General features: G+C 61.0%; 203 protein-coding genes, 9 tRNA genes, 3 rRNA genes and 1 pseudogene (2 of these 216 running past the window's edge). 102 read left to right on the forward strand and 114 right to left on the reverse strand.

The window, feature by feature from the left end; genetic code table 11:
* The 11 genes from purD to C4J84_RS03215 form a co-directional block, all read right to left on the reverse strand.
* Nucleotides 1–413, reverse strand: the beginning of a protein-coding gene (purD, locus tag C4J84_RS03160; protein ID WP_124369434.1) for a phosphoribosylamine--glycine ligase. 880 nt of this gene lie to the left of the window's left edge; 413 of the gene's 1293 nt are visible here — the first part of the coding sequence; it begins with the start codon at nt 411–413; the stop codon falls past the left edge of the window.
* Nucleotides 414–544: 131 nt separating this feature from the next.
* Nucleotides 545–2152 (reverse strand): bifunctional phosphoribosylaminoimidazolecarboxamide formyltransferase/IMP cyclohydrolase, encoded by a 1608-nt coding sequence (gene purH, locus C4J84_RS03165; protein WP_124434894.1) that lies wholly within the window; start codon nt 2150–2152, stop codon nt 545–547.
* Nucleotides 2153–2233: 81 nt separating this feature from the next.
* On the reverse strand, nt 2234–2554 hold the full coding sequence (fis, locus tag C4J84_RS03170) for a DNA-binding transcriptional regulator Fis (RefSeq protein ID WP_003221275.1): 321 nt from the start codon (nt 2552–2554) through the stop codon (nt 2234–2236).
* The gene (gene dusB / locus C4J84_RS03175; protein ID WP_124434895.1) at nt 2551–3564 is read right to left on the reverse strand and encodes a tRNA dihydrouridine synthase DusB; all 1014 of its coding nucleotides are present in this window, start codon (nt 3562–3564) and stop codon (nt 2551–2553) included. The genes fis and dusB overlap by 4 nt, the downstream gene beginning before the upstream one ends.
* Nucleotides 3565–3749: 185 nt before the next feature.
* Entirely contained in the window at nt 3750–4961 is a 1212-nt protein-coding gene (locus tag C4J84_RS03185; protein ID WP_124434896.1) for a DUF3426 domain-containing protein, read from the reverse strand.
* 30 nt (nt 4962–4991) lie between these two features.
* A complete protein-coding gene (gene prmA / locus C4J84_RS03190) occupies nt 4992–5870 on the reverse strand; it encodes a 50S ribosomal protein L11 methyltransferase (protein ID WP_124434897.1) in 879 nt (292 codons plus the stop codon).
* A 277-nt stretch (nt 5871–6147) separates the two neighbouring features.
* Nucleotides 6148–7509 carry an acetyl-CoA carboxylase biotin carboxylase subunit gene (gene accC / locus C4J84_RS03195; protein ID WP_124365687.1) on the reverse strand — a complete coding sequence of 454 codons (1362 nt, stop codon included), beginning with the start codon at nt 7507–7509 and terminating at the stop codon, nt 6148–6150.
* 17 nt (nt 7510–7526) lie between these two features.
* Nucleotides 7527–7988 (reverse strand): acetyl-CoA carboxylase biotin carboxyl carrier protein, encoded by a 462-nt coding sequence (gene accB / locus C4J84_RS03200; RefSeq protein ID WP_124402950.1) that lies wholly within the window; start codon nt 7986–7988, stop codon nt 7527–7529.
* Nucleotides 7989–8012: 24 nt separating this feature from the next.
* Nucleotides 8013–8468 carry a type II 3-dehydroquinate dehydratase gene (aroQ, locus tag C4J84_RS03205; protein ID WP_124434898.1) on the reverse strand — a complete coding sequence of 152 codons (456 nt, stop codon included), beginning with the start codon at nt 8466–8468 and terminating at the stop codon, nt 8013–8015.
* Between the two features lie 297 nt (nt 8469–8765).
* On the reverse strand, nt 8766–10727 hold the full coding sequence (locus C4J84_RS03210) for a methyl-accepting chemotaxis protein (RefSeq protein ID WP_124434899.1): 1962 nt from the start codon (nt 10725–10727) through the stop codon (nt 8766–8768).
* Nucleotides 10728–10780: 53 nt separating this feature from the next.
* A complete protein-coding gene (locus C4J84_RS03215; RefSeq protein WP_124361098.1) occupies nt 10781–12451 on the reverse strand; it encodes a PleD family two-component system response regulator in 1671 nt (556 codons plus the stop codon).
* A 297-nt stretch (nt 12452–12748) separates the two neighbouring features.
* Between C4J84_RS03215 and C4J84_RS03220 the strand changes: the two genes are divergently transcribed.
* The 4 genes from C4J84_RS03220 to speA all read left to right on the forward strand — a co-directional run bounded on the left by C4J84_RS03220 (nt 12749) and on the right by speA (nt 16871).
* Nucleotides 12749–13816, forward strand: coding sequence for a DUF2333 family protein (locus tag C4J84_RS03220; RefSeq protein WP_124402953.1), 1068 nt, complete (start codon nt 12749–12751; stop codon nt 13814–13816).
* Nucleotides 13817–13818: 2 nt separating this feature from the next.
* Nucleotides 13819–14355 (forward strand): NUDIX hydrolase, encoded by a 537-nt coding sequence (locus C4J84_RS03225; RefSeq protein WP_124434900.1) that lies wholly within the window; start codon nt 13819–13821, stop codon nt 14353–14355.
* Nucleotides 14356–14443: 88 nt separating this feature from the next.
* Nucleotides 14444–14815 (forward strand): translation initiation factor Sui1, encoded by a 372-nt coding sequence (locus C4J84_RS03230; protein ID WP_124365690.1) that lies wholly within the window; start codon nt 14444–14446, stop codon nt 14813–14815.
* Nucleotides 14816–14957: 142 nt separating this feature from the next.
* Entirely contained in the window at nt 14958–16871 is a 1914-nt protein-coding gene (gene speA / locus C4J84_RS03235; protein ID WP_124361102.1) for an arginine decarboxylase, read from the forward strand.
* Between the two features lie 129 nt (nt 16872–17000).
* Here the strand turns inward: speA and C4J84_RS03240 are convergent, their stop codons facing one another.
* Nucleotides 17001–18344, reverse strand: coding sequence for an MATE family efflux transporter (locus tag C4J84_RS03240; RefSeq protein ID WP_124434901.1), 1344 nt, complete (start codon nt 18342–18344; stop codon nt 17001–17003).
* A 277-nt stretch (nt 18345–18621) separates the two neighbouring features.
* Here C4J84_RS03240 and C4J84_RS03245 point away from each other — a divergent pair, with 277 nt between their 5' ends.
* Entirely contained in the window at nt 18622–23517 is a 4896-nt protein-coding gene (locus C4J84_RS03245) for an alpha-2-macroglobulin (protein WP_124434902.1), read from the forward strand.
* Between the two features lie 139 nt (nt 23518–23656).
* Here C4J84_RS03245 and C4J84_RS03250 read toward each other — a convergent pair whose 3' ends face one another.
* Complete coding sequence (locus tag C4J84_RS03250) at nt 23657–23950, reverse strand: hypothetical protein (protein WP_124365693.1); 294 nt, start codon at nt 23948–23950, stop codon at nt 23657–23659.
* Between the two features lie 90 nt (nt 23951–24040).
* On the opposite strand from C4J84_RS03250, the gene pbpC reads away from it, so the two are divergent.
* The 6 genes from pbpC to C4J84_RS03280 all read left to right on the forward strand — a co-directional run bounded on the left by pbpC (nt 24041) and on the right by C4J84_RS03280 (nt 30892).
* Nucleotides 24041–26371, forward strand: a complete 2331-nt coding sequence (gene pbpC, locus C4J84_RS03255) for a peptidoglycan glycosyltransferase PbpC (RefSeq protein ID WP_124434903.1) — start codon at nt 24041–24043, stop codon at nt 26369–26371.
* Between the two features lie 159 nt (nt 26372–26530).
* Nucleotides 26531–26839 (forward strand): MazG-like family protein, encoded by a 309-nt coding sequence (locus C4J84_RS03260; protein ID WP_048723087.1) that lies wholly within the window; start codon nt 26531–26533, stop codon nt 26837–26839.
* Nucleotides 26832–27581: a methyltransferase gene (locus C4J84_RS03265; RefSeq protein ID WP_124434904.1), complete on the forward strand. Its 750-nt coding sequence runs from the start codon at nt 26832–26834 to the stop codon at nt 27579–27581. The genes C4J84_RS03260 and C4J84_RS03265 overlap by 8 nt, the downstream gene beginning before the upstream one ends.
* 24 nt (nt 27582–27605) lie before the next feature.
* On the forward strand, nt 27606–28208 hold the full coding sequence (locus C4J84_RS03270; protein ID WP_124434905.1) for a DUF4136 domain-containing protein: 603 nt from the start codon (nt 27606–27608) through the stop codon (nt 28206–28208).
* A gap of 45 nt (nt 28209–28253) precedes the next feature.
* On the forward strand, nt 28254–28811 hold the full coding sequence (locus C4J84_RS03275; protein WP_124434906.1) for a DUF4136 domain-containing protein: 558 nt from the start codon (nt 28254–28256) through the stop codon (nt 28809–28811).
* 98 nt (nt 28812–28909) lie between these two features.
* A complete protein-coding gene (locus C4J84_RS03280; RefSeq protein ID WP_124434907.1) occupies nt 28910–30892 on the forward strand; it encodes a pilus assembly protein TadG-related protein in 1983 nt (660 codons plus the stop codon).
* On the opposite strand, the gene C4J84_RS03285 is transcribed toward C4J84_RS03280, so the two are convergent.
* Both C4J84_RS03285 and C4J84_RS03290 read right to left on the reverse strand, forming a co-directional pair.
* Nucleotides 30889–33621 (reverse strand): ATP-binding protein, encoded by a 2733-nt coding sequence (locus C4J84_RS03285; protein WP_124434908.1) that lies wholly within the window; start codon nt 33619–33621, stop codon nt 30889–30891. The two genes, C4J84_RS03280 and C4J84_RS03285, sit on opposite strands and share 4 nt — an antisense overlap.
* Nucleotides 33618–34058 carry a TadE/TadG family type IV pilus assembly protein gene (locus C4J84_RS03290; RefSeq protein ID WP_124428574.1) on the reverse strand — a complete coding sequence of 147 codons (441 nt, stop codon included), beginning with the start codon at nt 34056–34058 and terminating at the stop codon, nt 33618–33620. Before C4J84_RS03290 ends, C4J84_RS03285 begins: the two co-directional genes overlap by 4 nt.
* A gap of 75 nt (nt 34059–34133) precedes the next feature.
* Between C4J84_RS03290 and C4J84_RS03295 the strand changes: the two genes are divergently transcribed.
* Together C4J84_RS03295 and C4J84_RS03300 are read left to right on the forward strand one after the other, a co-directional pair.
* Nucleotides 34134–34604: a prepilin peptidase gene (locus C4J84_RS03295; RefSeq protein ID WP_177412765.1), complete on the forward strand. Its 471-nt coding sequence runs from the start codon at nt 34134–34136 to the stop codon at nt 34602–34604.
* A gap of 125 nt (nt 34605–34729) precedes the next feature.
* The gene (locus tag C4J84_RS03300; protein WP_124434909.1) at nt 34730–35503 is read left to right on the forward strand and encodes a response regulator transcription factor; all 774 of its coding nucleotides are present in this window, start codon (nt 34730–34732) and stop codon (nt 35501–35503) included.
* A gap of 142 nt (nt 35504–35645) precedes the next feature.
* Here C4J84_RS03300 and C4J84_RS03310 read toward each other — a convergent pair whose 3' ends face one another.
* The 8 genes from C4J84_RS03310 to cpaB are packed head-to-tail and all read right to left on the reverse strand — an operon-like array spanning nt 35646 to nt 43055.
* On the reverse strand, nt 35646–35915 hold the full coding sequence (locus tag C4J84_RS03310) for a DUF3613 domain-containing protein (protein WP_124361115.1): 270 nt from the start codon (nt 35913–35915) through the stop codon (nt 35646–35648).
* 2 nt (nt 35916–35917) lie between these two features.
* The gene (locus C4J84_RS03315) at nt 35918–36640 is read right to left on the reverse strand and encodes a tetratricopeptide repeat protein (RefSeq protein ID WP_124434911.1); all 723 of its coding nucleotides are present in this window, start codon (nt 36638–36640) and stop codon (nt 35918–35920) included.
* Between the two features lie 10 nt (nt 36641–36650).
* A complete protein-coding gene (locus C4J84_RS03320; RefSeq protein WP_124434912.1) occupies nt 36651–37544 on the reverse strand; it encodes a type II secretion system F family protein in 894 nt (297 codons plus the stop codon).
* Nucleotide 37545: 1 nt separating this feature from the next.
* Nucleotides 37546–38427 (reverse strand): type II secretion system F family protein, encoded by an 882-nt coding sequence (locus C4J84_RS03325; RefSeq protein ID WP_124369458.1) that lies wholly within the window; start codon nt 38425–38427, stop codon nt 37546–37548.
* A 19-nt stretch (nt 38428–38446) separates the two neighbouring features.
* On the reverse strand, nt 38447–39709 hold the full coding sequence (locus C4J84_RS03330) for a CpaF family protein (RefSeq protein ID WP_124369459.1): 1263 nt from the start codon (nt 39707–39709) through the stop codon (nt 38447–38449).
* Nucleotides 39706–40902, reverse strand: a complete 1197-nt coding sequence (locus C4J84_RS03335; protein WP_124369460.1) for a pilus assembly protein — start codon at nt 40900–40902, stop codon at nt 39706–39708. Before C4J84_RS03335 ends, C4J84_RS03330 begins: the two co-directional genes overlap by 4 nt.
* On the reverse strand, nt 40899–42119 hold the full coding sequence (locus tag C4J84_RS03340; protein WP_124369461.1) for a type II and III secretion system protein family protein: 1221 nt from the start codon (nt 42117–42119) through the stop codon (nt 40899–40901). The genes C4J84_RS03335 and C4J84_RS03340 overlap by 4 nt, the downstream gene beginning before the upstream one ends.
* A gap of 15 nt (nt 42120–42134) precedes the next feature.
* On the reverse strand, nt 42135–43055 hold the full coding sequence (cpaB, locus tag C4J84_RS03345; protein WP_124369462.1) for a Flp pilus assembly protein CpaB: 921 nt from the start codon (nt 43053–43055) through the stop codon (nt 42135–42137).
* A 325-nt stretch (nt 43056–43380) separates the two neighbouring features.
* Here cpaB and C4J84_RS03350 point away from each other — a divergent pair, with 325 nt between their 5' ends.
* Nucleotides 43381–43572 carry a Flp family type IVb pilin gene (locus C4J84_RS03350; protein WP_124361123.1) on the forward strand — a complete coding sequence of 64 codons (192 nt, stop codon included), beginning with the start codon at nt 43381–43383 and terminating at the stop codon, nt 43570–43572.
* Nucleotides 43573–43603: 31 nt separating this feature from the next.
* Nucleotides 43604–44008 carry a response regulator gene (locus C4J84_RS03355; RefSeq protein WP_124369463.1) on the forward strand — a complete coding sequence of 135 codons (405 nt, stop codon included), beginning with the start codon at nt 43604–43606 and terminating at the stop codon, nt 44006–44008.
* A gap of 106 nt (nt 44009–44114) precedes the next feature.
* Here the strand turns inward: C4J84_RS03355 and C4J84_RS03360 are convergent, their stop codons facing one another.
* The 4 genes from C4J84_RS03360 to C4J84_RS03375 all read right to left on the reverse strand — a co-directional run bounded on the left by C4J84_RS03360 (nt 44115) and on the right by C4J84_RS03375 (nt 50260).
* Entirely contained in the window at nt 44115–45797 is a 1683-nt protein-coding gene (locus C4J84_RS03360) for a ShlB/FhaC/HecB family hemolysin secretion/activation protein (protein ID WP_124434913.1), read from the reverse strand.
* Nucleotides 45798–45984: 187 nt separating this feature from the next.
* Nucleotides 45985–47757, reverse strand: a complete 1773-nt coding sequence (locus C4J84_RS03365) for a collagen-like triple helix repeat-containing protein (protein WP_124434914.1) — start codon at nt 47755–47757, stop codon at nt 45985–45987.
* 299 nt (nt 47758–48056) lie between these two features.
* Nucleotides 48057–48905, reverse strand: coding sequence for a MaoC/PaaZ C-terminal domain-containing protein (locus C4J84_RS03370; RefSeq protein ID WP_124434915.1), 849 nt, complete (start codon nt 48903–48905; stop codon nt 48057–48059).
* 2 nt (nt 48906–48907) lie between these two features.
* Entirely contained in the window at nt 48908–50260 is a 1353-nt protein-coding gene (locus tag C4J84_RS03375; protein ID WP_124434916.1) for a 3-oxoacyl-ACP reductase, read from the reverse strand.
* A 105-nt stretch (nt 50261–50365) separates the two neighbouring features.
* On the opposite strand from C4J84_RS03375, the gene C4J84_RS03380 reads away from it, so the two are divergent.
* Both C4J84_RS03380 and C4J84_RS03385 read left to right on the forward strand, forming a co-directional pair.
* Nucleotides 50366–51643, forward strand: a complete 1278-nt coding sequence (locus C4J84_RS03380; protein WP_124369468.1) for an acetyl-CoA C-acetyltransferase — start codon at nt 50366–50368, stop codon at nt 51641–51643.
* Between the two features lie 135 nt (nt 51644–51778).
* Nucleotides 51779–52675 (forward strand): PA4780 family RIO1-like protein kinase, encoded by an 897-nt coding sequence (locus tag C4J84_RS03385; protein ID WP_124434917.1) that lies wholly within the window; start codon nt 51779–51781, stop codon nt 52673–52675.
* Nucleotides 52676–52820: 145 nt separating this feature from the next.
* Here the strand turns inward: C4J84_RS03385 and cueR are convergent, their stop codons facing one another.
* From cueR to C4J84_RS03400, 3 genes are all read right to left on the reverse strand, one after another.
* Nucleotides 52821–53222 (reverse strand): Cu(I)-responsive transcriptional regulator, encoded by a 402-nt coding sequence (cueR, locus tag C4J84_RS03390; protein WP_124361131.1) that lies wholly within the window; start codon nt 53220–53222, stop codon nt 52821–52823.
* Nucleotides 53219–55411: a cation-translocating P-type ATPase gene (locus C4J84_RS03395; RefSeq protein ID WP_124369469.1), complete on the reverse strand. Its 2193-nt coding sequence runs from the start codon at nt 55409–55411 to the stop codon at nt 53219–53221. Before C4J84_RS03395 ends, cueR begins: the two co-directional genes overlap by 4 nt.
* A gap of 140 nt (nt 55412–55551) precedes the next feature.
* The gene (locus C4J84_RS03400; RefSeq protein ID WP_124369470.1) at nt 55552–55923 is read right to left on the reverse strand and encodes a hypothetical protein; all 372 of its coding nucleotides are present in this window, start codon (nt 55921–55923) and stop codon (nt 55552–55554) included.
* Nucleotides 55924–56070: 147 nt separating this feature from the next.
* On the opposite strand from C4J84_RS03400, the gene C4J84_RS03405 reads away from it, so the two are divergent.
* A complete protein-coding gene (locus tag C4J84_RS03405; RefSeq protein WP_124369471.1) occupies nt 56071–56262 on the forward strand; it encodes a heavy-metal-associated domain-containing protein in 192 nt (63 codons plus the stop codon).
* Nucleotides 56263–56347: 85 nt separating this feature from the next.
* A complete protein-coding gene (locus C4J84_RS03410) occupies nt 56348–57541 on the forward strand; it encodes a multidrug effflux MFS transporter (RefSeq protein WP_124369472.1) in 1194 nt (397 codons plus the stop codon).
* A 13-nt stretch (nt 57542–57554) separates the two neighbouring features.
* Here the strand turns inward: C4J84_RS03410 and C4J84_RS26215 are convergent, their stop codons facing one another.
* From C4J84_RS26215 to C4J84_RS03420, 3 genes are all read right to left on the reverse strand, one after another.
* Nucleotides 57555–57728 (reverse strand): hypothetical protein, encoded by a 174-nt coding sequence (locus C4J84_RS26215; RefSeq protein ID WP_164484509.1) that lies wholly within the window; start codon nt 57726–57728, stop codon nt 57555–57557.
* Nucleotides 57729–57873: 145 nt separating this feature from the next.
* Nucleotides 57874–58887, reverse strand: coding sequence for a zinc-binding alcohol dehydrogenase family protein (locus C4J84_RS03415; RefSeq protein WP_124369473.1), 1014 nt, complete (start codon nt 58885–58887; stop codon nt 57874–57876).
* 26 nt (nt 58888–58913) lie between these two features.
* Nucleotides 58914–59207, reverse strand: a complete 294-nt coding sequence (locus C4J84_RS03420; protein WP_124369474.1) for a putative quinol monooxygenase — start codon at nt 59205–59207, stop codon at nt 58914–58916.
* Between the two features lie 118 nt (nt 59208–59325).
* Here C4J84_RS03420 and C4J84_RS03425 point away from each other — a divergent pair, with 118 nt between their 5' ends.
* The 3 genes from C4J84_RS03425 (at nt 59326) to C4J84_RS03435 (ending at nt 62545) form a co-directional block, all read left to right on the forward strand.
* Nucleotides 59326–60252: a LysR family transcriptional regulator gene (locus C4J84_RS03425; RefSeq protein ID WP_124369475.1), complete on the forward strand. Its 927-nt coding sequence runs from the start codon at nt 59326–59328 to the stop codon at nt 60250–60252.
* A 136-nt stretch (nt 60253–60388) separates the two neighbouring features.
* Complete coding sequence (locus C4J84_RS03430) at nt 60389–61075, forward strand: helix-turn-helix transcriptional regulator (RefSeq protein WP_124369476.1); 687 nt, start codon at nt 60389–60391, stop codon at nt 61073–61075.
* Nucleotides 61076–61174: 99 nt separating this feature from the next.
* A complete protein-coding gene (locus C4J84_RS03435) occupies nt 61175–62545 on the forward strand; it encodes an MFS transporter (RefSeq protein ID WP_124369477.1) in 1371 nt (456 codons plus the stop codon).
* A 672-nt stretch (nt 62546–63217) separates the two neighbouring features.
* On the opposite strand, the gene C4J84_RS03440 is transcribed toward C4J84_RS03435, so the two are convergent.
* A complete protein-coding gene (locus C4J84_RS03440; RefSeq protein WP_043051475.1) occupies nt 63218–64171 on the reverse strand; it encodes an adenosine deaminase in 954 nt (317 codons plus the stop codon).
* 194 nt (nt 64172–64365) lie between these two features.
* Between C4J84_RS03440 and C4J84_RS03445 the strand changes: the two genes are divergently transcribed.
* Nucleotides 64366–65457 (forward strand): calcium:proton antiporter, encoded by a 1092-nt coding sequence (locus C4J84_RS03445; protein ID WP_124361142.1) that lies wholly within the window; start codon nt 64366–64368, stop codon nt 65455–65457.
* 136 nt (nt 65458–65593) lie between these two features.
* Here C4J84_RS03445 and C4J84_RS03450 read toward each other — a convergent pair whose 3' ends face one another.
* The 6 genes from C4J84_RS03450 to C4J84_RS03475 all read right to left on the reverse strand — a co-directional run bounded on the left by C4J84_RS03450 (nt 65594) and on the right by C4J84_RS03475 (nt 71675).
* On the reverse strand, nt 65594–66952 hold the full coding sequence (locus C4J84_RS03450; protein ID WP_124434918.1) for an 8-oxoguanine deaminase: 1359 nt from the start codon (nt 66950–66952) through the stop codon (nt 65594–65596).
* A 238-nt stretch (nt 66953–67190) separates the two neighbouring features.
* Nucleotides 67191–67877 (reverse strand): SDR family oxidoreductase, encoded by a 687-nt coding sequence (locus C4J84_RS03455; protein WP_124365710.1) that lies wholly within the window; start codon nt 67875–67877, stop codon nt 67191–67193.
* Between the two features lie 57 nt (nt 67878–67934).
* Nucleotides 67935–68516 carry a YigZ family protein gene (locus tag C4J84_RS03460; RefSeq protein WP_124434919.1) on the reverse strand — a complete coding sequence of 194 codons (582 nt, stop codon included), beginning with the start codon at nt 68514–68516 and terminating at the stop codon, nt 67935–67937.
* 12 nt (nt 68517–68528) lie between these two features.
* Nucleotides 68529–69188, reverse strand: a complete 660-nt coding sequence (locus tag C4J84_RS03465) for a TetR/AcrR family transcriptional regulator (RefSeq protein ID WP_124361147.1) — start codon at nt 69186–69188, stop codon at nt 68529–68531.
* Between the two features lie 87 nt (nt 69189–69275).
* Complete coding sequence (locus C4J84_RS03470; RefSeq protein ID WP_124434920.1) at nt 69276–70670, reverse strand: uracil-xanthine permease family protein; 1395 nt, start codon at nt 70668–70670, stop codon at nt 69276–69278.
* An 87-nt stretch (nt 70671–70757) separates the two neighbouring features.
* On the reverse strand, nt 70758–71675 hold the full coding sequence (locus C4J84_RS03475; protein ID WP_124369480.1) for a LysR family transcriptional regulator: 918 nt from the start codon (nt 71673–71675) through the stop codon (nt 70758–70760).
* Between the two features lie 126 nt (nt 71676–71801).
* On the opposite strand from C4J84_RS03475, the gene C4J84_RS03480 reads away from it, so the two are divergent.
* From C4J84_RS03480 to C4J84_RS03530, 10 genes are all read left to right on the forward strand, one after another.
* Complete coding sequence (locus C4J84_RS03480) at nt 71802–73151, forward strand: aspartate aminotransferase family protein (protein WP_124369481.1); 1350 nt, start codon at nt 71802–71804, stop codon at nt 73149–73151.
* A 39-nt stretch (nt 73152–73190) separates the two neighbouring features.
* Entirely contained in the window at nt 73191–74684 is a 1494-nt protein-coding gene (locus tag C4J84_RS03485) for a CoA-acylating methylmalonate-semialdehyde dehydrogenase (RefSeq protein ID WP_124369482.1), read from the forward strand.
* A gap of 571 nt (nt 74685–75255) precedes the next feature.
* Nucleotides 75256–76792 (forward strand): 16S ribosomal RNA (locus C4J84_RS03495).
* 82 nt (nt 76793–76874) lie between these two features.
* A tRNA-Ile gene (locus C4J84_RS03500) sits at nt 76875–76951 on the forward strand.
* Nucleotides 76952–76981: 30 nt separating this feature from the next.
* Nucleotides 76982–77057: transfer RNA gene (locus C4J84_RS03505), tRNA-Ala, on the forward strand.
* A gap of 249 nt (nt 77058–77306) precedes the next feature.
* Nucleotides 77307–80198 (forward strand): 23S ribosomal RNA (locus C4J84_RS03510).
* A 165-nt stretch (nt 80199–80363) separates the two neighbouring features.
* Nucleotides 80364–80479: ribosomal RNA gene (rrf, locus tag C4J84_RS03515) — 5S ribosomal RNA — on the forward strand.
* Together the 16S, 23S and 5S rRNA genes with 2 tRNA genes alongside form the textbook arrangement of a ribosomal RNA operon.
* 161 nt (nt 80480–80640) lie before the next feature.
* Nucleotides 80641–81300 (forward strand): paraquat-inducible protein A, encoded by a 660-nt coding sequence (locus tag C4J84_RS03520; RefSeq protein WP_124369483.1) that lies wholly within the window; start codon nt 80641–80643, stop codon nt 81298–81300.
* A complete protein-coding gene (locus tag C4J84_RS03525) occupies nt 81287–81910 on the forward strand; it encodes a paraquat-inducible protein A (RefSeq protein ID WP_124361153.1) in 624 nt (207 codons plus the stop codon). Before C4J84_RS03520 ends, C4J84_RS03525 begins: the two co-directional genes overlap by 14 nt.
* On the forward strand, nt 81903–84206 hold the full coding sequence (locus C4J84_RS03530; protein ID WP_124369484.1) for a PqiB family protein: 2304 nt from the start codon (nt 81903–81905) through the stop codon (nt 84204–84206). The genes C4J84_RS03525 and C4J84_RS03530 overlap by 8 nt, the downstream gene beginning before the upstream one ends.
* Before the next feature lie 169 nt (nt 84207–84375).
* Here the strand turns inward: C4J84_RS03530 and mksF are convergent, their stop codons facing one another.
* Genes mksF through mksB form a run of 3 tightly spaced genes read right to left on the reverse strand, consistent with a single transcriptional unit; the run spans nt 84376 to nt 89187 of the window.
* On the reverse strand, nt 84376–87216 hold the full coding sequence (mksF, locus tag C4J84_RS03535; RefSeq protein WP_124369485.1) for an Mks condensin complex protein MksF: 2841 nt from the start codon (nt 87214–87216) through the stop codon (nt 84376–84378).
* Nucleotides 87213–87920: an Mks condensin complex protein MksE gene (gene mksE / locus C4J84_RS03540; RefSeq protein ID WP_124365719.1), complete on the reverse strand. Its 708-nt coding sequence runs from the start codon at nt 87918–87920 to the stop codon at nt 87213–87215. The genes mksF and mksE overlap by 4 nt, the downstream gene beginning before the upstream one ends.
* The gene (gene mksB / locus C4J84_RS03545) at nt 87910–89187 is read right to left on the reverse strand and encodes an Mks condensin complex protein MksB (protein WP_124369486.1); all 1278 of its coding nucleotides are present in this window, start codon (nt 89185–89187) and stop codon (nt 87910–87912) included. The genes mksE and mksB overlap by 11 nt, the downstream gene beginning before the upstream one ends.
* Before the next feature lie 187 nt (nt 89188–89374).
* Between mksB and C4J84_RS03550 the strand changes: the two genes are divergently transcribed.
* Both C4J84_RS03550 and rimI read left to right on the forward strand, forming a co-directional pair.
* Nucleotides 89375–90118: an energy transducer TonB gene (locus C4J84_RS03550; protein ID WP_124372383.1), complete on the forward strand. Its 744-nt coding sequence runs from the start codon at nt 89375–89377 to the stop codon at nt 90116–90118.
* Entirely contained in the window at nt 90111–90563 is a 453-nt protein-coding gene (rimI, locus tag C4J84_RS03555) for a ribosomal protein S18-alanine N-acetyltransferase (RefSeq protein WP_003188286.1), read from the forward strand. The genes C4J84_RS03550 and rimI overlap by 8 nt, the downstream gene beginning before the upstream one ends.
* Before the next feature lie 120 nt (nt 90564–90683).
* Here rimI and C4J84_RS03560 read toward each other — a convergent pair whose 3' ends face one another.
* Complete coding sequence (locus tag C4J84_RS03560; protein WP_124369487.1) at nt 90684–91088, reverse strand: serine kinase/phosphatase; 405 nt, start codon at nt 91086–91088, stop codon at nt 90684–90686.
* Between the two features lie 139 nt (nt 91089–91227).
* Between C4J84_RS03560 and can the strand changes: the two genes are divergently transcribed.
* Nucleotides 91228–91872, forward strand: coding sequence for a carbonate dehydratase (gene can / locus C4J84_RS03565; protein WP_124361159.1), 645 nt, complete (start codon nt 91228–91230; stop codon nt 91870–91872).
* 98 nt (nt 91873–91970) lie between these two features.
* Here the strand turns inward: can and C4J84_RS03570 are convergent, their stop codons facing one another.
* Nucleotides 91971–93140, reverse strand: a complete 1170-nt coding sequence (locus C4J84_RS03570) for a hypothetical protein (protein WP_124369488.1) — start codon at nt 93138–93140, stop codon at nt 91971–91973.
* A gap of 122 nt (nt 93141–93262) precedes the next feature.
* A complete protein-coding gene (gene acpA, locus C4J84_RS03575) occupies nt 93263–94963 on the reverse strand; it encodes an acid phosphatase (protein ID WP_124369489.1) in 1701 nt (566 codons plus the stop codon).
* A 155-nt stretch (nt 94964–95118) separates the two neighbouring features.
* On the opposite strand from acpA, the gene C4J84_RS03580 reads away from it, so the two are divergent.
* Together C4J84_RS03580 and C4J84_RS03585 are read left to right on the forward strand one after the other, a co-directional pair.
* Nucleotides 95119–95409, forward strand: a complete 291-nt coding sequence (locus C4J84_RS03580; RefSeq protein WP_124361163.1) for a nucleotidyltransferase family protein — start codon at nt 95119–95121, stop codon at nt 95407–95409.
* The gene (locus C4J84_RS03585) at nt 95406–95747 is read left to right on the forward strand and encodes a DUF86 domain-containing protein (RefSeq protein ID WP_124369490.1); all 342 of its coding nucleotides are present in this window, start codon (nt 95406–95408) and stop codon (nt 95745–95747) included. Before C4J84_RS03580 ends, C4J84_RS03585 begins: the two co-directional genes overlap by 4 nt.
* Nucleotides 95748–95785: 38 nt before the next feature.
* On the opposite strand, the gene C4J84_RS03590 is transcribed toward C4J84_RS03585, so the two are convergent.
* Nucleotides 95786–97204, reverse strand: coding sequence for a short-chain fatty acid transporter (locus C4J84_RS03590; RefSeq protein WP_124365724.1), 1419 nt, complete (start codon nt 97202–97204; stop codon nt 95786–95788).
* 185 nt (nt 97205–97389) lie between these two features.
* Between C4J84_RS03590 and C4J84_RS03595 the strand changes: the two genes are divergently transcribed.
* Together C4J84_RS03595 and C4J84_RS03600 are read left to right on the forward strand one after the other, a co-directional pair.
* Complete coding sequence (locus C4J84_RS03595; protein WP_124369491.1) at nt 97390–98679, forward strand: MFS transporter; 1290 nt, start codon at nt 97390–97392, stop codon at nt 98677–98679.
* A gap of 147 nt (nt 98680–98826) precedes the next feature.
* On the forward strand, nt 98827–100143 hold the full coding sequence (locus tag C4J84_RS03600) for a PAS domain-containing methyl-accepting chemotaxis protein (RefSeq protein WP_124369492.1): 1317 nt from the start codon (nt 98827–98829) through the stop codon (nt 100141–100143).
* 175 nt (nt 100144–100318) lie between these two features.
* Here the strand turns inward: C4J84_RS03600 and C4J84_RS03605 are convergent, their stop codons facing one another.
* The 3 genes from C4J84_RS03605 to ggt all read right to left on the reverse strand — a co-directional run bounded on the left by C4J84_RS03605 (nt 100319) and on the right by ggt (nt 103765).
* Entirely contained in the window at nt 100319–100555 is a 237-nt protein-coding gene (locus C4J84_RS03605; protein WP_124365727.1) for a hypothetical protein, read from the reverse strand.
* Nucleotides 100556–101002: 447 nt separating this feature from the next.
* Nucleotides 101003–101812, reverse strand: a complete 810-nt coding sequence (locus tag C4J84_RS03610) for an AraC family transcriptional regulator (RefSeq protein ID WP_124365728.1) — start codon at nt 101810–101812, stop codon at nt 101003–101005.
* Nucleotides 101813–101953: 141 nt separating this feature from the next.
* Nucleotides 101954–103765, reverse strand: coding sequence for a gamma-glutamyltransferase (gene ggt, locus C4J84_RS03615; RefSeq protein ID WP_372238197.1), 1812 nt, complete (start codon nt 103763–103765; stop codon nt 101954–101956).
* 323 nt (nt 103766–104088) lie between these two features.
* Here ggt and C4J84_RS03620 point away from each other — a divergent pair, with 323 nt between their 5' ends.
* Nucleotides 104089–108279: an AvrE-family type 3 secretion system effector gene (locus C4J84_RS03620; protein ID WP_256681380.1), complete on the forward strand. Its 4191-nt coding sequence runs from the start codon at nt 104089–104091 to the stop codon at nt 108277–108279.
* 57 nt (nt 108280–108336) lie between these two features.
* Here the strand turns inward: C4J84_RS03620 and C4J84_RS03625 are convergent.
* Together C4J84_RS03625 and C4J84_RS03630 are read right to left on the reverse strand one after the other, a co-directional pair.
* Nucleotides 108337–108413: transfer RNA gene (locus C4J84_RS03625), tRNA-Met, on the reverse strand.
* 212 nt (nt 108414–108625) lie between these two features.
* Nucleotides 108626–109174 (reverse strand): RNA polymerase sigma factor, encoded by a 549-nt coding sequence (locus tag C4J84_RS03630; protein ID WP_124361172.1) that lies wholly within the window; start codon nt 109172–109174, stop codon nt 108626–108628.
* 264 nt (nt 109175–109438) lie between these two features.
* Here C4J84_RS03630 and C4J84_RS03635 point away from each other — a divergent pair, with 264 nt between their 5' ends.
* Genes C4J84_RS03635 through sctU form a run of 11 tightly spaced genes read left to right on the forward strand, consistent with a single transcriptional unit; the run spans nt 109439 to nt 119579 of the window.
* Nucleotides 109439–110503 (forward strand): HrpJ domain-containing protein, encoded by a 1065-nt coding sequence (locus C4J84_RS03635; protein ID WP_124434923.1) that lies wholly within the window; start codon nt 109439–109441, stop codon nt 110501–110503.
* Nucleotides 110500–112593 (forward strand): type III secretion system export apparatus subunit SctV, encoded by a 2094-nt coding sequence (gene sctV / locus C4J84_RS03640; RefSeq protein WP_124408995.1) that lies wholly within the window; start codon nt 110500–110502, stop codon nt 112591–112593. Before C4J84_RS03635 ends, sctV begins: the two co-directional genes overlap by 4 nt.
* Nucleotides 112594–112630: 37 nt before the next feature.
* Nucleotides 112631–113530, forward strand: coding sequence for an FHA domain-containing protein (locus C4J84_RS03645; protein WP_164487823.1), 900 nt, complete (start codon nt 112631–112633; stop codon nt 113528–113530).
* A complete protein-coding gene (locus C4J84_RS03650) occupies nt 113527–114885 on the forward strand; it encodes a FliI/YscN family ATPase (RefSeq protein ID WP_124434925.1) in 1359 nt (452 codons plus the stop codon). Before C4J84_RS03645 ends, C4J84_RS03650 begins: the two co-directional genes overlap by 4 nt.
* Nucleotides 114872–115300, forward strand: a complete 429-nt coding sequence (locus C4J84_RS03655) for a YscO family type III secretion system apparatus protein (RefSeq protein WP_124413782.1) — start codon at nt 114872–114874, stop codon at nt 115298–115300. Before C4J84_RS03650 ends, C4J84_RS03655 begins: the two co-directional genes overlap by 14 nt.
* Nucleotides 115297–115755: a type III secretion system HrpP C-terminal domain-containing protein gene (locus C4J84_RS03660; RefSeq protein WP_124434926.1), complete on the forward strand. Its 459-nt coding sequence runs from the start codon at nt 115297–115299 to the stop codon at nt 115753–115755. Before C4J84_RS03655 ends, C4J84_RS03660 begins: the two co-directional genes overlap by 4 nt.
* A complete protein-coding gene (locus C4J84_RS03665) occupies nt 115752–116765 on the forward strand; it encodes a FliM/FliN family flagellar motor switch protein (RefSeq protein WP_124434927.1) in 1014 nt (337 codons plus the stop codon). The genes C4J84_RS03660 and C4J84_RS03665 overlap by 4 nt, the downstream gene beginning before the upstream one ends.
* On the forward strand, nt 116762–117415 hold the full coding sequence (gene sctR / locus C4J84_RS03670) for a type III secretion system export apparatus subunit SctR (RefSeq protein ID WP_124365738.1): 654 nt from the start codon (nt 116762–116764) through the stop codon (nt 117413–117415). The genes C4J84_RS03665 and sctR overlap by 4 nt, the downstream gene beginning before the upstream one ends.
* Before the next feature lie 7 nt (nt 117416–117422).
* Complete coding sequence (sctS, locus tag C4J84_RS03675; protein ID WP_124428622.1) at nt 117423–117686, forward strand: type III secretion system export apparatus subunit SctS; 264 nt, start codon at nt 117423–117425, stop codon at nt 117684–117686.
* 10 nt (nt 117687–117696) lie between these two features.
* The gene (gene sctT, locus C4J84_RS03680; RefSeq protein ID WP_124434928.1) at nt 117697–118485 is read left to right on the forward strand and encodes a type III secretion system export apparatus subunit SctT; all 789 of its coding nucleotides are present in this window, start codon (nt 117697–117699) and stop codon (nt 118483–118485) included.
* A complete protein-coding gene (gene sctU, locus C4J84_RS03685) occupies nt 118482–119579 on the forward strand; it encodes a type III secretion system export apparatus subunit SctU (protein ID WP_124434929.1) in 1098 nt (365 codons plus the stop codon). The genes sctT and sctU overlap by 4 nt, the downstream gene beginning before the upstream one ends.
* On the opposite strand, the gene C4J84_RS26595 is transcribed toward sctU, so the two are convergent.
* The 18 genes from C4J84_RS26595 to C4J84_RS03775 all read right to left on the reverse strand — a co-directional run bounded on the left by C4J84_RS26595 (nt 119580) and on the right by C4J84_RS03775 (nt 134097).
* On the reverse strand, nt 119580–119792 hold the full coding sequence (locus tag C4J84_RS26595; RefSeq protein ID WP_305955282.1) for a hypothetical protein: 213 nt from the start codon (nt 119790–119792) through the stop codon (nt 119580–119582). It lies immediately after the preceding gene.
* A 149-nt stretch (nt 119793–119941) separates the two neighbouring features.
* Complete coding sequence (gene hrpT / locus C4J84_RS03695) at nt 119942–120145, reverse strand: HrpT family type III secretion system protein (RefSeq protein WP_124403016.1); 204 nt, start codon at nt 120143–120145, stop codon at nt 119942–119944.
* The gene (gene sctC / locus C4J84_RS03700; protein WP_124434930.1) at nt 120142–122280 is read right to left on the reverse strand and encodes a type III secretion system outer membrane ring subunit SctC; all 2139 of its coding nucleotides are present in this window, start codon (nt 122278–122280) and stop codon (nt 120142–120144) included. The genes hrpT and sctC overlap by 4 nt, the downstream gene beginning before the upstream one ends.
* A 14-nt stretch (nt 122281–122294) precedes the next feature.
* The gene (locus C4J84_RS03705; RefSeq protein WP_124365744.1) at nt 122295–122687 is read right to left on the reverse strand and encodes a type III secretion protein; all 393 of its coding nucleotides are present in this window, start codon (nt 122685–122687) and stop codon (nt 122295–122297) included.
* A 288-nt stretch (nt 122688–122975) separates the two neighbouring features.
* On the reverse strand, nt 122976–123593 hold the full coding sequence (gene sctL, locus C4J84_RS03710) for a type III secretion system stator protein SctL (RefSeq protein ID WP_124434931.1): 618 nt from the start codon (nt 123591–123593) through the stop codon (nt 122976–122978).
* A gap of 2 nt (nt 123594–123595) precedes the next feature.
* Nucleotides 123596–124000, reverse strand: coding sequence for a type III secretion protein (locus C4J84_RS03715; protein WP_256681381.1), 405 nt, complete (start codon nt 123998–124000; stop codon nt 123596–123598).
* 151 nt (nt 124001–124151) lie between these two features.
* Nucleotides 124152–124973: a type III secretion system inner membrane ring lipoprotein SctJ gene (gene sctJ / locus C4J84_RS03720; RefSeq protein ID WP_124369510.1), complete on the reverse strand. Its 822-nt coding sequence runs from the start codon at nt 124971–124973 to the stop codon at nt 124152–124154.
* A 6-nt stretch (nt 124974–124979) separates the two neighbouring features.
* A complete protein-coding gene (locus C4J84_RS03725; RefSeq protein WP_256660136.1) occupies nt 124980–125342 on the reverse strand; it encodes an EscI/YscI/HrpB family type III secretion system inner rod protein in 363 nt (120 codons plus the stop codon).
* A gap of 113 nt (nt 125343–125455) precedes the next feature.
* The gene (locus C4J84_RS03730) at nt 125456–125662 is read right to left on the reverse strand and encodes a hypothetical protein (RefSeq protein WP_124369511.1); all 207 of its coding nucleotides are present in this window, start codon (nt 125660–125662) and stop codon (nt 125456–125458) included.
* A gap of 180 nt (nt 125663–125842) precedes the next feature.
* Complete coding sequence (locus C4J84_RS03735; protein WP_124365749.1) at nt 125843–126769, reverse strand: sigma 54-interacting transcriptional regulator; 927 nt, start codon at nt 126767–126769, stop codon at nt 125843–125845.
* Nucleotides 126770–127178: 409 nt separating this feature from the next.
* Nucleotides 127179–128279: a redox-regulated ATPase YchF gene (ychF, locus tag C4J84_RS03740; protein ID WP_057725888.1), complete on the reverse strand. Its 1101-nt coding sequence runs from the start codon at nt 128277–128279 to the stop codon at nt 127179–127181.
* 21 nt (nt 128280–128300) lie between these two features.
* A complete protein-coding gene (gene pth / locus C4J84_RS03745; protein ID WP_003188350.1) occupies nt 128301–128885 on the reverse strand; it encodes an aminoacyl-tRNA hydrolase in 585 nt (194 codons plus the stop codon).
* A gap of 168 nt (nt 128886–129053) precedes the next feature.
* Nucleotides 129054–129659 carry a 50S ribosomal protein L25/general stress protein Ctc gene (locus tag C4J84_RS03750; protein WP_124361194.1) on the reverse strand — a complete coding sequence of 202 codons (606 nt, stop codon included), beginning with the start codon at nt 129657–129659 and terminating at the stop codon, nt 129054–129056.
* Between the two features lie 138 nt (nt 129660–129797).
* Nucleotides 129798–130739, reverse strand: a complete 942-nt coding sequence (locus C4J84_RS03755) for a ribose-phosphate pyrophosphokinase (protein ID WP_003208392.1) — start codon at nt 130737–130739, stop codon at nt 129798–129800.
* Nucleotides 130740–130785: 46 nt separating this feature from the next.
* Nucleotides 130786–130860, reverse strand: a tRNA-Gln gene (locus C4J84_RS03760).
* 37 nt (nt 130861–130897) lie between these two features.
* Nucleotides 130898–131701, reverse strand: a complete 804-nt coding sequence (gene ispE / locus C4J84_RS03765) for a 4-(cytidine 5'-diphospho)-2-C-methyl-D-erythritol kinase (protein WP_256681412.1) — start codon at nt 131699–131701, stop codon at nt 130898–130900.
* A 49-nt stretch (nt 131702–131750) separates the two neighbouring features.
* Complete coding sequence (gene lolB, locus C4J84_RS03770) at nt 131751–132368, reverse strand: lipoprotein insertase outer membrane protein LolB (protein ID WP_124365751.1); 618 nt, start codon at nt 132366–132368, stop codon at nt 131751–131753.
* Between the two features lie 4 nt (nt 132369–132372).
* Nucleotides 132373–134097 (reverse strand): tetratricopeptide repeat protein, encoded by a 1725-nt coding sequence (locus C4J84_RS03775; protein ID WP_124361197.1) that lies wholly within the window; start codon nt 134095–134097, stop codon nt 132373–132375.
* A gap of 182 nt (nt 134098–134279) precedes the next feature.
* On the opposite strand from C4J84_RS03775, the gene hemA reads away from it, so the two are divergent.
* From hemA to C4J84_RS03805, 6 genes are all read left to right on the forward strand, one after another.
* Nucleotides 134280–135569, forward strand: a complete 1290-nt coding sequence (gene hemA, locus C4J84_RS03780) for a glutamyl-tRNA reductase (protein ID WP_124361198.1) — start codon at nt 134280–134282, stop codon at nt 135567–135569.
* A complete protein-coding gene (gene prfA / locus C4J84_RS03785) occupies nt 135566–136648 on the forward strand; it encodes a peptide chain release factor 1 (RefSeq protein ID WP_124361199.1) in 1083 nt (360 codons plus the stop codon). Before hemA ends, prfA begins: the two co-directional genes overlap by 4 nt.
* A complete protein-coding gene (prmC, locus tag C4J84_RS03790) occupies nt 136649–137479 on the forward strand; it encodes a peptide chain release factor N(5)-glutamine methyltransferase (RefSeq protein WP_124434934.1) in 831 nt (276 codons plus the stop codon).
* Nucleotides 137473–138228: a molybdopterin-synthase adenylyltransferase MoeB gene (locus C4J84_RS03795; RefSeq protein WP_124434935.1), complete on the forward strand. Its 756-nt coding sequence runs from the start codon at nt 137473–137475 to the stop codon at nt 138226–138228. The genes prmC and C4J84_RS03795 overlap by 7 nt, the downstream gene beginning before the upstream one ends.
* A complete protein-coding gene (gene murI, locus C4J84_RS03800; protein WP_124434936.1) occupies nt 138221–139027 on the forward strand; it encodes a glutamate racemase in 807 nt (268 codons plus the stop codon). Before C4J84_RS03795 ends, murI begins: the two co-directional genes overlap by 8 nt.
* A gap of 99 nt (nt 139028–139126) precedes the next feature.
* On the forward strand, nt 139127–139645 hold the full coding sequence (locus tag C4J84_RS03805) for an acyloxyacyl hydrolase (protein WP_065891717.1): 519 nt from the start codon (nt 139127–139129) through the stop codon (nt 139643–139645).
* Nucleotides 139646–139773: 128 nt separating this feature from the next.
* Here the strand turns inward: C4J84_RS03805 and C4J84_RS03810 are convergent, their stop codons facing one another.
* The 11 genes from C4J84_RS03810 to C4J84_RS03860 all read right to left on the reverse strand — a co-directional run bounded on the left by C4J84_RS03810 (nt 139774) and on the right by C4J84_RS03860 (nt 149336).
* Nucleotides 139774–140079, reverse strand: coding sequence for a YkgJ family cysteine cluster protein (locus C4J84_RS03810; protein WP_124361204.1), 306 nt, complete (start codon nt 140077–140079; stop codon nt 139774–139776).
* Nucleotides 140080–140132: 53 nt separating this feature from the next.
* The gene (locus tag C4J84_RS03815) at nt 140133–140612 is read right to left on the reverse strand and encodes a DUF2878 domain-containing protein (protein ID WP_124361205.1); all 480 of its coding nucleotides are present in this window, start codon (nt 140610–140612) and stop codon (nt 140133–140135) included.
* Entirely contained in the window at nt 140605–141876 is a 1272-nt protein-coding gene (locus C4J84_RS03820) for a cyclopropane-fatty-acyl-phospholipid synthase family protein (protein ID WP_124365755.1), read from the reverse strand. Before C4J84_RS03820 ends, C4J84_RS03815 begins: the two co-directional genes overlap by 8 nt.
* Entirely contained in the window at nt 141863–142672 is an 810-nt protein-coding gene (locus C4J84_RS03825) for a DUF1365 domain-containing protein (RefSeq protein ID WP_124369520.1), read from the reverse strand. The genes C4J84_RS03820 and C4J84_RS03825 overlap by 14 nt, the downstream gene beginning before the upstream one ends.
* Nucleotides 142669–143916 (reverse strand): NAD(P)/FAD-dependent oxidoreductase, encoded by a 1248-nt coding sequence (locus C4J84_RS03830; RefSeq protein ID WP_124369521.1) that lies wholly within the window; start codon nt 143914–143916, stop codon nt 142669–142671. Before C4J84_RS03830 ends, C4J84_RS03825 begins: the two co-directional genes overlap by 4 nt.
* A complete protein-coding gene (locus tag C4J84_RS03835; RefSeq protein ID WP_124369522.1) occupies nt 143913–144695 on the reverse strand; it encodes an SDR family oxidoreductase in 783 nt (260 codons plus the stop codon). Before C4J84_RS03835 ends, C4J84_RS03830 begins: the two co-directional genes overlap by 4 nt.
* Nucleotides 144692–146131, reverse strand: coding sequence for a deoxyribodipyrimidine photo-lyase (gene phrB / locus C4J84_RS03840; protein ID WP_124434937.1), 1440 nt, complete (start codon nt 146129–146131; stop codon nt 144692–144694). The genes C4J84_RS03835 and phrB overlap by 4 nt, the downstream gene beginning before the upstream one ends.
* The gene (locus C4J84_RS03845) at nt 146132–147061 is read right to left on the reverse strand and encodes a MerR family transcriptional regulator (RefSeq protein ID WP_124428638.1); all 930 of its coding nucleotides are present in this window, start codon (nt 147059–147061) and stop codon (nt 146132–146134) included.
* A gap of 3 nt (nt 147062–147064) precedes the next feature.
* The gene (locus C4J84_RS03850; RefSeq protein ID WP_124434938.1) at nt 147065–148024 is read right to left on the reverse strand and encodes a DUF523 and DUF1722 domain-containing protein; all 960 of its coding nucleotides are present in this window, start codon (nt 148022–148024) and stop codon (nt 147065–147067) included.
* A gap of 113 nt (nt 148025–148137) precedes the next feature.
* Nucleotides 148138–148353, reverse strand: coding sequence for a TIGR02450 family Trp-rich protein (locus C4J84_RS03855; protein ID WP_124365762.1), 216 nt, complete (start codon nt 148351–148353; stop codon nt 148138–148140).
* Nucleotides 148350–149336 (reverse strand): NAD(P)/FAD-dependent oxidoreductase, encoded by a 987-nt coding sequence (locus C4J84_RS03860; protein WP_124434939.1) that lies wholly within the window; start codon nt 149334–149336, stop codon nt 148350–148352. The genes C4J84_RS03855 and C4J84_RS03860 overlap by 4 nt, the downstream gene beginning before the upstream one ends.
* 212 nt (nt 149337–149548) lie before the next feature.
* Between C4J84_RS03860 and C4J84_RS03865 the strand changes: the two genes are divergently transcribed.
* Nucleotides 149549–150448 (forward strand): TIGR01777 family oxidoreductase, encoded by a 900-nt coding sequence (locus tag C4J84_RS03865; protein ID WP_124434940.1) that lies wholly within the window; start codon nt 149549–149551, stop codon nt 150446–150448.
* Between the two features lie 14 nt (nt 150449–150462).
* Nucleotides 150463–151488, forward strand: a complete 1026-nt coding sequence (gene hemH, locus C4J84_RS03870; RefSeq protein WP_124434941.1) for a ferrochelatase — start codon at nt 150463–150465, stop codon at nt 151486–151488.
* Nucleotides 151489–152138: 650 nt separating this feature from the next.
* Here hemH and C4J84_RS03875 read toward each other — a convergent pair.
* Both C4J84_RS03875 and algW read right to left on the reverse strand, forming a co-directional pair.
* Nucleotides 152139–154235 (reverse strand): TonB-dependent siderophore receptor, encoded by a 2097-nt coding sequence (locus tag C4J84_RS03875; RefSeq protein WP_124369529.1) that lies wholly within the window; start codon nt 154233–154235, stop codon nt 152139–152141.
* A gap of 111 nt (nt 154236–154346) precedes the next feature.
* Nucleotides 154347–155507 (reverse strand): Do family serine endopeptidase AlgW, encoded by a 1161-nt coding sequence (algW, locus tag C4J84_RS03880; protein WP_124361218.1) that lies wholly within the window; start codon nt 155505–155507, stop codon nt 154347–154349.
* A 101-nt stretch (nt 155508–155608) separates the two neighbouring features.
* Here algW and C4J84_RS03885 point away from each other — a divergent pair, with 101 nt between their 5' ends.
* The 3 genes from C4J84_RS03885 to cysN all read left to right on the forward strand — a co-directional run bounded on the left by C4J84_RS03885 (nt 155609) and on the right by cysN (nt 159451).
* The gene (locus C4J84_RS03885) at nt 155609–156367 is read left to right on the forward strand and encodes a Nif3-like dinuclear metal center hexameric protein (protein ID WP_124365767.1); all 759 of its coding nucleotides are present in this window, start codon (nt 155609–155611) and stop codon (nt 156365–156367) included.
* A 258-nt stretch (nt 156368–156625) separates the two neighbouring features.
* Nucleotides 156626–157543 carry a sulfate adenylyltransferase subunit CysD gene (cysD, locus tag C4J84_RS03890; RefSeq protein ID WP_003171640.1) on the forward strand — a complete coding sequence of 306 codons (918 nt, stop codon included), beginning with the start codon at nt 156626–156628 and terminating at the stop codon, nt 157541–157543.
* 9 nt (nt 157544–157552) lie between these two features.
* Nucleotides 157553–159451 carry a sulfate adenylyltransferase subunit CysN gene (gene cysN / locus C4J84_RS03895; RefSeq protein WP_124434942.1) on the forward strand — a complete coding sequence of 633 codons (1899 nt, stop codon included), beginning with the start codon at nt 157553–157555 and terminating at the stop codon, nt 159449–159451.
* 167 nt (nt 159452–159618) lie between these two features.
* Here cysN and C4J84_RS03900 read toward each other — a convergent pair whose 3' ends face one another.
* From C4J84_RS03900 to C4J84_RS03910, 3 genes are all read right to left on the reverse strand, one after another.
* Nucleotides 159619–160518 (reverse strand): acyltransferase, encoded by a 900-nt coding sequence (locus C4J84_RS03900; protein WP_124434943.1) that lies wholly within the window; start codon nt 160516–160518, stop codon nt 159619–159621.
* Entirely contained in the window at nt 160519–162618 is a 2100-nt protein-coding gene (pta, locus tag C4J84_RS03905) for a phosphate acetyltransferase (RefSeq protein WP_124434944.1), read from the reverse strand. It abuts the gene before it with no gap.
* A gap of 79 nt (nt 162619–162697) precedes the next feature.
* Nucleotides 162698–162988 carry a DUF3565 domain-containing protein gene (locus tag C4J84_RS03910; RefSeq protein ID WP_164487559.1) on the reverse strand — a complete coding sequence of 97 codons (291 nt, stop codon included), beginning with the start codon at nt 162986–162988 and terminating at the stop codon, nt 162698–162700.
* On the opposite strand from C4J84_RS03910, the gene C4J84_RS03915 reads away from it, so the two are divergent.
* On the forward strand, nt 162987–163472 hold the full coding sequence (locus C4J84_RS03915; protein WP_124369535.1) for a peptidylprolyl isomerase: 486 nt from the start codon (nt 162987–162989) through the stop codon (nt 163470–163472). The two genes, C4J84_RS03910 and C4J84_RS03915, sit on opposite strands and share 2 nt — an antisense overlap.
* A gap of 278 nt (nt 163473–163750) precedes the next feature.
* Here the strand turns inward: C4J84_RS03915 and rpsT are convergent, their stop codons facing one another.
* Nucleotides 163751–164029: a 30S ribosomal protein S20 gene (gene rpsT / locus C4J84_RS03920; RefSeq protein WP_003188401.1), complete on the reverse strand. Its 279-nt coding sequence runs from the start codon at nt 164027–164029 to the stop codon at nt 163751–163753.
* A gap of 253 nt (nt 164030–164282) precedes the next feature.
* Between rpsT and murJ the strand changes: the two genes are divergently transcribed.
* The 6 genes from murJ to ispH all read left to right on the forward strand — a co-directional run bounded on the left by murJ (nt 164283) and on the right by ispH (nt 171739).
* The gene (murJ, locus tag C4J84_RS03925; RefSeq protein ID WP_124369536.1) at nt 164283–165821 is read left to right on the forward strand and encodes a murein biosynthesis integral membrane protein MurJ; all 1539 of its coding nucleotides are present in this window, start codon (nt 164283–164285) and stop codon (nt 165819–165821) included.
* A 119-nt stretch (nt 165822–165940) separates the two neighbouring features.
* Nucleotides 165941–166879 (forward strand): bifunctional riboflavin kinase/FAD synthetase, encoded by a 939-nt coding sequence (gene ribF / locus C4J84_RS03930; protein ID WP_010213269.1) that lies wholly within the window; start codon nt 165941–165943, stop codon nt 166877–166879.
* A 14-nt stretch (nt 166880–166893) separates the two neighbouring features.
* Nucleotides 166894–169725 (forward strand): isoleucine--tRNA ligase, encoded by a 2832-nt coding sequence (ileS, locus tag C4J84_RS03935; protein ID WP_124365774.1) that lies wholly within the window; start codon nt 166894–166896, stop codon nt 169723–169725.
* 7 nt (nt 169726–169732) lie between these two features.
* A complete protein-coding gene (lspA, locus tag C4J84_RS03940) occupies nt 169733–170242 on the forward strand; it encodes a signal peptidase II (protein ID WP_124365100.1) in 510 nt (169 codons plus the stop codon).
* A gap of 7 nt (nt 170243–170249) precedes the next feature.
* Entirely contained in the window at nt 170250–170690 is a 441-nt protein-coding gene (locus C4J84_RS03945; protein WP_177412767.1) for a peptidylprolyl isomerase, read from the forward strand.
* 101 nt (nt 170691–170791) lie between these two features.
* Entirely contained in the window at nt 170792–171739 is a 948-nt protein-coding gene (gene ispH, locus C4J84_RS03950) for a 4-hydroxy-3-methylbut-2-enyl diphosphate reductase (protein WP_124365777.1), read from the forward strand.
* Between the two features lie 19 nt (nt 171740–171758).
* Here ispH and C4J84_RS03955 read toward each other — a convergent pair.
* Nucleotides 171759–172274: pseudogene (locus C4J84_RS03955) on the reverse strand (GspH/FimT family pseudopilin); the annotation flags it as partial.
* A gap of 203 nt (nt 172275–172477) precedes the next feature.
* Between C4J84_RS03955 and pilV the strand changes: the two are divergent.
* The 5 genes from pilV (at nt 172478) to thiO (ending at nt 175757) form a co-directional block, all read left to right on the forward strand.
* Nucleotides 172478–172933 carry a type IV pilus modification protein PilV gene (gene pilV / locus C4J84_RS03960; protein WP_124436305.1) on the forward strand — a complete coding sequence of 152 codons (456 nt, stop codon included), beginning with the start codon at nt 172478–172480 and terminating at the stop codon, nt 172931–172933.
* Complete coding sequence (locus tag C4J84_RS03965; protein ID WP_124369538.1) at nt 172930–173637, forward strand: prepilin-type N-terminal cleavage/methylation domain-containing protein; 708 nt, start codon at nt 172930–172932, stop codon at nt 173635–173637. Before pilV ends, C4J84_RS03965 begins: the two co-directional genes overlap by 4 nt.
* A 4-nt stretch (nt 173638–173641) precedes the next feature.
* Entirely contained in the window at nt 173642–174172 is a 531-nt protein-coding gene (locus tag C4J84_RS03970; protein WP_256681382.1) for a PilX N-terminal domain-containing pilus assembly protein, read from the forward strand.
* An 11-nt stretch (nt 174173–174183) separates the two neighbouring features.
* The gene (locus C4J84_RS03975) at nt 174184–174585 is read left to right on the forward strand and encodes a type IV pilin protein (RefSeq protein WP_124369539.1); all 402 of its coding nucleotides are present in this window, start codon (nt 174184–174186) and stop codon (nt 174583–174585) included.
* 62 nt (nt 174586–174647) lie between these two features.
* Complete coding sequence (thiO, locus tag C4J84_RS03980; RefSeq protein WP_124369540.1) at nt 174648–175757, forward strand: glycine oxidase ThiO; 1110 nt, start codon at nt 174648–174650, stop codon at nt 175755–175757.
* Here the strand turns inward: thiO and C4J84_RS03985 are convergent.
* A complete protein-coding gene (locus C4J84_RS03985) occupies nt 175744–175977 on the reverse strand; it encodes a PP0621 family protein (protein WP_124369541.1) in 234 nt (77 codons plus the stop codon). The two genes, thiO and C4J84_RS03985, sit on opposite strands and share 14 nt — an antisense overlap.
* A gap of 126 nt (nt 175978–176103) precedes the next feature.
* A complete protein-coding gene (locus C4J84_RS03990) occupies nt 176104–177129 on the reverse strand; it encodes an outer membrane protein assembly factor BamD (RefSeq protein ID WP_124369542.1) in 1026 nt (341 codons plus the stop codon).
* Between the two features lie 149 nt (nt 177130–177278).
* Between C4J84_RS03990 and rluD the strand changes: the two genes are divergently transcribed.
* The 7 genes from rluD (at nt 177279) to C4J84_RS04025 (ending at nt 182376) form a co-directional block, all read left to right on the forward strand.
* On the forward strand, nt 177279–178241 hold the full coding sequence (gene rluD / locus C4J84_RS03995) for a 23S rRNA pseudouridine(1911/1915/1917) synthase RluD (protein ID WP_016976299.1): 963 nt from the start codon (nt 177279–177281) through the stop codon (nt 178239–178241).
* Nucleotides 178238–178963 carry a peptidoglycan editing factor PgeF gene (gene pgeF, locus C4J84_RS04000; RefSeq protein ID WP_124369543.1) on the forward strand — a complete coding sequence of 242 codons (726 nt, stop codon included), beginning with the start codon at nt 178238–178240 and terminating at the stop codon, nt 178961–178963. The genes rluD and pgeF overlap by 4 nt, the downstream gene beginning before the upstream one ends.
* A 131-nt stretch (nt 178964–179094) precedes the next feature.
* Nucleotides 179095–181659 carry an ATP-dependent chaperone ClpB gene (gene clpB, locus C4J84_RS04005; protein ID WP_124361235.1) on the forward strand — a complete coding sequence of 855 codons (2565 nt, stop codon included), beginning with the start codon at nt 179095–179097 and terminating at the stop codon, nt 181657–181659.
* A gap of 303 nt (nt 181660–181962) precedes the next feature.
* Nucleotides 181963–182038: transfer RNA gene (locus C4J84_RS04010), tRNA-Asn, on the forward strand.
* Nucleotides 182039–182047: 9 nt separating this feature from the next.
* Nucleotides 182048–182124, forward strand: a tRNA-Pro gene (locus C4J84_RS04015).
* 5 nt (nt 182125–182129) lie between these two features.
* Nucleotides 182130–182205: transfer RNA gene (locus tag C4J84_RS04020), tRNA-Lys, on the forward strand.
* 94 nt (nt 182206–182299) lie between these two features.
* Nucleotides 182300–182376: transfer RNA gene (locus C4J84_RS04025), tRNA-Pro, on the forward strand.
* 179 nt (nt 182377–182555) lie between these two features.
* Here the strand turns inward: C4J84_RS04025 and C4J84_RS04030 are convergent.
* Genes C4J84_RS04030 through C4J84_RS04040 form a run of 3 tightly spaced genes read right to left on the reverse strand, consistent with a single transcriptional unit; the run spans nt 182556 to nt 184771 of the window.
* A complete protein-coding gene (locus C4J84_RS04030; protein WP_124369614.1) occupies nt 182556–183854 on the reverse strand; it encodes an NAD(P)/FAD-dependent oxidoreductase in 1299 nt (432 codons plus the stop codon).
* 60 nt (nt 183855–183914) lie between these two features.
* On the reverse strand, nt 183915–184088 hold the full coding sequence (locus C4J84_RS04035) for a DUF3094 family protein (RefSeq protein WP_044286631.1): 174 nt from the start codon (nt 184086–184088) through the stop codon (nt 183915–183917).
* A gap of 53 nt (nt 184089–184141) precedes the next feature.
* Nucleotides 184142–184771 carry a DUF1780 domain-containing protein gene (locus C4J84_RS04040; RefSeq protein WP_083360208.1) on the reverse strand — a complete coding sequence of 210 codons (630 nt, stop codon included), beginning with the start codon at nt 184769–184771 and terminating at the stop codon, nt 184142–184144.
* A 200-nt stretch (nt 184772–184971) separates the two neighbouring features.
* Here C4J84_RS04040 and C4J84_RS04045 point away from each other — a divergent pair, with 200 nt between their 5' ends.
* The gene (locus tag C4J84_RS04045; RefSeq protein ID WP_124369616.1) at nt 184972–185661 is read left to right on the forward strand and encodes an energy-coupling factor ABC transporter permease; all 690 of its coding nucleotides are present in this window, start codon (nt 184972–184974) and stop codon (nt 185659–185661) included.
* Nucleotides 185662–185724: 63 nt separating this feature from the next.
* A complete protein-coding gene (locus C4J84_RS04050; protein ID WP_124361242.1) occupies nt 185725–185940 on the forward strand; it encodes a hypothetical protein in 216 nt (71 codons plus the stop codon).
* On the opposite strand, the gene yacG is transcribed toward C4J84_RS04050, so the two are convergent.
* From yacG to C4J84_RS04070, 4 genes are read right to left on the reverse strand one after another with little or no spacing between them, the layout of a single operon-like run.
* Nucleotides 185937–186137, reverse strand: a complete 201-nt coding sequence (yacG, locus tag C4J84_RS04055) for a DNA gyrase inhibitor YacG (RefSeq protein WP_065887991.1) — start codon at nt 186135–186137, stop codon at nt 185937–185939. The two genes, C4J84_RS04050 and yacG, sit on opposite strands and share 4 nt — an antisense overlap.
* Nucleotides 186134–186757, reverse strand: a complete 624-nt coding sequence (coaE, locus tag C4J84_RS04060) for a dephospho-CoA kinase (RefSeq protein ID WP_124403049.1) — start codon at nt 186755–186757, stop codon at nt 186134–186136. Before coaE ends, yacG begins: the two co-directional genes overlap by 4 nt.
* On the reverse strand, nt 186754–187620 hold the full coding sequence (locus tag C4J84_RS04065) for an A24 family peptidase (protein ID WP_124434945.1): 867 nt from the start codon (nt 187618–187620) through the stop codon (nt 186754–186756). The genes coaE and C4J84_RS04065 overlap by 4 nt, the downstream gene beginning before the upstream one ends.
* Nucleotides 187617–188825, reverse strand: a complete 1209-nt coding sequence (locus tag C4J84_RS04070; RefSeq protein ID WP_124434946.1) for a type II secretion system F family protein — start codon at nt 188823–188825, stop codon at nt 187617–187619. Before C4J84_RS04070 ends, C4J84_RS04065 begins: the two co-directional genes overlap by 4 nt.
* A 199-nt stretch (nt 188826–189024) precedes the next feature.
* Here C4J84_RS04070 and C4J84_RS04075 point away from each other — a divergent pair, with 199 nt between their 5' ends.
* From C4J84_RS04075 to C4J84_RS04085, 3 genes are all read left to right on the forward strand, one after another.
* The gene (locus C4J84_RS04075) at nt 189025–189438 is read left to right on the forward strand and encodes a pilin (RefSeq protein WP_124368933.1); all 414 of its coding nucleotides are present in this window, start codon (nt 189025–189027) and stop codon (nt 189436–189438) included.
* A 64-nt stretch (nt 189439–189502) separates the two neighbouring features.
* Nucleotides 189503–189578, forward strand: a tRNA-Thr gene (locus C4J84_RS04080).
* 173 nt (nt 189579–189751) lie between these two features.
* Nucleotides 189752–190057 (forward strand): DUF6388 family protein, encoded by a 306-nt coding sequence (locus C4J84_RS04085; RefSeq protein WP_124361246.1) that lies wholly within the window; start codon nt 189752–189754, stop codon nt 190055–190057.
* 119 nt (nt 190058–190176) lie between these two features.
* Here C4J84_RS04085 and nadC read toward each other — a convergent pair whose 3' ends face one another.
* Nucleotides 190177–191025 (reverse strand): carboxylating nicotinate-nucleotide diphosphorylase, encoded by an 849-nt coding sequence (gene nadC / locus C4J84_RS04090; RefSeq protein WP_124434947.1) that lies wholly within the window; start codon nt 191023–191025, stop codon nt 190177–190179.
* Between the two features lie 246 nt (nt 191026–191271).
* Between nadC and C4J84_RS04095 the strand changes: the two genes are divergently transcribed.
* The 5 genes from C4J84_RS04095 to C4J84_RS04115 all read left to right on the forward strand — a co-directional run bounded on the left by C4J84_RS04095 (nt 191272) and on the right by C4J84_RS04115 (nt 197454).
* Entirely contained in the window at nt 191272–193428 is a 2157-nt protein-coding gene (locus C4J84_RS04095) for a DUF1631 domain-containing protein (RefSeq protein WP_124434948.1), read from the forward strand.
* A 61-nt stretch (nt 193429–193489) separates the two neighbouring features.
* Complete coding sequence (gene ampD / locus C4J84_RS04100) at nt 193490–194053, forward strand: 1,6-anhydro-N-acetylmuramyl-L-alanine amidase AmpD (protein WP_124434949.1); 564 nt, start codon at nt 193490–193492, stop codon at nt 194051–194053.
* Nucleotides 194050–194886 carry a regulatory signaling modulator protein AmpE gene (ampE, locus tag C4J84_RS04105; protein ID WP_124361250.1) on the forward strand — a complete coding sequence of 279 codons (837 nt, stop codon included), beginning with the start codon at nt 194050–194052 and terminating at the stop codon, nt 194884–194886. The genes ampD and ampE overlap by 4 nt, the downstream gene beginning before the upstream one ends.
* Before the next feature lie 145 nt (nt 194887–195031).
* Nucleotides 195032–197062 (forward strand): methyl-accepting chemotaxis protein, encoded by a 2031-nt coding sequence (locus C4J84_RS04110; protein ID WP_124434950.1) that lies wholly within the window; start codon nt 195032–195034, stop codon nt 197060–197062.
* A gap of 35 nt (nt 197063–197097) precedes the next feature.
* Nucleotides 197098–197454 (forward strand): hypothetical protein, encoded by a 357-nt coding sequence (locus C4J84_RS04115; RefSeq protein WP_124434951.1) that lies wholly within the window; start codon nt 197098–197100, stop codon nt 197452–197454.
* On the opposite strand, the gene C4J84_RS04120 is transcribed toward C4J84_RS04115, so the two are convergent.
* A complete protein-coding gene (locus tag C4J84_RS04120; protein WP_124434952.1) occupies nt 197401–198177 on the reverse strand; it encodes a TatD family hydrolase in 777 nt (258 codons plus the stop codon). The genes C4J84_RS04115 and C4J84_RS04120 overlap by 54 nt on opposite strands.
* A 2-nt stretch (nt 198178–198179) precedes the next feature.
* On the reverse strand, nt 198180–199175 hold the full coding sequence (gene cra, locus C4J84_RS04125; protein ID WP_124361254.1) for a catabolite repressor/activator: 996 nt from the start codon (nt 199173–199175) through the stop codon (nt 198180–198182).
* A 294-nt stretch (nt 199176–199469) separates the two neighbouring features.
* Here cra and ptsP point away from each other — a divergent pair, with 294 nt between their 5' ends.
* The 4 genes from ptsP (at nt 199470) to C4J84_RS04145 (ending at nt 206687) form a co-directional block, all read left to right on the forward strand.
* Complete coding sequence (gene ptsP / locus C4J84_RS04130) at nt 199470–202328, forward strand: phosphoenolpyruvate--protein phosphotransferase (protein ID WP_124434953.1); 2859 nt, start codon at nt 199470–199472, stop codon at nt 202326–202328.
* The gene (gene pfkB, locus C4J84_RS04135; protein ID WP_124434954.1) at nt 202329–203249 is read left to right on the forward strand and encodes a 1-phosphofructokinase; all 921 of its coding nucleotides are present in this window, start codon (nt 202329–202331) and stop codon (nt 203247–203249) included. It abuts the gene before it with no gap.
* A gap of 11 nt (nt 203250–203260) precedes the next feature.
* Nucleotides 203261–204961: a PTS fructose-like transporter subunit IIB gene (locus C4J84_RS04140; protein ID WP_124434955.1), complete on the forward strand. Its 1701-nt coding sequence runs from the start codon at nt 203261–203263 to the stop codon at nt 204959–204961.
* 184 nt (nt 204962–205145) lie between these two features.
* The gene (locus C4J84_RS04145) at nt 205146–206687 is read left to right on the forward strand and encodes an alkaline phosphatase (RefSeq protein WP_124434956.1); all 1542 of its coding nucleotides are present in this window, start codon (nt 205146–205148) and stop codon (nt 206685–206687) included.
* A gap of 135 nt (nt 206688–206822) precedes the next feature.
* On the opposite strand, the gene C4J84_RS04150 is transcribed toward C4J84_RS04145, so the two are convergent.
* On the reverse strand, nt 206823–209360 hold the full coding sequence (locus C4J84_RS04150) for a sulfite reductase flavoprotein subunit alpha (RefSeq protein ID WP_124434957.1): 2538 nt from the start codon (nt 209358–209360) through the stop codon (nt 206823–206825).
* A 135-nt stretch (nt 209361–209495) separates the two neighbouring features.
* Nucleotides 209496–211781 (reverse strand): TonB-dependent siderophore receptor, encoded by a 2286-nt coding sequence (locus tag C4J84_RS04155; RefSeq protein ID WP_124434958.1) that lies wholly within the window; start codon nt 211779–211781, stop codon nt 209496–209498.
* Nucleotides 211782–211986: 205 nt separating this feature from the next.
* Here C4J84_RS04155 and C4J84_RS04160 point away from each other — a divergent pair, with 205 nt between their 5' ends.
* The 4 genes from C4J84_RS04160 (at nt 211987) to C4J84_RS04175 (ending at nt 214247) form a co-directional block, all read left to right on the forward strand.
* Nucleotides 211987–212667, forward strand: a complete 681-nt coding sequence (locus C4J84_RS04160) for a Fe2+-dependent dioxygenase (protein WP_124361261.1) — start codon at nt 211987–211989, stop codon at nt 212665–212667.
* Nucleotide 212668: 1 nt separating this feature from the next.
* Entirely contained in the window at nt 212669–213418 is a 750-nt protein-coding gene (locus C4J84_RS04165) for a tetratricopeptide repeat protein (protein ID WP_124369633.1), read from the forward strand.
* A gap of 189 nt (nt 213419–213607) precedes the next feature.
* On the forward strand, nt 213608–213790 hold the full coding sequence (locus tag C4J84_RS04170; protein WP_124369634.1) for a type II toxin-antitoxin system HicA family toxin: 183 nt from the start codon (nt 213608–213610) through the stop codon (nt 213788–213790).
* A gap of 55 nt (nt 213791–213845) precedes the next feature.
* Nucleotides 213846–214247 carry a type II toxin-antitoxin system HicB family antitoxin gene (locus tag C4J84_RS04175; protein ID WP_124369635.1) on the forward strand — a complete coding sequence of 134 codons (402 nt, stop codon included), beginning with the start codon at nt 213846–213848 and terminating at the stop codon, nt 214245–214247.
* A 75-nt stretch (nt 214248–214322) separates the two neighbouring features.
* Here C4J84_RS04175 and C4J84_RS04180 read toward each other — a convergent pair whose 3' ends face one another.
* The 5 genes from C4J84_RS04180 to C4J84_RS04200 all read right to left on the reverse strand — a co-directional run bounded on the left by C4J84_RS04180 (nt 214323) and on the right by C4J84_RS04200 (nt 219407).
* Complete coding sequence (locus C4J84_RS04180; RefSeq protein WP_124361263.1) at nt 214323–215486, reverse strand: type III PLP-dependent enzyme; 1164 nt, start codon at nt 215484–215486, stop codon at nt 214323–214325.
* Between the two features lie 468 nt (nt 215487–215954).
* On the reverse strand, nt 215955–217112 hold the full coding sequence (locus tag C4J84_RS04185) for a betaine/proline/choline family ABC transporter ATP-binding protein (protein WP_124369636.1): 1158 nt from the start codon (nt 217110–217112) through the stop codon (nt 215955–215957).
* On the reverse strand, nt 217109–217762 hold the full coding sequence (locus C4J84_RS04190) for an ABC transporter permease (protein ID WP_124361264.1): 654 nt from the start codon (nt 217760–217762) through the stop codon (nt 217109–217111). The genes C4J84_RS04185 and C4J84_RS04190 overlap by 4 nt, the downstream gene beginning before the upstream one ends.
* An 11-nt stretch (nt 217763–217773) precedes the next feature.
* Entirely contained in the window at nt 217774–218670 is an 897-nt protein-coding gene (locus C4J84_RS04195) for a glycine betaine ABC transporter substrate-binding protein (RefSeq protein WP_124369637.1), read from the reverse strand.
* Between the two features lie 20 nt (nt 218671–218690).
* Nucleotides 218691–219407, reverse strand: coding sequence for an ABC transporter permease (locus tag C4J84_RS04200; protein ID WP_124365807.1), 717 nt, complete (start codon nt 219405–219407; stop codon nt 218691–218693).
* A 332-nt stretch (nt 219408–219739) separates the two neighbouring features.
* Here C4J84_RS04200 and C4J84_RS04205 point away from each other — a divergent pair, with 332 nt between their 5' ends.
* The gene (locus tag C4J84_RS04205) at nt 219740–221323 is read left to right on the forward strand and encodes a peptide chain release factor 3 (RefSeq protein WP_049710031.1); all 1584 of its coding nucleotides are present in this window, start codon (nt 219740–219742) and stop codon (nt 221321–221323) included.
* Between the two features lie 296 nt (nt 221324–221619).
* Nucleotides 221620–221865, forward strand: a complete 246-nt coding sequence (locus C4J84_RS04210) for a hypothetical protein (RefSeq protein WP_124434959.1) — start codon at nt 221620–221622, stop codon at nt 221863–221865.
* A 95-nt stretch (nt 221866–221960) separates the two neighbouring features.
* Here C4J84_RS04210 and C4J84_RS04215 read toward each other — a convergent pair whose 3' ends face one another.
* The 7 genes from C4J84_RS04215 to C4J84_RS04245 form a co-directional block, all read right to left on the reverse strand.
* The gene (locus C4J84_RS04215; protein WP_124369639.1) at nt 221961–222320 is read right to left on the reverse strand and encodes a hypothetical protein; all 360 of its coding nucleotides are present in this window, start codon (nt 222318–222320) and stop codon (nt 221961–221963) included.
* 400 nt (nt 222321–222720) lie between these two features.
* Complete coding sequence (locus C4J84_RS04220; RefSeq protein WP_124361269.1) at nt 222721–223692, reverse strand: peptide ABC transporter ATP-binding protein; 972 nt, start codon at nt 223690–223692, stop codon at nt 222721–222723.
* Nucleotides 223692–224660, reverse strand: a complete 969-nt coding sequence (locus C4J84_RS04225) for an ABC transporter ATP-binding protein (protein WP_124361270.1) — start codon at nt 224658–224660, stop codon at nt 223692–223694. Before C4J84_RS04225 ends, C4J84_RS04220 begins: the two co-directional genes overlap by 1 nt.
* A 10-nt stretch (nt 224661–224670) precedes the next feature.
* Nucleotides 224671–225582, reverse strand: a complete 912-nt coding sequence (locus C4J84_RS04230) for an ABC transporter permease subunit (RefSeq protein ID WP_057724524.1) — start codon at nt 225580–225582, stop codon at nt 224671–224673.
* Nucleotides 225583–225592: 10 nt separating this feature from the next.
* Nucleotides 225593–226603 (reverse strand): ABC transporter permease subunit, encoded by a 1011-nt coding sequence (locus C4J84_RS04235; RefSeq protein WP_124361271.1) that lies wholly within the window; start codon nt 226601–226603, stop codon nt 225593–225595.
* Nucleotides 226604–226679: 76 nt separating this feature from the next.
* Nucleotides 226680–228278: an ABC transporter substrate-binding protein gene (locus C4J84_RS04240; RefSeq protein WP_124403069.1), complete on the reverse strand. Its 1599-nt coding sequence runs from the start codon at nt 228276–228278 to the stop codon at nt 226680–226682.
* 80 nt (nt 228279–228358) lie between these two features.
* On the reverse strand, nt 228359–229464 hold the 3' portion of the coding sequence (locus tag C4J84_RS04245; protein WP_124434960.1) for an OprD family outer membrane porin. The gene runs 289 nt beyond the window's last position; only the last 1106 of its 1395 coding nucleotides appear in the window; the start codon falls outside the window, past its right edge; it ends in the stop codon at nt 228359–228361.

Consider the following 229464-nt stretch of genomic DNA (forward strand, 5'->3'; position numbering starts at 1 on the left):
CCTTTTTCACGCAGGTAAGCCAGGGCCGGCTCGATCTCGGTGAAGTTCTGGTAGTCGGCAGTCGGGATCTTGTGGCGCGCCAGGAAATCCTTGGTGAAAGCTTTCGAACCTTCCAATTGAGCGGCGCCGGCGGTCGGCCCGAAGCAATCCAGGCCACGGCTGCGAAACAGGTCGACAACGCCGGCCACCAGCGGCACTTCCGGGCCGACGATGGTCAGGGAGACGTTTTTCTCGGCGAAATCTGCCAGTTGCTCAAGGGCCAGCACGTCGATAGCGACGTTCTCGCACTTGGCTTCAATGGCGGTACCGGCGTTACCCGGTGCAACGAAAACTTTCTGGACGCGTGGGTCTTGGGCAACTTTCCAGGCGAGGGCGTGTTCACGGCCACCGCTGCCAATGATCAAAACATTCATTTCAAAAAACCTCGTTTAGCATGATCGTTCCCACGCTCTGCGTGGGAATGCAACACGGGACGCTCCGCGTCCCAAAGCGTGACGCAGAGCGCCACAAGAGGCATTCCCACGCAGAGCGTGGGAACGATCGATCAGTGGCGGAAGTGGCGCATGCCGGTGAACACCATCGCAATGCCAGCTTCGTCGGCAGCAGCGATGACTTCAGCATCACGCATCGAACCGCCCGGTTGGATCACGGCGGTCACACCGGCTTTCGCGGCATTGTCCAGACCATCACGGAACGGGAAGAACGCATCGGAAGCCATCACCGAGCCGGCTACCTGCAAACCGGCGTGTTCGGCCTTGATCGCAGCAATACGTGCCGAGTTCACGCGGCTCATCTGGCCGGCGCCGACACCGATGGTCTGGCGGTTCTTGGCGTAGACGATGGCGTTGGACTTAACGTACTTGGCGACTTTCCAGGCGAAGATCAGGTCGTTGATCTCCTGCTCGGTCGGCGCGCGTTTGGTCACGACTTTAAGGTCCTGGCTGCCGATCATGCCGATGTCGCGGCTCTGCACCAGCAAGCCGCCATTGACGCGCTTGTAGTCCCAGGCGGCGGCGCGTTCAGCCGACCATTCACCGCAGGCCAGCAGACGCACGTTGGCCTTGGCGGCGACGATGGCGCGGGCTTCTTCACTGACGCTTGGCGCAATGATCACTTCGACGAACTGACGCTCGACGATGGCCTTGGCCGTCTCGGCATCCAGTTCACGGTTGAAGGCAATGATGCCGCCGAACGCCGATTCGGTGTCGGTGGCGTAGGCCAGTTCGTACGCCTGGCGGATCCCGCCTTCAGCGTCCGGGCTCACGGCCACGCCGCACGGGTTGGCGTGCTTGACGATCACGCAGGCCGGTTTGACGAAGCTTTTCACGCATTCCAGCGCGGCGTCGGTATCGGCCACGTTGTTGTAGGACAGTTCTTTGCCTTGCAACTGGGTGGCGGTGGCGATGCCCACTTCGGCCGGCTTGGCTTCCACGTAGAACGCCGCGCTCTGGTGCGGGTTCTCGCCGTAGCGCATTTCCTGGGCCTTGATGAACTGGCTGTTGAAGGTGCGTGGGAACTGGCTGCGGCCTTCGGTGCTCAGGACGTCGGCGGCCTGGTTCACGGTGCCCATGTAGTTGGCGATCATGCCGTCGTAGGCGGCGGTGTGTTCGAACGCCTTGAGCATCAGGTTGAAACGCTGGGCGTAGGTCAGGCCACCGGCTTTGAGGCTGTCGAGCACTTGGGTGTAGTCGCTGGCGTTGACCACGATGGCCACGTCTTTGTGGTTCTTGGCGGCCGAGCGAACCATGGTCGGGCCGCCGATATCGATGTTTTCGATGGCGGTCGGCAGGTCGCAGCCTGGCTTGTTGATGGTGGCTTCGAACGGGTAGAGGTTAACCGCCACCAGGTCGATCGGCTTGATGCCGTGCTCGTTCATGATGGCGTCGTCGATACCGCGACGGCCAAGGATGCCGCCGTGGATTTTCGGGTGCAGGGTCTTGACCCGACCGTCCATCATTTCCGCGAAACCGGTGTAGTCCGCGACTTCTACTGCGGCCACGCCGTTGTCCTGCAGCAGTTTGAAGGTCCCGCCCGTGGAGAGGATTTCCACGCCAAGGAGCTGCAAGCTCCGGGCAAATTCGAGGATCCCGGTCTTGTCGGAAACACTGATCAAGGCGCGGCGGATCGGCAGGCGGGTAGTCTGGTCGGTCATCTCAATTTCCATCAAAAGCAAAGGAGTCAGCAAAAAAGGCGACCGTTTTTACGCGGGCGCCTTTCTGGTTTGATTGAATGCTTACAGCAAATCGTATTGCTTGAGCTTTTTGCGCAACGTGCCCCGGTTGAGGCCCAGCAGCTCACTGGCTTTGGTCTGGTTGCCCTTGACGTAGTTCATCACGCTTTCGAGCAGGGGCGCCTCGACTTCGGAGAGCACCAGGTTGTACACGTCCGTGACGGAAGCGCCCTCGAGGTGGGCGAAATAATTGTGCAGCGCCTTCTCGACACTCCCGCGAAGGGTCTGGCCTTCTTCGCTCGGCGTGTTGAGGTGCTGTTTCAAATTGACGTTGTCGCTCACGGGTGCTGTTCCACTCACTAAAGTCTCGGTCATCATCGTCATGCGGCCACCCCTTCTCCATCCCCTGTTCCCAGGCTCTTGTCACGTTCGGCGAAGAACTCACGAACGGTGGCGACCTGTGCCTGCGTTTCATCCAAACGGTTGAACTGAGCGCGAAATTCCCTGGCGCCCGGCAAGGTGGCGAGGTACCAGCCGACATGCTTGCGAGCAATGCGTACGCCCATCACATCCCCATAGAAGGTGTGCAGGGCGGCCAGATGCTCTAGCAGAATACGTTCCACCTCGGTCAGTCCCGGTGCCGGCAACACGTCGCCGGTACGCAGGAAATGCTCGATCTCACGGAAAATCCATGGCCGCCCCTGGGCGGCCCGGCCGATCAACACGCCGTCGGCACCGGTTGCGTGCAGCACGCGCCGGGCTTTCTCGGCTGAATCGATATCGCCATTGGCAAACACCGGCATCGACACCGCCTGCTTGATCGCGGCAATGGTGTCGTACTCGGCTTCCCCGGTGTAAAGGTCGGCGCGGGTGCGGCCATGCACCGCCAGCGCTGCAATACCTGCCTGTTCGGCGATCTTCGCCACCGTCAGGCCATTCTTGTTGTCCCGGTCCCAGCCGGTGCGAATCTTCAGGGTCACCGGCACATCGACTGCGGCGACAACGGCCTGCAGGATCTCGGCAACCAACTGCTCATCTTTCAGCAGGGCGGAACCTGCGGCCTTGTTGCAGACCTTCTTGGCCGGGCAGCCCATGTTGATATCAATGATCTGCGCACCCAGCTCCACATTGGCCCGAGCCGCATCCGCCAGCATCTGCGCATCACCCCCGGCGATCTGCACCGAGCGTGGCTCGGGATCACCTTCGTGGATCATGCGCATCCGCGACTTGCGGGTGTTCCACAAACTCATGTCGCTGGTGACCATTTCAGAGACTACTAGACCCGCGCCCAAACGTTTGCAGAGCTGACGAAAGGGCTGGTCCGTGACGCCCGCCATTGGGGCGAGGATCAAGCCGTTGTGCAATGTATATGGGCCGATGCGTACCGCCGACATAGGACTTCCCTGTTGTGGGGCCGGATCATTAGAGTTCGAAAAAGGGTTGGCATGATACCCGCTCTCGATGACTGGATAAAGGCTGAATTGGATAAAATCTGAACAGTTATTTTTTTATCGCCAGCGGTTTGGTTGACGTCGGCGCAGTCAATAAACCGCCGTCAAACCTCGGTGCTGGCGCAGCTTCACTCGGGCGAATGGAAGCTCAGGCTGTAGTTCACCGCTTTGCTGCCGGGGTCAAGGATGTCCAGGGAGATGTGGATCGGTGTCTGCGACGGCATTTCACTGACCCCGGCCAACTCGCCGCTGAGGTACTCGGCGGGCTTGAAGCGCCGACTGGCGATCAGGCCGCCGTTCAAGTCGGCAAAGCGCAGCTCCAGCTGCGGAAAGGGCTGGGAGAAAGTCGCGCGGTTGTAGATGATCGCATCCACCACCAGCGCCCCAGCGAACTCCGGATGGCTGCGCACCACTAGGTTGCTGCTCTTGATGTGGGCGATGTCGACCCGTGATGGCACGGTGCAGCCCAATTTCGGGCACAGTTGCTGGAACCATGGACGGTAGGCGTCCTGACGGGCCAGTTCGTCGAATTGATAGGCGATGTACTGGCCCGCCAGGCCCGCGGCAGCGAGCAGTACCAGCACGATCCAGGTCAGGCGGCGGCCCAGGCCTGACGGACGCTTCTGCGCATACAGGTGCAGCGGGTCGTCCTCCAGGTCCTGGAACACCTCGTCGACATTGGCCTCGGCACGTGCGCGCTTGCGCCGGGCGTGGGGGCGGTCGTCGGTGGCTTGCGCCGCTGGCGTCAGGGGCGTGAAGGGTGGATCGGGATCGTCGTCCGGGGTCGAGCGCAGTGGCGGTTCGTCGTCGAGATCGTCGCGGTGAAACGACAGGGACGGCTCGGTGCGCTCGCTCGGCTCCGGCTCGGCTTCGGCGGGCAGGACGCGCTCTTGCGGCGGCTCGCTGAACAGGCTGGCGGCCCACTTTTCTTCCTCGGCCTTGACTGTATTGCGGCTGGCGCTGAGGGCATCTTCCTTGTGCCGACGCTCGGCACCGGGCTGGCGGCGGTCCGCGCCGACGGGCTGGGTGTGCTGAATTTCACGGCGCTCGAGCTTGGCCAGTTCCTCGTCCAGGTCCAGGTTGTCCAGGTCCAGCTCTTGGGCTGTCCATTGTTTCTGGCTGATTGCGCGCGGCGGCTCAGGCGTGGGTTCATCAGCGCCGGACTGTTCAGGTTGCGCTGCCGGCACCGAGGCTCGCTGCTCCAGCAACTGGCGCGCGGCGTTGAACACCTGCAGGCAGGAGCCGCAGCGCACCACGCCACGGGCCACGCTTAATTGAGCGTGGTTGACGCGAAAGCGTGCTTGGCAATGCGGGCACTGGGTGACGAAACTGTCGCTCATGCGGCCATCCGATTCAGACAAGCGCTCATTCTAGCGCCGACGACCGCTGATGCGTACCCAGCCGTCACGGTTGGCGATGGGGTCCAGCTCGAAATCCCTGGCGTAGGCGGCGGCGACCTTTTCACCTTGCTCGGCGAGAATGCCCGACAGTGCCAGGCGCCCGCCTGGCTTGACCAGGTTCGACAACTGCGGCGCCAGCGACACCAACGGCCCGGCGAGGATGTTGGCGACCAGCACATCGGCCTGTACCTGGGGCAAATCCTCAGGCAAATAGAGTGGGAATTTGCCTTCAGGAATGTGGTTGCGCCCGGCGTTATCGCGGGAAGCTTCCAGGGCCTGCACGTCGATATCGGTGCCCACGGCCTGCTTGGCGCCCAGCAGCAGCGCGGCAATGGCCAGGATCCCCGAGCCGCAGCCGAAGTCGAGCACGTTGCAGTCGCTCAGGTCCTGGCCGTCCAGCCATTCCAGGCACAGCGCGGTGGTGGGGTGAGTGCCGGTGCCGAACGCCAGGCCCGGGTCCAGCAGCAGGTTGACGGCATCCGGCTCGGGGGCGGCGTGCCAGCTGGGTACGATCCACAGGCGCTGGCCGAAACGCATGGGCTGGAAATTGTCCATCCAGCTGCGTTCCCAATCCTGGTCTTCAATCACTTCGCTGTGATGCTCCGGCAGCGGGGTGCCGGTGAGCAATTCCAGATGGGCCAGCACGCTGGCGGCCTCGGTGCCGTCTTCGAACAGGGCCAGCAAGTGGGTATGGGACCACAGCGGGGTGGTGTTGAGTTCCGGTTCGAAGATCGGCTGGTCTTCAGCGTCCATGAAGGTCACCGACACAGCGCCGACTTCGAGGAAAGCGTCTTCGTAGGTTTCGGCTTGTTCTGGGCTGATGGCGAGACGGACTTGCAGCCAAGGCATGGCGGGCACCTTTGAAAAAATGAGTGTGCAGCGGGATGGGGCTGCGAAAGCGCGCAAGTTTACGCGAGCGGCGTGCAGAAGACGACATTACTGACTGAACGCCGACCAAATGTGGGAGGGGGCTTGCCCCCGATAGCGGTGTGTCAGTCTCAACATCTGTAACTGAGCCACCGCCATCGGGAGCAAGCCCCCTCCCACAGTTGAACTGTGTACATTCTGGAAATCGGAGTTCCAGAAACAACAAAGCCGCCCGAAGGCGGCTTTGTTAGTGAAGCACTTACTGGTTTGCCAGCTTGTGTTCCAGGTAGTGAATGTTCACACCACCTTCGCAGAAGCCTTCATCACGCACCAGGTCCCGATGCAGCGGGATGTTGGTCTTGATGCCGTCGACCACGATTTCGTCCAGGGCGTTGCGCATGCGGGCCATGGCCTCATCGCGAGTCGCGCCCCAGGTGATCAGCTTGCCGATCAGCGAGTCGTAGTTGGACGGAACCTTGTAGCCGCTGTACAGGTGCGAATCCACACGTACGCCGTTGCCGCCGGGCGCGTGGAAATGCTTGACCAGGCCTGGGCTCGGCATAAAGGTTTGCGGGTCTTCGGCGTTGATCCGGCATTCCAGCGAGTGGCCATGGATCTTCACGTCGTCCTGGGTGAAGGACAGCACGTTGCCGGCGGCGATGCTGAGCATCTCCTTGACGATGTCGATACCGGTGACCATCTCCGACACCGGGTGCTCTACCTGCACGCGAGTGTTCATCTCGATGAAATAGAAACGGCCGTTCTCGTAGAGGAACTCGAAAGTACCGGCGCCACGGTAGTTGATGTCGATGCACGCCTTGACGCAGCGCGCCAGGACTTCCTGGCGGGCTTTCTCGTCCAGGCCCGGTGCCGGGGCTTCTTCCAATACCTTCTGGTGACGACGCTGCAGCGAGCAATCGCGGTCGCCCAGGTGGATGGCGTGGCCCTGGCCGTCGGACAGTACCTGCACTTCCACGTGACGTGGGTTGGTCAGGTACTTCTCTAGGTAGACCATCGGGTTGCCGAACCAGGCAGCCGCTTCGGAGCGGGTTTGCTTGGCGGCTTCGATCAGTTCTTCTTCCTTGTGCACCACGCGCATGCCGCGACCACCACCGCCACCGGCGGCCTTGATGATCACCGGGTAGCCGACTTCGCGACCAATGCGCAGGGCGGTTTCCTCATCTTCCGGCAGCGGGCCGTCGGAGCCAGGAACGGTAGGCACGCCGGCCGCGATCATGGCGTCCTTGGCCGAGACCTTGTCGCCCATCAGGCGAATGGTTTCGGCTTTCGGGCCGATGAAGGCAAACCCGGATTTTTCCACCTGTTCGGCGAAATCGGCGTTTTCCGCGAGGAAGCCGTAGCCTGGGTGAATGCCATCGGCGCCGGTCACTTCGGCGGCAGCGATGATATTCGAGACTTTCAGGTACGAGTTGGTCGCCAGGGGCGGGCCGATGCAGATGCTCTCGTCCGCCAGTTTCACGTGCATCAATTCGGTATCGGCCGTCGAGTAAACAGCGACGGTCTTGATGCCCTCTTCCTTACAGGCGCGCAGGATACGCAGTGCGATCTCGCCGCGGTTGGCGATCAGGACTTTTTGCAGTTTCTTCGCAGGTTTCAACATCGAAGGCGCTCCGCGGTTCAAACGATGGTGAACAGCGGCTGGTCGTACTCAACCGGCTGACCGTTTTCTACCAGGATGGATTCGATGGTGCCGGCTTTTTCGGCCGTGATGTGGTTCATCATCTTCATCGCTTCAACGATGCAGATGGTGTCGCCCACTTTCACGGTCTTGCCCACTTCAACGAAGGCTGGCGAGGTCGGTGCCGGGGTGCGGTAGAAAGTACCGACCATTGGCGACTTGACCACGAAACCGTTCAGCTCAGGGGCTGCTGGCGCCGCAGGCGCGGCGGCGGCTGGAGCGGCGGCAGGTGCGGCAGCGGCCGGAGCCGGTGCTTGCATCTGTGGCGCGTAGAACTGTTGAGCCGGGGTCTTGCTGTGACGGCTGATCCGTACGGACTCTTCGCCTTCCTTGATTTCCAGCTCGTCGATACCGGATTCTTCCAGCAGTTCGATCAGTTTCTTAACTTTACGGATGTCCATGAATCATCAACTCCCAAGGGTCGGTCAGGGGCGTTTAGCCTGTTCTTCAACGTGTTCCAGGGCGGCCTCCAGGGCCAGTCGGTAACCGCTGGCGCCAAGGCCGCAGATCACTCCTACCGCTACATCGGAGAAGTAAGAGTGATGGCGGAAAGCTTCGCGTTTGTGCACGTTCGATAAATGCACTTCGATGAATGGGATGCTCACCGCCAGCAGCGCGTCACGTAATGCAATGCTTGTGTGCGTAAAAGCGGCGGGATTGATCAGAATGAAATCCACGCCTTCGCCACGCGCGGCATGGATGCGATCAATCAATTCATACTCGGCATTGCTTTGCAGGTAGAGCAAATGGTGGCCGGCGACACGGGCCCGCTGTTCCAGATCGAGGTTGATCTGATCAAGGGTCACTGCCCCGTAGACGCCCGGTTCACGGGTGCCGAGCAGGTTCAGGTTGGGTCCGTGAAGAACCAGTAAGGTCGCCATCGGCTGTTCCTTGTTATTGGTGGGGGACGGCAGAACCCGGCGACTATGCCGCAAAGCCTTTGTGACTGTCCAGTTCTATGCAGTAGCCAGCACGATTAGCGAGGATTGCGCGAAATTTGTGACTGTGGCCTGAGATCTGGTCATGGGTAATACATCCTTGAAGCCTATGGAGATCAAATGTGGGAGGGGGCTTGCTCCCGATTGCGGTGTATCAATCAACACATACAGTGGCTGACACACTGCTATCGGGAGCAAGCCCCCTCCCACATTTTGATCTTCATGGGGCGCAGGATTGGGTCAGACCCGAAAGGCTTTTACAGCCGTATTGAGCTGCCCGCCCAGCACCAGCAGATGCTCGCCCTGGCTGCGTCCCTGGCCGATACGCCGCAGGTTGTCTTCACCCAGTTGGTGAATTCTTTCGCTGTTGTCGCGAATCTCACTCACGGCCCCGCTTTGCTGCGCCGTTACGTCAGCGATGCGTACGGCGGTCGCGGAGATGGTCTGGATCGCCCCGACGATTTCATCCAGCGCGCCATCGGCGGCCTGGGCTTGCTCGGCGGTGGCTTCGGCGTGTTCGACCTGTGCCCGCATGCCTTGTACCGATTGGTGGGCGGCGGTTTGCAGGCCGGCGATCAGGCCCTGGATTTCGGCGGTGGCGCCGGCGGTACGCTGGGCCAGGGAGCGCACTTCATCGGCAACCACGGCAAAACCGCGCCCGGCCTCACCGGCGCGGGCCGCTTCGATCGCTGCGTTGAGCGCCAGCAGGTTGGTCTGCTCGGCGATCGAGCGGATCACCGTGAGTACGCCGCCGATGGTCGCGGACTCTGCGGCGAGTTTCTCGATCATCTGCGCATTTTGCTGCACTTCACCCACCAGGGCATGCAACCCGGCCAGGCTCAGGCCGATCACCCGCTGGCCTTGTTCCACGGCGACGCCGGCACTGCGACTCGCGCCCGCAGCCTGGCTGGCATCACCCGCCACTTGCTGGATTGTCGCCTCCAGTTCGCCCAGGGAGTCACGAATCTGCGCGGTGTCCCCGGCCTGGCGTTCGGCGCCGTCGTGCAAACCGCTGCTCAGTTCGGCCAGGGTGCGGCTGCTGCCGGCGACTTCTTCGGCATTGCCGCGGATCGTGCCGACGAGGTCCACCAGATAAGCGCGCAGGCGGTTCAGCGAGGCTTCGATGTCGCGCAGCTCGCGATTGGTCCTGCCCAAGGCGATCGGCTGGCTGAAGTTGCCTTCGGCCCAGGTGGACAGCGCCGGGGCGAGGTGGGTCAGCACCCGCGCCAGGCGGCGTTGCAGGGTATCGATCAACAGTGCGATCAGCAGGATCAGGCCAATCATCAGCCCCTGCATCAGGCGCACTTCGCCCTGGATGTTGGCGTGCTGTGCGCGCACCACCGGCTCCAGGCTGGCGATGGCTTGTCGCACGCCGGTGATCTTGATGTGTGTGGCGGCGGCGAGGTCGGTGCGTTGCTGGATCTGTTCGCGGGTGCGCTTGAGTTCGGCGGGGTAGCGGGTCAACAGGCTGTTGAGTTCACGCTTGAGGTCGACGCCGGTGTCCTGGGCTTCGGTTTTTTCAGCGTTTTCCAGGCCCATCAACGCGGAAAAATCGTCGCTGCTGGATTCGGCGCTGGCCTTCACCCCGAGCAAAGGCAGCTGGGCCAACAGGTCGGCCTGGGTACGAATGTTGGCGATTTCACGCTCGACATCATCGGCCAATTCGGCGCGACCGCTGCTCACCAGTTTGTCGCGGGCCAGGGACAGCTTGCCCAGGTGTTGCGAGGCGGCCAGCAGTGGTGGCAGATAGCGCGCCGCGTCCGGGGCATTCACGGCGCTGGCGTACTGGCTCAGTTGCTCCAGATTCGCCCCCAGCTCGCGTTCGGCCTGCAGTAATAGCGCTTGCGGGTCGCCGGCCAGTTTACCGGCAGCGAGCAGGTCGGTTTTGCTGAAGGTGTCTAGCTCCATGAGGCTGGGTCGCAGGTTCTGCGCCAACTCGGGCGGCAATGAATCGAGCTGCTGCAGCAGGCTTTCCAGGCTCTGGCCGGCGCTGCGCAAGCGCAGGGCATCGCCGCTGGCCAGGTAGTCGTCGATATTGCGTGCGGCCTGATTCTCGAAAGCCTGGGACAGCCCCAGATAGCGCTCCATCAACAGGTACGGGCGCTCCAGCGCCCGTTGCGACCACCACAGCGTCGCTCCGAGTGCGAGACACACGGCCACCAATAAAAGGGTATTGAGATTGGTCAGCAGCTTCAGGCGCATGCGTGGTTTCAACCGACAGCAAAAGATAAGTGCCTGAAGTTATTGCGTTTACATTACAAAGTTATGACCGAATCAGTGGATTCCGGTGAAAAGATGGCACTTTGCTTTGATGTGCGAGCGGCTTGCACGCGGTTACGTCCGGCATGCTTGGCGCGGTACAGCGCCTCATCGGCCTGGGCGGCCATCGTCAGGCTGTCGGAACCGTCGCACAATTCCACCAGCCCGGCGCTGAAGGTGCACCATAAATCCTGGGGTTGGGCCGGGTAGTGGATTTCCGCAAAACGCCCACGAATCTCGTCCAGCACTTTGCAGGCCGATTCGAGGTCGGTGTCGGGCATTACAATCGCGAATTCCTCACCGCCATAACGGCCGATATAGTCGCTTTTGCGCAAACGCTGCTTGAGAAACAACGCCAGGCTTTTGATCACGCGGTCGCCCATGGGGTGGCCGTGGCTGTCATTGACCCGCTTGAAGTGGTCGATATCGAGCATGGCAAAGCTCAGCGGCTTGTTCTCGCGGCGGGCGCGGAAGCTGCAGTCTTCGAGCAGTTGCAGGATATGCGTGTGGTTGTACAGCCCGGTCAGGCTGTCACGCACCATCCGCGCTTTCAAATTGCGCGCACGCGCCGCGCGGTTGCGCACGGTGGTGATCAGGTGGCGCGGCTTGATCGGCTTGGTCAGGAAGTCGTCACCGCCTTCGCTCATCGCATCCAGCTGTTTGTCCAGGTCGTCTTCGGCCGACAGGTAGATGATCGGTACGCTGACATAGCGGTCGTTGTGACGAATCACCTTGGCCAGCTCGGTGCCGGTGCAGGCGGGCATGTACATGTCGAGGATGATCAGGTCGGGCTGGAAGTCGGCTAGTTCGGCCATGGCCCGGATCGGCTCGATCAACGTGCGGGTGACGATGCCGGCGCTGTTGAGCAGGCGCTCGGTATGCAACGCCTGGGCGCGGGAGTCGTCAATGATCAGCACTTTATACGGCTCATATTGAGCCACGCAGGTCAGCACTTCGATCTTTTCCAGCAGGCTCGAGGCCTCCAGCGTGCCGGTCAGGAATTCTTCGCCGCCGGCGCGCACGGCGGCCAGGCGGGTCGGGGTGTCGGTTTCATGCAGGCTGAAAAACAGCAGCGGCAGCTTTTGCTCCAGGCCTTCCTGGGCTTCGGCAGCCAGTTTCAGGCCCAGGCCGGTGCCGCAGAAATCCACGTCCATCACGATGGCCGACGGCAGGCGCTCGGCCATGGCGGCGCGAAAGGCTGCGACGCTGTCCAGGGACTGGGCGCTCATGCCGAAGAATTCCAACTGCTTGGCCAGGCGCTCGGCGCGGTTGTGGTCGGCCAGCATCACGTAGATCGGCTTGCGCATCGGCGGCAGCAAGGTTTGTTCCAGCTGATCGCCCTGGCGCAGCCCGGTGCGCGACAAGCGCTGCATCAAGCGATTGAGCTCGGTGATCAATTGGCTGCTCAGGCGCCCGCGGTTTTCATCCACCGCCTTGAGGGACTCACCAATGTGCTGGGCCAGTTGGCGGTGTTCGGGCTGTTCGAAACGCTCGGCAAAGCGCTGCAGGCGCAGATTGGCTTCATTGAGCTCGGAGAAATCCGCGTTGGACCATTCGCTACGCTGCAGGCGCTGCCAGATCTCAAGAATTTGACGTGCCTGATGAATTACCCGCTGGGCAAAGTGCTGCTTGAGACGCTCGCGGCTGGGGTCTTCTGACTCGGTCATATCCTGACTACTGTGCGGGTGCATGCTGAGGTCGACTGATGGCTCTATGCTAGCATCTCTTTTCTGACGAATGAGTGTCATACGTCAATTAAGTACGTGTCTGCGGTATTCATTTTTTGACCTCGTGGTCGCGCTGTGTAAAAAGCGTGCATCCTTTATAGTCCAACCTCCGGTATGCGCCAATTTGGTTTAAAAGCCCGCACCGATGGGCACGATGGGGTAGGGTTGTGGTCGGAATGTTTGACCGCACCCGGACAATTGATGTGCATGAACTCAAGTGATTGAAAGGATATCGCCATGCTGGACTGGAAAAACCGCGAAGGCAGTGCCAAAGGCCCCGCCCCTGAGCCCAAGTCGGCCAACCGCAGCTACGTTCGCAACCTGCTGATGAGCCGCGCCTTGCTCAGCGTGATCTGCTTGTACTTGCTGGTCACCGGTGGCCTGGGTTGGTATTGGAGTCAGGAACCCGCGTTGTTCCCGGTCCAGCAGAACGCCCAGCTGGCCGCCGAGAAGGAAGGCAAGCAGATGGTGATCGGCTATACCACCGTCGAGACCCTGAAAAGTGTGGTCGGCACCTTGCTGAACAAGCCAGGTGGCTACATTTCCAACGACCGTTTCCCGCCAGGCCTTTGGATGGACAACATGCCCAGTTGGGAGTACGGCGTGCTGGTGCAGGTGCGTGACCTGACCCGTGCCCTGCGCAAAGACTTCGCCCGTTCCCAGTCGCAGTCGGCTGAAGACGCTGACCTGGCCAAGGCCGAGCCACGTTTCAACTTCGACAACAAGAGCTGGGTGCTGCCGTCCAGCGAGTCGGAATACCAGGAAGGCATCAACTCCCTGAACCGCTACGAAGCACGCCTGTCCGACCCGAACCAGAAGGGCGCGCTGTTCTATTCCCGCGCCGACAACCTGAACAACTGGCTGGGGGATGTCGCCACCCGCCTGGGTTCGCTGTCGCAGCGTCTATCGGCCAGTGTCGGCCGGGTCAAGCTGAACACCGCGCTGAAAACCGAAGCGCTGGCGCCGGGTGAAGTGCCGCAGGTCGATGAGGAAGTGGTGGAAACCCCCTGGATGCAGATCGACAACGTGTTCTACGAGGCCCGTGGCCAGGCGTGGGCACTGTCCCACCTGCTGCGCGCCATCGAAGTCGATTTTGCCGACGTGCTGGCCAAGAAAAACGCCACCGTCAGCGTGCGCCAGATCATTCGTGAGCTGGAGGCCTCGCAGGAACCGGTGTGGAGCCCGATGATTCTCAATGGCAGCGGTTTCGGCGTACTGGCGAACCATTCGCTGGTAATGGCCAACTACATTTCCCGGGCCAACGCTGCAGTGATCGACTTGCGTCAGCTCCTCAACCAGGGTTGATGATGGACGCTACTCATAGGGAGGCTGCCCACCGCGTGGCCTCCGATGCTGAACTGATCTGTTGGGTCGACGAGCAGGACAACCTGCTCGGCCACCTGGTCAGGTCCGACCTTCGCCGGCGCGGCTTGATCGGCCGTTGCACCTTCATATTCCTGTTCAATACCAAGGGTGAGTTGTGCGTGCATCGGCGCACCCTGAGCAAAGCACTGTACCCGGGGTTCTGGGACACGGCTGCGGGCGGGATGGTCGCGGCAGGGGAAACCTATGCCGATTCGGCGGCTCGTGAGCTTGCAGAAGAACTCGGCGTCAGCGGTGTGGAATTGACCGAACATGACCATTTCTATTTCGAAGACGGCGGCAGCAGGCTTTGGTGCACCTCCTACTCTGCGGTATGGGACGGGCCACTGTGCCTGCAGCCCGAAGAAGTCATGGAAGCGCGCTTCCTGCCGATTGAAACGGTGTTGAGCGAGGCGAAACACAAGTCTTACTGCCCGGACGCTCAAGAGGGCCTGCGGCGCTATCTGGCGTTGCGTCGCTAAAGTTGCATGAAATGGCGCCATTTGGCCCTTAGCAACTTGGCTTTTTGCCGTTACACTGCGCCACTTTTCATCCCCTAGAGGATTGCCGGTGGCCAAGAAAGCCGCATCCTTCGCCGCCCTCGGTGGCCTGGTATTTTCCACCGACGCAGGTCGACACTGCCCGGACTGTCGTCAGCCCGTGGATTCGTGCACCTGCAAACACACCCTGATTCCCGAAGGCGACGGCATTGCCCGCGTACGCCGCGAGAGCAAAGGCCGAGGCGGCAAGACGGTGACCACCATCACCGGCGTGCCGCTGGCCGAAGAGGCGCTCAAGGAGCTTGCCACCGCGCTGAAAAAGCGCTGCGGCACCGGTGGCGCGTTGAAAGACGGGGTCATCGAAATCCAGGGCGATCACGTCGAACTGCTGTTGGCCGAGTTGATCAAGCTCGGTTACAAGGCCAAGAAGTCCGGCGGCTGAAAGCCTCTTCCCAACCTGTGTCTAAACTCTGTCCTGCAAGCGAGGTCTACCTCCCTCACAGGCAAATCGTCATTTTCATTCTTTAGACTGCGCCAGCCTCCGCTTGAGGTGGCGCCTTCGCCTTCATTTATAGGGGACTTCGATGTCCGTACGACGCACACGCAAAGACGATGGCAGCCAATGGACAGTTGCGGACAGCCGCAGCGTTTATGGGATTCGCCATTGGGGGGCCGGTTATTTCGCGATCAATGAAGCCGGTCGCGTAGAAGTCCGTCCGAACGGTCCGAACAGCACGCCCGTCGATCTGTACGAGCAAGTCGACGCGCTGCGCAAAAGCGGCCTGTCGTTGCCGCTGCTGGTGCGCTTCCCCGATATCCTGCAAGACCGTGTCCGCCAGCTCACCGGTGCCTTCGATTCGAACATCGAGCGCCTGGAATACCAGAGCCAATACACCGCGCTGTATCCGATCAAGGTGAACCAGCAGGAAGCGGTGATCGAGAACATCATCGCCACCCAGAACGTCTCCATCGGCCTGGAAGCCGGCTCCAAGCCTGAGCTGCTGGCCGTATTGGCCCTGGCGCCGAAGGGCGGCACCATCGTCTGCAACGGTTACAAGGACCGTGAGTTCATCCGCCTGGCGCTGATGGGCCAGAAACTCGGCCACAACGTGTTTATCGTGATCGAGAAAGAATCCGAAGTGGGGCTGGTGATCGAAGAGGCTGCCAGCCTCAAGGTCAAGCCGCAGGTTGGTTTGCGTGTGCGCCTGTCGTCGCTGGCTTCGAGCAAGTGGGCTGACACCGGCGGTGAAAAGTCCAAGTTCGGGTTGTCGGCGGCGCAACTGCTGTCGGTGGTCGAGCGTTTCCGCGCGGCCGGCCTTGACCAGGGCATCCGCCTGCTGCACTTCCACATGGGCTCGCAGATTGCCAACCTGGCCGACTACCAGCACGGGTTCAAGGAAGCCATTCGTTACTACGGCGAGTTGCGCAACCTCGGCCTGCCGGTGGACCACATCGACGTCGGCGGTGGCCTTGGCGTGGACTACGACGGTACCCACTCGCGTAACGCCAGTTCGATCAACTACGACATGGACGACTACGCCGGCGTGGTGGTGGGCATGCTCAAGGAATTCTGCGACGCGCAGAGCCTGCCGCACCCGCACATCTTCTCCGAAAGCGGCCGTTCCCTGACCGCCCACCACGCCATGCTGGTGGTGCAGGTGACCGACGTCGAGAAACACAACGACGAAATCCCGACCATCGAAAACAAGGAAAGCCTGCCCGAAACCGTGCAATGGCTGGTGGACCTGCTCGGCCCGACCGATATCGAGATGGTCACCGAAACCTACTGGCGCGCCACCCACTACATGAGCGACGTGGCCACCCAGTATGCCGACGGCAAACTGACCCTGGCCGAGAAAGCCCTGGCCGAACAGTGCTACTTCGCCGTGTGCCGCCGCCTGCACAATTCGTTGAAAGCCCGCCAGCGCTCGCACCGCCAGGTGCTGGACGAACTCAACGACAAGTTGGCCGACAAGTACATCTGCAACTTCTCGGTGTTCCAGAGCCTGCCGGACACCTGGGCCATCGGCCAGGTACTGCCGATCCTGCCGCTGCATCGCCTGGACGAAGAGCCGCTGCGCCGCGCCGTGCTGCAAGACCTGACCTGCGACTCCGACGGCAAGATCAAGCAATACGTCGACGAGCAGAGCATCGAGACCAGCCTGCCGGTACATGCCCTGAACGAGGGCGAAGACTACCTGCTGGGTATTTTCCTGGTGGGGGCTTACCAGGAAATCCTCGGTGACATGCACAACCTGTTCGGCGACACCGACTCGGTGAACATCTACCAGCGTGAAGATGGTTCGGTGTACAGCGCCGGTATCGAGACCCACGACACCATCGAAGACATGCTGCGCTATGTGCACTTGTCGCCGGAAGAGTTGATGACGCATTACCGTGACAAATGCGCCAGCGCGAAGATCTCCGCGTCGGAGCGCACCCAGTTTCTGGATGCGCTGCGCCTGGGCCTGACCCGTTCTTCGTACCTGTCCTCGTAATAGCAACTGATACAGCTCTAAAAGTGTGGGAGGGGGCTTGCCCCCGATAGCAGTGGATCAGTCAGAACATTAGTGGCTGACACACCGCAATCGGGAGCAAGCCCCCTCCCACATTTGGATCGGGTTTCTTCAGCTGGCGCCCAGCCACAGGCCCTGCCGATTCAACCGCCACGCAATCGCCCACAGGGTTAGACTGCGCACCGCCATGAACACCAGGAAGGTTATCCACAACCCGTGGTTGCCCAACCCCTGCAGTGCCCAGGCGAGCGGCAGCACCAACAGCACCGTCAGCAACATCCCATTGCGCATTTCCCGCGCCCGCGTTGCGCCGATAAACAGCCCATCCAGTAAATAACTCCACACCGCAATCAACGGCAATACCGCAAGGTAGGGCAGGTAGATATCGGCGGTTTCGCGCACGCTGGGAATATCCGTCTGCATGGCGATAAACACATGGCCGCCGAAGGTAAAGAGCAATGCGAAGCCCAGGCTGGCGATCAATGACCAGCCACAGGCCACCACCAATGAACGTCTCAACGCCTGGCGATCATGCGCACCGATGGCGTGGCCGCACAGGGCTTCCACCGCGTGGGCCAGGCCGTCCAAAGCGTGAGCGGTCAGCAGCAGGCCGTTGAGCAACAGCGCATTGGCCGCCACGGTGGCATCGCCCAGGCGCGCGCCTTGTACCGTGATCATGAAAAACACCGACTGCAACGCCAGGCTGCGGATAAAGATGTCGCGGTTCACCGCCAGCAGCGGGCGCCAGCTTTCCCACAGTTTCAATGCGCCCCAGGCGATATGCCCGGGGTAGGCGCGCAGGGCTTTTTGCGTGAGGGCCAGGCCGAGCAGGGCGCCGGTCCACTCGGCGATCACCGAGGCGCGGGCCGAACCGACCACGCCCCAGTCCAGGCCGAGTACGAACCACAGGTTCAGCGCGATATTGACCAGGTTGGTGGTCAGCAGAATCGCCAGCGGCGCACGGGCGTTCTGGGTGCCGAGGAACCAGCCGACCAGCGCATAAGTGGCCAGTGCGGCAGGCAGACCAAACAGGCGCGTATGGAAGAACTCGCGGGTCAGCTGGTTCAGTTCGGCGGAGGGCTGCATCCACTCCAGGGCCAGGTGGCTCAGCGGAATGCCGACGGTTCCCAGCAACATCGCCAACCCCAGCGCCAGCAACAAACCCTGCAGCAGAATCTGGCGCAAGGCCGCGCCGTCATTACGCCCGGCGGCCTGGGCGGCGAAACCGGTGGAGCCCATGCGCAGGAAACCCATGGCCCAGGCGAGGAAGGTATACAGGCTGGCCCCGACGGCCACGGCGCCCAGTTGGTGAGCGTGGGGCAGGTGGCCGATGACCATGCTGTCGACCAGGGCTACCAGCGGCACGGAGATATTCGACAGGATCATCGGCGCGGCCAGGGCCCAGACACGGCGATGGGTGGGGCGGTGGCGCCAGTCGGCGAGCAGGGCTGTCATGAAGGCTCCTTCGAGGGTGGCGCATTGTAACCGTCCACCCACCACACCGCAGAACCAATGTGGGAGGGGGCTTGCTCCCGATGGCGGTGTGTCAGTGGTTGAATCCAGTTCTGACCCACCGCTATCGGGAGCAAGCCCCTCCCACATTTTTTGATCTCCATTGACTGTGGGATTGGGCTTGGCCCACCCTCCGTCGGTCAATGTGACCGGCGCCACAACGGCTTGGCCGGCGCTGATATATAGTTCACCCCCGGTTTCCTCTGACGACGAGTGCCCCATGCTTAACAAAGGATTGTTCCTGGCCTGCGCGCTGGCCCTGCTGAGCGCCTGCGATTCTTCCGATAAACCGTCTGCACCCTCCGCCCCGGCGGCGAGCGTGGCGCCCAAGCCGGCCAAGGCGGCAGTGGATGTGGCGGCGTTGAAGCAGCGCTACGCCGGGCGCGAATTGAGTGTGGTGGACGTGTCCGAGGTGCAGTTGGATGGGGCCAGCACCTTGTCGGTGAGTTTCTCCATTCCCCTGGACCCGGATCAGAAGTTCGCCGACAAAGTCCATCTGGTGGACAGCACCTCGGGCAAGGTCGATGGCGCCTGGGAACTCTCGGACAACCTGATGGAGTTGCGCCTGCGTCACCTGGAGCCGCAGCGCAAGCTGGTGCTCACGGTGGACCCCGGTGTCAGAGCGGTGAATAACAACCTGCTGCCCGCCGAGTACAGCGCCCGCCTGGAAACCCGTGACCTGCAAGCCACCGTCGGCTTCGCCAGCCGCGGCACGTTGCTGCCCACGCGCCTGGCCGAAGGCTTGCCGGTGATCGCGCTGAACGTCGACAAGATTGACGTCGAATTCTTCCGCATCAAGCCCGAGTCCCTGCCGTCGTTCCTGGCGCAGTGGGGGCGCAATACCAGCCTGCAAAGTTACGAGTCCCGCGAATTGCTGCCGATGGCCGATCTGGTCTACGGCGGGCGTTTCGACTTGAACCCGGCGCGCAACACCCGCGAAACCCTGTTGCTGCCGATCGCCGGCCTCAAGCAATTGCAGCAGCCCGGAGTGTACCTGGCGGTGATGCGCGCCTCAGGCACCTACAACTATTCGCAACCGGCCACGTTGTTCACCTTGAGCGATATCGGCCTGTCGGTGCACCGCTACGCCAATCGCCTGGATGTGTTTACCCAGGCGCTGGAAGGTGGCAAGGCGCTGAACGGCGTCGAGCTGGAAATTCTCGATGCCGAAGGCCGTGTGCTCGGCCAGGGCAAGACCGAAGACGGTGGCCACGCCGAGTTGCCGCTGCCGAAAAAAGCCCAGGTGCTGCTGGCCAAACAAGGCGAACAGACCAGCTTATTGCGCCTCGACAGCGCCGCGCTGGACCTGGCCGAGTTCGATATCGCTGGCCAGCCGTCCCATCCGCTGCAGTTTTTTGTGTTCGGCCCGCGTGACTTGTACCGTCCCGGTGAAACCGTGCTGCTCAACGCGCTGTTGCGCGACAAGGACGGCAACGTCGTCAAGCCGCAACCGGTAAGCGTCGAAGTGCGGCGCCCGGATGAGCAGGTCAGCCGAAAATTCGTGTGGGACGCCGACGCCTCCGGCCTCTATCAATACGCGCTGCAACTGGCCGGCGAAGCGCCGACCGGGCGGTGGCAGTTGGTGTTCGACCTGGGCGATGGCAAACCGCAGTTGTATGAATTCCTCGTCGAAGACTTCCTGCCCGAGCGCCTGGCGCTGGAACTCAAGGGCAGCGACACCGCGCTGAGCCCGGCGGATGACCCGGTCATCCAGGTCAACGGCCGTTATCTGTACGGCGCGCCGGCCTCGGGCAATCGGGTCAGCGGGCAGGTTTATGTGCGCCCGCTGCGTGAGGCGGTCAAAGCCCTGCCGGGCTTCCAGTTCGGTTCGGTCACCGAAGAAGAGCTGAGCCAGGATTTCGAACTGGACGAAAGCACGCTCGACGCCAAGGGCCAGGAAGAACTGACCCTGGAAAGCAAATGGGCCGAGGCCAAGTCGCCGCTGCAACTGATCGTGCAAGCCAGCCTGCAAGAGTCGGGCGGGCGGCCGATCACCCGGCGCCTGGTACAGCCGATCTGGCCGGCCGAGCAGTTGCCGGGCCTGCGCGGGCTGTTTGACGGCACTGAAACCAACGGCGACGGCCCGGCGGAATTTGAAGTCGTGGTGGCCAACCAGGACGGGCAGAAACTCGCCGCGCAGAACCTCAAGGTGCGTCTGGTGCGTGAGCGCCGCGACTACTACTGGAACTACTCCGACAACGATGGCTGGAGCTATCACTACAACGAGAAATTCCTCAACCTCGACGAACAGACCCTCGACATCAAGGCTGGAGATACCGCGAAGGTCAGCTTCCAGGTGGAGTGGGGCCCTTACCGCGTGGAGGTCGAAGACCCGCAGACCGGCCTGATCAGCAGCCTGCGCTTCTGGGCCGGCTACCAGGCCCAGGACAACACCGAAGGCGGCGCCGTGCGCCCCGACCAGGTCAAACTGGCGCTGGATAAACCCGCCTATGGCGATGGCGACACCGCCAATGTCACCGTAACCCCGCCGGCTGCCGGCAAAGGCTACCTGCTGGTGGAGTCCGCCGAAGGGCCGCTGTGGTGGCAGGAAATCGACGTGCCGGCCGAAGGTAAAAGCTTCGCCGTGAAGCTCGACCCGAAATGGTCGCGGCATGATTTGTACGTGAGTGCACTGGTAATCCGCCCTGGCGAGCGCAAAGCCAATATCACCCCCAAGCGCGCGGTGGGCCTGCTGCACCTGCCTTTGGATCGTACCCAGCGCAAGCTTGGCCTCACGCTGACCGCGCCGGAAAAAATGCGCCCCAAACAGCCGCTGACGGTGAAGATCGCCGCCAGGAATGCCGACGGCAGTGTGCCCAAGCAGGTGCATGTGCTGGTGGCCGCAGTAGACGTGGGCATTCTCAATATCACCGAATACCCCACACCCGATCCGTACGCCAGCCTGTTTGGCCGCAAGGCCTACGGCGTGGACCAGTTCGACATCTACGGCCAGTTGATCGAAGCCGGGCAGGGCCGCCTGGCCAGCCTGGCGTTCGGTGGCGATGCGGCACTGGCCAAGGGCGGCAAGCGCCCGGACACCAGCGTGACCATCGTCGCCCTGCAAAGCGCGCCGGTCACCCTCAACGAAAAGGGCGAGGGTGAAGTCAGCGTCAATATTCCGGATTTCAACGGCGAACTGCGCCTGATGGCCCAGGGCTGGAGCGATGATCGCTATGGCATGGCGCAAGCCAAGACGGTCATCGCCGCGCCGCTGATTGCCGAGCTGTCGGCGCCGCGCTTCCTGGCCGGGGGTGACCAGACCACCCTGGCGCTGGACCTGTCCAACCTCTCGGGCAAGGCGCAGAAGCTTGACGTGCAACTGAGTGCCGAAGGGCAGTTGGAGTTGGTCAACACTGGCGCGCAAACCGTCGAACTCAAGCAAGGCCAGCGCACCACCCTGCGTATCCCGGTAAAAGCCTGGGGCGGTCTGGGGCAAGGCAAAGTTAAGGTCACGGTCAATGGCCTGGACCTGCCCGGTGAAACCCTGCCGCCGTTCAGCCGTGAATGGACCCTGGGCGTGCGCCCTGCTTACCCGGCGTTGCTCAAGCATTACCGCGCCGTGCTCAAGGACCAGCCGTGGAGCTTGCCGGCAGGCACCCTGGAGCAGTTCGACAGCTCGGGACGCGAGGCGTTGTTGAGCCTGTCCAGCCGGCCGCCGTTGAACCTCGGCGCGCAGATCAGTGCGCTCAAGGCTTACCCCTACGGCTGCCTGGAACAAACCGCCAGCGGTCTGTACCCCTCGCTCTATGCCGACGACGCGCTGCTCAAACGCCTGAGTATCAAGGGCGAGCCGGATGCCGAGCGTAAACGCAAGATCGAGCTGGGCATCGAACGCCTGTTGGGCATGCAGCGCTACAACGGCAGCTTCGGTTTGTGGGGCGCTGACGGCGAGGAAGAATATTGGCTGACCGCCTACGTCACCGACTTCCTGCTGCGCGCCCGCGACCAGGGCTTTGCCGTACCGGCCGAGGCGCTGAAGAAAGCCAGCGAGCGTCTGCTGCGCTACGTGCAGGAGCGCAACCTGATCGAAGTCGACTACAGCGACAACGCCGACCACACCCGTTTCGCCGTGCAGGCCTACGCCGGCATGGTCCTGGCGCGCAGTCAGCAGGCGCCGCTGGGGGCCTTGCGCAGCATCTTCGAACGCCGCAGCGATGCGCGTTCCGGCTTGCCGCTGGTGCAGCTGGCCATCGCCCTGCAGAAAATGGGCGACCAGCCGCGTGCGGACCAGGCGTTGCTCGCGGGCCTGGCGGCGCAGCGCAGCGCCAAGGAATGGTTGGCCGACTACGGCAGCCCATTGCGCGACCAGGCGATGATCCTGGCCTTGCTGGAAGAAAATGACCTGGCCAAGGGCAAGCGCGAGGAACGTTTGTTTACCCTGGCGGACCAGTTGGCGGCCAGCCCGTATCTGTCGACCCAGGAGCGTAATTCACTGTTCCTCGCTGGGCGCCTTGGGCTCGCCCAGCCAGAGGCGAGCTGGCAGGTGTCGCTGACCGGCAGTGGCGCGGTGCGCGAACTGAACAATCAGCAATCGACGCTGCAACTGGATGACAAGCTGCTGTCCAGCGACTTGACCCTGAGCAACCAGGGCGAAACGCCGGTGTACCAGCAACTGACCCTTTCCGGTTATCCACAAGTGCCACCGGCAGCGGGCGGCGAGAATCTGAGCATCCGTCGCGAATACCTGGGCATGAACGGCCAGCCGCTGAACCTGCACAGCCTCAACAGCGGTGATTTGGTGTTGGTGCACTTGGCGGTCAGCGCCAAACAACGGGTGCCGGACGCCCTGGTGGTCGACCTGCTACCGGCCGGCCTGGAACTGGAAAACCAGAACCTGGCGCAAAGCGCCGCCAGCCTGGAGAACGCCAGCAGCCAGGTGAAGGAATGGCGCGAATCGATGCAGAACGCCTCGCTCAAGCATCAGGAGTTTCGTGATGACCGTTATGTGGCGGCGATGAATCTGGATGGCTATGGGACGACGCACTTGCTCTATCTGGCGCGGGCTGTAACGCCGGGCACCTACCGCGTGCCGCCGCCGCAAGTGGAGTCGATGTACCGGCCGAACTGGCAGGCGGTGGGCGAAACCCCGGCAGATATGGTGATCAAGGGCCGCTGATCGCTGAAGTTGAAATGGAGATCCAATGTGGGAGGGGGCTTGCCCCCGATGGCGGTGTGTCAGTTGCCGGATGCATTGACTGAAACACCGCTATCGGGAGCAAGCCCCCTCCCACATGGGATCGGGGACATTCTTGGATCTAGTGCACAACCCAACTGAGCAGCCACAACCCCAGGATCAACCAGATAATCCCCATGATGATCGACGCGCGCATGAACGCCCGCACGGCCGAGTACAGCAGCAATAGCCCTACGATCAGGGTAAGGATGCTGATGATCGAGGTGTCCATGCCCAGGGTGCGTGACAAGCCATCGATAAAGTTGCCGCCGGCGTGGGTCAGGGCTCCGAACAAGCCGCTCAGACCGTCGACGATAAAGCGGATGACGGAGCCGAGCGCCTGGCCCAACCACTCGAAAAAGCTTTCTACCTGCATGTGCGTGTCCTGATAAGAAGGTGGGCGTAACTGTGCCTTTGGTCGTTGTAGCGACAGGCGAGTTCCCTACAAGCATAGAGGTTTGCCCGCTTGAATTTGCGTTTTGTTGCCCGCTGGATACTGGTGAGCCTGTTGTTGGTGATTGCCCTGCTATGGCTGGCCGACCGTATCTGGCCGTTGCCGTTGCCCCAGGACGACCTGGCCCGGGTGGTGTTGGCCGAGGATGGCACGCCGTTGTGGCGCTTTGCCGATGCCAATGGCGTGTGGCGCTATCCAGTGCAAACCAGCGAAGTCTCACCGTATTACCTGGACGCGCTGCTGACCTATGAGGACCGCTGGTTCTACCGCCACCCTGGCGTGAACCCGCTGGCGTTGGCGCGGGCGACCTGGCAAAACCTGACCGGTGCGCGGGTGGTGTCGGGCGGCAGTACGTTATCGATGCAAGTGGCGCGTTTGCTCGATCCGCATTCGCGCACCTTCCTCGGCAAGTTGCGCCAGCTGTGGCGCACCGCGCAGTTGGAGTGGCACCTGTCCAAGGAGCAGATCCTCAACCTGTACCTGAACCGCGCACCGTTCGGCGGTACGCTGCAGGGCGTGGCGGCGGCCAGTTGGGCTTATCTGGGTAAATCCCCGTCGCAATTGACCCACGCCGAAGCGGCCCTGCTCGCGGTATTACCCCAGGCACCGAGCCGCTTGCGCCCGGACCGTCACCCGCAGCGCGCCCAGCAGGCCCGCGATAAAGTGCTGCGCCGGCTCGCCGAGTTCCAGGTATGGCCGCAATCGGCGGTGGATGAGGCGCTGGAAGAACCGCTGCTGCTCGCGCCGCGCCTGGAACCGAGCCTGGCGCCGTTGCTCGCGCGGCGCTTGAACCGTCCCGACAGCCCGCCGCTGATCCGCACCACGGTGGATGCCACGTTGCAGCGCCGTCTGGAAGACCTGCTGTTGGGCTGGCGCGCGCGTTTGCCCGAACATACCTCCGCTGCGATCCTGGTTGTCGAGGAGGAGACCATGGCCGTGCGCGCCTACCTCGGCTCGGTGGATATCAATGACGCCAAGCGCTATGGGCATGTGGACATGATCAGCGCGCTGCGCTCGCCCGGCTCCACCTTGAAGCCGTTCCTCTATGGCATGGCCCTGGACGACGGCTTGATTCATTCCGAATCCCTGCTGCAGGACGTGCCGCGACGCTACGGCGATTACCGGCCGGGCAATTTCTCCATGGGCTTTACCGGGGCGGTGCCGGCGAGTACGGCGCTGTCCAGCTCGCTGAACCTGCCGGCAGTGCAATTGCTGGAAGCCTACGGGCCGAAACGCTTTGCCGCGCAGATGCGGATCGGCGGCATGCCGTTGGCGTTGCCGGCGTTGGCCGAACCGAACCTGGCGTTGATCCTGGGCGGCGCGGGCAGCCGCCTGGAAGACCTGGTCAGCGGCTATAGTGCGTTCGCCCGCGACGGCAAGAGCGCCACCCTTCGCTTGCAGCCGGATGACGTGCTGAGGGAGCGGCCATTATTGTCGCCGGGAGCGGCCTGGATCGTGCGGCGTATCCTCAGCGGCCAGGCGCGCCCCGACCGCGACCCACGGGCCGAACTCGTGCAACGCCCGACGCTGGCCTGGAAAACCGGCACCAGCTATGGCTTTCGCGATGCCTGGGCGATTGGCGTCGGCCCGCGTTACCTGATCGGCGTCTGGATCGGTCGACCGGACGGCACGCCGGTGCCAGGGCAGTTTGGCCTGGCGTCGGCGGCGCCATTGATGTTGCAGGTGCATGACGTGCTGGCCAACCGCGACAGCCAGCGCGGCATCAGCGCACCCGTCAAGCCGGTGCCGGCCAATGTCGGCGCGGCGGCCATCTGTTGGCCGCTGGGCCAGCCGATGAGTCGCAGCGATCCCAATTGCCGTCGCCAGCGCTTTGCCTGGACCCTGGACAACACCACGCCGCCGACCTTGCAGGCGCTGGACCAACCCCTGAGCGTGGGGTTGATGGAAAACCTTTGGGTCAACGCCAAGGGGTTACGGGTGGATGCCCATTGCCCCGGCGCAGAAGCGACCAATATCGCCCTGTGGCCGGCGCCGCTGGAGCCTTGGTTGCCCAGGGCGGAGCGACGCGAAGCGCGCATCCCGGCAGCCGACCCGGATTGCCCGCCGCCGGCCCTGGCCGCCGCTTCGCCGTTGTCCATTGTGGGCGTGCGCGAGGGCGATCAACTGCGTCTGCCCGCTGCCAGTCAACAGGCGCTGCGCCTGAAAATCTCCGCCCTGGGCGGGAGCGGGCGGCGGTGGTGGTTTCTTAATGGGGCGCCTTTGGGGGATAGTGCCAATCAGGATTTCATCAATGCCAGTTTCGAGCGATTGGGCCGTTATCAACTGAGTGTTCTGGATGAGGCGGGGCAGACGGCCAGGCTTGAGTTCAGTGTTGTTGACTAGGGCCTTATCGGGAGCAAGCCCCCTCCCACATTTTGAATGTATTCACAGGTCAGAATGTGGGAGGGGGCTTGCCCCCGATGGCGTCCTCAAGCCCACCACCGCTATTCACTTGCCTTCAATCTCCATCCCCCTGAAGCTATACCCATTCAGGAGCCCCCAATGAACCTCGAACACCTCACCGAACGCCTGCACCGCATCCGCGATACCAACGATTGGAAGCAGTTCCACAGCCCGAAAAACCTGGCCATGGCCGCCAGTGTGGAAATGGCCGAACTTGTGGAGATCTTCCAGTGGCTGAGCGAAGACCAGTCGCGCCAATTGCCCGCCGATAAGCTGGCTCACGCCGGCCAGGAAGTCGGCGACATCGTGCTGTACTTGCTGTTGCTGTGCAGTGAGCTGGGCCTGGACATGAACGAGGTGGTGCGCGCCAAACTGGCCGACAGCGAGCGGCGGTTTGCCCATGAGTGATCGGCATTTCGACCAGTTGGCCACGCGTTTTGCCGAGAAGATTTATGGCGGCGCCAAGGGTGCGATTCGCCTGGCGGTGCTGCAGGCCGATCTTGCCGAAGCCTTGCCGGACCGCCCGTTGCGTGTACTGGATATCGGCGCGGGGTTGGGGCATATGTCGCTGTGGTTGGCCGAACGCGGCCATCAGGTGACCCTGGCCGAGCCCGCCGAGCCTATGCTCGAAGGCGCACGCCAGCGCTTCGCCGACGCCGGACAGAACGCCACGTTCATCCATGCGCCCTGGCAAGACCTGCTCGGCCAACTCACCGAGCCCTACGACTTGGTGCTGTGCCATGCGGTGCTGGAATGGCTGGCCGAACCCCATGCGATCCTGCCGGTGCTGCACCAATTGACGCTGCCCGGCGGCTGGCTGTCCCTGGCGTTCTATAACCGCGACGCGCTGATCTACCGCAACCTGCTCAAGGGCCACTTTCGCAAGATGCGCAAGAACGATATGGCCGGCGAAAAGCAGAGCCTCACACCGCAGCAGCCGCTGGACCCGCGGGAATTGGCGGCGCAACTCGAAGGGCTCTGGCAGGTCGAAAGCCAAAGTGGCGTCCGCGTGTTCCACGACTATATGCCGGTGGAATTCCAGGCGCGCGCCGATCTGCAGGATTTGCTCGAGATGGAGCTCGCTCACCGTCGTCACCCAAGCTTTGCCGGACTTGGGCGTTATTTGCACTGGGTGTGCCGTCCGGTTTAAGCGGCCCAGTCTGCGGAGGTCGAAATGCGTCGTCTCGGTTTGCTCCTGTTGTCTCTCGGGTTAGGCGCCTGTTCCAGTCCTAACCCTTATGTGGCCGCTTCGGCGCCGATCCCACCGGCCCCGGCGCAAGCGGCCACGACCTTCGATGCCAGTGCCTACCCGGCGCCGGTGCGCGACTATGGTGCCTACCGCAATTGGGCCTGGCGGAACGGCCAGTTGCCGGCCGGCACCGCGTGGGCGGATTCGGCCCAGGTGGCCGAAGCGGTCAGCGGCGCACTGGACCAGCGCGGCCTGCGCCCGTTGCACGACAATCGCGCGCCCGACCTGTTGGTCAGCGCCGATGTGCGCCTGGAGAAACGCCTGCGGCAAGTCCAGGATGACTATGGCTACGGCTATGGCGGCTACAACCGTTATGGCAATGGCTACGGCATGTACAACTCGGTGCCGATGGTGCGTACCTATGAAGTGCAGGTCGTGGTGGTGCGGGTCAATCTGTTTGACGCCCGCAGCGGCCAGCCGGTGTGGAGCGCCAGTGCGGAAACGAGCGGCCAGGGCAGCCTCAGCGAGCGTGCGGATGCGCTGCGCCAGGCGGTACAAAAGGCACTGACGGCGTATCCTCCGCGTTAACCGCTATTCTCATTTAAAGCCTGGACCGAACGTTGGAGAGCCATCATGTTTCGTCGTATCGCTACGCTTGCCGTTGTGCTGCTGCTGGGCGGTTGCCAGAGCAACCAGGTCAACCACGATTTTGACGGCAGCCGCGACTTTGCCGCCTACCGTCACTGGGCCTGGAAGGAACCGGCGCTGCAATACCGCCCGGATGACCCGCGCATCAAGAGCGACCTCACCGAGCAACGTATCCGCCAGGCCGTGGGCGAGCAGCTTGACCAGCGCGGCCTGCGCCCAGCAGCACCCGGCACCAAGGCTGACCTGAATGTGCAGGCCTACCTGATCGTCGAAGACCGCCAGCAGCAGGTCTCCACCAACTACGGCGGTGCCTGGGGCGGGCCATGGAACGGCTATTGGGGCGCGCCGATGTACAACGAAACGCGCAACATCACTTACAAAGTGGCGACCCTGCAGATCGACCTGCTCGACGGCAAGGACGGCAAGCTGGTGTGGCGTGGCAGTGACGAACAAATCATGGCCAGCTCGCCGAACCCCCAGGACCGCAGCGCGGCCATTCGCAACACCGTGAGCAAAATCCTCGCTAACTACCCGCCGCGCTGATCCTGCCCTTTAGCAGCGCTGCGCCGGCAGCGCGTCTACACTCATCGATACCCTAAGGAGAGTAAGCGCACGGCAACTCGCCGGCACAGGAGTGCTCGATGTCTCCCCGACTTCATGGCAAGCAACGCGGCGCCATCGGCTTGATGGCGGTCGGTGTGTTGGCAGTGGTGTTGGCGTTCACGTTGCTGGCGGTCGACAGCGGACGGCTTTACCTGGAAAAGCGCAGGCTGCAAGGGGTAGCGGACACGGCAGCGCTGGAAGCTGTCAGCCGCGACGGCACTTGCGCGGCCGGCCTGAGCGCAGCGGCGTATGCGGCGCAAAGCGTGGCCCGTAATCAATTCGTAGTGGGTAACGGCAATACCTTGGTCACCCGTTGTGGCGCCGTGACCACCGGCGCGTCCGGCCAGCGCGTGTTCGCGGCCAACCCCGCAGTGTCGGCGGCGATCGAAGTGGTGGTCAGCAAAACCGTCACCACCAGTGTTGCCGGTGGCGTGTGGTCGTTGTTTTCCGGTACCCCGGTCAGTCTCAATACCCAATTGACCGCGAAGGCCGTGGCGGCGAAGCCCACGCCACCGATGGCCCAGTTGAGCATCAAAAGCACCCTGACCAGCGTCGATACCGCCAGCGCCGGCGCGTTGAACTCGGTGTTCAGCGGGTTGCTCGGCGGCGCGGTCAATGTGTCGGTGCTCGGCTGGAATGGCTTGCTTAACAGCGACATAAATATGCTCAGTTACCTCGACCAGTTGGCCCTCGACCTGCACGTGACCGCCGGTGACTACACCCAGTTGCTCAACACCACGGTGACCGCCTCACAATTGCTCCAAGCCGCCATCAGCGTGCTGGGTAACAACCCGTTGACGGCGAATGCCGTGACGGCGCTGGGCATTATCAAGGTCGCGGCGACCAACCCGGTGCCGCTGACCGTCGGCACAATCCTGCAGCTGCAGACCGGCACCACCGCCGCTGCGCTGAATGCCAATTTGCAGGTGTTCCAGCTGGTCCAAGGCGTGGTGCAGTTGGCCGGCAGCCAGAGCGGGGCGGCGGTGACCTTGCCCATCAGCGTGTTAGGGCTGGCCAATGTCACCACGCAGATCAAAGTGATCGAGCCGCCGCAGTTGTCGGCTATCGGCAATCCGATGCTCGCGGCCGCCAACCCATTGGGCCCGAACAGGATTTTCGTGCGCACTGCGCAACTGCGCACGCAGGTAACGGTGAGTCTGCCGGTGCTCAACAGCGTGGCCGGCTTGACCACGGCGGTGAATGACCTGGTGGGGCCGCTGACGCCGGTGCTCAACGGCCTGCTGAGCCTGAACCTGGTGACCACGATCAACTCGGCGTTTTGCCTGCTGGGGGCCGGTTGCCAACAACTGGACATCGTTGCGGTGCCGGGTAACGTGCCGCTCAAGATCGTGCTGGATGCCGGCGGCGCCAGCACTTATGTCACCGGCTACACCTGCCCGACGGGCAGCGCGGGCACCAAGAGCCTGACCGCCCACACCATCAGCTCGATCGTGTCTTTGAACGTTGGCAACATCAGCAACGCATTTTCGTCCACCCAGCCGATGAGCGTGGCGCCGCTGCCGCTGGTCGATATCGGCATCAAGACCTGCCACAAGATCCTTGGAATCGGCAGTTGTGATCCGCGTGTGGCGTTTGCTGGCGGCGGCATCGCGATCAACGTGCAAAGCACTGTGGCGGGGAGCAACAGTGAGCAGAACCTGGTGTTTTCCAGCACCACGCCGTTCGCCACACCGCCTGATATGGGGCTTGCGCCCAGTTATCAATCGGCTGTGCCGGCTGCAAATTTGGTGAGTGGCCTTTCCGCCGCGCTCAATGGCGTCGGGATCACGGCTTATCGACCCGTGGGGAGCAACCCTTTGGGAAGCGTGGTCGCAAGCACGGTATCGCTGCTCAGCGGCGTCTCCACCCTCGTGACGCCCGTGTTGAATAACGCCCTGAGCCCATTGCTCAACCCTATCCTCAACAACCTGTTGAACAGCCTGGGCATCAGCCTGGCAAACGTGACTGTGGGCGCCAACCTGAGCTGCGGCCAGGCCGGCGAGGCTTATTTGGTGATTTAAACGTCGACGGCCCTGGGCAGCTCCACGCAAAACCGCGCACCGTACTCGCCGTTGCTGACGCTGAGGCGTCCGCCCATGTTTTCGACGATGCCGTAGCTCACCGACAAGCCCAGCCCGGTACCCACGCCAATCGGCTTGGTGGTGAAGAACGGCTCGAAGATGCGTTCCAGCAAGCGCGGGTCAATGCCACCGCCGTTATCTTCGACCCAGATGCGTACGTGGCGGCTGTCGTGTTCGGTGTGCACGGCGATCCAGGGGCGCAGATCCGGGTGCTTTTGCTTCAGGCTCAACAGCGCATCGCGGGCATTGACCATCAGGTTGATCAGCACTTGCTCCAGCTGGTCGGCGTAACCTGTGACCTGCACCGAACTATCCGCCTGGGTCAGTCTGACCTCCACGCCTTTGCCGCGCAGGCCTTCGCTGAGCAGCGACAGCGTACCTTCCACCGCGTGCGCCGGGTCGAAGGGCTGCTGCTCGACTTCCGAGCGGCGGCCGAACACGCGCATATGGTCCACCACCCGCGCCGCGCGTTGCACCTGTGCGTCAATGCGCTGGAGTTTTTCCGTCAGGTAGTCGACCTGCACGTCGCCATTGCTCAGGCGCTTGAGCACGTTGACGACGGCCATGCGCATCACGTTCAGCGGCTGGTTGATCTCATGGGCCAGGCCGGTAGCCATTTCGCCGAGGGTGGCCATTTTCGCGCTTTGCGTCAGTTGCTGCTGGGAGCGCCGCACTTCGGTGTTGTCGCGGCCCACGGCCTGCACTTCGACCAGATGGCCATGCTCGTCGAACACGCCACGGTCCGACCACACCCACCAGGCATGCTCGCGCCCCGGCAGTTGCAGGCTGATTTCCGCCGTGCTCACGGGAAACTCCGGGGTCAGTTGCTGGATGCGCAGCACAAAGGCTGCGCGCTGCTCGGCCGACAGCCAGTGCCCCAGGTTCAGTCCCGGCAATTGCCCGGGCCGGCATTCCAGGTAGTTGGCCAGGGGCGTGTTGCCAAAGGTGAGGGTCAGGTCCGGGCGGTAGCGGCAGATCATTGCCGGGGAGTCTTCCACCAGGATGCGGTAGCGCTCTTCGCTGGCCGTGACCTGTTGCGCGGCCAACGTGGCTTCGGTGACGTCCAGCCACAGGCCGACCGCCTCCACCGGCAGGCCGAGGTCGTCGCGCAGCAGCTTGGCCTCGTCGAGCAGCCAGTGGTAGTCGCCCTGTTTATCCTGGACCCGATAGCGACTGCGCACGCTGCCTTCGCGCAACAGTTGGCGCGTGCGCTGGAAATACAGGTCACGGTCTTGCGGGTGGACCCATTGCACCAGGCTGTCGTGGCTGCATTCGGCGAGGGTGCGGCCCAGCAGCGGCAGCAGGCTGTCGCTGAAAAACACCGGCTGCAAGGCGCCGTTCACGTAGCGCTGTACGTAGATCACCGCCGGCGAACTGGCGATCAGGTTATCCAGGCGCGCATGGGCGGCGTCGGCTTGCAGTTGCTGGTTTTTGATGTCGCTGATGTCGAGCATGAAGCCGATCCAGCGGCGCTGCTCACCCGCGCCCAGCACCTGGCCCTGCACGCGGTACCAGGTGGGTGGTTGGTCGCTGTCGCCACGGTTGAGGCGTACGCTGGCGAGCAAGGGTTTGCCAAGGGCTTGCAGGTCGCGCAGGCGGCTGTGCAATTCCTCGCGATCCGCGGGGTGGATGAGGTTGAGCCAGGTGTCCAGGGCTTGCCGGGTCGGGCCGTCTTCGGGGCCCAGGTTGCGCAGCAATTGCGGCGCCAGCTGTATCTCGTCGCTGGCGGGCAGCAACTCCCACCAGCCGGTGCCCAGCAAACCCTGCAGGGCTTCCTGGCGCTCCAGTTGCAGATGATGGCGGTGTTCGCGCAGGCGGCTGAGCAGCGGGGCGGCGAGGGCGGCGGCGAGGTTCAGCCAGTCACGCTCGCGGGTGTCGGGTTCACCGCTGTAGGCCCCGCACAGCAACCACGCGGCGACGCCCTGGCTATCGCGGTAGGGCACGAGGAACCCATCGGCATTGCCAAACACGCTGTGCAAGCGTGGGTGTTCACCGCGCCCGTAAAGTGCCTGCAGGCTCAATGGGGTGGTGCCGTTGAGGCTGTCCAGGCAGGTCCCGAGGCGCTGGCCGGGGTGCCAGAACAGCGGCGCGTCATGCTGGGCGTATTGGCTGTAGATCATCCAGCCCTGGTCCTCCTGGTCGAGCAGCGCCAGGGCGATACAGGGGATTTTCCAGCGCTGCGCCACACTGCACAGTTGCTCGTTGAACACATCGGGCAGGCGGCTGAGGCTGCACACGCGCAGTTGCTCGCTGACCTGGCTGGCCAGTTGCTGATTCTGTTCGCGCTGCTCGGCCAGTTGCCGCCCGTCAAGCAAATCGCCGATATCCACCGCATGCAGGCGCCAGCCCTGGTCGTCAGGCTCAAGGGTGCCACGGGTGTGCAGGACCTGCCCGGCGCTGCCCTGGAAATCCAGGTCAAGGCTATGGCGCTGCCAGTCAGCGGGAACGCCCTCCACCGCCAGGGCGCTATGGGCCCACAGCAAGGCGTGCAGCGGCGTCCCTGGGGCAAAGGGCGCCAGGTGTGAGCGCAGTGTGCCGCTGATATCGAGCACTCGACCTTGGGCATCCAACAGCACCTGCAAACCGGCCGAGGGCGCTGCCGCAGGCGCGATCGTCAGCGCGCCGCCCCGGCCGAGCAGGCGCCCGAACAGTTTGTCCCCCGAGGTCAAAACTGCAGGCTCGACTGGGCCTGCAGTGTCACCGGCAACTGCGGCACGCTGCCAATGCCGGGCAGCACAATGAACGGCATGACCGCCTGCAGATTGGCCGAGGGGTAGTTGATCTGCACCTTCAGCAGACCACCCACGAAGGTGGTGCTGACCTGCGTCGCCGCGTTGAAGTTATAGGCGTTGGGGATCCAGCGCAGGCGTTCGCTGATCGCGCTCTTGGCGGTGCTTTGTACCGCAGCGCTGTAGCCCGGCATGGCCGGGTCAAGCCCCACGCTCAGGCGCACGGCCTCGGCGGTGGCTTGGTTGAACGACTGCAATAACAACAGCGGCAGGCTGTAGCTGACCATGCCGTAGAACACGGCGAAGAACATCACGAACACCGCGACGAACTCAATCGCGGCCGTGCCTTTCTGTTTGTTGGGGAGGCTAGTTTTCATCACCGCGTCTACCCTGACGGCTACTACTTGATATCAGCATAGAATCAATCGGCGAAAAGGGATGTTTTTTAGGTGATCCAGGGTGCGGTGGTGCTGTTGTGGTTGGGGCTTTGCGCGGTGCAGGACACGCGGCAGCGCTTGCTCGCCAATCGCCTGACGCTGGGCGTTGCGGCGTTGGCGGGGATCTACCTGTTCTGGACCGGCAGCACCTGGCTCGGTGCCCCCGTCGGCCAAGGTCTGTGGGCGTTTATTCTGGCGCTGCTGTTGACCTTGCCGGGGTACGCCTTGGGCCGTCTTGGCGCTGGGGATGTGAAGCTGCTCGCGGCCTTGGCCCTGGCGTCGGATGCCGAGTATTTGTTGGGCGCGTTTATCGGCGCAGCCGTGGCGAGCGGGCTGTGGCTGTTGCTGGCGCCAAGGCTCTGGCCGCTTATGAGTCAACGGCTTGCGGCTTGCCTGGGGCACCTTGCGCCCGCACCGTCAAAAAAACTGCCATTTGCGCCGTTTTTGCTGGTGGGATTTGCGCTTGTCTGGTTTTGGATCCATTGAACGTCGGAAGGGATTAACGCTATGTACATAGTTGGAAAGTACGTCTACGTTTAATCAAGCGTTGTATAGGAATATTCGTGGTTAAGGATGGGTCAATCTTCTGGCTGCCAGGCATGGAGTAGCGTGTGGACAAGCTTAATTCTGCGGTAAAAGTGCTTGTGGTCGACGATCAGCCGTTGATCGTGGAAGAGCTTTGCGAATTTCTTGAAAGCAGCGGGTTGCGTTGTGTGCCGTGTGAGTCCAGCCAGCAAGCCTTGACACGTTTCAGCGAAGACACCGAGATCGGCCTGGTGCTGTGTGACCTGCATATGCCGGAGATGGATGGCATCGAACTGGTCCAGGCCCTGCAAAAAGTGGCCGGCCGGCAGCGGGTCTTCGAGGCGATCATGCTGACCGGGCGCGCCGACAAACAGGACGTGATCAAGGCCCTGCGCGCCGGGATCGCGGACTACTATCAGAAGCCGATCAATCTGGACGAGTTGCTGGAAGGTTTGCAGCGCCAGCTAGCCGCGTTGCAAGAGCGCAAGAACGACCTGCAACTGGGGAACCTGAACCAGAAGCTGCAATTTCTATCCGAGTCGATCAACGACCTGTACCAGGACCTCGATAAAGTGCGCCGCAATCCTAAGGGTGAAGAGGCCACGACGGAAGAAACCGGGCCGGTGGAAATTCCGGCGGTCTTCAACCAGCTGTCACCGCGTCAGCTGGATGTGGCCAGGCTGGTTGGCAAAGGGCAGACCAACTATCAGATTGCCTGCGAGCTGGGCATCACTGAGAACACCGTCAAGCTGTATGTGTCGCAAGTGCTGCGGCTGACCCATATGCACAACCGTACGCAGTTGGCGCTGGCGTTATCGCCGAGTAATTCGACGCTGCGCCAGCGGGTGACGGCTCACTGAGTGATCGTTCCCACGCTCTGCGTGGGAATGCCTTCTGCGACGCTCCGCGTCGCGCCCACCGCGGTAATGCGCACAGCTGACGCAGAGCGTCACGGGCTACATTCCCACGCGGAGCGTGGGAACGATCACCAACGATCACCGCTCAGTTGTCCCCTTGGGTTTTGCCGCCGATCTTCTGCTCGAAAAACTCCGGAATCTCATGCTTGAAGCTGTCCACCCAGCGCTGGGCAGCCACGTCGCGTTCGGTGGCGGAGGCTGACTGTGGCGTCGCCGACGCGGCTGTCCCGCTGACCTGCAACGCCAGCCAGTTCTCCGTGGCGGCCTGCTGTGGCGAGGAGGGGCCGGGCTCGATGGCCATGACACCGAGCGGCAAGGCCAGCACGGCCAGGCTTGCGAAATAAGGCAGTTTCATCATCAATTCCTCGGGTTGCTGTTGGCGTCGCTGACTCTGGCGATCTGGTCCTTGGCCTTGGCGGCGGTCGCGCTTGAAGCCTTGAGTTTTTCGGCACGGGCCTGGGCTTCGGTGACTTGTTCTGGCCCCAGGCCCATTTGGCTGACCACCTGCGCGGCCTGCTTCCAGTTGTCTTGATAGATCAGCAGCGTCACCAGGTTGATCGCTGCCAGTGGGTCGCTTTGCTTGAGTTCCATGGCGGTCATGAATTCAAACCGCGCGTCGTCCAGGCGCAGTTGGTTGAGGTACACCACGCCCAGGTCATTGCGGATTTTCTCGTCGGTGGGCGCCAGCCGCGCCGCGCGCTGCAAGTGGGCCATGGCCCGGGCGTTGTCGCCTTTGGCCGAAGCCAGTTGCCCCAGGCCGTGTTCGCCTTCGGCGGCCATGCAGGTGCCGAGCAGGCTGCGGTACAGCGGCTCTGCCTCGCTGCGCCCGAGCAAACGATAAGCCTTGGCCTGGCGCAGACGAACCTGGGGCAGACCGGCCGGCAAACTCTGCAGGTTGGCCAGGCTGGCGTGCAGTTTGCCGTCGTTGGCCATTTCATCGGCCAGGCTCAACGACAACTCGTGTTCGGCGCCAGGCTTGGGGCAACTGCCGGGGGCGGTCAGGGCGGCCCATGGGGTTTGGCCATTGGTGGCGCACCCTCCCAGCAGCAACAGGCTCAAAGCGGCTATCAAGGCTTTCATCGGGCGCTCCTCATAGGTTACTCAACGCCCGGGTGATACCGATGAAGGCCGGCCCCCCGAGCACGATCAGCAAGGCGGGAAACAAAAACACCATCATCACCACCGACATTTTCGCCGACATCTTCGACACGAATTCCTGGATGCGTGTCAGGCGTCGGTCGTCGAGCAATTGCTTGAGCGCCAGCAATGACTTCATCGCACCGCCGCCCTGCTGGATCAGTTGCTGAAGGATGATGCAGGTGTCGGTGAACTCATCCACGGCCAGCAGCCTGGCGGTCGTGCCCAGTTCCTCACTGAGCTCCAGCCCGGAGTCGACCCGGTGCAGAACCAGCCGCAGTTCATGGGTCAGGGTCGGCAGCAGGTGTTGCGCTTCGATGCTCAATACGCGCAATGCCTGTTCGACCGCCATACCCGATTCGAACAGGATCCGCAGCAGCGGAATGAAGGTCGACACCTCCTGGGAGATCCGTAGCTGGCGCGCCTTGGCCACGCTGGCCAGGATGCGCTTGGGCAACAGGTAGCCGATGCCCAGCGCGATCAGGGGCAGCAGCCACGGCGAGCCACTTTTAGGAAACAGCAACGGTTGAGCGATCAGGGCCACGACCAACAGCAGCACCGGCGTGCCGATCTGGAAGGCGGCGAACATCGAGCGCTGGCTGGCGGTGCGCCAACCTATGCGGTTGAGCAGCGTCTGGGTTTCGTTGTCGAGGCTGACCGAACGTTGCGCGAGGGGGCTGTTGCCCAGCTGGCGCATCATCGCCCCGAGACGGTGTTCGCGGCCCAACTGGCCCTGCAGGCGTTGGGCAACCAGGCGCCGACCACGCCGATGTTTGACCAGATTGGCCAGGACCAGCGCCAGGGCGGCCAGCAACAACACGGCGCTGATCAGCAGCGAAATAGCCATCTCATACGCTCCGCAACATGCGCCACAGGGCGAAGCAGCCGAGCACCTGCATACCCAGGGCCACGAATAACAGCATGCGGCCGGTGCCGTCATTCCACATGGTCATCAGGTAGGCTGGGTTGACCGCCAGGAAATAGCCCACCATGGAAATGGGCAGCGCTGTGAGCACGTAGGCGGTCACCCGGGTTTCGCCGGTCAGGGCGCGTAACTGGCGCGCGGCTTGCTCGCGCTCGCGGATCATCTTGATCAGGTTTTCCAACAGCTCGCTGGCATTGCCGCCATAGCGGTGGTTGACCTTCAAGCCCAGGGCGAACAAGCGCAACTCGTCGCGCTCATAGAATTCGGCGAAGTCGTGGGCGGACTCCGGCAGGCTGACCCCCAGTTGCACGTTGCGCTGGATCCGGCCCATGGCGTTTTTCAGCGGGTCTTCGGCCACGTCGATTCCGCCCAGCACCGCATCGGCCAGGGTGCGTCCGGCCTTGAGGCTGCGCACGGTGTGGTCGAGCAATTGCGGCAGCTGTTCGATCATGCGCGTGATGCGGCGTTGATAACGCCAGGCGATGTACAGACGCAGCAGCACGGGCGGCAGCACCAGCATCACCAGCAGGCCGACCCAACTGGCGACGATCAACCCGAGTACCGCGCCCAGGCCCCACAGGGTCAGCCACAGCCCCAGGCTGTCGCTGGGTTTGCCCAGGCCTGCGCGCAGGAACATGCGTTCCACGCGATTCCACGAGTCGTTTTCTTCGGCGAGCTGTGGCTGGCCTTCGGCGAGGCGGCCCAGCACGCGTTCGGTCTGGGCACGGCGCAAGCCATGCTGGAACGAGCGGATCGACAGGCCGATCAGGATCAGGCAGATGAGTAGCAGGATGGCCCCGGTCATGCTTGGTTCCCCCTCAAGGCTATACCGGTTCGCGGCGCAGTTTGTCGCCGGCCGGGTGGAGCGCTTCACGCACGAAGCCGAAACCGGTGCGCCGGTCATGGCGAAACAGGGTGTTGGTCACGTACACGTCTTCGCGGATGCCCACCACCTCGACCACTTCGCTGACGCAACGACGTCCGTCCGGCAGGCGGGTCAGTTGGACCACCACATCCAGCGCCGCGCAGATCATTTGCCGCAGGGTCTTTTCTGCGATCATGCGGCCGGTCAGGCCCACCAGGGTTTCCAGGCGCAATAGGGCATCGGCGGCATTGTTGGCGTGCACGGTACTCATGGAGCCGTCATGGCCGGTGTTCATGGCGGTCAGTACATCAAGCACTTCCACCCCGCGAATCTCGCCGAGAATGATGCGGTCGGGGCGCATCCGCAAGGCGTTGCGGATCAGGTCGCTGGCCTTGACCTCGCCATGCCCCTCGGCATTCGGCGGGCGGGTTTCCAGGCGCACCACATGGGGATGGCCCAATTGCAATTCGGCCACGTCTTCGATGGTGACCAGGCGTTCATGGGGGTTGATCAACTGGCTGAGAATATTCAGCAGTGTGGTTTTACCGGTGCCGGTCCCGCCGCTGATGAGGATATTGCAACGCTTGGCTACTGCTTCCTGGAAGAAGTCGAAGATGTTCTGGTCGATGGTCTGCATGGCCACCAGGTCGCTGCTTTTGAGCATGTCCTTGCGAAACTTTCGGATCGACAGGCACGGCCCGTCCAAGGCAATCGGCGGGATGATCGCATTGACCCGGCTGCCATCGGGCAAGCGCGCATCGACCATCGGCGACGACTCATCCAGGCGCCGTCCCAGCGGCGCGAGGATGCGCTGCATGACGCGCTCCACATGGTGGGCGTCGATAAAGCGCAAATCGCTTTGATGCAGCAGACCGTCACGTTCGATAAACACCCGGTGCGGGCCATTGACCAGGATTTCGGTGACGGACGGATCGCGCAGCAGCACTTCCAGCGGGCCGAAGCCGGTCAGTTCGTCGACGATTTCTTCGGCCAGGCGCTCCATCTCATAGCGCGAGATCGCCAGGTGCATGCGATTGATGTACTCGGCCACTTTGTCGATGACAAATTGCGCCAGCGACTGGCGCGAGCCTTCCAGCAGGTTCAGCCCCGACTCTTCGATGGCATCGATGATGTAGCGATGCAGCACCAGCTTCAGGCCGTCGTGATCGGTGTTGCCAGCCACGCCGCGCGCGGGTGCGCCGAAGAGTTTTTCAGTGGTCATTTATCGGCTCCGAGCAAGCGCTCCAGCCAGCGGCTGTGGGGTTTTTGGGTGGGGTCTTGCGAACGTTTTGCCAAGCGCTCGCCCAGGGTTTTCAGTACCTGCGTCAGGGCTTCGCGCGGCGCCAGCGCAAACAGGGTTTGCCCCTGGTTCTTGGCGTTCAGCCGCACCTCCGGGCTCAGTGGCAACACCGCAATCACTTCCAGGCCGAAGCTTTTGCTCAGCGCTTCGGCGTCAGGCGCGCAGCCTTTGAGGTAGCCATCGATCAAGAGCGTGGCGTGTTCGAGCTTCATGCCTTTTTCGCGCCAATGGCTCAGTACGGCCAGGTTGCGTCGGCAGTCCAGCACGTTCTGGTCGGTGCACCACAGCAGCTTGTCGCAATGGCTGACGAAGGTGCGCAAGGCTTCGCTGTCCGGCTGGCCGACCAGGTTCACCACGATGTGCTGGAAATGTTGGCGCAGGGCGCTGAGCAACATGTACAGCTCGGCGGCGCTGGTGTGTTCCAGCAGCTCATCGTGGGGCGCGTAGGCGAGAATGCGCAGGCCGTCTTCGGCTGAGGTAAAGGCGCTGTTGATCAGGGTTGCGTCCAGCCGCCTCAAATGGCGCAGGGCATCGCCGAAATTGAACGAGCTTTCCAGGCCCAGCAGCGCCAGGCTGTCACCGCGTGGCAGGCCGAGGTCGAGCAACAGCGTCTGCTGGCCGCTTTTTTGCACCACCAGCGCCAAGTGGCTGGTGAGCAGCGCACCGTCGGAAGTGCCCTGGGTGCCGTACAGCACCGAAAGGCCTCCCAGCTGCGTGTGGGTGGTGACCGCGGGCAGGCGCTTGCTCAGGCGGCGTACCAGCCCGGCGACTTCGCTGGAGCGCGAGCCGTAGGCGACGAAGTCCCGCGCCCCGGCGCGCATCGCGTTGAGCACCAGCTGGTTGTCCATGCCGTCGCCGAGGGCGACGATGGCCAGCATCGGCTTGGCTTCCAGCGCGCCTTCGATCAGCGCGCTCTGGGCCACCAGATGCTCGCGGTCGAGGCCGATGAACACCAGGTTGGCGAAGGTCACATCGACCAGGGCCAGCAATTCATCCAGGGTGCCGCTGCCGGCACCGACCACTTGGCCAAGGGGCGCCAGCGCGCCCTGCAGCCATTCCAGGTCGGTGGTATTGCGGGTGATTGCCAGGAAGGTCTGGCTCAGATTGTCGCTCATTGGGACAACCCGTTCAGACGGTCGAAATTACCGTTTTCGAGGAAGAACAGGCGATACCAGTTCGGGTCGTAGTTGCGCATTTTCTCACCGGGCAACGACGGCAATTGGGCATTGGCCGCCAGCGGTTGCACCAGGTGCGGCGTGACGATCATCAGCAACTCTTTGTCCTCGCGCTGAACCGAGGAATCGCGAAAGAACGCCCCGAGGATCGGGATGTCGCCCAGGCCTGGGAACTTGGCGATGCTGGTGGTGGTGTTGCTGCTGATCAGGCCGCTGATCACGAAGCTTTCGCCATCGGCCAGGGACACGCTGGTATCGGTGCGGCGAATGGTCAGGGCCGGCACGCGGATATTTTCGATGACCACGGCGTTGGTGTAATCCAGCTCACTGACCTCCGGCGCCACCTTGAGGGAAATGCGGTTGCGGTCGATCACGGTCGGGGTGAGGGTCAGGCGAATACCGAACTCCTTGTATTCGATCGAGATGGTATCGCTGCCGCTGCTCGGCACCGGCACCGGTATTTCACCGCCAGCGAGGAACGTCGCGCTTTGCCCGCTCATGGCCACCAGGCTCGGCCGCGCGAGGGTGTAGGCAAAGCCGCTGCTTTCCAGGGCGTTGATCATCGCCGAGACGCGGCCGCCGCCAAAACCGATGTTGAAGTTGTCGGCGCTCACCGGCAGCTTGAACGTGCCGGGCGTGGGGGACAGCAAGTTGGGGCTGCCGAGGAAGAAGTTGTTGCCGATGCCCAGGATCTTGGTGCTGGCCTCCTTGAGTTTGGTGCGGCTGACTTCGACGAAGCGGATATCGGTCTGTACCTGGCTGGGCAGCAAAGGATCATCGGCGGGCGACAGCGAAAGACTGGTCAAGGCGGTATTGGCCTTGCCCTTGACGAACACCATGCTCTGGCGCGGGGTGGTCGAGCAGGCGGTCCACACCATCAGGCTGGTGGTGCCGGAGCCGACGCCGGTCAGCAGGAAACCCCGGTCGCCATTGAGATGAACGTCAGCGATTTTCGGATCGCCAATGGCCAGGCGTGTTATGGCCACCGGCGATTGCAGTTCCTGTTGCAGGCCTTCGCCTACCGACAACGCGGCGGGCAGTTGAGCCAGGGTGGCGCAATTGCTTGCAGCGGCCATGGCCAGCCCGATGGACAGGTGCGACAGCAGCAACGCACAGGTAATTCTCAGCGTGAACACCGGTATGAAACGTCGGTTCATGCACAGCATCCTTGTTCAGTCGGGGGTTTGTTGAGTTGCTTGATTGCCGCGTATCACCTCGACGCCAGCACGGCGCGGGGCGCTGCTCTGGGCCACTTTCCTGGGGGCCTGGGCGAAGGCCAGTTGGGTGAACTGATAGAGGTCGCGGTTGGCGTTCTGCAGATCGCCCGGCGCATCGTCTGCGCCGGCCCAGTAGCGGCTCAGCAGGCGTTCGTCGGCACTGCGCACGGCCAGGCGCAAGGTGCCGGCCTGGGTGGCGAGCATCAGCCTGCTCAGCAACTGCTCGGGCACGGCCAGCACCACCGTGCGCGAGGGCGCATGGCGTTGGGCTTTCTCTTCGGCGGTGAGCGCGGGAGGGGAGGCGGGATTGCCGTCGTTGGTCAGGCCCATCTGATCGCCGACGCTGAGCAGGCGCATGGCGGGGACGACCACTTGGGCCGATTGTTCAAGGTTGGCCGCGTCCTGGCGCAGGTACAGCAGTACGTCCACATAGTCGCCAGGGCTCAACTGGCCGGCCGCGCCAATCACTTCATCGACGGCGACGGCCAGGGCGCGTTCATCGGCGCGGATCATCCGTGCCAGCGGCCCGCCAGGGGTGAAGCTTTCCTCGTTGAGCCAGGTGCCCGCGCCGAGCGCCCGCCACGGGGTACGGCCAACCGCCTGGTCGATATGGCTCATGCTGCCGGCCGGGGCCGTGCGCAGTTTTTCGAGGCTCAGGTCAGCGGCAGTCAGGGCTACGAAGGGCGGCACATCGTGGGCCAGCACGACCACCGATTGACGGGTCTGGTCTTCCACCACAGCGACGGCTTTTTCGACGGGAGCAGCCTGTGGCGGCGCCGGAGCAGGCTCACGGCTGAGGACCAACCCCCAGTAACCGGCAAACAACGCACCGACCAACAACACAGCGGCCAGTACCATGCTTAGACGCGTGTTCATGACGGCTCCCCTTTTCCCGTTGCACCACCGCCTGTCTGTCCAACAGGCTACTTTCGCAACCCGGCCGAACGGTGACTAACTATTTCGCTACTTGACGGTAGTTGAGCTAGGACAAAATGCCATTACTGACAGAAAGTTTTCTTCAGGGAGCTGGACGTGCCCTTTTAAAACACACATTTACGGCGTCAGAAGAGCAACTACTACTTTAGGACTAATCAGTTCTTACAGTTGTGAGGCTGGGCTTTGTTGTCAATGCTTTGGATGGCACATCGCAATCACTGTGCGGTATCGGGATACGGCGCTTGGTCGCCTGAGGAGAAGTGTTATGGTCCTTGCTCTGCTGATGAAGCTTCACGTTCAACTGCAATTGTTATTTCACCGTAAAGACGGCGCGACAGCCATCGAGTACCTCATACTGGTGGCGATTGTGGCGCTGGTGGTACTCGCCGCCGGAACGACGCTGGGGCCTCAGATCACGGCCTTCTTTACCAGGATCGGTACTGCCATTTCCCCATGAGTTGCCGTTGTTGATTGATCAGGTCGTGCTCATGAATGCTGCTGTCTCTCCCCGCCAACAAATCCTGTTGGTGGACGACGAAGAAGGTGCCCTCGTTGAACTGGCGGAGTCGCTGGAGAACGAGGGCTTCGTTTGCTTTACCGCCACCTCCGTGATGTTCGCGCTGCAGGAACTCACCCTGCATCCCGATATTGCCCTGGTCATCACCGACCTGCGCATGCCTGAGGAAAGCGGTATCTCCTTGATCAAGCGTCTGCGCGAACACACCTCCCGCTCGCACCTGCCCGTGATCGTCATGTCGGGGCATGCGGAAATGGATGACGTCAGCGACATGCTGCGCCTGCAGGTGCTGGACCTGTTTCGCAAGCCCATCTACCTCGCGCGGCTGCTCGATACGTTGAACAGTCTGTTCCCCAAAACAATTCGCCAGTTGTAGGAGCGAGCTTGCTCGCGAAGAACGTTAACGATGACGTGGGCCTCCTGGTTCCCCGTGTCGCCTTGGCGTTCTTCGCGAGCAAGCTCGCTCCTGCAGAGATGGGCGTTTACAGCTGATAACTGAAACTCAACGTATACCGCGGCCGCCGGTTGAAGCTGTCCAGGGCGATGTCCGACATCGGCTTGGCCGCTTCCAGGGCGATGTTGTAGTACTTGTTATCGCCAAAGCGCAGACCCACCGCTGCCGAGGACATGTCGCTGGCCTTGACCGGCAGGTCGTTGAACCAGGCCTTGGCGCGGTCGAGCGCTACGTAAGGTTGCAGCACCTTCACCCAATCGCCGGCCCGGTTGAAGCTGTAGTTGACCTCATACGCCACGCCCCAGCCCTTGTCGCCCGAGCCTTGGTCATCGGGGTAGCCACGGCCGAAGTTCTGCCCGCCAAACGTGGCCCGCTCGCTGTCGGGCAGGGTGTTGTTGCTCCAGTAGAGCGCACTCGAGAGCACGCCTTGCCAGTTGTCGAAGAACTTGTCGCTTTGCACGCCGGACAGGCGCAAGCGGAAGAAATCCAGATCGGGCTTTGCTACGTCCAGGTCGCTGCGGGCCTTGGCGCCCAGACCGTCGATACCTTGATACAAGCCGCCGCTGAGAATGCGTAACTGCCTGGCGTCGGCCTTGCGCCAGTCACCCTCGAAGGCCAGGGCGCGCAGGTTGGATTCGATATCGAAGCGCAGCGGGTAGCCCACCAGTTTATAGCGGGTGGTCTGGTCTACGGCATACAGGCGCGTGCCCAGGGTGAGCGACTCGGTGGGTGAGGCAATGAAGGGGTGGCTCAGGCCGATGGAGTAGCGATCGATCGACTGGTGTGGCTTGAGTTCGAAGCCGCCGTCCAATTGCACGCTGCTGCTGGGGTCGGCGCGATAACGCTCGGCGGCCAGGGCCAGTTGGGTGCCCTCGGTATTGATGAACTGGTTGTAGTCCATGCGGTAGTAGTGCTCTTTGTCCTCGCCGGGCGGAAACAACCCGCTGAGGCTGAGCTGTTCGCCCATTGAGGTTTGAGCATTACTGGTTGCGCTGAGCAAGGCCTGGGTGCCGCCGCGGCTTTTCTGCACCAGGTTCATGCTGGTGGTGAAGGGTTTGCGGCTGGCCTGGATCTGCATGTGCGTGGCGCCATCGGTGGTGCCCGGCGGCGGCACTTGTGCCTGTACGGTGAGGCCGGGGATGCGGCTCATCAGCGTGGTGTAGCGTTCGAAGGTCTCGCGCGTGAGTGGGCGTTCGGCCAGGAGTTTTTGCGCGAGTTTGTCGACGTAGGCCGACACCGAACCGATGTCGCCGGTTTGTTGATAATCCTTGATGTAGCCTTCTACCAGCACCACGCGGACCAAGCCGTTTTCGAAGGTCTGCTGCGGCAGGAACGCGTATGACAACAGGTAGCCGTCCTGCTGGTAGCGACGGGTGATGCCACGGGTGGCCTCGATCAGTTGCGCGAGGTTGGTCTCATGGCCAATCAACGGCGCGTAGACCTGGGCCGTCTCGGTGAGCGGGTAGACCGTGCCGCCTTCGATCTGCAGCTTGCGAATGGTGACCTTGGTGTCCATCAACAACGGCTGGCCCGAAGTGGGCGGCGTTTCCGGCACCTGGGTTTGCGGCGTGGCCGGTCGATAGGCGTCGGCGGGCAGGTTGGGGACCGGCAGGGTGCGAACGGTGTCGTTGCTGTTGAGGAAGCTGGGAAGGGTCTCGGCTTGGGCATAAGCGCTGAGGGTAAGCAATAACAACGGGGTCAACACGCGCATAGGACACTCCATGGTCAATTGCAGCAGCGTTTCGGGCCCGCCGCGCTCTGGGGCGCGGTTCGGGAGGGCGCTGAGTGTCTACATCCAGCAGCGGCCCATAAAAAAGACGAGAGACTTAGTCAGGGTCTCCCGTCTCAACCAAGCGTAGGCGCTGTAGGGGAGGCCGTCTAATCGGCCAGGTGCATTTCTATTTGCCGCTCAGGCCGTTCAGTAAGCCGCCCAGACCTCCCGTTGTTGCCGTGCCGCCAGTGGTGGGTGCGGTGCCTGTGGCGGGGGCTGTGGCGCCAATATTCAGACCGCCGAGCAGGCCACCGCTGGTACCGCCGGTGCCGCCTGTGACCAGCCCACCGACCGAGCTGACAGTATTGCCGACGGCGGTTACCGTGGTGCCCAGGGTCGTGGTGACCGGGTTGGCGTTGGCGGTGCTCAGGTTAGTGCCCAGGCTGCTGACGGCGCCGCCGACTTGGGTCACCAAGCCGTTGACTGGAGTGCCGACGCCGGTGGTGGTGCCGATGTTTTGCGTCAGTGCGGTGACGCCCGATGTTACTGGGTTCAGCGCAGCGCCTACGTTGGCTGCAACCGTTGCGACCGGTGCAGTGGCGGCCGTGTTGGCGACACCCGTGCCACCGAGCACGGTACCCACGGAGGCAACGGTGTTGCCTAATGCGCCGCCGGTCACACCGGCTGCACTGACCGTGCCGTTGGTGTTGCCGACGTTCAGGCCGGTCCCGACGTTGTTCACCAGGCCGCCGACCAGTTCCGGTATGCCGGGTGCTGCGGCGCCGCCGGTTGGCGCGACATAGCCGCCGGACTTGTCGAGTGTGCCGCCTACGCCTGTCAGCACGCTGCCGACAATCGTGGTCACAGGGTTGCCTGCGCCGCCGGTGCTGGCGACTTGAGTGCCAAGGCCGGTGACGGTGGCGCCCAATTTATCCACCAGGCCGTTGACGGGCGTGCCCAGGCCGGTTGCGTTGCCGAGGTTGCCGGTGGTGTTTTCCACCAGCGACACCACCGGCACCAGCACTTTGCCGCCCAGGGTGCCGGTCAGGGAACCCAATGGGCCGGTGGTGCTGGCCGTGCTGAGGGTATCGCCGAGCATGGTCACCGTGGTGCCCACTTTATCCACTACGCCACCGACTGCACCGCCCACGCCGCCGGTCAAGCCGCCGACGACGGGAACCCCGCCGAGCGTAGTCGACAGCGATTGGCCGGTGGTCGACAGGCCGCCGCCCAGGTCGGCGACGCCATTGCCGACGCCCGCGACCGTGATGCCCAGGGAGTTGCTGCTGGTGCCCAGGGAGCCCAGGCCCGCCGTCACGCCAGTGCCGATGCTGGTCACGGCGGTGCCGGCCGAAGTGACCAGGCCGCCAGCAGTTGTGCCGACGATGGGAACACCGTTCAAGGTCGAACCGAGGTCACCCACCGCTGCGCCTACATTGCCCACGGTGGTGCCGAGGGTGCCGGCGATCTGGCCAGTGACGAGTGGGGTGGTTGTCGAACCGGTGCCGCCGCCGGTGCCACCGCCGGTACCGCCGCCGGTACCGCCGCCGGTACCGCCGCCAGTGCCACCGCCGGTTCCGCCACCAGTGCCACCACCAGTGCCACCACCAGTGCCACCGCCAGTGCCGCCGCCGGTTCCGCCACCAGTGCCCCCGCCAGTACCGCCGCCAGTGCCACCGCCAGTACCGCCACCGGTGCCATCGCCAGTACCGCCGCCAGTGCCCCCGCCAGTACCGTCACCAGTGCCTCCGCCGGTACCACCACCGGTACCACCGCCAGTGCCGTCGCCGCCGCCAGTGCCACCACCCGTCCCGCCACCAGCACCTGCGCCAGCATCCGGCGAAGACGCTGCCACGTTGGATTTATGCCCGCCACCACCGCTGCTGCAGCCGCCGAGGCTCATGGCCAGAATCAACGCCAGCGCGGTACTTGCTTTCCAAAACACTACTTGAGTTTTCATGATTGAGTTCCTTGCACCTGGTACAACCTTGGTTGTTTCAAACGTTCGCTATTTCTTTGGCTAGCGATACGTTTGTCCGTGTGGTTATCACAGACCCGGGCCGGTTTTCTCGCAATCTCAACTTGGTATTAACGATTTATATACATAAGGTCTTGGTCGTCTTAAGCACTAATACGAACGTTATAAATTCAAATAGTGCTGGCTGCCTGTTAGTTGTAAATCAAAGGGTTGAATGCAGTAGCGGACCCGGTCGGGTCCGCTATAACTTAAGGTGTATATATACAATTAATCAGTGTCTCTCAGGCAACCGGTCGCCACTCTCCAAGCATATGCTGGATGTTACCGGCGCCGTTCAACACCAACTCGCCAGTTAAACCGGCGCCGCTGGTCATCAGAATCACTTCGCTGGGCAGGCGTACGGGTTTCTTGAATTCAACGGCTATTTCGACATTGGTCACCGGCAGTTGCTCGCCCATGGCCGCCAACGTGCGGGCCTTGTTCCACAACCCGTGGGCAATCGCCTGGGGAAAGCCGAATAGCTTGGCCGTCAGCGCGCTGAGATGAATCGGATTGTAATCGCCGGACACGCGGGCATAACGGCGACCGATATCGGCAGGCGCTTTCCAGCGCGTGAGCTCGGTGAGGGCAGCGTCAATCACCAACGTGCGTTCCTCGGCCTCGCCCTCAAGCTTTACGCCCCGGCATAACATCGTGCTTTCAGCTTCCCAGAGCAGCCCGAGGGCATCCTCGACCACGGTCACCACATCGAAGGTCGCGCCTTTGGCATGGGGCTTGAGGTCGCACGCATACACCCCGACCGTCAGCTCACTCACACTGCCCAAGGGCCGATGCAGGCGGATACGGTTGCTCAGGTGGATCAACCCCAGCAACGGAAACGGGAACGCTTTGTCGGTCAGCAGTTGCATCTGCAGGCCGAACGCGAGGATATGCGGATAGGTCGCCGGCAGCATCGGGCTGTCAGCAAAACCGCAAACCTTGCGGTACGCCGCCACAGCCCTGGGGTCGACGCGAACCTGGCAGCGCAGGCCGTGCTCGGGCAGTGCGCTGCCGGTGATCTTGCGCTTGAGCGCCGCACGCCAGTACAGCGGCGGTAGAAACGGCGTGCTGTCCAGTATCTGCCATTGCATATTCACGCTCCCAGAAGACTTTGCCCACACACCCGCAGCGCCTGGCCGCTGACGGCGCCCGAACCCGGCTGGCTCAGCCAGGCCACGGCTTCGGCCACGTCCTGCGGCACACCGCCCTGGCCCAGGGAACTCATGCGTCGTCCGGCCTCACGCAGGGCAAACGGAATATGCGCGGTCATCTGGGTTTCGATAAAACCGGGAGCGACCGCGTTGATGCTGATCCCGCGCGTTTGCAACAGCGGTGCCCATGCCTGGGCCAAACCGATCAGCCCGGCCTTGCTCGCGGCATAGTTGGTTTGCCCGCGATTGCCGGCAATGCCGCTGATGGAAGCCAGCAGCACCACGCGGGCATTGTCGCGCAGGGTGCCGCTGTCGAGCAGCGCCTTGGTCAGCACCTGCGGCGCATTGAGATTGACCGCCAGCACCGCGTCCCAGTATTCCGGGGTCATGTTGGCCAGGGTCTTGTCGCGGGTGATACCGGCGTTGTGCACCAGGATATCGAGGCCATCAGGCAGGTGTTCGATCAACTGGCCGGCGGCGTCTTCGGCGCAGATGTCCAGGGTGAGGGTACGCGCATTCAAGCGGGCGGCCAGGGCGTCGAGGTCGGCCTTGGCTTGGGGCACATCCAGCAGGATCACCTCGGCGCCATCGCGGGCCAGGGTTTCGGCGATAGATGCTCCAATACCACGCGCAGCGCCGGTCACCAGGGCTTTGCGCCCGGCCAACGGGCGTGTCCAGTCTTCGACCGGCGTGGCGCAGGCCTGCAGGCGAATCACCTGCCCGGAGATATAGGCGCTTTTGGGCGACAGGAAAAACCGTAGTGCGCCTTCCAACTGGTCCTCGGCACCCTCGTCCACCTGCAGCAACTGCAGCACGCCGCCGCTGCGCAGTTCCTTGGCCAGGGAGCGGCTGAACCCTTCCAGGGCGCGCTGGGCGCTGGCGGCGAACGGGTCACTGAGGCTTTCCGGCGCGCGGCCAAGGATCACCAGGTGGGCGCTGTGAGCGAGGTTTTTCAGCAGGGGCTGGAAAAATTCACGTAGCTGCTTGAGCTGATCGGTGTGCTGTAAGGCGCTGGCGTCGAAGACCACGGCCTTGAGCTTGGGACCGTGGCCCGGAATCCACGCCGGCGCGTCCAGCACTTCGGCACCGTAGCTGTAGACGGCATCGGTGAGTTTGTTGGCAAACGGCAACACGTTAGTCACCAGCGCGCCACCGCCCAGCAGCAGTGCACCTTCCACCGGGCGCAGGCGCCCGGCTTGCCAGCGTTCCAGGCGTACCGGCGACGGCAGGCCAAGGGCGGCGACCAGGCGATGGCCGAGGCTGGAGTTGGCGAAGTCGATATAACGGTCTGACATGGAACGCTCTCCGAAGACTGGGGTTCAAAAGGTGGACCATCCCAGGGTAGCAGTCGTTCGACTAGGCTCACTGATCACGCCCATAACAGACAGAGGGAGCTTTCCATGACTCAATTGCGCCGTGTGGCGATCATTGGCGGTAATCGCATTCCTTTCGCCCGCTCCAACGGCCCCTACGCCACGGCAAGTAACCAGGCGATGCTCACCGCTGCCCTGGAAGGCCTGATCGAACGTTTCAACCTGCACGGCCTGCGCCTCGGCGAGGTGGCCGCCGGCGCGGTGCTCAAGCATTCCCGCGATTTCAACCTCACCCGCGAATGCGTACTCGGCTCGCGCCTGTCGCCGCAAACCCCGGCCTACGACGTGCAGCAGGCCTGCGGCACCGGGTTGGAGGCGGCATTGCTGGTGGCCAATAAGATTGCCCTGGGCCAGATCGAATGCGGTATCGCCGGCGGGGTGGACACCACCTCCGATGCGCCGATTGGCGTCAATGAAGGCCTGCGCAAGATTTTGCTGCAGGCCAACCGCAGCAAGTCCATGGTGGATAAACTTAAAGTCTTGTTACAACTTCGTCCGCAGCACCTCAAGCCGGAACTGCCGCGCAACGGTGAGCCACGCACCGGCTTGTCCATGGGCCAGCACTGCGAGCTGATGGCGCAGACCTGGCAGATCCCCCGCGCCGAGCAGGACCAACTTGCCCTGGAGAGCCACCAGAAAATGGCCGCCGCCTACGCCGAAGGCTGGCACAACGATTTGCTGACGCCGTTTCTGGGGCTGACCCGCGACAACAACCTGCGCCCTGACCTGACCCTGGAAAAACTTGCCGCACTCAAGCCCGCTTTCGAGCGCAGTGAAAAGGGCACGCTCACCGCCGGCAACTCGACGCCGCTGACCGACGGCGCCTCGCTGGTGCTGCTGGGCAGTGAAGCCTGGGCCAAGGAGCGCGGCTTGCCGATCCTTGCGTACCTGCGCGATGGCGAAGCGGCGGCGGTGGATTTCGTCCACGGTGCCGAAGGCCTGCTGATGGCGCCGGTGTATGCCGTACCGCGTTTGTTGGCCAGGAACGGACTGACGCTGCAGGACTTCGATTACTACGAGATCCACGAAGCATTCGCCGCCCAGGTGTTGTGCACGCTCAAGGCCTGGGAAGATGCCGACTATTGCCGCACGCGCCTGGGCCTGGATGCACCGCTGGGCGCCATCGACCGCAGCCGTCTGAACGTCAAAGGCAGCTCACTGGCCGCCGGGCACCCGTTCGCCGCGACTGGTGGGCGCATCGTCGCCAACCTGGCCAAGTTGCTGGATGCGGCCGGGAAAGGGCGTGGGCTGATTTCGATCTGTGCGGCGGGGGGGCAGGGTGTGACGGCGATTATCGAACGTTGATTACCGGGCAAAATTGGCATATTGAATGCATTCTTCGTGGGCCAGAGGTCGGTAGCCTCTCCCACCGGCGCGCCGATTGCCGTATAACGAGTGCCACACGCGTGTTTGGTAATACAGGACCCACAATAAAAGCTGATGAAGACTCCCAAACGCATTGAACCCCTGATCGAAGACGGTCTGGTCGACGAAGTGCTGCGCCCACTGATGAGTGGTAAAGAAGCAGCTGTTTATGTGGTGCGCTGCGGCAACGAATTGCGTTGCGCCAAGGTTTACAAGGAGGCGAATAAACGAAGCTTTCGTCAGGCGTCCGAATACCAGGAAGGCCGTAAGGTCCGTAACAGCCGCCAGGCCCGGGCCATGGCCAAGGGCTCCAAGTTCGGCAAGAAAGAAACCGAAGATGCCTGGCAGAACGCCGAAGTAGCGGCGTTGTTCCGCCTGGCCGGTGCGGGCGTTCGCGTGCCCAAGCCGTACGACTTTCTTGAAGGCGTGCTGTTGATGGAACTGGTCGCCGACGAGTATGGCGATGCGGCGCCGCGCCTGAATGACGTGACGTTGGAGCCGGACCAGGCGCGTGAATATCACGCCTTCCTGATTTCCCAGATCGTGCTGATGCTGTGTACCGGGCTGGTGCACGGTGACCTGTCCGAGTTCAACGTACTGCTCACGCCAACGGGCCCGGTGATCATCGACCTGCCCCAGGCGGTAGATGCGGCGGGCAACAACCACGCGTTCAGCATGCTGGAGCGGGATGTGGGCAACATGGCTTCCTACTTCGGGCGCTTTGCCCCGGAGCTGAAGAAGACCAAGTACGCCAAGGAAATGTGGGCGCTGTACGAAGCCGGTATCCTGCACCCGGCCAGCATCTTGACCGGTGAGTTCGACGAGCCGGAAGAACTGGCGGATGTGGGCGGTGTGATCCGCGAGATCGAAGCGGCGCGGCTGGATGAAGAGCGCAAGCAAGCGAATCGCGCGGCAGATGATGCCTCACCCACCAAGACCGCCGAAGAACCGCCGCCGCCTTGGATGCAGTGATCTCCTGGCACATGGAGATCTAAAAGTGTGGGAGGGGGCTTGCTCCCGATAGCGGTGGTTCAGTCAGCATATACAGTGGCTGATACACCGCCATCGGGGGCAAGCCCCCTCCCACATTTAGTTTTTTGGTGAGTCAGTTGGAATATCAGGTGCAGCAACTGCCGGAGGCCAATTCCTTGAGGATCGGGCAATCCGGTCGGTGGTCGCCTTGGCAGTGCTCCACCAGGTCTTGCAGCGTGTCGCGCAGTTGCGCCAGCTCGCGGATCTTCTGATTCAGCTCATCGATATGCTGGCGCGCCAAGGCTTTCACGTCGGCGCTGGCCCGTTGTCGGTCCTGCCACAAGGTCAGCAGTTTGCCGACCTCTTCCAGTGAAAACCCCAGGTCGCGCGAGCGTTTGATGAACGCTAGGGTGTGCAGGTCGTCGGCGCCATAGATGCGATAACCGCTGTCGGTGCGGTGGGCTGCCTTGAGCAGACCGATGGATTCGTAGTAGCGAATCATCTTCGCGCTCAGCCCGCTCTGGCGAGCGGCTTGGCCGATATTCATGGGCGTTGATCCTCCAAGTCCTTGGGTTTCCAGGTTTTCAACAGCAACGCATTGCTCACCACACTGACGCTGGACAACGCCATCGCCGCACCTGCCAGCACCGGGTTGAGCAGGCCGAAGGCCGCCAGGGGAATGCCGATCACGTTATACACAAAGGCCCAGAACAGGTTCTGGCGGATTTTCGCGTAGGTCTTGCGGCTGATCTCCAGTGCCGCCGGCACCAGGCGCGGGTCGCCGCGCATCAGGGTGATGCCGGCGGCGTGCATGGCTACGTCGGTGCCGCCGCCCATGGCGATGCCGATATCGGCGGCGGCCAGGGCCGGTGCGTCGTTGATGCCGTCGCCGACCATGGCCACCACGCCGGTTTTTTTCAGTGCGGTCACGGTGGCGGCTTTGTCGGCGGGCAGCACTTCGGCGTGTACATCGTCGATGCCCAGCGCCTCTGCAACCACCCGCGCGCTGCCGCGATTGTCGCCGGTAAGCAGGTGGCTGCTGATGTGCTGCGCCTTGAGTTGCTGCACGGCCTGCAGCGCGCCGGGCTTGAGCGTGTCGCCGAATGCGAACAGCCCCAGCACGCGAGGGCTTGCGCCTTGCTCGATCAGCCAGGACAAGGTACGCCCCTCGGCTTCCCATGCCGTCGCGCGCTGACTCAACTGGCCCGCGCTGAGGCCGGCCTCTTCCAACAGACGCCGATTGCCCAGGGCCAATGGCCGGCCATCAAGGGTTCCGGCGATGCCGCGCCCAGTCAGGGACTGGCTGGCGCTGACATCGGCCACGTTCAGCCCGCGTTCGTCACAGGCGTCCAGCACGGCCTTGGCCAGCGGGTGCTCGCTGCCGCGCTGCAAGGCCCCCGCCTGTTGCAGCAGTAACGATTCGTTGCCATCCAGCGCCGCCAAATGGGTGATTTTCGGCGTGCCCGAAGTGAGGGTGCCGGTTTTATCGAAGACTACGGCGCTCACCCCACGGGCATGCTCCAGGACTTCGGCATCCTTGATCAGAATGCCATGGCGCGCGGCGACGCCGGTGCCGGCCATGATCGCCGTCGGCGTCGCCAGGCCCAGGGCACATGGGCAGGCGATCACCAGTACCGCGACCGCATTGATGATTGCGCTCTCCAGCGGGGCGCCGTACAGCCACCAGCCCGCCAGGGTGAGCAATGCCAGTACCAGCACGGTCGGGACGAATACCTGGCTGACTTTATCCACCAATTTCTGGATCGGAGCCTTGGCGGCCTGGGCGTCTTCGACCAGGCGGATGATCCGTGCCAGCACGCTTTCCGCTCCCAGGGCCCGGGTACGCACCAACAGGCGGCCTTCACCGTTGATCGCGCCGCCAGTAACCGTATCGCCGGGCCGCTTCGGCACCGGCAGGCTTTCGCCGCTGATCAGTGCTTCGTCGGCATGGCTTTGGCCGTTGACCACTTCGCCATCCACCGGAAAACGTTCGCCTGGCTTGACCAGCACCAGGTCACCGAGCGTAAGCGTGTTGATGGCGACCTCTTCCTCGCGCCCCTCCAGCACGCGGACCGCCCGCTCGGGGCGCAAGGCTTCGAGGGCGCGTATGGCGCTGGCGGTTTGGCGCTTGGCGCGGCTCTCCAGGTATTTGCCCAGCAGCACCAGGGCGATCACCACGGCCGAGGCTTCGAAGTACAAGTGCGGAGCGGGTTGGGTGAGCCATTGATAGACGCTCAAGCCGTAACCGGCGCTGGTGCCGATCGCCACCAACAGGTCCATATTGCCCGCACCGGCGCGCACGGCTTTCCACGCCGCACTGTAGAAACGCGCACCGAGGATCAATTGCACCGGCGTCGCCAGCGCGAACTGAACCCAGGCGGGGAGCATCCAGTGCAGGCCGAAGGGTTCCACCAGCATCGGCAGTATCAGGGGCAACGCCAGCACGATCGCGAGCATCAGCGACCAGCGTTCGCGTTGCAGGCGCTGGGCTTGACTGGCCTGGGTGGCGGTTGCGCTCTGGGGCAGGGTCGCGCCGTAGCCGGCTTTTTCCACCGCGGCGATCAGTACGTCGGGGGCCATCTGGCCGAGTACTTCAATGTGGGCGCGTTCGTTGGCCAGGTTGACGCTGACCCGTTGCACCCCCGGCACCTTGCCCAGCGCACGCTCCACACGGCCGGCGCAACTGGCGCAGGTCATACCGCTGATGGGCAGGTCAAACGTGGTGGGTCCATTCATGGGGCAGTCCTCCAGAAGACGATGCTCCTAGGATCAACCTTGACCTGTGGGGAAGGTCAAGCGCGATCGTTCCCACGCTCTGCGTGGGAATGCATCCCCATGAGGCGTCCCCACGCGGAGCATGGGGACGATCGGCGGCTTCAGTATTCCAGCGTGGCGGCTTTGAGGTACATACCGTCCGGGCCTTGGGCGATACGCAGTTTGCGTACATCTCCGGCCTTGAGTGTGATGTTCTGTGCCGGCGGTGCCAGCATGCCCGGCAAGCAGCCCGGTGTCTGGCTCGGCAGCAGCTTGAGGCGCAATGACACATCGCCCGGCGGCAAATTGAAGGAGGTGGCTTGTTCCTGGAACAGGCGCCCGGCCAGTTGGTCCTGAATGTAGAGGCCGATCTCACAGTTGGTCGGCACCTCCAGGCGCTCGCGGGAAATGATCAGCACCGCATAGTCTTCAGCGGCGGGCGCAACGGTAGAAAAACTCATCAGGCCGGCAAGGGCAAAAATCGACCAGCGCATGGCGAATGCTCCGTGGTTCACTTCTATTGAAGGTGAAGCTTGGCCGACGTCGCCACCGAATACCAGCCCGGCCGACGTTTCTGAAACTTGACCTTGCCATCGTGGCAAGGTCGAGACTGCGTTCAACCTCATCAAAGGAGACATGTCATGCAAGTATTCAAGGTGCAAGGAATGACCTGCGGCCATTGCGTTCGTGCGGTGACCCAGGCGGTGCGCAGCCAGGATGCAGATGCCGAGGTCACGGTGGACCTTGCGGCCAAGCAGGTCAGTGTCCAAAGCAAACTGGACCGTGAAGCGATCGCGGGCCTGATCAGAGAAGAAGGCTACACAGTCGTCTGATTCTCGATAGTTAGCGAGCTATCTTAATGTTCAAGACGCCCAAGCGCGGCTAGACTGTCGGGCTGCCGACTCACTTGGGTGTCTGATGAACCTCCGCATAATTCTGATCCTGGGCGCCTTGAGCGCCTTCGCGCCGTTGGCGATCGATTTTTACCTGCCGGGTTTCCCGGCGATGGCAGCCGCTTTTGCAACCGATGAAAAACACATCCAGCTGACCCTGGCGGTGTATTTCGGTGGGCTGGCCATCGGCCAATTGATCTACGGCCCCTTGGCCGACCGCTTTGGCCGGCGCGTGCCGCTGCTCAGCGGCGTCACGCTGTTTACCCTCGCGTCCTTCGCCTGTGCGTACGCGCCCTCCCTGGAATGGCTGATCGGCGCGCGCTTCGTGCAGGCCCTGGGCGGTTGCGCGGGCATGGTGATCTCACGGGCGGTGGTGAGTGACAAATGCGATGCCGTGGGCTCGGCCAAGGTGTATTCGCAACTGATGTTGGTGACTGGCCTGGCGCCGATTCTCGCACCGCTGGCGGGCGGGATAATGGTAGGCGTGTGGGGCTGGCAGTCGATTTTCCTGGCGCTGTCGCTGTTCAGCGTGATGGCGGCGGTTGCGGTGGCGGTGGGCTTGCCGGAAACGTTTCCGGCGCATCAGCCGCGCCAGCCGTTGTCCGGCTCGCTGCGCCGCTACGGCGCGCTGTTGTCAGACCGGGTTTACCTCGGCTACGCCTTGACCGGCGGCATCTCGATTGCCGGGATGTTTGCCTACATTGCCGGTTCGCCGTTTGTGTTCATCAAGCTGTATGGCGTACCCGCCGAGCATTACGGCTGGCTGTTTGGCTCCAACGCCGCCGGGTTTATCCTGGTGGCGCAGTTGAATGCGCGGCTACTGGCCAAGCGCGGCCCGGCGTTTTTGCTCTCGCGTACGGTGTGGGTTTATGTAGCGGCGGCGTTGGCCCTGCTGGGCATTGCAGCGCTGCGCACCGAAGCCCTGTGGCCGTTGCTGGTGCCGCTGTTCATCTGCATCGCCAGCCTGGGCTGCATTTTGCCTAACACCTCGGCGTGCGCCATGAACGGGCAAGGCGCCCGTGCTGGCAGCGCGTCGGCATTGCTCGGTTGCATTCAGTTCGGCGTGGCGGCGGGGGCGGCATCGTTAGTTGGCGCGTTGCATGACGGCACGGCGATGCCGATGGCGATGGTGATCAGCCTGTGCGGTGTGCTGGCGGTGACGATAGCGATGTCGACCCAGCGCCTGCAACGGGCCAGGGCCGCGCAGGCGCAGGTCTGATCTGAAGAGCCGATCAGCCAGCGGCGGCGCGTTGCTGGCTGAGTGGGAAACGGTGGGGAGCCTGGATGCGGGCTTGCAAGGTGTCGGCGAAAGCACGGGCCTCGGCTTCGGTGTGGAAAATAATCGACTTCTGGTCCAGGCGGACCTCCCACTGCGATTTTGCTAACGCTTTTATCAGGATCTTCATTGCTGACTTCCTCACGTAAAAGAATCGTGGCAAAGGCGGCCAATATAAACCCGTAAGCGCGCACAAATATGACAAACGTCAACTCTCGGACTAATGGTGTCGCCCATTACCTACATCAGTGACAGACGACACTGACAGCCGTTTTTTAGAACCCTTCTAAAACGATCTTGCCCTTGGCCTTGCCGCTTTCCAGCAGCGCGTGGGCACGCTGCAGGTTCGCCGCATTGATCACGCCGAAGTGCTCGCCTACCGTGGTTTTCAGGGTGCCGGCGTCGATCAGCGTGGCCACGCGGTTGAGCAGGTGATGCTGCTCAATCATGTCCGGTGTCTCGAACATCGAGCGGGTGTACATGAACTCCCAATGCAGCGACAGGCTTTTGCGCTTGAGCTTGCTGACGTCCAGCGCCTTGGGGTCATCGATCAGCGCCAGCTTGCCTTGGGGCTGCAGGGCTTCCACCAGTTGGTCGAGGTGATGGTCGGTCTGGGTCAGGCTGGCGACGTGGGTCACGTGCGGGTGGCCGGCGTTTTTCAGCGCTTCGCTCAGCGGCTGGCTATGGTCGATCACCAGGTCGGCGCCGAGGGCCTTGGCCCATTCTTGAGTCTCCGGGCGCGAGGCGGTGCCGATGACCTTCAGTGCAGTGAGCTGTCTGGCCAACTGGGTCAGGATCGAACCCACGCCGCCCGCTGCGCCGACGATCAGCAGGCTCTGGCCCAGGTCCGCCTTGCCCTCGGGGACCTGCAGGCGTTCGAACAGCAGCTCCCAGGCCGTGATGGCGGTCAACGGCAGCGCGGCGGCTTCGGCGAAACCCAGGGTCTGTGGCATATGACCGACGATGCGTTCATCCACAGTGTGCAATTGGCTGTTACCGCCAGGGCGCACCAGTGAGCCGGCGTAGAACACCTTGTCACCGGCCTTGAACAGCGTGACTTCGCTGCCGACCGCCTTGACCACACCGGCCACGTCCCAACCGAGCACCTTGGCGGCGCCGTGTTCCGGGGCGACGTTCTGGCGCACCTTGGTGTCCACCGGGTTGACCGAGATGGCTTTGACTTCCACCAACAAGTCGCGCGGCCCGGCCACGGGTTCGGGCAGTTCGATGTCTTGCAGGGCGTTCGTGTCGGTGATGGGCAGGCAGCTGTAATAGGCGATGGCTTTCATGATTGCTCCGGGTAAAGGGTTGGTGGTCAGGCGAGAAACTTCAGGCGCTTGAGGTCGAAGTGTTCAATCACCTCGGCGGCCTGGGCCCGGAAGCTCTGGATATGCGCACTCTGATCGTGGTCAGCCAGGGCCGCCTCATCGCTCCAGCGCTCGAGCATGTAGAACGTCTCGGGATGTTGCAGGTCCTGATGCAGGTCGTACTGCTCACAGCCGGGTTCCAGGCGGGTCGGTTCGAGCAGGCCGCGCAGCAGGGTTTCCAGAGTGGCTTGTTGGCCAGGCTTGGCGACCAGCGTGGCGATGACGTTAAAAGCAGTGGACATACTCAACTCCTGGTCGAAAAGGAACGGCGTGGCCAGATGATTGGCTATTTCCAATGCAGATAAAAGCCGATAAAACAGCGTTCTGTTTCAATAAAAAATTGATAATTGGCGGGAATGCATGCTTCGCTTTGATGATTTGCAGTTGTTTGTGCGGGCGGCGGACCTGGGCAGTTTGTCCGCAGCCGCGCGGGTGATGGACCTGTCCCCAGCAGTGGCCAGCGCCGCGTTGAAGCGTATAGAGCAGCAACTGGGCACGCGCTTGCTGGCACGCTCCACCCGCAGCCTGCGCTTGACCGCCGAGGGCGAAGGTTTTCTCACCTACGCCCGCGCCGCGTTGAGTTCACTGGATGAAGGGCGGCGCTTGTTGGCCAGTGGGCAGGACCATGTGAGCGGCCTGCTGCAACTGTCGGCGCCTTCGGATTTCGGCCGTAATCAGCTGTTGCCCTGGCTGGATGATTTCCAGCGTGAATACCCGCAACTGAGCGTGCGCCTGTTGCTGGGTGATCGCATAGCCGACCTGTTCCGGCAACCGGTAGACATCGCTTTGCGCTATGGCGAACCCGAGGATTCAAGCCTGGTGGCGCTGCCCATCGCCCCGGAAAATGTGCGGGTGCTGTGCGCAGCACCCAGTTATCTGGCCCGTTATGGCGAGCCGCGACACCTTGAACAACTGGCCCAGCATAATTGCTTGCTCTATATGCTCGCCGGTCGCGTGCATGACCACTGGCGTTTTTTTGATGGCAAGCGCGAGGTCAGCCTGACCGTCTCGGGGGATCGGGTCAGCGACGACGCCGACGTGGTGCGCCGCTGGGCGGTGGCGGGTGTGGGCGTTGCCTATAAATCCTGGCTGGATGTGAGTACCGACGTCGTGGCTGGGCGTTTGCGCTTGATCCTGCCGGAGCTGCGCGGTGAGCGCACGCCGCTTAACCTGCTGTGCGCGCATCGTGCGCAGTTGAGCAAACCCGTCAACCTGCTGCGGGAGATGCTCGTGTCCCGTTGTGCGACATTGACGGCGCAACGGTCGGAGCGATTCGCGGCTAAGTAATGGCCGGCAGAAAAGCAGGAAATTTCGCTCAAGTACTGTCCCTGTCCAGGCTGTAAGACGCCATGGAACCGGCTGTTTTGGCCCCTATACTTTGGCGCCAACCGCAGCAGAAAACGGTTCAACAGGGAGTCGAGAGATGGAACAGGCACCATGTATCAGTCATATCGCCAGCTTGCTTGCCGAGCCCAAACGCACCGCAATGCTATGGGCATTGATGGACGGTTCGGCAAAATCTTCAGAGGAGTTGGCGACGTGCGCCGGGTTGTCGGCGGCGTCGGCCAATGCCCATTTGGCGCGGTTGACCGGCAGCGGCCTGCTGCGGGTCGAAGCGCGACGGGGCAAGCGGCTTTTTCGTGTGGCGGCTGCGGACGTCAGCGCCGCCATCGATGCCCTGGCGACGACCACCATGGCCAGTGTCGGGCGCAGCACGCCGGATACTCAGCCAGCGGCGTTACGGGTACCGTCGCTGTTGCGTCGCGCCCGTGTGTGCCAGGACCACCTCGGCGGTGAACTGGCGGCCGGCCTGTACCAGCGGATGATGGAGGCTGGGTGGATCCAGCGCTACGAACAACGTACCGAAGTCACGGTCAAGGGCACCCAGCATTTGGCGAGCCTGGGTATCTTTATCCAGGCATTCTCGTCGCCGTTGGTGTGTGACTGTTTCGACTGGAGCCAACAGCAACCGCATGTGGGCGGTGCGCTCGGCGCGGGGTTGTTGCAACTGTTCCTGCAGTCGAACTGGGTCAGTGCGATCGATGAATCCCGGGCCTTGTCGGTCAGCGACGCCGGGCTTGCGGAGATCAACCGGCTGGCCACAGCGTAGGCGCGTCGCTCCTGGTTTCGGTCAGGTCGCATCCAGCAAACGCCAGGGCAGACGATGCCGCACACTCTTTGGGGGACTTTTCAGACAGGGGGCGGCGGCATGGGTATGCAAGGCTATAGCGCAGCGGAGCGGCTGGAACGGTTGCCCATCAGTGGTTACCACCGAATCATTTTCATCATTATTGCCCTGGCGTTTTTCTTCGACTCCATGGACCTGGCAATGATGACGTTTCTATTGGGCTCGATCAAAGCCGAGTTCGGCCTGAGTACGGCCCAAGCCGGGTTACTCGCCAGTTCGAGCTTTTTCGGCATGGTGATCGGTGCGTCGCTCTCGGGGATGCTCGCGGACCGCTTCGGGCGCAAGCCGGTGTTTCAGTGGAGCATCGTGTTGTGGGGCGGCGCCAGCTACCTGTGCTCCACGGCGCAGACGGTCGAGACGCTGACGCTGTTTCGCATCTTGCTGGGCATTGGCATGGGCATGGAATTTCCCATTGCACAGTCGATGTTGTCGGAGCTGATTCCGGCGAAGCGACGCGGGCGGTATATCGCGTTGATGGATGGTTTCTGGCCGCTGGGGTTTGTCGCCGCCGGGGTGCTGTCATATTTCCTGCTGCCGGTGGTGGGCTGGCGCGACATCTTTCTGGTGTTGGCGGTGCCGGCGGTATTTGTGCTGGCCATCCGGTTTTTCATTCCGGAATCGCCACGTTGGCTGGAACAGGCCGGGCGCCATGAGGCGGCGGACAAGGTACTGCTCGGTATCGAGCAAAAGGTGCGCGACTCCCTCGGGCGCGCCGACCTGCCGGAGCCGGTGGCCTTGCCGCGAGTGGCGAGTACACCAGGCACGTTCTTCTCGGCCTTCCAGCAATTGTGGTCGGCGCAGTACCGTCAACGCACTTTGATGATCTGGAGCGTGTGGTTCTTTGCCCTGCTCGGCTTCTACGGGCTCACCTCGTGGTTGAGTGCGCTCTTGCAGCAGTCAGGCTTTGCGGTGACGCAATCGGTGTATTACACGGTGATCATTTCCCTGGGCGGAATACCGGGTTTCCTTATGGCCGCGTGGCTGGTCGAGCGTTGGGGGCGTAAACCGGTGTGCGTGGTGACGTTGCTCGGTGGCGGGGTGATGGCATTTTTGTATGGGCAGAGTGCGGTGTTTGGCGGCAACGTCGGGCTGCTGATTACGTCCGGCTTGTTGATGCAGTTCTTTCTATTTGGCATGTGGGCGGTGTTGTACACCTATACGCCCGAGCTATATCCCACCTCGGCGCGTGCGACCGGGTCCGGCTTCGCTTCGGCGATTGGGCGGGTGGGGTCGTTGCTGGGGCCACTGGTGACCGGGCTGGTGTTTCCGATTACCGGGCAGGGCGGGGTATTCGCCTTGGGCGCGCTGTGTTTCGCGGTGGCGGCGCTGGTGGTGTGGGTGTTCGGGATGGAGACCAAGGGCAAGACGTTGGAAGAACTCACTCAGGCTTGAGACGGGTGGGGTCGGTGTGGGAGGGGGCTTGCCCCGATCGCTGATTGTCAGCCAATACTGTGGCGACTGATCCACCGCTATCGGGGCATAGATATCTACACAACTTTGGCGTAGCCCTGAACCTGTGGCGAGGGAGCTTGCTCCCGTGGCGACCTGGCGGCCTATAGCTATCTGACTGATGCCGCGCGATCCAAATGTGGGAGGGGCGGTGCGACGATTCGACTTGCTCCCGATGGCGGCCTGACAGCCGACCAGGATGCTGGATCAGGGCGAGTACATATCCGTTGCTGCGGTAACGGCTGCTATGGGTTCCGCCCTTACGGCGTCTCACTTTTGAAAAGCGCAAAAGTAAGCAAAACGCTCTTGCCCCACCACTCGGCACCTCGCTTAGGCTCGGTGTGCCCGTAATCCGACAGCGATTTGGGGGGCCGCCGCCACGCGCCATCCATGGCGCGGGGCGGCTAAACCGGCATCCCTGCCGGTTTACCCCCCAAATCACTGTCGAATTCCGGCCAGCGTGGTTTAACGGGGCGCTTAAGATCAAGAGCAAGATCAAGAGCGGCTCGCTTCGCATCGTGGTTACTGTTGGCTGCTACAAAGTTGTGTAGATACCTATGGCTATCGGGGGCAAGCCCCCTTCCACATTAGCCTTCGCTATTCAGTGAATAACGGTCAAGGCTTTACCAGCCGCGCATCCAGGCTGTTCTGCGCCAGGCGTTTGGCCTGGTCCTGGGTCATGCCCAGGGAGGTGTACAGCGCGTGGAAGTTCTCGGTGACATAACCGCCGAAGTAGGCCGGATCGTCCGAGTTCACGGTGACCTTCACGCCACGCTCGAGCATGTCGAGGATGTTGTGCTGGGCCATGTCGTCGAATACGCACAGCTTGGTGTTGGACAGTGGGCAAACGGTCAGCGGGATCTGCTCGTCGATGATGCGCTGCATCAGGCGCTCGTCTTCGATGGCGCGCACGCCATGGTCGATACGCTGGATTTTCAGCAGGTCGATGGCTTCCCAGATGTACTCGGGCGGGCCTTCTTCGCCGGCGTGGGCCACGGTGAGGAAGCCTTCGTGACGGGCGCGGTCGAACACACGCTGGAACTTGCTCGGCGGGTGACCCATTTCTGAACTGTCCAGGCCCACGGCGACGAACGCGTCACGGAACGGCAGCGCCTGGTCGAGGGTTTTCTCGGCTTCGGCTTCGCTCAGGTGGCGCAGGAAGCTTAAGATCAGGCCGCTGGTGATACCCAGTTGCTGCTCGCCGTCTTTGAGGGCGGCAGCGATGCCGTTGAGCACCACTTCGAACGGCACGCCACGGTCGGTGTGGGTTTGCGGGTCGAAGAAGGGTTCGGTGTGGATCACGTTCTGGGCTTTGCAGCGCAGCAGGTAGGCCCAGGTCAGGTCGTAGAAATCCTGGGACGTGCGCAGCACATCGGCGCCTTTGTAGTACAGGTCGAGAAACTCTTGCAGGTTATTGAACGCGTAAGCCTTGCGCAGGGTTTCGACGTCGTTCCACGGCAGGGCAATCTTGTTGCGTTCGGCCAGGGCGAACAGCAGCTCGGGCTCCAGCGAGCCCTCCAGGTGCAGGTGCAGTTCAGCCTTGGGCAGGGCGTTGAGCCAATCGTACATGTCTAAAAATCTCATCAGGTGCAATGGCGGCATTCTACAGGCCATGGCCGAAATAATCGGCAAAACCTGACCAGCAGGAGAGTATTTGATTTTTTCGCGCAAGAGCGGCGTGAACTAAGGTGTAACGAAACGTTAGCGGCTGGGCGCAGTCTGTACCCCAACGATGACTGATTTGCTGCACATAAAGGCCTCCCATGCTCACTTCCCTCAAGCAAGAAAAATTCATGCTGCTGGCGCTGATTGCCGCCATTGCCGCCTACCCGCTGGAACACTGGATGCTCCACAGCGGGCAGATTGTTGCATTGCTCGCGGGCCTCGGTTTGATCGCGTTTATCGTGATGGCATCGATGCGTGTGGCCCATCATGCCGAACAACTGGCGGAAAAGGTCGGCGACCCCTACGGCACCATGATCCTGACCTTGGCGGCCGTGCTGGTGGAGGTGGTGATCCTGGCGATCATGATGAGCAACGAGCCTTCACCCACACTGGTGCGCGACACCATCTATTCGGCGGTGATGCTCGATATCAACGGCATCCTCGGCCTGGCCGCGCTGATGGGCGGCATCAAGCATGGCGAGCAGTCCTACAACGATGATTCTGCGCGCACCTACAGCGTGATGATTCTCACCGCCATGGGCGTGTCGATGGTGGTGCCGGAATTTATCCCCGAGGCCGACTGGAAAATTTACTCGGCCTTCACCATCGGCGCCATGGTAGTGCTCTACACCCTGTTCCTGAGAATGCAGGTCGGCCCACACAGTTATTTCTTCAGCTACAGCTACCCGGAAAAACGCCGCAAGAAATTGCCGGAAGACGAGCAGGCGCCGCCCGTGAACCTCGCGTTCTCGATCGGCACCCTGGTGTTTGGCGTGATTGTGATTGGCGCGTTGGCCGAGGTCATGTCCAAGACCCTCGACCTGGGCCTGGAAGGCACGGGCGCGCCGCCAGTGATCACCGCGATTGTAGTGGCGGCTATTTCCGCCGCGCCGGAAATCCTCACCGCATTGCGCGCCGCCTTGGCCAACCGCATGCAGTCGGTGGTGAACATCGCACTGGGTGCCTCGTTGTCGACGGTGATTCTGACGGTGCCGGTCATGGAAGCGATGGCACTCTACAGCGGCCAGCCGTTCCAGATGGCAATGACGCCGGTACAGACGGTGATGGTGTTTATTACGCTGATCGTCAGCGCGATCAACCTCAATGATGGTGAAACCAATGCCATTGAAGGGATGACGCATTTTGTGCTGTTTGCGACGTTTATCATGTTGTCGTTGCTGGGGTTGTAACCCGATTTCAAGCACACCATAAAGCCAAATGTGGGAGGGGGCTTGCCCCCGATAGTGGTGGGTCAGCCAGCTTATATAGGACTGACACACCGCCATCGGGGGCAAGCCCCCTCCCACATTTTTAACTGTGTTGGGCTCAGGTTCCGGCGATCAACTGCCGGGCTGCCTGAGTGTGATCGGCGATCAGGCCTTTCAGGTCGAGGCCCTCCACTTGGCCGTCGATTACCCGCCATTGACCTGCAATCATCACCCGGTCCGCTCGATCGGCACCGCACAGCAACAGTGCGGAAATGGGATCGTGGCTGCCGGAGAAGCGCAGTTCATCCAGCTTGAACAGTGCCAGATCAGCCTGTTTGCCCACAGCCAATTCTCCAATATCCGTACGGCCCAACAACTGCGCCGAGCCTTTGGTCGCCCAGCCCAATACACCTTCGGGCGTGATTTTTTCTGCCCCGTAACGCAGACGCTGAATGTAAAGGGCCTGGCGGGTTTCGAGGATCATGTTCGAGGCGTCGTTCGAAGCGGAGCCGTCCACGCCCAGGCCGATGGGGGCACCGGCGGCGAGCAGGTCGAGGGTCGGGCAGATACCGGAAGCCAGGCGCATATTCGAGCTCGGGCAGTGGCAGATGCCCGTGCCGGCAGCGCCCAGGCGGGCGATTTCATCCGGATTGAAATGAATGCCATGGGCCAGCCAGGTGCGCGGGCCGAGCCAGCCGACGCTGTCGAGATAATCCACAGTGCGCAGGCCGAAACGCTGCAGGCAGAAGTCTTCCTCGTCGAGGGTTTCCGCCAGGTGCGTGTGCAGGCGCACGTCGAGGCTGTGGGCCAGTTCGGCACTGGCGCGCATGATCTCCGGGGTGACGGAAAACGGCGAGCAGGGTGCGAGGGCAATCTGGATGTGCGCACCGTCGCCGCGCTCGTGGTATTCGCGGATCAGGCGCTGGCTGTCGTCGAGGATCACTTGGCCTTGTTGCACGGTCTGCTGCGGCGGCAGGCCACCATCGGCTTCGCCCAGGCTCATGGAACCACGGGTGAGCATGGCGCGCATGCCCAGCTCGCGTACGCTGTCGACCTGCACATCAATGGCGTTTTCCAGGCCGTCGGGGAACAGGTAGTGGTGGTCTGCCGCTGTGGTGCAGCCGGAGAGCAGCAATTCGGCGAGTGCCACCTTCGACGCCAGGGCGAGTTTTTCCGGGGTCAGTCGGGCCCAGACCGGATACAGGGTTTTCAACCAGGGAAACAGCGGCTGGTTGACCACCGGCGCCCAGGCGCGGGTCAGGGTTTGGTAGAAGTGATGGTGGCTGTTGATCAGCCCGGGCAGGACCACATGCTCGCGGGCATCGAACACCTGCGCACAGGGTTGTGCAGGTGCTTGCCCCCGGGCCAGCACTTCGGTGATGACACCGTCTTGCAGCACCAGGCCGCCACGGGCATCGAGGCCATTGGCAGTGAAAATAGCGAGGGGGTTTTTTAACCAGATACGGGTCGCAGGCATTGGCCGGCTCCTCTGAATGATGGGTTCAGGTTTGCCAGCTCAGTGTTGCCCTGTCTGCTGATCCAGGGTCGCCGGTAAAGGCGAGGCGGGTAGATTACGTGTTGGTCCACGTGCAGGCAAGCGGACGCGGTCAGTGTGGGAGGGGGCTTGCTCCCGATAGCGGTGGATCAGCCAACTTATGTTTGGCTGACATACCGTAATCGGGGGCAAGCCCCCTCCCACAGGGTGATCAGTGTACTTACCAGGCGATGGTGTCGCCCTTGTAGTCCACGAAATGGTGACCGCCTTTGCCGGTGTAGGCATTTACCTGGTCCACCAGGCCGCGCACGCTGGTTTCGACGTCGATGTGCGCATTTTCGCCGCCCATGTCGGTTTTCACCCAGCCTGGGTGCAGCGATAACACCGTCGGCTTGTGTTCGCCCAGTTGGGTGACAAAGCTGTTGGTCATGGAGTTGAGCGCCGCCTTGCTGGCTTTGTACAACGCCAGATCCGAACCGTCGGGAATGGTGACGCTGCCCAGCACCGAACTCATGAAGGCCAGCACGCCAGTGTCCTTGCGGATCTGCCCGACAAAACGCTGGGCCAGGTTGATCGGGGCCACGGCGTTAGTGAAAAACAGTTGGCCGACTTCCGCCAGGGTCGCGTGGCCAGGTTCCTGGTTCGCCGGGCCCTTGACGCCGGCGTTGACGAACAGCAGGTCGAAGGTGCGGTCTTTCAGGCGCTGGGCCAGGGCGATCACGGCTTGCTGATCGTCCATGTCGAGTTTCTCGATCTGCACCGGGCCCACGGCTTTCAGGGCGTCAGCCTTATTCGGGTCGCGCACGGTGGCGGTCACGTCCCAGCCGTCCTGGAGCAGTTGCTTGACCAGGCCAAGGCCCAGCCCGCGTGAGGCGCCGATGATCAGTGCGGTTTTTGGCGTAGGCATGAAAAGCTTCCTTTAGAGTCGCGGTTCAGGGAGTTCAGCAAATAACAGTAACAGTTTTCAGCGTTGCAGCAGGATACGTCCACGGCTCAGGTCGGCCAGTTGGGCCTGCAGGGTATCCACCTGCTCTTCGCCTAAAGCCAGTTGCAGTTCGACACCGTTGGCGGTGAAGGTTTCCTCCACCACCAATCCGCCGAGGTCGGCAACACGCATTTTTACCAGGTTCAGCTCGGCGAATGCACAGGCGCAGCGCAAGGGTATGCGGCTGATCAGCTCGATGCGCTCGGCATTCTGCAGGCACTTGTTGGCGCCACCGCCATAGGCCCGGGCCAGCCCGCCGGTGCCCAGTTGAATGCCGCCGTACCAGCGAATCACCAGCACCGCGACCTGATCGAAACCCTGGGCTTCGATGGCCGCGAGGATTGGCCGCCCGGCGGTGCCACCGGGTTCGCCGTCGTCGTTGCTGCGGTATTGGTCGGCCAGTTTCCAGGCCCAGCAGTTGTGTGTTGCGTTGAGGTCGCTGTGCTGCTCGAAAAACGCCTGGGCGTCATGCGGGCTGGTAATCGGCGCCGCCAGGGTGATAAAGCGGCTTTTGCGGATTTCTTCACGAAATTCGCAAAGGCCTGTAAGCGTGAATGGCATAAGTCGCTTCGTTTATTGGGCCGGCTTGATGCCACAGCCTTTGAGAATGATGTGGATCAGGTTGGTGCCGGCGTCTTCCATATCCTGCTTGGTCAGCTTGGTGCGCCCCGTGACGCGGCAGATCTGGGTGGCGAAGTCGGCGTAGTGCTGGGTGCTGCCCCACAGCAGGAAGATCAGGTGTACCGGGTCGATGGGGTCCATCTTGCCGGCATCGATCCAGGCCTGGAACACTGCCGCACGGCCGCTGAACCAGGCGCGGTAGTCCTGGCTGAAATATTCGGTAAGGCATTCGCCGCCGCTGATGATCTCCATGGCGAAGATTCTCGAGGCCTGTGGCTGGCGTCGTGAGAATTCCATCTTGGTGCGGATGTAACGGGAAAGGGCCACGGCCGGGTCGTCCTCGGCGGTCAGCGCGTTGAAGGTGCTGTCCCACAATTCGAGGATATTGCTGAGCACCGCAATGTACAGGCCAAGCTTGTTGGTGAAGTAATAATGCAAGTTGGCTTTGGGCAACCCGGCGCTGGCCGCGATGGTGTTCATGCTGGTGCCCTTGTAGCCATGGCGCGCGAACTCATCTTCAGCCGCCTGGAGAATCGCTTGTTCGTTCTTTTGCCGAATGCGGCTGGCGGGTTTACCGGCGTGGTTGCTGTGGGCAGGAACTTCGAGGCTCATGGAGGTTTCCGTGCTGATCGATAGAGGCGACGTGTGCACAGATAACCCACCCTCAAGCCTCAGACAAGTGTTGATGCAATAAAACCGTCAAAGCGATTCCAGGGAGTCACTTTCGGGCGTGTGGTTTGCAACGGCGCCGGTGGTTTTGGCCTCGGGCAATAGCAGGCACAACACAATGGCGGTCAGGCCGCCGCTGGTGATGGCGGAGTCGAACAGGTTCTGCACCAGGGTCGGCATCAAGTGCAGCAAGTTGGGTTGGGCGGCGATGCCCAGGCCGACCCCGAACGAGGTGGCGATGATCAACATGCTGCGTCGATCCAGCGGCGCCTGCGCAAGAATTCGCACACCTGCCGCCGCGACGCTGCCGAACATCACCAGGGTCGCGCCGCCCAGCACCGGCTTGGGGATTTGCTGCAACACCGCGCCGATCATGGGAAACAACCCGAGACAAATCAACACGGCGCCGATGTACAAGCCGACGTAACGGCTGGCCACGCCGGTGAGTTGGATCACCCCGTTGTTTTGCGCAAAGGTGGTATTGGGGAAGGCGCTGAACGTCGCGGCGATCATGCAACTGACCCCATCACCCAGCACGCCGCCTTTGAGTCGGCTTATATAAGACGCACCGCTGATGGGCTGGCGGGCGATCATGCAGTTGGCGGTAAGGTCACCGACGGTTTCGATGCTGCTGATCAGATAAATCAGCGCGATTGGCAGGAAGGCGCTCCAGTCGAAGTTGAAACCAAAGCGAAACGGCGTAGGCAGGCTGATCAGAGGCAAGTCGGGCAAGGCGTGGGGCACCAGCTTGCCGCTGAACCAGGCGGCCAGGCTGCCGAGGGCCAGGCCGATGATGATGGCCGAGAGGCGTACCCAGGGCGTGTTGGAGCGGTTGAGCAGGATGATCGTCACTACCACGAACAGGCCCAGGGCCAGGTTGATGGGGGCGCCGAAGTCGGGAGCGTTGAAGCCGCCGCCGAGATCGGTGATGCCGACTTTTATCAGGCTGATGCCGATCAGCGTAATCACGATCCCGGTCACCAGGGGCGTGATGACCCGGCGCAGTTGGCCGATACAGCGGCTCAGCACGATCTGCACCAAGGCGCCGAAAAAGCACACGCCGAAGATCATCGCCAGGATGTCCTCAGGGCTGCCGCCGCGTTGCTTGACCAGAAAACCGGCGGACAACACCGCACCCAGAAAGGCGAAGCTGGTGCCTTGCAGGCAAATCATCCCTGCGCCGATACCGAACGGCCTGCGCGCCTGGATGAACGTGCCGACGCCGGAGACCATCAGCGCCATGCTGATCAAGTAGGGCAGGTGCGCGGTGAGGCCCAGGGTGGAACCGATGATCAGTGGCGGGGTGATAATGCCGACGAACGCCGCCAGCACATGTTGCAGGGCAGCCAGCAGGGCGGGCAGTGGTTTCGGACGGTCATCGAGGCCGTAGATCAGGTCGTTGGGGCTGGAGGATTCTGGTGGCATGGCGGGTCAACTCGGGGCGGACGGTTCAAGGTGCCTATGCCTTGCAAAAAACTGTCCACCTGCTCAGCTTTTTGTGCGAGGCCCGAACTAGCGCGTTGCTGCCAGGCTTTCCAGAAAACTCTCCAGCACCAAATGGGGGCGGCGGCCCTTGCGCGTGACCGATGCCAGGCTTAAATCGTAAAACCGTGTGGCCGATTTCAGCGCGCGGAGTCGGCCTTGTTGTACCCATAGGCTGGCGTAGTGATCGGGCAGGTAGCCTATATAGCGGCCGGTGAGGATCAGGAATGCCATGCCTTCGCGATCCGAAGCACTGGCCGTGCAATTGAGCGCCTGGTAGTGGGCCTGGATCTCGGCGGGCAAGCGGAAGGTCGGGGCGATGGCGTCCTGGCTGTCGAGGCGCGCGTCGTCCAGTTGCTTGTCGTCGGCGTAAAACAGCGGGTGGCCGACCGCGCAATAGAGCAGCGAACGCTCGCTGTACAGCGGTTGGTATTCCAGGCCGGACAACGCGCTGGCCTGGGGTACCACGCCAACGTGCAGACGGCCGTCGAGCACACCTTGCTCCACTTCATTGGGGGCGATCATGCGGATCTGGATCTGCACGTCCGGGCCGCGCTCTTTCAACTGCGCCAGGGCGTGGGTGATGCGCATATGGGGCAGGGTGACGAGGTTGTCGGTGAGGCCGATGATCAGCTCTCCGCGCAAGTGCTGGTGCAGGCCATTGACCTCGGTGCGAAAACTTTCCAGGGCACTCAACAGTTGCAACGCCGACTGATAGACCTCGCGGCCTTCTTCAGTCAATGAGAATCCGGCGCGGCCGCGTTGACAGAGCCTCAGCCCAAGGCGCTGTTCCAGGTCGCTCATTTGCTGGCTGATGGCCGAGCGACCTATCCCCAGTACGGTTTCCGCCGCCGAAAACCCGCCGCACTCCACCACGCTGCGAAAGATGCGCAGCAGACGGATATCAAAGTCGCTGACCTGGGCCAGGGGGTCGGGACGACGGCTCATAGTTTAGTGAAGTCCTGACTGAAGGTTAGAAGAGTTGAATTTCACCGACTTTATCCCCGTGGCAATTTAGCTGCAACAACGCTTTTTCAATCCCGACGCTGCCTTTTGCCTTGCGAGGTTTTGCTGATGAACATGCCGGAAAACGCCCCATCGTCCCTGGCCAGCCAACTCAAGCTGGATGCTCACTGGATGCCTTACACCGCCAACCGCAACTTTCAGCGTGATCCGCGCCTGATCGTGGCCGCCGAGGGCAGTTGGTTGACCGATGACAAGGGGCGCACGGTCTACGACTCGCTGTCGGGCCTTTGGACCTGCGGCGCCGGGCATACGCGCAAGGAAATCCAGGAAGCGGTGGCCCGGCAGTTGGGCACCCTGGACTACTCTCCGGGCTTCCAATACGGTCATCCGCTGTCCTTTCAACTGGCGGAAAAGATTACCGACCTGACCCCGGGCAACCTGAACCATGTGTTCTTCACCGACTCCGGCTCCGAGTGCGCCGATACCGCCGTGAAGATGGTGCGTGCCTACTGGCGCCTGAAGGGCCAGGCCACCAAGACCAAAATGATCGGCCGCGCCCGTGGGTACCACGGGGTGAACATTGCCGGCACCAGCCTTGGCGGCGTCAACGGTAACCGTAAGCTGTTTGGCCAGGCGATGATGGACGTTGACCATCTGCCGCATACCTTGCTGGCGAGCAATGCGTTCTCCCGTGGCATGCCGGAGCTGGGCGGTATCGCGTTGGCCGATGAGTTGCTCAAGCTGATCGAGCTGCATGATGCTTCGAACATTGCTGCGGTGTTCGTCGAGCCAATGGCCGGTTCTGCAGGCGTGCTGGTGCCGCCACAGGGTTATCTCAAGCGCCTGCGTGAAATCTGCGATCAGCACAACATCCTGTTGGTGTTCGACGAAGTGATCACCGGTTTCGGCCGTACCGGTTCGATGTTCGGCGCCGACAGTTTTGGCGTGACCCCGGACCTGATGTGCATCGCCAAGCAAGTCACCAACGGCGCGATTCCCATGGGCGCGGTGATTGCCAGCAGCGAGATCTATCAGACCTTCATGAACCAGGCGACGCCCGAGTACGCGGTGGAATTCCCCCACGGCTACACCTATTCGGCGCACCCGGTGGCCTGCGCGGCCGGCCTCGCGGCACTCGACCTGCTGCAGAAGGAAAACCTCGTGCAGAGCGTAGCCGAAGTCGCACCGCATTTTGAGAATGCGCTGCATGGCTTGAAGGGCAGCAAGAATGTGGTTGATATCCGTAACTACGGCCTGGCCGGAGCCATCCAGATTGCCCCGCGTGACGGCGATGCGATCGTGCGCCCGTTCGAGGCCGGCATGGCGCTGTGGAAAGCCGGTTTCTATGTGCGCTTCGGTGGTGACACCCTGCAGTTCGGGCCAACCTTCAACAGCAAGCCGCAGGACTTGGATCGCCTGTTCGATGCGGTCGGTGAAGTGTTGAACAAGATCGACTGATTTCTCCTTCTATATAGAACAACTTTTCAGGAGCCCTGCATGAGCCTTATCCAGCATTTGATCAACGGTGAATTGGTCAACGACAGCGGTCGCAGTGCCGACGTGTACAACCCGTCTACTGGCCAGGTGATTCACCAAGTGCCGTTGGCCAGTCGCGAAACCATTCAACAGGCGATCGACGCGGCCAAGGCGGCGTTCCCGGCCTGGCGTAATACGCCGCCGGCCAAACGGGCGCAGGTGATGTTTCGTTTCAAGCAGTTGCTGGAGCAGAACGAAGCGCGTATTTCGCAGTTGATCAGCGAAGAGCACGGCAAGACGTTGGAGGATGCCGCCGGTGAGTTGAAGCGTGGCATCGAGAATGTGGAGTACGCGTGCTCGGCGCCGGAAATTCTCAAGGGTGAATACAGCCGTAACGTGGGGCCGAACATTGATGCCTGGTCGGATTTTCAGCCGCTGGGAGTCGTGGCGGGGATTACGCCGTTCAACTTCCCGGCGATGGTGCCGTTGTGGATGTATCCGCTGGCGATTGTGTGCGGTAACTGTTTCATCCTCAAACCGTCGGAGCGTGACCCGAGTTCAACGTTGTTGATCGCGCAATTGTTGCAGGAAGCGGGTCTGCCTAAAGGTGTGCTGAGCGTGGTGCACGGTGACAAGGGGGCAGTGGACGCTTTGATCGAAGCGCCCGAGGTAAAGGCGCTTAGCTTTGTAGGATCGACGCCGATTGCCGAATACATCTATGCCGAAGCGACCAAACGCGGTAAGCGCGTGCAGGCACTGGGCGGGGCGAAGAACCACGCGGTGCTGATGCCCGATGCGGATCTGGATAACGCCGTCAGTGCCTTGATGGGTGCGGCGTATGGTTCCTGCGGCGAGCGTTGCATGGCGATCTCGGTGGCGGTGTGTGTGGGTGACCAGGTGGCGGATGCGTTGATCGCCAAGCTGGTACCGCAGGTCAAGGCATTGAAGATCGGCGCGGGCACCACCTGTGGCTTGGATATGGGGCCACTGGTGACGGGGCAGGCGCGGGACAAGGTCAGCGGCTATATAGAGGACGGTGTGTCGGCGGGGGCCGAGTTGGTCGTCGATGGTCGCGGCTTGAGCGTTGCCGGGCATGAACATGGGTTCTTCCTCGGTGGCAGCCTGTTTGATCGCGTGACCCCCGAGATGCGTATCTATAAAGAAGAGATCTTCGGGCCGGTGTTGTGCGTGGTGCGGGTGGACAGCCTGGAAGCGGCGATGCAATTGATCAACGATCATGAATACGGCAACGGCACCTGCATCTTCACCCGTGACGGTGAGGCGGCGCGTCTGTTCTGTGATGAAATTGAAGTGGGCATGGTGGGGGTTAACGTTCCGCTGCCGGTGCCGGTGGCTTATCACAGCTTCGGTGGCTGGAAGCGTTCGCTGTTTGGCGACTTGCACGCCTATGGGCCGGATGGGGTGCGGTTCTATACCCGCCGCAAGGCGATCACTCAGCGTTGGCCGCAGCGGGCCAGCCATGAGGCATCGCAGTTCGCTTTTCCGAGCCTGTAAGGTGGGTGAATAGAAGGCCGGCCCCTTGGGGCCGACCTTTGCGTTTTCTGGGCTTTTTGACCTATATGACAGAAATGTGAAAAAGAAGGTTGACGGCAGATTCTGTGCGCCTATAATTCGCCCCACTTCCGGCGCAGTCGAAACGGAAAACTCCTTGGTAAACAATTAGTTAAGTAGTTTTCGGCAGCAGGTTGCTTCAGTCCATCGAAGCCAAAAGGAAGTTGAAAAAGAGGTGTTGACAGCAGCGGGTAACGCTGTAGAATTCGCCTCCCGCTTACGAGAGATCGCAAGCGCAAGTGGTTGAAGTTGTTGAAGAAATCTTCGAAAACTTCTGAAAATAACCGCTTGACAGCAAATGAGGCTGCTGTAGAATGCGCGCCTCGGTTGAGACGAATAGCTCTTAACCAACCGCTCTTTAACAACTGAATCAAGCAATTCGTGTGGGTGCTTGTGGAGTCAGACTGATAGTCAACAAGATTATCAGCATCACAAGTTACTCCGCGAGAAATCAAAGATGTAACCAATGATTGCTGAGCCAAGTTTAGGGTTTCTTAAAAACCCAAAGATGTTTGAACTGAAGAGTTTGATCATGGCTCAGATTGAACGCTGGCGGCAGGCCTAACACATGCAAGTCGAGCGGTAGAGAGAAGCTTGCTTCTCTTGAGAGCGGCGGACGGGTGAGTAATGCCTAGGAATCTGCCTGGTAGTGGGGGATAACGTTCGGAAACGGACGCTAATACCGCATACGTCCTACGGGGGAAAGCAGGGGACCTTCGGGCCTTGCGCTATCAGATGAGCCTAGGTCGGATTAGCTAGTTGGTGAGGTAATGGCTCACCAAGGCGACGATCCGTAACTGGTCTGAGAGGATGATCAGTCACACTGGAACTGAGACACGGTCCAGACTCCTACGGGAGGCAGCAGTGGGGAATATTGGACAATGGGCGAAAGCCTGATCCAGCCATGCCGCGTGTGTGAAGAAGGTCTTCGGATTGTAAAGCACTTTAAGTTGGGAGGAAGGGCAGTTACCTAATACGTGATTGTTTTGACGTTACCGACAGAATAAGCACCGGCTAACTCTGTGCCAGCAGCCGCGGTAATACAGAGGGTGCAAGCGTTAATCGGAATTACTGGGCGTAAAGCGCGCGTAGGTGGTTTGTTAAGTTGGATGTGAAATCCCCGGGCTCAACCTGGGAACTGCATTCAAAACTGACTGACTAGAGTGTGGTAGAGGGTGGTGGAATTTCCTGTGTAGCGGTGAAATGCGTAGATATAGGAAGGAACACCAGTGGCGAAGGCGACCACCTGGACCAACACTGACACTGAGGTGCGAAAGCGTGGGGAGCAAACAGGATTAGATACCCTGGTAGTCCACGCCGTAAACGATGTCAACTAGCCGTTGGGAGCCTTGAGCTCTTAGTGGCGCAGCTAACGCATTAAGTTGACCGCCTGGGGAGTACGGCCGCAAGGTTAAAACTCAAATGAATTGACGGGGGCCCGCACAAGCGGTGGAGCATGTGGTTTAATTCGAAGCAACGCGAAGAACCTTACCAGGCCTTGACATCCAATGAACTTTCCAGAGATGGATTGGTGCCTTCGGGAACATTGAGACAGGTGCTGCATGGCTGTCGTCAGCTCGTGTCGTGAGATGTTGGGTTAAGTCCCGTAACGAGCGCAACCCTTGTCCTTAGTTACCAGCACGTTATGGTGGGCACTCTAAGGAGACTGCCGGTGACAAACCGGAGGAAGGTGGGGATGACGTCAAGTCATCATGGCCCTTACGGCCTGGGCTACACACGTGCTACAATGGTCGGTACAGAGGGTTGCCAAGCCGCGAGGTGGAGCTAATCCCAGAAAACCGATCGTAGTCCGGATCGCAGTCTGCAACTCGACTGCGTGAAGTCGGAATCGCTAGTAATCGCGAATCAGAATGTCGCGGTGAATACGTTCCCGGGCCTTGTACACACCGCCCGTCACACCATGGGAGTGGGTTGCACCAGAAGTAGCTAGTCTAACCTTCGGGAGGACGGTTACCACGGTGTGATTCATGACTGGGGTGAAGTCGTAACAAGGTAGCCGTAGGGGAACCTGCGGCTGGATCACCTCCTTAATCGACGACATCAGCTGCTCCATAAGTTCCCACACGAATTGCTTGATTCATTGAAGAAGACGAAAAGAAGCAGCCCGAAATTGGGTCTGTAGCTCAGTTGGTTAGAGCGCACCCCTGATAAGGGTGAGGTCGGCAGTTCGAATCTGCCCAGACCCACCAATTTTGTGTGGGAAACGCCTGTAGAAATACGGGGCCATAGCTCAGCTGGGAGAGCGCCTGCCTTGCACGCAGGAGGTCAACGGTTCGATCCCGTTTGGCTCCACCACTACTGCTTCTGTTTGTAGAAAGCTTAGAAATGAGCATTCCATCGTTGTGATGGTGAATGTTGATTTCTAGTCTTTGACTAGTTCGTTCTTTAAAAATTTGGGTATGTGATAGAAAGATAGACTGGACGTTACTTTCACTGGTAACGGCTCAGGCTAAGGTAAAATTTGTGAGTCGCTCTTAATTGAGTATGATCGAATTTTCGGCGAATGTTGTCTTCACAGTATAACCAGATTGCTTGGGGTTATATGGTCAAGTGAAGAAGCGCATACGGTGGATGCCTTGGCAGTCAGAGGCGATGAAAGACGTGGTAGCCTGCGAAAAGCTTCGGGGAGTCGGCAAACAGACTTTGATCCGGAGATGTCTGAATGGGGGAACCCAGCCATCATAAGATGGTTACCTTACACTGAATACATAGGTGTATGGAGCGAACCAGGGGAACTGAAACATCTAAGTACCCTGAGGAAAAGAAATCAACCGAGATTCCCTTAGTAGTGGCGAGCGAACGGGGACTAGCCCTTAAGTGGCTTTGAGATTAGCGGAACGCTCTGGAAAGTGCGGCCATAGTGGGTGATAGCCCTGTACGCGAAAATCTCTTAGTCATGAAATCGAGTAGGACGGAGCACGAGAAACTTTGTCTGAATATGGGGGGACCATCCTCCAAGGCTAAATACTACTGACTGACCGATAGTGAACTAGTACCGTGAGGGAAAGGCGAAAAGAACCCCGGAGAGGGGAGTGAAATAGATCCTGAAACCGTATGCGTACAAGCAGTGGGAGCCTACTTTGTTAGGTGACTGCGTACCTTTTGTATAATGGGTCAGCGACTTATTTTCAGTGGCGAGCTTAACCGAATAGGGGAGGCGTAGCGAAAGCGAGTCTTAATAGGGCGTCTAGTCGCTGGGAATAGACCCGAAACCGGGCGATCTATCCATGGGCAGGTTGAAGGTTGGGTAACACTAACTGGAGGACCGAACCGACTACCGTTGAAAAGTTAGCGGATGACCTGTGGATCGGAGTGAAAGGCTAATCAAGCTCGGAGATAGCTGGTTCTCCTCGAAAGCTATTTAGGTAGCGCCTCATGTATCACTGTAGGGGGTAGAGCACTGTTTCGGCTAGGGGGTCATCCCGACTTACCAAACCGATGCAAACTCCGAATACCTACAAGTGCCGAGCATGGGAGACACACGGCGGGTGCTAACGTCCGTCGTGAAAAGGGAAACAACCCAGACCGTCAGCTAAGGTCCCAAAGTTATGGTTAAGTGGGAAACGATGTGGGAAGGCTTAGACAGCTAGGAGGTTGGCTTAGAAGCAGCCACCCTTTAAAGAAAGCGTAATAGCTCACTAGTCGAGTCGGCCTGCGCGGAAGATGTAACGGGGCTCAAACCATACACCGAAGCTACGGGTATCACGCAAGTGATGCGGTAGAGGAGCGTTCTGTAAGCCTGTGAAGGTGAGTTGAGAAGCTTGCTGGAGGTATCAGAAGTGCGAATGCTGACATGAGTAACGACAATGGGTGTGAAAAACACCCACGCCGAAAGACCAAGGTTTCCTGCGCAACGTTAATCGACGCAGGGTTAGTCGGTCCCTAAGGCGAGGCTGAAAAGCGTAGTCGATGGAAAACAGGTTAATATTCCTGTACTTCTGGTTATTGCGATGGAGGGACGGAGAAGGCTAGGCCAGCTTGGCGTTGGTTGTCCAAGTTTAAGGTGGTAGGCTGGAATCTTAGGTAAATCCGGGATTCTAAGGCCGAGAGCTGATGACGAGTTGTCTTTTAGACGACGAAGTGGTTGATGCCATGCTTCCAAGAAAAGCTTCTAAGCTTCAGGTAACCAGGAACCGTACCCCAAACCGACACAGGTGGTTGGGTAGAGAATACCAAGGCGCTTGAGAGAACTCGGGTGAAGGAACTAGGCAAAATGGCACCGTAACTTCGGGAGAAGGTGCGCCGGTGAGGGTGAAGGACTTGCTCCGTAAGCTCATGCCGGTCGAAGATACCAGGCCGCTGCGACTGTTTATTAAAAACACAGCACTCTGCAAACACGAAAGTGGACGTATAGGGTGTGACGCCTGCCCGGTGCCGGAAGGTTAATTGATGGGGTTAGCTAACGCGAAGCTCTTGATCGAAGCCCCGGTAAACGGCGGCCGTAACTATAACGGTCCTAAGGTAGCGAAATTCCTTGTCGGGTAAGTTCCGACCTGCACGAATGGCGTAACGATGGCGGCGCTGTCTCCACCCGAGACTCAGTGAAATTGAAATCGCTGTGAAGATGCAGTGTATCCGCGGCTAGACGGAAAGACCCCGTGAACCTTTACTATAGCTTTGCACTGGACTTTGAATTTGCTTGTGTAGGATAGGTGGGAGGCTTTGAAGCGTGGACGCCAGTTCGCGTGGAGCCAACCTTGAAATACCACCCTGGCAACTTTGAGGTTCTAACTCAGGTCCGTTATCCGGATCGAGGACAGTGTATGGTGGGTAGTTTGACTGGGGCGGTCTCCTCCTAAAGAGTAACGGAGGAGTACGAAGGTGCGCTCAGACCGGTCGGAAATCGGTCGTAGAGTATAAAGGCAAAAGCGCGCTTGACTGCGAGACAGACACGTCGAGCAGGTACGAAAGTAGGTCTTAGTGATCCGGTGGTTCTGTATGGAAGGGCCATCGCTCAACGGATAAAAGGTACTCCGGGGATAACAGGCTGATACCGCCCAAGAGTTCATATCGACGGCGGTGTTTGGCACCTCGATGTCGGCTCATCACATCCTGGGGCTGAAGCCGGTCCCAAGGGTATGGCTGTTCGCCATTTAAAGTGGTACGCGAGCTGGGTTTAGAACGTCGTGAGACAGTTCGGTCCCTATCTGCCGTGGACGTTTGAGATTTGAGAGGGGCTGCTCCTAGTACGAGAGGACCGGAGTGGACGAACCTCTGGTGTTCCGGTTGTCACGCCAGTGGCATTGCCGGGTAGCTATGTTCGGAATAGATAACCGCTGAAAGCATCTAAGCGGGAAACTAGCCTCAAGATGAGATCTCACTGGGACCTTGAGTCCCCTGAAGGGCCGTCGAAGACTACGACGTTGATAGGTTGGGTGTGTAAGCGCTGTGAGGCGTTGAGCTAACCAATACTAATTGCCCGTGAGGCTTGACCATATAACACCCAAGCAATTTGCGTCGGCTCTTTAATCCAGAGCAACCAGATTGCGGTGTGTGAAGACGCAATGAACCGAAAGTTCGATGCTCACGAAACACCGAATTCTATCCCATACCCAATTTGCTGAAGCGAGGCCATCTGGTCACGACTCAGTACCCGAATTTCTTGACGACCATAGAGCATTGGAACCACCTGATCCCATCCCGAACTCAGTAGTGAAACGATGCATCGCCGATGGTAGTGTGGGGTTTCCCCATGTGAGAGTAGGTCATCGTCAAGATTAAATTCCGAAACCCCATTTGCGAAAGCAGATGGGGTTTTGTTTTGGGCGGTCGAAAAGTGCCAACACTCCCTCACCACCTCCGACAAATTTGCACAGTTATTTCTGAACCAGACCACTAGAATAGGCACCTAACCTTTTTTAGAGCCCGAGCCCTATTTATGCCCGATCCGGTTGATGCCCTTGAGGTGTCGGACTTACCCCTGGACGACTTGGTGGCATGCCATGAGTGCGACCTTCTGATGCGCAAACCCTCGCTCGCCCTCGGTGAGAAGGCTGAATGCCCACGTTGCGGTTACGAGCTCTACGCTCATCGTCACAATGTCGTCGAGCGCAGCCTCGCCTTGGTGCTGGCAGCACTGCTGCTGTATATCCCCGCGAATTTTTTACCCATCATGCAGCTCAATCTACTCGGGCAGTCCTCGGAGGACACCGTGTGGACCGGCGTAGTCGGCCTGTTCAACACCGGAATGCAAGGCGTTGCCGTCGTGGTTTTCCTGTGCAGCATGGGCATCCCCCTGCTCAAGTTGGTGTGCCAGCTGGCTGTGCTGCTCAGCATCCGCTGGAACATCGGTCGCAGTTATGGACTGCTGTTCTACCGCATCTACCACCATATGAAAGATTGGGGAATGCTGGAGGTCTACTTGATGGGCGTGCTGGTGGCACTTGTGAAGCTGGCTGACATGGCCTCCATTACGCTTGGCTTGGGTCTGGTTTGCTTTGTAAGTCTGTTAATGGTTCAGATTCTGCTCGAGGTGGTGATGTCACCCCACCAGATCTGGCAAGCGCTGTCAGGAGAGGATGACCATGCGGGCAATTGATGCAGGCATTCTGATTTGTACCGAATGCCATGAGTTGAACAAGCAGCAAGCCGATGCCGATGAGCAACTCTGCACCCGTTGCGGTGCGCTGATCCACCCGCGTCGTCCCAATAGCCTCATACGCACCTGGGCACTGCTGGTGACTGCGGCGATCCTGTACATCCCGGCCAACCTGCTGCCGATCATGACCGTCAACTCTCTCGGCCAAGGCGACCCGAGCACCATCATGTCCGGCGTGATCCAGCTGGTACAGCACGGCATGTTTCCGATTGCCGCCGTGGTGTTCATCGCCAGTATCCTGGTGCCGACGTTCAAGCTTGTGGGTATCGGCCTGCTGCTGTTTTCGGTGCAGCGCCGGCAACCGCTGTCTGCGCAACAACGCATTATCATGTACCGCTTTATCGAATTCATCGGTCGCTGGTCCATGCTGGATATCTTCGTGATCGCCATTCTGGTGGCGGTCGTAAACTTTGGGCGACTTGCCAGTGTCGAAGCCAATCTCGGCGCTGCAGCGTTTGCCAGTGTGGTGATCTTGACGATGTTTGCCGCAGTAACCTTCGATCCCCGACTGATTTGGGATAACACGGAGTCGGATGACGACCATGAGTGATTTGCCTAAAGCTAAAACCCGCCCTGCGTCCAACTGGTCGGCCATCTGGGTGTTGCCCCTGATCGCCCTGATCATCGGTGGCTGGCTGGGGTGGCGTGCCTACTCCCAGCAAGGTATCGAGATTCAGGTCCGCTTTGAAAGCGGCGAAGGCATTCAAGTCAACAAGACCGAAGTGGTCTACAAAGGGATGACGGTGGGCAAGGTCAAGGCCTTGGCGCTGGATGACGAAGGCAGCAATCGCGGGGTGATTGCCACCATCGAGATGAACAAGGACGTCGAACAATACCTCAAGACCAACACCCGCTTCTGGCTGGTCAAGCCCAGCGTCAGCCTCGCCGGCATCACCGGCCTGGAAACCCTGGTCTCGGGCAACTACATCGCCGCAAGCCCGGGGGATGGTGAGCCCACCCGCAAATTCAAGGCGCTTTCCGAGGAGCCGCCGTTATCCGACGCCAAGCCCGGCCTGCACCTGACCCTCAAGGCTGATCGCTTGGGTTCGCTGAACCGTGGCAGCCCGGTGTTCTACAAGCAGATCCAGGTGGGTCAGGTCAAAAGTTACTTGTTGTCTGAAGACCAGAGCACTGTCGAGATCAAGGTTTATATCGAACCGACCTACGCCAACCTGGTGCGCAAACACACGCGTTTCTGGAATGCCAGCGGCATCAGCATCGACGCCAATCTGTCCGGTGTGAAGGTGCGCAGTGAATCCCTCTCCAGTATCGTCGCCGGTGGTATTGCCTTCGCCACCCCGGAAAACCGCAAAGACAGCCCGCCAACCGACCCGAGCCTGCCTTTTCGCTTGTACGAGGATTTCGACGCCGCCGCCGCGGGCATCAAGGTCAAGGTCAAACTCACCGATTTCGAAGGCCTGCAGGCTGGTCGCACTCCTGTGATGTACAAAGGTATCCAGGTCGGCAGCCTGAAAACCCTGAAGATCGACCCGGACCTGACCAGCGCCAGCGCTGAATTGACCCTTGACCCATTGGCCGAAGACTACCTGGTTCAGGACACGCAATTCTGGGTGGTCAAGCCGTCCATCTCCCTGGCCGGCATTACCGGGCTGGAGGCCTTGGTCAAAGGTAACTACATCGCCATCCGCCCCGGCGACAAAGGCACCCCGCCACAACGTGAATACGTGGCGCGCGCCAAGGCGCCACCGTTGGATCTGCGCTCCCCAGGCCTGCACATGGTGTTGCTCACCGACAACCTCGGCTCGCTGGATGTCGGCAGCCCGATTCTGTACAAGCAGGTCAAAGTCGGTTCGGTACAGAGCTACCAGTTTTCACGCAAGAAAAAGCAATTGGTGATCGGCGTTCATATCGAGAAAGAGTATGAAAGCCTGGTCAACGGTTCGACACGTTTCTGGAATGCCAGCGGTGTCACCCTCACCGGCGGGCTTACCGGTGGTATCCAGGTGAAAAGTGAATCCCTGGCCAGTCTGATGGCCGGCGGCATCGCCTTCGAAACGCCGGAACCGAATGTGCCGCTGAAACGACGCATCCCCCGTTTCCGCTTGTTTGCCGATCGTGAGGCTGCCAATCAACATGGCACCCTGGTCACCATCAAGGTCGATCGCGCCGACGGCTTGAGCCCAGGCACGCCGGTGCGCTTCAAAGGCCTGGAAGTGGGCAAGCTCGAGAGCGTGGACCTGAGTGCCGACATGCAATCGGTGCTGCTCAAGGCGCGTATCACCCAGGTTGCGGACCGTATTGCGCGGGTTGGCAGCCAGTTCTGGGTGGTCAAGCCGGAGTTGGGCCTGATGAAGACAGCAAATCTGGAAACCCTGGTCACCGGTCAATACATCGAAGTGCAACCGGCCGCGAAAAACGCCGGCGCGCAGAAGAGCTTTGTCGCCCTTGCCCAACCGCCTGAAACCGCCCGTCAGCAGGCCGGCCTGAGCCTGACACTCAGCGCCGCACGCCGTGGTTCGCTCAAGGAAGGCGTGCCCGTCACCTACCGTGAAGTCACCGTGGGCAAAGTTACCGGCTATGAGCTGGGACAGACCGCCGACCGTGTCCTGGTGCACATCCTGATCGAGCCCAAATACGCGCCGTTGGTACGCAGTGGCAGTCGCTTCTGGAACGCCAGCGGCTTCGGGCTCGACTTCGGCTTGTTCAAGGGCGCGACGGTGCGTACCGAGTCCCTGGAGACGTTGGTTGCCGGCGGTATCGCCTTTGCCACGCCTGAAGGCGAACGCATGGGTAACCCGGCACGGCCGCAGCAGACCTTTGCACTGTTCGACAAGTTTGAGGATGAGTGGCTGACCTGGGCGCCGAAGATTCCACTCGGCAAGTAGACCGAGGCGCGGCTATCGGGAGCAAGCCCCCTCCCACGTTCCGATGTGTGAATACATTCAAGTGTGGGAGGGGGCTTGCCCCCGATGAGGCCTTAAAAATCACTGCAAAACCCACAAAAAAGGCCGCGATCCAAACGATCGCGGCCTTTTTGCCTTTCAGCGCTACACGTCAGACGGCATCCAGCTCCGGCTCGTCCGCCTGCACGTTCAGCGTGGCCTTCACCGCATCGTGACGACGGATATATTTCCAGTCCGCCTCATCAATGTAGATGCCGTTCGGCCCGCTGCCGCCTTCCAGGTCGATCGCCACCTGGGCAGACACCTGCGGCTTCACGCTGGCCAGGATCGGCACGAAGCCCAACTGCAGGCTGGTTTCCAGCAACGCTGCCTGGTTCTTCTCATCGATATCCGCCGCCTCGTCGAGGTAGTACGGCAAGCGCACGCGACCAGCCTGGTCGCGGTCCATCAAGTGCAGCAACAAGTACATGTTGGTCAGCGCCTTGATGGTCATGGTGGTGCCGTTGGACGCGGCGCCGTCGATGTCGGTATGAATCACTGGTTGGCCGTTCACCTTGGTGATCTCGAACGCCAGCTCGAACAGGTCCTTGAGGCCCAGTTGGTTATGGTTGGCCGCCACGAGGCGGGCCAGGTATTCCTTGGCTTCTTCGTTCTTGTTGTCCTGCTCGGCGCTCTGGCTGAGGTCGAACACCGACAACGTTTCGCCTTCCTCATACTGACCGGCGCTGTGGATGATCTGGTCGATATGCTTGAGGGCTTCCTTGTTCGGCGCCAGCACGATGCGAAAGCTCTGCAGGTTGGAGACCTGGCGCTTGTTGATCTCGCGGTTGAACAACGCCAGTTGGTGTTCCAGGCTGTCGTAGTCGCTGCGGATATTGCGCAAGGTCCGCGCAATATCGGTGACGGCCGCGCGGCGCGCCTTGCCCAGGGTCAATGCCTCATCGGTACGGTGCGCATAGGCGTTGATCAGCAGTTGCAGACGCCGCTCCATGTCGTCCTCGCTGTCGAACTTGGCCACACCCTTGAGGCGCACCTGCGCATACAGCGCTTCGATCTGGCCATCGGCACGCAGCAAGCCTTGCCAGCTGTCCTGATAGTCGTTGAGCAGCGGCAGCAGGTTGTCCATGGAATCGTCGACCGGGTCCATGAACGGCGTGCCGAACGGCAGGTCCGCCGGCAATAGCTGGCGCCGGCGCAACGCGTCGTCCAGCGTACGCTGCTTGGCTTCCATATCGCCAATCTGGCGGCCGACCAATTGCAGCTTGGCCGACAGCTGCTGGACTCGCTCGGTGAACGCATCGCTGGAGCGCTTCAGTTCATCCTGGGCCGCTTCCATCTGCGCGAGGTGTTCCAGCTTCTCGCCTTCCTCCGCGCTCAGGGTTTGGGTGCGGCGGAAATCTTCCAGCGCCTTCTGCGCGTCCAATACCTGCTGGTACAGCGCTTCGGTCTGGGTCTTGCTCGCCGCTCGGTCGGAAGCGACCGCTTGCTGGGTTTTCAGTTGCTTGAGTTCTTTTTCCAGGCGCTCTTTCTGGTCGCGCAACGCCGCGCGATCCGCCAGGGCCTGCAACGCCGGAGGCTCGATGTGCGAGATGTCGATGGACAGCCCCGGCACTTCGAAACGCTCGCCCTTGAAACCATCGAGGATCTGTTCCAGGGATTTGACCCACTGGCCTTGCTCATCCAGCGTGATGCCATGTTCACCTAGAGGCAGGCTGAACAACGCGCTGTTGAACAGGCGCATCAAGCGCTCGACATCCTGTTGCGAGAATTCTTCGCGCAGCTTGGCGTAGCTGTTGTTGTCCGCGTGATCAAGCTGCTGCCTGACCGACTTCAAGCGTTTTTCCAGGTCGCGCAGACGCTCGTCCAGGTCCTCGGCGCTGAACTGACGCGACTGCGCCAGCGCACCCGCCAATTCGTCGTGAGCGTCCTTGGCCGCGAGCAGTTGCTGCTCCAGCACCCGCACATCATCGACCAGCGCGAAGCGATGCTTGAGCACCGACAACTCGCCCAACCAGCGTTGGATGCCACTGATCTCGCGCTCCAGGCGCATCAGCTCCTGGGTGCCGCCACGCTGGTCGTTCTGCAGCGCATCCTGCTCGTTGCGATAGTGTTCGGCCTGGATCGTCAGCTCTTCCTTGCGCGCACTGGCGTAATCCGACCAGGTGCCCAACAGCGAATCGAGCAACGGCGACAGGCGATGCAATTTGCCGCGCAAAATGTCGCGCTGTTTCACGCCATTGGCGAGTGCTTCGACCAACGGCCCGGCGGCCACCAAGGAGTTGTAGTCCTGCTCCATGCGCCGTACATCGCGGAAGGCTTCTTCGCACGCGGCGATGTAATCGACGCTGCCGGAGCGCAGGCTGTGTTCAAACGCATCGAGGAACAATTGCTTGAGCTTGGCTGCGGTGATTTCGCGCATGTGCAGCAGGTTGATGAACAACGCGCGGAAGGTCTTAAGACTCTGCTCGCTGGTGGAGCGCAGTGGGATCAGCGTCAGGTCCAGCGGGATCGAGGTGTGGCCGCCCACCAACAGGCGCCGCAGTTCGTCGGGCTTGAGTTCATAGGCCTTCAGGCCTTCGCGCTCAAGGTTGGTGAACAGTTCTTTCTGGCGCAGGCAGGTATCGTTTTTCTGATAGTGGGCCAGGTCCAGCTTGCCGGCATAGGCAAAGAACTGATGACCGAAACCACCGCCCGGGCCGCGCCCGACCACGCCAATCACATGCGGGCCGTGGGGCAGCGAGACTTCCACGAGGATGTAGCTGGTGTCGGTGGCAAAGTAGAAGCGTCGCGATTGCTCTAGCGTGTACTTGCCGAAACTCATGTCCGACATGCGCGCCAGGATCGGGAACTGCAAAGCGTTGATCGACGCGGATTTACCCAGGTTGTTCGCGCCATACACCGACAGTGGCTCTTCCAGCGGGAACAAACCCAGGCTGTAGCCGGCGGTATTCAACAGGGCGAAGCGGCGTATGCCGTAGCGTTCCTTACTCATGCGTCGGTCTCCTGTTCTTCGGCAATGGCGCGGGCGAGGGCGTCTTCTTCGCTGTCTTCGGCGAAGTCACTCAAGTCCAGCGGGTCATCGGTCTTCAGCAGTTTTTCATCGCTGTCTTCGTCGATGATCACCGGCGCAGGCAACGGCAAGACGCTGTGCACACTGGCGGCGAGGTCGCGGTCCTGCTGCACCGACAGGCATACATCAAGGAAACGGTGCATCGGCGGCAGGAAGCGATAGATGCCGTTGTCTTCGCTGGCGAAACCCAGCTGAGTCATGCGGCGCATGATTTTTTCTTCGAGTTCTTCCTGGGTCTGCACTTCGGCCTGGATAAACAGGTCGCGGTATTTCTCCAGTAACGACGGCAGTTCATCGCGGCCCAGGCTGCCGCCATCGAGCACGGCAACCGGGTCGCGGCCCTGGTCGGCCAGGTGTTCGACGAGAATGAAGGTGAACAACGCCAGGCGCTGGGCGGTCTTGTTTACCTGCGCGCTGGCAATCGCGGAGTCCGGCACGAAGTAGTAGAAGCCACGGGTATCGCAGACCAGCTCAAAGCCCAGGGCCTTGAACAGCGTGCGGTACTGGTCCTGGAAATTCGACAGTTGTGCGTACAGCTCCGGGTCGCGGCGGCTGACGTGGTAGCCCTTGAACAGCTCGCGAAAGATCGGCGCCAGCTGGGACAGTTCGGATAGATCAAGATGCATTTGGGATGCTCGCAGAGTGCTCGGCCGCGTCAGAGCTGGCCGGGAGCAGGGCGAAGGAGCGCAGGCTGACCTGGTGCTCGTGGGTGTGGTAATCGCGGCGTTCCAGGCGCTCGCGCTTGAAGCGTTTTTCCCGCGAGAGCCGCGAGAACCAGTACAACAATTCGTCGGTCGCGCCGTTCGGCTCCTGCTCCAGCAGCCAGGTCATCAGGTCCGGCATCGGCAGTGCGTCTTCGCAGCGCTCGAGCATTTCCTTGACCGTTCGCGGTGCGCGCGGGGCTTCGCCCTTGTGGGTTTTGTGCGCCTTGGGGAAACGCGCCGGTTTCGGCTCGAAATTCGCCAGGGCATACACATACGCCTCGACCTGGCTGGCACTGCCGAGGAAGGTGCTTTGCGGCCGGCTGAACATTGGCATGGCAGCCTGCGGCACCGCGTCCAGCCCTTTGCGGCGAATGGCCGACAGGGCCAGCGCCGCGCCACGGGTCACGGCGTTGTGCCGGCGTGCTTCTTCGCGCAGCGGCAACAGCAGCTCGCGCGCATGACGCAGGGTCAGTTGGGCGCTGGTCTGCATCTCGAGGATGCGCGCGTGGGTGCGCAGCAGCATGTCGTCGTCCACTAGGTGGCCGAGACGCTGCTGCTCGGTGAGCATGCGCAGCAGCACGTTTTCCACCTTGCGCACGCCTTGCTCGAACGCGCCGTCGGCGTTCACCAGTTGGATCATCGGTTCGACGTATTCGTCCCAGGTGGCCAAGACCTCGGCGTAACGCTGGCGCAACGGGATCTGCCGGTCGCTGGTCTTGGCGCGGTCGGCCACGGCAGCGAGGGCCTGTTCGTCGTTGGCGAGTTTTTTCAGCACATCCCGCACGCGCATATCCAGCAGGCGCAGTTGTCGGGCGAGGTCGTGGCCATCGCGGATGTCGAAGGCGTCCTGGATATAACCGGCCAGGCGCTCGAGATGACGCAGGTAAGCTTCGATTTCCAGGCACAGGCCAAGCCGGTGCTCCTTGCGAAGATACGCCAGGAAGTCGTGAATCTGCGCGTTGAGCTCGAAGCGGTTCGGGCTCTTGGCCACCGGCACCAGGATATCCAGGCGGATCCACACGTCCAGCAGGCTGGTGATGTCCTGGGGCGTGCTGTCCAATTGTTGGGCGGCCAGTTGCGCGCGCAGTTCGCCCAGGCTCAGGGTGCCTTGGTCGAAGTGTTCGCACAGTGGCTCAAGTAAGGCCCAGTGTTCGGCGAGGGCGCGCAGGACGCGCTTGGGTTCGATCATGGGAAAGGCCGGCTGGTTGGCGATTAAAAGTCGCGATTGTACTGCATCGGGCGCGGGATTTATCCACAGCCGGTCAGTGTGCAGTGGGCGATTGTTGCCGAACAGCGGTAGAATCCCCGCTCTTTAGTTATCCACAAGTGGCTGAGCTGTGCTTACCGAGTCCCGACGTCGCGCTTACTTGAGCGCCATGCAGGTGGTCAACTGGCTGCCCCGCACCGAACTGCCGTTTGCCGCGCCGTCGCGGCCCGAGCTGTTGCAGGCGCCGGAGCCCTATGAAGCGTTCGCGCCGTCAGGCGAGGAAGCCGCCGCGCCGGTGGCGGTGATCAAGTCTGTGCCCGAAACGCGGCCGACGGTGGAGCGCACGAAGATCGAGGTGCCGCGCCCGTCACCGGTGGTCAAGGCAGTGGTCGCCGAAGACACTGCCCCGGTGGCCAAGGCCCCGGTCGTGCCGACGCCACGCTTTGCCCTGCAACTGCTGCGCGCCGGGCGTTGCCTGCTGCTGGTGGAATTGCCCACCGGCGAACGTTTCCAGTCGCGCGACCCGGCCTACCTGCTGCTCAAGGACATGCTGCGCGCCGCCGGCCTGCCCGACAGCCCGCAAATCGTCGGCGACCCGGTGCGCTGGCCACTGCTGGTGCGCGGCACCATGGACCAGGGCCCGGACGCCGCACGGGATTTTGTACAGAGTTTTGTTGCGGCACGCCTGGAAGACGAACCGTGCGTCTGCCTATGGCTGATCGGCTTGCCGGCCGTGCGCTTTGCCGGTGAGGCGGATGCCGAAGCCTGGTACCGCGAACTGCAGGTTGAAGGCCTGGGTTCGGTATGGGCCCTGCCGGGCCTGGAATTATTAATGGAAGAGCCACAGCGTAAGGCTGATATCTGGCAAGCCATGCGCCGGCTGATGGCGCGCTGGAAAACAACCGATGAGTGAGGCTTTATCCTTCCGCCCGATGACCGAGGCTGACCTCGATGCCGTGCTGAAGATCGAATACGCAGCGTTCAGCCACCCCTGGACCCGGGGCATCTTTCTCGACGGGCTGGGCAAGTACCAGATCTGGCTGATGTTCGAAGGTGAGCAACAGGTGGGCCATGGCGTGGTGCAGATCATCCTCGATGAGGCGCATCTGCTCAATATCACCGTGAAGCCGGAGAATCAGGGCCGAGGTTTGGGCTTGGCGCTGCTCGAGCATCTGATGTCCCGCGCGTATGCGGCCAATGCTCGTGAGTGTTTCCTGGAAGTGCGTGACAGCAATACCGGCGCATTCCGCTTGTATGAACGCTACGGCTTCAACGAAATTGGCCGTCGCAGGGATTACTACCCTGCGGTAGGCGGCCGTGAGGACGCGGTCGTGATGGCCTGCACCCTGGTCGACTAGACACCGAAATCCATGTGGGAGGGGGCTTGCCCCCGATGGCAGTGGTTCAGCCAATACATGAGTTGACTGACACACCGCTATCGGGGGCAAGCCCCCTCCCACATTTTGACCCGAGTTGGGTCAGCGTTTGCCGTCGAGCGGGTCCAGGTCAGCCAGTTCAGCCTCATCCAACCCATTCCCACCGCCAATTTCATCTTCATCGACGATGCTCAGGTCATAATCCGCCGCGCTATCTTCACCTTCCTCCCTTGCATCCCGCGCGCCGTCCTCATGGATCAGCGTTTCCGGGCTCATGTCATCATCGGTCGACTCATGGTCATCCGTCGAAGCCCCGGTCAGCCCGGCCTCGCGCACCCGTTCGTCGGGCATCAGGTGCTCGCGTTCGCCAGGTGGAAGTTCATCGCCGATTTCCGCGGTCTGGTCTTCTTCATCAAAATCCAGCTCGCGCATCGAACCCATGCGGTCTTCGTTATCATCAATCGGTTCGGGCTGCGTAGCGCCGTAGGGACGTCGTGATTCAGTCATGGCCAATCCTCATACTGTGGGGCTTATAGTGTGTGGACAGGCTTTGCGCCGCAAAGATTCAAGCTAATTTGCGCAAGGCGTGACCTGGACGAAGGCTTGTCAGTCACAAAACTGCGCATCATTCCTGAGGCTTTCCCTGATGAACGAACTACAAGACCTGCTAGACAACAACGAACGCTGGGCGGATGCGATCAAACAGGAAGATCCCGAATTCTTCGCCAAGCTCGCCCGCCAGCAAACCCCGGAATACCTGTGGATCGGCTGCTCCGATGCGCGTGTACCGGCCAACGAGATCGTCGGCATGTTGCCCGGTGATCTGTTCGTGCACCGCAACGTGGCCAACGTGGTGCTGCACACCGACCTCAATTGCCTGTCGGTGATCCAGTACGCGGTCGATGTGCTCAAGGTCAAACATATCCTCGTCACCGGCCACTATGGCTGCGGCGGCGTGCGCGCCGCGATGCAGGACCGTCAGTTCGGCCTGATCGACGGCTGGCTGCGCACCATTCGTGATCTCTACTACGAAAACCGCGACGTGTTGGCCCAGTTGCCCACCGAAGAAGAGCGCGTCGACCGCATGTGCGAGTTGAACGTGATTCAGCAAGTGGCCAACGTCGGCCATACCAGCATAGTGCAAAACGCCTGGCACCGCGGGCAGAGCCTGTCGATCCATGGCTGTATCTATGGCATCAAGGACGGCCGCTGGAAGAGCTTGAACACCACCATCAGTGGCTTCGAGCAATTGCCGCCGCAGTACCGCCTGCGGCCGTTGGGCGAAGTCTAAGTCCGTTTACGCTCACGCAAATGGGCGCCGCGCAAGACTCACCGAAGTCAGAGCCGATTTCTACTGTCAAATCTGACAGTAGAAATCCTGGGTGCTCCTCATAGCGCGGGCGGTGCGAGGGTGGGGGCAGGGGCTGCACTGCGCAGCTGCTTCAGCTGGTCTTTGATGGCGGGCGTGGCGCATTTGGCGTTGGCCTGCTCCGGGCTCAGGTTGCGCACCGAGGTGTAAAACAGTTCACAGGTCTGCTCCTTGCGCGTGACCTGCCAGGTGTTCATGCATGCCTTGAGCAATACATTCGCGTCGCTGGCGGGTTTTTGGCCCATGCCGGCTTGCCAGCAGGCTGCGCTCAGGTCCTGGCCCATCACTTTCAAGCCGGCCTCATCGGCCTTCTGCTCATTGCCGTCGTACGTGTCCGGGCTGGCGGCATACCAGATATAACTCGGATGGTTGGCGCCGAGCACCGAGACCGGCTTGCCCGGCTCCGGGTTGATCTGCGCCAGGCCCAGCACCGCCACCGTTTGCCCGTATTGTTGCTTGATCCAGCTGCGCACCGGCGCGCCGAAGGCCACCATCGGCAGCGAATCGCTGGGGCGCAGGCTCAGTTCCTTGACCATGCGGGTCTGGTAGTCGGTGAAGTAGCCGTAGACGGCTTCCAGGTCTTTACCCGCATTGGACGGCGCGGCGATGGGGGCGATATCGATGATGGTCTGGTAGGCCGGGGTTTCGCTGGCAGGAATGCCATTGCTGGTGAGCAGGGTCGCCCAGCGGTCGGTGGTAGCCGATTCCAGGTAGTCCTGGGCCTGGGTCAGCGAATAATCCGGCGGAAAATGCAGCAGCTCGATGCTTTTGCGGTTTTCCAGGGCCATGCCCAGCGGCAGGAACAAGTACCAGTTATAGGCCCACTTGCCGTCGCTGTTGAGCTGGCTGGCACCTCGGTAAGCCAGGTCTGCGGTATCGAGCAGTGTGGTCAGGGGCTGGCCGTAACCGTCCGGCACGCCGCTGAAGGTTGCCGCAACCTGGCCGTCATGCACCTTGACGCTGACCTTGGCGCGGCTGTAGCCGTCACGTTGCAGGCTCTGGTTCAAATAATGCTCGGCGGTCTGCTCCAGCGTCCAGGGCCGAAAACAGATCACGTTGCAGTTGTTGGGAAACGCGAACAACTGGGTGACACGCTGTGTACTGCCCAACGGCACTTCGATGTCGGCCTGTACGACCGCACTGGCCAGCAGTGCGGCCAGGGTCAAGCACAGCCTGGTCGGTTTGAACATAATTGGTTCCTTGTCAGCGAAAGCCCGTCTGCGCGGGATGAAAGCCCACCCTCACACAGTAGCGGCTGACCGGGAAAACCGCGTGCTAAATCGCCACATGTGTCGCGATTGGATAAGTGAACCTACACGCTGAACTGCAAGGTATTGCTCAAATCCCCCATGGGTTTCTGGCCGCGCGCGATCATCGCGGCATCCCTTTGCTTGAGGCCGTCCAGGGTCTCCAGCTGAAACACGCGGGTGATCAAGCGCAGAATCGACGCGGTGTCGTAGAGCGTGTGGTCAACCGTGCCTTTGCGTGCGAACGGCGACACCACCAGGGCCGGAACCCGTGTGCCCGGGCCCCAGCGATCGCCCTTGGGCGGTGCCACGTGGTCCCACCAGCCGCCGTTCTCATCGACGGTCACCACCACCACCATGTTGTTCCACTGCGGGCTTTCCTGCAGCAGCTTCAAGGCGCGGACGATATGGCGGTCGCCCGAGGCCACATCGGCATAGCCAGCGTGCATGTTCAGGTTGCCCTGGGGCTTGTAGAAGGTCACGGCGGGCAGCTTGCCGGCTTGGGCGTCGGCGAAGAACCTGTTGGTGCTCGACTCATCGCCCAACCCGCCGTCGCGCAGGCGTTTGTCGCGCTCGGCACGGTTCTCGGGGCCCTGCTGCTTGAAGTAATTGAACGGCTGATGGTGGTACTGGAAGTTCGGAATCTTGGGAATACCGCCCGAGTCCTTGAATTGCTCCAGGGTGGCTTGCCAGGCGCCGGCGTACCAGGCCCAGTCGATGTTCTTTTTCGAGAGCTTGTCGCCAATGTGTTCATGGGTTTGCGGTACCAGCACATTGGGCAGGTCCGGTTTGGCGTAGTCCGGGTTCTGCGGGTCGCGGATCCAGGTCGGCCAGTAGGGCGGAGCCAGCGTATTGACGGCGTAACCGTCCGGCGTCAAGGCGCTGGGGCCGAACTGCGGCGGGCCGGTCATGGCGCTGGCCGGCGAGGTGTCCAGGGGCTTGAGGCGCGTGTCGGCGGGGTCATCGCTTTGCAGCGTGGCGATCTGCGCCTTGGCCACCGATTGCGCGGCATTCGGATAGATCGGTGCCGTGGCGCTGATCAGGTACTGATGGTTGAGGAACGAGCCACCAAACGCACCCTGGAAAAAGTTATCGCACAGCACAAACTCCTTGGCTACGTCCCACAGGCGCAGGGAATAGCGGCTCTGGGCGTAATGGCCCATCACCAGGCCGCCGGAATCGCCCCAGGCAACGAAACCGTCATTCTTGCCGCCGTTGATCTGCATCTGGTTCTGGTAGAACACATGCCACAAGTCACGGGTCACCAGGCTCAGCGGCAAGTCCTGCGCATCCGGGCCCTTGAGGGCGAACGGGGCGTTGGGCAGGTTTTCCTGGAATTGCACGGCGCTCGGGTAGGTCACACCATCCACGCTTTGCGGGCCCACCTGCAACACGCCGCCCCAGGTCGGGGGAAGGGTGGTCAATACGCTGCCATCGCGGTCGCGTTGTTGAACGTCAGCCACCGAAAGCGCCGAGAGAGGTTTCTCCAGCCCGGGGAAGTCTGCAAACAGATTGTTGAAGCTGCGGTTCTCGGCGTAAATCACCACGACGGTTTTCACATTGTCGCGCAAGGCTTTATCCAGCTCCTGCGAGGTGAGTGGGCGCGGCATCGGTTTTCCCGGTGCTTCGCCGGTATTACCGCACGCACTCAAGGTCGCGCCCACCCCCAGTACCGCCGCGCCCCCCAGGAAGCGCCGACGACTGGTGTCAACCGGCGGTTGGCCTGGCGAATCCGTGGAAGGGCGGTCTACGTGCTCGTCACTCATTGCGCGGGAGTCCTTGGCGAGATGTTGCAAGATGTTTCGCAGGACGGTAGCAATGGAATGTGACGGAACAAAGACAGACCTATGATGAGTGGGCCGTGCCTACACCGCATAAGCGCTGCTAGACTGGCCTCTTGATGCAGGCCGCGAGGTGAACCGTGAAACCTTCAATTGCACTTGATCTACAACGAGCCGCTGTTAGAGAAGTGGTCGGACGTTTTCGTATATCAAATCCGAGAGTGTTTGGGTCTGTATTACTGGGGACCGATCACGAAGGCAGTGACCTGGACCTGCTGGTCGACGCACCGCCGGGAACGACGCTCTTTGATCTCGGTGGGTTGCAGGTAGAGCTTGAAAGCTTGCTGGGCGTCAATGTGGATCTGCTGACCCCCGGTGATTTGCCTTTGAAGTTTCGCGCGAAGGTGTTGGCTGAGGCTCGTCCGGTATGACGGAAAATCGCCTTGGGGATTATCTGGAACACATCAAGCAAGCTTGCACTGACGCGATTACCTTTGTTGAGGGGTTAAGCAAAGAAGAGTTCTTGGAGGACAGGCGAACGCAACAAGCAGTGGTCATGAGCCTGATCATCATTGGTGAGGCGTCGACGAAAATCATGGACCGGCACCCCGACTTCGCTACAGAACATTCATACATTCCCTGGCGCAATATGCGCGCGATGCGCAATCGAATTGCTCACGGTTACTTCGATATCAACTTCGATGTCGTTTGGGACACGATACAAAGCGCATTGCCCGATTTGCTGGAGCGCCTTCCCCCCACTGAATGACCGCACCTACTGTACTAGCAGGTACGGTCTGCCGCTATCTACGGCATCACCGGCGGCAAATACGTCAGCGTCGTCCCCAACGCCCACAGCAAGAACAACACCAGCGGCGTGTGCACCAGCAATTGCACGAACGAAAACCCGATCAGGTCCCGCGCCTTCAGACCCAATACGCCCAGCAACGGCAGCATATAGAACGGGTTGATCAAGTTCGGCAGCGCTTCGGCCGCGTTGTAGATCTGCACCGCCCAGCCCAGGTGATACTGCAGGTCATTGGCCACTTGCATCACGTAAGGCGCTTCGATGATCCACTTGCCGCCGCCGGAGGGGATGAAGAAGCCCAGCACTGCCGAGTACACGCCCATCAGCAGGGCGTAGGTGTCGTGGGATGCGATGGAGGTGAAGAACAGCGAGATATGGTGCGCCAGGGTCTGGCCGTCGCCGCCTTTGACCACGGTCATCAGCGCCGCGATCGAGCCGTACAGCGGGAACTGGATCAGCACGCCCGTGGTGGTCGGCACGGCGCGGGCCACGGCATCGAGGAAGCTGCGCGGGCGCCAGTGCAGCAGCGCGCCGACCATGATGAACAGGAAGTTATAGGTGTTGAGCCCCGAGATGGCGCTGATCGCCGGTTTGGTCGAGAACTCGTGGAACAACCAACCGGCCGCCAGCAGCGCCAGCAGAATAGTCAGCAGCGGGCTGTGCTCCAGCCATTCGCCGGGTCGGGTCGGCGCCTGCGGCTTGGGCAGGTTGAATGCCGGGTCGACGCCACAGGCCTTGGCATCCCGCGCACTGTTCGGGCCCGGTGCGGTGGCGTAGGCGATGATCAGCGACACGATGATCAACGCCAGTAACAGCACGCCGGATTGCCACAGGAAGATGGTCTCGGTAAACGGGATCATCCCGGTGATCGCCAGGATTGACGGCGGCAAGCTTCCCGGGTTGGCCTGCAACTGCGCGGCCGACGACGACAACCCCAGCGCCCATACGGCACCCAGGCCCAGGTAGGCCGCAGCGCCAGCGGCGCGGTAGTCCATGCGCAAATCCGTGCGACGGGCCAATGCACGCACCAGCAAACCGCCGAACACCAGGGACAGGCCCCAGTTGAGCAAGGAGGCCACCATGGAAATCAACGCGACCCAGGCCACCGCCGAACGGCCGTTCTTCGGGATGCGCGCCAAGCGGTCAATCAGCTTTACCGCAGGCGGCGAACTGGCGACCACATAACCGCCAATCACCACAAAGGCCATCTGCATGGTGAACGGGATCAGGCTCCAGAACCCGTCGCCAAATGCTTTGGCGGCTTCGCTGGGCGCAGCGCCCATGCCCAGGGTCGCCACGGCAACGATGATCACGGCGAGGGCGGCGAACACCCAGGAGTCGGGGAACCAGCGCTCGGCGAAGTTGGAGCAACGCAAGGCAAATCGGGCATAGCGGCTTTCTTCGATAGCATCGGCCACGAGTCTTTCCTCTTGTATTTATTATGGGGATGGCAGTTTTTCGGCATGTTCCTCCAAGGTCATTGATTTGGGAATGTAGTTATCTTCATTGATCAATGAGTAAAACAAATATATCCGTCGCGATTGCCATCATCCGGTTCAACTCATAACCTGCACGCCATTTTGTTTGTCTGCCGAGCCCGTACATGACTGCCACCTTTTCGTCACAGGCGCAGCGTTTTTCCCGCTCCGACTACAAAACCCTGGGCCTGGCCGCCCTCGGTGGCGCCTTGGAAATCTACGATTTCATTATCTTCGTGTTCTTTGCGCTGACCCTCAGCCAACTGTTTTTCCCCCCGGAAATGCCCGAGTGGCTACGCCTGTTGCAAAGCTTTGGCATCTTCGTCACCGGCTACCTCGCGCGCCCGCTGGGTGGCATCCTGATGGCGCACTTTGCCGATCACCTGGGACGCAAGCGCGTGTTCAGCCTGAGCATCCTGATGATGGCTTTGCCCTGCCTGCTGATCGGCATCATGCCGACCTACGCGCAAATCGGCTATTTCGCACCGCTGATCCTGCTGGCGCTGCGTGTATTACAAGGCGCCGCGGTGGGGGGGGAAGTGCCCAGCGCCTGGACCTTCGTCGCTGAACACGCCCCGCGCAGCCATCGCGGTTATGCCCTGGGTTTTCTGCAAGCCGGCCTGACGTTCGGCTACTTGCTCGGCGCACTCACCGCCACGCTGCTTGCACAGGTCTTCACCCCGGCCGAGATTCTCGACTACGCCTGGCGCTTGCCCTTCCTGCTCGGCGGCGTATTCGGCGTGATTGGCGTATGGCTGCGCCGCTGGCTCAGCGAAACCCCGGTATTCCTCGAAATGCAGGCCCGCCGCCAGGCCGCTGCCGAACTGCCGCTGCGCACCGTATTGCGCGACCACCGCGCCGTGTTGCTGCCGGCGATGATCCTCACCTGTGTGCTCACGTCGGCGGTGGTGGTCCTGGTTGTCATCACCCCGACCATGATGCAGAAAACCTTCGGCATGAGCCCCAGCCACACCTTCGCCTTGAGCGCGTTGGGGATTGTGTTCCTCAACATCGGCTGCGTGCTGGCTGGCCTGCTGGTCGACCGCATTGGCGCCTGGCGCGCGGTGCTGGTCTACAGCCTGCTGTTGCCGGTGGGGGTGTTTATCCTGTACGCCAGCCTGATCAACGGCGGCGTCTGGCTGGGCGCGGCGTATGCCGTGGCCGGCTTGAGCTGCGGGGTGGTGGGCGCGGTGCCGTCGGTGATGGTCGGGTTGTTTCCAGCGCATGTGCGCGTATCGGGAATTTCCTTCACCTACAACATCGCCTATGCGCTGTGGGCGAGCACTACGCCGCTGATGTTGATTGCGTTGATGCCCACTAGTCCGTGGATTTGCGTGGGCTATTGCGTGGTGATGGGGGCGGTGGGGGTGGGGAGCGTGATGCTGTTCGGCAAGCGCCACACCTTGGCGGGCTGAGGTTCTGGTCAGAAAGTGCCGGAGCAACAACGTGCCGACCATCATCGAGAGCGGAATATAGTTCGGCCAATGCCGCAAGCCCTCTTCAGAAAAGGCCAGCTGCGCCGATGCAGGTTAGACACCCACCTCACTTGCCATCGGTGCCCCATGTTCAATACCCGCCTGAAGCAGGAGCTGTCGGCTCTTCGCGAAGAATTGTCGAGCTTGCTCCAGGTCAAAGAGAGCCTGGAAAACGAAATGCTGTGTCTGACGCTCGGTCCTGATGGGCGGGTGGAGTGGGCGAATGCCAACTTCCTGCGGGAACTGGCCTACCCGTTGGGCGAGATTGTGGGGCGGCCGATTGAAGACCTGACGCCGGCCCACATCCGCCAGAACGAGTTCCAGTTGCGCTTCAAGCATGCGCTGGCGCGTGGCGAACACTTCGCGGGAGCCGTGCGCTTGATGCGCGGTAGCGGCAAAGAGGCGTGGCTACGCTCGATCCTACAGCCGGTGCGCAGTTCGGACGGGCGTCTTCTGCATTTTGCGATGTATTCCAGCGACCTCACGCGCACCATCGAGAGTTCGCGTGAACATGAAAACCTGATCACCGCGCTGATGCGCTCCACCGCATTGATCGAGTTCGACCTCGACGGGCAGGTGCTCACCGCCAACGACCGCTTCCTCAACGCCATGGGTTACAGCCTGGCGCAGATCCAGGGTAAACATCACCGTATGTTCTGTGAGCCACAGGAATACAACAGCCCTGAGTATCAACAATTCTGGAAGCGCCTGAACGCCGGTGAGTTCGTCGCGGCGCGCTTCAAACGCGTGGACAGTCATGGCCGCCTGGTGTGGTTGGAAGCCACCTATAACCCGGTGGCTGACGCCAATGAGCGGCTGTACAAAGTGGTCAAGTTCGCCACGGTGATCACCGACCAGGTCAACCGCGAGCTTGCGGTGGCCGAGGCTGCCAACATTGCCTACAGCACCTCCCGGCAAACCGATGACAGCGCCCAGCGCGGCACCACCGTGGTGACTCAGGCGGTGGAGGTAATGCGTGACCTGGCCGAGCATATGCAGCGGGCCGGCGAAGGTATCGAGGCGTTGAACGCCCAGTCCCAGGTGATCGGCAGCATCGTCAAGACCATCAGCGGCATCGCCGAGCAGACCAACCTGCTGGCGCTCAACGCGGCCATTGAAGCTGCGCGGGCCGGTGAGCAGGGACGTGGCTTTGCGGTGGTGGCCGATGAGGTGCGGCAATTGGCTTCTCGGACCAGCAAAGCCACCGAAGAAATAGTCGGCGTCGTGCGTCAGAACCAGGACATGGCCCGCGACGCAGTAGCCTTGATGGTCGGCGGCCGCCAGCAAGCCGAGCAAGGCCTGGCGCTGGCGGCGGAAGCGGGCACGGTGATCGTGGAGATTCAGGATGGCGCGCAAAAAGTGGTAAGCGCCGTCGGGCAATTTGCCAACCAACTGACGAACTGACTGATTAGGTTTTCTCTCTCAAAGCCCGCGTCAACGCCGTACGCGGTTTTGAATACAACAGCACTCAAATGTGGGAGGGGGCTTGCTCCCGATAGCAGCGTGTCAGCCAGCCTATCTGTCGCTGATACACCGCCATCGGGAGCAAGCCCCCTCCCACATTCGGTTAGTGGTGTTTTCAGGTGCGCGGCATGCAGTCGATGGTGCGATTTAGAACGGTTTTGGCGATCTCCAGCAAATGCCACACGGCGTGGATCTTGGCTCGGTCGTGGGGTTGCAGATGGTCGCAACAGTCCCATACGGTTGCCGATGCGCTATGGATCAGATGGGAAATATAAAGTTGGGCGTCTTCGAAGCTGAGCTCTTCATTGACGACGAGGCAATCCATGGGTGGATCGGGAAGTGCTTTAGTCATGGTGTGGCTCCTATTGAACAAGGGAGCGACCACCAACGCTGCTAAACGTAGGGTGGCAGCTGTACGCGGGTTAGCAGACCGGTCAATAGGAAACCAGCGCACCCGAAGGTGCCCCACGCACAGCCGCCATGATGCAGTGTGAACGTGTGCCTATTGAACTCAGGCTGCTAAACCCGATCACTGAAACTCAGTGACGGACCGAAGACTAGCCATCGATTCCAACAGGCACAAGGCGGCGGGGATTGTCTCGGAAACGTCCTGCAATTTAAAGGGACACGGCTTGCTGGCCCTTTACAAACCATGACCAAATGCCAGCAACGCCACCTTATCCAAAATGTGGGAGGGGGCTTGCTCCCGATGAGGCCGTGTCAGTAACGCATCCGAAACTGACCCACCGCCATCGGGAGCAAGCCCCCTCCCACATTTGAATGCATTCCAAGTCTTGGATCAGCGCCCGAGCATCTTCACCCACCGCGACGGCGGCATGCCGTAGGCGCTGCGAAATTGCCGGGTCATGTGGCTTTGGTCGGTGAAGCCGGCGGTCATTGCCGCATCCACCAGTGGCAGGCCCTGGGCCAACAATTGGCGCACCAGGTCCAAGCGACGCATGGTCAGGTAGCGGTAGGGGCTGGTGCCGAACAGCAAGCGGAAATCCCGCGACAATGCCCAGCGGTCGCGCTCGGCATGCTCGGCCATTTCATCCAGGGTGATGCTGCGGCCCAGGGCGCTGTGGATAAATTCCCGGGCGCGCTCAGCGGCGATGTAGTCAAAGGATTTGCGGTTGGCGATTGCGCCGCACGCCTCGCTCAGCGCCTGGGCCAGGTCGAACATCGCGTCCTGCTCCTGCATCGGGTCGATCGGGCAATCCAGGCTTTGCAGCAACACTTCGCTGGCGCGATGCAGCCGAGGGTCGGTGGACACGCCGCCGGGTATGAAGGGCAACGGCTTACCGCCGAGGATCTGCTGGATCAGCGCCGGCTGCACATAAATCATCCGGTACTTGAAGCCTTCCGTGCTGCCAGCGCGGCCGTCATGGACTTCATCGGGGTGAATGACCATGGTGGTGCCGGGCAAGCTGTGGGTCATGCCGCCGCGATAATGAAAACTCTGCACGCCGAACAACGTGCGGCCGATGGCGTAGGTGTCATGGCGATGGGGGTCGAACGCAAAGCCGGCAAAGTACGCCTCGATACGGTCCAGGCCGCTGGCGTGCGGGGCGCGGTGCAGCCAGTCGAGGGTGTGGGTAGGGTTGCCCATGGTGACTTGTCACAAAAGGAGGTGGAAACACGTTAACCCAGTCTGTATGCCTTGTCTGCCGAGGTCTTGTACGATCGTGCAGAGGCTGGCGAGCCTTGGCAGGAAGCCTTGCTTTCAACTCGCCGCGCCACACAGGGCGGGTCAATCGCCCAGTGCTTCGCCTTCGCGCCGTGGGTCTGCACCGCCGCTGAGTGACACCTTGCCCTGAGCATCCCGTGTGCGAACGATCGCCTGGACCCCGCTGGTCATATCGATCTCGCTCAGCGCATGGCCCTTGCTCTTCAATGCCTGCTTCACGCCTGGGCTGAACAACCCGGCTTCCAGTTCGGTGGCGCCGTTGCGGCTACCGAAATTGGGCAGGCTGATCGCAGCTTGCGGGTCGAGTTTCCAATCGAGCATGGCCACCAGTGATTTGCTCACGTACTCGATGATCTGCGAGCCGCCCGGCGAACCCACCGTGGCCAGCAATTCACCGCTCTGACGATCGAACACCAGCGTCGGTGCCATGGCCGAACGCGGACGCTTGCCGGGCTGCACGCGGTTGGCGACGGGCTGGCCGTTTTCTTGGGCAATGAACGAGAAGTCGGTCATCTGGTTATTGAGCAAAAAGCCCTGCACCATCACATGGGAGCCGAACGCTGCTTCCACTGTGGTGGTCATCGAAACGGCGCCGCCCTGGTCATCTACGGCCACCACTTGTGAGGTGGAGATACGCAGCGGCGATCGGTCTGGCGCGTAGGCTACCCGGATGCCCGCCGGTTGGCCTGGCTTGGCCACGCCCATGCTGCGTTCACCGATCAGTGCGGCGCGCTGGGCCAAGTAATCGGGGGCGATGAGACCTGCGACCGGCACCGGCGTAAAGTCCGCATCGGCCACGTAAAGTGCACGGTCAGCGAAGGCCAGGCGCCCGGCTTCAGCGATCAGGTGCACGGCCTCGGGCGTCGGTTCAAGCCCGGCGGGCGAGGTGCTCCGTATTGGCGTCATCGGCGCGATGGCCAGGCGTGGATCGTGGGTCTCCAACGCTTGCAACGTCCCGAGGATTTGCGCAACGGCGATCCCACCCGACGACGGCGGCGGCATGCCACACACCTTCCAGTGTTTGTAGTCGGTACACAGCGGTGTGCGTTGCTTGGCGGCGTAGCCCGTAAGGTCGGCCTGAGTCAGGCTGCCAGCATTGCGATTGCCTTGCACCTTGCGCGCGATCTCATCGGCAATCGAGCCGTGATACAGCGCATCCGGCCCTTCCTTGGCGATGCGTTTGAACACCTCCGCCAGCGCCGGGTTCTTCAACAGCGTGCCGGTGGCTTTTGGCGACCCATCGGTATTCAGAAAGTAAGCGGCCATGTCCGGCGATTGCGCGATAAAGCGGTCGGCCGCGATCAAGCTGTACAAGCGTGGGGAAATCGCGAAACCCTGTTCGGACAAACGAATCGCCGGTTCGAACAGCTTGGCCCATTGCAGATGGCCGTGCTGCTTGTGCGCCATTTCCAGTGCCCGCAATACCCCTGGCGTGCCCACCGAGCGCCCGCCAATCTGCGCATCGGTGAATGCCATCGGCGTACCGTCGGCGTTCAGGAATAGCCGCTCTGTCGCCCCGGCCGGGGCGGTTTCACGGCCATCATAGGCGTGCACGTTTGCGCCGTCCCACAGCATGATAAAGGCGCCTCCGCCGATGCCGGAGGACTGCGGTTCCACCAGCGTCAGCACCGCTTGCATGGCGATCGCCGCATCGATTGCCGAGCCGCCCTGGCGCAACATCTCGCGCCCGGCTTCGGCGGCCAGCGGGTTGGCGGCGGCGGCCATATGACGTTCGGCGTGGCGGGGGGTGAGGTCGGTGCGATAGCCCGAACCCAGCTCCGGGGCGGGCGGTGGTTCATTGATTGCGGTGTGGCAGCCGGCCAGGGCGAGGGTGGTGGCAACTATTGCCAGTTGACGGCGGGAAATAAAAAGCACGCGCTGAACTCCGTTCATCTTGAGAATGATCTGGTCTTCCTGTCGGCAGACTTTAACGCACGAAAGACGGGGAAGGGCGGTCGGGCTGTTTTTTCTGGCTGAGCCCGTCGAGGCCTGGTTTTATTTCGCGACGCTGGAACCAAAGCCACGTAAACGCTCACAGCATTACTGGTATTAAGCTATTTCTGGAGCCAGTTATGCACAGAAGACTAGACAATTTGCCCCACGCGCCGCTCAGTGTTATCAACTACTCCTCCACGCCCGACAAGGCCGCGGTGCCCACCCAACAGTCACCTCGCTATCAATCGTTGACCCCCGCCTCAATGCTGTTCGATATCCGCCTCAAGGACGGACAGCTGGAACCTGACACGACCAGGGTGGCACGCGATATTGCCCTTCATCTCAACGCGCCAACCAGACACTTTGTCGCCGATGGCGCCTGCGCCGCAGGCACCTTGCGTGTCAGGGATGGGCGAGATTACCTGTTTCATATTCAGTCTACGCCCGCTGTCGCGGCGGTATTCAAAAGCAGCGTGCCCGATCCTGTCGGCGGCGACGGGGGCGTTTCGTCTTTTGACAGCCCTGGTCGCGGGCATTTGGCAAGCGTCAGCGGTGTACAGACGACGGTCGATGGCAAGCAGTTTCGTCTGGACGAACAGCGCCTGTATCGCTTCGAACCTCTGACCCTGTCGTGGTTGCCCGACCCCGACAACCAGGCCTACAGTCGTATTGGGCTGACCGGTGAGGGGCACTTGTCGAAAACACCCCAGGGGGCGCTGGACAGCAGTGCGCAAGGGCGCAGCTCGGTTGTATTGAGTCAGGTTCAGGGTGCGCCGGTGGTGCAGATTCAAGGTGCCGGGGCGGCGGATGTACGCCCGGTTGATGAGACCGGCGCGCCTGTGCAACTTACCCGAATCGGTTTGGCCGGCAGTACGCTGTTTGGGGCCACGGCCGATGGCGAACTGCTGCGCGCGGATGTGCGCATGGCTCGGGACGGCGTGTTGCCGATGGCTGCGCAATCGCTCGAATCATTGGAGCAGGCGCTAAAGGGCGCTGTGCATGTCGAAGGTTTCTTCCATGATGATGCCGGGCAGCTCAATGCCCAGGTTCGCGATGCCCGGCAGCAACTGCACAGCGTACCCTTGGATAATGCAAGCGGGCTGCGCCCTCAGTGGAACCTGAGCGATGTGTGGGTCAAGGGCATCGAGAAAGGTCTGCCGTTGCCCAGCCAGCAGGCGCTGACGACCGCAGTCGACCTCGGCCCTCGCGGCAAGGTTGCGTTTGACGCAGGCGCGTTGTTGAGCTGGGACGCGGCTGCGCAGCGTTGGGATCACTCGGGGCTGCAGGGCGTCACACAGCTGGAGCGAGGGTTGGACGGACGTGCCTATGTGCTGCAGGAAGGGCAGCTCAAAGCGGTGACCCTGCAAAAGGTGCGTGACCCCGTCTTCGAGGGGGCCAGCCATGAATTGAGCGCACTGCCCAAGCCCCGTCCTCAAGTGTCACTTGACGAGGTGCTGGCGGGCGATCCTCAGCGCCCTGTCACTGGATTCGCTATCGCTGACGGTCGCAACTTTGTAACCGTCGATAAAAACCATCAGCTCCAAGCCTGCGTGGATGGGGTGGTCAACCCGTTACGGCTTTCCCCCGCGCTCGCCATAAAAACCCTGGCGCTCGATCATGAAGCAAGTCTTTATGCGCACACCCAGGCGGGCGAATTGTTCAAGATGGATTACCACGCCTGGCAGGGCCGCGACGGTGCCGCGCCAAGCTGGACCCAGATTGAATTACCGCAGGGCCAATCGCTGGATTCCTTGCGGATGGGGGCTGATAAGCATCTGGTTGGCGGATGGGATAAACAGTTCCATCGACTCGATAAGGCGGCCTTGGGCGCAATGGCGTGGGGGCCGTTGGCAGTGGCGGTGCAGCGGCCCTCATTGGCCGATACGTTATCGGCCGCGCAGATGCGCAAGCCGATGGCAGGAGGCGCGCTGACGGCCACAAGCACTGTCGTGGGGCAAACCCGTGAAGGCGTGCCGCTCCAGCGCAATTTTTTCCAGGGACTCAACGCGCACTTTCATCCTCTGGAAGCCATCAGTGAGAAAGGCAAATCCATTCAACATCACGTAAACGGGCGCCGGGGGCTGGAGCACGTTTACGCTGACGATAAGCAACTGCACCAGCAGCTCGCATCTCTTTCCAAGAGCAAGCCGGTTGCCGCTGACCTGAATGCGCGTCTCGCCGCCCTGTGCGAGCCCGGGCCGCGTCAGGCATTGGCCATGCGGATCAGCCAGGCGTTGACGCAGGTAACAGAAAGCAGCCAATCGAGCGCCCGCCTGTTAGGAGACGTACACGGGCTGGCGTTTGACCCACGGCCCACGCTGAGCCGAGCGCTGACGAGCCCTGAGTCGACGCTGCACCAACTGCATGAGGCATTCAAACGGGTTGCGCCTTCATCGGAGCCTTCAACGGCAGGCCTGCTGGCCAACTTCGAAGGTCAAGGCTTGACGTTGCCCAAGTGGAAACCTGAGCGTAAACGCGATCTCGACCACCCTTCGGCTCTCGTAGAGGGCGACCTTATTCACCATGCCAATACGCTCAAGCAACTAAACGACCTGGCCAAGGAACTCGACAGCATTACTGGCCACAGCCCCAGTGCCTTGAAAAGAATCGAAGCGTCCATGGGCACTGTGATGAAAGGGTTTGATGACAGCCCTGTCCATAAACTGGCCAGCCAGAAAGTCGCCAGTTATAGCCAGGCGGAATCCCTGTATGACAATTTCAAGCTATTGGCCAAGGACCTTGGCACGCCGGGGTCTGCCTTGCATTGGCATCTTTCGGGCCTGCTGGGGTTGCCCGCCGATGCGTCCATTACGCAGGCAATGACACAGCAAGTGCAGCAGATGGAAAGTGGTCAAACCCTTAACCCCAGCCGAACCCAGGGCGAAAGCCTGGGGCTGATGGTGACCGGTATAAAACCTGCGCCAGCCGTAGAGTTTTTTCTGGGAGCCTCCAGGTCTCATACGCATGGTGTGAGTATCACCCGCACCGACAAGGGAGCCAGGGTCCAGATCAGCCGCGACGATATGCGGCGCCTGGCCGGCTCCGTGGCCACGGGGGCGACGTTAGGTCGCGGGGACGGTGCAGTGGGGCCCGGCCTGAGAGTTGCCGGTGAGCTGACGGCCGCCGTTGTGAAGAACACTGGATCGAACATCAGTTTCGATGTGAAGGAGTCGGACTTCGGCAAGATGATGTCGATACTTATGGGGCAGTCCGGGGGCTTCCACGACTTATTGGCGCTGGGAGAAAAAGGCGCAGTTGGCGAAAGCTCGAAACTCAGTGCTGACGTTAACCTGGATGGGCTCGCGCAACTGCGTTTGATGTACAGCCCGCAGGAAGACATCGCCGAGTTGGATTCAGTGATACGCGCCGGGATTGGAGTGATGGGTAACCTTAACCTTGCGCACACGGATAAAAGCCAAGCCACCACGCGCTCTGCGACGGGCACCAGCCGGGACCAGGCAAGCAGCGCGCAGTGGCTGAGGCAGGGCGGCGTGGGGGCCAACTTTGCGCCGATCAGTACGTTGGCGTTGGCGGGCAGTGCCGGGGCCAGCGGGCCGGCGACGATGGTTGCTGCCTCGGCGGACGTATCGGTCATGGTGAAATTTGACCGGGGGCAGTCACAGGCCTTCAGCTTTTCTTTCAAGCCGCCGCAGCCAGTGACTCAATCTCAGGTCGATGATATTCACAGCAGCCTGTCACTGTATTCCCCCCAGTTCAAACGGGACTTGGCCGCCGCCGACCCGTTGGGCGCGCAGGGCTCCCCAAAAGAACAACTGGCCAAGTTGCAGCAGTTTCTTTCCACTCATCCGGCGTTGGCGACGAAGCCGGACGCTTATTACGCCATCAGTCAGTCGCTGGACGCGTTGATGACCCAACAAGACTTGATGAACAAGGGGCTGCAGCAGCTGGCATCGGTCGAGTCCTCCATCACGCGCGTGGGGTTACGCGATAACGGGCGGCATGACTGGTTGGACGATGTCGCGCCGGCCAACAAGGCCGCCATCGAACAGTGGCTCAAGGATGACCCGCAGTTTGCCCAGGTGATCGGTCAACTGCAGCGTGGTGAAGGGACTTCAGTGAGGCTTGGCATGGAACTCAAGCCAGAGGTTCTACGCACCATCGAGCGCAGCCTGCTTGCGGGCGCGGATACCGAGCCGCTGATCAAGCGGGCACTGGGAGATCCGAACAACCTGCGCGTCAAAAGCATGAGCATGAGCTACACCGCGAGCCAGTCCCATGGCATGTCGGTGCCAGCCATGATGAATCTGAGTTTTTCCAGCAGCGCGGCTATCAGCTATACGCGAAAACACGTCAACGTCGACTTCGAGTACGGGGTGGATGCGGATAAACCACTGCGGATGAACTTGAACGATACGCTGAGCAGCCTGCCTGGCCATGACCTGACGATCGACCAGGGGGACCTGCGCATAAGGACGCCGGCTTCCACCGCATGAAAGGTAAACAGCGGGCATAAAAAACGGCCTACCTTTCGGTAAGCCGTTTTTAGTACTTGGTGGCTACACAGGGACTTGAACCCCGGACCCCAGCATTATGAATGCTATGCTCTAACCAACTGAGCTATGTAGCCAAGTGGCGCGCATTATTCGCGCAGAACGGGAATGCGTCAAGAGGTTTTGTTAAGTTTTTTCTACGCTTTCAACTGTTTAACGAAAAACAGGCTGATTGGCGACGAGCGGCGGGGGGCTCTTCAGGCTGCGATTCTCGGGCGGTCGCGCCCATCAAGCGTCAATCGTGTTGGGCAGATATCCCTTTCGCCCAACGGTGTTGCTGTGGCGAGACTTACGGCAACGGGTTGCGCGTCACGCGTTTGAGCTGTTCGCGCGCTCGCGACAAACGTGAGCGTACCGTGCCGATGGGGATGTCCAACGCATCGGCGGTGTCCTGATAGCTACCATCGGTCTCGAGCGAAGCGTAAAGCGTTTTGCGCATTTCTATCGGCAGGTGGTCGATGGCGTTCAGGGTCTTTTCAAGCCGTCGGTTGACTTCAAACTCCCAGTCCAGGCTGTTGTGTTCTTCCTGGCCATGCCACAACGATTCATCGAACTCGCAATGCACCGGTTTGGCATACATGCGCCTGAAGTGGTTGCGGATCAAATTCTGCGCAATTCCGCACATCCAAGTGCTGAGTGTGGCCTGCCCGCTGAAACGCTCTCTGTTGCGCCATGCTTCCAGGTAAGTCAATTGCAGGAGATCGTCCGCATCTTCAGGGTTGAGCACGCGTTTATGAATGAAGCGTCGCAGTTTTTTTTGCTGGTCGTCCGTCAGCTGGACCATGAACTGAGGCGAATTGCCGACGAGGTGAACTAGATCGCCAATAGGTATTTTCATGTTGTTTTTCCTCCGGGAAGGCTCGATCGAAATGGTTTCGATAGGGACCCCTTTTGCACCGGCTGTGCCAAATGGGAAAAACACACAACTTATTGATTTATATAGATATATATTTTTTGTTAGGGGTTTTCTGTGCCGTAACTTGCAAAGAAGACGATCTGGGTGTGCGGGTATTTTCATACCCCTCGCCGTGAAATGTTTTGATGGAACTGAACCGCAGCGGCTTGCCACATAGGGACACAAACTTCCCATTCTGGCCCGCCCATGAAAGTCGAATCCTTCAACGATGTGCAGCAGATCCAACCTGCGGACAAGCCCAGTGTGAGCACTGTCGATGTGCCAATCCGTTCGCAGGGCTTAGATGACATCGCGCAGATTTTCAGCGAAGAAGTGGCACTCAACGCACAGGCCCTGGGCCGGCGATCCATTGGCACAAAAGTTTCGCCTGTCGCAGAGTTCGTGCAGCTCTATGAACAACTGGGTCACCCCGGCCTGGCCACGCTGGAAACCGTTGTTCGTCGGCTTCGGTTCGAGTTGCTGCGCAAGCCCACTGTCGAAAAATTGGTAAGCCATGCCGGGGGTGACCCCGCGCGTGCCTTCGTGGTGCTTCAATTCATCGCCAACGAAGCGCAAACCAATGGGCTGACAGTAGAAGAGGGCCTGGCGCGCGGGGCCTTGAAAGCGCTGAGGCAGGATTTCGGCGGGCACATCCAGGCAGGCCTGAATATCGCCTTGGCATTGAAGGAGGCCAGCGCTGACCCGCAGGAGCGTCAGGACGTGCGTACGCTTTATTACGCCTCCGTGGTCGTTCGCCAATCCTTGGCGTTGATGCTGCAGACGCTGTTGAAGATGTACGGCTTAACGGCGTTTTCCAAAGGCGTCGACCTGATGACTCAGGCGCTGAACGGCGATATCGCGGCGCACACCCAGTCGGTGCCCACGGAAAAATTGCACCTGCTGCTTAAGGGGTTGGCGCAGTGTCGTGAACTGCGCTCGGTGCTGGGCAACTGTGATGCGTTGATCCGGCGCCTGAATGTCGATCTGGAGGCGGTGGATTTATTGCAGCGTTTTCTGGGTTATGCCAGTACCGGTATCGATGCGGTCGAGGTGCAAAGGCTGGCCAGTGAGTTTGGGGGGACGCTGCTTGCCGCTCGTCTGCGCTCGCTTAATGAATTGGCCACGGAAGTAAAAAGTCTGCCCAAGGCCTGGTGGCTTGATGCGCAATCCCAGGCTTCTGCCGTGAAAGCGTTCAAGGACGTCATGGTTGAGTGGGCGCGCGAAGAGCGCGGCCATCAGACGTTTTCCGGCGAAACGAGGACGTCCGGGTGACACTGCTGTCATCGGTCAATGGCGTGCTGCTCAAGGTGGCGCGGCGTGCCGAAGTGCTCGGCGCGGTGGTGGTCCTGGCCATCGTGTTTATCTTTATCGTGCCGCTGCCCACTTGGCTGGTGGACATCCTGATCGCGTTGAACATCTGTATTTCCTGCTTGTTGATCGTACTGGCGCTGTACTTGCCGGGGCCGTTGGCGTTCTCGTCGTTTCCATCGATCCTGCTGTTGACCACCATGTTTCGCCTGGCCCTGTCGATTGCCACCACACGCTTGATTCTGCTGGAGCAGGACGCGGGCGATATTGTGGAGGCGTTCGGTAATTTCGTGGTGGGCGGCAACCTGGCGGTGGGGCTGGTGATCTTCATGATCCTGACCATCGTCAACTTCCTGGTGATCACCAAAGGTTCGGAGCGGGTCGCCGAAGTGGCTGCCCGCTTCAGTCTGGATGCGATGCCGGGCAAGCAGATGTCGATCGACAGTGACCTGCGCGCCGGGTTGATCGACGGTATGCAGGCTCGGGACAAACGTGAGCAGTTATCCCGCGAAAGCCAGCTGTTCGGGGCGATGGACGGGGCCATGAAGTTCGTCAAGGGCGATGCCGTTGCCGGTCTGATCATCGTGGTCATCAACCTGCTGGGAGGCTTTTCTACCGGCATGTTCCAGCACGGGATGAGCGCGGGCGAGTCGATGGCGCTGTATTCGGTACTGACGATCGGCGACGGCCTGATCGCGCAGATTCCCGCGCTGTTGATCTCCCTGACGGCCGGCATGATCATCACCCGAGTGGCGCCGGACGGGCGCAAGGGCGTCACCAACATGGGCGCCGAAATTGCCCGGCAGATGACCAGCGAACCCAAGAGCTGGATGATCGCGTCGGTGGGCATGTTGGCCTTCGCCACGCTTCCCGGCATGCCTACCGTGGTGTTCATTCTGATTTCGCTGATGACCGGCGCCCTGGGGTACTACCTCATGCGCCAGCGTCAGCGCGAGGACTCCCCGGCGGCGTCGGACGAAAAAGCGGTCCGTCCGGAAGAGAACGGCAGTGAAGACCTGCGTGGCTTCGACCCGTCACGGCCGTATCTGCTGCAATTCAACAGCCAGATGTACGGGGCCCCCGAGGTCATCGACATCGTGCAAAAAATTCGTCAGGCCCGAAATGCGCTGGTCGCCAATATCGGGCTGACGCTACCCCCGTTCGAAGCCGAGTTCAGTGAGGCGCTGGCCGTCGACGAGATGCGCTTTTGCGTGCATGAAGTTCCGACCGTGACGGCGACCCTCAGCGACCGTGTTGCGGTTGAATACGCCTCCTTGGCGCAGCCCCCGGACAGGGGCGATAGAGGCCTGGCCGAGCGGGACGAGGCGGACTGGCTGTGGCTCGACCCTGATGATCCATTGCTCGATGACCCCCAGATTGAGCGTTTCAGCGCCCAGAGCCTGATCATCGAACGGATGAAGCGGGCGATGTTGCTGAGCGGACCGCGGTTTCTCGGCATCCAGGAATGCAAGTCGATCCTCAGTTGGCTTGAACACAACCAGCCGGAGCTGGTGCAGGAGCTGCAGCGCATCATGCCGCTTTCGCGCTTTTCGTCGGTGCTGCAGCGCCTGGCGAGTGAGGGTGTGCCATTGCGCGCCGTACGTTTGATCGTCGAGTCATTGATCGAGTACGGCCAGCATGAGCGTGAACCGGATGCCCTGGCCGATTACGCACGGATCGCCCTCAAGTCGCAGATTTTTCACCAGTACAGCGAAGCCGATGGCCTGCATGCGTGGCTCCTGTCGCCACAGACCGAGAACATCCTGCGCGAAGCGTTGCGCCAAACCCAGAGCGGGGTGTTTTTCGCCCTCGATAACGACAGCAGTGCGGCCTTGGTCGGGCTGCTCAACCAGGCCTTTGTGCTAAGGCCGAAAACCAAGAGCGTGCTGTTGGTTGCCCAGGATCTGCGCAGCCCGTTACGGGCGCTTTTGCTGGATGAGTTCAACCATGTGCCGGTGATGTCTTTTGCCGAGCTGGGGAGCAACTCCAAGGTCAAGGTATTGGGCCGTTTCGACCTGGGCCAGGACGAACCAATGCGTGGGGCGGCGGCATGAGCGCGGTATTTTTATCCGGATCGAGGGTGGCCCCATGATGTTCGAGCTGCGGGTGCTGGATGGTATGCATCAAGGCGCCGCGCTGCCGTTGTTTGGTGAGCAGTGGGGCGTGGGTGCCAACCCGGACGCTGATCTTGTGTTGAACGATCCCGGGGTTGCCGAGCATCACGCACGTTTGCGCTTGGCCGATGGCCGGTGGTCGGTGCAGGCCGAGGCGGGGCTGCTTGAAAACAGCGATGGGCAAGTGCTGGCGCAGATCGGCGAGCTTGCGCTGAACACGGTCTTTTTGATCGGTCCCGTTCGCTTGTGCGTCAGCCCTGCCGATCAGCCCTGGCCACAGGCACCCGCGCCTGCACCTGCGGCGCCTGAGCCTGCGGAGCAGGCGCCGCTCGCGTTGAAACTGTCATCAATTCCATCGTCCCAACAAAAGCGTTTGCTTAGCCTGGTACTTGCGTTCGCCGTGCTCATTGCGGCAGCCGGCATCATCTTTAGTGGCGAGCGCAAGGCCCAGGCATCGCTGATGCCGGTAGTGGTTCAGAAGCCCGAACTGGGCTCGCCCTTTGAGGTGCGCCAGCAATTGCTGAAGATGCTCGGCGAGCGGGAACTGACTTCACGGGTCAGCTTGCAAGTCATCAATGGTCAGATTTCCCTGAGCGGTGATGTTTCCCAAGAGGAGGCGGACTTGGTCGCCCGCATGCTCGACCGCTTTGCCGGGCAGTTCGAAACCGCTGTGCCGGTGATCAGCCGCGTACGCACGCGTGACGGAGCGCTGCCGTTCAAGATCGTGCAGATCATCAGCGGACCGAACGGCCACGTTGTGCTGGAAGAGGGCACTCGGTTGTTTGTGGGCGACGAAGTCAATGGCCTGCGCCTGGTGCTGATCGATAACAGCAAGGTGGTGTTCGACGGTGCGCAGCGCTATGAGGTGCGTTGGTGAGCGGCGCGTGGCAAGAGCGTCTTGAGGCTTGGCAACGCAGTCAGTCTGCGACGTTGAACGGCTTTGCGCCGGTCACGATGCGCGGTCGCATACAGCGCGTCAACGGCATGCTGATGCAGTGCCGGCTGCCCCAGGCGCGCATCGGCGACCTGTGCCAGGTTGAAAAGCAACCGGGCGATTACATGCTCGCCGAGATCATTGGCTTCGATCAGCAGGATGCGGTGCTCAGTGCCCTGGGGAATCTGGAAGGCGTGAGCGTGGGCGCCAGCGTGGAGCGTCTTGGTGTGCCGCACAGGGTACGGGTGGGTGATGACCTGCTGGGCCAGGTGCTGGACGGTTTCGGCCGGCCGATTGCCGGCAACGGTCCCAGTGCGTTCGCCGAAGCGGATACGCCCGACGCAACCCCGGTGTTGTGCGAGGCGCCGTTACCCACAGAGCGGCCGCGCATCAACCGCGCATTGGCCACGGGGGTGCGTTCGATCGACGGCCTGATGACGCTGGGAGAAGGCCAGCGCGTCGGGCTGTTCGCGGGGGCAGGCTGTGGCAAGACCACCTTGTTGGCCGAGATCGCCCGTAACGTGGACTGCGATGTGATCGTGTTCGGTTTGATCGGCGAACGGGGCCGAGAGTTGCGCGAGTTTCTTGACCATGAACTGGATGACCAACTGCGGGCCAAGGCGGTGCTGGTGTGCTCCACCTCTGACCGTTCCAGCATGGAGCGCGCCCGCGCCGCCTTCACCGCGACGGCGCTCGCCGAAGGTTTCCGGCGCAAGGGCCAGCGCGTGCTTTTGTTGATCGATTCCTTGACGCGTTTTGCGCGAGCCCAGCGTGAAATCGGCCTGGCTGCCGGCGAGCCGCTGGGGCGGGGCGGTCTGCCGCCTTCGGTGTACAGCCTGTTGCCGCGCCTGGTGGAACGGGCGGGGTTGACGCGTGACGGCGTGATCACGGCCATCTACACGGTGTTGATCGAGCAGGACTCGATGAATGACCCGGTGGCCGATGAAGTTCGCTCGCTGCTCGACGGCCATATCGTGCTGTCACGCAAGTTGGCCGAGCGGGGCCATTATCCGGCCGTGGACGTGCTGGCCAGCCTGTCGCGGATTTTGACCAATGTCTGCGAGCCCAGGCATATCCAGGCCGGTACGGCATTGCGGCGCCTGTTGTCGGCCTACCAGCAGATCGAGCTGATGCTCAAGCTGGGTGAGTACCAGGCAGGCAATGATGCCCTGACCGACATGGCGGTAAGCAGCCGCCAGGCGGTGGATAGCTTCCTGCGCCAAGACTTGCGTGAGCCTTCTGCGATCGACACGACTATGGACCAACTGACGGAGCTGACTGCCTATGTCCCATTCTGAAACGTTGCCCGGTGAGATCGAAACCCTGCGGCGGTTGCGTCGGTACCGGGCCGATCGTGCCGAACGTGCGCTGCGCGAGGCCAAACGATCCCAGCAGGCATTGGTGGCGCACATCCAGCAGGCCCAAGACCTGCTGGAGAAAACCCGTCAGGAAGAGCAACGCCAATGTGCACAACTGTTGAGCGAGCACCAGGGGCAGGTTGTGAGCGTTCAGGCGCTGAAGTCGTGGAATCGCAAGGAACAAAGCCTGTCTGCCGGTACCCGGCGTGAAGAAGGCCAGGTGCAACAGCTGCAAGGGCAGCAGGAACAGCGTGAGGTGGAGGTAGGTATCGCGCAGAAGCACGTCACCCAGTGCCTTCGCCAAGTAGAAAAACTGCAGGAATTGGCCAATTTACTCACGCAGGAACCGCTATGAACGCTATTTCAGCCAACACGCCTGAACGCCAACGCCGCCGCGACCTTCGCGAGGACCGTGTCCACGAGGTGGGCGCCCCAGTGCCTTGGGAGCAACGGCAGCTTTTTAGCCAATTGTTCGGTGATGACGAACAGGATTCGGGCCGTAGCGCGTCACAGCCCGGAACCCGGGCCGGCGGCGATCTCGCCATGGTCGAGGCGTTGTCGGAGCAGTTGATACCTCGGCTGCAAAGCGGCTCGACGTGGCCGCTGACGGTGGCCATGTACTTGCCACGCCTGGGGCGGATCAATGCCCGTATTCGTCGAGAAGGGGCGGGGTGGAATATCGAGCTTGAGGCGCAGCAGGACGCAACAGCGCGCTGGCTCTACGGCGTACGGCACCAATGTGAGCACAGGCTCGCCGCGAGCCTGGCGTTACCGGTGGCGCTGTGCGTGGCGAATTCGGCGCCGGCATGATGTTGCCCTCTCTGGCCTTGCGCACTGTGAGGGCTGATGCAGTGGCTGCCCGGCGACGGCTGGGGCGTGGGTTGCGTATGCCGTTCCAGGTGGCCGAACAGCGCGGTGAATTACGCCTGGAGCCTGGCACTGAGCCGGTTGGCGCTCAGTCGCTGTGCTTTGAAACCACCAGTGGGGTATTGGCGTTCAGCGAACCGGGGCCGCAATTGAGCTTGATGGGTGAGTGCCCGGTGACGTTGGCCCAGGCCGGCAACGATCCGGACTCCTGGTTCTGGGCATTGTTTCAGCACTACTTGAGCCCCCAGATACGTGACCTGTTCGGCTATATGCGGCTGCTGGAGACGGATCGCCCCGAGGGGTTCGGTTGCCGGCTCAGCGTGTCCCTGGGCGCCTCACGGGTCATGGGCTACCTGTGGCTGAGCGCTGAAAGCTTTCTCGGGTTGTGCGAGGCCGCCCCATGGCGCTCTGTCGCTGCGCCGCTGCCGGGGCAGTTTCAACTGGCGATTGCCGTCACCCTGGGACGCATGCGCCTGACCATTGCACAGGTACGCGGCCTGCGCGCCGGTGATGTGCTGGTCCCCGAGCTCGCGCTGTTCCAGGCGCAGGGCAGCGGTTATGTGCAGGTTGGCAGGCATCGGCTGCGGGGCAGTATTGACGATGAAAACGGGACTCTGTGCCTGACCCTTTCTTCTATCGAGGACACGTCTGTGGACGAGAATTTTGCGGCGCATGCCTATTCCGAGGATGCGCAGGATGAACCTGTGGTGGATATCTTTGGCCACGAGCCATTCGATGAGTTGAGCATGGCGCTGAATGTTCGCTGCGGCACGCTGAACCTCACGCTGGGCGAGTTGCGCAATCTGGGGCCCGGCTCGGTGCTGGGCATTACCGGTTACGCGCCTGGCCTTGCAGGCCTGTATTACGGCGACCGTCCCATTGGGCAGGGCCAACTGGTGGAAGTCGATGGCCGCTTGGGGTTGCAGCTGTCCCGCGTGCTTTTCGGTCGATGACAGTTCAGGGGCTGGACCCCCTCGTTCTCGCACTGTTTATTGCCACGCTGACGCTGATGCCGATGCTGTTGATTATCTGCACATCGTTTTTGAAAATCGTGATTGTGCTGATGATTACCCGCAATGCCATCGGCGTGCAGCAAGTGCCGCCGAGCATGGCTATCAACGGCATCGCATTGGCCGCGACGCTGTTTATCATGGCGCCGGTGGGCTACCAGATCGCAGAAAGCCTCAAGATTTCTCCGCTGGACACGAGCAGCGTGCAGGGGGTGCTGCAGACAGGCGCAGAGGCCATCAAGCCGTTGCGTGCATTCATGCTGCGCAATCTCGACCCCGACGTGCTCACCCACCTGTTGGAGAATACCCACCGCCTCTGGCCCGCGCAGATGGCGCAGGAGGTGCAGCGTGAAGACCTGATCCTGCTGATTCCCGCCTATGTGTTGTCGCAACTGCAGGCGGGGTTCGAGATCGGGTTTCTGATCTACATCCCCTTTATCGTGATTGACCTGATTGTCTCCAACCTCTTATTGGCGCTGGGCATGCAAATGGTTTCACCCATGACCATTTCCCTGCCGCTCAAATTGCTGCTGTTTGTAATGGTGTCCGGCTGGTCGCGGCTGCTCGACAGCCTGTTCCTTTCTTATCTCTGAGCTGAATATGGAACCGATCGTATTGTTCAAGCAGGGCATGTTACTGGTCGTGGTATTGACCGCACCGCCGCTGATCGTGGCTGTGGTGGTGGGCGTGCTGACCTCGCTGGCTCAGGCGCTGATGCAGGTGCAGGATCAGACGCTGCCGTTTGGCATCAAGCTGGTGGCGGTGGGTGTCACCCTGATCATGACCGGACGCTGGATCGGCGTGGAGTTGATCCAACTGATCAACCTGACGTTCGACATGATCGGCCGTTCGGCCCTCCACTGAGGTTGCTTCTGTGCTGCTGTATCTTGAATACCTGCCAAGCCTGGTGATTGCCATGGCGCGCATTTATCCCTGTGCCTTTCTGGTCGCTGCATTCTGTTTTCAACATATTCGTGGCATGCCCCGGCACACGATTGTGATGGTCATGGCATTGATCCCCGCGCCGGGTATCCATGCAGCGTTGGAGGGGTTGGATTACTCGGGCCTCATGCTCGCCGCCTTGGCGTTCAAGGAGTTGGCCCTTGGGGTAGTGCTGGGCGTGTTGCTGTCGATGCCGTTCTGGATGTTCGAGTCGGTGGGCGCGCTGCTGGATAACCAGCGAGGCGCGTTGGCCGGGGGCCAGCTCAACCCGTCGCTGGGCCCGGACGCAACGCCCATCGGGCATATGCTCAAGCAGTTGGCGATTTTTCTGTTGATGGTCACCCTGGGGCTTGGCGCACTGACCCAGGTGATCTGGGACAGCTACCTGATCTGGCCGCCGACGGTGTGGTTCCCGCTGCCGGGGCCCAATGGGTTCAGCGTATTCATCGCGCTGCTCGGGGATACGTTCACCCATATGATGCTCTACGCGGCGCCCTTTATCGCCGTGCTGCTGTTGCTGGAGTTCGGCATCGCGCTGCTGGGTGTTTACAGTCAGCAGTTGCAGGTGAGCACACTGGCTCCGCCACTCAAGAGCCTCGCGGGTATCGGTATCCTCTTGCTGTATTTTGCGTTATTGCAGGATCTGATCGTCGGGCGTATGAGTTTGCTGGGTGACCTCAAGCATTCCCTTGGGCTGCTGTTCAAGGTGGCGATGCCATGAGCGACTCGGGAGAGAAAAAACACCCCGCCTCCGCTAAAAAGCTGCGTGACCAGCGTAAGAAAGGCCAAGTCTCCCAGAGCCAGGATGTAGGCAAGTTGCTGGCGCTGACCGCCATCAGCGAAATCGCGCTGTATACCGCCCAAAGCAGTTTGCAACGTTTCGAACAATTGATGGTGCTACCGATTTCACGCATCAATCAGCCCTTCGTGCGGGCGCTGGAAGAAGTGCTGTTCGATGGGGTGGTGGTGTTTCTATCGTTCGCCTTATTGATGGTTGGGGTGGCGATTGCCACGAAGCTGATCAGCAGTTGGTTGCAAGTCGGGTTTCTGTTCGCCCCGGAAGCACTCAAGCTCGATTTCAATCGGGTCAATCCCATGAGCCAACTCAAGCAAATGTTCTCCGCCCAGTCGGTAATGAACCTGCTGATGAGCGTGGCCAAAGCGTTTCTCCTGGGCCTGATTGTGTATCTGGTGGTCTGGCCCTCTTTGGGCACGCTGATTAATCTGGCCAACAGCGATCTGCAAAGCTACCTGCTGGCGCTGATTGCGCTGTTCCGCTATCTGCTCCATGCCTGTCTCGGATTGCTGTTGGTGTTGGCGCTGACCGACCTGACCCTGCAAAAGTACTTCTTTGCCAAGCGCATGCGCATGACCCAGGTCGAAGTGGTCAAGGAATACAAGGACATGGAGGGTGACCCGCACGTCAAGGGGCAGCGCCGCTCATTGGCGTATCAGTTGGCGCAGGAGGAACCCAAGGTCAAGTTGCCCAAGCTGGAAGAGTCGGACATGTTGGTCGTCAACCCGACCCACTATGCCGTCGCCCTGTATTACCGTCGCGGCAAGACGCCGTTGCCGCAGTTGGTGGCCAAGGGCACGGATGCGCAGGCGCGCAAACTGATTGATCGCGCCAAGGCAGCTGATGTTCCGGTCATTCAATGCGTATGGCTGGCCCGCACGATTTACGAGAAAAAGCTCGGAGCGCCGATTCCTCGAGAGACGTTGCAGGCCGTGGCGTTGATCTACCGTACCTTGCGTGAGCTTGACGATGAGGCCAAGCGTGAAACCCTTACATTGCCGGAGCTCGAGCAGCGCTGATCAGCGTATGACCGAAAGGTCCAGAGCGTGCAAGTTGGCCAGAGACAGCATCCGGCTGAGGATTTTGTCCAGCGCCTGGGGTTGTGCGGGCAGGGCGTGCCAGATAACCAGCGCGCCCTGTTTGTCCACATAGAGGTAACAGCCGTCAAACGCCAGCGCCTGTTGGAAACGACGCTCCAATACCTGTTCCAACTGCCCTGCTTGCAGGGCCATGCCTGCAATGTGTAAGGCTACGCCCTTGCGTGTGCCCGCATCGCACGAGCGCAATGTAATCCCCCTGCACAACTGCTGATGAGCGGGACGGCCGCTCACCAGGTCGTCAATGAGCCTCTGGCGGTTCACAGGGGCGCCTGCCTCCACGCTCATCGCTCCAAGGACACGGTCTGATAGTCCGAGCGCTCCCCGGCCGGGCCAGGTTCGACGCGCATCTGCGGGGGCCACCAGACCACCATCTTGTCTTTGCTCGATTGCGGACGTGAGCAGGAGTCGCCTTTGCAGGTCGGTGTGCAACCGGTAACAAGCAGTACGGCAGCCATTAGCGCGGCATGCATCAGTTTGTGGTTCATGGTGTAGGTGTCCGGGTTGGAAGTGGGGCGATCAGGGAAGGGCGTGGCACACTCAGATGTTCATCCTTGATGACAGGGCGCATGGCGATAAACACTTCGGCTTCTTCACCAGGCTTGAGCCAGGCACGCGGCCAGACGGTGACCGCCAGCGTTTGCGAATTGCTGCATTCCTTCTCATCGATGCGCACATTGCGCTTGAACTGATTGCGCAGCACCACCACCGCCACGTTGTAGTGCGGGCCTGCATACCATTGGCTGCGCTCAGTATTCAGCGCCAGCAAGTCGCGGGTGCTGCACAACGTGTTCAGCCCCAGCGGCATAGGTTCGGCCTTGAACGCCTTGGGCACTTCGCCGCTGACCAGATGCGCCAGGGTGCTGGTGATATCGCTGCGGTTAATCACCGGCTGATGGGGGGCGTAGCGCCGCGCCAATGGCTTGAGCGCAGCTTGCAGTTCGACCTGATCGTCCTGAGGCAAATAGCGCGAAGGGTCAGACTGATCGCCGATCACTCGCGGGGTCAGGATGAACAGCCGCTCACGCCGGTTATTCTGCCGTTCGGTCGAGGAGAACAGCGCCTTGCCCAGTAACGGTATGTTCCCCAGCACGGGGACCTTGTTTTGTTTATCGCTGCTTTCGGTAACGTGGAACCCGCCCACCACCAACGAGCGCTTTTCTGCCATCACGGCTTGGGTGCTGACCTTGCCTCGGCGTACATCCGGGCCAATACGTTCGGGGTTGGACTCGTCAAAGTTACCGTCTTCGATGTCTATCGCCAGATGGATCTGATGACCGCCCCGGCTGGTGATCACTCGGGGAACCACCTGGAAGCTGGTGCCCACGGTGATGGGCAGGATCGTCGCGTTTCTGGTGCCGGCAGTCAGGTATTGAGTACGGTTGAAGTCAATGATCGCCGGTTGGTTTTCCAGGGTCAGCACCGAGGGATTGGAGACCATGGTTGCCAGCCCGCGGGATTCCAGCGCGCGGATATCGGCATAGAAGCGATCAAGACGTCCGATCGATAATTGTGATGCGGTACCGGGCGCCATGTTGACGCCGCCACGGAAGCGACTGTTCTGGAAGCCCCATTTGATGCCGAATTCGTTTAGCTGCGTGCGCTCGATGTCGAGGATGATCGCATCGATTTCCACCAATTTGCGTGCGATATCAAGTTGGCTGATCAACTCGCGATACATCGCCTGTCGTTCCGGCAGGTCATAAATCAGGATGGCGTTGTTGCGCACGTCAGCCTCGACGCGGATCCGGCTGGTGCCCACTGGCGCCCGAGGCGTAATCGACATGCCGGCATCCGGGGAAGCAGGTGCACTGAGCATTTGCCCCAGCAGCGGGTTGCCCAGGCGCGCAAAGCTGGGCGTGACAGGTGCGGGCTGGGACTGGGACGGGGAACGTTGGGCCAGCCCGGAAAGCGTCGTGCCAGAGAGCGGCTCCAATAGCCCGCGCAGCATGCTGGCAACGCCAGGGATAACGATTTTTTCGCTGCGATACTCTATCTGGCGGTCTGCGGCATTGGCGAATTTCAGCGGGAACGTCAGCACGCTCTGTTTTTCATCCGCAGAGCGACGCTGGCTGCTGAATTGTTTGATCTGTTCGATGTAGCTTTTGGGGCCGGATACCAGAACGATGCCGTCTTCCGGCAACTCGCCCCAGCCGAAGCGACTGTCGAGCAGACCGATATCAGTTAGCGCCTGCTTGAGGTCGGAAACCGTCTCGGAAGAGACTTCCAGGCGCGCGGACTCTTGTTGGTCCAGTGTGCTGATAAACAGTGTGTTGTTGTACATGTACCACTGGAAGCGGTGTTCGACGCCCAGTCTGTCCAGCAGCGACTGCGGTGTGTTCGCTCGGATCTTGCCATTGACGTCGCCCTCCAGCAGGCCCTCGATTTGCAGTTGCGTGCCGAAGGTCTGGGCGAAGTCCTCGAGCACTTCGCGTAGAGGCTTGTGTTCGGCCTCATAGGCGTAGGCGGTGTTTTTCCACTCAGGAGGGATGGCAGCAAAGGCGCTGAGCACCGGAGCGAGCAAACCGGCGAGCGCGATCAGGCACCTGAAGTGGGCACGTCTGGACGAAGTCTCAGGCGGGTTAACGCGCAAGCTGTTGCGCTTGAAGAGGTTCTTATACATAGCTGTTTCCCTGATTAGTGCGACAACGAACGTAGCGAGGTGGGGCTGAGCGGATGGGTCGGCTTGTTCAGGCGCGCAAAGGTTGCCCGCCAGGTATCGCGTTGGTTGAGCAGGGACTCTATACAGCGTTGCAGAGGCTGTTCGCCGTAGGGCTTATGCAGGCAATGAACCAGCCAGAGTTCACCGCTGGTTGGGTGTTGAGCGAGAGCACCCTGGAAGTGATGCAGGCTTATTGCGCCCAGTCGCATCCACGTCATCAGCACTGATTTATTCGGGAGTTGTTGGGTCAGCTGGACACTTAGCAGAAGAGTGTCCGGACAGTGACGCAAGACGATTTCGTCGTCGTTTTCAAATAACCTCAACTCTGCGCCGCCACTTCTCAAACACTCGGCAAGTAGTTCTTTCATGTTACTGGGCGCTGTCCAGAGCAGACTTCATTAGCATGAACTTTACGCGGGTTTGTTCATTGATGAGGTATTCAGACTTACGGTGTTTTACCACAAGGTCATAAAACAAGTCTGCGTCCTGCTCTGACCCGGAGTAATTGTTTACTGCAGAGTCGACCTCACGTTTAACGTGTTTTGCGTCTCTGACAAGTCTATCTCTAAGGCTATCGAAAAAGTTCATGTGAGGTGCCTTTCTGGGTGTGTAACCCTTTATGGCTTTTATTACGAAATGGTTCCATGTGTTGCGTCTTATATGTTAAGAAATATGTCCCCGTCGTCCGTTGGCGAAGGGCTTTCATCGTTGCTCATGACGGCCTTGACCATAGAGATCCAGTCAATCCGGAAATCTCCCTCATCGGTATTCAATAACAGCGTTTGAGGCTCGAGCGAGTTTGCCGCGCGCAGCGACCAGTGATGACTACCGCTGCTGTCTAGGCATCGCCTCACCGTCTCGAGGTCATGTGGATTACAAAGTAATGTCGCCTTGATTGCAGGGATTTGGCACGCCAGCAACTGCTTGATCAGGGCTCCGATACGTTGAGGTGGGGACGTTTGCTCAAGCAAAAGGTGAATAGCCTGGTTGGCAATTGAAGTGGCGCATCGTTCGAGGTTTTCACAGAGGACTTGGCGCTCTGCTTCCCAGCGTTTGAGTTGGGCATCGGCACGCTGCCATATTTCAAACCCTGCTTGTTCAAGCAAGTGTTCCCGTTGTTCGTGTGCCTCCCTCAGCAATTGTCTGGCACCAGCCTTTGCCTGCTCTATCACATCACTGGCCTGGGTATAACTGGCCAGGGTTTCACCGGAAATCAGGCTTCCCGGGAGAGGCGGCGTAGCGCCAGGCGAGTTGATCGTACGTCGACATAGCATCGTTAATCTCCTTGCGGCTGCGGCCATGACTCGCAAGCGCTGCTGTTAAGGTTCAGCGTGCCTATACGCCACACCACGGCGTGCCAGAGGGTATCGAGCCGACTGTGCGATCCATTGAGCGCCAGTGGCATTTCTTCCAGATCAAGCACGCGTCGGCGTGCAAAGCGTAGCCTTAGCCGTTGCCAAGCCGCAGGTGGGATCCAGGCGCGCAACAACTGCAACGGATCCTTATCCGGTTGCACGATATCCAGGCATAGCGCCTTGGACAGGCTGTTACACCACAGAAGATGGTGCTCATCCAATGCAGCTGCGTAGCTGGGCCGGCAGATACCGTCGATCAGTGCCAGCCCCAGCTCAAGTTGCTCGCATGAGGCAATTGCCAATTGGAGTAAGGCGGGGTCAGGCATTGTCGGCAGGCAGGGAGTAATACCGTAATGTGTACCCGTTGCGACTAGCCCGCGGCGATGAATGTCTACAAGCGCCGCATGGGTATGCGTGCTTTTCCAGTCTGCGTGCGCATACAACCAGGGGGCTGCCCACCATCGGGCCCATGCGAGGTTACTCATTGTTTGAATGAGCGGGCATGTCAGGGGACCGCGCGTGCGTTTGAGCGTGCAAGACAGGTTCGGGCGTGGCTCGCTGTTTTCGCTTCTGCCAGAACAGGGTGGCCGACACCATAAGCGCCAGGACCAATAGCGAGACCGTCACGCTGGCTCGCCAAAAACCAAGGTCGTCGCCTGGGACCAGAAACGGCCCGAAGTAAACCAGGCTTTGTTGTTCTGTATAAGCTGTCGCTGGCACGAATACCACGGTCAGTTTCTGCGGATTATCGAGCGCCGTGGCCATGCCGGGTATGCTACTGGCAACCAGCCTGCGCACACGGGCCCTGATATTGTCGGGGTCAAGCCGCGGATCATGTTTGATAAACACCGATGCGGAGGCCGGTTGGACAGGCTCGCCCGGCGCCACTCGCTCAGGCAGTACCACATGGACCCTGGCCACGATGACCCCATCAATGTTCGATAAGGTGGTTTCCAACTCCTGGGACAGGGCGTAGATGTAGCGTGCTCGTTCTTCCAGCGGCGTCGAGATGACGCCTTCCTTACGAAAAGTGTCGCCCAACGTAGCGCGTGCTGCCCGAGGTAGTCCAACGGCCTCCAGCGTTCGTACGGCCCTTGCAATATCGATGGCATTGACTACCACGACAACGCCGTCTTTGGCGGGAACCTTACTCGCACGAATATGTTTGTCCGCCAGCTCTGCTACAACTTCGTTGGCCTCTTGTTCCGTTAATTGCCGGTGGAGTTCGACACGTTCACTGCAGCCACTTAGCATGAGTGTGAAAGACAGGGTTAATGCAGTAAACAACGTGCGCGTCATGTTGACCTACTGGAGGTTGCTGATTTTATCAATGCACTGCGCGGTTTTACCAACACACTTCGTCAACATTAGCTGAAGCAATAATGCGTCGGAGAGTTGGCTTGGGTATTTTCGGGCCTCGTCAAGTTTGTCTGTGCTGCCGAGTGCACGCAAACTTTTGGACATACGTTCAGTTACGCCGGTTAGCTTGCCTGCGGTGTCGGTCAACAGGTTTTTTGGCGTTGGCTGATCAACTGTCGGGCTCGTATAGGCAGATGGCGTCATGGCCGAATTGAAAAAGTTCACATCTGTGCTTGAGGCGAACACTTCTTCTGTTCTGTAGACGCCCGGCAGTCTGGCGTCAGCAGGCTTTATAACTTCTATCATCATGCAGCCCCGTGGTTGAGTAGTTGCCAATGCGGTGTTGATAGTCGGTAATGGAGTCTGCACTTAAATGGCCCTCCCGGCAGAGGCTGCCGGAAAGGCCAGATACGTTCAGGCGGTTACAAACGCAGGGCGTCGACAGCCGATTTGATACCACTGGTATTGGCGTTCTCTGCCGCTTTGAACGCGTTTTTTACACCGTCTGCGCGTTTCTTTCGTTCAGAGGCTTCCAAGCCAGCGTCGGCATCCTGCGCAGACATACCGCCACCGCCAGCGCCAAAACCGCCCGCATAAGGTGAATAGGAAGATCCACTAGGAATAGTCATATCATTTTCTCCGTAGATAACGTTATTTTTACTGGGGTCAGCAATACGCTAAAAAATGTTTGTATAACCGTAGTGCCTTTCCATCATTTAAGTGGTTCAAGAGATTTTTGCGTTCCATGGGGTACCGAGCGGAATGTTTCAAAAAATGTAAGTTGATAGCGGTATAGGTCGTGGCGATTCTCAGCTCAGCGAAACGCCCAGATGCTTCATCCGGTGGTAGAGCGTTCTTTTGGCTACTCCTAGTTCTATCGCCACACTGTCGACACAGCGGTCGTTTTGACGAAGAGACTCCTCAATCAGCGATTTCTCCATCTGATGCAAGCGGGCCTTCAGGCTCATTTCCCGTTCCTGGCGCGTTATCACCGTTGCTGAGAGCGGTGGCAGACCCAGTACAAAACGCTTCGCCGTAGAACGTAACTCGCGCACATTGCCCTTCCAGGAATGACACAGCAACTGTTGTAACAACCACTTGCCGGGACGGGGCGGAGCAGGGAGTTTGAAGTGCTCAGCCTCATGCTCAATCATGTCGAGGAACATCGGTATAATTCGCTCTCGCCGCTCCCGTAAAGCCGGAAGATGAATGCTGACAACATTCAAGCGAAAGTACAGGTCTCGCCGGAAGGTACCTTGCTCGACCATGTCGTGCAGCGCGTGCTGAGCAGAGGCGATCACTCGCATGTCCACGGGTATGAATCGGGTCGAGCCTAAACGCTCCACCCCGCGAGACTCCAATACCCGTAGCAGCTTGGCTTGCAACGTCAGTGGCATGCTGTCGATTTCATCGAGGTATAAGGTGCCCAAGTGTGCCGCTTCAACGAATCCGGCTCGAGATTGCATGGCGCCCGTGTAGGCGCCGCTGTTGACGCCGAACAACTGGCTTTCGGCAAGGCTTTCCGGGATGGCCGCACAGTTGACCGCAACGAAGTTTCCTTTGCGGCGTGACAGGTGGTGAATACGTTGTGCCAATGTATCTTTACCGGTACCTGTTTCCCCCATCAACAGAATATCTATATCGAGAGCGGCTGTGCTGTTAACAGTCGTTTCGATGTTCGGGCAATCAGAAAAAGTTATATCTGTTATAGGTTTATTCTGACTGAGCGTCGACATAAATACTTTGCTCCATTGCGGTAGCCACTCGATAAGGGCTGTCTCCATTAGCATTAGTTAAACAGGATTCTTTTGGGTTGTCATGATCCTGTCAAAGCAGCAGGCAAAGTGGAAAGTATGAATGCTCAAGCGATAGAGGAATTCAAGTAAATGTTGGAAGTGTCAGGTAGATTGGGTGTAAGAGAAATCCTGAATTAATAGCGAATAACTTTAAATGGCGTGTTTTTAATGAGGGGTTACGGTTAATTTGCGTCGAGCGTTTGAATTTAAAACGTATCAGCAAATGTCATGCTTACAAAGTTTGTTTCTTTATAGAAAATATTTTATTTGTCCGGCGCTTTGACTCCCACAAAAAAGCCGATGCAATGCATCGGCTCTTTTTTGCGGCGTCAAAAACCGCAGGCAATTCTTACACGTTGAAACGGAAGTGCATCACGTCGCCATCCTTGACGATGTATTCCTTTCCTTCCAGACGCCACTTACCGGCCTCCTTGGCACCGGCTTCGCCCTTGTACTGGATGAAGTCGTTGTAGGCGATCACTTCAGCGCGGATAAAGCCTTTTTCGAAGTCGGTGTGGATCACGCCGGCGGCCTGTGGCGCGGTAGCGCCAACCTTGACGGTCCAGGCACGGACTTCTTCGACACCGGCGGTGAAGTAGGTCTGCAGGTGCAGCATTTCGTAGCCGGCGCGGATCACGCGGTTCAGACCAGGCTCTTCCAGGCCGAGGGCCTCGAGGAACATGTCTTTTTCTTCGCCGTCATCCAGCTCTGCGATTTCCGCTTCGATCTTGTTGCACACGGGGACCACGATCGCGCCTTCTTCGTCGGCGATGGCCTTGACCACGTCCAGCAGCGGGTTGTTCTCAAAGCCGTCTTCAGCGACGTTGGCGATGTACATCACAGGCTTGGTGGTGAGCAGGTGGAAACCCTTGATCACGGCTTTTTCGTCGGTGCTCATGTTCTTCATGAGGCTGCGCGCCGGCTTGCCTTCGGTGAAGTGAGCGATCAACTGCTCCAGCAGGCCTTTCTGGACTACTGCGTCCTTGTCACCGCCCTTGGCGTTGCGCGCGACTTTCTGCAGTTGTTTCTCGCAGCTGTCGAGGTCGGCGAAGATCAGTTCCAGGTCGATGATCTCGATGTCACGCTTGGGGTCAACGCTGTTGGAGACGTGAATCACGTTCTCGTCTTCAAAGCAGCGGACCACGTGGGCGATGGCATCGGTCTCACGGATGTTGGCCAGGAACTTGTTGCCCAGGCCTTCCCCTTTCGAGGCGCCCGCTACCAGGCCGGCGATGTCGACGAATTCCATGGTGGTCGGCAGGATGCGCTTGGGATTGACGATGGCCGCCAATGCAGCCAGGCGCGGGTCGGGCATGGCCACGATGCCGCTGTTGGGCTCGATGGTACAGAAGGGGAAGTTCTCCGCTGCAATACCGGACTTGGTCAGGGCGTTGAACAGGGTGGATTTGCCGACGTTGGGCAGGCCGACGATGCCGCAATTGAATCCCATGGTGTTTCCCCTCGGTAAAAGTCAGGCCTTCTGGCTGTGCAGGTTTTTCATCGCACGGTTCCATTCACCGGCGAAGATATCCGGCAGCACGCCGAGGGCAAAGTCGATGCTGGCATCGAGTTTTTCCTGTTCGGCGCGTGGCGCACGACCCAGGACGAAATTTGAAACCATACTGGCAACGCCTGGGTGGCCAATGCCGAGCCGCAGACGGTAGAAATTATTCTGATTACCCAACTGCGCGATGATGTCGCGCAAGCCATTGTGCCCGCCATGCCCGCCGCCCAGCTTGAGCTTGGCAACGCCGGGTGGCAGGTCCAGTTCGTCATGGGCCACCAGGATTTCCTCGGGTTTGATCCGGAAGAACCCCGCAAGCGCCGCGACAGCCTGGCCGCTGCGGTTCATGTAGGTGGTGGGAATCAGCAGACGAACATCCTGACCCTGGTGCGAGAAGCGCCCGGTCAGGCCAAAATATTTGCGATCGGCCACAAGATTGATGCCTTGGGCGTGGGCGATGCGCTCAACAAAAAGGGCCCCCGCGTTATGCCGGGTCTGTTCGTATTCGGCGCCTGGATTTCCCAGGCCAACGATCAGTTTAATGGCGGTCACGACAGGGGCCCTTCCTTTGGAGTTGTGGATAACATCGCCGCAACCAACGTGCGGCGAAAGTGGACGACAGGAGCTCACTTATCCAGAGATAAACTTCGCGTTATCGCCCGCTTTCTCGCTACGTTTCGGTCCGCGATGTTTCCTCAAGCTCCGACGCTGCACAGAGCATTACTCGGCAGCGGTTTCGCCTGCTTCATCTTCTGCTACAACACGTGGCGCGTGGACGTTGGCAACAGCCTTGTCGTCGTTGTGAGCCAGTGCAACGAACTCAACGCCTTTAGGGGCCTTGAGGTCGGACAGGTGAATGATGGTGCCGATTTCAGCAGCCGACAGGTCGACTTCGATGAACTCAGGCAGGTCTTTCGGCAGGCAGCTTACTTCCAGCTCGGTAGTAGTGTGGGAAACAACGCCACCTTTCTTGACCGGAGCTTCTTCACCAACAAAGTGCACTGGAACGATGGCGGTCAGTTTCTGGCCGGCAATAACGCGTACAAAGTCAGCATGCAGCACGTGGCCTTTGGCCGGGTGACGTTGCAGGGCTTTGATGATCACGTTCTGCTTGGTGCCGCCAACGTTCAGTTCGATAACGTGGCTGTAGGCAGCATCGTTTTCGAGCAGTTTGGCAACTTCTTTAGCCAGCATGCTGATGGATTCAGGGGCTTTGTCGCCACCGTAAACTACAGCTGGAACCAGGCTTGCGAGACGACGCAGGCGGCGGCTCGCACCTTTCCCCAGGTCGGAACGCACTTCAGCATTCAGAGTAAAATCGTTCATGTTGTATCTCCAAAATAACCACATTCGCCCCAGCGTTTGCGACCAGCGCTAAAGGCGATATGGGCAAAAAAGCCCCGCCCCAGCGGAATGCTGGGGCGGGGCGCTTTTCGTCAGTGAAATGGTCCGCAGGTTTGACCCTTAGCGGAACATCGCGCTGATCGATTCTTCGTTGCTGATGCGGCGAACCGCTTCGGCAACTACCGGTGCGATATCCAGTTGACGAATACGCGAACAGGCTTGAGCTGCAGCGGACAACGGGATGGTGTTGGTCACCACCAGTTCGTCCAGCATGGAGTTCTCGATGTTCTCGATCGCTCGGCCCGACAGCACAGGGTGTGTGCAGTAGGCGAAGACTTTTGCGGCACCGTGCTCTTTCAGGGCTTTCGCCGCGTGGCACAGGGTGCCGGCGGTGTCGACCATGTCATCAACCAGAATACAGGTACGCCCTTCGACATCACCGATGATATGCATCACTTCAGAGTGATTGGCTTTCTCGCGGCGTTTGTCGATGATACCGAGGTCCACGCCCAGGGATTTGGCGACAGCCCGTGCACGCACGACGCCACCAATGTCCGGGGACACGATCATCAGGTTTTCAAAGCGTTGGTCTTCGATGTCATCCACCAGGACGGGGGAGCCGTAGATGTTATCTACCGGAATATCGAAGAACCCCTGGATTTGGTCAGCGTGCAGGTCAACCGTGAGAACACGGTCGATACCTACCACGGTCAGCATGTCAGCAACGACTTTCGCGCTGATGGCCACACGTGCGGAGCGCGGACGGCGATCCTGACGGGCATAACCAAAATAAGGGATTACAGCTGTGATTCGAGTCGCTGAGGAGCGGCGGAAGGCATCAGCCATCACGACGAGTTCCATCAGGTTATCGTTGGTCGGAGCGCAGGTCGGCTGAATAATGAAGACGTCTTTACCGCGAACGTTTTCATTGATCTCGGCAGTAATTTCGCCGTCGGAGAATTTACCGACAGAGATGTCACCGAGAGGGATATGCAGCTGACGTACGACACGTCGAGCCAGATCGGGGTTGGCATTCCCCGTAAAGACCATCATCTTGGACACGCGCAGTACCTAGAGGCTGAGGGTAACCTGGATGAGTATTAGAAAATGGCAGGGGCGGCTGGATTCGAACCAACGCATGGCAGGATCAAAACCTGCTGCCTTACCGCTTGGCGACGCCCCTGTATCTGTTGCAACGAGTGCCTAACACTCGATTCCTTTTAGAGCAGATTTTGCAGCTTGCGATGCAACATCGAAACGTTGCTTCCTTTTGCTACAAACCCTGTAAGGGGCTCTGTAAGAAGGGCCGAGACTTTATCAGCTTCAGCTTTGCTTGGGAAGCCCCCAAACACACAACTTCCAGTTCCGGTTAATTTTGCTTCGGTAAATTTACCTAACAAATTCAAAGCGTTACGTACTTCTGGATAACGCCTTGCTACAACCGGTAAGCAGTCATTTCGACTGTTTCCCTTGGGAACGGGGCGCACTTTAATGGGAGAAGAGTTACGTGTCAACAACGGATCTGAAAAAATTTCTGCTGTACTTACAGATACTTGCGGCACCAGCACGAGATACCACGGCTCTTCGGGCTCCACGGGGGTCAGTTTCTCCCCCACACCCTCGGCAAATGCGGCATGCCCATGCACGAAAACCGGGACGTCGGCGCCGAGTGTGAGGCCCAGTACGGCCAGGCGATCAAGGTCCCAGCCCAGTTGCCACAAGTGGTTGAGGCCGAGCAGGGTGGTCGCGGCATTTGAACTGCCGCCACCGATACCGCCGCCCATGGGCAGGATCTTATCGATCCAGATATCGATGCCGAGTGGGCAGCCGGATTGCTGCTGAAGCTTCTTCGCGGCCTTCACGATCAGGTTGCTGTCGTGGGGCACGCCTTCGAACGCGGTGTGCAGCTTGATCACGCCATCGTCACGCACGGCGAAGGTCAGTTCATCGCCGTAGTCGAGAAATTGAAACAGCGTCTGCAACTCGTGGTAGCCGTCTTCACGACGGCCCAGGATGTGCAGCATCAGATTGAGTTTGGCGGGAGAGGGCAGCGTGAGTTTTGCGACAGTCACGTTATTGCCCCAATTTACGCGGTTGCCAGTCCTTGATCACCAGCGTGACGTCAAGGTCGGTGCCGTGCAGTTTGATGCGCTCGGGCAGCCAGTAGCCGTTCTGTTGCACGTAGCTCAGGTACTCGACTTGCCAGCCGTCCTGCTCCAGGGAGGCCAGGCGACTGTCGCCATTGAGGCTCAAGCGGCTTTTGCTGTCCGGCGCGGGCAGGCCGCGCACCCACCAGACCAGGTGTGAAACGGGCAGCTTCCAGCCGATCTGCTGCTCCAGTAGTTCTTCCGGGGAGGTCGCTTCGTAGCGGCCCTGGTTGGCCACTTCAAGGCTGACTTGCCCCGGTCGACCGGTCAGGCGCGCGGCACCGCGACCCAGCGGGCCTGAAAGACGAATATCGTAGTAATCCTGGCGTTGCAGCCAGAACAAGGTGCCGCTGCCGGAATCTTTCGGTGCGCGCACCCCGACCTTGCCTTCGATCTGCCAGCCGTCAATGCTGCTGAGCTGGTCCTTGTGCTGTTGCCATTGTGCCGGGTTGCCCTGGCCTTCAACGGATTCGCGGTTGCCTACGCCCGCGCAACCGGCGAGCAGGGCGATGAAACTGAAAACGATAACGTGGCGCAAGAACATAAGCTTATAGGGTCTCGGATCCGGTCAGGCGCTTGATGGTGCCGCGCAGGATGGGGCTTTCGGGTTGTTCCTTGAGGAATTTTTCCCAGATTTGTCGCGCTTCGCGTTGCTTGCCGTTGGCCCACAGCACTTCGCCCAGGTGGGCGGCTACCTCCTGGTCGGGGAAGCGCTCCAGCGCCTGGCGCAGCAGGCGCTCGGCCTCGTCGAGGTTGCCCAGGCGATAGTTGACCCAGCCCAGGCTGTCGAGCACGGCCGGGTCTTCCGGGTTGAGCTTGTGGGCCTGTTCGATCAGCACCTTGGCTTCGGCGTAGCGCGTTGTGCGGTCGGACAAGGTGTAGCCCAGGGCGTTGAGGGCCATGGCGTTGTCCGGGTCGCGCTTGATGATCAGGCGCAGGTCTTTCTCCATCTGCGCCAGGTCGTTGCGTTTTTCTGCCTGCATGGCGCGGGTGTAGAGCAGGTTGAGGTCGTCGGGGTATTGCAGCAACGCTTGTTGCAACAACTTCCAGGCGCGTTCGCCCTGGTTATTGGCCGACAAAGTCTCGGCTTGGATCAGATACAACTGGATCGCGTAGTCCGGTTCGGCATCGCGAGCCGCGGCCAGGCGTTTCTCCGCTTCGTCGGTACGACCGTTGCTCATCAGAATATCGGCCTGGCGCAACTGGGCCGGCAGGTAATCATTGCCCGGGCCGACCTGGGCGTACTCAAGCAAGGCCGCTTGCGGGTCGTTGCGTTCTTCAGCGATGCGGCCCAGGTTCAGGTGCGCCGAGTCCACATGGCTTTCGCGCGCGACCAGCTCTTCAAGATAACCCTTGGCCTCATCCCAGGCCTTGGCTTCCAGGCACACCAGCGCGAGGGAATAACGCAGTTCGTCATCGTCCGGGTATTGCTGGACCAGATTGGCGAACTGCACCTTGGCGTCTTCCATGCGGTCCTGCTCAACCAGCATCCGCGCGTAAGTCAGGCGCAGGCGCTTGTCGTCCGGATATTTCTTGATGCTTTTTTCCAGCAGTGGAATCGCTTCCTTGCCGCGGTTGAGGTTCTGCAGCAGGCGGGCGCGTAGCAGGATCGGTGCAATCTCACCGTCTTCCGGCGGGTTCTGCTCCAGCAGCTTGAGGGCGGCGTCGGCTTCATCGTCCTGCTGCAGCAGCAAGGCTTTGCCGAAAATCAGCTGGCTGTTCTTCGGATGCTTTTGCAGCAGGCGGTCGAAACTCTTCATCAGGCCATTGCGCGTGTCCTGATCGGTATCGGCGGCTGACAGCGCAAGGAAGTCAAAATGCGTGTCGCCTTTGCCCTGCAAGACTTTTTCCATGTAGACCATGGAATCGTCATAGCGCCCGGCGCGTGCCAGTTGCACAGCGGCCGCCCGTTGGGCTTCCAGGTCGTCCGGGGCGTTTTTTGCCCAGATCAGCGAGGCGTCCAGCGCAGCCTGGTCGGCGCCCAGGTACTCGGCGATGCGAAACGCGCGTTCCGAGATACCGGGGTCCTGGGTATTGATGGCCTGGGTCACGTAGTTATCCAGGGCAATATCGAAGCGATTACGCTGGCCGGCCAGTTCTGCGGTCAACAGGCTGTAGACCGTTTCTTCGCTGAACGAGGAATAAACCTTGGGCTTTTCAGGGGCGGGGGTGCTGTCTTCCACCGGCGCTGTAGCGTCCGGCGACACGGGTGCCATGGCCTGGCAGCCGCTGAGGAAGACAAAAGCAAGGAGCAACGCGGAAGATCTATTCATATAGGAAGAGGACGACTAACCTGCGGTCGGATCATCATGACACAAGCCTTCGGCCAAACATAACCGAGTCTCAATGGATGCCTTTATAGGCACAACGTATAGGGACAATAGACGACGGTGGTTGTTCTGGATCTTTCGAAGTAGGACAATTGTCGGCTTCCCGACATCATCAGCGATAGTGAATGGCCTTTCTCGCACTCGGTATTAACCACAAGACTGCCTCGGTAGACGTGCGCGAGCGCGTAGCGTTTACGCCAGAGCAGTTGGTTGAGGCCTTGCAGCAGCTCTGCCGGCTTACCGACAGCCGCGAAGCTGCAATCCTTTCGACCTGCAATCGCAGTGAGCTTTATATAGAGCAGGAACACCTGTCTGCCGATGTTGTGCTGCGCTGGCTGGCCGATTACCACCATTTGAGCCTCGATGACCTGCGCGCCAGTGCCTACGTGCACGAAGACGATGCGGCCGTTCGTCACATGATGCGCGTGGCGGCCGGTCTCGATTCGCTGGTGCTGGGCGAACCGCAGATTCTTGGCCAGATGAAATCAGCCTATGCCGTGGCCCGCGAGGCCGGCACGGTCGGCCCGCTGCTGGGCCGCCTGTTCCAGGCCACCTTCAATTCCGCCAAGCAGGTGCGCACCGACACGGCCATTGGCGAGAACCCGGTATCCGTGGCGTTTGCCGCCGTCAGCCTGGCCAAGCAGATTTTCAGCGACTTGCAGCGCAGCCAGGCGTTGCTGATCGGTGCCGGCGAAACCATTACCCTGGTCGCGCGTCACCTGCACGAACTGGGTGTGAAGCGCATTGTGGTGGCCAACCGCACCCTTGAGCGCGCCAGCATCCTCGCCGAGCAGTTCGGTGCGCATGCCGTGCTGCTGTCGGACATCCCGGCTGAGCTGGTGCGCAGTGACATCGTCATCAGCTCCACCGCCAGTCAGTTGCCGATCCTGGGCAAAGGCGCGGTCGAGAGCGCGTTGAAGCTGCGCAAGCACAAACCGATCTTTATGGTGGATATCGCCGTTCCCCGGGATATCGAACCAGAAGTCGGCGAGTTGGACGACGTTTACCTCTACAGCGTCGATGATCTGCACGAAGTGGTCGCCGAAAACCTCAAGAGTCGCCAGGGCGCCGCCCAGGCCGCTGAGGAAATGGTCAGCACCGGCGCTGAAGATTTCATGGTGCGCCTGCGTGAACTGGCGGCGGTGGATGTGCTCAAGGCGTATCGTCAGCAGGGCGAACGCCTGCGCGATGAGGAGCTGATCAAGGCCCAGCGTTTGTTGGCCAATGGCAGCAGCGCCGAAGACGTGTTGATGCAGTTGGCCCGTGGCCTGACCAACAAGCTGCTCCACGCCCCCAGCGTACAGCTTAAAAAATTGACTGCCGAAGGCCGCCTCGATGCGCTGGCCATGGCCCAGGAACTCTTTGCCCTCGGTGAGGGCGCGTCAGACAGCTCTTCGGATAAAAAACCGCAATGAAAGCGTCACTGCTCAATAAACTGGATGTGCTCCAGGACCGTTTCGAAGAACTGACCGCCTTGCTCGGCGATGGCGAGATCATTGCCGATCAAACCAAGTTCCGTGCCTATTCCAAGGAATACGCCGAAGTCGAGCCCATCGTGGCCACCTACAAAAACCTGCTCAAAGTGCAGGCCGACCTCGAGGGCGCCCAGGCGCTGCTCAAAGACAGCGACCCGGACATGCGCGAAATGGCCGTGGAAGAAGTGCGCGAGGCCAAGGAAAAGCTCGTCGAGCTGGAAGGCGACTTGCAACGCATGTTGCTGCCTAAAGACCCTAACGACGGGCGCAACGTGTTCCTCGAAATCCGCGCCGGCACCGGTGGCGACGAGGCGGCGATTTTCTCCGGCGACCTGTTCCGCATGTACTCGCGTTACGCCGAGCGCCGCGGCTGGCGCGTGGAAATCCTCTCCGAGAACGAAGGTGAGCACGGCGGCTATAAAGAAGTCATCGCGCGGGTCGAGGGCGATAACGTCTACGGCAAGCTGAAGTTCGAATCCGGCGTGCACCGTGTGCAGCGTGTTCCTGCCACTGAGTCCCAGGGCCGTATCCATACCTCGGCGTGCACTGTGGCCGTGTTGCCCGAGCCGGACGAGCAGGAAGCGATCGAGATCAACCCGGCGGACTTGCGCGTCGACACCTACCGCTCGTCGGGCGCGGGCGGCCAGCACGTCAACAAGACCGACTCGGCGATCCGCATCACTCACTTGCCGTCCGGCATTGTGGTGGAATGCCAGGAAGAACGTTCCCAGCACAAGAACCGTGCGCGGGCGATGTCCTGGCTGTCGGCCAAGCTCAATGACCAGCAGACCAGCGCCGCCGCCAACGCGATTGCCAGCGAGCGCAAGTTGCTGGTGGGGTCGGGCGACCGTTCCGAGCGCATCCGCACCTACAACTTTGCCCAGGGCCGGGTCACCGACCACCGGGTCAACCTCACCCTGTATTCCCTGGATGAAATTCTCGCCGGTGGCGTCGATGCCGTGATCGAGCCGCTGCTCGCCGAATACCAAGCCGATCAATTGGCGGCGATAGGTGAATAAATGACCATCATCGCCAGCCTGTTGCGCGCCGCCGACCTGCCCGACTCGCCCACCGCGCGCCTGGATGCCGAATTGCTGCTGGCCGCTGCGTTGGGCAAGTCCCGCAGCTACCTGCACACCTGGCCGGAAAAGATCGTCAGCAGCGAGCACGCCCTGACCTTTGCCGGCTACCTGCAACGCCGTCGCGGCGGTGAGCCGGTGGCCTATATCCTCGGCCAGCAAGGCTTCTGGAAGCTGGACCTGGAGGTCGCCCCTCACACGCTGATTCCGCGTCCGGATACTGAACTGCTGGTGGAAACCGCCCTGGAATTGTTGCCGGCCACACCCGCCAATGTCCTGGATTTGGGCACCGGCAGCGGAGCCATCGCCCTGGCCCTGGCCAGTGAACGGCCGATGTGGCAAGTCACGGCCGTCGACCGCGTGCTTGAAGCGGTGGCTTTGGCCGAGCGCAACCGCCAGCGGCTGCACCTCAATAACGCAGTGGTGCTCACTAGCCATTGGTTCGGCGCGTTGCAAGGCCACACCTATGACCTGATCATCAGCAACCCGCCGTATATCGCCGCCAACGATCCACACCTGGCAGCCGGCGATGTGCGCTTCGAGCCGGCCAGTGCGCTGGTGGCCGGCGACGACGGGCTGGACGACCTGCGCCTGATCATCAAACAGGCGCCTGCCCACTTGAACGCCGGTGGCCGTCTGTTGCTGGAGCATGGTTACGACCAGGCCTCGGCCGTGCGCGAGCTGTTGCTCAGTGAAGGCTTTGAAGACGTGCACAGCCGCATCGACCTCGGCGGCCATGAGCGCATCACCTTGGGACGCCGCCCGTGCTGAGTGACCAGGAGCTGTTGCGCTACAGCCGACAGATTCTGTTGCAGCATGTGGACATCGACGGCCAGTTGCGCTTGAAAAACAGCCGTGCGTTGATCGTCGGGCTGGGCGGGCTGGGTGCGCCGGTTGCGTTGTACCTGGCCGCCGCTGGGGTCGGCGAGTTGCATCTGGCGGATTTCGACACGGTCGACCTGACCAACCTGCAGCGCCAGATCATCCACGATACCGACAGCGTGGGGCAGACCAAGGTCGATTCGGCCATGGGGCGGCTGAGCGCCCTCAACCCCGAGGTCGCGCTGCTCGCTCACCGCGCCGCGCTGGATGCCGATTCGTTGGCGGCAGCCGTCGCCGCCGTCGATGTGGTACTCGATTGCAGCGACAACTTTTCCACCCGCGAAGCGGTCAATGCGGCCTGTGTCATGGCCGGCAAACCCTTGATCAGCGGCGCGGCGATCCGCCTTGAAGGGCAGTTGTCTGTCTTCGACCCGCGTCGCCCCGAAAGCCCGTGCTACCACTGCTTATACGGGCATGGCAGCGACACCGAACTGACCTGCAGCGAAGCCGGCGTGGTCGGCCCTCTGGTGGGGCTGGTCGGCAGCCTGCAAGCGTTGGAAGCCTTGAAGCTGCTGGCCGGGTTTGGCGAGCCGCTGGTGGGGCGCTTGTTGCTGATCGATGCGTTGACCACGCGCTTTCGTGAGTTGCGTGTCAAACGCGACCCTGGTTGCAGCGTGTGCGGGACGCAACATGGTTAAGGACGCGCCCATCGGTGTGTTCGATTCCGGGGTCGGCGGCTTGTCGGTACTGGACGAAATCCAGCAGTTGTTACCCCAGGAGTCACTGTTGTACGTGGCCGATTGCGGGCACATTCCCTATGGCGAGAAAACCCCGGCCTTCATCCGCGAACGCTCGCGCCGGGTCGCTGAGTTTTTTCGCGGGCAGGGCGCCAAGGCGTTTGTGATTGCCTGTAACACCGCGACGGTCGCCGCTGTTGCCGATTTGCGCCAGGACTACCCCGACTGGCCCCTGGTGGGCATGGAGCCTGCGGTAAAACCGGCGGCTGCCGCGACGCGCAGCGGGGTGGTCGGCGTGCTGGCCACCACCGGCACCCTGCAAAGCGCCAAGTTCGCCGCCTTGCTCGACCGCTTCGCCACCGACGTGCGGGTGATTACCCAACCCTGTCCGGGCCTGGTAGAGCTGATTGAAACCGGCGACCTGAACAGCCCGGCGCTGCGCCAGTTATTGCAAGGCTACCTCGAACCGCTGCTCAGCGCTGGCTGCGACACCATCATCCTCGGCTGTACCCACTACCCTTTCCTCAAGCCACTGCTGGCGCAGATGCTGCCCCCGAGCATCATCCTGATCGACACCGGCGCCGCCGTCGCGCGCCAGCTCAAGCGTTTACTGGGCGAACGCGACTTGTTGGCCAGCGGCGCATCGGCCTCTTCACCGCTGCCTGCGCAGTTCTGGACCAGCGGCGATGTGTATCACCTAAGAAATATCCTACCGACACTTTGGAAACATCCTGGAGTTGTGCGAAGCTTCGCCTCGTGAAAATTTCGTGAAATCTCGCTGAACTTCTGGCTCTACGTCAGCTTCTATAGCGAGATGGCCTGTAAATAACCAACAACTTCGTTCGCAAAGGTAGTTTCTATGAAGCGCTTGTTCTGTATGGCTGCTATTGCGGCTGTGATGGTGGGACACTCTATTACCACCCAGGCCGCCGGCCTGGAGTTCGGGCTGGGCAGCACCAGCGATTCAACGCTGACCTACCGTCTGGGCCTGACCTCGGATTGGGACAAAAGCTGGATGCAGAGCAATGTCGGTCGCCTGACAGGCTACTGGAGCGGCGCTTACACGTATTGGGAAGGTGATGACCGTGCAGGCGCCAGCAGCCTGTCGTTCTCGCCGGTGTTTGTGTATGAGTTTGCCGGCGAGTCGGTCAAACCCTACATCGAGGCCGGGATCGGCGTGGCGTTGTTCTCCCGCACCCAACTGGAAGACAACAACATCGGCCAGTCTTTCCAGTTCGAAGACCGCCTGGGTTTCGGCCTGCGGTTTGCCGGCGGGCATGAAGTAGGCATTCGCGCCACGCATTATTCCAACGCCGGGATCAGCAGCAACAACGATGGGGTAGAGAGCTACGCGCTGCACTACACCATGCCGTTGTAAAGACACAGCAAATCCATGTGGGAGGGGGCTTGCTCCCGATAGCGTCATGTCAGTCACTCTTAATTTGACTGACAGGCCGCTATCGGGAGCAAGCCCCTCCCACATTTGGATCCCTACGCATTTCAGTATCAGCGATAGACCGTAGCAATACCTGCACGCTCTTCCAGGCACTCCGGCGCCCCCATCTCGAATTCCCGGCATATCAACGGCCGAAGCTCATAGATCGTGCACATCATCGTGTTCCGGTCCAGCGCCGCACACCAGCCGTCATCCAGGCGCAGCATCACTTCGCCGCCCCAGTCGTCGGTATCGATATAGCGCTGCGGCACGCCGGTGTCGGTGATCAGCATGACTTCCAGCTGGCAGCAGCAGGCCGCGCACGTCGAGCAGGTGACGGCGGGTTCGGTGATTTGAATGTGAGGGATGTTGGTCATAGGCGCGCAGTGTAAGCCAAGCAGGCCATGGGTGTAGGAATGCGCGACGGACGTCAGTGAGCCAGCCGCTGCATGCCGACAAACACTGCAGCCCAAAGTACCGCCAGCCCGGCCATTGTCGGCCCCAGTCCATAGCCAAACTGCACGCCAGCCAATTGGCTGCCGGCGTAATACGACAACGGCCCACCCACCGCCCCCAACAGGGCGGCACGCCACCACGGCCGGGCGCTCCAGGCCAGGCAGTGGCGCAGGGTGGTGGCCAGCAATGCCCACAGCAGCATCAACCAGAACGGAATCAACGGCCCTGGTTCGCTGAAGTGGAATACCCCCAGGGTGCGCAACAGCGTGTCGAGCAGCGTGCCGGCGAGCGTCACGCCGATGATCAGCACCCCGTCATCCGCCAGCGGACTTATCCACAGCAGGTTGATCACCAATACCGCCAGCCCCACCAGCAGCCACAGGCTGTCGCCGCCGAGCACACAGGCAAACCAGCCGCACTGGAACAACGCGGCATTCGCCAGGGATTTAAGCACTGAAGCGCCCGAGCAACGGCGGGTTGATTGCCGCAGGCTTGGCCAGCAGTAACTGCGCGGTGCCAATCGTGCGCTCCATGAAGCCGCCCTCGCAGTAGCACAGGTAGAACTCCCACAAGCGCAGAAAGTACTCGTCGTAGCCAAGCTCCGCGAGGCGGCCATGGGCGCGGCGAAAGTTCTCATGCCACAGGCGCAGGGTTCGTGCGTAGTGCAGGCCGAAATCTTCCATGTGCAGCAGGTTCATGTCGGTGTCGCGGCAGACGATCTGCAGCATGTTCTGCACACTGGGCAGGGCGCCGCCGGGAAAGATGTAGCGTTGAATGAAGTCGACGCTGTGCTTGGCCTGCTCAAAGCGTTGTTCGCGGATGGTGATGGCTTGCAGCAGCATCAGGCCGTCGGGTTTGAGCAAATGCGCACACTGCTTGAAATACGTGGGCAGGAAGCGATGGCCTACCGCTTCGATCATTTCGATGGACACCAGCTTGTCGTACTCACCCGTGAGGTCGCGGTAGTCCTGCAGCAGCACCGTCACCTGACTGTGCAGGCCCGCCGCCGCGATGCGCTGCGCGGTGTAGGCAAACTGCTCTTTGGACAAGGTGGTCGTGGTGACCTTGCAACCATAATGCTGCGCCGCGTACAGCGCCATGCTGCCCCAGCCGGTGCCGATTTCCAGCAGGTGGTCAGTGGGCTTGAGCGACAGTTTCTGGCAGATGCGTTCCAGCTTGTTCAGTTGCGCCTGTTCCAGGGTGTCGTCGGCGCTGAGAAATTGCGCTGCCGAATACATCATGGTCGGGTCGAGAAACGCCTCGAACAGGTCGTTGCCCAGGTCGTAATGGGCCGCGATGTTTTTCTGCGAGCCCTTGCGCGTGTTGCGGTTGAGCCAGTGCAGGCCCTGGGTGAACGGCCGCGCCAGGCGGGCCAGGCCACCTTCCATCGCATCAAGCACGTCGAGGTTGCTGACCATCACCCGCACCACGGCGGTCAGGTCCGGGCTGCTCCAATAACCGTGGATAAATGCCTCGCCGGCGCCGATAGAGCCGTTGGCGGCCACCAGGCCCCACGCCGCCGAATCCAGGATCTGGATCTCCCCCAGCAGGTGCGCTTCCCGTGCGCCGAACACTTGTCGCTCGCCGTCCTCGACGATCACCAATTGCCCATGGCGCAATTGGCTGAGTTGGCGCAACACGCCTTTGCGCAATAGCGCAGCGCTGATGCCGTTGACGTTCAGGCGATTGGTCTTGACCGATAAGCTAGGGGATTTCATGGCGGCGGTCCTTGGTATACCCGACTGCGGTGCTGGAGACGCCTTCGGCGGCTCGGTGGGGGAAAATCGGTGTGCGTTTGAGCAGCAGGCGCAGGGCCTGCCAGTAGATCGCGAGGCAAGTTTTGGCGGTCATCCAGGGAAAGCGCCATAGATAGCGATGCAGGCTGGCGCGGTTCAAGGCCTCTTTTTGCAGGCTCAAGGTGGCGTCGAAGACTTTATGCGCGCCTTGCCAATCGGCCATGTGCACGCCGAGCCGGGCGGCCGGCGGGCTGAAGCTCATGCGGTATTCCAGGTCGCGCGGCAGGAAGGGCGACACATGGAATGCCTTGGCCACGGCGAAGTGCTGGTGTTCATCGGCGCCCAGTGCCTGGGCCGGCAACACGTAGTGATAGCGCTCGCGCCAGGGGGTGTTGGTGACTTCACACAGGATCGCCGCCAGCTGCCCGTCGGCCTCGAAACAATAGAAGAAACTCACCGGGTTGAACGCCAGGCCCCAACTGCGGGCCTGGGTCAGAAGGTAGATAGCGCCCTGCGGGGTGCGCCCCAGGGCCTTGCCGACTTCCTGGCGCACCGCGTCGCTCAAACCCAGGCCGTGGCGCGTGAATTGGCGCAGGTAGTCCTGCTGGCGAAAGCCGAACGGCGCCAGGCGGCTCCCGCCGGCCAGGGGGGAGAGCGCGAGCACCGCGTCCTCTTCGCTGAGGTCCAGGTACAGCAGGCCGATGCGGTAGCGAAAGGCATGGGCCTTGGGCGCAAACCGACGATGGGCGATCCAGCCGCTGTACAGGGCGCTGTTCACAGGGTTTCCCCAAAGGCCTGGGCCACGCGCAGGGCGCTGACCACGCCGTCTTCATGGAAACCGTTGGCCCAGTAGGCGCCGCAGTAGAACGTGTTGCGCGCGCCATGCAATTCTTCCCAGCGCGCTTGCGCGGCCACCGCTGCCAGGCTGTATTGCGGATGGGCATAGGTGTAGCGCGCCAGGATCTTCAGCGGATCGATCATCGACGTCTGGTTGAGGCTCACGCAAAAGGTGGTGGCGCTGTCGATGCCTTGCAGGATGTTCATGTCGTAGGTGACAGCGGCCTGATGCTGCTGACTGCCGCTCAGCCGGTAGTTCCAACTGGCCCAGGCCAGCTTGCGGTCGGGCAGCAGTCGGGTGTCGGTGTGCAGCACCACGTCATTGTCGGCATAGGGCAGGGCGCCAAGGATTTGCTGTTCGGCCAGGCTGGGGTCGGCGAGCAATGCCAGGGCCTGGTCGCTGTGGCAGGCGAAGACCACGCGATCGAACGTCTCGCTGCCGGCCGCGCTGTGGATAACCACACCGTCGTCGGTGCGTTGCACGTTATGCACAGGGCAGTTGAGGCGTACGTGATCGCGGAAGCTGCGGGCCAGCGGTTCGATATAACAGCTGGAGCCGCCTTCGATCACGCACCACTGCGGGCGATTGCTCACCGACAGCAAACCGTGGTTCTTGAAGAAACGCACGAAGAACTGCAAGGGGAACTTGAGCATGTCGGCCAAGGACATCGACCAGATCGCCGCGCCCATCGGCACGATGTAGTGGCGGATAAAGCGCGGGCCATAACCGCCGGCGTCGAGATAATCACCCAGGGTCATGTCGGCGCTGATGCGCTGCGCTTGCAGGTCCTGCGGCGCCTGGCGATTGAAGCGCAGAATATCGCGCAGCATGCCCCAGAACCCTGGCGACAGCATGTTGCTACGCTGGGCAAACAGGCTGTTGAGGTTATTGCCGTTGTATTCGAACCCCGCGCTCGGGTCGCACACCGAGAAACTCATCTCGGTAGGTTTGAACCTGACGCCGATCTGCTCCAGCAGGCGGATGAAATTGGGATAGGTCCAGTCGTTGAACACAATAAAACCGGTGTCCACCGCATAGCGTTGGCCCTCGACCGTCACGTTGGCCGTATGGGTATGCCCGCCGAGGCAGTCACCCGCCTCGAACAGTGTGATGTCGTGGCGCCGACTGAGCAGGTAGGCGCTGGTCAGCCCGGCGATGCCGCTGCCGATAATGGCGATCTTCACAGGTCGTCCTTGTGCGGCGGCGGGCTGCGCAACATGCGTTTGCCGATGATCAGTTGGGCCCGGTTAGGCAGCTTCGACAGCGGCCACAAGGTGGCGATGAACATGGCCGGAAAGGCGATCTCCAGCGGGCGCTTTTCCAGTTTGGCGAAGATATGCTTCGCCGCCTTGTCGGCCGACCAGCTCAACGGCATGGGAAAATCATTGCGTTCGGTCAGGGGCGTGTCGACAAACCCCGGGCTGATCACCGTGACGTCGATGTTCTCGGGCGACAGGCTGATACGCAGGGATTCGAACAAGTAGCGCAGCCCCGCCTTCGAGGCACCATAGGCTTCGGCACGTGGCATGGGCAGGTAGGTCACGGCGCTGGCCACGCCCACCAGGTGTGGCGTACGCCCGGCACGCAACAGCGGCAGCGCGGCTTCGATGCAATAACTGCTGGCCAGCAGGTTGGTGCGCACCACGTGTTCGACAATCGACGCATCGAACTGCCGGGCGTCGACGTACTCACAGGTGCCGGCGTTGAGGATCACCGTATCCAGCGACCCCCAGGCTTCGCCGATTCGTTCACCGATTTCGCGTACGGTCTGGCTGTTGGTCAAGTCGCCGGCCACCACCAGCACCTGCCCCGGATAACGCTGGGCGAGTGCTGCCAATGGGCCTTTAGTGCGCGAGCTGAGCGCCACATGGGCGCCGCTGTTGAGCAGCTCCACGGCCAGCGCGGCGCCGATGCCACTGCTGGCGCCGGTCAACCAATAACGACGGGGCGGTGTCAGGCTCATCCCATTCTCCTCTCTGGACGCGTGGGCAGGCTGCGAAAGGCGGCAAGGGCGCGCTCGCGGGAGTGTTTCAGGTCGACAATGGCGCGCGGGTAATCGGCGATGCCGAACAAACCGCCGGCGGCTTGCGGGTTGTGCACGTCCTTCTTGTTCAGCGCGGCCAGCTCCGGCAGCCAGTGCTTGATGAACAGGCCTTCGCTGTCGAATTTTTCCGACTGGCTCAGCGGGCTGAAAATCCGGAAATACGGCGCCGAATCGGTGCCCGTCGACGAACTCCACTGCCAGCCGCCGTTGTTGGCCGCCAAGTCGCCGTCGATCAGGTGCCGCATGAAGAAGCGCTCGCCCTCGCGCCAGTCGATCAGCAGGTTCTTGGTCAGGAACATCGCCACCACCATGCGCAGGCGGTTGTGCATCCAGCCGGTTTCCAGCAGTTGGCGCATGGCCGCGTCGATAATCGGCAAACCGGTGCGCGCTTGCTGCCAGGCGGCCAGGTCCTCGGGCGCGTTGCGCCAGGCCACGGCTTCGGTTTCGGGGCGGAACGCACGATGGCGCGAGACCCGTGGGTAACCCACCAGGATGTGTTTGTAGAACTCACGCCACAGCAGTTCGTTGATCCAGGTGATCGTGCCGATGTCGCCGCTTTCGAACTCGCCCTGGTTGGACTGCAACGCCGCGTGCAGGCACTGGCGTGGCGACACGACTCCAGCGGCCAGGTAGGCGGACAGCTGGCTGGTGCCGGACTTGGCGGGGAAGTCGCGCTCGTCTTTGTAATAGCTGATCTGCTCGTCTGCAAAGGCGTCGAGGCGGCGGCGCGCTTCGTCTTCACCGGCGGGCCACAGGGCGCGCAAGGTTTCACTGGGTGGCGCGAGCCCTTCAACGCGGGTGGGGATGACGTCGCTTTTCACGTCGAGCCTGGCCTGGGCCTTGGGGCTTGCCACCAGGCGCGGCAAGGCACTGTGCAGGCGGGTGTAACAGACTTTGCGGAACTGGCTGAATACCTGGAAGTAGGTGCCGGACTGGGTCAACACGCTGCCTGGCTGGAAAAACAGCTGGTCCAGGTAATGGTGGAAGGTCACGCCCTGGGCTTCCAACGCCTGGGCCACGGCGGCGTCGCGCCGGCTCTCGTGGATACCGTATTCGTCGTTGACGTGCACCGATTGCACCTTGAGCTCCCGACACAGCTGGCTCAATACGCCGGGCGCCTGGTCCCAGGTGTCGGCGTGACGGATCAACAGCGGGATGTTCAGGGCTGCCAGCGCCTGGCTCAGTGCCTGGAGGTTGCGCAGCCAGAAGTCGACCTTGCAGGGCGCGTCATCGTGGGCCAGCCATTGTTGCGGTGTGATCAGGTAAACCGCCGCGACCGGGCCTCGCTGGCTTGCGGCAGCCAGGGCGGTGTTGTCGTGAAGGCGCAGGTCGGTGCGCAGCCAGATCAAGTGCATTTAGACGATTCCACGCTGGAGCAATATCTGATGGGCCGACAACGGGTCTTCGGCGACGAACACGTCGGGAAGGTCATGGGTGAGTGCGGCCAACTCGGCGTGGTGGATGCACACCGTGGGGCCGGCAATCAGTATCGGGCAACCAACGCCGGCCAGCAGTTTGGTGAGTGCCGGGACCTGCAGCGCTTTGCTTGAATACAGCAGCACCGCGCGCGGTTGCAGGTGTTCTACCGCCAGGGCCAGTTCGCCGGCGGGCAGCGGCCAATCGAACACCTCCACCGGGCAGTCGGCGCTGCTGGCCAGCCAGGCACTGAGCCACAGGTGCGGTTCCAGGGGTAAGTCGGAGTGGTTGACCAGCAGCAACGGAGTGCCGTGGAGTTGACGATTGTTGTGGTAAATCCGCGCGCCAAACTTGCTGCGCAGCCAGGACAGGAAAAACACCCGCTCCATCTGCGCGCCGAATTGACCCTGCCATTTCTGTTCAAGCTCGCTGAGCAGCGGCAGCATCAACTGCTCGCACAAGGTGCGTGGCGGGTAGAGCGCCATGGCTTGGTTGAAGGCATCGTCGACCCGGCGTTCAGCCAATTCGCCAATGGCATTGACCAAGGTTTGACGCAAGGCGTGCCATTCATTTTCCATCGGCTCGGGGTTGGCCTGGGCGGAGTCGATCAAGCCTTTTACCTGGCTGACCGGCACGCCCCGATTGAGCCAGGTGAGGATGGCGTGGATGCGTTGCACATGTTCGGCGCTGAACAACCGGTGCCCTTTGGGCGTGCGCTGGGGCACGATCAGGCCGTAGCGGCGTTCCCAGGCGCGCAGAGTCACGGCGTTGACGCCGGTCTGGCGCGCCACCTCGCGGATCGGTAGCCAGCCATTTTTCAGGGCTTGGGCGATGTCTTCGCCGGTTTCGTCTTGCAGGGCAACGTTCATGGCTTAGATCGCATTACGCAGGCTGAGATTTTCCGGGTGCGGTTGCAGGTAGGCCTGCTGCGCAATGTAGCGGTCCGGGTGTTGACGAAAGTGATGCTTGAGCAGGGTAAGCGGTACCACCAGAGGCACGATGCCTTGGCGGTATTGGCCGATGATGGTTTGCATTTCCTGCTTGTCGTCGACGCTGATCGACGCCTTGAGGTAGCCGCTGATGTGTTGCAGCACATTGGTGTGGGTACCGCGGGTGGCGCACCTTTTAAGGCCCGTCATCAGTTCGCAGAAGTAGCAGGTGGCCAACTCGTCGAGGTTGTCATCCTTGCCCATGGTGCCGAGCAACTGGCCGAGGCTTTTGTAGTGCGCCGGGCTGTGGGCCATCAGCAAGTATTTGTAGCGCGAGTGAAAGGCCAGCAGGCGATGACGCGTCAGGCCATCGGCGAGCAGTTGCTGCCAGCTGGCGTAGACGAACACGCGGGTGAGGAAATTTTCTCGCAATACCGGGTCATTCAGACGGCCGTCTTCTTCCACCGGCAAGTTGGGGTGGCGCGCGCAGAATGCCTGGGCGTAGATACCGCGCGCCCCGCCATCCACCGGTGCGCCGTTCTCACGGTAAACCTTGACCCGCCCCAGGCCACAGGACGGCGATTTCTGCATAAAGATGTAGCCGCACAGGTCGGTATGTTCACGCGCCATCGCCTGCCCGTATTCATCCAGTGGCTGGGTCACGTTGAGTTCGCGGTGGACGGTGCCCACGGCCTGGGGATTATCCGCGTCGCCGACCAGGCGAATGGTTTCGCGGGGGATGCCCAAGCCGATTGCGACTTCAGGGCACAGCGGCACGTAGTCGAAGTAGTCGGCCAGGGTCTGGCTGCACAACAGGGATTGTTTATGCCCGCCGTTGAAACGCACGTTCTCGCCCAGCAGGCAGGCACTGATGCCGATCTTGGGTTTCACGGAATGGGGCATGGGCAAACCTCTGTGAAATTCCTGTACAGGTGCGAATTACTGTACAACTAATTTCATCATAGATTTGATCTTGTACAAGTCAATTATTTTGTACAGGTTTTTTTTCGCAGGACTTACTGCCATCCCATTTTCCAGCTATCCGTATTCTGCAATGTTTGCCAGCCAACGCGCTCGGTTCGTCGGGTCATCACCGCCTGCAGCTCGATCTCCAGCACGGTGCCTTCCTCGTCACGAAACAGTTCGGTGACGAGGAAGTGTTTTTCCTTGTTTTTCGGCAAGGTGGCTGTCCATTTCGACAATAGCAATTTGGCCGGATTGATGCGATTCATTGCAGGTGCTCGATCAACCGTCGCGCCGCCTCCTGGCCGCTGAGCCAGGCACCTTCGACACGCCCCGACAAACACCAGTCGCCGCAGACGAACAGGCCCAGGTCGGCATCGGCCAGCACGCCGAATTCATGACTGCTGGACGGTCGGGCGTAGAGCCAGCGGTGCGCCAGGCTGAATGAAGGCGCGGGCATGGTGCAATGCAGCAACTCGGCGAAGGCGCCGTGCAAGTGTTCGATCACGGCCTCTTTGGGCAGGTCCAGGTGCGCCTTGCTCCAGGTGCTGGTGGCATGTAGCACCCAGGTGTCGACGGTGACGTCACGCCCCGGTTTGCTGCGGTTGCGCGCCAGCCAGTCGAGGGCGCTGTCTTGCACGAAGCAGCCTTCCATCGGTGTATCCAGGGGCGTATCGAAGGCCAGGGCGATGGCCCAGGTCGGGTCCATTTTCACCCCGGCCACGACGCTCGCCAGTTTCGGTGCGGCGGCCAGCAGGGTGGTAGCCTGGGGCGCCGGCGTGGCGATGACCACATGGCTGAACGGGCCGTGATGGCCGCCATCGGCGTCGAGCAGGTTCCAGTGCTGGGTGCCCTGGAACACCTCGGTGATGCGGCAACCGAATTCCACCGGCAGGTCATCGAGCAGGGCGCGGGTAATGGCGCTCATGCGCGGTGTACCGACCCAGCGGATCTGTTCATCGGGGGAGGGCGTCAGTTGGCCGGACTTGAAGTTGTACAGCTGGGGTTTCCAACGTTGCGCCCAGCCATGGCTTTGCCAGCGCTGCACTTCATTGACGAAGCGCCGATCACGCGCGGTGAAGTACTGTGCGCCCATGTCCAGGGCACCGGCATCGCTACGCTTGCTGGACATACGGCCGCCGCTGCCGCGGCTTTTATCGAAGAGTTGTACAACGTGCCCCGCGTCTCGTAACGCTCGGGCGGCGGAGAGACCGGCAATGCCGGTACCGATGATCGCAATGGGGACAGTCATGGGAGGCCTCGTTTTACCGTTGGGTACAGACTACGCCGACACCAATAGCTGTACAATATTGTTTTTTGGTATAAGTTTTGGCGTGCCTGATTGTGTGGTGTGACCTATGGTTAAGCTATGGCGTAAACGCCCGTCACGCTCGATTATCAAATTGATGCCTGCTTATAAAATAGACCAGTGAGCGGCGGCGAACGTTACATGAGGAGCGTCCCATGCATATTTTGCTGACCGGCGGTACCGGCTTGATCGGCCGTCAACTGTGCCGGCACTGGCTTGCCCAGGGCCATCGCTTGACCGTGTTGAGCCGCAAACCCGATGCCGTTGCGCGGGTCTGCGGCGCGCAAGTGGCGGCTGTCGGGCGCTTGCAGGACGTGATCGGCGGCGTCGATGCGGTGGTCAACCTCGCAGGTGCGCCCATCGCCGACCGTCCCTGGACCCACAAACGTAAGGCTTTGCTGTGGAGCAGCCGCATCAGCCTGACCGAAAGCCTGCTGGCATGGCTGGAAGGCCTGGAACAAAAACCGGCGGTGCTGATCTCCGGGTCTGCGGTGGGTTGGTATGGCGACGGCGGCGAGCGCGAACTGACTGAAGCGTGCGGCCCGGTGCTGGACGATTTCCCCAGCCAGTTGTGTATCGCCTGGGAAGAAACCGCCGTGCGGGCCGAGGCCCTGGGCATTCGTGTGGTGCTGGTGCGTACCGGCCTGGTGCTGGCGGCCGAGGGCGGCTTTTTGTCGCGCCTGCTGCTGCCGTTCAAACTGGCGCTGGGCGGGCCGATCGGCAATGGTCGGCAATGGATGCCGTGGGTGCATATCCAGGATCAAATCGCCCTGATTGATTTTCTTCTGCACAAGGCTGACGCCAGCGGTCCTTATAATGCCTGCGCGCCACACCCGGTGCGTAACCGCGAATTTGCCCAGACGTTGGGCCAGGTGCTGCACCGCCCGGCGTTCATGCCGATGCCGGCCTTTGCGCTGAAGGTCGGCTTGGGCGAGTTGTCGGGCTTGTTGCTGGGCGGGCAAAAGGCCCTGCCTGAGCGGCTGCTGGCGGCGGGTTTCACTTTCCAGTTCACTGAGTTGCGTGCGGCCCTGGACGACTTGTCCAGCCGCCTCTAGAGATAGGATGTTGCATGACGGATCACGCGTTGTTACTGGTCAACCTGGGCTCACCGGCCTCCACTTCGGTGGCCGATGTGCGCAGCTACCTCAATCAGTTCCTGATGGACCCTTATGTGATCGACCTGCCGTGGCCGGTGCGCCGCCTGCTGGTGTCGCTGATCCTGATCAAGCGTCCCGAGCAGTCGGCGCATGCCTATGCGTCCATCTGGTGGGAGGAGGGCTCGCCGCTGGTGGTCCTCAGCCGTCGCCTGCAGCAGCAGATGACCACGCAATGGACCCAGGGCCCGGTGGAACTGGCGATGCGTTATGGCGAGCCTTCGCTTGAAACGGTGTTGACGCGCCTGGCCGCCCAGGGCATCCAGAGAGTGACCCTGGCGCCGCTGTACCCGCAGTTTGCCGACAGCACCGTGACCACGGTGATCGAGGAAGCCAGGCGCGTGGTGCGCGACAAGAAACTCAAGGTGCAATTCTCGATCCTGCAGCCGTTCTACGATCAGCCTGAGTACCTCGATGCCTTGGCGGCGAGTGTGCGGCCTTATGTAGAACAGGATTACGATCACCTGCTGTTGAGTTTCCACGGCTTGCCTGAGCGTCACCTGACCAAGCTCGACCCCACGGGCCAGCATTGCTTCAAAGACGCTGACTGCTGCAGGAACGCGTCCCCGGAGGTGCTTGCCACCTGCTACCGCGCGCAGTGTTTCAGCGTTGCCCGGGATGTGGCCGCGCGGCTGGGGTTGCCGGACGGCAAATGGTCGGTGGCGTTCCAGTCCCGCCTGGGCCGCGCCAAGTGGATCGAGCCCTACACCGAAGCGCGTCTTGAAGCCTTGGCGCAACAAGGCGTGAAAAAACTGCTGGTGATGTGCCCGGCGTTTGTCGCCGATTGCATCGAGACTCTGGAGGAGATCGGTGATCGCGGGCGGGAGCAGTTCCGTGAGGCCGGGGGCGAGGAGTTGGTGTTGGTGCCCTGCCTGAATGATGACCCGCAATGGGCTGCGGCGCTCAATACCTTGTGTGAACGGGCGCCTGTTTCACTGTAATTAAGCCGTGCGAATAGCCAAATGTGGGAGGGGGCTTGCCCCCGATAGCCATAGATATCTACACAACTTTGGCGTAGCCCTGAACCTGTGGCGAGGGAGCTTGCTCCCGTGGCGACCTGGCGGCCTATAGCTATCTGACTGATGCCGCGCGATCCAAATGTGGGAGGGGGCTTGCTCCCGATGGCGGCCTGACAGCCGACCAGGATGCTGGATCAGGGCGAGTACATATCCGTTGCTGCGGTAACGGCTGCTATGGATTCCGCCCTTACGGCGTCTCACTTTTGAAAAGCGCAAAAGTAAGCAAAACGCTCTTGCCCCACCACTCGGCACCTCGCTTAGGCTCGGTGTGCCCGTAATCCGACAGTGATTTGGGGGGCCGCCGCCACGCGCCATCCATGGCGCGGGGCGGCTAAACCGGCATCCCTGCCGGTTTACCCCCCAAATCACTGTCGAATTCCGGCCAGCGTGGTTTAACGGGGCGCCTAGATCAAGAGCAAGATCAAGAGCGGCTCGCTTCGCATCGTGGTTACTTAGGCTGCTACAAAGTTGTGTAGATACCTATGCCCCGATAGCGGTGCATCAGTCAGGAAAGTTGAGACTGACACACTGCCATCGGGGGCAAGCCCCCTCCCACATTAGTACTGTGCCGGCTAGAGATTGAGGGTCAGGCTGAGCGTGAGGTTGCGCGGCTCACCGGGGTTGACCCAGTAGCTGCTGTAGGACCGCTCGTAATAGTGCTCATCGAACAGGTTGTTGAGGTTCAGGCCCACGGTGACATTTTCCGTTGCCTTGTAATGCGCGAGCAGATCGACGGTGTGGTAGGCGGGCAGTTCGAAGCCTGTGCCCGCTTCACCGGAGCGATCACCGACATAGGTAAACGCCGCCCCCAGGTCCGAACCGCGTAACGCGCCGTCCTGGAACTCATACACCCCCAACAGACTGCCGCTGCGCTTGGCCACGCCGAGGATGCGGCTGCCTGCCGGAATGGTGTTATCACCCTTGGTCACTTCGGCGTCGATGTAGGCGAAAGCGCCGATCACGCGGATGGCGTCGGTGACTTGCCCGGTCAGTTGCAGATCGAACCCCTGGCTGCGCGCCTTGCCCATGGCGCGGTTGGTGTTGGTCGACGGGTCCAGGGTCAGCACGTTTTCCTTTTCGATATGGAAGGCGGCGAGGGTGGCGCTGAGGCGGTCGTCGAACAGCTCGGTCTTGATCCCTACTTCGTACCCCACGCCTTCTTCGGGTTTGAAGGTCTGACCGCCGGCATCCACACCGCTGTTGGGCTTGAACGAGGTGGAGGCGTTGGCGAATACCCCCACCTGCGGCGTCAGTTGATAGAGCAGGCCGGCACGCTGGGTGAGGGCATCGTGGGTTTGCCGGCTTTTGGCGTGGTTGCGGGCAAAATCGTCGGTGCGCTGTTCAAAATGCTCGACGCGCGCGCCCAGCATGCCGCGCAGGCGGTCGGTGAAGATGATCTGGTCCTGCAGGTTCAGCGCATGGCTTTGGGTCTGTTCGAAGATATCGGTGCCGGAGCGCGTGCCATTGGGTTTTGTCTGGCCGTACACCGGCTTGTAGAGGTCGATGGGGTAGGCGCTGCCGCCGATGGTCGTCACGCGCTCCTTCTTGCGGTAGTCCTCGTATTCCGTGCCGATCAGCAGTTCATGCTGCCAACTGCCCACGTCGAACAGGCCGCGCAGTTCCAGCTGGGTGATGCTGTCGTGCCAACCCATGGAGCGCTCGCGGTAGCGGCGGTTGAGGGTGTGGCCGTCTGCATTCAGTGCACGGTTTTCCGACGCGTCGCCCCACAGGCTGCCCTGTTTGTAGTGGCTGGCCAGGCGCAGTGTCCAGGCATCGTTGAGGTGATGTTCCAGGGCGGCCTGGATGCGATTGTTGTGGTTGTCGATGTCGCCGTCGTTGGGTTCGCCGAGGAAGGTGGAGCGTGATACCCCAGGTGCGTCGACGATGCCGCGATCGAAGGTCGAGCTGTGGCGCACGAATTCGCTTTCCACCAGCAGGCGGGTGTCCGGGTTCAGCTGCCAGCTGAACGAAGGCGCGACGAACACGCGCTTACTCTCGACGTGATCACGGAAGCTGTGGTTGTCTTCCACTGCCAGATTGACCCGTGACAGCACATTGCCCTCGGCGTCCAGCGGTGTGTTGACGTCGAGGGCTGTGCGATAGCGGTCCCAACTGCCGGCACTGGTTTGCAGGGTCGTGAAGGCTTCCGGCTGGGGCTTCTTGGTGACGATATTTACCGTGCCGCCCGGATCGCCACGCCCATACAAACTGGCGGCAGGCCCCTTGAGCACTTCGATGCGCTCGATATTCGCGGCGTCCGGCGTGCTCGGGTAACCGCGATTGGCACTGAAGCCATCCTGATAGAACTCCGAGGTGGTGAAGCCGCGTACGCTGTATTCGTAAAGGGTCAGGCCGCCGAAGTTGTTCTGTTTGGAGACGCCGCCCGCAAACTCTAAAGCGCGTTCCACGCTGGTACTGCCCAGGTCCTTGAGCACCGTGGCAGGAATCACGCTGATCGATTGCGGGATGTCGCGCAGGGCGGTATCGGTCTTGGTGGCACTGGCGGAGCGGGTCGCGCGGTAGCCCTGCACCGGGCTGATCGCCGACTCATAAGCGTCGGTGGTGACGCTGATGGTGTCCAGTTCCAGGGTGTTTTCTTCGGCGTAGGCGGGGTCGAGCAGCAAGCCCAGGGCCAGGCCGGCCAGGGGCGCAAACTTTCGAGACGGCATGATAGAGCGTTCCAATGTCGGTATTGAAACAATATAACATGTCTAATGAGATGAATTGTTATGTAATATCATCTTTCAAGTGCCCGCGAACGGGCACCTGGGCGATGCCGCTTATTCCTCTTCTTTTACCGGCGCCGTGGCTGGCGGTGGGCGCAGGCCGATTTCCGCCGACAGCTTGATTTCCTTGCCGTTGCGCATCACCTGGATCGCCACCTTATCGGTCGGCTTGATCCGCGCCACCTGGTTCATCGACTTGCGGCCATCACCGGCCGGAGCGCCGTCGATGCTGAGGATCACATCGCCCAATTGCAGGCCGGCTTTCTGCGCCGGGCCGTCGCGGAAGATCCCCGCGACTACGATGCCAGGGCGCCCGGTCAGGCCGAACGACTCGGCCAGTTCCTTGGTCAAGGGTTGCACTTCAATGCCCAGCCAGCCGCGAATCACCTGGCCGTGCTCGATGATCGACTTCATTACCTCCATCGCCAGCTTCACCGGGATCGCAAAACCGATGCCCTGGGAACCGCCGGACTTGGAGAAAATCGCCGTGTTGATACCCGTCAGGTTGCCATTGGCATCCACCAGCGCGCCGCCGGAGTTGCCGGGGTTGATCGCCGCGTCGGTCTGGATGAAGTCTTCGTAGCTGTTAAGGCCCAACTGGTTACGCCCGGTGGCGCTGATGATGCCCATGGTCACCGTCTGGCCGACGCCGAACGGGTTGCCGATGGCCAGCGCCACGTCACCTACGCGCAGGCCATCGGAGCGGCCGAGGGTAATCGAGGGCAGGTTCGTCAGGTCGATTTTCAGTACCGCAAGATCGGTTTCCGGATCGCTGCCCACGACGCGAGCCAGGGTCTCGCGGCCATCACGCAGGGCCACCACGATCTGGTCGGCGCCGGTGGTCACGTGATTGTTGGTGAGGATGTAGCCTTCGGGGCTCATGATCACCCCGGAACCGAGGCTCGACTCCATGCGGCGTTGCTTGGGCCCGTTGTCACCGAAGTAGCGGCGAAACTGCGGGTCTTCGAACAACGGATGCGCCGGCTTGTTGATGACCTTGGTGGTGTACAGGTTGACCACGGCAGGGGCGGCGATGGTCACGGCGTCCGCATAGGTCACCGGGCCTTGCACCACGGTGCTGGTTTGCGGGGCCTGTTGCAGGTTCACATCAAGGCTGGGAAGGCCAACCCACTGTGGATAACGCTGAATGATCAGCATCGCGATCAGCACGCCAGCCAGCAATGGCCATCCAAAAAAACGCAGCGCCTTGAGCATCAAGTAAGTCCTGACAGGTTGCAGGGGGCGCGGGAGCGCCCATAATGACGCGCATTATACGAGGCTGCGACGCCAGCGAACGGGATATTTAGGAGTCTTTTATGGCCGTCCCCCTTACCACCCTCGTCGAGGAAGCGGACCGCTACCTTGGCAGCTTGAAAATCGCCGATTATTGCCCCAACGGCCTGCAAGTGGAGGGCCGGCCGCAGGTGATGCGCATCGTCAGCGGCGTCACCGCCAGCCAAGCCCTGCTGGACGCCGCCGTCGAAGCGCGGGCCGACCTGATCCTGGTGCACCACGGGTATTTCTGGAAGGGCGAAAACCCCTGCATCACCGGCATGAAGCAACGTCGCCTGAAAACCTTGCTCAAGCATGACATCAGCCTGCTGGCTTACCACCTGCCCCTGGATCTGCACCCTGACGTTGGCAATAACGTGCAGCTTGCCAAGCAACTGGACATCACCGTCGAAGGCCCGCTCGACCCAGGCAACCCAAAGGTCGTAGGCCTGGTCGGCTCGCTCGCCGAGCCGCTGTCGCCGCGCGACTTTGCCCGTCGCGTGCAGGACGTGATGGGCCGAGAGCCGCTGCTGATCGAAGGCAGTGAAATGATCCGCCGCGTCGGCTGGTGCACCGGGGGCGGCCAGGGGTATATCGACCAGGCAGTGGCTGCCGGTGTCGACCTGTACCTGAGCGGCGAAGCCTCGGAGCAGACCTTCCACAGCGCGCGGGAAAACGACATCAGTTTCATCGCCGCCGGCCATCACGCCACCGAGCGCTATGGCGTGCAGGCGTTGGGGGATTACCTGGCACGACGCTTTGCCTTGGAGCATATCTTCATCGATTGCCCGAACCCGATCTAAGCCACACAGCCGAGGCAAATGTGGGAGGGGGCTTGCTCCCGATAGCGGTGGATCAGTAACAGATAGATTGCCTGACATACCGCTATCGGAAGCAAGCCCCCTCCCGCACTTGACCGAGTTTCAGGCCAAACTTGGGGGTATATTCATATACCGTTTCGATCTAGTTGGCGCCCTGAATAGAAGCAGGTGCTGTGCTAGCATGCCCCGCTCGAACACGGCCCGCTGGCCGTCCACACGATCGTTTTTCCGTGAGTAGCCATGGTCGACAAACTGACGCATCTGAAACAGCTGGAGGCGGAAAGCATCCACATTATCCGCGAGGTCGCCGCCGAGTTCGATAACCCGGTGATGCTCTACTCGATCGGTAAAGACTCCGCCGTGATGCTGCATCTGGCCCGCAAGGCGTTCTTCCCGGGCAAATTGCCGTTTCCGGTGATGCACGTCGACACCCGCTGGAAATTCCAGGAAATGTACAAGTTCCGCGACAAGATGGTCGAGGAACTGGGGCTGGACCTGATCACCCACATCAACCCCGATGGCGTGGCGCAGAACATCAACCCGTTTACCCACGGCAGCGCCAAGCACACCGACATCATGAAGACCGAAGGCCTCAAGCAGGCCCTGGACAAGCATGGTTTCGACGCAGCCTTCGGCGGCGCCCGTCGCGATGAAGAGAAATCCCGCGCCAAAGAGCGCGTGTACTCGTTCCGCGACAGCAAGCACCGCTGGGACCCGAAAAACCAGCGCCCGGAGCTGTGGAACGTCTACAACGGCAACGTCAACAAGGGCGAATCGATCCGGGTATTCCCGCTGTCCAACTGGACCGAGCTGGACATCTGGCAGTACATCTACCTGGAAGGTATCCCGATCGTGCCGCTGTACTTCGCCGCCGAGCGCGACGTGATCGAGAAGAACGGCACGTTGATCATGATCGACGACGACCGCATCCTCGAGCACCTGTCCGACGAAGACAAAGCCCGAATCGTCAAAAAGAAAGTCCGTTTCCGCACCCTTGGCTGCTACCCGTTGACGGGCGCGGTGGAGTCCGAAGCCGAAACGCTGACGGACATCATTCAGGAAATGCTCCTGACGCGAACTTCCGAGCGCCAGGGCCGGGTCATCGACCATGATGGCGCTGGCTCCATGGAAGATAAAAAACGTCAGGGTTATTTCTAAGGGGTTGTCATGTCGCACGTATCTGATTTGATCAGCGAGGACATCCTCGCCTACCTGGGCCAGCACGAGCGCAAGGAAATGTTGCGCTTCCTGACCTGCGGCAACGTCGATGACGGCAAGAGCACCCTGATCGGGCGACTGCTGCACGACTCCAAGATGATCTACGAAGATCACTTGGAAGCCATCACCCGCGATTCGAAGAAGTCCGGCACCACCGGTGACGACATCGACCTGGCGCTGCTCGTCGACGGCCTGCAGGCCGAGCGTGAGCAGGGCATCACCATCGATGTCGCCTACCGCTACTTCTCCACCGCCAAGCGCAAATTCATCATTGCCGATACCCCGGGCCATGAGCAGTACACCCGCAACATGGCCACCGGTGCGTCCACCTGTGACCTGGCGATTATCCTGATCGACGCGCGCTACGGCGTGCAGACCCAGACCCGTCGCCACAGCTTCATCGCCTCGTTGCTGGGCATCAAACACATCGTGGTGGCCGTCAACAAGATGGACATCAATGGTTTTGACCAGAGCGTATTCGAGTCGATCAAGGCCGATTACCTGAAGTTCGCCGACGGTATCGCGTTCAAGCCGAGCACCCTGGCTTTCGTGCCGATGTCGGCGCTCAAGGGCGACAACGTGGTGAACAAGAGCGAGCGTTCGCCGTGGTACACCGGGCAGTCGCTGATGGAGATTCTCGAGACCGTCGAGATCGCCAACGACCGCAACTACACCGACCTGCGTTTCCCGGTGCAGTACGTCAACCGGCCGAACCTGAACTTCCGTGGTTTCGCCGGCACCCTGGCCAGCGGCATCGTGCACAAGGGCGACGACGTCGTGGTGCTGCCGTCGGGCAAGAGCAGCCGCGTCAAATCCATCGTCACCTTCGAGGGCGAGCTGGAACAGGCGGGCCCAGGCCAGGCCGTGACCCTGACCATGGAAGACGAGATCGACATCTCCCGTGGCGACCTGCTGGTGCATGCCGACAACGTGCCGCAAGTGACCGACGCCTTCGACGCCATGCTGGTGTGGATGGCCGAAGAACCGATGCTGCCGGGCAAGAAGTACGACATCAAGCGCGCCACCAGCTATGTGCCAGGCTCCATCACCAATATTGTGCACCGCGTGGACGTGAATACCCTGGCCGAAGGCCCGGCGAGTTCGCTGCAATTGAACGAGATTGGCCGGGTCAAGGTCAGCCTTGACGCGGCTATTGCGTTGGACGGTTACGACAGCAACCGCACCACTGGCGCGTTTATCATCATCGACCGCTTGACCAACGGCACCGTGGCCGCCGGCATGATCATCGCCCCGCCAGTCACCCATGGCAGCGCGGCGAAGCACGGCAAGTTGGCCCATGTCGCCACCGAAGAACGCGCCCTGCGTTTCGGCCAGCAACCGGCCACCGTGCTGTTCAGCGGCCTGTCCGGCGCCGGCAAGAGCACCCTGGCGTATGCGGTCGAGCGCAGGCTTTTCGACATGGGACGTGCGGTGTTTGTGCTGGATGGCCAGAACTTGCGTCACGACCTCAACAAAGGTCTGCCGCAGGACCGCGCCGGGCGTACCGAGAACTGGCGCCGTGCCGCTCACGTGGCGCGCCAGTTCAACGAAGCCGGCCTGCTGACCCTGGCCGCGTTCGTCGCCCCGGATGCCGAAGGCCGCGAACAGGCCAAGGTGCTGATCGGCAGCGATCGTTTGCTGACCGTGTATGTGCAGGCGTCGCCGCAGGTGTGTGCCGAGCGTGATCCGCAAGGGCTGTACGCGGCGGGCGGGGATAACATCCCCGGTGAATCCTTCCCGTATGACGTGCCGTTGAATGCTGATCTTGTGATCGACACCCAGGCGTTGTCGCTGGAAGAGAGCGTCAAGCAAGTGCTGGAGTTGTTGCGTCAGCGCGGCGCGATCTAAGCGTCACGCGCACAAAAAAGCCCGCCATGTTGGCGGGTTTTTTTATGGGGCCTTGAAAACAACTCAGTCAAATGTGGGAGGGGGCTTGCTCCCGATAGCGGTGGATCAGTAACAGCTGTACTGACTGACACGCCGCCATCGGGAGCAAGCCCCCTCCCACAGGGTGATCACCTTTTGCCAGGAAATTCTGTGTGCAGCTGTTCCAGCAACACATCCTTGTCTTCCCACAGCTGGTTGATCCAGCCCTGGAACGCCAGTCGATACTCCCCATCCTGCTCATAATTCTTGCCGATAAACTCGACCGGAATCCGCACCTCTTCAAACTGCACCACCACATCCTTCACATTCCCGCACAGCAAATCCCAATAACCAGGACGCCCGCCAGGATAGTGAATGGTCACGTTGACCAGCGACTTCAACTGCTCACCCATGGCATCCAGCACAAACGCAATCCCGCCGGCCTTGGGTTTGAGCAAATAGCGAAACGGTGACTTCTGCTGTGCGTGCTTGCCCGGCGTAAAGCGCGTGCCCTCGGCAAAGTTGAAGATGCCCACCGGGTTGTTGCGAAATTTCGCACAGGTCTTGCGCGTGGTTTCCAGGTCTTTGCCTTTCTTCTCCGGGTGTTTCTCCAGATAAGCCTTGGAGTAACGCTTCATGAACGGAAAGCCCAGCGCCCACCACGCCAGACCAATCACCGGCACCCAGATCAGCTCCTGCTTGAGGAAAAACTTCAGCGGGCGAATGCGTCGATTGAGCACGTATTGCAGCACCATGATGTCCACCCAGCTCTGATGGTTGCTGGTGACCAGGTACGAGTGTTGATAGTCCAGGCCTTCAAGGCCGCTCAAGTGCCAGCGGGTGCGCCGTACCAGGTTCATCCAAGCCTTGTTGTTGCTGACCCAGGCCTCGTGCGTGTGGTTCATCAAGCCTTCGCTCAAGCGCTTGGCGAAGGGCAGGGCCTTGAACAGCGCCACGATAAACAGGAACGAGCACAACAGGATTGTGTTCAGCGCCAACAGCAGGGAAGCGATTACTCCGCGTACGGCGGCAGGTAGAAAATCCAGCATTTAGATATCCATAGGTCGGTTGGCGGCTTGGATCGCGGTCAGGGCGATGGTGTACACGATGTCGTCCACCTGGGCGCCGCGCGGCAGGTCGTTGACCGGTTTGCGCAGGCCCTGAAGCATCGGCCCCAGGCTTACGCAATCGGCGCTGCGTTGCACGGCTTTGTAGGTGGTGTTGCCGGTATTCAGGTCGGGGAACACGAACACCGTGGCCTTGCCGGCGACCTGGCTGTTGGGCGCCAGTTGCCGGGCCACGCTTTCATTGGCGGCGGCGTCGTATTGCAGCGGGCCGTCGATCAGCAACGAGCTCTGTTGCTCGTGGGCGAGCAGGGTGGCTTCGCGGACTTTTTCCACTTCCTCACCGCTGGCCGACTCGCCGCTGGAATAGCTGATCATCGCCACGCGCGGGACGATGCCGAACGCGGCGGCCGAATCGGCGCTCTGCAGAGCGATTTCCGCCAGCTCCGCAGCGCTTGGGTGCGGGTTCATCACGCAGTCGCCATACACCAGCACCTGCTCGGGGAACAGCATGAAGAACACCGACGATACCAAGGTGCAGCCCGGCGCCGTTTTAATCAGCTGCAGGGCCGGGCGGATGGTGTTGGCGGTGGAGTGGACCACCCCGGACACCAGGCCGTCCACCTCGTCCAGGGCCAGCATCATGGTGGCGATCACCACGGTGTCTTCCAGTTGCTGCTCGGCCATTGGCGCATTCAGGCTCTTGCTCTTGCGCAGTGCGACCATTGGTTCGACGTAGCGCTGGCGGATCAGGTCCGGGTCGAGTATCTCCAGGCCTTCCGGCAGTTCGATACCCTGGGCCCGAGCCACCGCTTCCACGTCCGCCGGCTTGGCCAGCAGCACACAGCGGGCGATGCCGCGCGCCTGGCAGATCGCGGCGGCCTGCACGGTCAGCGGCTCGCTGCCTTCGGGCAGCACGATGCGCTTGTTGGCGGCCTGGGCGCGCTGGATCAACTGGTAGCGGAATACCGCCGGTGACAAGCGCATCTCCCGTGGGGTGCCGCAGCGTTGGTGCAGCCAGCGCGCATCGAGGTGGCTGGCGACGAAGTCCGTAATGATCTCCGCGCGCTCGCGGTCATCGATGGGGATTTCCTTGTTAAGGCTGTTGAGCTGGTTGGCGGTGTCGTAGGAACCGGTGCTCACCGACAGTACCGGCAACCCGGCCTGGAACGCGCCACGGCACAAATCCATGATGCGCGGGTCGGGCAGGGTGTCGCTGGTCAGCAACAGGCCGGCCAGCGGTACGCCGTTGATCGCGGCCAGGCTGACGGCGAGGATGATGTCGTCGCGATCGCCCGGCGTCACCACCAGCACGCCGGGCTTGAGCAGCTCCACGGTGTTGCGCATGGTGCGCGCGCAGATGATGATCTTGGTCATGCGCCGGGTTTCATAGTCACCGGCGTTGAGGATCTGCGCGCCCATCAGGTCGGCCACGTCGCGGGTACGCGGCGCGTTGAGTTCGGGCTGGTAGGGGATGCAACCGAGCAGGCGGAAATCACCGCTGCGCAATAACGGCGAGTGCTCTTTGAGGCGCGCCGAGAAGGCCTCCATGCTTTCCTCGGTGCGCACCTTGTTGAGGATCACGCCCAGCACTTTCGGGTCTTTCGGGCCGCCGAACAGTTGCGCCTGCAATTCCACGCGGCCGGACAGTTCGGTGAGCACTTCATTTTCCGGGGCCGAGACCAGGATCACTTCGGCATCCAGGCTCTTGGCCAGGTGCAGGTTGACCCGTGCCGCATAGCTGGCGCTGCGGGTCGGCACCATGCCTTCGACGATCAGCACGTCCTTGCCCACGGCGGCTTGCTGGTACAGCGTGATGATTTCTTCGAGCAACTCATCGAGCTGGCCGTCGCCGAGCATGCGCTCAACATGGGCCAGGCCCAGGGGTTGCGGCGGCTTCAGGCCGTGGGTGCGCGCCACCAGTTCGGTAGAACGCTCGGGGCCGGTATCGCCAGGGTGTGGCTGGGCAATCGGTTTGAAGAAACCGACTTTCAGCCCGGCCCGTTCCAGGGTACGCACCAGCCCAAGGCTGATGGAGGTCAGACCCACACCAAAATCGGTGGGCGCGATAAAAAAAGTCTGCATGCGAATTCTCTGGAGGTGCATGGCTGGGGTGGCACTCTATGCGTGAGTGCCTACCGCGAATCAGGCGCCAAGGTTATCGTTATTCGGGGTGTTGCGCACACCAGCCGCACGCAAAGGGCTGGCCGATTTTTTCAAGGCGCTGCGCGGGGTCGAGCACCCAGGCGCGCGACTGCCATGGCGGCTGGTGGCGCAGATGCTGGGTGTGGCCGCAGGACAGCTCGACGACCCAGTGCAGGTCGTCGTCCTGGTGGAATCCGCTGATCGTCGCGACCGTTGGTCGGCCCCGTCTGTCCGGGTTCTGTTCGCTTTCGGGCAAATCCTTGTTTAGACTTGTCCGTTCTTCATTCTTATGCAAAAGGTCTCGCCCCATGACGATCGCCGCTAACAAGGCTGTCTCCATCGACTATACCCTGACCAACGACGCTGGTGAGGTCATCGACAGCTCAGCCGGCGGCGCGCCGCTGGTCTACCTGCAAGGCGCGGGTAATATCATCCCAGGCCTGGAAAAGGCGCTGGAAGGCAAGGCAGTTGGTGACGAACTGACCGTTGCCGTAGAGCCTGAAGAGGCCTACGGCGAATACTCTGCCGAACTGGTCAGCACCTTGAGCCGCAGCATGTTCGAAGGTGTTGATGAGCTGGAAGTGGGCATGCAGTTCCACGCTTCCGCCCCGGACGGCCAAATGCAGATCGTGACCATCCGCGACCTGGACGGCGACGACGTGACCGTTGACGGTAACCACCCGCTGGCTGGTCAGCGCCTGAACTTCCAAGTGAAGATCGTTGCCATCCGCGACGCTTCCCAGGAAGAAGTGGCTCATGGTCACGTCCACGGTGAAGGCGGTCATCACCATTGATTGTGGTTTGATCAAGCGGTAGCAAAAACGCCCCGACTGGTTCGGGGCGTTTTTTTTGCGCGGTTGAACATGCACCACTATTCAAATGTGGGAGGGGGCTTGCTCCCGATAGCGGTGGATCAGTCACTAGATGCAGTGGTAGACACTCAGCCATCGGGAGCAAGCCCCCTCCCACATTTTGATTTATGCACTCCAGAAAACAAAAATGCCCCGCACCTTTCGGTACGGGGCATTTCTTAACTGTTTCGCAACCTGGGCTGCGTAGCAGTTGTTACCACTTAGGCTGCAGCAGGAACGCTCAGAGCCTTGATGTGGCCATTCAGGCGGCTCTTATGACGAGCGGCCTTGTTCTTGTGGATGATGCCTTTATCGGCCATACGGTCGATAACTGGCACGGCCAGAACGTAAGCAGCTTGAGCTTTTTCAGCGTCTTTGGTGTCGATGGCTTTAACTACATTCTTGATGTAGGTACGAACCATGGAACGCAGGCTGGCGTTGTGGCTGCGACGCTTCTCAGCCTGTTTTGCACGTTTTTTGGCGGAAGGTGTGTTGGCCACCGTCGAGCTCCTCGAAAGACTTTTTAGGAAATAGCAAACAAAATAGGCCGCGAATCATGCCGATGACTTGATGGGTTGTCAAGGGCGGCTGATGCGAACTGCTGAGTGGTCGATCTGAAGAGGCGGGTGATTTATTTCCGGCGCTTGACCTGTAAACTCGCGAGCTTTGGCTCTGTGCTGTTGCAGGCGCGCAGTATCGCATAAGTAGGCGCTTTGTTCGCCTGCTCTTTATCTATAGGCGCAAACTCTTTCAATGAATCTGCTCAAATCGTTGGCTGCCGTCAGCTCTATCACGATGATCTCCCGGGTTTTGGGGTTTGTGCGTGACACCCTGCTGGCGCGCATTTTTGGCGCCAGTATGGCCACGGATGCCTTCTTTATTGCCTTTAAATTGCCTAACCTGCTGCGCAGAATCTTCGCCGAAGGCGCGTTCTCCCAGGCCTTTGTGCCGATCCTGGCCGAATACAAGACTCAGCAGGGCGAGGAGGCAACCCGCACGTTCATTGCCTACGTTTCGGGCCTGCTGACCCTGGTGCTGATGCTGGTGACCCTGGTCGGCATACTTGCCGCGCCCTGGGTGATCTGGGCCACGGCGCCGGGCTTTGCCAACACCCCGGAAAAGTTTGCGCTGACCACCGACCTGCTGCGCGTGACCTTTCCTTATATAGTGCTGATCTCGCTGTCATCCCTCGCCGGGGCGATCCTCAATACCTGGAACCGTTTCTCGGTGCCGGCATTCGTGCCGACGCTGCTCAACGTCAGCATGATTATCTTCGCGCTGTTCCTCACGCCGTACTTCGACCCACCGGTGATGGCCCTCGGCTGGGCAGTCCTGGCCGGCGGCCTGGCGCAATTGCTCTACCAACTGCCGCATCTGAAAAAAATCGGCATGCTCGTGCTGCCGCGCCTGAACCTCAAGGACACCGGCGTCTGGCGCGTGATGCGCAATATGTTGCCAGCGATCCTCGGGGTGTCGGTCAGTCAGATATCCCTCATCATCAATACGGCGTTCGCTTCGCTGCTGGTATCCGGCTCGGTGTCGTGGATGTACTACGCCGACCGCCTGATGGAATTGCCGTCCGGCGTACTCGGGGTGGCCTTGGGGACAATTCTGCTGCCGACCCTGGCGCGCACCTATGCAAGCAAGGACCGCCAGGAGTACTCGCGCATTCTCGACTGGGGCCTGCGCCTGTGCTTCCTGCTGGTGCTGCCATGCGCCTTGGCCTTGGGAATCCTGGCTGAGCCCTTGACGGTCTCGCTGTTTCAATACGGCCAGTTCGACGCCCATGACGCCTTGATGACCCAGCACGCGCTGGTGGCTTACTCCGTTGGCTTGCTCGGTATTATCGTGATCAAGGTGCTGGCGCCGGGCTTCTATGCCCAGCAAAACATCCGCACGCCGGTAAAGATCGCGATTTTCACGCTGATCGTCACGCAACTGCTCAACCTGGTATTTATCGGCCCGCTGGCCCATGCCGGCCTGGCGTTGGCGATCAGCGCCGGTGCGTGCATCAATGCCGGCCTGCTGTTTTATCAACTGCGCAAACAACAGATGTACCAGCCGCAGCCGGGCTGGGGGGGGTTCACCCTCAAGCTGCTCGTGGCGGTCGCCGCGATGTCTGCCGTGTTGCTGGGCCTGATGCATGTCATGCCGGCCTGGGACCAGGGCCATATGCTGGAGCGCTTCATGCGCCTTGGCGTGCTGGTGGTGGCGGGCGTGGTGGTGTACTTCGGGATGTTGCTGCTGCAGGGTTTCCGCCTGCGCGATTTCAATCGCAAGTCCCTGGGGTAGAGAGTTTGCCCCGATAAAACGGCTGTTTTATCGAATCGATCCATTTGGCCTGTGCTGTTGCCTGTCGTCCGGGGCCGGGTGTGGTTATAATCGACCACTTTATGAGCAAGAAGCGCGTTATGCAGCTGGTTCGAGGTCTCCACAACCTGCGCCCCGAGCATCGGGGCTGCGTCGCCACTATTGGCAACTTTGACGGTGTTCACCGTGGCCACCAGGCTATCCTGGCCAGGCTGCGCGAGCGTGCGGTCGAGTTGGGCGTGCCCAGCTGCGTGGTGATTTTCGAGCCGCAGCCGCGGGAATATTTCACTCCCGAGACCGCGCCGGCCCGTCTGGCCCGCCTGCGGGACAAGCTGCAACTGCTGGCTGAAGAAGGCGTCGACCGCGTGCTCTGCCTGGCCTTCAACCAGCGTTTGCAAAGCCTGAGCGCCGCTGAGTTCGTCGACCGCATCCTCGTCGATGGCCTGGGCGTACAGCATTTGGAAGTCGGCGACGACTTCCGTTTTGGTTGCGACCGCGTCGGAGATTTCGATTTCCTGCAACACGCCGGCGTCAACCAGGGGTTTACCGTCGAAGCCGCGCAAACCGTCGAACTGGACGGCCTGCGCGTGAGCAGTACCCAGGTGCGTAACGCCCTGGCCGCTGCCGACTTCGCCTTGGCCGAGCGTTTGCTCGGTCGCCCGTTCCGCATCGCCGGGCGGGTATTGCACGGCCAGAAGCTGGCGCGCCAACTGGGCACGCCAACTGCCAACGTGCAACTCAAGCGCCGTCGTGTGCCACTCACCGGGGTTTATCTGGTGAGCGTCGACATCGATGGCCAATCGTGGCCGGGAGTCGCCAACATAGGCGTCAGGCCCACGGTTGCAGGTGATGGCAAGGCCCACCTGGAAGTTCACCTTCTGGATTTTGCCGGTGATTTATACGACCGGCGTTTAACGGTGGTTTTCCACCAGAAGCTGCGTGAAGAGCAGCGTTTCGCCTCCCTTGAGGCGTTGAAAACGGCGATCAATGCGGATGTCGCCGCCGCCCGTGCACTAGCCGCACCTAGCGCCCATCGCTAACCGAAGAGCCTTAAATGACCGACTATAAAGCCACGCTAAACCTTCCGGACACCGCCTTCCCAATGAAGGCCGGCCTGCCACAGCGCGAACCGCAGATCCTGCAGCGCTGGGACAGTATTGGCCTGTACGGAAAGTTGCGCGAAATTGGCAAGGATCGTCCGAAATTCGTCCTGCACGACGGCCCTCCTTATGCCAACGGCACGATTCACATCGGTCATGCGCTGAACAAAATTCTCAAGGACATGATCCTGCGTTCGAAAACCCTGTCGGGCTTCGACGCACCGTATGTCCCGGGTTGGGACTGCCACGGCCTGCCGATCGAACACAAAGTCGAAGTGACCTACGGCAAGAACCTGGGCGCGGATAAAACCCGCGAACTGTGCCGTGCCTACGCCACCGAGCAGATCGAAGGGCAGAAGTCCGAGTTCATCCGTCTGGGTGTGCTGGCAGAGTGGGACAACCCGTACAAAACCATGAACTTCAAGAACGAGGCCGGTGAAATCCGCGCCTTGGCCGAGATCGTCAAGGGCGGTTTCGTGTTCAAGGGCCTCAAGCCCGTGAACTGGTGCTTCGATTGCGGCTCGGCGCTGGCCGAGGCGGAAGTCGAGTACGAGGAAAAGAAATCCTCGACCATCGACGTGGCCTTCCCGATCGCCGACGACGCCAAGCTGGCCGAGGCCTTTGGCCTGGCATCGCTGGCCAAGCCCGCTGCCATCGTGATCTGGACCACCACGCCATGGACCATCCCCGCCAACCAGGCACTGAACGTGCACCCGGAGTTCACCTACGCGCTGGTCGATGTTGGCGATCGCCTGTTGGTGCTGGCCGAAGAAATGGTCGAGTCGTGCCTGGCGCGCTACGAGCTGCAAGGTTCGGTGATCGCCACCACCACCGGCTCCGCGCTGGAACTGATCAACTTCCGTCACCCGTTCTATGACCGCCTGTCGCCGGTATATATGGCTGACTACGTCGAGCTGGGTTCGGGCACGGGCATCGTTCACTGCTCGCCTGCCTATGGCGTGGACGACTTCGTGACCTGCAAGAAGTACGGCATGGTCAACGACGACATCATCAACCCGGTACAGAGCAACGGCGTGTATGTGCCGTCGCTGGAGTTCTTCGGCGGGCAGTTCGTCTTCAAGGCCGACCAGCCGATCATCGACAAGCTGCGTGAAGTCGGCGCGCTGATGCAGGCCGACACCATCAAGCACAGCTACATGCACTGCTGGCGCCACAAGACCCCGTTGATCTACCGCGCCACCGCACAGTGGTTTATCGGCATGGACAAAGAGCCGGCCAGCGGCGAAACCCTGCGCATACGCTCGCTCAAAGCCATCGAGGACACTCAGTTCGTCCCGGCCTGGGGCCAGGCGCGCCTGCACTCGATGATCGCCAACCGTCCGGACTGGTGCATCTCCCGCCAGCGTAACTGGGGCGTGCCGATCCCGTTCTTCCTGAACAAGGAAAGCGGCGAACTGCACCCGCGCACCGTCGAACTGATGGAAGAAGTGGCCCAGCGCATTGAACAGGAAGGCATCGAAGCCTGGTTCAAGCTGGACGCCGCCGAGCTGCTGGGCGATGAAGCGCCGCAGTACGACAAGATCAGCGACACCCTCGACGTGTGGTTCGACTCTGGTACCACCCACTGGCACGTACTGCGCGGCTCGCACCCGATGGGCCACGACAGCGGCCCGCGTGCCGACCTGTACTTGGAAGGTTCCGACCAGCACCGTGGCTGGTTCCACTCGTCGCTGCTGACCGGCTGCGCCATCGACGGCCATGCGCCGTACCGCGAACTGCTGACCCACGGCTTCACCGTCGACGAAAACGGTCGCAAGATGTCCAAGTCGCTGAAGAACGTGATCGAGCCGAAAAAGATCAACGACACCCTGGGCGCCGACATCATGCGCTTGTGGGTAGCGTCGACCGATTACTCGGGCGAAATCGCCGTGTCGGACCAGATCCTGGCCCGCAGCGCCGATGCCTACCGTCGCATCCGTAATACCGCGCGCTTCCTGCTGTCGAACCTGACCGGCTTCAACCCGGCCACCGACCTGCTGCCGGCCGAAGACATGCTCGCCCTCGACCGTTGGGCCGTGGACCGTACCCTGTTGTTGCAACGCGAGTTGCAGGAGCATTACGGCGAGTACCGCTTCTGGAACGTCTATTCGAAGATCCACAACTTCTGCGTCCAGGAGCTGGGTGGGTTCTACCTCGACATCATCAAGGACCGCCAGTACACCACCGGCGCCAACAGCAAGGCGCGCCGCTCGGCGCAGACCGCGCTCTACCATATCAGCGAAGCGCTGGTGCGCTGGATCGCACCGATCCTGGCGTTCACCGCCGACGAGCTGTGGGAGTACCTGCCGGGCGAGCGTAACGAGTCCGTCATGCTCAATACCTGGTACGAAGGCCTGACCGAACTGCCGGCCGACTTCGAACTGGGGCGCGCGTACTGGGAAGGCGTGATGGCCGTGAAGGTTGCGGTGAACAAGGAGCTGGAAGTGCAGCGCGCGGCCAAGGCTGTGGGTGGCAACCTGCAAGCCGAAGTCACCCTGTTTGCCGAGGACGGCCTGACCGCCGACCTGGCCAAGCTGAGCAACGAACTGCGCTTTGTGTTGATCACCTCTACCGCCAGCCTGGCGCCATTCGCCCAGGCTCCGGCAGACGCCGTGGCGACCGAAGTACCGGGCCTGAAGCTCAAAGTGGTCAAGTCGGCCTTCCCTAAATGCGCGCGTTGCTGGCACTGCCGTGAAGATGTCGGTGTGAACCCGGAACATCCGGAAATCTGCGGTCGTTGCGTGGATAACATCAGCGGTGAAGGCGAGGTTCGCCACTATGCCTAGTAAAAGCATGCCTGACGCCAGCCGTTTCGGACGTCTTGGCTGGCTCGTACTGAGCGTGCTGGTCCTGGTCATCGACCAGGTCAGCAAGGCTCATTTCGAAGGCACCCTGGAAATGTTCCAGCAAATCGTGGTGATCCCGGATTACTTCAGCTGGACCCTTGCCTACAACACCGGCGCGGCCTTCAGCTTCCTCGCCGATGGCGGCGGCTGGCAGCGCTGGCTGTTCGCACTGATCGCCGTGGTGGTCAGTGCGGTGCTGGTGGTCTGGCTCAAGCGCCTGGGCCGTGATGACACCTGGTTGGCCATCGCTCTCGCCCTGGTGCTGGGCGGCGCGCTGGGCAACCTGTACGACCGCATTGCCCTGGGCCATGTGATCGACTTCATCCTGGTGCACTGGCAGAACCGCCATTATTTCCCGGCGTTCAACTTCGCCGACAGCGCCATCACCGTTGGTGCAATCATGCTGGCGCTGGATATGTTCAAGAGCAAAAAAACCGGAGAGACCGTCAATGACTGATCAGGTATTGGCTGAGCAACGCATCGGCCAGAACACGGAAGTCACTTTGCACTTTGCATTGCGCCTGGAGAATGGCGACACGGTCGACAGCACTTTCGACAAAGCCCCGGCTACCTTCAAAGTCGGCGATGGCAACCTGTTGCCGGGTTTTGAAACGGCGCTGTTCGGATTCAAGGCTGGCGATAAGCGCAACCTGCAGATCCCGCCGGAAAATGCCTTTGGCCAGCCCAACCCGCAAAACGTGCAGATCATCCCGCGTTCGCAGTTCGAAGGCATGGACCTGTCGGAAGGCCTGCTGGTGATCTTCAATGATGCGGCGAATACGGAATTGCCCGGCGTGGTCAAAGCCTTCGATGACGCGCAAGTGACCATCGACTTCAACCACCCGTTGGCCGGCAAGACACTGACCTTTGACGTCGAGATCATCAACGTCAAGGCGCTGGTCTAAAATGTGGGAGGGGGCTTGCCCCCTCCCACCTTTGATCCCCATTGTCCCTTAGGTCAGCAACACCCCCCGACTCTAAGTGGCTGCAAGACACGAGGCACAGCATGCAAATCAAACTCGCCAACCCCCGTGGCTTCTGCGCCGGCGTGGACCGGGCGATCGAAATCGTCAACCGCGCCCTGGAAGTCTTCGGCCCGCCGATTTATGTGCGGCATGAAGTCGTCCACAACAAGTTCGTGGTCGAAGACCTGCGTGCTCGCGGGGCCATCTTCGTCGAAGAGCTCGACCAGGTGCCCGATGATGTCATCGTTATCTTCAGTGCCCATGGCGTGTCCCAGGCCGTACGCACTGAAGCGGCTGGCCGTGGCCTGAAAGTGTTCGACGCCACTTGCCCGCTGGTGACCAAGGTGCACATCGAAGTGGCGCGTTACAGCCGTGATGGCCGCGAATGCATCCTGATCGGCCATGCCGGCCATCCGGAGGTCGAAGGCACCATGGGCCAGTATGACTCCAGTAATGGCGGCGCGATTTACCTGGTAGAAGACGAAAAAGACGTTGCCAGTTTGCAGGTGCAAAACCCTGAACGCTTGGCCTTCGTCACCCAGACCACCTTGTCCATGGACGATACCAGCCGCGTTATCGACGCCCTGCGCACGCGATTCCCGGCCATCGGCGGCCCGCGCAAGGACGACATCTGCTACGCCACGCAAAACCGCCAGGATGCAGTCAAGCAACTGGCCGATGAGTGTGATGTGGTGCTGGTGGTCGGCAGCCCCAACAGCTCCAACTCCAACCGTTTGCGCGAGTTGGCTGAGCGCATGGCGACGCCGGCGTACCTGATCGACGGCGCCGAGGACATGCAGCGTAGCTGGTTCGACGGCGTAGAGCGCATCGGCATTACGGCAGGCGCCTCCGCCCCGGAAGTTTTGGTGCGCGGCGTGATCCAGCAATTGCACGCCTGGGGTGCCACCGGCGCCGACGAATTGGCGGGCCGGGAAGAAAACATTACGTTTTCAATGCCCAAGGAATTACGGGTTCGCTCGCTGCTGTGAACCCCTGGCGGCTGGATTAACCTCGGCATAGCGCCTGCTCGGTCTTGTCACTGCGCAGGCTGATACGCCCGCTGGGAGCGAGCACGACCTGATACAGGCTCTGGGCCTGTTGTGTGTCGCACACATGCACGGTGCCGGCACGAAATCCCCCGCCCGCAAACACCGGCTCCCCCAAACCGCTGAAACGAACCTGGCTGCTGACCGGGCCATTGCCGGCAACCGGTACTTGCCCGCTGTCCTGTCGCTCCAGTAGCACCGGATTATCGTCGTCCAGGTGGCCGCGCCCACTGATATCCAGTATCACCCGCCATCCTTGGCTCCAGTCTTCATCCCGCGCATGGATCACCACCGCACGATTGCGTGCAATCGCCTCGGTGCGCGCGTAACGCAGCCCGTCGGCCAGTGCCTGGGCCACGCTTTGTCGCTGCTGCGATTCCAGCAAACCTTTGAAGTTGGGTATGGCCAGTTGCGCCAGAACACCCGTCACGATCAATCCCAGCAGTAATTCGATCAGGGTGAAACCTCGTTGTGTCATGTGTGCTCCCTCCGTGGATGCGAGTGATCGTCAAGTGGCAGGCATAGGTATAGCGCTTGGTCCCTGGTGCTGAATGATGGCCTTTACGTCCAATGTATTTCCCTTTGTTCCGGTAGCGGCAGCGGCCGAAAACCGACGCTAGGCTTGGGGCACACAGCAGGTTTTTCCTGTTTCCTAAGGCCTTCGACATGGATGACGACGGTATGCCTTTCTGCCGGAATACATTTTCTCTACGCGCTTTTTATCGGCACCAATCCGGCATGACGCTGATCGAGGTGCTGGTCCTGGCGCTCGGACTGCTGGGGGCCGCGGCGATCCAGCTCAACGCGCTCAAGACCACCGACAGCGCAAGAATGACCAGCCAAGCCAGTTTTATTGCCTATGACATGCTCGACCGTATTCGCGCCAACGCCGCTGTCGATTACTCCCAGGCTCGCACCGACAGCACCTCGGCTACCAGCGTACGTGACCTGGACCTGCGTGACTTCGAGGCCAATATCACTGGTTTTGCCGGCAAGGACGCCAAGGGTGCGATAGCGGCCAGCGGCGATGAGGTCACTGTCAGCATCAGTTGGGAGGATGTCAGGAGCAGACTGGGTGAGCGGCAAACCTTCACCCTGACCAGTCGGATCGCCAATGGGCAAGGGCGGTTGCAATGATCCGTCCTGTGCGAGGTTTCGGGCTGGTGGAGTTGCTGCTGGCGCTGGCTGTCGGGCTGGTGGTAGTGCTTGGGGCGAGCCAGGTGCTGATCGGTTCGCGGTTGACCCAGGCCAGCCAGCAGGCCGCCATGGTGCTGCAGGACGATGCACGGTTCGTCCTGAGCAAGATGACTCAGGATATTCGCCAGACGGGCATGCTGGGGTGTCTGGCCACGGCTTTTATCGACAACGCCCCGGCGGCCTTTGATCGGCCGATTGGCTGGGAAGCTTCGGCAAGCGCAAAGTCACTGACTCTGGTGACCGCCAATGCCAGCGACAGTACAGGCAAGCCTGACTGGACGGTGGTATCCGACTGCAAAGAGGCCGCCCAGGCCTATACCGGGACGCCGTCTGGGATTGCGCCCGGGCAGATTCGTTTCGCTATACGCGAGCTCACCTACACCTATGAGACGGGTCAGTTAAAGATCAGTACCCCGTCAGCTCCGGCCAAAGCCGTACTGATGGATAACGTACGGGCCTTCGAGATCAGTTTTGGTGTGGCGGCCAGGCCTGAATCGACCGGCGTGGTGCGTTACGACAGCCACCCGGCCGACGCATCGTTGATACGCAGCGTGCGCATCCTCATGACCCTGCAAGACCCCACCGGTCGGGTGAAGGACCAGGCCTACGCCGTTGTGGCGGCACTGCGCAACCGGCTGGAGTAGGGCGATGACGATGATGCGGTGTAGCCAGGTGCGGCAGGCGGGGATGGTATTGCTGATCAGCCTGGTATTTCTGCTGTTGTTGTCACTGGTGGGGTTGTCGTCGATGCAGGGCGCGCTCGCTCAGCAGAAGGCGGCTAATAGCCTGTGGCAGCGTAATCAATCGTTCCAGACGGCTGAAAGTGGCCTGCGGCTGGGGGAGTCGGCGGTGCGCAGGGGCGGGCAGGTGATGCCGGTTTGCCAGTCGATCATTAGTTGCGCGCCGCCCGATGAAGCTTCATCGGTGGTGGGCGCCGGACACAATCCGGTCTCGGCGGTGACGTGGGTGGCGTTCAAGGACGGGGTGTATGGCGTTCAATCCTTGGGCGTGGGTTCGGGCCAGGCACATTTGCCGCCGTATGCCCCAGCCGCGCTCTTCCGGGTGACGGCCGTCGGGCTGGGTGGCCGATCGCGCACCGTGCTGGAGGCTGTGTATGCGCGGGTGGAGGAGGGCGACGGCGAACGGTTTCGGCGAGTCTTATGGCGGCAACTTCAATAAGGAGCAATCGAATGGGCATGGATAGCCAGGGCTTTACCCTGATCGAATTATTGATCGCCGTGGCGATCATTGCGTTGCTGGGCGGGATCGCTTACCCCGCATATACCGTCCAGGTGAAAAAGGTCCACCGGGTGCAGATCGTCGCGCTGCTGGCCGAGCAAGCTCAGTACCTGGAGCGTTTTTACACGCGCAACGGCACTTATATTGATGCAAGCGGCGTCAGTACAGGCAACGATCACTATAGAATCAGCTCAGTCTTGAACCCTCAGGACTTTGCCTTGCTGGCCACGCCTGCCACGGGCTCTGTCATGGCGGACGACGCCTGTGGCCGGTTCAGCTTGACCAGCACCGGCATGCGGAGCAATCCGGGAGCGCCGCCAGAGATGTCGCTCAAGGCATGCTGGGGGCAGTGATGAGAGTACTGGATGAATGGGCGCCGGGCGCGCTTTTCCCTTTTTATCGGCTGGATCAAATGATGGCTAAGCAACAGCGAGTAGTGATTGTCGGCGGCGGAGTGATTGGCTTGTTGACGGCATACAACCTGGCGAACCGGGGGCTGGCGGTCATATTGCTGGAGCGCGCCGGGCTTGGGCAGGAATCATCCTGGGCCGGCGGCGGAATTGTTTCGCCGTTGTACCCGTGGCGCTATAGCCCGGCGGTGACTGCCTTGGCCCACTGGTCCCAGGATTTCTACCCGCAGCTGGCGCAACGGCTGTTCGCCGCGACCGGGGTTGATCCTGAGGTTCATACCACGGGCCTGTATTGGCTCGACCTGGATGACGAAGCCGAGGCTCTGGCCTGGGCTGCGCGTGAAGGCCGGCCCTTGAGCAAAGTGGACGTGTCGGCCGCCCATGACGCGGTCCCGGTGCTGGGCGGCGGTTATTCGCGGGCGATCTACATGGCCGACGTGGCCAATGTGCGCAATCCGCGCCTGGTCAAATCACTCAAGGCGGCGTTGTCGGCGCTGCCCGGTGTGACGATTCACGAGCAGTGCGAGGTCGCTGGATTTATCGTGGAAGGCGGCACTGTGGTGGGCGTGAATACGTCTGCTGGCGCCATCACGGGTGATCAGGTGGTGCTTGCGGCCGGTGCCTGGAGCGGGGCGTTGCTGGGAAAACTGGGCTTGGCGCTGCCCGTGGAGCCGGTAAAGGGCCAGATGATCCTCTACAAATGCGCGCCTGATTTTTTATCGAGTATGGTCCTGGCCAAAGGACGCTATGCGATCCCGCGACGGGATGGGCACATTCTGATTGGCAGCACCCTGGAGCATGAGGGGTTCGATAAAACGCCGACCGAAACCGCACTCGAAAGTCTCAAGGCTTCTGCGGTGGAACTGCTTCCCGCCCTGGCGGACGCCGAGGTGGTGGGGCATTGGGCGGGGTTGCGGCCCGGCTCGCCGGAAGGCATCCCTTATATCGGCGAGGTGCCCGGCTTCAAAGGCCTGTGGCTCAATTGCGGGCACTACCGCAACGGCCTGGTGCTTGCCCCGGCGTCCTGCCAGTTGTTTGCCGACTTGTTGCTGGGGCAGGCACCGATCATCGACCCGGCACCTTACGCGCCCGCCGGTCGACTTAACGCTGGATAGACTTCGGCCCTTGCTGCAGGTGCGCCTGGGTGCAATACCATTGCTGGCCCGAGCTCAGCGCACGATCCTGCGGCACATGCACGCCGCAATGGGCGCAACGCACCATCAGTGCGGCATTGGGTTCGCCGGTACGGGATTGGCCGGCCGCAGGGCTTTTAAATTTGCGCCAGAGCCATACCGCAGCGGCAATGACGGCGATCCAGAACAATAGACGGAGCATGATGGGCAGTTTCTCAATGAGGAATGCGCCAGTTTAGCCAAGGTCGCCATGGGCGCACAGCGCAATAAATACTCGCCCATGAAAAAGGGAGCTCCTGAGAGCTCCCTTTTGCGTTGCGTCGAACGGTCAGTCGAACACACCGAAGGTCATGTAGCTGAACCACGAGCGGTCCTGGTTGTTGCCCAGGGCTTGCGGCTCTTCCTCTTCGATCACGTCGCCGTTCTCGTCGTGCGGCTTGAGATCCGAAGGAATCGCGTCCTTGGCGTCCTGGTACTGCTTGATCACGTCCTGGTTGGCGCGTGTTTCACCCGGTGGCAGCGGTGGACGGGACTCGATCAGGCCCAGGGTGTACTTGCTCAGCCACGAACGGTTGTCGGCTTCGTCAACCTGAGGCACGAACTGGCCGTCTTTCAGGCTTGGGTGGTCCGGGTAGTTGAGCTTGAGGGTTTCCAGGCTGGTGCCTGCCAGTTCGTCCAGGTGCAGGCGCTGGTAAGCCTCGGTCATCACGGCCAGGCCGTCACCCACCGAAGGGGTTTCCTGGAAGTTCTCCACCACGTAGCGGCCACGGTTGGCGGCGGCCACGTACGCCTGACGGGTCAGGTAGTAGTGGGCCACGTGGATCTCGTAGGAAGCCAGCAGGTTGCGCAGGTAGATCATGCGCTGCTTGGCGTCCGGCGCGTAGCGGCTGTTCGGGTAGCGGCTGGTCAGCTGGGCGAACTCGTTGTAGGAGTCGCGGGCAGCGCCCGGGTCACGCTTGGTCATGTCCAGCGGCAGGAAGCGCGCCAGCAGGCCGACGTCCTGGTCGAACGAGGTCAGGCCCTTCATGTAGTAGGCGTAGTCCACGTTCGGATGCTGCGGGTGCAGGCGGATAAAACGCTCGGCAGCGGACTTGGCTGCTTCCGGCTCGGCGTTTTTATAGTTGGCGTAGATCAGCTCGAGCTGGGCCTGGTCGGCATAGCGTCCGAACGGATAGCGCGACTCCAGGGCCTTCAGCTTCGCTGTGGCGCTGGTGTAGCTATTATTGTCCAGGTCTGTCTGAGCTTGCTGGTACAGCTCGACTTCGCTCAGGTTTTCGTCGACGACCTCCTTGGTTGACGAGCAAGCAGCAGTCATGGCGAGGATGGCGATCAGCAGCAGGTGTTTCACTTGCATGGCGGCTTGCGTCCCTATGACGGCCGCTGTCTTGGGCGGGGCCGTCCTGTTATGATGAGCGCCCCGTTGAAAGCCTCGGGGCAAAAGACGCCGTATTTAACCACAAGCGCGCAGCCGAAACCAAAGGCTGTGCCACGCCTAGTCTGAGCATGTCCGATAAAATTGAACTTCGCGCAGAGGTGCCGTCCGAATTGGGCGGCCAACGCCTCGATCAAGTCGCCGCACAATTATTCGCTGAGCACTCGCGCTCGCGCCTTTCCGCCTGGATCAAAGACGGCCGCCTGACTGTGGATGGAGCGGTTATCCGCCCGCGAGACATAGTGCATGGCGGTGCGATTCTTGAGCTAACTGCCGAGCAGGAAGCCCAGGGAGAATGGGTCGCCCAGGACATCGAGCTGGATATCGTCTATGAAGACGACGACATCCTGGTCATCAACAAACCCGCAGGCCTGGTGGTTCACCCGGCTGCCGGGCACGCTGATGGCACCTTGCTCAATGCCCTGTTGCACCACGTACCGGACATCATCAATGTGCCGCGCTGCGGCATCGTGCACCGTCTGGACAAGGACACCACCGGCCTGATGGTGGTGGCCAAGACCATTCAGGCGCAGACGCAACTGGTTACTCAATTGCAGAGTCGCAGCGTCAGCCGGATCTACGAGTGCATCGTGATCGGCGTCGTGGTGGCCGGGGGCAAGATCAACGCCCCAATCGGTCGTCACGGCCAGCAGCGCCAGCGCATGGCGGTGATGGAGGGCGGCAAGCAGGCCGTCAGCCACTATCGCGTGCTGGAGCGTTTCCGTTCCCACACGCACGTGCGGGTCAAGCTGGAAACCGGTCGTACCCACCAGATCCGCGTGCACATGGCCCACATCAACTTCCCGTTGGTCGGCGATCCGGCCTACGGTGGTCGCTTCCGTATTCCGCCGGCGGCCAGCCAGACCATGGTTGAATCGCTCAAGACGTTCCCGCGCCAGGCGCTGCATGCACGCTTCCTGGAACTGGATCATCCGACGAGCGGTAAGCGCATGAGCTGGGAATCGCCGCTTCCAGATGATCTGGTCTGGTTGTTGTCGCTGCTCAAGCAGGATCGCGAGGCGTTTATCGGATGAGTGACTGGCTGATTCCTGACTGGCCCGCGCCGTCTCAGGTCAAAGCCCGCGTCACTACCCGTGCGGGCGGCGTCAGTGTGGCGCCGTTCGACAGCCTCAACCTGGGCGATCACGTCGAGGACAGCCTTGAGGCGGTCCTGGAAAATCGTCGCCGTCTTACCGATGCCTTCGGTATCCAGCCGGCTTGGTTGCGCCAAGTCCACGGGACCACTGTGGTCGAGGCCGACCCGGGCCGTATCGCCGAAGCGGATGGCAGTTGGACCAGCACACCCGGTATCGCCTGCACCGCGATGACGGCTGATTGCCTGCCTGCATTGTTCTGCAATCGAGCGGGCACCCGAGTAGCGGCGGCGCATGCCGGTTGGCGTGGGCTCGCGGCCGGGGTGCTGGAGGCAGCCTTCGACAGCCTGGGTTGCGACCCCGCCGACGTGCTGGTCTGGCTCGGCCCGGCCATTGGTCCGCAGGCCTTTGAGGTCGGCCCCGAGGTGCGTGAAGCCTTCATGCAACAACTGCCCGTGACTGCCCGAGCCTTCGTGCCCAGCCGTAATCCCGGCAAGTTCATGGCCGATATCTATCAGCTTGCTCGTCTGCGCCTCGCTGCGCGGGGCATTAGCGCTGTGTATGGTGGCGGTTTGTGCACCGTGACCGACCCGCGCTTCTTTTCCTATCGCCGCAGCCCACGCACGGGCCGATTCGCCTCCCTTATCTGGCTCGAACGCTAGACTGTCCTGATCTGTATCAACCATCCGCTGCTTGAATCCCCCAGAATCCACCCCATCTATAGGGGTATCTGGCAGGTTTCTTCATTCAGGATGTTTCTACAGCTCCGGCCTGCTCAAAAGGAAGGTGACTTATGCGTATTGATCGTTTAACCAGCAAATTGCAGTTGGCCTTATCGGACTCCCAATCCCTGGCGGTCGGTCTCGACCACCCGGCAATTGAACCTGCGCACTTGATGCAGGCGCTCCTGGAGCAACAAGGTGGTTCTATCAAGCCCTTGTTGATGCAGGTGGGCTTTGACATTAACAGCCTGCGCAAGGAGTTGAGCAAAGAGCTCGACCAACTGCCGAAAATCCAGAATCCTACCGGCGACGTGAATATGTCCCAGGACCTGGCGCGCCTGCTGAACCAGGCTGACCGCCTGGCCCAACAGAAAGGTGACCAGTTCATCTCCAGCGAGCTCGTGCTGCTCGCCGCCATGGACGACAACAGCAAGCTCGGCAAATTGTTGCTGGGCCAGGGTGTGAGCAAGAAAGCCCTGGAAAACGCCATCAACAATCTGCGCGGCGGCGAGGCGGTGAATGACCCCAACCACGAGGAGTCGCGCCAAGCCCTGGATAAATACACCGTTGACCTGACCAAGCGCGCCGAAGAGGGCAAGCTTGACCCGGTCATCGGCCGTGACGACGAAATTCGGCGCACCATCCAGGTGCTGCAACGCCGTACCAAGAACAACCCCGTGCTGATCGGTGAGCCTGGCGTGGGTAAAACCGCCATCGCCGAGGGCCTGGCCCAGCGCATCATCAATGGCGAAGTGCCGGACGGCCTGAAAGGCAAGCGCCTGCTGTCCCTGGACATGGGCTCGCTGATCGCCGGCGCCAAGTTCCGTGGCGAGTTCGAAGAACGCCTCAAATCCCTGCTCAATGAATTGTCCAAGCAGGAAGGGCAGATCATTCTGTTTATCGACGAACTGCACACCATGGTCGGCGCCGGTAAGGGCGAGGGCTCCATGGATGCCGGCAATATGCTCAAGCCTGCCCTGGCGCGAGGCGAGTTGCATTGCGTCGGTGCCACCACGCTCAACGAATACCGTCAGTACATTGAAAAAGACGCGGCGCTGGAGCGGCGTTTCCAGAAAGTGCTGGTGGAAGAACCCAGCGAAGAGGACACCATCGCCATCCTGCGTGGCCTGAAAGAGCGCTATGAGGTTCACCATAAAGTCGCGATCACCGACGGCGCGATCATTGCGGCGGCCAAGTTGAGCCATCGCTATATCACCGATCGTCAATTGCCCGACAAGGCCATCGATTTAATCGACGAAGCGGCCAGCCGGATTCGCATGGAGATCGACTCCAAGCCGGAAGTGCTCGACCGTCTGGATCGCCGCCTGATTCAACTGAAAGTCGAATCCCAGGCGCTGAAGAAAGAAGAGGATGAGGCGGCGAAGAAACGTCTGGAAAAACTCCAGGAAGAAATCGTCCGCCTGGAGCGGGAGTATTCGGACCTCGAAGAAATCTGGACCTCGGAAAAAGCCGAAGTGCAGGGTTCGGCGCAGATCCAGCAGAAGATCGAGCAGTCGCGCCAGGAGCTGGAAGCCGCGCGCCGCAAGGGCGACCTGAACCGCATGGCCGAGTTGCAGTACGGGGTGATCCCGGACCTGGAACGCAGCCTGCAGATGGTCGACCAGCACGGGCACAGTGAGAACCAGTTGCTGCGCAGCAAGGTGACCGAGGAAGAAATAGCCGAGGTGGTCTCCAAGTGGACCGGCATTCCTGTGTCGAAAATGCTTGAGGGCGAACGCGACAAGCTGCTGAAGATGGAAAGCCTGTTGCACCAGCGCGTTATTGGCCAGGAAGAGGCCGTGGTGGCGGTGTCCAATGCGGTGCGGCGTACCCGCGCCGGGTTGTCCGACCCGAATCGCCCAAGTGGTTCGTTCATGTTCCTCGGCCCGACCGGCGTGGGTAAGACCGAGCTGTGCAAGGCCTTGGCCGAATTCCTCTTCGATACTGAAGAGGCGATGGTGCGCATCGACATGTCCGAGTTCATGGAGAAACACTCGGTGGCGCGCCTGATCGGCGCCCCACCAGGCTATGTGGGCTACGAGGAGGGCGGTTACCTGACCGAGGCCGTGCGGCGTAAGCCTTACTCGGTGATCTTGCTGGACGAGGTCGAGAAGGCGCACCCGGATGTGTTCAACATCCTGTTGCAAGTGCTCGAGGACGGCCGCCTGACCGACAGCCACGGCCGTACAGTGGATTTCCGCAACACGGTGATTGTGATGACCTCTAACCTGGGCTCGGCGCAGATCCAGGAGTTGGTGGGCGATCGCGAGGCCCAGCGGGCAGCGGTGATGGATGCGCTGACCTCGCACTTCCGCCCGGAATTTATCAACAGGGTGGATGAAGTGGTGATCTTCGAGCCTTTGGCCCGGGATCAGATTGCGGGTATCACCGAGATCCAGTTGGGACGCCTGCGTGCACGCCTGGCCGAGCGCGAACTGGCGCTGGAGCTGAGCAGCGAGGCGTTGGACAAGCTGATCGCGGTGGGTTACGACCCGGTGTATGGCGCACGGCCGTTGAAGCGTGCGATCCAGCGCTGGATCGAAAACCCGCTGGCACAGCTGATCCTGTCGGGCAGCTTTATGCCCGGCACTCCCGTCAAGGCGACGGTGGAGAACGACGAAATCGTCTTCCATTAAGCCCGGCAGCCAGTGCTAAAAGAGGAGGCCCCGCATTGCGGGGCCTTTTTTTTCGATAGGGCGTTGAACTGTAAGGCAAAGGCTTGTAAAGTGCGCCCCGCAGCAACGTCAGCCCACGGGTTTCTTCTCCCCAAGAAGAAATCAGAAAGAAGCGCAAATCATTGTCTTAAAAGCAATTTAAAGGGTTGACAGGGGTTTTTAAGATTGTAGAATAGCGCGCCTCAGAGACGCTAACGTAGCGATACGGACAGGGTCGAAGAGAAGGTAGTACCGCAGTAAAAGTTGCACTTTGAAATATGTAGTTCCGTGATAGCTCAGTCGGTAGAGCAAATGACTGTTAATCATTGGGTCCCAGGTTCGAGTCCTGGTCACGGAGCCAATTTCAAACCGGGGTATAGCGCAGTCCGGTAGCGCGCCTGCTTTGGGAGCAGGATGTCGGGAGTTCGAATCCCCCTACCCCGACCATATTTGGGTCGTTAGCTCAGTTGGTAGAGCAGTTGGCTTTTAACCAATTGGTCGTAGGTTCGAATCCCACACGACCCACCATTTTTGAGACCAGTTAACGCTGGAATCAGATCTTAAGATCAGAGGCCAAAAGCACTGATCGAAGAAGGCGACTGAAAGGTCGCCTTTTTATTACCGGGGTATAGCGCAGTCCGGTAGCGCGCCTGCTTTGGGAGCAGGATGTCGGGAGTTCGAATCCCCCTACCCCGACCATATTAAAAATCCTCGTATCGAAAGATACGGGGATTTTTTTTGTCTGCGCAAAACTCGGTAAAACAGTGGAGATTAAATGTGGGAGAGGGCTTGCCCCCGATAGCAGTGTGTCAGTCAGTCATTACTTAACTGACCCACCGCAATCGGGGGCAAGCCCCCTCCCACATGGTTTTATGTTGTTAGTGCAGTTTGAGTCGCGGCTCAGTCCCCCGACCGATCTTGCTGCCCAGCATCAGCATCGCCGTGCGGAAAAAGCCATACAGCGCCATCTGGTGCATACGGTACAGCGACACGTAGAACATCCGCGCCAACCAACCCTCCAGCATCACACTGCCGGTCAGGTTGCCCATCAAGTTGCCCACCGCGGAAAAGCGCGACAGCGAGATCAGCGAGCCGTAGTCGGTGTACTTGTAGGCCGGCAGCGCCTTGCCTTCAATCCGCAGCTTCAGCGACTTGGCGAGCAAAGAGGCCTGCTGGTGAGCGGCCTGCGCGCGCGGCGGCACATTACGGTCGGTGCCCGGCTGTGGGCAGGCGGCGCAATCGCCAAAGGCAAAGATGTTTTCGTCGCGGGTGGTCTGCAACGTCGGCAGCACCTGCAGTTGGTTGATGCGGTTGGTCTCCAGGCCATCGAGGTCCTTGAGAAAGCCCGGTGCGCGAATCCCGGCGGCCCACACTTTGAGGCTGGCCGGGATCACTTGGCCGCTGCTGGTGATCAGCGCGTCGGCGGTCACTTCGCTGACGGCCGAGTTGGTCAGCACGGTCACCCCAAGTTTTTCCAGGGTTTTATGCACAGGCCCGCCAATCCGCTCCGGCAGCGCGGGCAATACCCGAGGGCCGGCTTCGATCAGGGTGATGTGCATGTTTTCCGGCTTGATACGGTCCAGGCCGTACGCTGCCAGCTCATGGGCTGCGTTATGCAGTTCGGCGGCCAGTTCGACGCCGGTGGCGCCGGCGCCGACGATGGCGACGCTGATCTGTTCAACGGTGTCGGTTTGCCCGGCGTGGGCGCGCAGGTAATGGTTGAGCAACCGCTGATGGAAGCGCTCGGCCTGCTTGCGGGTGTCGAGGAACAGGCAATGCTGCGCCGCGCCCTCGGTGCCGAAATCGTTAGTGGTGCTGCCCACGGCAATCACCAGGCTGTCGTAGCTCAGTACGCGCGCAGGTACCAGCTCCCGGCCCTCTTCGTCGAGGGTGGCGGCCAGTTGGATTTTCTTCTGTTCACGGTCAAGCCCGCTCATACGCCCCAGCTGGAACTCGAAGTGGTTCCATTTCGCCTGGGCGACGTAATTGAGTTCGTCTTCCGAAGAGTTCAGCGAGCCGGCCGCGACTTCATGCAGCAGCGGTTTCCAGATATGCGTCAGGTTGGCGTCCACCAGCGTGATGCTGGCTTTGCCGCGTTTGCCCAGAGTCTTACCCAGGCGGGTCGCTAGCTCCAGGCCGCCGGCACCGCCGCCGACGACAATAATACGATGGGTCATGGGGATATCTCGCAAGGCTAAAAGAAATCGGAGCAGTTACCCCCGCGAGCGCCAGGCAGCTCATAGCGTCAGGTAACTCAAAAGGCGGCTCAGCAAACCGAGCCCGATCACCACCACCAGCACCACACCAAGGAGCAGCCACGGCCTGAAAGGCTTGCGCTCGACTCTGTGCTGGGAGAGTTGCAGGTACTCTTCGACATGCTGTTGGTCATCGGGGTTCAGGCGGCTGGTCATAAAGGCCTCGTCAGGTAGACGTTGCAAAAGGGCGCCACGTTACAGCCGGGGCATCAAAGGCTGATGCCCACATCGAACACTATGCTGCGGCCCAGGTTGTTGCGCAAGAAATCCGGCGCGTCCGGATGTGCGAACAGTACCCGCGCAAAGGTTGGCCCCACCAGCGACAGCGAGCGCCAGCCCTGGCGCAGATATTCGGTGGGTGGTGGGAAGTGGCTGTTGAGGTCCAGCACTTCGCGCTTGAGGCTGGTGAAGGCGATGAGGTCCAGTTCCCCCAGGTCCATTCCGCGTTCTTTGTAGTTATGCGCTTTTTTGCGCAGGGTCGGGGCCAGGCGCAGCAGGAACTCGTGGGCAGGGATGCGCCTTGGCTTGGCTTCGCGGCGCACCAGTTGGCTCAAGGAAAAGGCGCTGCGTCGGCGCAGCAATTCGTCGCGCCATTCGTCGTTCAGCCGGCGGCCTTCGTCCAATACAAAGAACACCTCGAAACTGGCGTCGCGAAACAGCACGTCCGGCGGTTCCTGGCCGGCGGCGTGGAACTCCTCGGCGCGATAGGGCACGTTCAAGCCTTGCAGCAGGCGCTGACAGACCCAACGCTCACGCTCCCATTTGCGGGCATTGGACAGGAACGCGTTGGCTTGTTCGGCTGCTACGGTGAGCAGGCGCAAATAATCTGAGTCATCCATAGGCGTAGCTTAGCGTTCAAATGATGACCGCAGGAAGACTCGTTGCGGGCCCAGCGTTGCTCAGCCTTACAGCTGGCTACCCTATAACCTGGCGATGTAATCTGACCATCCGGCAGCGACTCCGCATTCGAGGCGTTCATGTACAGGATCAATGCGGCCAGGCCCATGACGGGCTATGAGGCGGCTAGGCAGGTGAAACGGTGATCGGCGCGGCGGTACTGACGCCGCAGACCCTTGGCATCGGCGGGCTGTTGTATGCCCCGCTGGTGCTCTGGGCGATCTGGCGTGCGCCTTGGGTCGAGTTGTTTGCTGACCGACGGCGCCAGCATTTGCTGTTCGGCACGGTGTTCGCGCTGTTCATGTTATGGCTGGTGCGGCGGGATTTCGATACGGGGGTGTCTTACCATTTTATCGGCATGACCGCCGTGACCTTGCTGCTGGACTGGCCGTTGGCGATCGTTGGTGGGTGTGCCGCGCAGTTGGGATTGATATGGCTAGGTCGTCAGGACCTCGCCGCAATCGGTGTGAACGGCCTGCTGTTGATTGGGCTACCGGTGCTGGTGACCGAAACCTGTGCGGCGCTGGTAGAGCGGGCGCAACCGCGAAACCCTTTCGTGTACATTTTCTGTTCCGGTTTTTTGGCTGCCGCCTTGTCGGCGTTGCTCTGCCTGTTGGCCGGCCTGGGGCTGCTATGGTTCGATGGACGATTTGCGATGCCGGAATGGCTGGAAGACTTCGTAGGCTACCTGTGGCTGATCATCTTTCCCGAAGCGTTTATCAACGGCATGGTGATCAGTGCCTTGGTGGTGTTCTGCCCGGACTGGCTGGAGACGTTCAACCGCACCCGCTATCTCTCGGCTCCGTGGAAGGATGACGATTCGCGGGGTTGATCCAGATCAAACACCGGATGGCCGCACGGGCCCATGCTCGTCGAAATTTCAGGAGCACGAATCATGAGTGTGTACGAATGGGCACGGCAGGAGTTGCGCAGGAGCCAGGATGCCGCACAGGAAATCGGGTTTGATCCGGGCCTGACCCTGCGCGCCATGCTCAGCGCGGTGGTGGAGCAGAGCAAGGGCGTGCGCAGCTTTGAAGACCTGGCCGACGAGTTGCAATACCTTGCGGAAAACCTCGACGACCAGCAGGAATACGCCTTTATGCGGCCTTAATGGCGCGGCGGCAGGTCTTCGGAAAACAACTCGTCTTCGGCGTCCGGGGCCACCGGGATCTTATGTTCTTCAGCAGCCCAGGCGCCCAGGTCGATGAGTTTGCAACGGTCCGAGCAGAACGGCCGGTTGAGGTTGTCGGGTTTCCATTCCACGGGGGCGCCGCAGGTTGGGCAATCGACGGTCAAGGGTTGGCTCATGATCGGCCTCCACGCAAAGTGAGATAAAAGTGATGCAGTCGCTCGACCTCGCCGTGCAGCCAGGCAAGGTCCTGGTCATTGACCAATACGTCATCGGCATGGTTCAGGCGGTCTTCGCGGCTCGACTGGGCCTTGAGAATGGCCTGCACCTGTTGCTCGCTGATGCCGTCGCGCTGCAGGGTACGCTGAATCTGCAGGGATTGCGGCACGTCGATCACCAGGATCCGTTGGGTCATGCTGTATTGACCGGACTCGATCAGCAGCGGAGAGACCAGAATCGCGTAGGGTGATCGGGCGCGCGCCAGGTGGTCGCGAATCTCTTCGGCGATCAGCGGATGCAACAAGCCTTCCAGCCAGAGGCGTTCGGCGGGTACGTCAAAAATCAATTTTCGCAACGCGGCGCGGTCCAGCTGGCCGTCCGGCTGCAGCACACCGCTGCCGAAATGTTCGGCAATGCGTGCCAGCGCCGGCCGGCCGGGCTCTACCACCCAGCGGGCGGCATGATCGGCGTCGATCAGGTCGACACCCAACTTGGTGAAGTGTTCGGCCGCAGCGCTTTTACCGCTGCCGATCCCGCCCGTAAGGCCGAGAATCCAGGGTGTTGCAACAGGAGTGGTCATCTGAAACCGACAGACTGCAAATAGAAGTCGGTTATTTGACCACCCCAGAGCAATGCAATCCAGCCGGCAATTGCCAAGCAGGGGCCAAATGGCATCGGCACCGACGCTCCGGTCTTGCGCCAGCGCATCAGCAGCACGCCGACGAACACGCCGAGCAGTGATGCCATCAACAGCGTCATCGGCAGGATTTGCCAGCCACCCCAGGCACCCAACAATGCGAGTAGCTTGAAGTCACCATGGCCCATGCCATCCTTGCCGGTGACCAGCTTGAACAGCCAGAACACGCTCCAAAGGCTCATGTAGCCAAACACCGCGCCCCACAACGCCTCGGGCAATGTCGCCAGCAGGCCCGCGCTGTTGACCATAAGCCCCAGCCATAGCAGTGGCAGCACCAATGCATCCGGCAGCAACTGGTGATCCACATCGATCAGGCTCATGCCCAGCAATCCCCAACTCAGCAACAGCGCCGCGCCCGCCTGCCAGCTGAAACCGAAGTGCCAGGCGACAGTGGCGCTGATCAGCGCGCATGCCAGTTCGGTGAAGGGGTAACGTGCGCCGATGGTTGCATGGCAATGGCTGCAACGCCCCTTGAGCATCAGGTAGCTGAGCACGGGGATGTTTTCCCAGGGGCGAATCCGCTGGTCGCAGCGCGGGCAGCACGAGCCGGGGTGCATGAGGTTATAGACCGGCCCCGCCGGTACGACGGGCAGGCCGAGAATTTCATGGGCTTGGGCGCGCCATTCCCGCTCGAGCATTTTGGGCAGGCGCCAGACCAGCACATTGAGGAAACTGCCAACGATCAGGCCCAGCAGCAGCGCCACGCCCACAAACACCCAGGGCTGCTCGCCCAGCAACGCACTCAAAATGCCGACCCTAATTGAAACACCGGCAGGTACATCGCAATCACCAATGCACCGACAATGCTCCCCAGCACGACCATGATCAGTGGTTCCATCAGGCTGGTAAGGTTATCGACGAGGGTTTCTACGTCGGCCTCGTAATGGCTCGCGACCTTGTCCAGCATGCGGTCCAGCGTGCCGGACTCTTCGCCGATTGCTGTCATCTGGATCGCCATGCCGGGAAACAGCCCGCTGGCGGCCATGGATTGATTCAGCTGCATACCTGTTGATACATCGTGGCGCATATGTTCGATTGCCTGTTTGAAAGGGCCGTTACCGACGGCGCCGGCCACTGAGCCCAGTGCCTGCACCAGGGGAACACCTGCCGCAAAGGTGGTTGAAAGCGTGCGGGCGTAGCGGGCGACGGCCGCTTTGTTCAACAGTTTGCCTGCCAGGGGGATTTTCAACAAACCCGCCTCCAGTCCGTGGCGAAAACCCGGCGAAACACGGTAGGCGTGGCGCCAGGCGCCTATTGCCACGCCCAGGCTCAGCGCCAGCATCCACCAGGCCTGTCGCAGAAAGTCGGAGAGGGCGATGACCCCCAGGGTGAAACCGGGCAACGGGCTGTCGACCCCGGCGAACAGGTTCTGGAATTGCGGCACCACATGCATCAGCAACACTGCGCTGACCAGGCTGGCCACCACCAATACGGCGAGAGGGTAGGTCATGGCTTTCTTGATTCTGGTCTTGAGCCGTTGGCTTTTTTCCAGATGAATGGCCACTCGCTCCAGCAGCGTTTCCAGGGCACCTGCCTGTTCACCGGCGGCAATCAGGTGGCAGTACAGCTCATCGAAATAACGGGGGTATTGGCGCAGCGTGCTGGCCAGGCTGTTACCGGCGGCGACGTGTTGTTTCAAACCCTCGACCAACTCGCGCAGCGCTCGGTTCTCGACGCCCTCGCGGATGATGTCGAAAGCTTGCAACAAGGGGATGCCAGCCTTCAACAGCGTCGCCAACTGGCGGGTGAACAAGGCAATGTCTGCGGGTTGAATCGGCGGAGCCAGGCTTGGCAGGCCCGACGATTTCCTGCGCACACGCTCGGGGCAGATGCCTTGCTGGCGCAGTTGCGCCTTGATCAGCGCCAGGTCATGCCCCGTGGTTTGCCCGCACACCCGGCGGCCTTTGCGGTTGATGCCTTGCCAGGTGTAGATCGTTGAGGTGTCGTTCATGTCGCCTTCGCACATGCAGGTTGAGAATTTACAGCTTAGTCAGAGGGCGGATGCAGGCCAGGCTGGTGTTGGCCGATAAAATGTCAGATTGTGCGTCTGGTACGCGATGGGCCACGCAGGGATGAGTACACTGGCGCCGCTGCACAATACGGGGCGCAGGACGCGCCTTGTCATGGTTCTATTCTGGAGAGTGAAAGTGATGCGTCAGAAAGGCTTTACCTTGATCGAATTGTTGATCGTCGTGGCGATCATCGGCATTTTGGCCACGATTGGCTTGCCCATGTACACCAAGCACCAGGCCAAGGCCAAGTTCACGGCGGGGTTGGCGGAAATCAGCGCGTTGAAGGCCGGCTACGAGGATGTCATCAACCAAGGCACCGTGCCCAAGCTTGATCTGATCGGCGGCAACAGCCCCACCGCCAATTGCAAGATCGACGTGACAGGCGATGTTGCGACGGGTAGCGGCTCCATCAGCTGTGAAATCCTTGATGCGCCTGCGCCCGTGCTGGGCAAGACCATCACCTTGACGCGCAGCGCCAACACCGGCTGGACCTGTGTAACCACGGCCGATGCGCAATACGTCGCCAAGGGCTGTGGCGCCAACGGAGCATGACGGCGACCGGGCGGTGAGCGAGCCGGTTGCCGCATGTTCAATGCGGTGCTAGCTTTAGCCCACCGCCCGTGTAGCTCAGCCGGTAGAGCAGCGCACTCGTAACGCGAAGGTCGCAGGTTCGATTCCTGTCTCGGGCACCAAGGCAGCACTGTTTCAAGGGCCTGTTTCAAAGGCCTGTTTCAAAGGCAATGTTTTCAGATGATCCCAGAATGGTTCTGAAGGCCAGACGAGCGGGTATTCGCGCCCACTCTTTTGTATCTGCGCAACCTTGATGACCCAGATGCATCCCCATTCCTCGATCTAAGAGAACGACATGACCACGACTGAGATGACCCAGGAAGTTCGGCACCAAGCAGCACTCGACAAATACCTCGAGGCAACGCCGCAGCTTAAAGAAGAGATCAAGGACCTGAGCGCGGATGACCAGCGTGATCAGGTCCAGTGGGCATTCGAGGACGAGGCAGAAAGCCAGGGCCTCCAGCCTTGGGAACTGACCCTCAAATACACCTCTACACCGGAAGAGTTCGAAGCCACACGCCTTGTATTGCACAAGGAGGCCGCCGAAGTGCTGGGCGTCGAATGGGAAGAGTACTGCGAGATGAACAATCTCGTAGTTTGAAGGCAGCCTGTAGGAGCGAGCTTGCTCGCTAAAAACGTTAACGATACCGCGTGAACTCTGAATGCACGCGGTGCCTTTGAGTTTTTCGCGAGCAAGCTCGCTCCTACAGTCAGGGCGCTTTAGATACTCAACCGCATCGACAAATCCACCGCCTTCACATCCTTGGTCATCGCACCAATGGAGATGTAGTCCACGCCGGTCTCGGCGATGGGCAGCAGGGTGCTTTCATTGATCCCGCCGCTGGCTTCCAGCTTGGCCTTGCCCGCGTTCAGCCGCACGGCTTCGCGCATGTCGTCCAGGCTCAGCTCATCCAGCATGATGATATCGGCGCTCGCCGCCAAGGCTTCGCGCAACTCCTCAAGACTCTCCACTTCGATTTCCACCGGTTTGCCCGGTGCAATCCTGTGGGCGGCGCCAATTGCCTGGGCAATGCCTCCGCAGGCGGCGATATGATTTTCCTTGATCAGGAAAGCGTCGTACAACCCGATGCGATGATTGTGGCAGCCGCCGCAGGTGACCGCGTATTTCTGTGCCAGGCGCAGGCCCGGCAGGGTCTTGCGGGTGTCCAGCAGCTTGACCTGGGTGCTGGCGACGAAATCCGCCAGGTATCGGGCGCGGGTGGCGACGCCGGACAGCATCTGCAGGAAATTCAGTGCACTGCGTTCACCGGTGAGCAGCGAACGCGCCGGGCCTTCAAGGTGAAACAGCGGCTGGTTGGGACTGACACGCTCACCATCGGCGACCTGCCAATGCACCGCGACGCGCGGGTCCAGTTGGCGGAATACCGTATCCACCCAGGCGGTACCGGCGATAACGGCGGCATCGCGGGTAATGATCGTGGCCTTGGCCAGCCGTTCGGCCGGGATCAGCTGTGCGGTGATATCGCCACTGCCGATGTCTTCCAGCAGTGCGCGGCGCACGTTGGCTTCGATTTCGGCGGTGAGGTCAGCAAGACGCAGATTCGGCATAACAGGCTCCACAAACAAAGTGTCGCGATTATAGAGGTTGTGTGGATTGGAACCCAGGCTGGTCAGTCATTTAGCGCGCAGGGGCAGAGTTTGCTGGCGCAACCGCCCTCATTTGCCAGATAATCTCGCGCCTTGCAATTGGCGTCATAGCTTTGACGTCCTGATGGTGACCAGGTACTGGCAGCGCCCAGAGGGCTTGCCTGCGTTCCTTGCCCATCTCAACACCCGCCGTTTCAGGAGGCCAGGATGCACAATGACGGGAAGGTGGTGCCGATCAAGCAGGCTCAAGCCACGCCATCGCCGCTCGCACGCCTGCCGGTGGTGGTGTTGCAGGTGCGTGACAAAGCCGCGCAACACCTGCAGCAGGGGTTGCAGGAACTGTTCGATAACGCCGACGACACATTGTTCGAAATGGCCGACAAGGCCCGTAGCACCGTCGACCAGCATATTTTCTTCGAGGCCATGCGCGACCTGCGCCTCAAGCGCAAGAACTTCGAGCGCGTGTTCATGGAGCAGCTGTTTGCGGCCTTCGCCAACCTAGGCCAGGCCGATAGCGTCGGGTTGCATCCGGTGCCGGTTGTGTCCTACGAGGTGACCAGCGGTACGCGGGCGGATGCGCGGGAAAAGGCCGTGGCGCTGGAGGCGATGCTCGGTCGCGTGCAACACCGTGACGGCTTGGCGCTCGGGCAATTGAGCGCGCGGTTGAGTGAGGTGTTGGGCAGGTGCATGAGCGATCAGGAGAACCCCCTGGGCCCGGCACGGCTTTGCCAGTTTTTTTTGCAGGCGGGCCGCAGCCTGGGGGTGGAGATCCGGGTCAAGCTGATCATGCTCAAGCTGTTCGAGAAATATGTACTCAGCGATGCCGACCAGCTCTATGGCGACGCCAATCAATTGCTGGTCGCTACCGGGGTGCTGCCTGAACTCAAGAGCGTGCCGTCCCGTCGTGCCGGTGGGCGTGCGGCGCGTGAGCTTCAATACCAGGCCCGTGCGCCGGCTGCCGAACCGCCGTGCGACGAAAACGGCCAACAAGCCTTTGCCGCGCTGCAAGCCCTGCTGGTCGCGGTGCGCGGTAGCGTAGCGCCGACGCTTGAAGCCACTGCGCAACCGCAACCCATCGCCACCCGAGATTTGCTGCGCCTGCTTTCGCATTTGCAACAATATGTACCGGAGCCTGCGGCGGAGGACGATTTCGACCTGCGCAACCAGCTCGAACAGTTGCTGACCCGAGTCAGCGTCAAGAGCGGCAAGTCGCGGGTGGTGGAGACGGCAGACGAGGATGTGATCAACCTCGTCGCCCTGCTGTTTGAGTTCATCCTCAATGACCGCAGCCTGCCCCACGCCTTCAAGGCCCTGATCGCGCGCCTGCAGATCCCGATATTGAAAGTCGCCGTGCTGGACAAGAGCCTGTTCAGCTGCGCCGGGCATCCGGCACGCCGCTTGCTCAACGAGATCGCCAGTGCCGCCCTGGGTTACAGCCCGCAGAATGGCGATCAAAACGACAGCCTGTACCTGCGTATCGAACAGGTCATCCAGCGCCTGTTGACTGAGTTCGTTGAAGACCCGGCGATTTTTTCGCAGTTGTTGACGCAACTGAGCACATTCATTGAAGAAGAGCGCCAGCGCAGCGAGTTGCTCGAACAGCACACCCGTGACGTCGAGCAAGGGCGGCTGCGTACCGAGGTGGCCCGCCAGCGTGTGGCCCAGGCGCTCAACCGGCGATTGTTGGGCAAGGCCTTGCCGCCGTTCGTGGTGCAATTCCTGCAGCAAACCTGGAGCCAGGTACTGTTGCTGGCCACTCTCAAACATGGCGAACAATCGGTGCAATGGCAGACCGAACTGCGCACCATGGACGACTTGATCTGGAGCGTCGGCCTGCGCGAAGACACCGAGGCCGGCCGGCATTTGCTCGAGCAATTGCCAGGGTTGCTCAAGGCATTACGCGACGGGTTGGCCGGTGCGGCGTTCGATCCTTTCAGTACGCGTGAATTCTTTTTGCGCTTGCAGGCCTTTCACGTTCAGGCCTGCGAAGGCGAGGGCGACGACAGGCTGATTGAAGTCCGCGCGCCCTTGGTTCTCGGCAGCCCGTTGTCGGACGCCGCCGAAGATTTGCCCGACGATGACCCGGACCTGCTCAAGGTTCACCAGTTACGGATCGGCGGTTGGGTAGAGTTCCAGCAGGGCCCGGACACCGCGCTGCGGTGCAAGCTCACCGCGATCATGGCGCCAACTAATCGTTACATTTTCGTCAGTCGCACGGGGCTCAAAGTGCTGGAGCAAACCGCCGGCCAATTGGCCATGGCGTTCAAGCAGGGCGCCCTGCGCAGCCTGGACGAGGGTTTGCTGTTCGAGCGCGCGCTGGCTGCGGTGGTTGGCACCCTGCGTCAACTCAATCGCGGCAAGTGATCGCAACGGCAGGGCGGAACGCGGCATACTGGTAACACTTCGTCTCATTCAAGGAGCCTGTATGCAGTTGGACCCCGTCAGCGGTTGGTTCGAGGGCATTCGCCATTGCCCCTCGCCCAACTTCAACGAGCGCCCGGCAGGCGAGATATCGCTGTTGGTGATACATAACATCAGCCTGCCCCCGGCGCAGTTCGCCACGGGCAAAGTGCAGGAGTTTTTCCAGAATCGCCTGGATGTCTCGGAACACCCCTACTTTGAAGGCATTGCCAGCCTACGGGTGTCTGCGCATTTTCTGATTGAGCGCGACGGCACGGTCACGCAATTTGTCGCGTGCCGCGACCGGGCCTGGCATGCAGGCGTGTCCAGCTTTGCCGGGCGTGAGGTGTGTAATGACTTCTCCCTGGGGATCGAGCTGGAAGGCACCGACGAGCTGCCATTCACCGATGCCCAATACGCGGCGCTGATTGACCTGACGCGCCAGTTGCTCGCAGCCTACCCTGGGATCACTGCCCAGCGTATCTGCGGTCACAGCGACATCGCCCCCGGCCGCAAAACCGACCCGGGCCCGGCTTTTGATTGGATGCGCTTTCGCGGCGCGCTGCAGGATGGAGGACATAAACAATGAGTTTTCTGGTGCTGGTGCTGGCGGTGTGGATCGAGAAGTTCTCGGCCTTGCGCCAGCGGTTGCAGCGCGACGGCGGCTGGCTGCGTGAGCTGGCCAAGCTTGAATCGAGCCCGCGCATGGGGACGCGGCCCTGGCTGATCCTGCTGGTGTTGGTGGTGCTGCCCGTGGCCTTGCTGGGCTTGTTGCTGCTGGTGCTGGAACCCGTGGCCTATGGCTTGTTGGCGTTGCCGGTGCACGTGTTGGTGGTGATCTACAGCCTCGGCCGTGGCGATCTGCTGGCCGCGTTGGGGCCGTTTCGTGATGCCTGGCGGCGGGGCGATCTGCAAGCCGCCGAGCATGTGGCCGAGCGTGACCTGACGCTGGGTGCCGACAACGGCGCGCAGTTGCTCGAGCGTGTTCAGGGCTATTTGCTGTGGCAGGCCTATCAGAGCTTTTTCGCAGTGATTTTCTGGTATTTCCTGCTGGGCCCGGTGGCCGCTCTGGCCTACCGCCTGCTGGCGCTGGCCAGTGAGCACAGCCAGAACCCGCTGGTGGCCGAGCGCGCCACGCAATTGCGTCATGCCTTCGACTGGCTGCCGGTGCGCCTGCTGGCTGCGAGCTTTGCCCTGGTGGGCAATTTCGTCGGGGTCAGTCGGGTGATGCTCCACGAACTGCTGAACTGGGATATCAGCGCAGCACAGTTGGTGGAAAAAGTCGGCTTGGCCGCCGCAGAAATACCGCCGCCAGCGGTGGGCGCCGAGGGCATCAACAGCCTTGATCGCCTGTGGGAACTGCTGCTGCGTGCGGCGGTGCTGTGGTATGCCGGCTTTGCCATCTGGACCGTATTGCCCTGAGCCACTCGGCAGGGGTTAACCCCCTGCCGTTAACCTTACGTTACAAAACTCCCTTTCAAATTGAGCTATACAGACAGAGCGCCAAATAGTGGCTATCTGCCGCCGCCCTGCGCCTCAATAAAAATAAAAGAAAGGGGGATCACCCGTGAAGCGCTTGCTCTATCCCGCCGTTGCATTGATGAATCGCCTGAGTTTCGGCATGAAATTCAGCCTGATCAGCGTGCTGTTCCTGCTGCCGATGCTGGCGACCAATTACTTTCTGGTGCGTGACGCCTGGGCTGAATTCCAGGGCACCCGCATCGAACTGCAAAGCCTCGATCTACTCGGCAGCAGCCTGATGGTGCGTCGCGAGCTGGAAGCGCTCAATAACCAGGTGCAGATCAATACGACCCTCGGCCAGTCCGGCAAGGCCGGCGACCTTGAAGCCAGGATCGCTGCCGTGGAGCAGAGCGTGCTCAGCCGTGTGCAGGGGCTCAGCGCGATGGCTACCCAGCCCGAGCAGGTTGCGGCCTTCGACACCAAGCGTGACGAACTGATTGCCGCGTTCAAGGCTCAGCAACAGGAAACCTCACTGCTCAACAAAAGTGCGTTGATCGGCAAATTGCTCAACCAGGCCCAGATACTCAGCCAGATCATCGCCAGTCAATCCGGCTTGAGCCGTGATCCCCAGAGCGATCTGCGCCAGCTCAGCGACCTGATCACCGCCGTCACTCCACAAGTCACTCAGCTGCTGGGGGAGGGCCGGGCGATGGGCGCGTATTCCCTCGGCCAGGGTTTTATCAATTCATCCTCCAGCACACGCTTCGACGAACTACTGCAGCAGCTGGAAAAACTCCAGGGCGAATATGCCTTGAAGCTGCAGGATGCGCTCGGCGCCAGCCATGCCGCGCAGGCGGCACTCGACACTGCGGCGCAAGCCAGCCGGGCCAGCCTCAAGCAGGGCGCGGAGTTGTTCGAAGAACAGGTGGTGGTGGCTGAAACCCTCGACACACCGTGGCAGGGCTTTTACGACGGCGTCAGCCAACTGATGGCCAAGACCTATCAACTGAATGACGCCACCCTGGCATTCCTCCAGCAGCAACTGGAGCAACGCCTGGCACAAAAGCGTGTGCACATGGTGCTGCTGGTCACGGCGCTGGCGGCGGTGTTTGCGCTGATTTTCTATTTATATGCGGGCTTCTATGCTTCCACGCGCATGACCTTGCACAGCCTCGGGGCGATGATGGACAAGGTGGCGGCGGGCGATATGACGGTCACCTTCGTTGCCGACAGTCGCGATGAGCTGGGGGACCTGGGCCAGGTATTCAATGGCACCGTGGCCAAGATCCACGACTTGATCGAACGCGTCGGGCACACGGTCGCCCAGGTCGAGCTGCAAGCCGGGCAGGTACAAACGGTGTCGGCGCAGAGCAACCAGGCAGTGGCCGGCCAGCGCAGCCAGATCGAGCAAGTGGCAACCGCGATGAACCAGATGTCATCCACCGCGCAGGAGGTCGCGCGCAGCGCCGCAGCCGCCGTCGGCAGCGCCCGCAGTGTCAACGATGAAACCGTCAGCGGCCGTGGGCTGGTGCGGTCCCAGCAAGGCAGCATCGCGCGCCTGGCCACGGAGATCGATGAGTCGGTGCGGGTGATCAACCAGTTGGCGGCCGACAGCCAGGCCATCAGCAGCGTCCTGGAAGTCATCAAAAACATCGCCGCGCAAACCAACTTGCTGGCGCTCAACGCGGCTATCGAGGCCGCGCGCGCGGGTGAGCAGGGGCGTGGTTTTGCGGTGGTGGCCGATGAGGTGCGTACGCTGGCCCAGCGTACCCAGCAGTCCACCGAAGAAATCGAGCAGATGATCGGGCGCCTGCACAGCGGCGTCGGCGCAGCGGTCAAGGCCATGGGCGCCAGTCATGACACGGCCAGCGGCACGGTGGGGCAGTCGGAAAAAGTCCAGCAGGCTTTGGAAAACATCCTTGGTGCGGTAGGAATGATCGTCGATCAGAACCAGCAGATCGCCGCCGCCGTGGAGCAGCAAACGGCCGTCGCCCATGAGATCGACCAGAATATCGTCGCCATTCATCGTGCGGGCGAACACGCGGCGCAGGGTGCCGACCAGACCGAAGCGGCCAGCCGCCAGCTGTCGCTGCAGGTGACGCAGTTGAAGCAATTAATTGGCGCGTTTCGCGTGTAGGAATTTTCGTTCGGGTTTGATGCTGTCTGGCGTGACTGAACGCCATTGCCATCGACGAACCCTTTGTCTGTACGTATTGCCACGCGTGCCTGCAGCGGTGTTGCCAGAAACAGCTGAGTCAATTCCGCGCCCTGGACCAATGGGCGCTGGTGCGGCCGAGCATGATCATGCTGACGTGCGCGACCCTGCTGGCGGCGCTGTTTGCCGAATGGCTGGGGCTACTCACGGTGATCGGGCAGTTCAATATTTCCCTGACGACGCTGTTGATCCATTGCCTGGTGCTGCGCTACGCCCGTCATCGACAAAGGATGACCTTGAACCTGCAAGCCGTCAGCCCGCTACCAATTGAACACTTCGCGCGCGTTGCGTGTGCTCGCCTCAGCCAGCCGTAAAGCGCTGATACCCATCCGTTCGGCCAGGGCGTGGCAGATAGCCGGCAAGTGCTCGGGGCTGTTGCGCTGGCCCGGGTACATGGCCGGGGCCATATCCGGGGCGTCGGTCTCCAGCACCACGGCTTCCAGGGGCAATTGGGCCAGCACCCGGTGCATGCGCAGGGCCTGCGGCCAGGTGGCGGCGCCGCCCAAGCCGAGCTTGAAGCCGAGCTTGATGTACTCGCGGGCTTCTTCCTGGCTGCCGGCGAACGCATGAATGATGCCGCCACGCGGTAGGCGGATGCGCTTGAGCGTGGCGATCACTGCCGCGTGACTGCGGCGTACATGCAGCAAGGCCGGCAGTTGAACGTCCACCGCCAGTTGCAGCTGGGCCTCAAACAGCGCTTGCTGGCGCTCGTGGTCCAGGTGCTCCAGAAAATAATCCAGGCCGATTTCACCCACGGCACAGAGCTGCCGATGGCCCTGCAGTCGCGTCAGCCAGTCGCCCAACTCCAAAAGGTCGGCGGGGCGATGCTCATCGAGATACACCGGGTGCAGGCCGAAGGCGGCGAACAAGCCTTCATCCTCCAGCACCAGATTCCACAACCTTTGCCAATTTTTCTGATAAACACCGAGCAGCACCATGCGCCTCACACCCTGATCGCGGCTGCGGGCGAGGACTTCGTGGCGATCGCCATCGAAGTCCGCAAAGTCCAGGTGGGTGTGGGTGTCGATCAGCTCCACGCTCAGGCCTCGTGAATGCGCTGCTTGAAGGTGCGGCTGATCCCGTGCACGCCGGGCTGGTAGTGTTCTTCTTCAATGGCGGCCAAAGCCAGGCGCAGGGCGGTGTCGGCGATCAGTTGATGCTGCTGGGCCATGGCGTTGACCGGCAGCGGCAGGAAGTCCAGCAACTGTGTATCGCCGAAGGTGCCCAGGCGCAGTGGCCGCGACTTGAGTGGGACGTCGTGCAGTGCATCGAACACGCCTTGCAGCAGTACGTAGGACGTGGTCACCAGGGCGTCAGGCAAGTGCCCCAGGCGTTGCAGTAATTGCTCCATCAGCTGTCGCCCGCAGTCTCGGCTGAAGGCTTCACCCTGTTCGATGATCACCTCTCCGGTAAAGCCGTGCAGGGCTTCACGGAAACCCGCGGCGCGTTCCTGGCTGATGCTCAGCTCCGGGCGCGCGCCGATCAGCGCGATTTGCTTGGGCAACGGTTGCAGCAGGCTGCTGGTGAGTTGCTGGCAGGCTTGACGGTCATCGCTGACCACCGAGCAGAACTCGCTGGGCTCCATGACCCGGTCGATGGCGATCACCGGCAAGCCTTTGGCTTGCAGTTCGCGGTAGCTGTCATCGCTGGCCGGCAAGCAGCTGGCGACGAACAGCGCATCGCAACGCCGCGCGCGGAACAGTTGCAGCAGTTGGCGCTCGCTGTCGGCCTCATCGTCGGAACTGGCGATCAGCAATTGATAGCCGCGCGCCCGCGCCCCCTGTTCAAGCAACTTGGCAATACGTGCGTAACTGGGGTTTTCCAGATCCGGCAGGATAAAGCCCAAGGTGCGCGTGTGCCGGCTGCGCAATCCGGCGGCTTGTGGGTTAGGCGTAAAACCATGGGCCTGGACCACGGCCCGCACTCGCTCGACAGTCGCGTGACTGATGCGCTGTTGTTCGGCCTTGCCATTGATGACATAGCTGGCGGTGGTCACGGACACACCGGCCAGACGTGCGATATCACTGAGTTTCAAACCGGGATTTCCTTGTTTTTTAGAGCGTGCCCCGACATTTTGTTCAATCCTAACCGATTCCAGCGTGCGACCAATGTCCCACAGCAGGCGCCGAGTGGCCCTTCAAGCTTGCGCAATTAACGCGTAATCTGCCATAAATTCTAGATTAAACGTTTCAGCAAGCGTATTTTTACGATGTTCGCCACTGAGTAGCTACTGCCAATTGACTGCTCAGTCAGTTGTTTCCGAACACCGCTAAGCTGATTTATTCAAAACAATACCTAGTGCGCACCTCGCACTAACTAGGAGAACGGCATGCTCGAGCTCACTGTAGAGCAGATATCCATGGGCCAGGTGGCGGTGGATAAATCTGCTGCCTTGCACCTGCTCGCTGAAAAACTGGTGGCCGATGGCTTGGTCGCCGAAGGTTATCTCAGTGGCTTACAAGCCCGTGAAGCCCAAGGCTCGACCTTTCTCGGCCAAGGCATTGCCATTCCCCACGGCACCCCGGAAACCCGCGATCAGGTGTTTTCCACCGGCGTGCGTCTGTTGCAGTTTCCCGAAGGCGTGGACTGGGGCGATGGCCAGGTCGTCTACCTGGCCATCGGCATCGCCGCCAAATCCGATGAACACTTGCGCCTGCTGCAACTGCTCACTCGCGCCCTGGGTGAAACCGACCTCGGCCAAGCGTTGCGCCGTGCCGGTTCCGCCGAGGCCTTGCTGAAATTGTTGCAAGGCGCGCCGCAGGAACTGGCGCTGGATGCACAGATGATCAGCCTGGGCGTATCGGCCGATGATTTCGAGGAGTTGGTGTGGCGCGGCGCGCGCCTGTTGCGCCAGGCCGATTGCGTGAGCAACGGCTTTGCCGCCGTGTTGCAGCAAGTCGATGCGCTACCCCTGGGGGATGGCCTGTGGTGGCTGCACAGCGAACAGACGGTCAAGCGCCCGGGCCTGGCGTTCGTCACGCCGGACAAACCCATGCGCTACCTGGGCCAGCCACTTAATGGCCTGTTCTGCCTGGCCAGCCTGGGCGAAGCGCATCAGGCGCTGCTTGAGCGCCTGTGCGCCTTGCTGATCGAAGGACGCGGCCAGGAATTGGGCCGCGCCACCAGCAGTCGTGCCGTGCTTGAAGTGCTGGGTGGCGAGCTGCCGCCCGACTGGCCCAGCGCCCGTGTCACCCTGGCCAACGCCCACGGCCTGCATGCGCGTCCGGCGAAGATCCTCGCGCAACTGGCCAAGCAGTTTGACGGCGATATCCGCGTGCGCATTGTCGACGGCCCGGTCGGCGCCGTATCAGTCAAAAGCCTGAGCAAGTTGCTGAGCCTCGGCGCGCGGCGTGGCCAGGTGCTGGAATTTGTCGCCGAGCCGACGATCGCGGGCGATGCGCTGCCGGCGCTGTTGGCTGCCATTGAAGAAGGCCTGGGCGAAGAAGTCGAGCCGTTGCCGACGGTCAGCGCCCAGCCCGTCACTGCCGATATCGAACCGGTCATCAGCGCGCCGCTGCCCGGCAGCCAGATCCAGGCAATTGCCGCCGCGCCCGGTATCGCCATCGGCCCCGCGCATATCCAGGTGCAACAGGTGTTCGACTACCCGTTGCGCGGTGAGACCTGCGCCGTTGAGCGCCAGCGCCTGCACACCGCGCTGAGTGAGGTGCGTCGCGATATTGAGGGCCTGATCGAACGCAGCCAATCCAAGGCCATCCGCGAGATTTTCATCACCCACCAGGAAATGCTCGACGACCCGGAACTCACCGACGAAGTCGACACCCGCCTCAAGCAAGGCGAAAGCGCCGAAGCCGCGTGGATGAGCGTGATCGAAGCCGCCGCCAAGCAGCAGGAATCGTTGCAGGACGCCTTGCTCGCCGAACGCGCAGCCGACCTGCGCGATATCGGTCGCCGCGTATTGGCGCAACTGTGCGGCGTCGACACCGCTCAGGAACCGAATGAGCCGTACATCCTGGTGATGGACGAAGTCGGCCCTTCGGACGTTGCGCGCCTGGACCCGGCCCGTGTCGCCGGCATCCTCACGGCCCGTGGTGGCGCCACGGCCCACAGCGCCATCGTCGCCCGTGCCCTGGGCATTCCCGCGCTGGTCGGCGCCGGGGCGGCGGTGTTGCTGCTTGGCGCCGGCACACCTTTATTGCTCGACGGCCAGCGCGGCCGCCTGCACGTCGACCCCGACACCGCCACCCTGCAGCGCGCGACAGTCGAGCGCGACACCCGCGAACAACGCCTGCAAGCCGCCTCGGCGCAACGCCATGAACCGGCGCTGACCCGCGACGGCCACGCGGTGGAAGTGTTCGCCAATATCGGCGAAAGCGCCGGGGTTGCCGCTGCGGTGGAGCAGGGCGCCGAGGGCATCGGGCTGTTGCGCACTGAGCTGATTTTCATGGCTCACCCGCAAGCGCCGGACGAGGCCACTCAGGAAGCCGAATACCGTCGCGTACTCGACGGCCTCGACGGGCGTCCGCTGGTGGTGCGGACCCTCGACGTGGGCGGCGATAAACCGCTGCCATACTGGCCGATTGCCGAAGAAGAAAACCCCTTCCTCGGTGTGCGCGGTATTCGCCTGACCTTGCAGCGCCCGCAGATCATGGAAGCGCAATTGCGTGCGTTGTTGCGTTCGGCGGACAACCGGCCGTTGCGCATCATGTTTCCCATGGTCGGCAGCGTGGATGAATGGCGCGCCGCCCGGGATATGACCGAGCGCCTGCGCCTGGAAATCCCGGTGGCCGACCTGCAACTGGGGATCATGATTGAAGTGCCGTCGGCCGCGCTGCTGGCGCCGGTACTCGCCAAGGAAGTCGACTTTTTCAGCGTCGGCACCAACGACCTGACCCAATACACCCTGGCCATCGACCGTGGCCACCCGACCTTGTCGGCCCAGGCCGACGGTTTGCACCCGGCCGTCCTGCAATTGATCGACATCACCGTGCGCGCCGCCCATGCCCATGGCAAATGGGTCGGTGTGTGCGGCGAGTTGGCGGCCGACCCGCTGGCGGTGCCGGTGTTGGTCGGCTTGGGGGTGGATGAGTTGAGCGTGTCGGCGCGCAGCATTCCCGAAGTGAAGGCGCGCGTGCGCGAATTCAGCTTGAGCGAGGCCCAGGGCCTGGCGCAAAAAGCACTGGCGGTGGGTTCGCCCGCCGAAGTGCGTGCCCTTGTGGAGGCCGTGTAGATGGCAAAGATTCTGACCCTGACGCTGAACCCGGCGTTGGACCTGACGGTGCGCTTGGCGCACCTGGCGCCCGGCGCAGTCAACCGCAGTGAAACCCTGCTCACCCATGCCGCCGGCAAGGGCGTGAACGTGGCGCAGGTGTTGGCCGATCTGGGCCATGAGCTGACCGTGAGCGGCTTCCTGGGTGAGGGCAACCCGCAGGCCTTCGAGGCGCTGATTGCACAACGTGGCTTTACCGACGCGTTTGTTCGCGTGCCCGGTGACACCCGCAGCAACATCAAGATTGCCGAGCACGATGGCCGCGTCACCGATATCAACGCACCGGGGCCTGAGGTGTCAGTGCAGGCGCAGAACGCGCTGCTCGAAAAACTGGCTCGGATCGCGCCAGGCTTCGACGCGGTGGTGGTCGCCGGCAGCTTGCCGCGTGGCGTCACCGCGCAATGGTTTCAGCACATGCTCGAGCAATTGAAAGGCCTCGGTTTGAAAGTAGCCCTGGACACCAGCGGCGAAGCCTTGCGCGCCGGGTTGAAGGCAGGCCCGTGGATGGTCAAACCCAATACTGAAGAGCTCGCCGAAGCGCTGGACAACGCCACCGATGCCATCCGCCAGCTGCATCAACAGGGTGTGGAGCATGTGGTGGTCTCGGACGGTGCTGCCGGCGTGAACTGGTACAGCGCGGGCGCGGCCCTGCATGCCACGCCGCCCAAGGTGACGGTTGCCAGCACCGTAGGCGCCGGCGACTCGTTGCTGGCCGGCATGCTCCACGGCCTGCTGCGCGACGAAGCGCCCGAGCAGACCCTGCGCCGCGCCACGGCGATTGCCGCGATGGCGGTGACGCAAATCGGTTTCGGCATCAGCGATGACGCGCAGTTGGCGCGCCTTGAAAGCGGTGTCGATGTACACGCGCTGACAGAACAATAAGAGGGTTTGTGATGAAGTTAGCCATTGTTACCGCCTGCCCGAACGGCATGGTTACCAGTGTGCTGTGCGCCCGCTTGCTGGACGCCGCCGCACAGCGCCAGGGCTGGAGCACCAGTGTTGAAGTGGTGGATGTGCAACGCCCGGACAATCAGCTGTCCCAGGCGACCCTCGATGACGCCGAATGGGTGTTGCTGGTCAGCAGCACCCCGGTGGATATGCAGCGTTTTGTCGGCAAGCGCGTGTTCCAGAGCACGCCGGCCCAGGCGCTGGCGGATGTCGACGCGGTGCTGCGTCGGGGCGCCGAGGAGGCGCAGGTGTATGTGGCGACCGAGGCGCCGGCCGGGAATGCCCCGCGCATTGTCGCGATTACCGCTTGCCCGACCGGCGTGGCCCATACATTCATGGCCGCCGAGGCCTTGCAGCAGACCGCCAAGCGCCTGGGCTACGACTTGCAGGTCGAGACCCAGGGCTCGGTCGGTGCGCGCACGCCATTGACGCCTGAGGCCATTGCCAACGCCGACGTGGTGCTGCTGGCGGCGGATATCGAAGTCGCCACCGAGCGCTTCGCCGGCAAGAAGATCTACCGCTGCGGCACCGGCATTGCCCTCAAGCAATCCGAAGCCACGCTCAACAAGGCGCTGGCCGAGGGGGCGGTGGAAAGCGCCGCCAGCGGTGCGGTGGCCAAGTCGGAAAAAACCGGCGTGTACAAACACCTGCTCACCGGGGTGTCGTTCATGTTGCCGATGGTGGTGGCGGGCGGCCTGTTGATCGCCTTGTCCTTCGTGTTCGGCATCCACGCCTTTGAAGAGAAGGGCACCCTGGCGGCGGCGCTGAAAACCGTCGGCGACCAGGCGTTCATGCTGATGGTGCCGTTGCTGGCGGGCTACATCGCCTACTCGATCGCCGATCGCCCCGGCCTGGCGCCGGGCATGATCGGCGGGTTGCTCGCGGGCACCCTGGGCGCCGGCTTCATTGGCGGGATCTTCGCCGGTTTCCTGGCCGGCTACAGCGTCAAGCTGATCTCACGCGCGGTGCGCTTGCCGCAAAGCCTGGAGGCGCTCAAGCCGATCCTGATCATCCCGTTGCTGGCAAGTTTGTTCACTGGCCTTGCGATGATCTATCTGGTCGGGCCTCCGGTGGCACGCTTGCTGACCGGGCTGACGGATTTTCTCAGCACCATGGGCACCACCAACGCTGTGCTGTTGGGCATCCTGTTGGGCGGCATGATGTGTGTCGACCTGGGCGGGCCGATCAACAAGGCGGCGTATGCGTTTTCCGTCGGCCTGCTGGCGGCGTCGAGCGGCGCGCCGATGGCCGCGACCATGGCGGCCGGCATGGTGCCACCGATTGGCATGGGCATCGCGACCTTCCTGGCCCGCCGCAAGTTCGCCCAGACTGAGCGCGAAGCCGGCAAGGCCGCGATGATTCTCGGCCTGTGTTTTATCTCGGAAGGGGCCATCCCGTTTGCGGCCAAAGACCCGTTGCGGGTGATCCCGGCCAGCATTGCCGGCGGCGCGCTGACGGGGGCGCTGTCGATGTACTTCGGGTGCAAACTGGCCGCGCCCCACGGCGGCTTGTTCGTGCTGGTGATTCCGAACGCGATGAATCATGCGCTGCTGTACCTGCTGGCGATTGTGGCCGGCAGTGTGCTGACCGGGTTGGTGTATGCGCTGATCAAGCGGCCGGAAGCGACCGAGTTGGCGGCGGGCTAAAAATGTGGGAGGGGGCTTGCCCCCGATAGCGGTCTGTCAGCCAGTGCATCTGGTGCCTGACACACTGCCATCGGGGGCAAGCCCCCTCCCACATTTGGATTTTCAGTGTCTGTGAGGACGGTGTCATAACTGTTTCATCGTCGCCTGCTTAAGTTGGCCTTTTGATACTCAAGAGGGCACCTGCATGAGCCACTTCGATCTCGGCCGTCGCCGCGTGATGCAAGCTGTAGGCGCCGGCCTGTTGTTGCCGGGACTGGCGCCGGCGGTAATTGCGTCGGTAAAGGACCGTCCGCTGCTCACCGATGGCGTGCAGTCCGGCGACCTGCTGGGCGACCGCGCGATGATCTGGAGCCGCAGCGACCGCCCCGCGCGGATGGTGGTGGAGTGGGACACCCGCAGTGTGTTCAGCAACCCACGCCGGTTGGTCTCGCCCTTGGCCGATAACCGCAGCGATTTTACGGCCCGCGTTGAACTCACCGGGCTGCCCGCCGACCAGGCGATTTTCTACCGCGTGCATTTCGAAGACGCCCAGACCGGCATCGCCAGCGAGCCGTGGTTCGGCCACTTGCGCAGCGTGCCGCAACAGCGCCGCGACATCCGTTTTGTGTGGAGCGGCGACACCGTCGGCCAGGGTTTCGGTATCAACCCGGACATCGGCGGCATGCGCATCTACGAAGCCATGCGCCTGCGCCTGCCGGACTTCTTTATCCACAGCGGCGACACCATCTACGCCGACGGCCCGGTGCCGGCGCAACTGGCCACTGAGGGCGGGCGCATCTGGCGCAATATCACCACCGAAGCCAAGAGCAAGGTCGCCGAAACCCTCGAAGAATATCGCGGCAATTACCGCTACAACTTGATGGATGAAAACGTGCGGCGCTTCAATGCCGAGGTGCCGCAGATCTGGCAGTGGGACGACCACGAGGTGATCAACAACTGGTCATCAAGCAAACAGTTGGACGAGCGCTACCAGACCCGCGACATCAATACCCTGGTCGGCCGTGCGCGCCAGGCCTGGCTGGAATATTCACCGATGCGCCGGCAAAGCGCCGACGGCGGCGGGCGGATTTATCGCAAGCTCAGCTATGGGCCGCTGCTGGATGTGTTCGTGCTGGACATGCGCAGCTATCGCGGCCCCAACGACGACAACCTGGGCGGCGCGAAACCCTTCCTGGGGCGCGACCAGTTGGACTGGCTCAAGCGCGAACTCAAGGCCTCCCAAGCGCAGTGGAAGGTAGTCGCGGCCGACATGCCCATTGGCCTGGGTGTGCCGGACGGTGAGGTCAGCCCTGGCGTGCCGCGCTGGGAAGCGATCGCCAACGGTGATCCCGGCGCGGCCCAAGGGCGTGAGCTGGAAATTGCCGAGTTGCTGGGATTCCTGCGCGCACACCAAGTGCGCAACCACGTGTGGCTGACCGCTGATGTGCACTATTGCGCGGCGCATCACTACCACCCGGATCGGGCGGCGTTCCAGGATTTCGAACCGTTCTGGGAGTTTGTTGCAGGGCCATTGAATGCAGGCAGCTTCGGGCCGAATCCGTTGGACAAGACCTTTGGGCCAGAGGTGGTGTTCGAAAAGGCACCGCCTGCGCAAAACACCTCGCCGTTTGCCGGGTTTCAGTTTTTTGGCGAGGTGCAGATTGACGGGCAGACGGCGGAGTTGACGGTGATCCTTCGGGACTTGGACGGAGTCTCGGTGTTCGAGCAAAAACTGCAACCCGTCTGACCTAGAACGCGGTAAAAAACTGTGGGAGGGGGCTTGCTCCCGATAGCGGTGTATCAGTCGACTGATGAGTAGACTGTCAGATTGCTATCGGGAGCAAGCCCCCTCCCACATTTGATCTTCAGTGCCTGTAAGGTCTCAGTACACATCCCGGCGATAGCGGCCTTGCTCGATCAAGCGCTCTACCGCTTCACTGCCGAGGATATCCACCAGCGCCTGATCCACCCCCGTCGCCATCCCCTGCAAGCTGCCGCACACATAAATCGCTGCGCCATCGGCCAGCCATTTGCGCAGCACATCCGCCGATTCACGCAGGCGGTCCTGCACGTAGATTTTCTCCTCTTGGTCCCGCGAAAACGCCAGGTCCAGCAGGGCCAGATCACCACTGGCCAGCCAGCCTTGCAGTTCTGCCTGGCACAGGTAGTCGTGGGCGATATGGCGTTCGCCGAACAGCAGCCAGTTACGCTGCTGACCGTCGGCGATGCGCGCCTTGAGCAAGCTGCGCAGGCCGGCCAGGCCCGTGCCGTTGCCCAGCAGGATCAGCGGCACCGCTGCTTCGGGCAGATGGAAACCGCTGTTGCGCCGCAGGCGCAGGCTGATGCCCGCGCCAATGGCGGCGTGTTCAGTCAGCCAGCCGGAACCCAGGCCCAGGCTGCCATCCGGGTGGCGTTCCTGGCGCACGATCAGCTCCAGCACACCGTCGCTGGCAATCGAGGCGATCGAGTATTCACGCATGCCCAGCGGTACCAGCGCATCGACCAGTGCCTGGGCATGCAGGCCGACCAGATGGGTGCGGTTGTCCGGCAATTGGCGTGTGGCCAGGGCCTGGTTGAGCGTTTGCGCCAGGCCCTCAATCAACACGCCCTCGCTGCCGGCCAGGCCCAGCCCTGCCAGGAAGTGCTCGACCGCTCGCGGGCTATTGCGCGGCAGGATTTCCACCAGGTCACCGGCCTGCCAACTGAGGGGCGAGGGCGGTGTGAGGCCGAGCAGGTACACGGGCGCGCCGACGCTGCCAGGGTTGAGCAGGGTGCGTTGGCGCAGGGTCCAGTGTTCGAACTGGGCGGTCTGCCAGGCCGCTGCCGGCGTGTGGCCGGTGAGCTGGCCGAGTTGCTGTTGCCAGGTCAGCAACGCCTCGGTATCGCCGCTGTCGACTTCCACCGGCGCAAACAGCGGGTTGCCGCCCTGGTGGGTCAGCCAGAAATGCAGGCGCCGGGCAAAGCCGCAAAAGTGCTCGTACTGCCGGTCACCCAGGGCCAGCACCGAGTAGTTCAGGCCCTTGAGGGACACGTCCTGGCCGAGCACGCTGCGTTCGAAGCCACGGGCGCTGTCGGGGGCTTCGCCGTCGCCGAACGTACTGACCACGAACAAGGCATTTTCCGACTGACTCAGGTCGTGCTGGCTAAGCGTGCCCAAGGGCTGCACCTTCACCGGCAGACCTGCCGCCTGCAATTGCCCGGCCGTCTGCCAGGCCAATTGTTCGGCGAAACCGCTCTGGCTGGCGAAGCCGATCAACCAGGCCGGGGCATCGCTGGAGTGGGCGTCAAGACCCTTGCGTGCGTCCCTTACATGGCGTTTTTTGCGGCGCCGGTCGAGGTACAGCAACCAGCCGGTAATGAAGAACAGCGGCATGCACAACGCGCTCAGGGTGAGCACGATCCGTCCTGCCAGCCCCCAATAGCTGCCGGTGTGCAGGGCATAGACGCTGGTCAACAACTGCGACTTATAACTTTTGCTGGCGTAGCGCTCATGGGATTTGACCTCGCCGGTGGCCGGGTCCAGGTTGATCTGGTTCAGTGCACGGTCATGGGGTGAGTCTTCCAGCAGGTAATACACGGTGGCCGGTTGCCCGGCGACGGCCGGCAGACGGATGTTGTAGGCGCTCAAGCCAGGCCCCGCGTTGCTGTAGATGCTGCTCCAGATGGCTTCATAGTTGGTCACGTAGTTGGCCACGGGCGCAGGGCCAGCCGGCGGCGGGCCGCGCTTGAGCGTGCGCTCGTTCTGCGGCGCGTCGGACAGCAGTTGGGTCACGCCTCGGTTGTACCAGTCGTACGACCAATACAGCCCGGTCAGTGCCGCCAGCAGATAAAACAGCAGGCACCAGGTGCCGAACACCGAGTGCAGGTCCCAATTGAAGCTGCGGCCTTTTTTACGCCAGTCCAGGGTCAACCACACGCGCCAGTTCTTTACCTGGCGCGGCCAGCGCAGGTACAGGCCGGAGAGGCAGAAGAACAGCAGGATCAGGGTGCAGGCGCCAGTGATCGTGCGCCCGGTGTCGCCCATGGCCAGGAAGCGGTGCAACTGCAGGATGAAGCCGAATACATCCTGGCCGACGGCGTCGCCCAGGTAGTCGCCGGTATACGGATCGAAGTAGCGTAGCGGGCCCCGGCGCTCGCCCGGTGGCGGGGTGAAGGACACGCGCCCGGCGTTGCCGCTGTCGCGTTCCACCCAGAGCATCGCCACGGTGTTGCCTTCGGTGGCTTCCAGTTTGCGCACCAGTTCGGCGGGCGGCAGCACCCCGGCTTCGCGCTTTTCAACATGCAAGACCTGCGGGTTCAGCGCCCGCAGTATTTCATCCTGGAAGGAGTACGCAGCCCCGGTGATCCCCATCAAGGCCAGCACCAGCCCGGCAGTGATGCCGAAGAACCAGTGCAACTGGAACAGGGTTTTCTTCAACACGTCGGACCGCCTCGCTCAACTGGTTATGAATGTCACGGCGCGCATTATGCCGTGGCTTATCGAGAAATATTCTGTTTAGCATGCAAAAGCCCCACGCATCCGATGCGTGGGGCTCAAGTCGTGGCGCGCTTGCGCTTAGAAGTGGAAGCTGGTGGTCAGCAACGCCGTCCGACCGGCCGCCTGGTTGGCGAAGTGCGAGGCGTAAGCCTTGTCGTAGTAGGTTTTGTCGGTCAGGTTCTGCACGTTCAATTGCAGGTCGACGTTTTTAGTCAGCTTGTAGCTGGCCATGGCGTCGTAGCGGGTGTAAGACGGCACGTACACGGTGTTGCCCGCATCGCCGTAAACCTCGTCGACATAGAAGGCGCCGCCGCCGACGGTCAGCTTGGGCGTGATGTCGTAGGTGGTCCACAGACTGAACGAGTTCTTCGGCGTGTTGGGCATCTGGTTGCCGGTATTGGAACCGGCGCTCACCACGCCGTTACGCCCGTTGAGGCCGGACTTGACCAGTTCGCTGTCCAGGTAGGTGTACCCGGCGAACACTTGCCAGTGCTCGGTCAGCTTGCCGCTGGCGGACAACTCGACGCCGTCGACCCGTGATTCGCCGGCGTTCTCGTAGGTGAGGGCATCAACCAGGACGCGGGTGTTTTTCTTCTCGGTACGGAACACGGCGGCGGTCAGGGACAGGCGGTCGTGGAACAGGTCCCACTTGGTGCCCAGCTCGTAGTTGACCGTCTCTTCCGGCTGCAGGTCGCTGATGGCGGCACCGGCTGACAGCGGGTTGCCATCGGCGCCTTCACCCACCAGACCACCGGCCGGGGTGGCCGACGTCGCGTAGGAAGCGTAGATGCTGCCGTTGTCCAGCGGCTTCCACACCAGGCCCGCCTGCCAGTTAAAGAACTGGCTGTCATCCTTGATTTTGCTGCGCCCGGTGATGGCGTTGGTGTTGGCTTCGGTATCGAACGTGTCGTAGCGCAGGCCGACGTTCAGCAGCCATTTCGGATCCAGCTCGATGGTGTCGAACACGTAGGCGGCGCGGCTGGTGGCCTTGGTGTTGGTGCCGTTGTAGTTGCGCGCGACGCTGCCGTTCCAGGCATCGTCCGGGTTCGGGTTGCTCAGCGAGGTGCACTGGCCACCCAGGCTGCCTTTGGCCACGGTGCACACCGGGTTGGCGTTGGGGCTGACGGTATAGCCGCTGACACGGGTTTCTTCACCGGTGAATTCCAGGCCGGTGGAGTAGGTGTTCTTGAAGCCCAGCGCCTGGAAGCTGCCGAACAGGTCGGTCTGGTTGGTGGTCGTGGTGGTGGTGGACACGCGGCTGTTGGCCCGGCGCCAGACAGTGCCGAACTTGTTGACGTTGAGCTTGCTGTCATCCGGCTGGGTGAGCACATAGTCCTGGCCGGTGCTGCCGTGGCGCAGGGTGTTCTTCAGCGTCATGTTGTCGTTCAGGTCATGCTCGATGGAGAACGTGCTGATGTCGGCGCGGGTCTTGCGGAAGTCACGGCTCTTCAAGCCATAGAAATTGTTGCTGTCGCCCCCGTCGTCGGGTTTGTCATGCCCGTGGGCGGTGGCGGTCGACGAACCGTAGCCATACGGCATTCCCGAATCCGGCAGGTCGTCGCTTTCCATGTGGTAGTAGCTGAGGTTGACGCGGGTCGGTGTGCCCAGGCCAAAGGTCAGCGACGGCGCCACACCCCAGCGGTCGTAATTGATTGCGTCGCGACCGGCTACGTTTTGTTCGTGGCTCATCAGGTTCAGGCGAAATGCCGCGCTGTCGTCGAGGAACTGGCGGTTCACGTCGAGCACGTAGCGGCGGGTCTGGTCGGAACCGTAGGTGAAGCCGCCGTTGGTGAAGTCCCGCGCTTGTGGGGTTTTGCTCACCAGGTTGAGGCTGCCACCGGCTGAGCCGCGACCGCCGAAGGAGGAGTTGGGGCCCTTGCTGACTTCGATCGATTCAATGTCGAAGATCTCCCGGCTCTGGCCGCCGGTATCGCGCACGCCGTCCAGGTAGGTGTCGCCTTGGGCGTCGAAACCACGGATGAACGGACGGTCGCCCTGGGGGTTGCCGCCTTCACCGGCGCCGAAGGTAATCCCCGGTACGGTGCGCAGGGCGTCCTGCAGCGAGGTGGCGGCGGTGTCCTTGAGCACTTGCTGCGGGACCACGGTGACCGAGCGCGGTGTGTCTACCAGCGGTGCGGTGTATTTCTGCGAAGCGGCTTTTTCTACCTGATAGGAAGGGGTGACCTGCTCCTGACCGGTAATGTTAGTGGCACCGAGGGAGATAGGGTTGCGCTCGCCTTGTTGCTCGGTGTTCTCAGCCGCCTGCGCCAAGTGGGCGGCAGAGCTGGCGCTGAGGGCTACGCCGATGGCCGAAGCCAGCATGCGTGGTGAACTGGCGGTGGTTGTTGGTGTGATGCGCGACATGACGTGTCCTTTCCCCAAGGATGTGAGGTCGCGGAATATAGGGCTAACAAGACTTTCTATCAATTGCGATACATTGCTATTCGCATCGAATTTACATTCTTTACACTTTTTGCTTACGGTTTTTACGGACTCGTTCGTCTCGACGTTTTACACAGAGGATAAGAATCAATACCATTGGCACCCCTCTGATCGCAGGTATTGCCCCATGTTGCTGCATATTCCCGGCCTGTTCTCGCGCGAGGAAGTGCAGCGCATTCGCCAAGCCCTGGAAGCGGCCGAATGGGCCGACGGCAAAGTCACTGCCGGCCATCAATCGGCCAAGGCCAAGCACAACCTGCAATTGCCCGAAGGCCACCCGTTGGCCAAGGAAATCGGCGCGGCGATGCTGGAGCGCTTGTGGAGCAACCCGCTGTTTATGTCAGCGGCGTTACCGCACAAGGTGTTTCCGCCGTTGCTCAACTGTTACACCGCCGGTGGCAGTTTCGACTTCCATATCGACAACGCCGTGCGACAACCCAAAGGCAGCCACGAGCGCGTGCGCACCGATCTGTCGTCCACGCTGTTTTTCAGCGACCCCGACGAATACGACGGCGGCGAACTGGAAATCCAGGACACTTTCGGCCTGCAGCGCGTCAAGCTCCCCGCCGGCGATATGGTGCTGTACCCCGGCTCCAGCCTGCACAAGGTCAACGCGGTGACACGCGGCGCGCGCTACGCCTCGTTTTTCTGGACCCAGAGCCTGGTGCGCGAAGACAGCCAGCGCACCCTGCTGTTCGAAATGGACGGCGCCATCCAGCAACTGAGCCGCGACGTGCCCGATCACCCGGCGCTGATCCAGCTCACCGGCACCTATCACAACCTGCTGCGTCGTTGGGTCGAGGTCTGAGATGGGCTTTTTATTGCGTCGCCAGGAAGTGCTCAACGTCGAGCAGCTGCAATCGATGCTTGATGATTCCCCGGTGCGCGCGGCCCAGGCGATCCTGATCGCGGCCAGGGAAGGCGTGGTCGATGCCCAGGCCTTGCTCGGGCAGATCCTGCTGGAAGGACGCGGCATCGCACGCGATGAAACACTGGCGTTGCGCTGGTTCCGGATTGCCGCCCAGGGCGGGCATTTGATGGCGCGCAATATGATTGGGCGGTGTCTGGAGCATGGTTGGGGTTGCACGGTGGATGAGGCGGCGGCTGCGCGTGAATACCGGTTGGCAGCAGAGGCCGGGCTGGATTGGGGGCAGTACAACTATGCCAACCTATTGGCGACCGGTCGTGGCGTTGTGCAAGATCAGGCCCAAGCGCTGATGCTTTATCGCCAGGCGGCAGAGCAGGGCCATGCCAAGTCGATGAACCTGGTGGGGCGTTATCTGGAAGACGGGCAGTATTGCCCGAGGGATTTTGAAGCGGCCGTTGAGTGGTACCGGCGTTCAGCCGAAGCCGGGGATTTTCGTGGGCAGTTCAGTTATGCGGCGGTGTTGGCGGATAGTGGCCGAATCGAAGCGGCACTGGAGTGGTTGTACAAGGCGCTGGCAGGCGGGAATCTCAAGTTCTTACGGATAGCACACCAGACGCTGGCAGCGGCCAACCATCCACAGATTCGCGCGATGGCTGAAGCCTTTCGGCACCGGGCTGCCGATCTCTCTTAACTCATCTGAGCCAGACCGGGGCACAAAAACTGACATTTGATCGGTGGCGAAAATAGCTCGCACATCGTCATCATTCCGTCACATAAGCCCGCTTGAAGGTTAAGCGGGCTTTTTCATTGGTGTGACTCGTGTGTATAAAAAAGCGCATTGCTGACTGGCGTGTGTAATATACACACCAAGGGTGAGGCGATGAGAAGTCGAGAGGTGATTGAGCTACTGGTGGCGGACGGTTGGTTTGAGGTGGCGGTGAAGGGTAGTCATCACCAATTCAAACATCCAGTGAAGCGAGGGCGGGTGACGGTCCCTCATCCCAAGTCAGAACTTGCAAAGGGCACTCTGCATAGTATTTTCAGATCGGCAGGCCTGAAATGATGGCCCCGATTGATAAGTTGAATGAGCTCCGAGAAGCTCATTCAGAGGAGGAACAATGAAATTTCCCGTGGTAGTCCATAAAGATGCTGATTCGGATTACAGCGTGACGGTTCCGGATATTCCGGGATGTTTCTCGGCCGGAGGATCTTTTTCCGAAGCGCTGGACAATGTGCGTGAGGCGATCGCGCTGCATCTGGAAGGATTGGTTGCCGATCAGGAAGTGCTCCCCCAGGCGCTGGAGGTCGATGCACATTTGGATAATCCGGATTTTGTCGGCGGTGTATGGGCGATAGTCGACTTTGATCTCACGCCTTATCTGGGCAAGTCAGTCCGTTTTAACGCTTCCTTGCCGGAACAGTTGCTGTTGCGCATTGACGAGCGGGTGCTGAAGGATCATCGGTATGCGTCGCGGTCAGGTTTTCTGGCGACGGCAGCGCTGCGTGAGCTATCTGCCTGACGAAATGCGCGACATTCCACCTGACAGCCATAAAAAAACCCATGACACGTCATGGGTTTTTTATACGCAGCGTGCTTACACGTAAAACGACTTCAACGGCGGAAACCCATTGAACTCAACTGCGCTGTAGCTGGTGGTATAGGCACCGGTCGACAGCCAGTACATGCGGTCACCAATGGCCAGGTTCAGCGGCAGGCCGTACTTGTAGTTTTCGTACATGATGTCGGCGCTGTCGCAGGTCGGGCCGGCGATGACCACTTCTTCCATCTCGCCTTTTTTCTCGGTCCAGATCGGGAACTTGATGGCTTCGTCCATGGTTTCGATCAGGCCGGAGAATTTGCCCACGTCCGTGTACACCCAACGCTCGACGGCGGTGCGCGATTTACGCGCCACCAGCACCACTTCGCTGACCAGGATGCCGGCGTTGGCGATCAACGAGCGGCCGGGTTCGAGGATGATTTCCGGCAGTTCATCACCGAAGTCTTCCTTGAGGAAACGGATGATTTCCTCGGCGTAGGTTTCCAGGCTGTTGGTGCGGGTGATGTAGTTGGCCGGGAAGCCGCCGCCCATGTTGATCAGCTTCAGATGAATGCCGTCTTCTTCCTTCAGGCGTTCGAAGATCACTTTGACCTTGGCGATCGCCGCATCCCATACGCTGATGTCGCGCTGCTGCGAGCCGACGTGGAACGAGATGCCGTAAGGCACCAGGCCCAGGTCGCGGGCGAGGATCAGCAGGTCCATGGCCATGTCGGTCTGGCAGCCGAACTTGCGCGACAACGGCCAGTCAGCCGTGGTGGAGCCTTCGGTGAGGATACGCACATAGACTTTCGAGCCCGGCGCGGCCTTGGCGATGTTACGCAGGTCGGCTTCGGAGTCGGTGGAGAACAGGCGCACGCCTTTCTCATAGAAGTAGCGGATGTCCTTGGACTTCTTGATGGTGTTGCCGTAGCTGATACGGTCGGCGCTGACGCCGCGGTCCATGACCTTGTCCAGCTCGTAGATCGACGCGATGTCGAAGCTCGAACCCTTGTCTTTCAACAGGTCGATGATCTCGACAGCCGGGTTGGCCTTGACCGCGTAATACACCTTGGCGAATTCGAAACCGGCGCGCAGGTCATCGTAGGCCTGGCTGATCATCGCGGTGTCGATCACCACGAACGGGGTTTCTTGCTTGTCGGCGAACGCCTTCATTTTGTCAAACGTGGCGCGCGCGAAATAGTCTTCGACGTTGATCGACATGCTGGGAACTCCTAAGGGCAAACTGTAGTAATCAATGGGTGCAACTGAACGTCCTCCGTATCCCCACTTTGGTTCGCCTACTTCCCAAGGCATGTCGCCGAAAGCAAAAAGGCCATGGGATACGCTTCCCTTGGCCTTGCTGTCTCGTCGTCAGTACTTGAGCCGGATGGATCGTTTCCAGCATGGACGTTCGGCGCGAACTTTAGGGCTTGATGGGCGTGGGATCAACTAAAAATGTCGCGTTTTTGCACGCGTTCGTCGCGCGACCCCGTGCAGCTACTATGTAACCGACCGGTGTGACGGATTGATGTTCCCCGGATGGGCGAATTGAGTGCATTTCCCTGACACCCTGCAGAGCCAATGTGGGAGGGGGCTTGCCCCCGATAGCGGTGGGTCAGCCAATACCTCAGTGACTGACCCACCGCTATCGGGAGCAAGCCCCCTCCCACATTTTTTTACCGCTTTGTGTCAGGCCAGTGCGGTCTCTGCAGGCGAAACGATACTGGTCTTGCCCCCACGCGACTTACCGGAACTCAGATAATCGGCAATCGACTCCTGGGTCACCTCACCCAAAAACACCCGCTCCGCATCCATCACCGGCAACCACGAACGGTTGAACTCGTACATCCGCGACAGCAGGATGCGCAAGTGCTCGTCATACGCGGCGGTGGCGTTGAATTCGCGCAGGTACTGGCCGCAGGTACCGGTCTGACGGTGCAAGTCGCGACGGCGTACATAGCCCAGCGCCTTATTCTCGGCGCAGGTGACCACCACATAGCGCCGGTCGTGCTCGTCCATCAGCTCCAGTGCATCGGCTACCGGCGTTTCCGGGCTCACCGACGGCGCGTTGTCCGCGGCATCTTCGGCCTTCACCAGCAGCAGGCGCTTGAGGGTGCTGTCCTGGCCGACGAAATTGCTCACGAACTCGTCCGCCGGGTGCGCCAGCAGCGTATCGGGATGGTCGATCTGCAGCAGCTTGCCGGCGCGGAAGATCGCAATCTTGTCGCCCAGCTTGATGGCCTCGTCGATGTCGTGGCTGACCATGATCACGGTCTTGTTCAGCGCACGCTGCATCTCGAAGAACTCGTTCTGGATCATCTCGCGGTTGATCGGGTCGACCGCGCCGAACGGTTCATCCATCAGCAGCAACGGGGCATCCGCCGCCAGGGCGCGGATCACGCCGATGCGCTGTTGCTGCCCGCCCGACAGTTCACGCGGATAGCGATGCAGATACTGCTTGGGTTCCAGCTTGATCATGCTCATCAGCTCGCGGGCGCGGTCGTGGCATTTCTGCTTGTCCCAGCCGAGCAGTTTGGGCACCACGACGATGTTTTCTTCGATGGTCATGTTCGGGAACAGGCCGATCTGCTGGATCACATAGCCGATATTGCGCCGCAGGGTCACTTCATCGAGGTCGGTGGTGTCTTCGCCGTTGATCAGGATCTTGCCCGAGGTGGGCTTGATCAGGCGATTGATCATTTTCAGCGTGGTGCTCTTGCCGCAGCCCGAAGGGCCGAGGAACACACAAATCTCGCCTTCGTTGACGGTCAGGCTGACATCGTTGACGGCGGTGACAGTCTTGCCGTTGCTTTGAAAAGTCTTGGACAGGTTTTGAAGTTCGATCATTTGAGCAATCCTTTTGGAGTCAGCGAGCGTTGCAGCCATTGCAAGAGCAGGTCGGCAAAGATGGCCAGGAGACTGACCAGTACGGCGCCGACGATCAGCATCGACATGTCGCTGCGGCTGATGGAAGCCAGAATAAGTACACCCAGGCCGCCGGCACCGATGGTGGCGGCGATGGTCATCACGCCGATGTTCATCACCACGGCGGTGCGCACACCGGCGAGGATCACCGGCACGGCAATCGGCAGCTCGACCATGCGCAGGCGCTGGGCGAAGGTCATGCCGATGCCTTTGGCGGCCTCGCGAATGCCCGGTTCGACACCGGTGAGCGCCAGGTAGGTGTTACGCATGATTGGCAACAGGGAATAGAGAAACACGGCGGTGATCGCCGGCATCGGCCCCAGGCCCTGGCCGAACTTGGAGTAGAACGGCAGCAACAGGCCGAACAGCGCGATGGACGGTACGGTCAGCAGCACCGTAGCGCTGGCCTGCAGCGGGCCGGCCAGGGTCGGGAAACGCGTCATCAGGATGCCCAGGGGCACGCCGATCAAGATCGCGAGGACAACCGCGACGCCGACCAGGGTGATGTGCTGCCAGGTCAGTTGCAGGACTTGGGCCCAATCAAGATGAGAAAAGGCGTTGAGAAATTCCATGTCTTTTCCTCTTATTGATTGATCGGGTGCTGGCGCAGGAAATCTGCGGCAACAGCGGACGGGCTTTCATGGTCGACGTCGACCCGCGCATTCAGCTGGCGCATGGTTGCGTCGTCGAACAGCGCGGCCAGTGGCTTGAGCTCGGCCGCCAGTTGCGGGTGCTGGTCGAGATATTCCTGGCGGATCACCGGGGCGGCGGTGTAGTCCGGGAAGTAGTGCTTGTCGTCTTCGAGCAGCTTCAGTTTGAAGGCATTCAGGCGACCGTCGGTGGTGTAGACCAGGCCGGCAAACACCTGGCCATTGCGCAGCGCGGTGTAGACCAGCCCGGCGTCCATCTGCCGGGTGTTTTTGCGCGTGAGGTTCATGTCGTACAGCTTGACCATGCCGGCCAGGCCGTCGGAGCGGTTGGCGAACTCGGTGTCCAGGGCGACCAGGCGGTGTTCCCGGGTGTCTGCGGCCATGGCGTGGGTGAGGTCACTGATGCTGTTGATTTCGGGATGTTCCTTGGCGACTTTCTCCGGCAACGCCAGGGCGTAGGTGTTGCTGAAGCGCGACGGCGAGAGCCAGACCAGGCCTTTTTTTGCGTCGAGTTCCTTCACGCGAGCGTAGGACTGAGCGCTGTCGAGTTTCTCGTCGATGTGGTTGTACGCCACCAGCGACACGCCGGTGTATTCCCAGATCAGGTCCAGTTGCCCGCTTTCCTGGGCGCTGCGCGCCAGGTTACTGCCCAGGCCACCGGTCACGCGGGCGTCGTAGCCCTTGGTGCGCAGGTACTGGGAGGTGATTTCGGCGAGCAGGGTCTGTTCGGTGAACACCCGTGCGCCGATGCGGATTACCGGTTTTTCAGCGGCTTGCGCAAAACCTGCAAACAGCAGGACGCAGCTCAATATCAAGGTCAGTTTTTTCATGTGATTTCCTTTGCCAAGCCTTAAGACGGACGCAACCCGCGTTCCAGCCAGAGGCGGCTGGCCATGGTCACCAGGCCGTCGAGCAGCAATGCCAGCAGTGCGGTGCATGCGGCACCGAGCAGCAGTTGCGGCTGGTTGTTCAGGGCGATGCCGGGGAAGATCAGGCTGCCCAGGCTGTTGGCGCCGATCAGGAACGCCAGCGGTGCGGTGCCGACGTTGATCGCCAGGGCCACACGCACGCCACCGATGATGATCGGCACGGCGTTGGGCAACTCCACGCGAAACAGCACCTGGCGTGGCGTCATGCCGATACCGGTGGCGGCTTCTTTCAGCGAGCCTTGAACGTTTTTCAGGCCTTCGTACGTGTTGCGCACGATGGGCAGGAGGGAGGCGAGGAACAGCGCGAAAATGGCCGGGCCGCTGCCGATGCCGAGGACGCCGAGGGCGATGGCCAGTACGGCCAGGGGAGGGACGGTGTTGCCGATGTTGAAGATCTGCATGAAGCGTTCTGCACGCCCGACCATGTTCGGTCGACTGAGCAGGATGCCGGCGGGGAGGCCCACAATCAGGGCGGCCAGCATGGAAACTAAAACCAGAATCAGATGAGCTTGCAGGTAAAACAACAAATCGTCGCGGTACAGTTCGATCGTGTTGATGCCGATCCAGTGGACCAGCAGGGCCAGGAGCGCGACGACAACCGCACCTCCTATCAGCCCTTTGCCATAGCGAATAGCCACAGGCGGACTCCTTTTTTTCTTTTGTCGGCGAACACATTCTCCGGTGGCAATGCCATGGCTGGCTGCCTCTGAATGAGTTCGCGAAAAGCAGCTCGCCGATACTGGCAACGCAGTATGCGATCGAGCCATGAGCGCAGCCTCGTCAGGCTAACTTGCTGATTTTTCAGCCCCTGTTCCGAGTGCGATAGCAGGGGAGTGGACGTCTCTACCTTTTAAAAGGTTCCACACTTGGGAGCATTTAGCCACCCCCAATGGGCTCAACGGTGGTCTGTAACCCTGGGTTTGCGCTATACTCGCCGCCCTTTTTTGACTCACCTGCCAGGCGATTTCCCATGACCCACCAGGCCGCCGAAGTCGCGAAACGCCGCACTTTCGCTATTATTTCCCACCCCGATGCCGGTAAAACCACCATCACCGAAAAGCTCCTGCTGATGGGCAAGGCAATCGCGGTGGCCGGCACGGTGAAATCCCGCAAATCCGACCGCCATGCGACATCCGACTGGATGGAGATGGAGAAGCAACGGGGTATTTCCATTACCACGTCGGTCATGCAGTTCCCGTATCGCGACCACATGGTCAATCTGCTCGACACCCCAGGCCACGAAGACTTCTCCGAAGACACCTACCGCACCCTCACTGCGGTGGACTCGGCGCTGATGGTCCTCGACGGCGGTAAAGGCGTCGAGCCACGCACCATCGCGTTGATGGATGTGTGCCGTTTGCGCGACACGCCGATTGTCAGCTTCATCAACAAACTCGACCGCGATATTCGTGACCCCATCGAGCTGCTGGATGAAATCGAAGCCGTCCTGAAGATCAAGGCTGCGCCGATCACCTGGCCGATTGGTTGCTACCGCGACTTCAAGGGCGTGTACCACCTGGCCGACGACTACATCATTGTCTACACCGCCGGCCATGGTCATGAGCGCACCGATGTGAAAATCATCGAAAAGCTCGACTCCGACGAAGCCCGCGCCCACCTGGGCGACGAGTACGACCGCTTTGTCGACCAGCTCGAACTGGTACAGGGCGCCTGCCATGAGTTCAACCAGCAGGAGTTCCTCGACGGTCAACTGACCCCGGTGTTCTTCGGTACCGCCCTGGGCAACTTCGGTGTCGATCACGTCCTCGACGCCGTGGTGGATTGGGCACCGAAGCCCCTTGCCCGTGTCGCCAACGAGCGCACCGTGGAACCGGTCGAAGAAAAATTCACCGGCTTCGTGTTCAAGATCCAGGCGAACATGGACCCCAAGCACCGTGACCGCATCGCCTTCATGCGTATCTGCTCCGGCCGCTACGAAAAAGGCATGAAGATGCGCCACGTGCGCACCGGCAAGGACGTGCGCATCGGCGACGCCCTGACGTTCTTCTCCTCCGAGCGTGAACAGCTCGAAGAAGCCTACGCCGGCGACATCATCGGCCTGCACAACCACGGCACCATCCAGATCGGCGACACCTTCACCGAAGGCGAAGCACTGGGCTTCACCGGCATCCCGCACTTCGCCCCGGAACTGTTCCGCCGCGTACGCCTGCGCGATCCGCTGAAATCCAAGCAACTGCGCCAGGGCTTGCAACAGTTGGCCGAAGAAGGCGCCACCCAGGTGTTCTTCCCCGAGCGCAGCAACGACATCATCCTCGGCGCCGTGGGTGTGCTGCAGTTCGACGTGGTCGCCAGCCGCTTGAAAGAGGAATACAAGGTCGAGTGCTCCTATGAGCCGATCACCGTGTACTCCGCGCGCTGGATCGATTGCAGCGATAAGAAGAAGTTGGAAGAGTTCTCCAACAAAGCGGTGGAAAACCTGGCGATCGACGGCGGTGGTCACCTGACTTACCTGGCGCCGACCCGGGTCAACCTGGCGCTGATGGAAGAGCGCTGGCCGGATGTGAAATTCCGGGCGACTCGCGAGCATCATTAAGGGCTGAGCGGTAAAGAACAGGGCGAAGCTGTGATGGCTTCGCCCTTTTTTATGCCTGCTGCAAAGCCAAAATATGGGAGGGGGCACACTGTAGGAGCGAGCTTGCTCGCGAAAAACGTCCAGGCAACGCGTTCATTCTGGATAAACGCGGGGGCCCTGAGTTCTTCGCGAGCAAGCTCGCTCCTACAGTATTGAGGGCTTGCCCCCTCCCGCATTTGGATCTTCATAACGCCATGAATTGGCGAGAACCCGGCTTCGGGTCTAGCGTTTACCCACCGACTGTAAAGGAGACTACCGTGCGAAATGCTCAACGTGTCATCTCTTTGGTGTTGCTGGCCATCCTGGGAGTGACGGCCCTTCCGGCGTTGGCCGACGCCGGGGCGCCCCAGTGGAAAGACACCGGCCCGGTCACCAAGAAAAAGCAGAACGAGGTCAACTCGGGCAGTTGGAAACCGCAGCCCCAGCCCACAGACGTCAGGGATCCGGAAAACCCCATCAATGAAGGGGAAGACAGTGTGACCTTCGACGACGGCGAAACCTGATGCCCCTGAGGGTGACCGCAATTCCTGATGAGGCATACAAAAGGGCGAAGCTGTCATGGCTTCGCCCTTTTTTGTATTTAGGAAATGACGGTTAGTTACGGGTGGTTTTGCCCCACTCGCAACAGTTTCAATGCCAGTTGGGTGCCCGCCTGGATGTATTCAACTTGTGCATACATCGCATCTTTTACATAGGCTTCCCCCAGGTCTGTAACTTCCTGCGATGCAGCATACTCTGCGCTCAGGTACAGCAAATGCATGGAGATATCCATCGAGTTCTGAAACGATTTAAGCGTGTTGTTTGGCCCTAATTCGTCAATGACCTTCTGCCAGCGAAGGTCGGCTTCGGCTTGGAGGGTCTTGTATTCGGCCATTGAAACCTCATCATCGGCATAGATGTCGTTAAGAAGGGTTTCCAAGGATTTGGAGATAGAGCATTTTTCGCGGATGACAGTCATGAGATAGCCCGTTTGTTAATGATGAGAGTCGGGCATTCTTAATCAGGCTTTATGGAATTAGAAGCGCATTATCTTTGTTTTTTAGTTGCCGTTACATATTTAAGAAGTTTTCTTTTTGGCTTGAAGTTAGAGCGTGGAAGTCGTGTGGGAAGTTTGTAATTGTTTGGGTGGAAACTACCGCGACGATTCGGACGAAGGCGACAGCCAGACATAGGCCGTGCGCAAAAAGAAGCCCCTCCCGCCCGGCTGATGCGCAACCTGGCGGGAAGGGCCGTAGAACTCAGACTTTGATCGTTCCCACGCTCCGCGTGGGAATGCATCCCTGACGCTCCGCGTCACCTCAACGGCGGGACGCGGAGCGTCCTAGGCGGCATTCCCACGCGGAGCGTGGGAACGATCGTCAGGCCACGAACTGCTCCGCATAGTGGCAAGCCACCTGGCGGTTATCCAACGGCCGCAACAGCGGCTCCTCGGTGCTGCACCGCGCCGTCGCGTACGGGCAACGCTTGTGGAACGCGCAACCCGACGGCGGGTTCAGTGGGTTGGGCAGCTCGCCGACGATCTTGATCTTGGGTTTGTTCGGGTCCGGGTGGATGGTCGGCGTGGCCGACAGCAGCGCCTGGGTGTACGGGTGCAGGGGGCGGGCGTAGATGTCTTCCTTGGGGCCCACTTCCACCGGGCGGCCGAGGTACATCACCATCACGTCATCGGCAACGTGCTGCACCACCGCGAGGTTGTGGGAGATGAACACGTAGGCCGTGTTGAATTCCTGCTGCAGGTCCATGAACAGATTGAGCACCTGGGCCTGGATCGACACGTCCAGTGCCGAGGTCGGTTCATCCGCCACCAGCACTTTGGGTTGCAGCATCATCGCTCGGGCCAGGGCGATACGCTGGCGCTGGCCACCGGAGAACATGTGCGGGTAGCGCTGATAATGCTCAGGGCGCAGGCCCACTTGCTTCATCATCGCCTGCACTTTCTCGCGGCGTTCGGCGGCGGACAGGTTGGTGTTGATCAGCAACGGCTCGCCGAGCTGATCACCGACTTTCTGCCGTGGGTTCAACGAGGCGTACGGGCTCTGGAACACCATCTGTACGTCTTTGCGCAACTGCTTGCGCTGGGCCTTGTCGGCACCGGCCACTTCCTGGCCGGCAATTTTAAGCGAGCCGGATGACGGCTCTTCGATCAGCGTGAGGGCGCGGGCCAGGGTGGACTTGCCGCAACCCGACTCGCCCACGACGGCAAGGGTCTTGCCGGCTTCCAGTTCGAAAGACACACCATTGAGGGCACGCACCGTAGCGTGGCCCTTGAACAGGCCACGGGACACTTCGTAGTGACGGGTCAGGTCGCGGGCGGTAAGAACGACGGCCATTACGCCACCTCCTGGTTCAAGGGGTAGAAGCAGCGCGCAAGGCTGTTGGTTTTCGGGTCGAGCGCAGGGCGCTCGGTACGGCAGTTCTCACGCACATACGGGCAGCGCGGCGACAGCAGGCAACCTTGCGGGCGGTCGTAACGGCCGGGCACGATACCCGGCAGCGTGGCCAGGCGTGTGGCGCCCAGGCTGTGCTCGGGGATCGCCTTGAGCAGCGCTTCGCTGTAAGGGTGCGCTGGAATGTCGAACAGTTGCGGGACCTGGCCGACTTCAACGGCCTGGCCGGCATACATCACGCACACGCGCTGGGCGGTTTCAGCCACCACCGCGAGGTCGTGAGTGATCAGCACCAGACCCATGTTCTGCTCTTTTTGCAGGGCCAGCAGCAGGTCCATGATCTGCGCTTGAATCGTGACGTCCAACGCGGTGGTCGGTTCGTCGGCGATCAGCAGTTTCGGCTCGCCGGCAATCGCCATGGCGATGGCCACGCGCTGGCTCATACCGCCGGACAGCTGGTGCGGGTAGGCATCCATACGGCTGGAAGCGCCAGGGATTTCCACTTTTTCCAACAGTTCGATGGCGCGCTTGCGCGCTTGCTTGCCAGACATTTTCAGGTGCAGGCGCAGCACTTCTTCAATCTGGAAGCCCACGGTGTAGCTGGGGTTCAGCGCAGTCATCGGGTCCTGGAACACCATCGCCAGGTCTTTGCCGACGATCTGGCGACGCTGGCGGTTGCTCAGCTTGAGCATGTCCTTGCCGTCGAAGTTCAGGGCGTCGGCGGTGACGATGCCGGGATGCTCGATCAGGCCCATCAGCGCCATCATGGTCACGGATTTACCCGAGCCCGACTCGCCAACGATGGCCAGGACTTCGCCTTTGTCGACGGTAATGTCGAGGCCATCGACCACTGGCACGGCGGTCTCGTCGCCGAAGCGAACGTTGAGATTCTTGATTTCTAACAGTGACATGGGAATCTCCTCAGGCGGCGTTCTTGAGTTTCGGGTCCAGCGCGTCGCGCAGGCCGTCACCCATCAAGTTGATTGCCAGCACGCTGAGCAAAATGGTCAAGCCCGGCAAGCTCACGACCCACCAGGCGCGTTCGATATAGTCGCGGGCCGATGCCAGCATGGTGCCCCACTCCGGCGTTGGCGGTTGTACGCCAAGGCCGAGGAAGCCCAGGGCGGCGGCATCGAGGATCGCCGACGAGAAACTCAAGGTGGCCTGCACGATCAGCGGCGCCATGCAGTTGGGCAGCACGGTGATAAACATCAGGCGGGGCAGGCCGGCACCGGCCAGGCGCGCGGCGGTCACGTAGTCGCGGTTCAGTTCGCCCATCACTGCGGCGCGGGTCAGACGCACGTAGGACGGCAGCGACACAATGGCGATGGCGATCACGGTGTTGATCAGGCCAGGGCCGAGGATGGCGACAATCGCCACGGCCAGCAGCAGCGACGGCAGGGCCAGCATGATGTCCATCAAGCGCATGATGGTCGGGCCCAGCAGGCGCGGGAAGAACCCGGCGAACAGGCCGAGCAGGATGCCCGGGATCAGCGACATCACCACGGAGGACAAGCCGATCAACAGCGACAGGCGCGAACCCTGGATCAGGCGCGAGAGCAAATCCCGGCCCAGTTCATCGGTGCCCAGCAGGAACTGGATCTGCCCGCCTTCCAGCCATGATGGCGGGGTGAGCAGGAAGTCGCGGTATTGCTCGCTCGGGTTATGCGGTGCAACCCAAGGGGCGAAGATCGCGCAGAACACGATCAGCAACATGAACAGCAGGCCGGCAACTGCGCCTTTGTTCTTGGAGAAGGCTTGCCAGAATTCTTTGTACGGAGACGGGTACAGCAGGCTCTGATCGACTGCTGACACTGGAGTAGAGGTAGTCATGGTCATGATCTCAGCGCTGGTGACGGATGCGTGGGTTGGCGAAGCCGTAGAGGATGTCCACCACGAAGTTCACCAGGATCACCAGGCAGGCGATCAACAGAATGCCGTTTTGCACCACCGGGTAGTCCCGCGCGCCAATGGCTTCGATCAGCCATTTGCCGATGCCGGGCCACGAGAAGATGGTTTCGGTCAGTACCGCACCGGCCAGCAACGTGCCGACTTGCAGGCCGACCACGGTCAATACCGGGATCAGCGCATTGCGCAGGCCGTGCACGAACACCACGCGCGCCGGCGACAGGCCCTTGGCCTTGGCGGTACGGATGTAGTCTTCGCGCAGCACTTCGAGCATCGACGAGCGGGTCATCCGCGCAATCACCGCCAGCGGGATGGTGCCCAGCACGATGGCCGGCAGGATCAGGTGGTGCAGTGCGTCCCAGAACGCGTCCGGCTCGTCGGCCAGCAGGGTGTCGATGAGCATGAAGCCGGTGCGCGGCTCGATGTCGTAGAGCAGGTCGATACGCCCGGAAACCGGGGTCCAGCCCAGGCTCACCGAGAAGAACATGATCAGGATCAGGCCCCACCAGAAGATCGGCATCGAATATCCCGCCAGGGAGATGCCCATCACCCCATGGTCGAACAGGGATCCTCGTTTCAAGGCCGCGATCACCCCGGCCAACAGGCCCAGGATACCGGCGAACAACAGGGCGGCGATGGACAGTTCCAGGGTCGCCGGAAAGAGTGCGGTGAACTCGGTCCACACGCTGGTGCGGGTACGCAGCGATTCGCCAAGGTCGCCCTGGGCGAGCTTGCCGACGTAATCCAGATATTGCGCATACAGCGGCTTGTTAAGGCCAAGGCGCTCCATTGCCTGGGCATGCATTTCGGGGTCAACCCGCCGCTCGCCCATCATGACTTCTACGGGGTCGCCTGGAATCATGCGAATCAACGCAAAGGTCAGCAACGTGATGCCGAAGAACGTGGGGATCAATAACCCCAGTCGGCGGGCAATAAAACTAAACATCTTGGTGTGTACCTCAATCAGCCGGTTAGGCAGGTTCGGCGCCGTCAGGGTCGACGGCGCCGAGCGTTTTTCTTATTTACTTCACCTGGGTGGTGGCGAAGTTATTAGTCCCCAGAGGGCTTTGGGTGAAGCCTTCTACGTTCTTGCGCATGGCGGTGAACAGTTTCGGATAAGCCATGGGAAGCCATGGTTGGTCCTTGTCGAAAACGTCCTGGGCTTGTTCATAGAGTGCGGCGCGCTGGGCGGGTTCAGCGGTGGCGCGCGCTTTGTCGATCAAGTCCTGAAACTCTTTGTTACACCAGCGCGCGTAGTTTTCGCCGTTTTTCGCTGCATCGCAACTCAGGTTTGGCGTCAGGAAGTTGTCAGGGTCGCCGTTATCACCGACCCAGCCAGCCGAAACCATATCGTGCTCGCCGTTTTTAGCGCGCTTGAGCATCTCGCCCCATTCCATGACTTTGATATTCACCTTCAGGCCGATCTGCGCCAGATCCGCCTGCATGCGCTGGGCACCAAGCATCGGGTTGGGGTTGGTCGGGCCGCCGCCGTTACGGGTGAACAGGGTGAATTCGGTGCCTTCCGGCACGCCGGCTTCCTTGAGCAGGGCGCGGGCCTTGTCCAGATCGCGAGGCGGATTCTTCAGTTTGTCGCTGAAACCCAGCAAGGTCGGCGGATAAGGACCAGTCCCCACCACCGCATTGCCTTTGCCGAACAGCGCTTCGGTGTAGCCGGCCTTATCGAACGCGATGTTGATCGCGTGACGCACCCGCGCATCGCTCATGTATTTGTGGGTCGTGTTCAACGCGGTGTAACTGGTGGTCATCGCCGCCAGTTCATCGACTTTCAGGTTTGGGTCTTTCTTGATGCTTGGAATGTCATCCGGCTTGGGGAACAGCGCGATCTGGCATTCATTGGCCTTGAGCTTCTGCAGGCGCACGTTGTTATCGGTGCTGATCGCCAGGATCAGCGGGTCGACTGCCGGTTTGCCACGGAAGTAGTCGGGGTTGGCCTTGAAGCGCGCCTGGGCGTCTTTCTGATACCGGGTGAAGATGAACGGGCCAGTGCCGATGGGCTTGGCGTTGAGGTCTTCGGTCTTGCCGGACTTGAGCAACTGGTCGGCGTATTCCTTCGAATGGATTGAAGAGAATGCCATGCCCAGGTCGGCCAGGAAGGGTGCTTCAGGACGGGTCAGGGTAAAGACGACGGTGTGGTCATCGGTCTTCTCTACGCTCTTGAGCAGTTCCTTGAAGCCCATGCTTTCGAAATACGGGTAGCCCACGAGGGACTTTTTATGCCAAGGGTGATTCGGGTCCAGCTGACGCTGGAAACTCCAAAGCACGTCGTCGGCGTTCAGGTTGCGCGTGGGTTTGAAATAGTCGGTGGTGTGGAACTTGATGTCGTCACGCAGGTGAAAGGTGTAGGTCAGGCCATCGGCGCTGATCTCGGGCAGGTCTTTGGCCAGCGCGGGAACGACTTCGGTGGTGCCGGGCTTGAAGTCCACCAGGCGGTTGAACATGGTTTCCGCAGCGGCGTCAGCGGTCACGGCGGTGGTATACAGGACCGGGTCAAAACCTTCCGGGCTGGCTTCGGTGCAGACCACCAGCGGTTTGGCCGATACGCCGATCGCCACGCTCAGCAGCGCAGCGGCCATGGCAGCTTGTAACGGGAGCATTTTCATTCAGAGCCCTCTGCAATCGATGGAGCCAGAAACGCGTAGGCGGCGGGCTCGTCCTGAGCCCGCCGCCTGCCTGGCGCTAATTAAAGAATGTTGAACGGAATGGTGGTGACCAGACGGAACTCTTTGATGCTGCCGTCGGACTGGAACTCGCTGCCACGGTGCTCAACATAGGTTGCGCGCACGGTAGTGGCTTTGAGTGGGCCGTTTTGCAGGGCATAAGAAGCGCCTACACCGTATTCCTGGTGCTTCTCGCCGTCCTGGGACTGGATACCGTCGTAGGCGAACTTGGCCCGGCCGTTGTTGCCGGTGTAGTGGGTGCCGTCGATGTCCCAGCCGCGCGCCGAGTAGGCGTTGAACTTCAGACCTGGCACGCCGTATTCGGCCATGTTGATGGCGTAGGCGATCTGGAAGGACTTCTCGTTCGGGCCGTTGAAGTCCGAGGTCAGGGAGTTGGCCAGGTAGATGCCGTTGGTTTCGTGCAGGTAGTCGAAGTACTCGTTACCGTTCACTTGCTGGTAAGCGAAGGTCAGGCTGTGTGCCTGGTGAGTCAGGCCCAGGGACAGGGAGAAGGTATCGTTGTCGATTTCCCCCATCTCTTTTTTGCCTTCATCGACCGTCTTGTAGTAGTTGAAACCGGTGGTCAGGCCCAGTTGCTTGGCGTCGCCCAATTCGTGGGTAGCACCGAAGTAGTACTGGTTCCAGAAGTCCTTCACGTTGGCGGCGAAGAAGCTGGTCTTCAGGCTTTTCAGCGGCTGGTAGTTCACACCCAGGGTGGAGACTTTGTCGGTTTCTGCGCCATTGCCGTATTCGCTGCGGAATTTCGACAGGCTTTGTTCGCTACGCGGTGACACGCGATCGAAAACACCGCCCTGGAACGACAGGTTGCTGAACTCTTCGCTGTTGAAGCTCACACCCTGGAAGCTGGAAGGCAGCGCACGGTTGCCGATGGTATCGACGATGCCGCTGCTGAAGTTCTGGCGACCGGCGGTCAAGGTGGTGTTGGACACGCGGAACTGCACGTTGGCCAGACCCAGCTTGCTCCACTGGTCTACGGCGTCGCCGTTGGAGTCGGCCAGGGTGCGGTTGGAGCCGCCTTTGATGTCACGCTTGCTGCGGTCCAGCACCAGCGCGTTGTACACCGCCACTTCGGTCTTGACGCCAACAGTGCCCTGGGTGAAACCCGAGC

This window comes from Pseudomonas sp. R11-23-07 (genome assembly GCF_003852295.1).
Taxonomy (GTDB): Bacteria; Pseudomonadota; Gammaproteobacteria; order Pseudomonadales; family Pseudomonadaceae; genus Aquipseudomonas.

Excerpts from the sequence above, each read along its gene's own strand:
- purH (WP_124434894.1), bottom strand. The coding sequence starts at position 2,152 with ATGACCGACCAGACTACCCGCCTGCCGATCCGCCGCGCCTTGATCAGT.
- fis (WP_003221275.1), bottom strand. The coding sequence starts at position 2,554 with ATGACGATGATGACCGAGACTTTAGTGAGTGGAACAGCACCCGTGAGC.
- dusB (WP_124434895.1), bottom strand. The coding sequence starts at position 3,564 with ATGTCGGCGGTACGCATCGGCCCATATACATTGCACAACGGCTTGATC.
- C4J84_RS03185 (WP_124434896.1), bottom strand. The coding sequence starts at position 4,961 with ATGAGCGACAGTTTCGTCACCCAGTGCCCGCATTGCCAAGCACGCTTT.
- prmA (WP_124434897.1), bottom strand. The coding sequence starts at position 5,870 with ATGCCTTGGCTGCAAGTCCGTCTCGCCATCAGCCCAGAACAAGCCGAA.
- accC (WP_124365687.1), bottom strand. The coding sequence starts at position 7,509 with ATGTTGAAACCTGCGAAGAAACTGCAAAAAGTCCTGATCGCCAACCGC.
- accB (WP_124402950.1), bottom strand. The coding sequence starts at position 7,988 with ATGGACATCCGTAAAGTTAAGAAACTGATCGAACTGCTGGAAGAATCC.
- aroQ (WP_124434898.1), bottom strand. The coding sequence starts at position 8,468 with ATGGCGACCTTACTGGTTCTTCACGGACCCAACCTGAACCTGCTCGGC.
- C4J84_RS03210 (WP_124434899.1), bottom strand. The coding sequence starts at position 10,727 with ATGCGCCTGAAGCTGCTGACCAATCTCAATACCCTTTTATTGGTGGCC.
- C4J84_RS03215 (WP_124361098.1), bottom strand. The coding sequence starts at position 12,451 with ATGACCGAGTCAGAAGACCCCAGCCGCGAGCGTCTCAAGCAGCACTTT.
- C4J84_RS03220 (WP_124402953.1), top strand. The coding sequence starts at position 12,749 with ATGCTGGACTGGAAAAACCGCGAAGGCAGTGCCAAAGGCCCCGCCCCT.
- C4J84_RS03225 (WP_124434900.1), top strand. The coding sequence starts at position 13,819 with ATGGACGCTACTCATAGGGAGGCTGCCCACCGCGTGGCCTCCGATGCT.
- speA (WP_124361102.1), top strand. The coding sequence starts at position 14,958 with ATGTCCGTACGACGCACACGCAAAGACGATGGCAGCCAATGGACAGTT.
- C4J84_RS03240 (WP_124434901.1), bottom strand. The coding sequence starts at position 18,344 with ATGACAGCCCTGCTCGCCGACTGGCGCCACCGCCCCACCCATCGCCGT.
- C4J84_RS03245 (WP_124434902.1), top strand. The coding sequence starts at position 18,622 with ATGCTTAACAAAGGATTGTTCCTGGCCTGCGCGCTGGCCCTGCTGAGC.
- C4J84_RS03250 (WP_124365693.1), bottom strand. The coding sequence starts at position 23,950 with ATGCAGGTAGAAAGCTTTTTCGAGTGGTTGGGCCAGGCGCTCGGCTCC.
- C4J84_RS03260 (WP_048723087.1), top strand. The coding sequence starts at position 26,531 with ATGAACCTCGAACACCTCACCGAACGCCTGCACCGCATCCGCGATACC.
- C4J84_RS03265 (WP_124434904.1), top strand. The coding sequence starts at position 26,832 with ATGAGTGATCGGCATTTCGACCAGTTGGCCACGCGTTTTGCCGAGAAG.
- C4J84_RS03270 (WP_124434905.1), top strand. The coding sequence starts at position 27,606 with ATGCGTCGTCTCGGTTTGCTCCTGTTGTCTCTCGGGTTAGGCGCCTGT.
- C4J84_RS03275 (WP_124434906.1), top strand. The coding sequence starts at position 28,254 with ATGTTTCGTCGTATCGCTACGCTTGCCGTTGTGCTGCTGCTGGGCGGT.
- C4J84_RS03280 (WP_124434907.1), top strand. The coding sequence starts at position 28,910 with ATGTCTCCCCGACTTCATGGCAAGCAACGCGGCGCCATCGGCTTGATG.
- C4J84_RS03290 (WP_124428574.1), bottom strand. The coding sequence starts at position 34,058 with ATGAAAACTAGCCTCCCCAACAAACAGAAAGGCACGGCCGCGATTGAG.
- C4J84_RS03310 (WP_124361115.1), bottom strand. The coding sequence starts at position 35,915 with ATGAAACTGCCTTATTTCGCAAGCCTGGCCGTGCTGGCCTTGCCGCTC.
- C4J84_RS03315 (WP_124434911.1), bottom strand. The coding sequence starts at position 36,640 with ATGAAAGCCTTGATAGCCGCTTTGAGCCTGTTGCTGCTGGGAGGGTGC.
- C4J84_RS03320 (WP_124434912.1), bottom strand. The coding sequence starts at position 37,544 with ATGGCTATTTCGCTGCTGATCAGCGCCGTGTTGTTGCTGGCCGCCCTG.
- C4J84_RS03325 (WP_124369458.1), bottom strand. The coding sequence starts at position 38,427 with ATGACCGGGGCCATCCTGCTACTCATCTGCCTGATCCTGATCGGCCTG.
- C4J84_RS03330 (WP_124369459.1), bottom strand. The coding sequence starts at position 39,709 with ATGACCACTGAAAAACTCTTCGGCGCACCCGCGCGCGGCGTGGCTGGC.
- C4J84_RS03335 (WP_124369460.1), bottom strand. The coding sequence starts at position 40,902 with ATGAGCGACAATCTGAGCCAGACCTTCCTGGCAATCACCCGCAATACC.
- C4J84_RS03340 (WP_124369461.1), bottom strand. The coding sequence starts at position 42,119 with ATGAACCGACGTTTCATACCGGTGTTCACGCTGAGAATTACCTGTGCG.
- cpaB (WP_124369462.1), bottom strand. The coding sequence starts at position 43,055 with ATGAACACGCGTCTAAGCATGGTACTGGCCGCTGTGTTGTTGGTCGGT.
- C4J84_RS03350 (WP_124361123.1), top strand. The coding sequence starts at position 43,381 with ATGGTCCTTGCTCTGCTGATGAAGCTTCACGTTCAACTGCAATTGTTA.
- C4J84_RS03355 (WP_124369463.1), top strand. The coding sequence starts at position 43,604 with ATGAATGCTGCTGTCTCTCCCCGCCAACAAATCCTGTTGGTGGACGAC.
- C4J84_RS03360 (WP_124434913.1), bottom strand. The coding sequence starts at position 45,797 with ATGCGCGTGTTGACCCCGTTGTTATTGCTTACCCTCAGCGCTTATGCC.
- C4J84_RS03365 (WP_124434914.1), bottom strand. The coding sequence starts at position 47,757 with ATGAAAACTCAAGTAGTGTTTTGGAAAGCAAGTACCGCGCTGGCGTTG.
- C4J84_RS03370 (WP_124434915.1), bottom strand. The coding sequence starts at position 48,905 with ATGCAATGGCAGATACTGGACAGCACGCCGTTTCTACCGCCGCTGTAC.
- C4J84_RS03375 (WP_124434916.1), bottom strand. The coding sequence starts at position 50,260 with ATGTCAGACCGTTATATCGACTTCGCCAACTCCAGCCTCGGCCATCGC.
- C4J84_RS03380 (WP_124369468.1), top strand. The coding sequence starts at position 50,366 with ATGACTCAATTGCGCCGTGTGGCGATCATTGGCGGTAATCGCATTCCT.
- C4J84_RS03385 (WP_124434917.1), top strand. The coding sequence starts at position 51,779 with ATGAAGACTCCCAAACGCATTGAACCCCTGATCGAAGACGGTCTGGTC.
- cueR (WP_124361131.1), bottom strand. The coding sequence starts at position 53,222 with ATGAATATCGGCCAAGCCGCTCGCCAGAGCGGGCTGAGCGCGAAGATG.
- C4J84_RS03395 (WP_124369469.1), bottom strand. The coding sequence starts at position 55,411 with ATGAATGGACCCACCACGTTTGACCTGCCCATCAGCGGTATGACCTGC.
- C4J84_RS03400 (WP_124369470.1), bottom strand. The coding sequence starts at position 55,923 with ATGCGCTGGTCGATTTTTGCCCTTGCCGGCCTGATGAGTTTTTCTACC.
- C4J84_RS03405 (WP_124369471.1), top strand. The coding sequence starts at position 56,071 with ATGCAAGTATTCAAGGTGCAAGGAATGACCTGCGGCCATTGCGTTCGT.
- C4J84_RS03410 (WP_124369472.1), top strand. The coding sequence starts at position 56,348 with ATGAACCTCCGCATAATTCTGATCCTGGGCGCCTTGAGCGCCTTCGCG.
- C4J84_RS26215 (WP_164484509.1), bottom strand. The coding sequence starts at position 57,728 with ATGAAGATCCTGATAAAAGCGTTAGCAAAATCGCAGTGGGAGGTCCGC.
- C4J84_RS03415 (WP_124369473.1), bottom strand. The coding sequence starts at position 58,887 with ATGAAAGCCATCGCCTATTACAGCTGCCTGCCCATCACCGACACGAAC.
- C4J84_RS03420 (WP_124369474.1), bottom strand. The coding sequence starts at position 59,207 with ATGTCCACTGCTTTTAACGTCATCGCCACGCTGGTCGCCAAGCCTGGC.
- C4J84_RS03425 (WP_124369475.1), top strand. The coding sequence starts at position 59,326 with ATGCTTCGCTTTGATGATTTGCAGTTGTTTGTGCGGGCGGCGGACCTG.
- C4J84_RS03430 (WP_124369476.1), top strand. The coding sequence starts at position 60,389 with ATGGAACAGGCACCATGTATCAGTCATATCGCCAGCTTGCTTGCCGAG.
- C4J84_RS03435 (WP_124369477.1), top strand. The coding sequence starts at position 61,175 with ATGGGTATGCAAGGCTATAGCGCAGCGGAGCGGCTGGAACGGTTGCCC.
- C4J84_RS03440 (WP_043051475.1), bottom strand. The coding sequence starts at position 64,171 with ATGTACGATTGGCTCAACGCCCTGCCCAAGGCTGAACTGCACCTGCAC.
- C4J84_RS03445 (WP_124361142.1), top strand. The coding sequence starts at position 64,366 with ATGCTCACTTCCCTCAAGCAAGAAAAATTCATGCTGCTGGCGCTGATT.
- C4J84_RS03450 (WP_124434918.1), bottom strand. The coding sequence starts at position 66,952 with ATGCCTGCGACCCGTATCTGGTTAAAAAACCCCCTCGCTATTTTCACT.
- C4J84_RS03455 (WP_124365710.1), bottom strand. The coding sequence starts at position 67,877 with ATGCCTACGCCAAAAACCGCACTGATCATCGGCGCCTCACGCGGGCTG.
- C4J84_RS03460 (WP_124434919.1), bottom strand. The coding sequence starts at position 68,516 with ATGCCATTCACGCTTACAGGCCTTTGCGAATTTCGTGAAGAAATCCGC.
- C4J84_RS03465 (WP_124361147.1), bottom strand. The coding sequence starts at position 69,188 with ATGAGCCTCGAAGTTCCTGCCCACAGCAACCACGCCGGTAAACCCGCC.
- C4J84_RS03470 (WP_124434920.1), bottom strand. The coding sequence starts at position 70,670 with ATGCCACCAGAATCCTCCAGCCCCAACGACCTGATCTACGGCCTCGAT.
- C4J84_RS03475 (WP_124369480.1), bottom strand. The coding sequence starts at position 71,675 with ATGAGCCGTCGTCCCGACCCCCTGGCCCAGGTCAGCGACTTTGATATC.
- C4J84_RS03480 (WP_124369481.1), top strand. The coding sequence starts at position 71,802 with ATGAACATGCCGGAAAACGCCCCATCGTCCCTGGCCAGCCAACTCAAG.
- C4J84_RS03485 (WP_124369482.1), top strand. The coding sequence starts at position 73,191 with ATGAGCCTTATCCAGCATTTGATCAACGGTGAATTGGTCAACGACAGC.
- C4J84_RS03520 (WP_124369483.1), top strand. The coding sequence starts at position 80,641 with ATGCCCGATCCGGTTGATGCCCTTGAGGTGTCGGACTTACCCCTGGAC.
- C4J84_RS03525 (WP_124361153.1), top strand. The coding sequence starts at position 81,287 with ATGCGGGCAATTGATGCAGGCATTCTGATTTGTACCGAATGCCATGAG.
- C4J84_RS03530 (WP_124369484.1), top strand. The coding sequence starts at position 81,903 with ATGAGTGATTTGCCTAAAGCTAAAACCCGCCCTGCGTCCAACTGGTCG.
- mksF (WP_124369485.1), bottom strand. The coding sequence starts at position 87,216 with ATGAGTAAGGAACGCTACGGCATACGCCGCTTCGCCCTGTTGAATACC.
- mksE (WP_124365719.1), bottom strand. The coding sequence starts at position 87,920 with ATGCATCTTGATCTATCCGAACTGTCCCAGCTGGCGCCGATCTTTCGC.
- mksB (WP_124369486.1), bottom strand. The coding sequence starts at position 89,187 with ATGATCGAACCCAAGCGCGTCCTGCGCGCCCTCGCCGAACACTGGGCC.
- C4J84_RS03550 (WP_124372383.1), top strand. The coding sequence starts at position 89,375 with ATGCAGGTGGTCAACTGGCTGCCCCGCACCGAACTGCCGTTTGCCGCG.
- rimI (WP_003188286.1), top strand. The coding sequence starts at position 90,111 with ATGAGTGAGGCTTTATCCTTCCGCCCGATGACCGAGGCTGACCTCGAT.
- C4J84_RS03560 (WP_124369487.1), bottom strand. The coding sequence starts at position 91,088 with ATGACTGAATCACGACGTCCCTACGGCGCTACGCAGCCCGAACCGATT.
- can (WP_124361159.1), top strand. The coding sequence starts at position 91,228 with ATGAACGAACTACAAGACCTGCTAGACAACAACGAACGCTGGGCGGAT.
- C4J84_RS03570 (WP_124369488.1), bottom strand. The coding sequence starts at position 93,140 with ATGTTCAAACCGACCAGGCTGTGCTTGACCCTGGCCGCACTGCTGGCC.
- acpA (WP_124369489.1), bottom strand. The coding sequence starts at position 94,963 with ATGAGTGACGAGCACGTAGACCGCCCTTCCACGGATTCGCCAGGCCAA.
- C4J84_RS03585 (WP_124369490.1), top strand. The coding sequence starts at position 95,406 with ATGACGGAAAATCGCCTTGGGGATTATCTGGAACACATCAAGCAAGCT.
- C4J84_RS03595 (WP_124369491.1), top strand. The coding sequence starts at position 97,390 with ATGACTGCCACCTTTTCGTCACAGGCGCAGCGTTTTTCCCGCTCCGAC.
- C4J84_RS03600 (WP_124369492.1), top strand. The coding sequence starts at position 98,827 with ATGTTCAATACCCGCCTGAAGCAGGAGCTGTCGGCTCTTCGCGAAGAA.
- C4J84_RS03605 (WP_124365727.1), bottom strand. The coding sequence starts at position 100,555 with ATGACTAAAGCACTTCCCGATCCACCCATGGATTGCCTCGTCGTCAAT.
- C4J84_RS03610 (WP_124365728.1), bottom strand. The coding sequence starts at position 101,812 with ATGGGCAACCCTACCCACACCCTCGACTGGCTGCACCGCGCCCCGCAC.
- C4J84_RS03620 (WP_256681380.1), top strand. The coding sequence starts at position 104,089 with ATGCTGTTCGATATCCGCCTCAAGGACGGACAGCTGGAACCTGACACG.
- C4J84_RS03630 (WP_124361172.1), bottom strand. The coding sequence starts at position 109,174 with ATGAAAATACCTATTGGCGATCTAGTTCACCTCGTCGGCAATTCGCCT.
- C4J84_RS03635 (WP_124434923.1), top strand. The coding sequence starts at position 109,439 with ATGAAAGTCGAATCCTTCAACGATGTGCAGCAGATCCAACCTGCGGAC.
- C4J84_RS03645 (WP_164487823.1), top strand. The coding sequence starts at position 112,631 with ATGTTCGAGCTGCGGGTGCTGGATGGTATGCATCAAGGCGCCGCGCTG.
- C4J84_RS03655 (WP_124413782.1), top strand. The coding sequence starts at position 114,872 with ATGTCCCATTCTGAAACGTTGCCCGGTGAGATCGAAACCCTGCGGCGG.
- C4J84_RS03660 (WP_124434926.1), top strand. The coding sequence starts at position 115,297 with ATGAACGCTATTTCAGCCAACACGCCTGAACGCCAACGCCGCCGCGAC.
- C4J84_RS03665 (WP_124434927.1), top strand. The coding sequence starts at position 115,752 with ATGATGTTGCCCTCTCTGGCCTTGCGCACTGTGAGGGCTGATGCAGTG.
- sctR (WP_124365738.1), top strand. The coding sequence starts at position 116,762 with ATGACAGTTCAGGGGCTGGACCCCCTCGTTCTCGCACTGTTTATTGCC.
- sctS (WP_124428622.1), top strand. The coding sequence starts at position 117,423 with ATGGAACCGATCGTATTGTTCAAGCAGGGCATGTTACTGGTCGTGGTA.
- sctU (WP_124434929.1), top strand. The coding sequence starts at position 118,482 with ATGAGCGACTCGGGAGAGAAAAAACACCCCGCCTCCGCTAAAAAGCTG.
- C4J84_RS26595 (WP_305955282.1), bottom strand. The coding sequence starts at position 119,792 with ATGGCCCTGCAAGCAGGGCAGTTGGAACAGGTATTGGAGCGTCGTTTC.
- hrpT (WP_124403016.1), bottom strand. The coding sequence starts at position 120,145 with ATGAACCACAAACTGATGCATGCCGCGCTAATGGCTGCCGTACTGCTT.
- sctC (WP_124434930.1), bottom strand. The coding sequence starts at position 122,280 with ATGTATAAGAACCTCTTCAAGCGCAACAGCTTGCGCGTTAACCCGCCT.
- C4J84_RS03705 (WP_124365744.1), bottom strand. The coding sequence starts at position 122,687 with ATGAAAGAACTACTTGCCGAGTGTTTGAGAAGTGGCGGCGCAGAGTTG.
- sctL (WP_124434931.1), bottom strand. The coding sequence starts at position 123,593 with ATGCTATGTCGACGTACGATCAACTCGCCTGGCGCTACGCCGCCTCTC.
- C4J84_RS03715 (WP_256681381.1), bottom strand. The coding sequence starts at position 124,000 with ATGCCTGACCCCGCCTTACTCCAATTGGCAATTGCCTCATGCGAGCAA.
- sctJ (WP_124369510.1), bottom strand. The coding sequence starts at position 124,973 with ATGACGCGCACGTTGTTTACTGCATTAACCCTGTCTTTCACACTCATG.
- C4J84_RS03725 (WP_256660136.1), bottom strand. The coding sequence starts at position 125,342 with ATGATGATAGAAGTTATAAAGCCTGCTGACGCCAGACTGCCGGGCGTC.
- C4J84_RS03730 (WP_124369511.1), bottom strand. The coding sequence starts at position 125,662 with ATGACTATTCCTAGTGGATCTTCCTATTCACCTTATGCGGGCGGTTTT.
- C4J84_RS03735 (WP_124365749.1), bottom strand. The coding sequence starts at position 126,769 with ATGTCGACGCTCAGTCAGAATAAACCTATAACAGATATAACTTTTTCT.
- ychF (WP_057725888.1), bottom strand. The coding sequence starts at position 128,279 with ATGGGATTCAATTGCGGCATCGTCGGCCTGCCCAACGTCGGCAAATCC.
- C4J84_RS03750 (WP_124361194.1), bottom strand. The coding sequence starts at position 129,659 with ATGAACGATTTTACTCTGAATGCTGAAGTGCGTTCCGACCTGGGGAAA.
- ispE (WP_256681412.1), bottom strand. The coding sequence starts at position 131,701 with ATGCTGCACATCCTGGGCCGTCGTGAAGACGGCTACCACGAGTTGCAG.
- lolB (WP_124365751.1), bottom strand. The coding sequence starts at position 132,368 with ATGTTCTTGCGCCACGTTATCGTTTTCAGTTTCATCGCCCTGCTCGCC.
- C4J84_RS03775 (WP_124361197.1), bottom strand. The coding sequence starts at position 134,097 with ATGAATAGATCTTCCGCGTTGCTCCTTGCTTTTGTCTTCCTCAGCGGC.
- hemA (WP_124361198.1), top strand. The coding sequence starts at position 134,280 with ATGGCCTTTCTCGCACTCGGTATTAACCACAAGACTGCCTCGGTAGAC.
- prfA (WP_124361199.1), top strand. The coding sequence starts at position 135,566 with ATGAAAGCGTCACTGCTCAATAAACTGGATGTGCTCCAGGACCGTTTC.
- prmC (WP_124434934.1), top strand. The coding sequence starts at position 136,649 with ATGACCATCATCGCCAGCCTGTTGCGCGCCGCCGACCTGCCCGACTCG.
- murI (WP_124434936.1), top strand. The coding sequence starts at position 138,221 with ATGGTTAAGGACGCGCCCATCGGTGTGTTCGATTCCGGGGTCGGCGGC.
- C4J84_RS03805 (WP_065891717.1), top strand. The coding sequence starts at position 139,127 with ATGAAGCGCTTGTTCTGTATGGCTGCTATTGCGGCTGTGATGGTGGGA.
- C4J84_RS03810 (WP_124361204.1), bottom strand. The coding sequence starts at position 140,079 with ATGACCAACATCCCTCACATTCAAATCACCGAACCCGCCGTCACCTGC.
- C4J84_RS03820 (WP_124365755.1), bottom strand. The coding sequence starts at position 141,876 with ATGAAATCCCCTAGCTTATCGGTCAAGACCAATCGCCTGAACGTCAAC.
- C4J84_RS03835 (WP_124369522.1), bottom strand. The coding sequence starts at position 144,695 with ATGAGCCTGACACCGCCCCGTCGTTATTGGTTGACCGGCGCCAGCAGT.
- phrB (WP_124434937.1), bottom strand. The coding sequence starts at position 146,131 with ATGCACTTGATCTGGCTGCGCACCGACCTGCGCCTTCACGACAACACC.
- C4J84_RS03845 (WP_124428638.1), bottom strand. The coding sequence starts at position 147,061 with ATGAACGTTGCCCTGCAAGACGAAACCGGCGAAGACATCGCCCAAGCC.
- C4J84_RS03850 (WP_124434938.1), bottom strand. The coding sequence starts at position 148,024 with ATGCCCCATTCCGTGAAACCCAAGATCGGCATCAGTGCCTGCCTGCTG.
- C4J84_RS03855 (WP_124365762.1), bottom strand. The coding sequence starts at position 148,353 with ATGAATCGCATCAATCCGGCCAAATTGCTATTGTCGAAATGGACAGCC.
- C4J84_RS03860 (WP_124434939.1), bottom strand. The coding sequence starts at position 149,336 with ATGACTGTCCCCATTGCGATCATCGGTACCGGCATTGCCGGTCTCTCC.
- C4J84_RS03865 (WP_124434940.1), top strand. The coding sequence starts at position 149,549 with ATGCATATTTTGCTGACCGGCGGTACCGGCTTGATCGGCCGTCAACTG.
- hemH (WP_124434941.1), top strand. The coding sequence starts at position 150,463 with ATGACGGATCACGCGTTGTTACTGGTCAACCTGGGCTCACCGGCCTCC.
- C4J84_RS03875 (WP_124369529.1), bottom strand. The coding sequence starts at position 154,235 with ATGCCGTCTCGAAAGTTTGCGCCCCTGGCCGGCCTGGCCCTGGGCTTG.
- algW (WP_124361218.1), bottom strand. The coding sequence starts at position 155,507 with ATGCTCAAGGCGCTGCGTTTTTTTGGATGGCCATTGCTGGCTGGCGTG.
- C4J84_RS03885 (WP_124365767.1), top strand. The coding sequence starts at position 155,609 with ATGGCCGTCCCCCTTACCACCCTCGTCGAGGAAGCGGACCGCTACCTT.
- cysD (WP_003171640.1), top strand. The coding sequence starts at position 156,626 with ATGGTCGACAAACTGACGCATCTGAAACAGCTGGAGGCGGAAAGCATC.
- cysN (WP_124434942.1), top strand. The coding sequence starts at position 157,553 with ATGTCGCACGTATCTGATTTGATCAGCGAGGACATCCTCGCCTACCTG.
- C4J84_RS03900 (WP_124434943.1), bottom strand. The coding sequence starts at position 160,518 with ATGCTGGATTTTCTACCTGCCGCCGTACGCGGAGTAATCGCTTCCCTG.
- pta (WP_124434944.1), bottom strand. The coding sequence starts at position 162,618 with ATGCAGACTTTTTTTATCGCGCCCACCGATTTTGGTGTGGGTCTGACC.
- C4J84_RS03915 (WP_124369535.1), top strand. The coding sequence starts at position 162,987 with ATGACGATCGCCGCTAACAAGGCTGTCTCCATCGACTATACCCTGACC.
- C4J84_RS03910 (WP_164487559.1), bottom strand. The coding sequence starts at position 162,988 with ATGGGGCGAGACCTTTTGCATAAGAATGAAGAACGGACAAGTCTAAAC.
- murJ (WP_124369536.1), top strand. The coding sequence starts at position 164,283 with ATGAATCTGCTCAAATCGTTGGCTGCCGTCAGCTCTATCACGATGATC.
- ribF (WP_010213269.1), top strand. The coding sequence starts at position 165,941 with ATGCAGCTGGTTCGAGGTCTCCACAACCTGCGCCCCGAGCATCGGGGC.
- ileS (WP_124365774.1), top strand. The coding sequence starts at position 166,894 with ATGACCGACTATAAAGCCACGCTAAACCTTCCGGACACCGCCTTCCCA.
- lspA (WP_124365100.1), top strand. The coding sequence starts at position 169,733 with ATGCCTGACGCCAGCCGTTTCGGACGTCTTGGCTGGCTCGTACTGAGC.
- ispH (WP_124365777.1), top strand. The coding sequence starts at position 170,792 with ATGCAAATCAAACTCGCCAACCCCCGTGGCTTCTGCGCCGGCGTGGAC.
- pilV (WP_124436305.1), top strand. The coding sequence starts at position 172,478 with ATGCCTTTCTGCCGGAATACATTTTCTCTACGCGCTTTTTATCGGCAC.
- C4J84_RS03965 (WP_124369538.1), top strand. The coding sequence starts at position 172,930 with ATGATCCGTCCTGTGCGAGGTTTCGGGCTGGTGGAGTTGCTGCTGGCG.
- C4J84_RS03970 (WP_256681382.1), top strand. The coding sequence starts at position 173,642 with ATGACGATGATGCGGTGTAGCCAGGTGCGGCAGGCGGGGATGGTATTG.
- C4J84_RS03975 (WP_124369539.1), top strand. The coding sequence starts at position 174,184 with ATGGGCATGGATAGCCAGGGCTTTACCCTGATCGAATTATTGATCGCC.
- thiO (WP_124369540.1), top strand. The coding sequence starts at position 174,648 with ATGGCTAAGCAACAGCGAGTAGTGATTGTCGGCGGCGGAGTGATTGGC.
- C4J84_RS03985 (WP_124369541.1), bottom strand. The coding sequence starts at position 175,977 with ATGCTCCGTCTATTGTTCTGGATCGCCGTCATTGCCGCTGCGGTATGG.
- C4J84_RS03990 (WP_124369542.1), bottom strand. The coding sequence starts at position 177,129 with ATGCAAGTGAAACACCTGCTGCTGATCGCCATCCTCGCCATGACTGCT.
- rluD (WP_016976299.1), top strand. The coding sequence starts at position 177,279 with ATGTCCGATAAAATTGAACTTCGCGCAGAGGTGCCGTCCGAATTGGGC.
- pgeF (WP_124369543.1), top strand. The coding sequence starts at position 178,238 with ATGAGTGACTGGCTGATTCCTGACTGGCCCGCGCCGTCTCAGGTCAAA.
- clpB (WP_124361235.1), top strand. The coding sequence starts at position 179,095 with ATGCGTATTGATCGTTTAACCAGCAAATTGCAGTTGGCCTTATCGGAC.
- C4J84_RS04030 (WP_124369614.1), bottom strand. The coding sequence starts at position 183,854 with ATGACCCATCGTATTATTGTCGTCGGCGGCGGTGCCGGCGGCCTGGAG.
- C4J84_RS04035 (WP_044286631.1), bottom strand. The coding sequence starts at position 184,088 with ATGACCAGCCGCCTGAACCCCGATGACCAACAGCATGTCGAAGAGTAC.
- C4J84_RS04040 (WP_083360208.1), bottom strand. The coding sequence starts at position 184,771 with ATGGATGACTCAGATTATTTGCGCCTGCTCACCGTAGCAGCCGAACAA.
- C4J84_RS04050 (WP_124361242.1), top strand. The coding sequence starts at position 185,725 with ATGAGTGTGTACGAATGGGCACGGCAGGAGTTGCGCAGGAGCCAGGAT.
- yacG (WP_065887991.1), bottom strand. The coding sequence starts at position 186,137 with ATGAGCCAACCCTTGACCGTCGATTGCCCAACCTGCGGCGCCCCCGTG.
- coaE (WP_124403049.1), bottom strand. The coding sequence starts at position 186,757 with ATGACCACTCCTGTTGCAACACCCTGGATTCTCGGCCTTACGGGCGGG.
- C4J84_RS04070 (WP_124434946.1), bottom strand. The coding sequence starts at position 188,825 with ATGAACGACACCTCAACGATCTACACCTGGCAAGGCATCAACCGCAAA.
- C4J84_RS04075 (WP_124368933.1), top strand. The coding sequence starts at position 189,025 with ATGCGTCAGAAAGGCTTTACCTTGATCGAATTGTTGATCGTCGTGGCG.
- C4J84_RS04085 (WP_124361246.1), top strand. The coding sequence starts at position 189,752 with ATGACCACGACTGAGATGACCCAGGAAGTTCGGCACCAAGCAGCACTC.
- nadC (WP_124434947.1), bottom strand. The coding sequence starts at position 191,025 with ATGCCGAATCTGCGTCTTGCTGACCTCACCGCCGAAATCGAAGCCAAC.
- C4J84_RS04095 (WP_124434948.1), top strand. The coding sequence starts at position 191,272 with ATGCACAATGACGGGAAGGTGGTGCCGATCAAGCAGGCTCAAGCCACG.
- ampD (WP_124434949.1), top strand. The coding sequence starts at position 193,490 with ATGCAGTTGGACCCCGTCAGCGGTTGGTTCGAGGGCATTCGCCATTGC.
- ampE (WP_124361250.1), top strand. The coding sequence starts at position 194,050 with ATGAGTTTTCTGGTGCTGGTGCTGGCGGTGTGGATCGAGAAGTTCTCG.
- ptsP (WP_124434953.1), top strand. The coding sequence starts at position 199,470 with ATGCTCGAGCTCACTGTAGAGCAGATATCCATGGGCCAGGTGGCGGTG.
- pfkB (WP_124434954.1), top strand. The coding sequence starts at position 202,329 with ATGGCAAAGATTCTGACCCTGACGCTGAACCCGGCGTTGGACCTGACG.
- C4J84_RS04140 (WP_124434955.1), top strand. The coding sequence starts at position 203,261 with ATGAAGTTAGCCATTGTTACCGCCTGCCCGAACGGCATGGTTACCAGT.
- C4J84_RS04145 (WP_124434956.1), top strand. The coding sequence starts at position 205,146 with ATGAGCCACTTCGATCTCGGCCGTCGCCGCGTGATGCAAGCTGTAGGC.
- C4J84_RS04155 (WP_124434958.1), bottom strand. The coding sequence starts at position 211,781 with ATGTCGCGCATCACACCAACAACCACCGCCAGTTCACCACGCATGCTG.
- C4J84_RS04160 (WP_124361261.1), top strand. The coding sequence starts at position 211,987 with ATGTTGCTGCATATTCCCGGCCTGTTCTCGCGCGAGGAAGTGCAGCGC.
- C4J84_RS04165 (WP_124369633.1), top strand. The coding sequence starts at position 212,669 with ATGGGCTTTTTATTGCGTCGCCAGGAAGTGCTCAACGTCGAGCAGCTG.
- C4J84_RS04170 (WP_124369634.1), top strand. The coding sequence starts at position 213,608 with ATGAGAAGTCGAGAGGTGATTGAGCTACTGGTGGCGGACGGTTGGTTT.
- C4J84_RS04175 (WP_124369635.1), top strand. The coding sequence starts at position 213,846 with ATGAAATTTCCCGTGGTAGTCCATAAAGATGCTGATTCGGATTACAGC.
- C4J84_RS04180 (WP_124361263.1), bottom strand. The coding sequence starts at position 215,486 with ATGTCGATCAACGTCGAAGACTATTTCGCGCGCGCCACGTTTGACAAA.
- C4J84_RS04185 (WP_124369636.1), bottom strand. The coding sequence starts at position 217,112 with ATGATCGAACTTCAAAACCTGTCCAAGACTTTTCAAAGCAACGGCAAG.
- C4J84_RS04190 (WP_124361264.1), bottom strand. The coding sequence starts at position 217,762 with ATGGAATTTCTCAACGCCTTTTCTCATCTTGATTGGGCCCAAGTCCTG.
- C4J84_RS04195 (WP_124369637.1), bottom strand. The coding sequence starts at position 218,670 with ATGAAAAAACTGACCTTGATATTGAGCTGCGTCCTGCTGTTTGCAGGT.
- C4J84_RS04205 (WP_049710031.1), top strand. The coding sequence starts at position 219,740 with ATGACCCACCAGGCCGCCGAAGTCGCGAAACGCCGCACTTTCGCTATT.
- C4J84_RS04215 (WP_124369639.1), bottom strand. The coding sequence starts at position 222,320 with ATGACTGTCATCCGCGAAAAATGCTCTATCTCCAAATCCTTGGAAACC.
- C4J84_RS04220 (WP_124361269.1), bottom strand. The coding sequence starts at position 223,692 with ATGGCCGTCGTTCTTACCGCCCGCGACCTGACCCGTCACTACGAAGTG.
- C4J84_RS04225 (WP_124361270.1), bottom strand. The coding sequence starts at position 224,660 with ATGTCACTGTTAGAAATCAAGAATCTCAACGTTCGCTTCGGCGACGAG.
- C4J84_RS04230 (WP_057724524.1), bottom strand. The coding sequence starts at position 225,582 with ATGACTACCTCTACTCCAGTGTCAGCAGTCGATCAGAGCCTGCTGTAC.
- C4J84_RS04235 (WP_124361271.1), bottom strand. The coding sequence starts at position 226,603 with ATGTTTAGTTTTATTGCCCGCCGACTGGGGTTATTGATCCCCACGTTC.
- C4J84_RS04240 (WP_124403069.1), bottom strand. The coding sequence starts at position 228,278 with ATGAAAATGCTCCCGTTACAAGCTGCCATGGCCGCTGCGCTGCTGAGC.